The sequence below is a fragment of the Vibrio nomapromontoriensis genome (genome assembly GCF_050337205.1).
GTDB classification, from domain to species: Bacteria; Pseudomonadota; Gammaproteobacteria; order Enterobacterales; family Vibrionaceae; genus Vibrio; species Vibrio nomapromontoriensis.
Genome location: NZ_JAKJSS010000011.1, coordinates 115343 through 294173 on the forward strand (window position 1 = coordinate 115343; position 178831 = coordinate 294173).

The 178831-nt window shown below is 44.5% G+C and carries 163 protein-coding genes, 3 tRNA genes, 1 rRNA gene, 1 other RNA gene, 2 pseudogenes and 2 riboswitches; of the genes and pseudogenes, 64 read left to right on the forward strand and 106 right to left on the reverse strand.

Annotated elements, in window-relative coordinates:
* Positions 1-104: 104 nt before the first annotated feature.
* Complete coding sequence (locus L4D05_RS15165; RefSeq protein ID WP_265674576.1) at positions 105-1301, reverse strand: DEAD/DEAH box helicase; 1197 nt, start codon at positions 1299-1301, stop codon at positions 105-107.
* A 152-nt stretch (positions 1302-1453) separates the two neighbouring features.
* Positions 1454-1530, reverse strand: a tRNA-Arg gene (locus tag L4D05_RS15170).
* A 205-nt stretch (positions 1531-1735) separates the two neighbouring features.
* On the opposite strand from L4D05_RS15170, the gene folD reads away from it, so the two are divergent.
* Positions 1736-2599 carry a bifunctional methylenetetrahydrofolate dehydrogenase/methenyltetrahydrofolate cyclohydrolase FolD gene (gene folD, locus L4D05_RS15175; RefSeq protein ID WP_428752587.1) on the forward strand — a complete coding sequence of 288 codons (864 nt, stop codon included), beginning with the start codon at positions 1736-1738 and terminating at the stop codon, positions 2597-2599.
* Between the two features lie 235 nt (positions 2600-2834).
* Positions 2835-3086 carry an HPr family phosphocarrier protein gene (locus L4D05_RS15180; protein WP_265674574.1) on the forward strand — a complete coding sequence of 84 codons (252 nt, stop codon included), beginning with the start codon at positions 2835-2837 and terminating at the stop codon, positions 3084-3086.
* 160 nt (positions 3087-3246) lie between these two features.
* Here the strand turns inward: L4D05_RS15180 and L4D05_RS15185 are convergent, their stop codons facing one another.
* Together L4D05_RS15185 and L4D05_RS15190 are read right to left on the reverse strand one after the other, a co-directional pair.
* Entirely contained in the window at positions 3247-4224 is a 978-nt protein-coding gene (locus L4D05_RS15185) for a lytic murein transglycosylase (protein ID WP_428794523.1), read from the reverse strand.
* A 38-nt stretch (positions 4225-4262) separates the two neighbouring features.
* Complete coding sequence (locus L4D05_RS15190; RefSeq protein WP_428752589.1) at positions 4263-4541, reverse strand: YcgL domain-containing protein; 279 nt, start codon at positions 4539-4541, stop codon at positions 4263-4265.
* A gap of 179 nt (positions 4542-4720) precedes the next feature.
* On the opposite strand from L4D05_RS15190, the gene minC reads away from it, so the two are divergent.
* From minC to minE, 3 genes are read left to right on the forward strand one after another with little or no spacing between them, the layout of a single operon-like run.
* Complete coding sequence (gene minC, locus L4D05_RS15195) at positions 4721-5383, forward strand: septum site-determining protein MinC (protein WP_428794524.1); 663 nt, start codon at positions 4721-4723, stop codon at positions 5381-5383.
* A gap of 19 nt (positions 5384-5402) precedes the next feature.
* Entirely contained in the window at positions 5403-6215 is an 813-nt protein-coding gene (gene minD, locus L4D05_RS15200) for a septum site-determining protein MinD (protein ID WP_102470797.1), read from the forward strand.
* Positions 6216-6218: 3 nt separating this feature from the next.
* Complete coding sequence (gene minE / locus L4D05_RS15205; RefSeq protein ID WP_250618504.1) at positions 6219-6482, forward strand: cell division topological specificity factor MinE; 264 nt, start codon at positions 6219-6221, stop codon at positions 6480-6482.
* Positions 6483-6571: 89 nt separating this feature from the next.
* Here the strand turns inward: minE and rfaH are convergent, their stop codons facing one another.
* Entirely contained in the window at positions 6572-7066 is a 495-nt protein-coding gene (gene rfaH / locus L4D05_RS15210; protein ID WP_428752592.1) for a transcription/translation regulatory transformer protein RfaH, read from the reverse strand.
* Positions 7067-7387: 321 nt separating this feature from the next.
* On the opposite strand from rfaH, the gene L4D05_RS15215 reads away from it, so the two are divergent.
* The gene (locus L4D05_RS15215; protein WP_428794525.1) at positions 7388-8779 is read left to right on the forward strand and encodes a peptide MFS transporter; all 1392 of its coding nucleotides are present in this window, start codon (positions 7388-7390) and stop codon (positions 8777-8779) included.
* 146 nt (positions 8780-8925) lie between these two features.
* Here L4D05_RS15215 and hemH read toward each other — a convergent pair whose 3' ends face one another.
* From hemH to htpG, 3 genes are all read right to left on the reverse strand, one after another.
* Positions 8926-9885: a ferrochelatase gene (gene hemH / locus L4D05_RS15220; protein WP_428794526.1), complete on the reverse strand. Its 960-nt coding sequence runs from the start codon at positions 9883-9885 to the stop codon at positions 8926-8928.
* A 119-nt stretch (positions 9886-10004) separates the two neighbouring features.
* Positions 10005-10649: an adenylate kinase gene (gene adk / locus L4D05_RS15225; protein ID WP_428752595.1), complete on the reverse strand. Its 645-nt coding sequence runs from the start codon at positions 10647-10649 to the stop codon at positions 10005-10007.
* A 267-nt stretch (positions 10650-10916) separates the two neighbouring features.
* The gene (gene htpG, locus L4D05_RS15230; protein ID WP_428794527.1) at positions 10917-12824 is read right to left on the reverse strand and encodes a molecular chaperone HtpG; all 1908 of its coding nucleotides are present in this window, start codon (positions 12822-12824) and stop codon (positions 10917-10919) included.
* A gap of 263 nt (positions 12825-13087) precedes the next feature.
* Here htpG and L4D05_RS15235 point away from each other — a divergent pair, with 263 nt between their 5' ends.
* Together L4D05_RS15235 and L4D05_RS15240 are read left to right on the forward strand one after the other, a co-directional pair.
* On the forward strand, positions 13088-13918 hold the full coding sequence (locus L4D05_RS15235) for a winged helix-turn-helix domain-containing protein (protein WP_428794528.1): 831 nt from the start codon (positions 13088-13090) through the stop codon (positions 13916-13918).
* Between the two features lie 12 nt (positions 13919-13930).
* The gene (locus tag L4D05_RS15240; RefSeq protein WP_428752776.1) at positions 13931-14449 is read left to right on the forward strand and encodes a regulatory protein ToxS; all 519 of its coding nucleotides are present in this window, start codon (positions 13931-13933) and stop codon (positions 14447-14449) included.
* Positions 14450-14746: 297 nt separating this feature from the next.
* Here the strand turns inward: L4D05_RS15240 and L4D05_RS15245 are convergent, their stop codons facing one another.
* The 4 genes from L4D05_RS15245 to L4D05_RS15260 all read right to left on the reverse strand — a co-directional run bounded on the left by L4D05_RS15245 (position 14747) and on the right by L4D05_RS15260 (position 18828).
* Entirely contained in the window at positions 14747-15880 is a 1134-nt protein-coding gene (locus tag L4D05_RS15245; protein WP_428752599.1) for a flagellin, read from the reverse strand.
* A 230-nt stretch (positions 15881-16110) separates the two neighbouring features.
* Positions 16111-17247, reverse strand: a complete 1137-nt coding sequence (locus tag L4D05_RS15250; protein ID WP_428794529.1) for a flagellin — start codon at positions 17245-17247, stop codon at positions 16111-16113.
* Between the two features lie 148 nt (positions 17248-17395).
* Positions 17396-18298, reverse strand: a complete 903-nt coding sequence (locus L4D05_RS15255) for a Dyp-type peroxidase (protein WP_428794530.1) — start codon at positions 18296-18298, stop codon at positions 17396-17398.
* A gap of 35 nt (positions 18299-18333) precedes the next feature.
* Positions 18334-18828, reverse strand: a complete 495-nt coding sequence (locus L4D05_RS15260) for a DUF2919 domain-containing protein (RefSeq protein WP_428752603.1) — start codon at positions 18826-18828, stop codon at positions 18334-18336.
* A gap of 125 nt (positions 18829-18953) precedes the next feature.
* Here L4D05_RS15260 and L4D05_RS15265 point away from each other — a divergent pair, with 125 nt between their 5' ends.
* Together L4D05_RS15265 and L4D05_RS15270 are read left to right on the forward strand one after the other, a co-directional pair.
* Positions 18954-19322 (forward strand): DUF2956 domain-containing protein, encoded by a 369-nt coding sequence (locus tag L4D05_RS15265; protein WP_428794531.1) that lies wholly within the window; start codon positions 18954-18956, stop codon positions 19320-19322.
* On the forward strand, positions 19300-19650 hold the full coding sequence (locus L4D05_RS15270; RefSeq protein WP_428794532.1) for a DUF4156 domain-containing protein: 351 nt from the start codon (positions 19300-19302) through the stop codon (positions 19648-19650). Before L4D05_RS15265 ends, L4D05_RS15270 begins: the two co-directional genes overlap by 23 nt.
* 84 nt (positions 19651-19734) lie before the next feature.
* Here L4D05_RS15270 and L4D05_RS15275 read toward each other — a convergent pair whose 3' ends face one another.
* Complete coding sequence (locus L4D05_RS15275; RefSeq protein ID WP_102471240.1) at positions 19735-20016, reverse strand: winged helix-turn-helix domain-containing protein; 282 nt, start codon at positions 20014-20016, stop codon at positions 19735-19737.
* Positions 20017-20319: 303 nt separating this feature from the next.
* Between L4D05_RS15275 and L4D05_RS15280 the strand changes: the two genes are divergently transcribed.
* The 4 genes from L4D05_RS15280 (at position 20320) to L4D05_RS15295 (ending at position 22761) form a co-directional block, all read left to right on the forward strand.
* On the forward strand, positions 20320-20670 hold the full coding sequence (locus L4D05_RS15280; protein ID WP_428794533.1) for an ArsC family reductase: 351 nt from the start codon (positions 20320-20322) through the stop codon (positions 20668-20670).
* 67 nt (positions 20671-20737) lie between these two features.
* Positions 20738-21874 (forward strand): succinyl-diaminopimelate desuccinylase, encoded by a 1137-nt coding sequence (dapE, locus tag L4D05_RS15285; protein ID WP_428794534.1) that lies wholly within the window; start codon positions 20738-20740, stop codon positions 21872-21874.
* A 2-nt stretch (positions 21875-21876) separates the two neighbouring features.
* Entirely contained in the window at positions 21877-22554 is a 678-nt protein-coding gene (locus L4D05_RS15290; RefSeq protein ID WP_428794535.1) for a M15 family metallopeptidase, read from the forward strand.
* Positions 22555-22563: 9 nt separating this feature from the next.
* Positions 22564-22761 (forward strand): DUF2897 family protein, encoded by a 198-nt coding sequence (locus L4D05_RS15295; RefSeq protein WP_265674555.1) that lies wholly within the window; start codon positions 22564-22566, stop codon positions 22759-22761.
* A 25-nt stretch (positions 22762-22786) separates the two neighbouring features.
* On the opposite strand, the gene bamC is transcribed toward L4D05_RS15295, so the two are convergent.
* Together bamC and dapA are read right to left on the reverse strand one after the other, a co-directional pair.
* A complete protein-coding gene (gene bamC, locus L4D05_RS15300; protein WP_428752612.1) occupies positions 22787-23818 on the reverse strand; it encodes an outer membrane protein assembly factor BamC in 1032 nt (343 codons plus the stop codon).
* Positions 23819-23867: 49 nt separating this feature from the next.
* A complete protein-coding gene (gene dapA, locus L4D05_RS15305) occupies positions 23868-24746 on the reverse strand; it encodes a 4-hydroxy-tetrahydrodipicolinate synthase (protein ID WP_428752614.1) in 879 nt (292 codons plus the stop codon).
* Positions 24747-25152: 406 nt separating this feature from the next.
* On the opposite strand from dapA, the gene L4D05_RS15310 reads away from it, so the two are divergent.
* Together L4D05_RS15310 and bcp are read left to right on the forward strand one after the other, a co-directional pair.
* Complete coding sequence (locus tag L4D05_RS15310; protein ID WP_265674552.1) at positions 25153-25698, forward strand: glycine cleavage system transcriptional repressor; 546 nt, start codon at positions 25153-25155, stop codon at positions 25696-25698.
* 40 nt (positions 25699-25738) lie between these two features.
* A complete protein-coding gene (bcp, locus tag L4D05_RS15315) occupies positions 25739-26209 on the forward strand; it encodes a thioredoxin-dependent thiol peroxidase (RefSeq protein WP_428752616.1) in 471 nt (156 codons plus the stop codon).
* Positions 26210-26315: 106 nt separating this feature from the next.
* Here the strand turns inward: bcp and L4D05_RS15320 are convergent, their stop codons facing one another.
* Positions 26316-27383 carry an AI-2E family transporter gene (locus tag L4D05_RS15320; protein WP_428752617.1) on the reverse strand — a complete coding sequence of 356 codons (1068 nt, stop codon included), beginning with the start codon at positions 27381-27383 and terminating at the stop codon, positions 26316-26318.
* A gap of 3 nt (positions 27384-27386) precedes the next feature.
* Complete coding sequence (locus L4D05_RS15325; protein ID WP_428794536.1) at positions 27387-27608, reverse strand: sulfurtransferase TusA family protein; 222 nt, start codon at positions 27606-27608, stop codon at positions 27387-27389.
* Positions 27609-27915: 307 nt separating this feature from the next.
* Between L4D05_RS15325 and bepA the strand changes: the two genes are divergently transcribed.
* From bepA to L4D05_RS15345, 4 genes are read left to right on the forward strand one after another with little or no spacing between them, the layout of a single operon-like run.
* Entirely contained in the window at positions 27916-29367 is a 1452-nt protein-coding gene (gene bepA / locus L4D05_RS15330; protein ID WP_428752621.1) for a beta-barrel assembly-enhancing protease, read from the forward strand.
* 12 nt (positions 29368-29379) lie between these two features.
* A complete protein-coding gene (gene arsC / locus L4D05_RS15335) occupies positions 29380-29730 on the forward strand; it encodes an arsenate reductase (glutaredoxin) (RefSeq protein WP_428794537.1) in 351 nt (116 codons plus the stop codon).
* A complete protein-coding gene (gene wrbA, locus L4D05_RS15340) occupies positions 29730-30302 on the forward strand; it encodes an NAD(P)H:quinone oxidoreductase (RefSeq protein WP_265674547.1) in 573 nt (190 codons plus the stop codon). Before arsC ends, wrbA begins: the two co-directional genes overlap by 1 nt.
* A gap of 5 nt (positions 30303-30307) precedes the next feature.
* Complete coding sequence (locus tag L4D05_RS15345) at positions 30308-30736, forward strand: DUF2069 domain-containing protein (protein WP_428794597.1); 429 nt, start codon at positions 30308-30310, stop codon at positions 30734-30736.
* A gap of 70 nt (positions 30737-30806) precedes the next feature.
* Here the strand turns inward: L4D05_RS15345 and L4D05_RS15350 are convergent, their stop codons facing one another.
* On the reverse strand, positions 30807-32042 hold the full coding sequence (locus tag L4D05_RS15350; protein ID WP_428794538.1) for a DUF8605 domain-containing protein: 1236 nt from the start codon (positions 32040-32042) through the stop codon (positions 30807-30809).
* Positions 32043-32315: 273 nt separating this feature from the next.
* On the opposite strand from L4D05_RS15350, the gene L4D05_RS15355 reads away from it, so the two are divergent.
* Positions 32316-33557 (forward strand): uracil-xanthine permease family protein, encoded by a 1242-nt coding sequence (locus L4D05_RS15355; RefSeq protein WP_428752624.1) that lies wholly within the window; start codon positions 32316-32318, stop codon positions 33555-33557.
* Positions 33558-33658: 101 nt separating this feature from the next.
* Here L4D05_RS15355 and upp read toward each other — a convergent pair whose 3' ends face one another.
* Complete coding sequence (upp, locus tag L4D05_RS15360; protein ID WP_265674544.1) at positions 33659-34285, reverse strand: uracil phosphoribosyltransferase; 627 nt, start codon at positions 34283-34285, stop codon at positions 33659-33661.
* Between the two features lie 243 nt (positions 34286-34528).
* On the opposite strand from upp, the gene purM reads away from it, so the two are divergent.
* Both purM and purN read left to right on the forward strand, forming a co-directional pair.
* Complete coding sequence (purM, locus tag L4D05_RS15365) at positions 34529-35569, forward strand: phosphoribosylformylglycinamidine cyclo-ligase (RefSeq protein WP_265674543.1); 1041 nt, start codon at positions 34529-34531, stop codon at positions 35567-35569.
* 3 nt (positions 35570-35572) lie between these two features.
* Positions 35573-36211 (forward strand): phosphoribosylglycinamide formyltransferase, encoded by a 639-nt coding sequence (gene purN, locus L4D05_RS15370; protein WP_428752626.1) that lies wholly within the window; start codon positions 35573-35575, stop codon positions 36209-36211.
* Between the two features lie 135 nt (positions 36212-36346).
* Here purN and L4D05_RS15375 read toward each other — a convergent pair whose 3' ends face one another.
* Together L4D05_RS15375 and lpcA are read right to left on the reverse strand one after the other, a co-directional pair.
* On the reverse strand, positions 36347-37189 hold the full coding sequence (locus tag L4D05_RS15375) for a class II glutamine amidotransferase (protein WP_428794539.1): 843 nt from the start codon (positions 37187-37189) through the stop codon (positions 36347-36349).
* A 64-nt stretch (positions 37190-37253) separates the two neighbouring features.
* On the reverse strand, positions 37254-37829 hold the full coding sequence (gene lpcA / locus L4D05_RS15380; protein WP_265674540.1) for a D-sedoheptulose 7-phosphate isomerase: 576 nt from the start codon (positions 37827-37829) through the stop codon (positions 37254-37256).
* Between the two features lie 330 nt (positions 37830-38159).
* On the opposite strand from lpcA, the gene fadE reads away from it, so the two are divergent.
* A complete protein-coding gene (gene fadE / locus L4D05_RS15385) occupies positions 38160-40604 on the forward strand; it encodes an acyl-CoA dehydrogenase FadE (RefSeq protein ID WP_428794540.1) in 2445 nt (814 codons plus the stop codon).
* Positions 40605-40767: 163 nt separating this feature from the next.
* Here the strand turns inward: fadE and L4D05_RS15390 are convergent, their stop codons facing one another.
* Positions 40768-42012, reverse strand: coding sequence for a TIGR03503 family protein (locus tag L4D05_RS15390; RefSeq protein WP_428794541.1), 1245 nt, complete (start codon positions 42010-42012; stop codon positions 40768-40770).
* A 9-nt stretch (positions 42013-42021) separates the two neighbouring features.
* Positions 42022-42762: a DNA polymerase III subunit epsilon gene (gene dnaQ, locus L4D05_RS15395; RefSeq protein WP_428794542.1), complete on the reverse strand. Its 741-nt coding sequence runs from the start codon at positions 42760-42762 to the stop codon at positions 42022-42024.
* Between the two features lie 57 nt (positions 42763-42819).
* Between dnaQ and rnhA the strand changes: the two genes are divergently transcribed.
* The gene (gene rnhA, locus L4D05_RS15400) at positions 42820-43284 is read left to right on the forward strand and encodes a ribonuclease HI (protein ID WP_265674536.1); all 465 of its coding nucleotides are present in this window, start codon (positions 42820-42822) and stop codon (positions 43282-43284) included.
* Here rnhA and L4D05_RS15405 read toward each other — a convergent pair.
* Positions 43277-44017, reverse strand: a complete 741-nt coding sequence (locus tag L4D05_RS15405) for a class I SAM-dependent methyltransferase (protein ID WP_428752633.1) — start codon at positions 44015-44017, stop codon at positions 43277-43279. The two genes, rnhA and L4D05_RS15405, sit on opposite strands and share 8 nt — an antisense overlap.
* A 40-nt stretch (positions 44018-44057) precedes the next feature.
* Here L4D05_RS15405 and gloB point away from each other — a divergent pair, with 40 nt between their 5' ends.
* Together gloB and L4D05_RS15415 are read left to right on the forward strand one after the other, a co-directional pair.
* Positions 44058-44816: a hydroxyacylglutathione hydrolase gene (gene gloB, locus L4D05_RS15410; RefSeq protein ID WP_428794543.1), complete on the forward strand. Its 759-nt coding sequence runs from the start codon at positions 44058-44060 to the stop codon at positions 44814-44816.
* 77 nt (positions 44817-44893) lie between these two features.
* Positions 44894-46459 (forward strand): lytic transglycosylase, encoded by a 1566-nt coding sequence (locus L4D05_RS15415; RefSeq protein ID WP_428794544.1) that lies wholly within the window; start codon positions 44894-44896, stop codon positions 46457-46459.
* A 97-nt stretch (positions 46460-46556) separates the two neighbouring features.
* On the opposite strand, the gene L4D05_RS15420 is transcribed toward L4D05_RS15415, so the two are convergent.
* From L4D05_RS15420 to rpsB, 21 genes are all read right to left on the reverse strand, one after another.
* Positions 46557-47402 carry an endonuclease/exonuclease/phosphatase family protein gene (locus L4D05_RS15420; protein WP_428794545.1) on the reverse strand — a complete coding sequence of 282 codons (846 nt, stop codon included), beginning with the start codon at positions 47400-47402 and terminating at the stop codon, positions 46557-46559.
* A gap of 67 nt (positions 47403-47469) precedes the next feature.
* Positions 47470-47808 carry a nitrogen regulatory protein P-II gene (glnB, locus tag L4D05_RS15425; RefSeq protein WP_250618351.1) on the reverse strand — a complete coding sequence of 113 codons (339 nt, stop codon included), beginning with the start codon at positions 47806-47808 and terminating at the stop codon, positions 47470-47472.
* A gap of 117 nt (positions 47809-47925) precedes the next feature.
* A complete protein-coding gene (locus L4D05_RS15430; protein ID WP_265674531.1) occupies positions 47926-48237 on the reverse strand; it encodes a c-type cytochrome in 312 nt (103 codons plus the stop codon).
* A gap of 106 nt (positions 48238-48343) precedes the next feature.
* Positions 48344-49660, reverse strand: coding sequence for a tRNA lysidine(34) synthetase TilS (gene tilS / locus L4D05_RS15435; RefSeq protein WP_428794546.1), 1317 nt, complete (start codon positions 49658-49660; stop codon positions 48344-48346).
* Between the two features lie 62 nt (positions 49661-49722).
* On the reverse strand, positions 49723-50682 hold the full coding sequence (gene accA / locus L4D05_RS15440; protein WP_428794547.1) for an acetyl-CoA carboxylase carboxyl transferase subunit alpha: 960 nt from the start codon (positions 50680-50682) through the stop codon (positions 49723-49725).
* A gap of 47 nt (positions 50683-50729) precedes the next feature.
* Positions 50730-54209 carry a DNA polymerase III subunit alpha gene (gene dnaE, locus L4D05_RS15445; protein WP_428794548.1) on the reverse strand — a complete coding sequence of 1160 codons (3480 nt, stop codon included), beginning with the start codon at positions 54207-54209 and terminating at the stop codon, positions 50730-50732.
* A 46-nt stretch (positions 54210-54255) separates the two neighbouring features.
* The gene (gene rnhB / locus L4D05_RS15450) at positions 54256-54876 is read right to left on the reverse strand and encodes a ribonuclease HII (protein ID WP_428794549.1); all 621 of its coding nucleotides are present in this window, start codon (positions 54874-54876) and stop codon (positions 54256-54258) included.
* A 5-nt stretch (positions 54877-54881) separates the two neighbouring features.
* The gene (gene lpxB / locus L4D05_RS15455; protein WP_428794550.1) at positions 54882-56021 is read right to left on the reverse strand and encodes a lipid-A-disaccharide synthase; all 1140 of its coding nucleotides are present in this window, start codon (positions 56019-56021) and stop codon (positions 54882-54884) included.
* A gap of 133 nt (positions 56022-56154) precedes the next feature.
* Entirely contained in the window at positions 56155-56943 is a 789-nt protein-coding gene (gene lpxA, locus L4D05_RS15460) for an acyl-ACP--UDP-N-acetylglucosamine O-acyltransferase (protein ID WP_428794551.1), read from the reverse strand.
* A 1-nt stretch (position 56944) separates the two neighbouring features.
* The gene (gene fabZ / locus L4D05_RS15465; protein WP_390902915.1) at positions 56945-57376 is read right to left on the reverse strand and encodes a 3-hydroxyacyl-ACP dehydratase FabZ; all 432 of its coding nucleotides are present in this window, start codon (positions 57374-57376) and stop codon (positions 56945-56947) included.
* 173 nt (positions 57377-57549) lie between these two features.
* Positions 57550-58578: a UDP-3-O-(3-hydroxymyristoyl)glucosamine N-acyltransferase gene (lpxD, locus tag L4D05_RS15470; RefSeq protein WP_428794552.1), complete on the reverse strand. Its 1029-nt coding sequence runs from the start codon at positions 58576-58578 to the stop codon at positions 57550-57552.
* Positions 58579-58618: 40 nt separating this feature from the next.
* On the reverse strand, positions 58619-59119 hold the full coding sequence (locus L4D05_RS15475; RefSeq protein ID WP_250618387.1) for an OmpH family outer membrane protein: 501 nt from the start codon (positions 59117-59119) through the stop codon (positions 58619-58621).
* 86 nt (positions 59120-59205) lie between these two features.
* Entirely contained in the window at positions 59206-61641 is a 2436-nt protein-coding gene (bamA, locus tag L4D05_RS15480) for an outer membrane protein assembly factor BamA (protein ID WP_428752647.1), read from the reverse strand.
* Between the two features lie 48 nt (positions 61642-61689).
* Positions 61690-63048, reverse strand: coding sequence for a sigma E protease regulator RseP (gene rseP, locus L4D05_RS15485; protein ID WP_428794553.1), 1359 nt, complete (start codon positions 63046-63048; stop codon positions 61690-61692).
* 107 nt (positions 63049-63155) lie between these two features.
* A complete protein-coding gene (gene ispC, locus L4D05_RS15490) occupies positions 63156-64355 on the reverse strand; it encodes a 1-deoxy-D-xylulose-5-phosphate reductoisomerase (RefSeq protein WP_428752650.1) in 1200 nt (399 codons plus the stop codon).
* A 56-nt stretch (positions 64356-64411) separates the two neighbouring features.
* The gene (locus L4D05_RS15495; protein WP_428794554.1) at positions 64412-65254 is read right to left on the reverse strand and encodes a phosphatidate cytidylyltransferase; all 843 of its coding nucleotides are present in this window, start codon (positions 65252-65254) and stop codon (positions 64412-64414) included.
* A gap of 12 nt (positions 65255-65266) precedes the next feature.
* On the reverse strand, positions 65267-66022 hold the full coding sequence (uppS, locus tag L4D05_RS15500; protein WP_428752653.1) for an undecaprenyl pyrophosphate synthase: 756 nt from the start codon (positions 66020-66022) through the stop codon (positions 65267-65269).
* A gap of 95 nt (positions 66023-66117) precedes the next feature.
* Positions 66118-66675: a ribosome recycling factor gene (frr, locus tag L4D05_RS15505; RefSeq protein WP_250618337.1), complete on the reverse strand. Its 558-nt coding sequence runs from the start codon at positions 66673-66675 to the stop codon at positions 66118-66120.
* Positions 66676-66756: 81 nt separating this feature from the next.
* On the reverse strand, positions 66757-67488 hold the full coding sequence (pyrH, locus tag L4D05_RS15510; RefSeq protein ID WP_428752654.1) for a UMP kinase: 732 nt from the start codon (positions 67486-67488) through the stop codon (positions 66757-66759).
* A gap of 233 nt (positions 67489-67721) precedes the next feature.
* Entirely contained in the window at positions 67722-68567 is an 846-nt protein-coding gene (tsf, locus tag L4D05_RS15515) for a translation elongation factor Ts (protein WP_265674519.1), read from the reverse strand.
* Between the two features lie 130 nt (positions 68568-68697).
* A complete protein-coding gene (gene rpsB / locus L4D05_RS15520; protein ID WP_428752655.1) occupies positions 68698-69432 on the reverse strand; it encodes a 30S ribosomal protein S2 in 735 nt (244 codons plus the stop codon).
* A 372-nt stretch (positions 69433-69804) separates the two neighbouring features.
* Here rpsB and map point away from each other — a divergent pair, with 372 nt between their 5' ends.
* The 3 genes from map to L4D05_RS15535 all read left to right on the forward strand — a co-directional run bounded on the left by map (position 69805) and on the right by L4D05_RS15535 (position 73993).
* On the forward strand, positions 69805-70683 hold the full coding sequence (gene map / locus L4D05_RS15525; protein WP_428794555.1) for a type I methionyl aminopeptidase: 879 nt from the start codon (positions 69805-69807) through the stop codon (positions 70681-70683).
* 120 nt (positions 70684-70803) lie between these two features.
* Entirely contained in the window at positions 70804-73428 is a 2625-nt protein-coding gene (gene glnD, locus L4D05_RS15530) for a bifunctional uridylyltransferase/uridylyl-removing protein GlnD (protein ID WP_428752659.1), read from the forward strand.
* A gap of 181 nt (positions 73429-73609) precedes the next feature.
* Entirely contained in the window at positions 73610-73993 is a 384-nt protein-coding gene (locus tag L4D05_RS15535) for a DUF3461 family protein (protein WP_265674516.1), read from the forward strand.
* Positions 73994-74065: 72 nt separating this feature from the next.
* Here L4D05_RS15535 and L4D05_RS15540 read toward each other — a convergent pair whose 3' ends face one another.
* Positions 74066-75652 carry an AbgT family transporter gene (locus L4D05_RS15540; protein WP_428752660.1) on the reverse strand — a complete coding sequence of 529 codons (1587 nt, stop codon included), beginning with the start codon at positions 75650-75652 and terminating at the stop codon, positions 74066-74068.
* Positions 75653-75999: 347 nt separating this feature from the next.
* Here L4D05_RS15540 and tsaA point away from each other — a divergent pair, with 347 nt between their 5' ends.
* The 3 genes from tsaA (at position 76000) to L4D05_RS15555 (ending at position 79398) form a co-directional block, all read left to right on the forward strand.
* Positions 76000-76698: a tRNA (N6-threonylcarbamoyladenosine(37)-N6)-methyltransferase TrmO gene (gene tsaA, locus L4D05_RS15545; RefSeq protein WP_428752662.1), complete on the forward strand. Its 699-nt coding sequence runs from the start codon at positions 76000-76002 to the stop codon at positions 76696-76698.
* A gap of 90 nt (positions 76699-76788) precedes the next feature.
* A complete protein-coding gene (locus L4D05_RS15550; RefSeq protein WP_428794556.1) occupies positions 76789-78504 on the forward strand; it encodes a proline--tRNA ligase in 1716 nt (571 codons plus the stop codon).
* 231 nt (positions 78505-78735) lie between these two features.
* The gene (locus L4D05_RS15555; protein WP_428794557.1) at positions 78736-79398 is read left to right on the forward strand and encodes a tellurite resistance TerB family protein; all 663 of its coding nucleotides are present in this window, start codon (positions 78736-78738) and stop codon (positions 79396-79398) included.
* Positions 79399-79532: 134 nt separating this feature from the next.
* Here the strand turns inward: L4D05_RS15555 and L4D05_RS15560 are convergent, their stop codons facing one another.
* Positions 79533-79844, reverse strand: coding sequence for a DUF3622 domain-containing protein (locus L4D05_RS15560; protein ID WP_265674511.1), 312 nt, complete (start codon positions 79842-79844; stop codon positions 79533-79535).
* Between the two features lie 264 nt (positions 79845-80108).
* A complete protein-coding gene (gene purL / locus L4D05_RS15565) occupies positions 80109-84005 on the reverse strand; it encodes a phosphoribosylformylglycinamidine synthase (RefSeq protein ID WP_428752666.1) in 3897 nt (1298 codons plus the stop codon).
* A 297-nt stretch (positions 84006-84302) separates the two neighbouring features.
* On the opposite strand from purL, the gene mltF reads away from it, so the two are divergent.
* Positions 84303-85856: a membrane-bound lytic murein transglycosylase MltF gene (gene mltF, locus L4D05_RS15570; RefSeq protein WP_428794558.1), complete on the forward strand. Its 1554-nt coding sequence runs from the start codon at positions 84303-84305 to the stop codon at positions 85854-85856.
* 558 nt (positions 85857-86414) lie between these two features.
* Here mltF and tadA read toward each other — a convergent pair.
* Positions 86415-86969 (reverse strand): tRNA adenosine(34) deaminase TadA, encoded by a 555-nt coding sequence (tadA, locus tag L4D05_RS15575; RefSeq protein ID WP_428794559.1) that lies wholly within the window; start codon positions 86967-86969, stop codon positions 86415-86417.
* The gene (locus tag L4D05_RS15580; protein ID WP_428752669.1) at positions 86959-87840 is read right to left on the reverse strand and encodes a LysR family transcriptional regulator; all 882 of its coding nucleotides are present in this window, start codon (positions 87838-87840) and stop codon (positions 86959-86961) included. The genes tadA and L4D05_RS15580 overlap by 11 nt, the downstream gene beginning before the upstream one ends.
* A gap of 208 nt (positions 87841-88048) precedes the next feature.
* Here L4D05_RS15580 and fghA point away from each other — a divergent pair, with 208 nt between their 5' ends.
* Positions 88049-88894 (forward strand): S-formylglutathione hydrolase, encoded by an 846-nt coding sequence (gene fghA, locus L4D05_RS15585; protein WP_428794560.1) that lies wholly within the window; start codon positions 88049-88051, stop codon positions 88892-88894.
* A 99-nt stretch (positions 88895-88993) separates the two neighbouring features.
* Here fghA and L4D05_RS15590 read toward each other — a convergent pair whose 3' ends face one another.
* From L4D05_RS15590 to L4D05_RS15610, 5 genes are all read right to left on the reverse strand, one after another.
* Positions 88994-90553 (reverse strand): AbgT family transporter, encoded by a 1560-nt coding sequence (locus tag L4D05_RS15590; protein WP_428794561.1) that lies wholly within the window; start codon positions 90551-90553, stop codon positions 88994-88996.
* 378 nt (positions 90554-90931) lie between these two features.
* Entirely contained in the window at positions 90932-91345 is a 414-nt protein-coding gene (locus L4D05_RS15595; protein WP_428794562.1) for a type IV pilus modification PilV family protein, read from the reverse strand.
* Entirely contained in the window at positions 91335-92612 is a 1278-nt protein-coding gene (locus tag L4D05_RS15600; protein ID WP_428752674.1) for a hypothetical protein, read from the reverse strand. Before L4D05_RS15600 ends, L4D05_RS15595 begins: the two co-directional genes overlap by 11 nt.
* A complete protein-coding gene (locus L4D05_RS15605) occupies positions 92609-93217 on the reverse strand; it encodes a PilW family protein (protein WP_428794563.1) in 609 nt (202 codons plus the stop codon). The genes L4D05_RS15600 and L4D05_RS15605 overlap by 4 nt, the downstream gene beginning before the upstream one ends.
* Positions 93214-93726: a GspH/FimT family pseudopilin gene (locus L4D05_RS15610; protein WP_428794564.1), complete on the reverse strand. Its 513-nt coding sequence runs from the start codon at positions 93724-93726 to the stop codon at positions 93214-93216. Before L4D05_RS15610 ends, L4D05_RS15605 begins: the two co-directional genes overlap by 4 nt.
* A 114-nt stretch (positions 93727-93840) precedes the next feature.
* On the opposite strand from L4D05_RS15610, the gene L4D05_RS15615 reads away from it, so the two are divergent.
* Complete coding sequence (locus L4D05_RS15615; protein WP_428794565.1) at positions 93841-94260, forward strand: type IV pilin protein; 420 nt, start codon at positions 93841-93843, stop codon at positions 94258-94260.
* 110 nt (positions 94261-94370) lie between these two features.
* Here L4D05_RS15615 and dnaJ read toward each other — a convergent pair whose 3' ends face one another.
* From dnaJ to grpE, 4 genes are all read right to left on the reverse strand, one after another.
* Positions 94371-95507 carry a molecular chaperone DnaJ gene (dnaJ, locus tag L4D05_RS15620; RefSeq protein ID WP_265674499.1) on the reverse strand — a complete coding sequence of 379 codons (1137 nt, stop codon included), beginning with the start codon at positions 95505-95507 and terminating at the stop codon, positions 94371-94373.
* A 325-nt stretch (positions 95508-95832) separates the two neighbouring features.
* Positions 95833-97740, reverse strand: a complete 1908-nt coding sequence (gene dnaK, locus L4D05_RS15625; protein ID WP_428794566.1) for a molecular chaperone DnaK — start codon at positions 97738-97740, stop codon at positions 95833-95835.
* A gap of 276 nt (positions 97741-98016) precedes the next feature.
* Positions 98017-99291: a dicarboxylate/amino acid:cation symporter gene (locus L4D05_RS15630; protein ID WP_428752684.1), complete on the reverse strand. Its 1275-nt coding sequence runs from the start codon at positions 99289-99291 to the stop codon at positions 98017-98019.
* A gap of 274 nt (positions 99292-99565) precedes the next feature.
* Entirely contained in the window at positions 99566-100168 is a 603-nt protein-coding gene (gene grpE, locus L4D05_RS15635; protein WP_428752685.1) for a nucleotide exchange factor GrpE, read from the reverse strand.
* A 151-nt stretch (positions 100169-100319) separates the two neighbouring features.
* Between grpE and nadK the strand changes: the two genes are divergently transcribed.
* The 3 genes from nadK to bamE all read left to right on the forward strand — a co-directional run bounded on the left by nadK (position 100320) and on the right by bamE (position 103563).
* Positions 100320-101204, forward strand: coding sequence for an NAD(+) kinase (gene nadK / locus L4D05_RS15640; RefSeq protein ID WP_250618310.1), 885 nt, complete (start codon positions 100320-100322; stop codon positions 101202-101204).
* Between the two features lie 176 nt (positions 101205-101380).
* Positions 101381-103045, forward strand: a complete 1665-nt coding sequence (gene recN, locus L4D05_RS15645) for a DNA repair protein RecN (protein ID WP_428794567.1) — start codon at positions 101381-101383, stop codon at positions 103043-103045.
* A 158-nt stretch (positions 103046-103203) separates the two neighbouring features.
* The gene (gene bamE, locus L4D05_RS15650) at positions 103204-103563 is read left to right on the forward strand and encodes an outer membrane protein assembly factor BamE (RefSeq protein WP_265674494.1); all 360 of its coding nucleotides are present in this window, start codon (positions 103204-103206) and stop codon (positions 103561-103563) included.
* 52 nt (positions 103564-103615) lie between these two features.
* On the opposite strand, the gene L4D05_RS15655 is transcribed toward bamE, so the two are convergent.
* Positions 103616-103924 (reverse strand): RnfH family protein, encoded by a 309-nt coding sequence (locus L4D05_RS15655; protein WP_428752691.1) that lies wholly within the window; start codon positions 103922-103924, stop codon positions 103616-103618.
* A 1-nt stretch (position 103925) separates the two neighbouring features.
* Complete coding sequence (locus L4D05_RS15660) at positions 103926-104354, reverse strand: SRPBCC family protein (RefSeq protein WP_428752693.1); 429 nt, start codon at positions 104352-104354, stop codon at positions 103926-103928.
* Positions 104355-104529: 175 nt separating this feature from the next.
* On the opposite strand from L4D05_RS15660, the gene smpB reads away from it, so the two are divergent.
* The 4 genes and pseudogenes from smpB (at position 104530) to L4D05_RS15675 (ending at position 107434) form a co-directional block, all read left to right on the forward strand.
* Complete coding sequence (gene smpB, locus L4D05_RS15665) at positions 104530-105015, forward strand: SsrA-binding protein SmpB (RefSeq protein ID WP_265674491.1); 486 nt, start codon at positions 104530-104532, stop codon at positions 105013-105015.
* Positions 105016-105083: 68 nt separating this feature from the next.
* Positions 105084-105450, forward strand: a transfer-messenger RNA (tmRNA) gene (ssrA, locus tag L4D05_RS15670).
* A gap of 165 nt (positions 105451-105615) precedes the next feature.
* A pseudogene (locus tag L4D05_RS24090) lies at positions 105616-105758 on the forward strand (integrase); the annotation flags it as partial.
* A 344-nt stretch (positions 105759-106102) separates the two neighbouring features.
* Complete coding sequence (locus tag L4D05_RS15675; protein ID WP_428794568.1) at positions 106103-107434, forward strand: ATP-binding protein; 1332 nt, start codon at positions 106103-106105, stop codon at positions 107432-107434.
* Between the two features lie 365 nt (positions 107435-107799).
* Here L4D05_RS15675 and L4D05_RS15680 read toward each other — a convergent pair whose 3' ends face one another.
* On the reverse strand, positions 107800-108225 hold the full coding sequence (locus tag L4D05_RS15680) for a phosphate-starvation-inducible protein PsiE (protein WP_428752696.1): 426 nt from the start codon (positions 108223-108225) through the stop codon (positions 107800-107802).
* Positions 108226-108600: 375 nt separating this feature from the next.
* Here L4D05_RS15680 and L4D05_RS15685 point away from each other — a divergent pair, with 375 nt between their 5' ends.
* The gene (locus tag L4D05_RS15685; protein ID WP_428794569.1) at positions 108601-110811 is read left to right on the forward strand and encodes an endo-1,4-beta-xylanase; all 2211 of its coding nucleotides are present in this window, start codon (positions 108601-108603) and stop codon (positions 110809-110811) included.
* A gap of 111 nt (positions 110812-110922) precedes the next feature.
* A complete protein-coding gene (locus tag L4D05_RS15690; RefSeq protein ID WP_428794570.1) occupies positions 110923-111528 on the forward strand; it encodes a DedA family protein in 606 nt (201 codons plus the stop codon).
* Here the strand turns inward: L4D05_RS15690 and L4D05_RS15695 are convergent.
* Positions 111525-112049: a GNAT family N-acetyltransferase gene (locus L4D05_RS15695; protein WP_428752702.1), complete on the reverse strand. Its 525-nt coding sequence runs from the start codon at positions 112047-112049 to the stop codon at positions 111525-111527. The genes L4D05_RS15690 and L4D05_RS15695 overlap by 4 nt on opposite strands.
* A gap of 409 nt (positions 112050-112458) precedes the next feature.
* Positions 112459-112608: riboswitch (FMN riboswitch) on the forward strand.
* Positions 112609-112803: 195 nt separating this feature from the next.
* Between L4D05_RS15695 and ribB the strand changes: the two genes are divergently transcribed.
* Complete coding sequence (gene ribB / locus L4D05_RS15700; RefSeq protein WP_428752703.1) at positions 112804-113466, forward strand: 3,4-dihydroxy-2-butanone-4-phosphate synthase; 663 nt, start codon at positions 112804-112806, stop codon at positions 113464-113466.
* Positions 113467-113538: 72 nt separating this feature from the next.
* Here the strand turns inward: ribB and L4D05_RS15705 are convergent, their stop codons facing one another.
* The 3 genes from L4D05_RS15705 to L4D05_RS15715 form a co-directional block, all read right to left on the reverse strand.
* Positions 113539-115362, reverse strand: coding sequence for a HAMP domain-containing hybrid sensor histidine kinase/response regulator (locus L4D05_RS15705; protein ID WP_428794571.1), 1824 nt, complete (start codon positions 115360-115362; stop codon positions 113539-113541).
* Between the two features lie 10 nt (positions 115363-115372).
* Positions 115373-116182 carry a phosphate/phosphite/phosphonate ABC transporter substrate-binding protein gene (locus L4D05_RS15710; RefSeq protein ID WP_428752706.1) on the reverse strand — a complete coding sequence of 270 codons (810 nt, stop codon included), beginning with the start codon at positions 116180-116182 and terminating at the stop codon, positions 115373-115375.
* 253 nt (positions 116183-116435) lie between these two features.
* A complete protein-coding gene (locus L4D05_RS15715) occupies positions 116436-118961 on the reverse strand; it encodes a glycosyl hydrolase family 18 protein (RefSeq protein WP_428794572.1) in 2526 nt (841 codons plus the stop codon).
* A gap of 327 nt (positions 118962-119288) precedes the next feature.
* A riboswitch (TPP riboswitch) is annotated at positions 119289-119388 on the forward strand.
* A 63-nt stretch (positions 119389-119451) separates the two neighbouring features.
* Between L4D05_RS15715 and thiD the strand changes: the two genes are divergently transcribed.
* The 6 genes and pseudogenes from thiD (at position 119452) to L4D05_RS15745 (ending at position 125451) form a co-directional block, all read left to right on the forward strand.
* A complete protein-coding gene (gene thiD, locus L4D05_RS15720) occupies positions 119452-120270 on the forward strand; it encodes a bifunctional hydroxymethylpyrimidine kinase/phosphomethylpyrimidine kinase (protein ID WP_428794573.1) in 819 nt (272 codons plus the stop codon).
* 14 nt (positions 120271-120284) lie between these two features.
* Complete coding sequence (locus L4D05_RS15725) at positions 120285-121037, forward strand: ABC transporter ATP-binding protein (RefSeq protein WP_428794574.1); 753 nt, start codon at positions 120285-120287, stop codon at positions 121035-121037.
* Between the two features lie 70 nt (positions 121038-121107).
* Positions 121108-121833 (forward strand): annotated as a pseudogene (locus L4D05_RS15730) (ABC transporter permease); the annotation flags it as partial.
* An 18-nt stretch (positions 121834-121851) separates the two neighbouring features.
* Complete coding sequence (locus tag L4D05_RS15735; RefSeq protein ID WP_428752715.1) at positions 121852-122799, forward strand: ABC transporter substrate-binding protein; 948 nt, start codon at positions 121852-121854, stop codon at positions 122797-122799.
* Positions 122800-122905: 106 nt separating this feature from the next.
* The gene (tenA, locus tag L4D05_RS15740) at positions 122906-123568 is read left to right on the forward strand and encodes a thiaminase II (protein WP_428794575.1); all 663 of its coding nucleotides are present in this window, start codon (positions 122906-122908) and stop codon (positions 123566-123568) included.
* A 332-nt stretch (positions 123569-123900) separates the two neighbouring features.
* Entirely contained in the window at positions 123901-125451 is a 1551-nt protein-coding gene (locus L4D05_RS15745; protein ID WP_428794576.1) for an alanine/glycine:cation symporter family protein, read from the forward strand.
* Positions 125452-125557: 106 nt separating this feature from the next.
* Here L4D05_RS15745 and L4D05_RS15750 read toward each other — a convergent pair whose 3' ends face one another.
* The 3 genes from L4D05_RS15750 to guaB all read right to left on the reverse strand — a co-directional run bounded on the left by L4D05_RS15750 (position 125558) and on the right by guaB (position 129659).
* The gene (locus L4D05_RS15750) at positions 125558-126211 is read right to left on the reverse strand and encodes an acetate uptake transporter (protein WP_428794598.1); all 654 of its coding nucleotides are present in this window, start codon (positions 126209-126211) and stop codon (positions 125558-125560) included.
* Between the two features lie 314 nt (positions 126212-126525).
* Positions 126526-128079: a glutamine-hydrolyzing GMP synthase gene (guaA, locus tag L4D05_RS15755; RefSeq protein WP_428752720.1), complete on the reverse strand. Its 1554-nt coding sequence runs from the start codon at positions 128077-128079 to the stop codon at positions 126526-126528.
* 116 nt (positions 128080-128195) lie between these two features.
* Positions 128196-129659, reverse strand: coding sequence for an IMP dehydrogenase (gene guaB / locus L4D05_RS15760; protein WP_428752721.1), 1464 nt, complete (start codon positions 129657-129659; stop codon positions 128196-128198).
* 243 nt (positions 129660-129902) lie between these two features.
* On the opposite strand from guaB, the gene xseA reads away from it, so the two are divergent.
* Positions 129903-131240 carry an exodeoxyribonuclease VII large subunit gene (gene xseA, locus L4D05_RS15765; protein WP_428794577.1) on the forward strand — a complete coding sequence of 446 codons (1338 nt, stop codon included), beginning with the start codon at positions 129903-129905 and terminating at the stop codon, positions 131238-131240.
* An 82-nt stretch (positions 131241-131322) separates the two neighbouring features.
* On the opposite strand, the gene L4D05_RS15770 is transcribed toward xseA, so the two are convergent.
* The 20 genes from L4D05_RS15770 to trmJ all read right to left on the reverse strand — a co-directional run bounded on the left by L4D05_RS15770 (position 131323) and on the right by trmJ (position 150027).
* Complete coding sequence (locus tag L4D05_RS15770) at positions 131323-131559, reverse strand: zinc ribbon domain-containing protein (RefSeq protein ID WP_428752724.1); 237 nt, start codon at positions 131557-131559, stop codon at positions 131323-131325.
* A gap of 443 nt (positions 131560-132002) precedes the next feature.
* Complete coding sequence (locus L4D05_RS15775; protein WP_428794578.1) at positions 132003-132866, reverse strand: alanyl-tRNA editing protein; 864 nt, start codon at positions 132864-132866, stop codon at positions 132003-132005.
* Positions 132867-132935: 69 nt separating this feature from the next.
* Complete coding sequence (der, locus tag L4D05_RS15780) at positions 132936-134423, reverse strand: ribosome biogenesis GTPase Der (RefSeq protein ID WP_265676070.1); 1488 nt, start codon at positions 134421-134423, stop codon at positions 132936-132938.
* A gap of 170 nt (positions 134424-134593) precedes the next feature.
* Positions 134594-135751: an outer membrane protein assembly factor BamB gene (gene bamB, locus L4D05_RS15785; protein ID WP_428794579.1), complete on the reverse strand. Its 1158-nt coding sequence runs from the start codon at positions 135749-135751 to the stop codon at positions 134594-134596.
* Positions 135752-135761: 10 nt separating this feature from the next.
* Positions 135762-136376, reverse strand: coding sequence for a YfgM family protein (locus L4D05_RS15790; protein ID WP_428794580.1), 615 nt, complete (start codon positions 136374-136376; stop codon positions 135762-135764).
* 85 nt (positions 136377-136461) lie between these two features.
* Entirely contained in the window at positions 136462-137730 is a 1269-nt protein-coding gene (gene hisS, locus L4D05_RS15795) for a histidine--tRNA ligase (RefSeq protein ID WP_428794581.1), read from the reverse strand.
* A 24-nt stretch (positions 137731-137754) separates the two neighbouring features.
* Positions 137755-138879, reverse strand: a complete 1125-nt coding sequence (gene ispG, locus L4D05_RS15800; protein WP_265676074.1) for a flavodoxin-dependent (E)-4-hydroxy-3-methylbut-2-enyl-diphosphate synthase — start codon at positions 138877-138879, stop codon at positions 137755-137757.
* Positions 138880-138887: 8 nt separating this feature from the next.
* Positions 138888-139853: a cytoskeleton protein RodZ gene (gene rodZ, locus L4D05_RS15805; protein ID WP_428794582.1), complete on the reverse strand. Its 966-nt coding sequence runs from the start codon at positions 139851-139853 to the stop codon at positions 138888-138890.
* Positions 139854-140348: 495 nt separating this feature from the next.
* On the reverse strand, positions 140349-141473 hold the full coding sequence (rlmN, locus tag L4D05_RS15810; protein WP_428752735.1) for a dual-specificity RNA methyltransferase RlmN: 1125 nt from the start codon (positions 141471-141473) through the stop codon (positions 140349-140351).
* A 185-nt stretch (positions 141474-141658) separates the two neighbouring features.
* Positions 141659-142084 carry a nucleoside-diphosphate kinase gene (ndk, locus tag L4D05_RS15815; protein ID WP_428752737.1) on the reverse strand — a complete coding sequence of 142 codons (426 nt, stop codon included), beginning with the start codon at positions 142082-142084 and terminating at the stop codon, positions 141659-141661.
* Between the two features lie 63 nt (positions 142085-142147).
* Entirely contained in the window at positions 142148-143443 is a 1296-nt protein-coding gene (pepB, locus tag L4D05_RS15820) for an aminopeptidase PepB (RefSeq protein ID WP_428752738.1), read from the reverse strand.
* Between the two features lie 176 nt (positions 143444-143619).
* Positions 143620-143820 (reverse strand): Fe-S cluster assembly protein IscX, encoded by a 201-nt coding sequence (gene iscX / locus L4D05_RS15825; RefSeq protein ID WP_428752739.1) that lies wholly within the window; start codon positions 143818-143820, stop codon positions 143620-143622.
* A gap of 21 nt (positions 143821-143841) precedes the next feature.
* Positions 143842-144180 (reverse strand): ISC system 2Fe-2S type ferredoxin, encoded by a 339-nt coding sequence (fdx, locus tag L4D05_RS15830; protein WP_428752741.1) that lies wholly within the window; start codon positions 144178-144180, stop codon positions 143842-143844.
* 19 nt (positions 144181-144199) lie between these two features.
* The gene (gene hscA, locus L4D05_RS15835) at positions 144200-146050 is read right to left on the reverse strand and encodes a Fe-S protein assembly chaperone HscA (protein WP_428794583.1); all 1851 of its coding nucleotides are present in this window, start codon (positions 146048-146050) and stop codon (positions 144200-144202) included.
* A 23-nt stretch (positions 146051-146073) separates the two neighbouring features.
* Positions 146074-146589, reverse strand: a complete 516-nt coding sequence (gene hscB / locus L4D05_RS15840; protein WP_428752744.1) for a co-chaperone HscB — start codon at positions 146587-146589, stop codon at positions 146074-146076.
* Between the two features lie 49 nt (positions 146590-146638).
* Complete coding sequence (gene iscA / locus L4D05_RS15845) at positions 146639-146962, reverse strand: iron-sulfur cluster assembly protein IscA (RefSeq protein WP_265676082.1); 324 nt, start codon at positions 146960-146962, stop codon at positions 146639-146641.
* Positions 146963-147018: 56 nt separating this feature from the next.
* The gene (gene iscU / locus L4D05_RS15850) at positions 147019-147399 is read right to left on the reverse strand and encodes a Fe-S cluster assembly scaffold IscU (protein WP_265676083.1); all 381 of its coding nucleotides are present in this window, start codon (positions 147397-147399) and stop codon (positions 147019-147021) included.
* A 33-nt stretch (positions 147400-147432) separates the two neighbouring features.
* Positions 147433-148647, reverse strand: a complete 1215-nt coding sequence (locus L4D05_RS15855; protein ID WP_428752746.1) for an IscS subfamily cysteine desulfurase — start codon at positions 148645-148647, stop codon at positions 147433-147435.
* 29 nt (positions 148648-148676) lie between these two features.
* Positions 148677-149183 carry a Fe-S cluster assembly transcriptional regulator IscR gene (iscR, locus tag L4D05_RS15860; protein WP_265676085.1) on the reverse strand — a complete coding sequence of 169 codons (507 nt, stop codon included), beginning with the start codon at positions 149181-149183 and terminating at the stop codon, positions 148677-148679.
* A 112-nt stretch (positions 149184-149295) separates the two neighbouring features.
* Positions 149296-150027: a tRNA (cytosine(32)/uridine(32)-2'-O)-methyltransferase TrmJ gene (trmJ, locus tag L4D05_RS15865; RefSeq protein ID WP_428752747.1), complete on the reverse strand. Its 732-nt coding sequence runs from the start codon at positions 150025-150027 to the stop codon at positions 149296-149298.
* A gap of 177 nt (positions 150028-150204) precedes the next feature.
* Here trmJ and suhB point away from each other — a divergent pair, with 177 nt between their 5' ends.
* On the forward strand, positions 150205-151008 hold the full coding sequence (gene suhB, locus L4D05_RS15870) for an inositol-1-monophosphatase (RefSeq protein ID WP_265676087.1): 804 nt from the start codon (positions 150205-150207) through the stop codon (positions 151006-151008).
* 189 nt (positions 151009-151197) lie between these two features.
* Here the strand turns inward: suhB and secF are convergent, their stop codons facing one another.
* The 5 genes from secF to queA form a co-directional block, all read right to left on the reverse strand.
* Positions 151198-152145 carry a protein translocase subunit SecF gene (gene secF, locus L4D05_RS15875; RefSeq protein ID WP_428752749.1) on the reverse strand — a complete coding sequence of 316 codons (948 nt, stop codon included), beginning with the start codon at positions 152143-152145 and terminating at the stop codon, positions 151198-151200.
* 9 nt (positions 152146-152154) lie between these two features.
* Positions 152155-154011, reverse strand: a complete 1857-nt coding sequence (secD, locus tag L4D05_RS15880; RefSeq protein ID WP_428794584.1) for a protein translocase subunit SecD — start codon at positions 154009-154011, stop codon at positions 152155-152157.
* Between the two features lie 22 nt (positions 154012-154033).
* A complete protein-coding gene (gene yajC, locus L4D05_RS15885; protein WP_265676090.1) occupies positions 154034-154363 on the reverse strand; it encodes a preprotein translocase subunit YajC in 330 nt (109 codons plus the stop codon).
* A 170-nt stretch (positions 154364-154533) separates the two neighbouring features.
* Positions 154534-155667, reverse strand: a complete 1134-nt coding sequence (gene tgt, locus L4D05_RS15890) for a tRNA guanosine(34) transglycosylase Tgt (protein WP_428752751.1) — start codon at positions 155665-155667, stop codon at positions 154534-154536.
* Positions 155668-155836: 169 nt separating this feature from the next.
* Complete coding sequence (gene queA / locus L4D05_RS15895; protein WP_428752752.1) at positions 155837-156889, reverse strand: tRNA preQ1(34) S-adenosylmethionine ribosyltransferase-isomerase QueA; 1053 nt, start codon at positions 156887-156889, stop codon at positions 155837-155839.
* Positions 156890-157147: 258 nt separating this feature from the next.
* On the opposite strand from queA, the gene L4D05_RS15900 reads away from it, so the two are divergent.
* A complete protein-coding gene (locus L4D05_RS15900; RefSeq protein ID WP_428794585.1) occupies positions 157148-157615 on the forward strand; it encodes a CBS domain-containing protein in 468 nt (155 codons plus the stop codon).
* Positions 157616-157746: 131 nt separating this feature from the next.
* Here the strand turns inward: L4D05_RS15900 and L4D05_RS15905 are convergent, their stop codons facing one another.
* On the reverse strand, positions 157747-158652 hold the full coding sequence (locus L4D05_RS15905; protein ID WP_428752754.1) for a hydrogen peroxide-inducible genes activator: 906 nt from the start codon (positions 158650-158652) through the stop codon (positions 157747-157749).
* A 187-nt stretch (positions 158653-158839) separates the two neighbouring features.
* Here L4D05_RS15905 and L4D05_RS15910 point away from each other — a divergent pair, with 187 nt between their 5' ends.
* From L4D05_RS15910 to L4D05_RS15925, 4 genes are all read left to right on the forward strand, one after another.
* Positions 158840-159448, forward strand: a complete 609-nt coding sequence (locus L4D05_RS15910) for a peroxiredoxin C (RefSeq protein WP_250618263.1) — start codon at positions 158840-158842, stop codon at positions 159446-159448.
* Positions 159449-159678: 230 nt separating this feature from the next.
* Entirely contained in the window at positions 159679-160440 is a 762-nt protein-coding gene (locus L4D05_RS15915) for a copper homeostasis protein CutC (protein WP_428794599.1), read from the forward strand.
* Positions 160441-160506: 66 nt separating this feature from the next.
* Complete coding sequence (locus tag L4D05_RS15920; protein WP_428794586.1) at positions 160507-161457, forward strand: LysR family transcriptional regulator; 951 nt, start codon at positions 160507-160509, stop codon at positions 161455-161457.
* A gap of 174 nt (positions 161458-161631) precedes the next feature.
* Positions 161632-162114, forward strand: coding sequence for a hypothetical protein (locus tag L4D05_RS15925; RefSeq protein WP_428752757.1), 483 nt, complete (start codon positions 161632-161634; stop codon positions 162112-162114).
* A gap of 72 nt (positions 162115-162186) precedes the next feature.
* Here L4D05_RS15925 and phoU read toward each other — a convergent pair whose 3' ends face one another.
* Genes phoU through L4D05_RS15945 form a run of 4 tightly spaced genes read right to left on the reverse strand, consistent with a single transcriptional unit; the run spans position 162187 to position 167623 of the window.
* Positions 162187-162888, reverse strand: a complete 702-nt coding sequence (gene phoU / locus L4D05_RS15930; protein ID WP_265676098.1) for a phosphate signaling complex protein PhoU — start codon at positions 162886-162888, stop codon at positions 162187-162189.
* Between the two features lie 15 nt (positions 162889-162903).
* The gene (gene pstB, locus L4D05_RS15935) at positions 162904-163722 is read right to left on the reverse strand and encodes a phosphate ABC transporter ATP-binding protein PstB (RefSeq protein ID WP_428752758.1); all 819 of its coding nucleotides are present in this window, start codon (positions 163720-163722) and stop codon (positions 162904-162906) included.
* A gap of 2 nt (positions 163723-163724) precedes the next feature.
* Complete coding sequence (gene pstA / locus L4D05_RS15940) at positions 163725-165371, reverse strand: phosphate ABC transporter permease PstA (RefSeq protein ID WP_428794587.1); 1647 nt, start codon at positions 165369-165371, stop codon at positions 163725-163727.
* Positions 165372-165391: 20 nt separating this feature from the next.
* Positions 165392-167623 carry an ABC transporter permease subunit gene (locus L4D05_RS15945; RefSeq protein WP_428794588.1) on the reverse strand — a complete coding sequence of 744 codons (2232 nt, stop codon included), beginning with the start codon at positions 167621-167623 and terminating at the stop codon, positions 165392-165394.
* A gap of 205 nt (positions 167624-167828) precedes the next feature.
* Between L4D05_RS15945 and ppk1 the strand changes: the two genes are divergently transcribed.
* Positions 167829-169901, forward strand: coding sequence for a polyphosphate kinase 1 (ppk1, locus tag L4D05_RS15950; RefSeq protein ID WP_428794589.1), 2073 nt, complete (start codon positions 167829-167831; stop codon positions 169899-169901).
* A gap of 13 nt (positions 169902-169914) precedes the next feature.
* The gene (ppx, locus tag L4D05_RS15955; protein ID WP_428794590.1) at positions 169915-171420 is read left to right on the forward strand and encodes an exopolyphosphatase; all 1506 of its coding nucleotides are present in this window, start codon (positions 169915-169917) and stop codon (positions 171418-171420) included.
* Between the two features lie 21 nt (positions 171421-171441).
* Here the strand turns inward: ppx and L4D05_RS15960 are convergent, their stop codons facing one another.
* Genes L4D05_RS15960 through phoB form a run of 3 tightly spaced genes read right to left on the reverse strand, consistent with a single transcriptional unit; the run spans position 171442 to position 174414 of the window.
* On the reverse strand, positions 171442-172407 hold the full coding sequence (locus tag L4D05_RS15960) for a PstS family phosphate ABC transporter substrate-binding protein (RefSeq protein ID WP_428752765.1): 966 nt from the start codon (positions 172405-172407) through the stop codon (positions 171442-171444).
* Positions 172407-173705: a phosphate regulon sensor histidine kinase PhoR gene (phoR, locus tag L4D05_RS15965; RefSeq protein ID WP_428752767.1), complete on the reverse strand. Its 1299-nt coding sequence runs from the start codon at positions 173703-173705 to the stop codon at positions 172407-172409. The genes L4D05_RS15960 and phoR overlap by 1 nt, the downstream gene beginning before the upstream one ends.
* Before the next feature lie 19 nt (positions 173706-173724).
* The gene (gene phoB / locus L4D05_RS15970; RefSeq protein ID WP_042500693.1) at positions 173725-174414 is read right to left on the reverse strand and encodes a phosphate regulon transcriptional regulator PhoB; all 690 of its coding nucleotides are present in this window, start codon (positions 174412-174414) and stop codon (positions 173725-173727) included.
* Positions 174415-174608: 194 nt separating this feature from the next.
* Here phoB and rdgC point away from each other — a divergent pair, with 194 nt between their 5' ends.
* From rdgC to L4D05_RS15985, 3 genes are all read left to right on the forward strand, one after another.
* Positions 174609-175517, forward strand: coding sequence for a recombination-associated protein RdgC (gene rdgC, locus L4D05_RS15975; RefSeq protein WP_428794591.1), 909 nt, complete (start codon positions 174609-174611; stop codon positions 175515-175517).
* A 137-nt stretch (positions 175518-175654) separates the two neighbouring features.
* A complete protein-coding gene (trhP, locus tag L4D05_RS15980; protein WP_428752769.1) occupies positions 175655-177040 on the forward strand; it encodes a prephenate-dependent tRNA uridine(34) hydroxylase TrhP in 1386 nt (461 codons plus the stop codon).
* Between the two features lies 1 nt (position 177041).
* Positions 177042-177296 (forward strand): YfhL family 4Fe-4S dicluster ferredoxin, encoded by a 255-nt coding sequence (locus tag L4D05_RS15985; RefSeq protein WP_265676108.1) that lies wholly within the window; start codon positions 177042-177044, stop codon positions 177294-177296.
* Positions 177297-177328: 32 nt separating this feature from the next.
* Here the strand turns inward: L4D05_RS15985 and L4D05_RS15990 are convergent, their stop codons facing one another.
* The 4 genes from L4D05_RS15990 to rrf all read right to left on the reverse strand — a co-directional run bounded on the left by L4D05_RS15990 (position 177329) and on the right by rrf (position 178663).
* The gene (locus L4D05_RS15990) at positions 177329-177637 is read right to left on the reverse strand and encodes a hypothetical protein (protein ID WP_428752771.1); all 309 of its coding nucleotides are present in this window, start codon (positions 177635-177637) and stop codon (positions 177329-177331) included.
* 680 nt (positions 177638-178317) lie between these two features.
* Positions 178318-178394: transfer RNA gene (locus tag L4D05_RS15995), tRNA-Trp, on the reverse strand.
* Between the two features lie 36 nt (positions 178395-178430).
* A tRNA-Asp gene (locus tag L4D05_RS16000) sits at positions 178431-178507 on the reverse strand.
* Between the two features lie 40 nt (positions 178508-178547).
* Positions 178548-178663, reverse strand: a 5S ribosomal RNA gene (rrf, locus tag L4D05_RS16005).
* Between the last annotated feature and the right edge of the window lie 168 nt (positions 178664-178831).

A 178831-nucleotide genomic window follows, 5' to 3' on the forward strand; every position in this document is an offset into this window, starting at 1 on the left:
TTAGTGAATATTAGGGTAATGAATAACACTATTCTCCAAGCGTAAAAAAGCCCCTAATGAAACACTAGAGGCTATGGGTCATCCGTTATCGTTTATCGCTACGATTATCGCTCTTCGCTATTACGCTTATGCTTTGGTACATAATTTAAAATCGAAATCGGCACTGGTTTACGAGGTTCAAAACCTTCAATCTCCACGCGCTCAAGCAAGTGCCCTAATCGACTTTCGATCATGCATAAATTCTTAAAGTTGTCTTTCGATACTAAAGATACTGCCTCGCCCGCCGCTTCTGCTCGCCCTGTACGACCAATTCGGTGCACATATTCATCTGCCGGAAATGGTAAGTCATAGTTAATCACAACCGGTAAGTTTTCAATATCGATACCACGCGCTGCAACACCTGTCGACACCAAGTATTGAATATTCCCAGCCTTAAAGTCTTCAATCAGCTGCTGACGAACTTTTTGGTTACGGCCACTATGAAACGCTTCTGCTTGAATTCCGCGCTTCTCAAGCTGGCTTACTAGCTTTGCTGCGCCGTGCTTCGTCTCAATAAAAATCAGCGCTTGAGACCATGAGTTCTCTGTTAATAAATGGCTTAACAATGATGACTTAATATCTTTGTCAACCGTCACAATCCATTGCTTAATGTTTCCCTTCGACGCACTATGTTTAGCGATACTGATTTCTGATGGGTTATCAATTGCGCTGCGAGCCAATTCTCGAACTGGATTAGATAACGTGGCAGAAAACAGCAGTGTTTGCGCGTCTTCTGGTACCCGAGCAATAATCTTGTTAATCGCTTCAATGAAGCCCATATCAAGCATTTTGTCAGCTTCGTCCAATACCAAGCATTCCACTTCATCAAAGTGAATAGCATGTTGTCCATAAAGGTCTAACAATCTGCCCGGTGTTGCCACCACAATATCAATACCATCAATTAACGCTTGCTTCTGTGGGGCATAATCAACACCACCGTACATCGCCATCGATTTTAATGATAACTCTTGGCCGTATGTTTCAATGCTCTGGTGAACTTGTTGCGCTAACTCTCGTGTCGGAGTCAAAATAAGCGCTCTTGCCCGCTTCTTACGCTGGGTTTCCGCTCGACTTAATTTTTCTAGAATAGGCAACACGAAACTCGCCGTTTTACCTGTACCTGTTTGCGCCGCAGCAAGAAGATTGTCACCGTTTAAAATCAGGGGAATCGCTTTATTCTGAATCGTAGTAGGCTTGTCGTAACCTACTTTTTCAATCGCATTCAGTAATGGGGCACTGAGCCCAAGTTTAGTAAACGGCATAAAGAGTCTCTCACATTGTCGATGACGCGCTAGTAATAACGCGTGATGAATGACGCGCAATAAGGTGATGATAGTGTAGCAGATACGATATATATCGCAGAAAAAGCAAAACCCCTGATAACTCAAGGAGCTATCAGGGGTTTCTTAATAAATGGCGCGCCCTGTAGGATTCGAACCTACGACCACATCCTTAGAAGGGACGTGCTCTATCCAGCTGAGCTAAGGGCGCGCTACAGGGAAAGGATTATACGAGATGAACTCGGTAAATCAATGGCTTTCTTACTCTTTGTGATTCAAATGCCCAAAAAAACCACAACCTATCAGTCAATGGTGATATTTCAAACGAGGCAAACGTTTGCTTTCTGGCTTTTGAAATACTTTTCTGGGACAATACACACAAAAATAACAGCCAATTAACTTTCTCAAGGAAAATTATGACTGCTCAAAACATCGATGGGAAACTTATTTCTCAAACTGTCCGCTCTGAAGTCGCTGCACGAGTAAAAGCACGTACCGATGCTGGCCTTAGGGCACCGGGCTTAGCGGTTGTTCTGGTAGGTGAAGATCCTGCCTCACAAGTTTACGTCGGAAGTAAGCGCAGAGCGTGTGAAGAAGTGGGATTTGTTTCTAAGTCTTATGATCTGCCTGCAAACGCAAACCAAGATGAGCTATTAAGCCTTGTAGATACACTTAATAACGACCCTGAAGTAGATGGTATTTTAGTGCAATTGCCTCTCCCCGCAGGCATTGACGACACGCTTATTCTTGAGCGCATCATCCCAGAGAAAGACGTTGATGGTTTCCATCCCTACAATGTAGGTCGACTCGCTCAACGTATGCCTAAACTACGCTCTTGCACACCAAAAGGTATTATTACCCTATTAGATCGCTACAACATCCCAATGCGTGGCAAACATGCTGTCGTCGTTGGTGCATCTAATATCGTCGGCCGCCCTATGACACTTGAGCTTCTACTTGCTGGCTGCACCACAACGACGTGTCATCGCTTCACTAAAGATCTAGAAGGTCATGTTCGTCAAGCCGATATCGTCGTGGTTGCCGTTGGTAAACCTAACTTCATTCCTGGTAACTGGATCAAGAAAGGCGCTGTTGTTGTCGATGTGGGTATCAACCGAATGGACGATGGCAAATTAGTTGGCGATGTGGAATATGATGTAGCGAAGAATAACGCCAGCTTTATCACCCCCGTCCCAGGTGGTGTTGGCCCAATGACCGTGGCAAGTTTGATTGAAAACACCATGATTGCCTGCGAACAGTTCCACACGGTTAAAAAGTAACCCGCAACTTTTCAACGCTGCGAATACGCTAACACCTCAATTTGAGACATCAAGTTGAGGTGTTTTTACTTTTAACGCATATAAATCAATATAATAATTAATACTGGTTCTCATTTTTTCCCAATATACGTTTTGACAATTGGCATTTTGCACTTAGGTCACGGTTTTTCGACCGTTCCTCAGATAGAACTAGCTGAAACGGAAAAATCATACTGAATCATGAGGATAAGACACTATGTACAAAAAGAGTGCCACGATTACTGCTGAAAGCGGCCTTCATACACGTCCTGCCGCCCTATTTGTTAAAGAAGCAAAAAAGTATGCGGAAGACGTAGAGCTTATCTCGCAAGGCAAAAGCGCCACCGCAAAGAATCTCTTCAAAATCCAAACATTAAACTTGGTAAAAGGGACGGAAGTAACCGTTCAGTCCTCCAATCGCCAAGCGGTTGACGAGCTCACTCGCTTTTTGGAAGGGGTAACCGGCTAGGTAACGCCATCGGAAAAGTATAAATAGTTACCGGAATAGATAATAGAAAGGCCTTAAGGTAAAGATTCTTAAGGCCTTTCTTGTAAAATTCGTGTCATAAATACAAAGCTATCGATAAAGAACTGTCGATAATGAACTATCGACACAGAATCAACGCGTATTAATCCATTGCAATTCGGTCAGCCAAATGACTAACAGCGAGCGCAAAATAATACGAACGGTTCCACTTCATCAATACATTGTAATTGTTATAAACCAGGTACACGCGACCATTTTCGTCATCAGGCATAATTAACCATGCCTTAATGTCTTCATCTAGCTGTGGCAATGGACGACCATCATAACGAGTGACGCCAAGCTTACTCCACTCTTGAAGATACTTACCTTTTTCAGCCTCTCGCCCTTGTAACTCGGGTGAAATACCGTGAGGGACTTTAACTTGGCGTCCCCATGTATAACTGTCATCCCATCCCGACTGGGCAAGATAATTGGCAGTCGACGCAAAAACATCGGCTTCTGAGTTCCAAATATCCTTTTTCCCATCACCGTTACCATCGGCAGCAAAGTTTAAAAAAGAGCTCGGCATGAACTGACTTTGCCCCATTGCCCCCGCCCATGAACCTTTCATTTTATCCGGGGCAATATGTCCTTGCTCCAAAATAGTCAGTGCCGCTAATGCTTCTTTACGGAAAAAGGCTTCACGTCGCCCTTCATAGGCTAAAGTCGACAACGCATCAATAACTCGATAATTGCCCGTAAAGGTACCAAAGTTGCTCTCTACGCCCCAAAGCGCGACGATAAAGCGAGACTGAACACCATATTCATCCGCGGCTTGCTGAAGTTCAGCGTAGTATTTTTGGTGCAATTCTTTGGCTTTTTTGACTTTCCAGTCTGGCACCGCTCGCGGTATATATTCGTCTAGTGTTAGCTTTTTCTCAGGTTGATTTCGATCAGCAGTTACCGCTCTTGGCTTAAACTCAACGCCTTGAAATGCTTCTGTTAAGATCTGTTGCGAGATACCTAACGACTTTGCTTCTTGCTTTAAGCCTTCAACATACTCTTCAAAGCTTCCTTTTTCTGATGCTAGTACGCTCGCCGATAAGCTCACGCCTAACACAACTGATAACATTCTTTTCAAAGTGCCCTCCCCAGAGCGTCTTCACCGGTTTGTCTTTATTATTTTTTCTGCGCCTTTTTTCGCTCTTTGTAAGTTTCGAGCAAATTCTCTTGCGGTGGTGGTAGCTGTAAGAAAAAACCCTCATTTTGTAATGACTGTTTAACGATATCGACATCCACTTGGGCAAGCGTTCGGCCATCCAATTTTACTACCATAACTAACGTCGGTTTTCCGAACATTTCAAGTAAGGCGTCAGGAACCTGTGAAAAGTCATCTTTCTTAGTGATATAGAGGTAAGCCCCTTGCTTTTTTGCACTTTTATAAATTGAACAAAGCATTGATATGTCTCTTTTGCCATCGCGGTTTTTGTCGAAAAAAAGGCGATACAGGTTGTTTAATCGAAAATGAGAGTAAATTATCTATTTGGGAGCAAGATAGCTTGCTGTCTTTAGTGTTGAAATATAACATGATTAGCCTAACCTAAAGCAATGTCATTGGCACAAGGATTTGATCATTAATGTCACCATCCCCTGATTTGAAAGGCAGTAGCTTCACTTTATCGGTGTTGCATCTTTCTGACAACGATGTGTCTAAAGCCGTTCACTTTTTACAAGAAAAAGTTAAGCAAGCTCCGACCTTTTTTACTGCGGCACCCGTTGTCTTGAATATCAGCCAAGTCCACGACGACATACAGTTTCTCGACCTAAAACTCGGCATCGAAGAAGCCGGAATGATCCCTGTCGGCGTGACGGGCTGTAAAGATAAACGTACCCAAAATCTAGCATCTGATGCTGGGTTTGCCATTATGACAGCAAGTAAAGCGCCTGCTAAAGCGCCCGCTAAAATGGAGCCAACTAAAATAATTCGCACTCCCGTACGTTCAGGACAACAAGTTTATGCCAAAAATGGCGACTTGGTTATTTTAAGCCACGTGAGTGCCGGTGCTGAAGTGATTGCTGACGGTACCATTCATATTCATGGCACACTCCGAGGACGCGCGATTGCAGGCGCTAGCGGCTCCACCGAAGCAAAAATCCTCTGCCACGATTTACAAGCTGAACTAGTGTCCATTGCAGGTAACTACTGGCTTAGCGATCAGATTGAAAGTGAATACTGGGGAAAAAAAGTTATGTTTGGCATGACAGACGATAGCCTCAGATTTGACATTCTCACGATATAGAAATTAAGGAATAAGAATAATGGCCCGCATTATTGTTGTAACATCAGGAAAAGGTGGCGTAGGGAAAACAACCTCTAGCGCTGCTATCGCCTCTGGTCTTGCATTAAAAGGTAAGAAAACGGCAGTGATTGATTTTGATATTGGTTTGCGTAACCTCGATCTAATCATGGGCTGTGAGCGTCGCGTTGTTTATGACTTCGTTAATGTCATCAATGGCGAAGCAACATTGAATCAAGCGTTAATAAAAGATAAGCGTACCGATAACCTATTTATCCTTCCAGCTTCACAAACTCGCGATAAAGATGCACTAACACGTGACGGTGTGCGTCGCGTACTCGATGACCTTGATGAGATGGGCTTTGACTTTGTCATTTGTGACTCACCTGCTGGTATTGAGCAAGGGGCGTTAATGGCGCTGTACTTCGCAGATGAAGCCATTGTGACCACAAACCCAGAAGTGTCTTCTGTGCGAGACTCTGACCGAATCCTTGGCATTCTCGACTCTAAATCAAGACGAGCAGAAGAAAGCCTAGAGCCCGTCAAACAGCACCTACTGTTAACTCGTTACAACCCGACGCGCGTAAACCAAGGTGAAATGCTATCAGTAGAAGATGTTGAAGAAATTTTACACATCTCATTACTTGGCGTGATTCCAGAGAGCCAAGCGGTGCTAAACGCCTCAAACAAAGGGGTACCGGTAATTTTCGACAATGAGTCAGACGCCGGATTGGCCTACAATGACACGGTTGAGCGCTTATTAGGAGAGCAGGTGGATTTCCGCTTCCTAACCGAGCAGAAGAAAGGTATTTTCAAACGTTTATTTGGGGGTTAATGCATGTCATTACTTGAATTTTTCCGCCCACAAAAGAAAAACTCGGCAAATCTTGCCAAAGAACGACTGCAAATCATTGTGGCTGAGCGCCGCAGTGAAGGCTCGCCATCCCCCTCTTATTTACCGCAATTGAAAGAAGATATTCTGAAGGTCATTGCTAAATACGTCGACGTGGATCCATCAATGGTCGATCTTTCATTTGAGCATAAAGATGATGATATCTCTGTACTCGAATTGAATGTTCAATTGCCTGAGGATGAAAGGTAAGCGCCTCCTTATTTGAGATAAGGCCAAACGCTCACCTTTGAAAGCTAAGGCTCAATCATTTCTGATTGAGCCTTTAAATAACGCCTGTCTTATAGATCTAGGTCTTTATTATCAATGCTCACGGGTACCGGCTTACTGATTAGATTGACCAACATAATCGAACGCGTATCACCATCCTTCTCCTGAAAGATCGCATCAATACCTGCGAATTGACCTGCCGTCACTCGAACTTTTTGTCCAATGTCAGGGAGTGCACCTTCTTCCGCTTCAACATGCGAATAAACCGCTTGCTGAAGTTCAAACACCAGATCCCCTTGTACCTCTGTTGGCTGAGCACCAAAGCGAATAAAGTCAACCACGCCTCGCGTTGAGCGTATCGTGGTAAAAGAGGGACCAACTTCAAAATCAAACTGAATAAAAATGTACGAAGGAAACAGCGGCTCTTTGACCTTTTGTCTTTTTCCTCGTCGGATTCTTTCCACTTCGACTTCAGGGTAATAGCACTGTAAGCCTTGATTCTCTAAATGGAGCTTTGCTCTCGCTTGCTCACCGCGCTTACAATACAGTAAATACCAACGTTTCATTGTGTTCACTTAGCCTTAATTATTATAGTTCGCCTGCACTAACTGCCTTACATCGTACCACAAAGGCCACTTTTCCTAATAGGTAGTAGGGAGCTTCTTACAGCGCTTTATAGACAAAACAGTCACTTCCAACGCAATAAAAGTGAAATATTAGTTTCCAGCACGCAGCTCCCGTGCCTTCCTGGTTAAAAATTCTTACAATTTAACAACTTAGCTCAATCATTCAAATAGGCTATAAATCAACCCTATTGCAGTTTTTAATTTTGTTATGTATATCTTGATGCACATTATATTCTTTCATAACTAAAATTAGTAAAACTTATGACAGCACAACACAACATTTTAGGTCACCCTCGGGGGCTGTTTTTACTGTTTGGTACTGAGCTATGGGAACGTTTTTCCTATTATGCGATGCGTGCCATTTTGGTCCTTTTCCTCACTGACGCAACGATGAATGGCGGTATGGGTTGGTCCACTAAAGATGCTCTGGATTTATATGGCATCTATACTGGACTGGTTTATATCACCCCACTCATCGGTGGCTGGATTGCTGACAACTACTTAGGTCAACGTCGCTCAATCATCATCGGCGGCATTCTAATGGCCACAGGCCAGTTTACGCTTGCTATGCCTGTGGGTGCGATTGGACTGCCCGCTGAACAAGCTTTCTATCTAGGTCTGGCGTTGCTTATTGCTGGTAACGGCATGTTCAAGCCCAACATATCAACGATGGTTGGTGACCTTTACAAAGACGGTGACAACCGTCGTGATGGCGCGTTCACTATCTTCTATATGGGTATCAACTTAGGGTCGCTTTTAGCGGGTATCGCATCAGGTTCTGTAACTGGTTCTTACGGTTGGCGTGCAGGATTCTTGATTGCAGGTATCGGTATGGTGATCAGTATTGTGATGCAACTAACTCTGTCTAAGTCATGGTTAGGCGATATTGGTACCGTTCCTGCGGCAGCTCGCGCTCGAGCACTCAACAAAAGCAAGACGAAAGCGCCGTTAACTCGCGAAGAGCTAGATCGTCTTAAAGTCATTCTTATTATGGGCTTGTTTGTTATTGTATTCTGGGCTGGTTTTGAACAAGCTGGCGGCTTGATGAACATCTACACACAGCAATATACAGACCGCATGATTGGTAGCTTTGAAGTCCCTGCGGCTTGGTTCCAGTCTCTTAACCCGTTCTTTGTGATTACGCTTGCTCCCGTTCTAGCCGCACTTTGGGTAAAACTGGGTAAACGTGAACCTAACTCTCCAGTTAAATTTGCTTTGGCACTGTTCTTCCTTGCGCTTGGTTTCTTGTGCATGGTGGGTGCGGTAATGGAACAAGGCGGTGATACCAACGTGAAAACGTCTATGCTGTGGCTAGTGGGTGCTTTCTTCTTCCACACTTTAGGTGAGCTGTGTATTTCTCCTATTGGTCTGTCATTGGTAACCAAACTTGCTCCGCTACGTCTTGCTTCACTCATGATGGGTGCATGGTTTGGCTTTAACGCAATTGCAAACTACGTTGCTGGCTTGATTGGCTCACACGTGGGTGAGCTTGGCGCAATGTCCATCTTCGGTGGTATTGCTATCACAGCAGTTATTTCCGGCGTCATTTTGCTGTTATGCGCAAACACACTTGTAAAATGGATGCACGGTGCAGAGCAATCGACAACATCAAACGCTCAAGAAGTCGAAGAGCAACAAGCTCAGATCGCTTAATTGATTCGAAAAAAATAGATGCGTAACAAAAAACGCCACCCTAGATAGAGTGGCGTTTTTTATGTCTAATAGCCAGTACACGTCAATATCGTCTATGCTCGGTTCTTCAACACCGTTCGGAGCTCATAAGCTCGATAAACCGCAAACTATAAACGCGCTTGAACTAGGTTTACCATCATGTCGATATGAAGCTCTGAATCGTTCAAACACTCTATATATTGGTAGGACTCACCGCCAGCTTCGATAAAAATATCACGACACTCCACGGCAATCTCTTCTAACGTCTCTAAACAATCAACAGAGAAGGCAGGTGTAATCACGTTTAAACGCTTAATGCCTTGAGTCGGTAACGTTTCCAACGTCTTTGCTGTATAAGGCTGTAACCACTCTTCACGCCCAAAGATAGATTGATAACTCATTCCTATCTGAGAGTCGTCCAATCCTAGCTCTTGCGCTAATAACGCCGTCGTGTGCTCACAATGCTGAGGATACACATCGCCATTATCAGCATAGCGTTTTGGAATACCATGGTAAGAGCAAAGTAAGTAGTCTTGTCCGTGCTTATCCCAATGTGCTCGCACTTTTTGAGCTAACGCTTTGATGTAAAGAGGATGCTGATAATAATCTCGAATAAAGTCGATGCTCGGTATTGTAGAAAATGACTTACACGCTTTTGCTAACCCATCAAAAACGGCAGCGCTCGTTGTCCCTGAATATTGCGGGTACAAAGGCAACACTATCACTTTCTCAACCCCTTGCTCTAGCAAAGAGGACATCCCATGCTTCAATGATGGATTACCATAGGTCATTCCCAGCTCTACAGGCACGTTTAAGCGAGCCTTTAATGCCTCTGCTTGCCTTACCGAGTAAACCATCAAAGGAGAGCCCTCATCCATCCACACAGACTGGTAGAGCTTAGCTACTTTTGGCGAGCGAACTGGCAAGATAACACCGTGTAAAATGGGGCACCACAGCCAACGAGTCATATCTACGACTCTATGATCATGCAAAAACTCACCTAAAAATGCCCGTACTGCCTTTGGTGTCGGCGCATCTGGAGTGCCTAGGTTAACTAAAAGTACTCCCGTGTTTGCTGCCATGCTCATAGACTTCCTTTTGATTTAGCCAAATAACAATGGCAATTATACCCATTGAATCTAGGATTGGATCAATAAAAAAAACGACCCTAAAGGGTCGTTTTTTAACAAGATTCACGAATCAGCAATTAAGAGAGTGCTTTTTCGATGTCTGCGCTTACTGCTTCAACTTGCTTAGTACCATCAAATTTAAGGTACTGAGTGTTGCCTGCTTCGGCTTCTTTACCGTAGTAAGCAATCAATGGTGCAGTTTGATCATGATAAACACCTAGACGAGCACGAACTGTCTCTTCTTTGTCGTCATCACGAACCACTAGATCTTCACCAGTGATATCATCTTTACCTTCCACTTTAGGTGGATTGTAAGTCACGTGGTAAGTACGACCTGACGCTAGGTGCGCACGACGACCCGCCATACGATCAACAATCACGCTATCCGCTACGTCAAATTCAATCACGTAATCAACGTTAACGCCCATTTCTTTTAGGCCGTCAGCTTGAGGGATAGTGCGAGGGAAGCCATCTAGCAAGAAACCTTTCTCACAATCGTCTTGAGCAATGCGCTCTTTAATAAGACCTAAGATGATTTCATCTGAAACAAGTTGACCTGCATCGATAACCGCTTTCGCTTTCTTACCAAGCTCTGTGCCTGCTTTGATCGCTGCACGAAGCATATCACCAGTAGAAATTTGCGGAATACCGTATTTTTCCATGATGAATTGAGCTTGTGTGCCTTTACCAGCACCTGGAGCACCTAGAAGAATGATGCGCATGTTGTTTCCTCTTATAAATAAAAAGACTTTATACCGAAGCTCACAATCAAAGCATGGCTTTGAATAGCGTATCGACGATAAGTTTCGGTATAAAAGTGAAATGAATGATTATTCAAGCGTCGCATTCTAGCATAGAAAATTCTCGCTTGGCGTGAAATACGACTAAAGAATGCTCGTAGAAAAGATAAAGTTACGTAAAAACGAGATCTTCACTACGAAAAAACAATGAGCCCAGCACGCTGAGCTCATTGTTTTCAATAAACGTGACTACTTCACATTAGACAAAAGTCTGTTAACAGCACCCAGGAACTGCGAAGGATCCGTCATCGACCCGCGCTCAGCAAGCATGGCTTGTCCAAGCAATACTTCTACCCAGCCACCAAACGCTTCTTCATCAGCTTCATCAGCCATGCGCTTAACCAATTCGTGCTCAGGATTAATTTCAAAGATGTATTTCACCTCTGGCACTTCCTGACCCGCCGCTTCTAGCAACTTCGCCATTTGTGTGCCCATTTCGAAATCATCCGTCACCACTACTGCTGGTGTCGTGGCAAGCTTAAAGGTTGTACGAACCTCTTTCACTCGATCGCCTAGGTAAGCTTGAGTGCGCTCAACGACTGACTTGAATTCTTCTTCTGTTTCTTTGTGCTTCTCTTTCTCAGCTTCGTCTTCAAACTTGCTCAGATCAAGACCAGACTTTGTGATCGACTGGAACTGCTTGCCATCAAACTCAGTCAGGTAATTCATTAGCCATTCGTCAATACGATCAAACATCAGTACCACTTCGATGCCTTTCGCCTTGAATTGCTCTAAGTGAGGGCTGTTCTTCGCCGCTGCATAACTATCTGCTGTCAGGTAATAAATCTTATCCTGACCTTCTTTCATGCGCTCAATGTAAGCGGCCAAACCGACGGTTTGCTCTGCTGAATCCACCTCAGTGGAAGCAAAACGCAATAAACCCGCCACTTTTTCTTTGTTGCCCATGTCTTCTGCTGGGCCTTCTTTTAGCACCAAGCCAAACTCTTTCCAAAACGATTGGTACTTTTCTTCGTCGTTTTTCGCTAAACGCTCTAGCATTGTTAATACACGTTTCGTGCAAGCATTACGTAGCGATTGCGTCACTTTATTATCTTGCAAGATTTCACGAGATACATTGAGAGGTAAATCGTTTGAATCAATCAAACCACGAATAAAGCGTAAGTAAGAAGGCATGAACTGCTCGGCATCATCCATAATAAACACACGCTGAACATAAAGTTTTAAACCACTTTTATGGTCACGGTTCATCATATCAAACGGCGCTTTAGCTGGGATATATAGCAAGCTCGTGTAGTCGTTTTTACCTTCTACTTTGTTATGACTCCACTGAAGTGGGTCTGCAAAATCATGAGAAACGTGTTTATAGAACTCTTGATATTCTTCGTCGCTAATGTCTGACTTATTGCGAGTCCACAGCGCTTGTGCTTTATTGATTTGTTCCCATTTGGTTTCGCCTGTTTCTTTACCTTCCTCGTCGCGCTCTGCGGTTTGGATAGAAACAGGGATACCAATATGATCAGAATACTTGCTGATGATTTCTTTTAAACGCCACTCTGAAAGGAACTCTTTTCCTTCTTCACGCATATGAAGAACGATATCAGTACCACGCGTTTCTTTAGTGATGTCTTCAATCGAGTACTCACCTTCTCCAGCAGAGTGCCATTGCACGCCCTGCTCTACAGGCGCACCAGCCGCGCGAGTGCGAACCGTCACCGCATCGGCAACAATAAATGCTGAATAGAAACCTACACCAAACTGACCAATGAGTTGTGAATCTTTGCCTTGCTCTTCAGAAAGCTTAGAAAAGAACTCTTTTGTACCTGATTTTGCGATTGTTCCTAAGTGCTCAATAACATCATCACGTGACATGCCCACGCCATTATCAGAAACGGTTAATGTATTATGCTCTTCGCTAAACGACAATTTCACGCCAAGATCAGCATCGCCCTGATACAAATCACCGTTAGAAAGCGCTTGGAAGCGCAGTTTATCCGCCGCGTCCGACGCATTCGAGATCAGCTCTCTAAGAAAAATTTCTTTATTGGAATACAGAGAGTGAATCATTAAATGAAGTAGTTGCTTTACTTCGGATTGAAAGCCACGAGTTTCTTTATTGGTTGTTTCGGTTGCGCTCATGTTATCTCCATCACACTTTTCGTATCAAGTATCGACATTTATTTGCACTCGATACACTTAAGATTGCTCTGGTAAAGAAATGAGGCTGAAGATTGTAAATTCAAGGTCAAAAAACATAAAAATGCTGTTTTTTTGATTTGTTTTTATTATCCTTGTGCCCCTGACTATAAAAAAATCCTAAATTACTATAATTGGCACTGCGCGACATTCAGCGCCTAACTATTATTTTCCATCGCTCCGCGACAATTATAAAGAAGAATGCAATGAGTAACATAGGCACTAAGTTCATACTCGGCCAAAGATATATCTTTGATCCAAATAGCAATTCCTTGGTCGACCAAACCAACAATGATGAAGTAGTACGTCTTGGTAGTAACGAAAGTCGCATTTTGCTTCTGCTTGCAGAGCGTCCTAATGAAGTCGTCACTCGTCATGATTTACACGAATACGTTTGGCGAGACCAAGGCTTTGAAGTTGATGACTCCAGCCTAACCCAGGCGATTTCAACGCTTAGGAAGATGCTGAAAGACCCAACTAAATCACCGTTGTTTGTTAAAACGGTACCAAAGCGTGGTTATCAGCTCATTTCAACCGTGGAGCGCTCTGCGCCTTCAAGCTCTATTGACCTTAATAACGTCAATGAAGCGCCGGTGGCTGAACTGCCTAACGATCCAACGGACGCTCAACCTACCACCACTACGCCGCATGTCGCAGTGAGTAAGCCACCAGCAGAAAAAACACCACCAGCAGTGTGGGGAATGGTTGTTGCGGCCTTATTGTTACCAATCTTAGTACTGATTGGCACCAACCCTGCTGAATCCAGTTTTAGAGAACTTGCTATCGTTGATGAGGTGAAAATTGTCACACCGGAAAGTCACCCCGATGTTTCTACTTGGCAGCCTAAAATTGAACAATGTGTTCAAAAATACATTGAATCACACGAGCTTGATAAAAAACCCGATCAAGTCATTGTCACTGGTGATCAAAGCGATCAAATTGCACTTAACTTCATCCATACGGTGGAGCATTCTGGAGAGAACGTCACAATGAGAATCTTCACCGAGCAATCAGACCTAAGTAAAGTGTGCCAGTAGAAGGATATTATGATGAAAATGAAATACGCATCCATTCTACTTGCGGCCTCTACGGCGCTAAGTGCTTGGCTTTATTGGGGCAGCGACCTAAAACTGGAGCAAGTGCTCACCTCAAATGAATGGCAAAGTAACATGGTTGCTATCCTCGCATCCAGAAATGCGCCAGATACCGATATTGGCCCACTAAGCCGCCTAGAAATGTCAGCTAATGTGAAGTACCTCCCTGAAGGTACTTACATTCGTGAGTCCTCTATGCGTCTATTTGGTAAGGATCCAAATTCACACACCTTGCTTAAGATCTCTGAGACGGGCAGCTGGGCGGTAAGCGATAACTACTTACTAATTTCGCCTCGTGAATTCAAAGACACAGCAACCGCTCAGTCTGATGAATTTACCCATGAACAATTGGCGATGATTAAACAGTTTTTAAAAATGGAAGCGCAACAAAGTCGCCGCATCGATATTGTTAATGGCAAAACGCTGCTTCTGACTAGCCTAAACCAAGGTTCATCGGTGCTATTTTCAAACTAAGGCATTAGTAAAAACAAGCCATCAATTGAAACGAGAAGGAGGCCCTGATTTGGCCTCCTTTTTTGTGCTTTCGTCCTAAGGTAATTCAGCCACCAATGGATAATAGTGAAGGCCACAATCATTTATCGTGCATCTCACCGACCTTACTCCTCCGATTATCGGTCATCGCGTTCAGGTAGCTTACACGCCTAATTCAGCCATAAAAAAACCAGAGCCCGAAAGCTCTGGTTCTTATCTGTCACACTAATCTGTAACGTTTATTGGCTACGCTGTTAAGCGTTTTACCTACTGATGCGCTTAGCCTAATAGGCTCATTGCCGCTTGAGGCGCTTGTTTAGCTTGCGCTAAGATTGAGCTTGAAGCTTGAGAAAGAATTTGGTTCTTCGTCATCTCCGTTGTCTCTTTAGCGAAATCCGTATCTTTAATGCGGCTCTTCGATGCATTAACGTTTTCGTTAATGTTATCAAGGTTGTTGATAGCGTGGTCAAAGCGGTTTTGGAATGCACCCAGCTCTGCACGATGACTGTCGACATATTTCAGCGCAGAATCAAGAATAGCAACGGACTCTTGTGCCCCACCAACACTTGTCACGTCAATCGTGTTCACGGTTACAGCTTGGCCATCTTGCATGCCTAGCTCACCTGCGAGTGAACCGCCAAATGATACTTCACCGTCAACTTTGTTGGTGCCAGCAAACATTTGTAATTTACCGTCTTCGTCTACAGATGCTTTCACTAGGTCCGTTTGACCATTGATGTAAGTCGCTAGCTGTTCAATGTCATCACCCGCTTTCGCTGTGATAGCAATGTTTTGCTCCTCACCAAAACTGTCTGTAAGCGTAATGTTTAGCTCGTTAGAACCTGCTGCTACGCTCCAGTCTTTATCTTTTGCGTTTTCAGCTTGGTAGCTCGTGCCACCCATTCTAACGTTGTCAGAGCGCATGTCGTTGAGGTTAAGCATTACTGCTTCACCATTATCCGCACCGATTTGGAATGATTGCGTGCCGTACGTGCCATTCAATAGGCGGTTACCACCAAAAGATGTGGTTTCTGCTATACGGTTAAGCTCATCATTTAGCGCTGTCACTTCTTCTTGAATCGCCACACGCTCAGATTTTGAGTTTGAGCCATTTGAAGATTGCAGAGACAAATCACGCATACGTTGTAAGATGTTGGTCGTCTCATTCATCGCACCTTCAGCGGTTTGAGCAATCGAGATACCATCGTTTGCGTTACGTACTGCGACGTCAAGACCACGGCTTTGCACATTCAAACGATTAGAGATTTGTAGACCCGCGGCATCGTCTTTTGCGCTGTTGATTTTAGAACCAGAAGCCAAACGCTCCATTGACGTCCCTTGCGCTTGACTTGCATTGTTTAGGTAACGCTGAGCGGTCATTGCCGATACGTTGGTATTTACATTCACTGCCATGTTAATTCTCCAATTGATTTTCCGGTGTAGCGGTTTCCGACGTCTCGGAAAACCAAGTAGTTCTCTCAAAGTTACTTTCTTTATCGCCTTGCAAAGCAATTACTTGAGATTTTTTTAACGATAATTGGATTTTTTAGGGGATATCGGCTTAGAGTGTGATAAGGCAGGTAAAAGCAGAAGTTAATAATAAAAAAGTCTAAAGTTATTCGATGTGACGTCGAATGCCAACGTTACGATTGCAATAAGGTCATGGCTAAATTCGGGGTTTGCTTCGCTTGTGCCAGAATAGTCGTGCTGACTTGCTGCAATATCTGCTGCTTAATCATTTGTGTCGTTTCTTTAGCGTAATCGGTATCACGGATCCGACCTCGCGACGCTGACAAATTCTCTTCCATATTGGCTAAGTTATTAATGGTATGGCCGAGTCGATTTTGGTTGGCACCCAGTTCTGAACGATAGCTATCAACAAACTTCATCGCCTTATCAATAACAGAGACTGACAACTGAGCGCCTCCTACCGAATCAATTGACAGGTCATCAACGGTCACCAAACCTTGTGTCTCCATCTGTAATTCGCCCGCTAATACCCCTGAAAACGCCACTTCGTTAGTCACTTGCTGTGAATCAGCAAACAGCTGCAATTGCCCATGTTCATTTACAGATGCCGATAACACGCTTGTTTGGCCATTGATGTATGTCGCCACCTGCTCTATGTCATCGCCAACCTTCGCTTCAATCGTTTCTGTTATGCTGCGGCCTGTCGAATCCTGATAGCTAAAGCTTAGCTGTTGCTGCCCTGGCATAACACGCCAACTCTCTGCTGCTCCGTTAAATGACTGGTAAGCCGCTCCGCCCATTTGCAGTTGATCGGTTCGCATACTCTTAAGCTCAACCTGCAATGCCTCCCCAGAGCCCGCACCAATTTGAAAAGAAGTACTACCAAACTGACCATTGAGCAGCTTTCTGCCGCCAAAAGAGGTGGTTTCAGCAATACGGTTTAGCTCATCGTTAAGTGCGGTGAACTCTTCTTGTAGCGCACGCCTATCATCCTGCGAGTTGGCGCCGTTAGATGACTGTAAGGACAAGTCACGCATACGTTGAAGAATTTGTGACGTTTCATTCATTGCCCCTTCCGCGGTTTGCATGATGGAAATACCATCATTGGCATTTCGTTGTGCGACACTTAAACCCGAGATCTGTGCATCTAAACGGTTGGAAATCTGTAGCCCTGCAGCGTCATCTTTTGCACTATTAATACGACTGCCCGACGCCAATCGCTCTAACGACTGATTTAGGGCGTCAGTCGCCTTGTGGAGCTGATTCTGCGCCATCATTGCACTAACATTGGTATTAACGGTAATAGACATAACAATCCACAAAACAGACGATTGTCATTTATATCGGCAGGCAAAGGGAAAACTTAAGGGAGGTAAATCGGGCCAGTGGATGAGCAATGTGAGTTTCTTGCTAAAACCGCAAGAAACTCTTTATTGATCGGTTAGACGGTAAGAATGACTATTTAACCGCTAACTCGGCTAGCATGCCCTGAGAAGGAGCGAAGAAGTACGCGCCAGTGACCGCTTTAGTAAAACGCAACAATTGGTCGGTTTTCCCGTCTGTTGCCCCGTACATACTTTCAAGCATCGCATCAAAATTATGGACAGTATTACAGTAAGCGATAAACAGTAAACCATGCGCGCCACTTACGCTGCCATATGGCAAGCTGTGACGAACAATTTTTAAGCCTACACCTTCTTCTTTCAAGTCTACTCGCCCTACGTGAGAGGCTGCTGGGACATCATCGAGTTCAATTGAATCAGGCTTAGTTCGACCAATCACTTTTTCTTGTGCCGCAACGTTAAGTCGGCTCCAAGCCGGAAGATTATGTTCAAAACGCTGAACCATCACATAACTGCCGCCCGCCAATTCGCCCTGATTGATGATCGCGACTTCTGCGCGCTTTTCACCTTTAGGGTTTTCGGTGCCATCTACGAAGTCGGTCATGTCTCGTGAGTCCATGAATCGGAACCCTTGAGTCTCGTCGACAATCGTAACGTCAGCTGAAATATCTAACATCAGTTTACGCAGCACAAAGAAATGCAAATCATGACGCTTAGAATGACAATGAATCAGTACATCAACGTCGGTTGAGGGAGCATGGATCTCACCTTCCCCTAACTCAGGAAACGGCTTCAACTCAGCAGGCATTGACTGAGCAAGCCCTGACCAAAATTGGTGGCTGAATGCTAGCGATAGCGTCAGTGCTGCGTCAGGTTGAGATTGATTGAGATCGTCCACCAGCTTTGGTAAAGCTTGTAATGCAGCGAGCACTTGTTGCGGATTTTGATTCACTTTCAATTGCGTATACAGCGCGAAAGGTTCCGCATCTGGGATAATGGCACTTTGTGGTAATGACATAAAAAGTCCTCTATTTTTGCTCAGTGTATTTTTAACTAGTGAGTAGAGTTATGATTGTGATCAGTAACCGAACGGATATCGTTTGGAGTTGCCAAACAATCTACCACAGTACGGCTGTTGACTAAATAAATGGCGAACCAAAGCAGTAGCACTAAGGTCACCGCATTGGTCCAACTGAACCCCCAATGCTGTAAATTGACTAAATAAGTGGTGTGTATCAACTGACCTGCCACCACGATCAAAGAAATGGGTTTTAAGTAGTTCACCAATCCGTTTATATACGTCGATTCGGGCTTCCTTAAGCTAATCAACCACATCGCAATGGCAATCGGCAACCCCATTGCTAACCCTATATACAACATCTTCTGATCAGGATAGACGTATTCTAAAATCGTGACTCCCTCATTACGGCTAGCGCCAGCAACGACGAATACCACCCATGCTCGGACAAGAAAAAACCACCCAAGCCATAACCAAATAGGGGCTTTTAAGAAACCATGTTTGTCGTATTGCTCAAATGCATAGCGCATGTGTCTATCTCTCTTTGTCTCATATCACATAATATTGAGTTCCACGTATGACTATTCAAGCTCATGCGCGACATTGTGATAAAATAAACAAAACGTATTTGCGAGTAGCTTGGTATTTATAAACGATGAAAAATCAACAACCCATCCCATCAGCTGAAACTCAGCAGGAGGCAATGAAAATTGCAAAATCCACACAAAAACCTGGTCAAACCAAAGAACAAACGCGTCTAGTCGCACAAGGTATTGAAAAAGGTATCGCTCTATACAAGAAACAACAAAAAGAGAAAAAACGCCAAGCGGATAAAGCACAGAAGAAACAACGAAGAGAGAAACTAAAGCCCGCAATATCCGATAACACTATGCAAGGTGACAACACTATGCAAAGTGACGCGACGTCTCATCAAGCAACACAACCCCCTTCCATACTCCCTTGGGGGCTATTAACGATTAGCTGGATAGGCTTTGCTGCGTATGTTTTCTACCTACAACAATAAAATATCGGCGGCATTACTCTGCCTTGTCATTCTACCCGGGTGCTCGTCACCTGCGCATAAGGTCACGCAACAATCGGCATCCGTGGTACTGAGATTAGACCAAAACCTAGATACTTCACATTGCCAGTGGAAAGGCGAAGTGACTGGTTCAGAAGGTCATTGGTACAACTTTCTCTTTTTACTCAACAGTACCATGGCAAGAGGCGCAATGAATGACATTAAAAACAATGCAGCCGAACTAGGTGCCAACACGGTCTACCTATTGTCGCCAGTCGACTTCCAAACTTCTGTTACGCTGTTTGGGAGCGCTTACCATTGCCAAAAATAAAGCCAAGGTCTAGACCTTGGCTTTATTTTTTATTCACTCGCACGTTTTTAATATTTCATTCGCGTTCAATGATTACCGTTGCAGCTATACACCTAAGGTTGATTCTATATCAACTTTACGCTGTACGACCCATTGGCTATCAAACGGTCCCCAGTCAGACAACTGGTAATATCCATCATTGTGTCTGCGCCCATCTTGAACAAACATAAGTTCAATACCGATACCGGGCAGCGCCTTAATAACATCTTGTATGGTGCGACGAGGCCACCCCGTTCTTTCAATCAGTTTTGGCACATTCGGTCTGTCTAGGCTCTCAACGAGCAGGGCAAGATAGAGACGACGTGCAAATACAGGACTCAGTTCCATTGACACCTCCTAATTATGTGCTTCACCAATATATTGAATTTCACCACAATCGTGTTGCGCTTGATCAATTTCTCGATAATCGGTTTTGTTTCAATTACCTTGATTTTGTAACGACTCTTTAGAGCTTCGCAGCAAATACCGTCAATTCTTGCTCAAAGTGGCATAAAAACCGAGTGGCAAAAAACCGACAAAGACCGACAGGCTTTGTCTCTCACAACACTTCTTGATAGGATGCAAAGAACAACACCCATAACAAGAACCCTCATACTAAAGAGGGATCATCAGCGCTCAAAGGACACTACTATGTCGACAACAATGTTTGGGATTCCAAACTGTGACACCATCAAAAAAGCCAAAAAATGGCTTGAAGCTAATAGTATTGAATGCCAATTTCATGACTATCGTAAGCAAGGCATTACCCCAGAATTGGTTGAACAGTTTTGTCAGCAGCTCGGCTGGGAACTCGTACTCAACAAGCGTGGAACCACGTACCGTCAATTATCAGCTGAGCAAAAAGAACAATTGAATGAAAGTAATGTTGTCGCTCTGCTTGTTGAGCATCCAGCCATGATTAAACGCCCAATCCTCAAGGTTGAGGATCAGCTTCACGTTGGCTTTAAAGCAGAACAGTACCAACAAATTTTCAATCTATAACCACATCGGAATCTGTGACTAGCTCCGATAACACCGTTTAAAAAATAAGAGACAAGGATCCTCAAGGATGACAGACAGCCCCGTTTTGGCACTAGCAAAAGACTTAATTAGCCGCCAATCAGTAACACCCGAAGATGCCGATTGCCAAAAGGTAATGATAGAGCGCCTTAAAGCGCTGGGATTCGAAATTGAAATTATGGTATTTGAAGATACCACTAACTTCTGGGCTCGCCGTGGAACCGCCGCGCCACTCTTTGCGTTTGCCGGTCACACCGATGTTGTGCCCGCAGGGTCTCTCGATCTTTGGCACACCCCTCCATTTGAGCCAACCGTCATTGACGGTCACTTACATGGCCGCGGTGCGGCAGACATGAAAGGCTCACTGGCTTGCATGATCGTCGCCGTTGAACGCTTCATCAAAAACAACCCTGATCACTCTGGCTCCATCGCGTTCTTGATCACTTCTGATGAAGAAGGCCCTTTTATCAACGGCACCACCCGAGTGGTCGACACCTTAATGGCGCGCAATGAACTCATCGATATGTGTATCGTGGGTGAACCTTCCAGTACCGAACATGTCGGAGACGTGGTTAAAAATGGTCGCAGAGGCTCCATCACTGGCGATCTATGCGTTAAAGGTATCCAAGGTCACGTTGCGTACCCTCAATTGGCGCGTAACCCAATCCATCAATCCCTCACCGCATTAGCTGAGCTAGCGGCAACCAAGTGGGATGAAGGTAACCAGTACTTTCCACCAACGAGCTTTCAAATCCCAAACCTGCATGCAGGTACAGGGGCGAGTAACGTCATTCCTGGTGAGTTTAATGTTCAATTCAACTTCCGCTTTAGTACTGAATTAACCGATGAAGACATTAAGAGACGTGTACATTCCACACTTGACCTGCATGGTCTAGAGTACGATTTGCAGTGGACTCTCAGCGGTCACCCCTTCCTAACGGATACCGGAGATTTGCTCACAGCCGTCGTCGATGCGGTCGCCACAGTGAATGAGCAAAAACCTGAGCTTCTTACCACAGGTGGTACATCTGATGGTCGATTTATTGCAAAAATGGGGACACAAGTCGTTGAACTTGGTCCTGTGAACGCGACCATTCATAAAGTAAACGAGTGTGTTAACGTGAGCGATCTTGAAAAGCTTACTGATATGTATGAGCACACTCTGATCAACTTACTCGGTCAATAAACATGATAAATAAGTCGCTTGTAGGACTCGATGACACCCAACTGATCGATTTGAAAGTCGCTCAACGTTTATTTCAAGTCCACCCAAATGTTCACCAGGATTTGGCACATTTAATACAAGCGGCATCCTCCGCTGGCTTTGAGCTATTCATTGCCAGTGGCTATCGAAGTTTCCAACGACAGCTAGCCATTTGGAACAATAAAATGAATGGCACACGACCGATACTTGATAGCCACGGCGTTCCACTTATCACGGAACAACTTAATGAAAAAGATAAGGTCTTTGCCATTTTAAAATGGAGTGCCCTTCCCGGCGCAAGCCGCCATCACTGGGGAACTGATTTTGACGTCTATGCTGGAAATTTACTACCAAAGGACACGCAATTACTGCTCGAGCCCTGGGAATATTTAGACGGACACCAACACGCCTTTTATCAGTGGCTAAAACAGCACATTTCAGAATATGGATTCTTTTTTCCATACCAACAAAGCCTAGTTAATGGTGTCGCTTTTGAGCCTTGGCATATCAGCCACCGCCTAGCCGCACAAGAAAACATGAATCATATGACGCTTGAAGCACTGGGTGAGGTCATTAAGCAAACTGAAATTTTGGGACGAGATACCATACTTTCTGAGCTCAATACCATCTACAATCAATACATCACTAACATCAGCCTTTGAGAACGAATTATGATTGAGTGGCTATTTAACCCTTGGGTGATCATCATCGTGGTTTTAGCGGTCGTATTTGGCAACATTGCCGCTTTAAAATACACCGCTAACATGAAGTTCGATAACCAAAAGAATGCTGCAAAGAAAAGAAAATATGAGCTCGATAGACTGAACGAGCTCGACAAAGAAAAATACGGGAAGCATGATAAAAAATAAAAAGGACCATAATGGTCCTTTTATTTTATTGGCTCTCTTTACCCTGTTTTATCACCGTCGAGATTAACGGCTCCAACGAACGTAATAAGCTCTCGTTGACAGGTTTACCATCTTTGTCCGTAACGTTGATTGACGTACGGTTACCAAGATCACCAAACAGGAAGGTGTATTCCCCTGGCTCTAAGTCGATAGGCTTCAAACCGACATCATTCCAAAACTCATCATCTGGTGAGGCATACTTGGCCTTAGCAGTCCCCTGAGACTGGTTGCGTGAATCAATAGTAAAGCCCATTCTAGGCAATAACTCTGGGACTTCTTGCCACATTACGTTATATGGTGTGCGCGCAATAATGACAGGCAAACCACTACGGTCTGTTCCCATACTGATTGGGATTGATTTCACCAGTTGTTGGGCTTTAAGTGCCGCTTCTTCTCTTAAATCACGATCATAACGTGCTGTGACCAAATTGGTCATCAAGGTGTTATAACGCTCTTCATTAGTGCGGGTTACTGGTTTCACTGTGTTCGCTTCTCGCCAGTCGATCAACACCATTTTAAAACCAAAGCGACGGTTAGCTTCAAAGCGGGTGATTTCGTAACGGCTACCAATTTCAACATCTTCATCTTCAGAAACCCAAGTTACCCAATCCGTTTCAATTCGGTCATCAGTTTCTTCCAGCGCTTTGACTTTGATCTCGGTAAGCATTTTTTGGACCGTCGCCCATACTTTGTCCATTTCGTCTTGCTTGAGTAGCCATAACGTCACTTCTGAACCTTGACGCTCAACTCGGGCACCAGGAATCAATTCCAGTACTTGTTGTGGCGGTCGAATGTCAACTTCGCGCCCGATTCCACCCTTAAAGTCACCCTCAGGGATCTCATAGTTAGGGTAAAACTGTGGAGTAGCGTCTTCAGCTAATTGCCAACTGCGAAGCTCTGGCGCTTCTAAATAGTTGAAATCATCTTTGGCTTCACGACGAGTGTTTGGATCACTGGAGCAAGCGGCTAATACAATAACAGCTAACGAAGAGACCGCTAGCTGACGAGAAAATTTCATTGAGACTCCCTTAAAAGAGGAGCATAACGCTCCTCTTACATAATCTATTTTAGTAGATACAAGCTTCCGACATTGCCTGAGCAACGATCGGCTTAGCTTGTTCTGACAATTCTGTCAGCGGCAAACGTAGACCACCTTCTTCAATCAAACCCATTTTGTGAGCTGCCCACTTCACTGGGATTGGGCTTGATTCAACAAACAGGTTTTTATGCAGCGTCATCAGTCGCGCGTTGATTTCATGCGCTTCTTCAAATCGACCCTCTAAAGCAAGGTCCATCATCTTGGCCATATCCGCTGCTGCGATATTATTGGTCACAGAGATAACACCTTTACCACCTTGTTGGATGAAATCCAACCCGGTTGAGTCATCTCCACTTAGTAAGATAAAATCTTCGCCACAAAGTTCACGATGTTTTTGAATTCGTGATAAATCACCTGTCGCATCTTTTAATGCAACAATACCTGGAATCTTAGACAGGCGCGCCACCGTTTCTGGCAAGAGATCCACACCAGTACGTCCTGGGACGTTGTATAAAATTTGTGGGATGTCACTCTCTTCAGCAATCGCTTTATAATGCTGATATAAGCCTTCTTGAGTTGGCTTATTGTAATATGGCGTCACACTCAAACAGCCTGCAATACCCACGTTATTTAGCAATCGGCTAAAAGTAATGGCTTCATGTGTAGCATTCGCTCCGGTACCAGCAATAATTGGTACTCGTCCAGCGGCAAATTCAACCGTCTTAGCGACAACCTTGACATGTTCTTCTACAGTTAATGTTGCAGACTCACCCGTCGTTCCAACCGCAACAATGCCGTCAGTACCCGCGTCAACGTGAAAATCCACTAGCTTCTTCAAGCTAACAAAATCCACCTCACCATCTGGAGTGAATGGGGTTATTAATGCAACAATACTTCCTGAAAACATGGCTATCTCCCTAAATTGATACTTCTTGCATGGTACTGTAATGATATTGATAAACACAAGAGATTAAAAACAGTTCCCATAAAGAAGTGAATGATTAATTACAGATTTCAGATATGAGGCACGTATAAGATGCGCTTTTGGTGAATATCGGTGTCAACCAATCGTTAAATTTAACCAGAATATCTTGGTTTCCTTCTCTATACCGAGGTAATCTCAGGGGACTAAAACCTAATATAGCGAATGCACATAGGTCACGTTGGCAAAGATAGCTTCCTTTAACGACATTTAAGGCGACATTAGAAAACGGTTTCGACAAAAAATATCCGTGGTTTTCGTTACAGCAACCACAAGAGCTTTAATTTGAGTTGTGCTACCATATCAACAAACATGGAATAGAAGTCTCGCTATGAATCAATACTTAGTCATTACCGCCGTTGGTACCGATCGCCCAGGGATTTGCAATGAATTGGTACACCTTGTCACCCAGTCAGGATGTAATATCGTCGATAGCCGCATTGCTATGTTTGGCAATGAGTTTACCCTGATTATGCTGATCTCCGGCAACAGCAGTCACATTACTCGCGTTGAAACGACGCTACCGCTACTTGGCCAAGAGCATGATCTCATCACCATGATGAAGCGCACCTCTAAGCATGATCTTCTCACTAACCAATATACCGTCGAAGTCTTTGTTGAATCAGAGGACCGTGTCGGTCTAACCGAAAAATTTACGCAGTTTTTTGCAGACCGAGATATTGGCCTTGCCTCATTAAGCGCGCAAACCATTATTAAAGAGCGAGCTGGAACAGATATTGACCAGTTCCAGATCGCACTTAGTGCCAATGTCGAAGAAAACTGCAACCTAATGCAGCTACAAGAAGAGTTTGATGCGCTGTGCCAAAGCTTGTCAGTACGTGGATCTCTTAACTTCATTAGTAGCAATAAGTTATAAGTCAATTACCTATAAAAATAATCACTTCAAAGGAATCAACATGAATACGCTGACGGCTGGCTCACCAGCACCAAACTTTAGCCTTCTCGACCAAGACGGCAATACGGTCTCGTTGGGCGACTTTAAAGGTAAAAAAATTCTCTTTTATTTTTACCCAAAAGCAATGACGCCTGGCTGTACAGTGCAAGCACAAGGTTTGCGTGATATTCAATCTCAGCTGGCTGAGCACAATGTCGTCGTATTGGGCGCCAGTATCGATCCAGTAAAGCGTTTAGGTAAGTTTATAGAGCGTGATAACCTTAATTTCACCTTATTATCTGACGAAGAGCACATTGCGGCAGACCAGTTTGGCGTCTGGGGTGAGAAAAAGTTCATGGGTAAAGTCTACGATGGACTGCACCGCATTAGCTTCCTTATTGATGAAAATGGCGTGATTGAGCATGTATTTAACAAGTTCAAAACCAAAACTCACCATGAAGTTGTTTTGGATTACCTAAAAGACAACGCCTAGTTAAACCTCACTCTAAACACAAAAACGCCTCGCAATAGCGAGGCGTTTTTGTGTTTAGATAAACCATCATATCCCTAAGTGACCTGGCATGACGGTTTTAAAAATCTTAGGTTGCCGCTCTGGGATCTTCATGACTTGGCAGTGCATTCCAAACCGCTTTTACCAAAGTTGCCAGTGGTATTGCGAAGAATACGCCCCAGAACCCCCACAAACCACCAAAGACTAAAACGGCAACGATAATCGCCACTGGGTGTAAATTAACCGCTTCCGAGAACAGCACTGGAACTAAAACGTTACCGTCTAAGGCTTGAATGATGCCATAAGCAAGCAACAACCAGTAAAACGGTGGCGTAAGCCCCCACTGGAATAGCCCAACAATGGCGACAGGTACGGTGACCGCCGCAGCGCCAATGTATGGAATCAACACTGAAAACCCTACCAGCACAGCCAACAACACCGAATAACGTAAGTCTAAAATTGCAAAAGTGATGTAACTAACACTACCAACAATCAGTATTTCTAGTACCTTACCGCGGATATAGTTTGAAATTTGCTGATTCATTTCAACCCAAACTTCATTCGCTAAGCGGCGATTACGCGGTAGCACACCACTCGCCATTCCCACCATTTCTTCTTTATCTTTCAATAAGAAGAAAACCAATAGCGGAACCAGTATCAAATATACGGCTAATGCTGCGAGACTCACTAATGAGGCAAGCGATCCTTTCACCACATTTTCACCCAACATCAAGACCTTATTCTTAAGGTTGGTCATCACCGACTCGACTAAGTGAATTTCAGCAAGATCGGGGTAGCGCTTAGGGATCTCGACAACAAATTTCTGCATCCCTGCATACATGTTCGGCACGTCGTTAATTAGGTTACCCACTTGGTTCCAAATCGTTGGCACCAACCCAAAAATAGCCAGCAACATTAAGCTAATGAATAATAAAATGACCCCGACTACCGATACGGTTCTTGGGAGCCCTATTCTACAGAGTTGACTCACTGGCCACTCCAGTAAATAGGCCAGAACGATAGCGACAAGTAGAGGTGCGATCAAATAACCAAAAAAGTAGATGGTAATAAAGCCAAATAGCAATATAAGAACGAGGCTCACTGCCTCTGGATCGGAAAAGCGTCGTTTGTACCAACGACGAATCATATCTAGCATCTACTAATCTTCCTGTTTACTGACCGTAAGTGTAGTGACGTTCCCTGCTCTAAGGCAATGTACGTCGGCATTTTGGACTTTAAGATAGTTGAGTATATCTTTTATCGAGCTCTCATCGGTTAATTGAACCTGTAAATACTCCCCACACCCTAAAGGTTTATAGCAACGCTTCACTCGTAAAAGTGACATCGGGCAGCGCTCTTGCGTAAGATCTAGGGTTTGCATCGACAGTGATTTCTTAATAATTTGAGCTAGGTCTCTCTATAGTAACATCTTAAACATTCGGCGCTATTGTACATTGCTTTTCATTTCTGTCTCAAAGTGCATATGTTACAAGCCATAGATTTTAATAATGGTCATTTATCTTCTTTAACAGTGTACCTAATACGCCATGGCTGGCAGGCTTTCGGCGTTAAGTGCTTCCTTATCCGTAAGCCATATGCAAAAATGTCTGCGATATGGAGAAAGGTAGGAAACCAAGCTCAACATTAATGGTCAAAACTACCAAATCACAGGAGTTACTTGAATCAGTATGTTAAAACGCGCTCGTTCTTTAGTTTGCCTATGTGTAGCGACAGCTCTAGGTGTGCCGCAAGTCACGTATGCAGAGGCGGATCTGCCTGAAATTGGTACGGCTGCAGGCGCCACATTAACCATAGATCAAGAAATCATCTATGGTGACGCCTATATGCGAATGCTGAGAGCAAGCTCGCCAATCGTCAACGATCCCGTTATGAATGAGTATGTTGACTCTATTGGTCATCGGTTGGTATCCAGTGCCAATGATGTGAAAACACCGTTCACCTTTTTTATGATTCGTGACCGCAACATTAACGCCTTCGCCTTTTTTGGTGGTCATGTCGCCTTGCATACTGGCTTATTTCTTCACGCTCACACGGAAAGCGAACTTGCCTCTGTTATGGCGCACGAAATTGCCCACGTCACTCAACGCCACCTCGCGCGTAGAATGGAAGACGAGGCACGACGCTCACCGGCTACGGTCGCAGCGCTCGTAGGGTCATTACTACTGGCGATTGCCTCTCCTCAAGCTGGTATGGCGGCGCTAACAGCAACGACCGCAGGGTCAATGCAAGCGTCCATTAACTACACGCGAAGTAATGAAAAAGAAGCAGACCGTTTTGGCATCGCGACGTTGGCTCGGGCTAAATTTGATGTGAATGACATGCCTCGTTTCTTTGGCCGACTTGCTGATGACTATCGCTATGCCAGCAAACCGCCACCCATGCTACTGACTCACCCATTACCCGAAGATCGTATTACCGATACGCGAGCACGTGCACAAAACTACCCACCATTGCGCGTATTGCCTTCTATTGATTATCACCTAGCAAGAGCAAGGGTTGTTGCCCGCTACGCCAACATAAAACAAAGTGCTGCGTTAGATTGGTTCGAGCGCACAGCAAAGAAAGCTGACCCTGCCATTAAAGACTCTTTTGAGTACGGTAAAGCACTCGTTTATTTAGATAATAATCAGCTCGATAAATCCGAAGCGATTTTAACCAAACTGCTTAAATCAAGACCAAACGATAACTTCTATCTTGATGCCGCTTCCGATCTTTATATTGCACAAGGTAAGCCTGAGAAGTCGGTGCAGCTGATGCAAAAAGCCTTAAAGACCAAACCCAATAATCCGGTTATTACTCTCAACTATGCCAATGCATTACTAGAAAGTGACCAATTAGACCAAACCGTTCAAGTATTACAGCGCTATACCCATGATCACCCCGATGATACCAATGGTTGGCACTTACTCTCTGAAGCTCATATTAAATTGAGTAATAGTGATGGTGATTTGGCGGCGCGTGGCGAAATTATGGCACTCAATGCGCAATGGGATAAGGCGATACAGCTCTACTCACAAGCTAGCCAAATTGCCGAATTAGGAAGTTTAAAACAAGCCCGCTATGACGCTCGAATAGACCAGTTACTGGTTCAACGAGACCGTTTTATGGCACTACAATAAAAAGGAATCTACATGTCAGTCACTATTTTTCACAACCCTCGCTGTTCTAAAAGCCGCCAAACGTTAGCGCTACTGGAAGAGAAAGGCATTCAAGCCGATGTCGTGAAATACCTCGATACGCCACCTAATGTCAGCGAGCTAAAGACACTGTTTAAGCAGCTTGAGCTAGACAGTGTTCGTGCCATGATGAGAACCAAAGAAGATCTTTATAAATCACTCAATCTAGCCGATACAACACTCACTGATGAGCAATTATTTCAAGCGATGTTTGAAAACCCAAAACTTATTGAACGTCCAATTGTCGTGAGCAATGGCAAAGCCAAACACGGACGTCCACCAGAGCAAGTGCTTGAGATTATATAGTGCCTTGCCGTATTTTAGTGCTGTACTACAGCCGACACGGTAGCACTCGCCACTTAGCCCGCGCGATCGCGAGAGGAGTGGAGAGTGTCGCTGGCTGTGAGGCGATATTAAGAACGGTTGAAGAACTCAACACCACCCAAAGTGAAGCTAGTGACGCCTTCGCAACACTCAATGACTTGAAGCAATGCGACGGTCTGGCGATGGGAAGTCCAGTCTGGTTTGGTAACATGGCAGCACCATTGAAACACTTTTGGGATCAAACCTCGAGCTTGTGGATCAGTGGTTCACTTATTGATAAACCTGCCTGTGTATTTACTTCCTCATCCAGCTTACACGGCGGGCAAGAAACCGTGCAGCAGTCAATGCTACTGCCATTGTTGCACCATGGAATGCTCGTCATGGGGATCCCCTACAGCGAGCCTTTACTCCACACCACTACCTCTGGTGGCACCCCATACGGCGCCTCTCATGTTGCCAATGACAGTAACCAATTGACAGCAGAAGAAGCCACGCTATCGCTCGCACTCGGCAAGCGTTTGGCGACCATGGCACAACAACTAAAACAATCATAATGGACATGACACGATTGCAACCAAAAGTTCACTACGTTCGCTACTTTGCTCTGTTTAGCAACTTAGCGTTACTCACATGGGTCGTTTTATGGCACAGCACCCTTTCGCCTCACCCGCACGTTAATGCGCTTACCATTACCGTCGCATGGGCGATTCCACTACTGCTGCCTTTACCCGGTATCATTGCTGGTAAACCTTATACGCATGCATGGGCTAACTTCATGCTCATGCTCTATTTCTTACACGCCTTTACTTTGTTGTACACCGATGAAGGTGAACGTTGGTTAGCGGCGATAGAGTTGCTGCTCACAACATTGACCTTCATTGGCAACACACTTTATGCAAGAGTCAAAGGGAAAGAGATGGGACTCAAACTACCGCGCTTATCCAGTGTTGAGAAAAAAGAAAAAGAAACCTTTGAAAATAAAAAATAAACAATAAAAAAGGAGGCTGAGCCTCCTTTTTTATTATTTGCTGTCTGTCATTGATGTAACTAACACGACGTTAGTACAACCACTCAAATACAAGCTTAGGTTTTGAGATTAGCCCCGACGCTGTTTTATCATCGCTAGCGGTCTCTGTCGAAGAGTCGGTTGCAGACGACTCTAAGCCATCAGATACAGTAACATCAGAAACATTTGCACCCGCTTCATTAGGGGTTTGCTGCGTCTCTTCCGCTGATACCAATGCTGAAGTCTCTGGCAGTTGCTTCGGTTCAACGGCTTCAGGTACCTCTTCAGCCACCTCTTCAACTACTTCAACCTTGTTAACTAAACCAAGCTTAAGCACTTCTTGCTCAAAAGAGTCGATAGAACCTAATAACGCCACACGGACGATAACATTATTGCCACGAATTTCTGCCACATCGACACGAGCCGTAGAGGCAAGTCGGCCTAACGCGCGCTCTAAAGTAAAGAAAGCATCGGCATTCACTAGACCATTAAAGGCGACGGTAATAGTACCCGCACTATCACCACTGACTACTGAGGTATTTTTCGATGCATAGTAATCACTCACTTGAGCAATTAAGCTTTGAGCCGCTTGCTCTCCAGATGCGCCACCAGTAATAGGAGCAATCTGAGTTTTACCCATACTAGCAGGAGATTGATCATATAAAGACCAACGTAGCTGGCGACCATCCGCTTTGATCACCATCACGGCATCAACAGGGTAACGCATCGTCGCCTGCCCTATTGTTCCAACAAAGCCGCCCCATAAGTCAGTCGACTGGATACCGGTCATATCATCAAAGTCCCCGACAGGAAACGTTAATGGTAAACCGCGCTTTTTTGCCTCTATACGTAGCTGAGTCGCCATCGCAGAGTTGCTATGCTCCCACGTGATGTTACGATCGTATCCACTGTCTTCAACTAGCCACACCATAATGTTACTGCGCTCTGCTGGCCAAGATGCCAATTCAGCTTGTTGCAATAACACATCAATTTGATTGCTATTAAACTTCATGTTTAACGCTTGCTGACCATCCACTTGGGTATAGCCCAACTGAGAAATATAGCGCGAGCTCTGGCCCAGTGCTTTTTTAACGACACTGTTTGAGGCGACACTCGCGTCACCACTAGCACGCACGAGCACCTCTAGCATTCCCTGCTGACGTGCAATTTCATCGGCGTTTGGCTCTTCCGTATTCACCGCAATTTGAGTTGAGTAAATATCAACTTTAGTCAACGCATACGCTGGTAACGAACATAGTCCAACCAACAGCCAAGCAAAATAACGCATAGGAATCCTAAATAACAAAGATATAAGTCGGAATAATAAGCAAACATGAGGACAGGAGCAAGCAGACTGCTTCAAGGTTTGGTTAAATTATCCAAGCATAAGGCGATCTGAGTACTCACAAATAGAATAGCGAAGCAAGTATTGCGATATTTGTAACAATAAAACGGATTTATTTACCAAGATCATTAAGTAATCGATTACAAAGTGATACTATCGCGCGAATTTGCCTGACAACGGTTGGGTGTGCCTATGACTTGCTTGGAATATTAAATAATGAAAACGATTCTTCAGGGTTCGCAAATGCTGTTCGTCGCATTTGGTTCCTTAGTTCTGGTCCCGTTGCTGACAGGACTTGACCCTAACGTTGCGCTATTTGGCGCCGGTGTTGGTACTCTCCTTTTCCAACTGATAACTAGACGCAGCGTACCCATTTTCCTAGCTTCTTCTTTTGCGTTCATTGCTCCAATCATGTTTGGTATTCAGACGTGGGGCGTTGGGGCGACCATGGGTGGCCTAATGGCAGCCGGCGTTGTTTACGTGTTAATGGGCGTACTCATCAAAGTGCGCGGCGTCGCGATCATTCATAAACTACTGCCTCCAGTGGTCGTTGGTCCCGTCATTATGGTGATCGGCCTTGGCCTTGCACCTGTTGCTGTTAATATGGCGCTGGGTAAAACCAGTGATGGTAGCGTTCAGCTTATCGCAGCTGATGCATCGCTGTGGATCTCTGCAGTTTCACTGCTAGTAACCGTGGGCGTGAGCGTTTTTTCTAAAGGCTTCCTTAAATTACTTCCTATCGTGAGCGGTATCCTAGCGGGTTACATCACCAGCCTTATTTTTGGCGTGGTTGATTTTAGCCCTGTCGTTCAAGCAGCGTGGTTATCCCTTCCTAACTTTACCGCGCCTGAATTCAACATCAATGCCATCCTGTTTATGCTGCCAGTAGCTATTGCTCCTGCAGTAGAGCACGTCGGTGATATGCTGGCTATTTCCAATGTAACTGGAAAAGATTACCTTAAAAAACCAGGGTTACACCGCACTATTGCCGGTGACGGGGTAGCAACAATCGCAGCATCAATGATGGGCGCGCCGCCTAACACTACCTATAGCGAAGTGACTGGTGCAGTAATGCTCACTAAAGCATTCAACCCTGTCATTATGACGTGGGCTGCGGTAACGGCAATTGTACTTGCGCTGGTTGGAAAACTCGGCGCAGTGCTACAAACAATCCCTGTCCCAGTTATGGGCGGCATAATGATCTTGCTGTTTGGGTCAATCGCAACGGTTGGTCTCAATACACTGATTAAGAATAATGTTGATCTTCATAAGTCTCGCAACCTTGTGATTGTCGCAATAACTTTAGTATTCGGTATTGGTGGTATGGCTTTCGGTATTGGCGATTTCAGCCTTCAAGGCGTGAGCTTATGCGGTATCGTCGCGATTATCTTGAATCTTGTTCTCCCTCATGACCTAGGTGAAAACAAAGTTGTTGATAACGCACAAATGGAAGACTAAAACGCTATCGACAAAAAAAGGCTGACATTATGTCAGCCTTTTTAATCACCAATTCAATCGTAATCTAAGCAAAGAATGACTTAAATTATCGCCGACCGGAATTACAGTGTACCGAAGATTTTATCACCCGCGTCACCAAGACCCGGAACAATGTAACCTTTGTCGTTCAAGCATTCATCGATAGCAGCAGTGTAAAGCTCCACCTCAGGGTGCGCTTTCTCCAGCGCTTCAATACCTTCCGGCGCTGCAACGAGTACAAGTACTTTAATCGACTTACAACCTTTCTCTTTAAGAAGGTCGATAGTGGCGATCATTGAACCGCCCGTTGCTAGCATTGGGTCAACAACTAGTGCAATACGCTCGTCCATGTTTGATGCTAGTTTGTTAAAGTAAGGCACTGGCTCAAGTGTTTCTTCATCACGGTAAACACCAACAACACTAATACGTGCACTTGGCATATGCTCAAGAACGCCATCCATCATGCCTAGACCAGCACGAAGAATTGGAACAACCGTAACTTTTTTACCCTTAATCTGATCCACTTCAACTGGACCATTCCAACCTTCAATTGTGACTTTTTCAGTCTCAAAATCTGCAGTTGCTTCATAAGTCAGCAAGCTACCAACTTCAGTCGCAAGCTCACGAAAACGCTTTGTGCTGATGTCCCCTTCGCGCATCAAACCAAGTTTGTGCTTAACAAGTGGGTGTTTAACTTCAACAACTTTCATGTCCAACTCCGGCAATTTTTACAAAACGCCAAAATTATACATGCTTTATTGGCTTATTTCAGGTGAGTTTCATCATTAACGGTAACTTTCCACGGAAAACTTTGATCTAATCCTGCTTATTCTGGTTAAACCATGCCTTAAAAAATAGTTTAAATTTTCTTACGCAAACGTTTTCCTTTTTGCGCAAAGCCCTGTTAGAATAGCGCCGCTTTTCACTTCCAATTATTTATCGAGGACTGTCCCGTGAGCGGAAACAACACTTCCCTAAGCTATAAAGACGCTGGTGTAGACATTGATGCAGGTAACGCGTTAGTTGACCGTATTAAAGGCGCAGTTAAGCGCACTCGTCGCCCTGAAGTAATGGGAGGCATCGGTGGATTTGGTGCTTTATGTGAGCTGCCAACTAAATACAAAGAGCCTGTATTGGTTTCCGGCACTGATGGTGTAGGTACCAAACTTCGCCTAGCACTAGACCTGAAAAAACACGACACCATTGGTATCGACTTAGTCGCAATGTGCGTGAACGATCTTATCGTTCAAGGTGGTGAGCCACTATTTTTCTTAGATTACTACGCGACAGGCAAACTGGACGTTGATACTGCAGCAGACGTTGTTTCTGGTATTGCTGAAGGCTGTGTTCAAGCAGGTTGTGCACTGATTGGTGGTGAAACTGCTGAAATGCCTGGCATGTATGAAGGTGATGACTACGATGTTGCTGGCTTCTGTGTTGGTGTCGTTGAAAAAGCAGACATCATCGACGGTACAAAAGTAGCGGCAGGTGATGCACTCATTGCTGTAGGTTCAAGTGGCCCGCATTCAAATGGCTACTCTTTGATCCGCAAAGTGCTTGAAGTATCTGGCGCAGACAAAAACGAAATTCTAGGTGAGCGCACCATTGGCGAGCACCTACTAGAACCAACAAAAATCTATATCAAATCGGCATTGAAAATGATCGCAGAGCATGACATTCATGCTATTTCTCACATCACTGGCGGCGGCTTCTGGGAAAACATCCCTCGCGTACTTCCTGAAGGGACTAAAGCGGTTATCGACGGTAAGAGCTGGGAATGGCCTGCCATCTTCAACTGGCTACAAGAGAAAGGCAATGTCGAAACATTTGAAATGTACCGTACATTTAACTGTGGCGTAGGTCTTGTTGTCGCTCTTCCAAAAGAACAAGCTGACGCTGCAGTAGCTTTGCTACAAGCTGAAGGTGAAAACGCTTGGGTTATTGGTGAGATCGCAACTGCCGAAGCTGGTGAAGAGCAAGTAGAGATCAAGTAATTCATGAAGAATATCGTTGTTTTAGTTTCAGGGAATGGCACGAATTTACAAGCGATTATTGATGCTTGTGAAACGTCGATCACCAACGCAAAAGTGCGCGCTGTATTCTCGAATAAAGAATCCGCCTTCGCTTTAGAGCGGGCAAGAAAAGCCGGTGCCGAAGCAGAATTCCTTGATCCAAAAGCCAGTGAATCACGAGAAGCCTTCGATGCCGAGCTTATGCGACGCATTGACGTGCATAATCCTGATTTATTGGTACTCGCTGGTTACATGCGTATTTTGAGTGGTGAATTTGTTCGCCACTATATGGGGAGAATGATCAATATTCATCCTTCACTATTACCAAAATATCCAGGTCTCAATACGCATCAACGCGCCATTGATAACTGCGATGAGCATCATGGTACTAGCATCCACTTTGTCACCGAGAAACTTGATGGCGGCCCAATCATTTTGCAGGCTAAAGTTCCAGTATTTGATAACGACACAGTGGAAATTTTAGAACAACGAATTCAAACCCAAGAACACCAAATCTACCCATTGGTGGTGAAATGGTTCGTTGAGGATCGCCTGTCTATGGATGGCAGTAAAGCGATACTTGATGGCAAAGAGCTTGGTGTTCAAGGTTACGCTGATCAATAACAAAGCACGGCTTTAACTAGCAAGATGCAGATACAAAAAAGCGAGTGTTTTTAACACTCGCTTTTTTAATGCTTCCGCTGTTTCAATGAACTCAATTAAGAAAACAATCAAAATTGGCATTCAATATAACTTGCGCTATAGCGGCTCCGTCGGAGCCTGACTCGCGGGTTTTGCTGCCGCGTACGGAATATCCTTCAATTGCTCAGAATTGCTCAATACCAACTCACCAAAATGAAACAAATTAAACTCACCAGGCTTCATTCTATGCCAAGTTTCATTACCGGTTAATGGCTGAGTTGCGATCACCGAGACCACATCATTCGGTGTGGTTTCCACCTGAAAGTTTATCGTGACATCTTCATCCAATAACGTCGCTTTTCCAAATGGCGCTTTACGGGTGATCCAATACAAATGGTTGGTACAAAATGTCATAACGAACTCACCATCACTCAGCATCATGTTATAGACACCAAACTGGCGCAGTTCATCGCAACATTCTGCCACATAAGCGAACATGGCCATCATGTCTTGCGGAGGCTCAGGAAATCGACCTTCCAATTTACTGAGCAACCAGCAAAACGACAGTTCACTGTCCGTTTCACCGACAGGTCGATGACGCCCTGTTCTCAAACTTTGGTAATCACTCAATTGACCATTGTGCGCAAATGTCCAATAGCGTCCCCACAACTCTCGCGTAAAAGGGTGAGTATTCTCTAGGTTCACCTGACCACGGTTGGCTTGACGAATATGGCTCACCACCGCTCGGCTTTTTATTGGATAACTTTGCACTAACTCCGCTATCTGCGAATCACAACTCTGGTTTGGGTCTTTAAACGTTCTAAAGCCCTTCCCTTCATAGAAAGTAATTCCCCATCCATCCTTATGAGGACCTGTATTCCCACCTCGCTGAATCAAACCAGTAAAGCTAAAACAGATGTCCGTTGGCACATTGGCGCTCATGCCAAGCAATTCACACATTACGTTCCTTATTCTCCATAACCTATTGTTCTACAGCTCGCAGCTCTAAAATACGACGCAACGACTATTCCATTTCCTTTTCAATCAACTGAATGATGATATGAATAATCTTAATGTGAATCTCTTGAATACGATCGGCATAACCAAAATGTGGTACTCGGATTTCAATATCAGCGAGTCCAGCCATTTTGCCACCATCTTTACCGGTTAAGGCAATGGTTGTCATGCCTTTCTCTTTTGCCGCTTCAATCGCTTTAAGAATATTACCAGAATTACCGGATGTAGACAGACCAAACAGGACATCACCTTTGCGGCCTACCGCTTCAACATAACGCGAAAAGACATACTCATACCCAAAATCGTTACTTACGCAAGAAAGGTGACTTACGTCTGAAATAGCAATACCAGCATAACCTGGACGATTTTCACGATAGCGTCCTGTCAGTTCTTCCGCAAAATGCATAGCATCACAATGAGAACCGCCATTACCGCAAGATAAAACTTTACCGTCTTGCTTAAATGATGCCGCTATCATTTTTGCTGCGGCTTCAATTTTTGCGATGTTATCGTCATCACTTAAAAACGCGTTCAAGACATCTGCAGCTTCGCTTAATTCACTTTTAATCAGATCTTGGTACATAGGGTTCTTCTCTTTGTTTCACCGATATGTTCGGTTGTTATCGATTAACTTGAGTGTACCTATAAATCAGAGAGACTGTCGATAGTCATCACAGTTCAATCGGCTCCACATCATCAATTTTTTCTCTGAATTCAGTCAAAGGTTCCCAAAGCCACACTCACCATCTCTTTATTCTGTGATAGCAAACACCTTCAAGTTTTACATTTTTGCAATAATTAGTTTACAATAACAACTGGTACGACCTCCTACCTTTGCTATTTTTGCTCATGAAGAGGCGTTATAGACCCAATAACAAAAACCCAATAACAATACCCAGATAAAGGAACCATCATGGACATCTTGCTCTCTACTGTCATATTGCTCGGAGCGGTTGGCGTTAGCTTTTATCAACGTGCATCGTTAGCAAAATCTCTTTTACTTGTTTCTGCAGCTTTGGCAATAGGAACACTACTTGGCACTTTTGGCTTTATTGCTTGGAGTGTCTATGTGCTACTCATCGCGGTGACTTGTGTTCCTGCTATACGTCAAACACTGGTATCAGAAAAAGCACTCGCACTTTTTAAGAAAGTGCTGCCAGCGATGTCTCAAACAGAAAAAGAAGCACTCGATGCCGGTACGGTATGGTGGGAAGCCGAGTTGTTCAAAGGCAAACCAAATTGGCAAACGCTGCAACACATCAGCGCCCCTAAACTTAGCCAAGAAGAGCAAGATTTTTTAGATGGGCCAGTCAACGAAGTCTGTGCGATGGTCAACGATTATCAAGTCACTCACGAACTTGCCGATCTTCCTGCTGAAGTTTGGCAATACCTAAAAGATCATAAATTTTTCGCCATGATCATTAAGAAACAATACGGTGGGTTAGAGTTTTCCGCTTACGCTCAATCACTGGTACTACAAAAACTAACCGGTGTATCTAGCGTCCTATCCTCTACCGTTGGTGTCCCAAATTCACTGGGTCCAGGTGAGTTATTACAGCATTATGGTACCGAAGAGCAAAAAGATTATTACTTACCTCGCTTAGCGGTGGGTAAAGAAATTCCATGCTTTGCATTAACCAGTCCAGAGGCTGGCTCTGATGCGGGATCCATCCCTGACTTTGGCGTAGTCTGTAAAGGAAAATGGGAAGGCAAAGAAGTATTAGGGATGAACCTCACCTGGAATAAGCGATATATCACGTTAGCACCAGTCGCAACGGTTCTGGGACTAGCTTTTAAACTTCAAGATCCCGATGGTCTACTTGGAGACAAAACCGACCTCGGTATTACTTGTGCGCTGATCCCCACTGACCTTAAAGGTGTGGAAATCGGTAATCGTCATTTCCCATTAAACTTGCCGTTCCAAAATGGCCCGACTAAAGCGCAGTCTCTTTTCGTTCCTCTCGATCTCATCATTGGTGGACCTAAAATGGCCGGTCAAGGCTGGCGCATGTTAGTTGAGTGTCTGTCAGTAGGACGGGGGATTACCCTGCCTTCAAACTCCACAGGTGGCATAAAAACAGCAGCATTAGCGACAGGGGCCTACGCACGCATCCGTCGTCAATTTAAACAGCCTATCGGCTATATGGAAGGGATTGAAGAGCCGTTGGCACGTATTGCTGGTAATGCTTACGTGATGGACGCGGCAAGCAGCCTAACGGTCACAGGTATCGATTTGGGAGAGAAGCCTTCGGTGATTTCTGCCATTGTTAAGTATCACTGTACGCACAGAGGTCAGCGCGCCATTATCGATGCAATGGACATTGTTGGCGGTAAAGGCGTCTGTCTTGGTCCATCAAACTTCCTTGCACGAGGCTACCAAGGTGCACCTATTGCGATTACCGTTGAAGGCGCGAATATCCTGACACGTTCAATGATCATTTACGGGCAAGGTGCGATTCGTTGTCACCCTTACGTCCTAAAAGAAATGGAAGCCGCTTACTCAACACAGGGCAGCGCCGTCTCAGACTTTGATAAGGCGCTAGCAGGTCACGTGTCATTTGCCATTAGTAACTTCATCCGCAGCTTGTGGTTAGGTATTACCGATGGTCGCGGCTCAGATGCTCCTCATAAAGATGCGACAAAGCGATACTATCAACAGCTTAATCGTTATAGTGCTAACCTAGCCTTATTGTCAGACGTCTCGATGGCAGTGCTAGGTGGTTCACTAAAACGTAAAGAACGTCTCTCTGCTCGTCTTGGTGATATTTTAAGCCAATTGTATTTGAGTACTGCAGCACTTAAACGCTTTGATAACGAAGGTCGTCAAAGTGAAGATCTGCCGCTGATGCACTGGGGCCTGCAAGATAGTTTGAAACAAACCGAACAAGCTTTGGATGACTTTTTAACCAACTTCCCTAATAAGACCATTGGTCGACTGTTACGCGTTGTTGTTTTACCGTTTGGCACTGTGAGAGTCGCACCATCGGATAAACTCGATAGCCAAGTGGCGCGAATCCTTCAAACGCCTTGTGGTGCACGTAGCCGCCTTGGCCGCGGTCAATACTTAGAGCCGACGGAGTTTAACCCTGCTGGCCGTATTGAGCGTGCTTTAGAAGTGGTATTAAAAGCAGAACCTATTTTCAATAAAATCTGTAAAGAATTAGGTCAACGCCGTCCATTCACGAACCTCGATAGCGTCGCTGAAATCGGTTTAGAAAAAGGCATTATTGGTCAAGACGAAGCGATGGTATTAAAAACGGCGGAAGCCCATCGTCTCTATACCATTAATGTCGATGACTTCTCATCAGAGGAACTCGCAGCAAAGCCTGTCTATCCAGCCATGGAGGAAGTGGCATAAACAGCGATAGAGAGGAAGTTGAAGATAGAGATTTAGTTGAAGATAGGGGTTTAGTTGAAGATAGAGATTAGCCTATTTTTATTCTCCTAATAAAATGCCAACCATACGGTTGGCATTTTTTGTTCCATACACCACGGAGTAGACCGCAGCGCGCCCTTACCGGTTAGCTTGGCATCTTCAACTGCATTTCGGGGGTTACCGCACGTATTGCCCGCTTTCGTCTGACAATCCACCACACCAACGCTCCCACCAGCAGCAATACCGTATTACCAACAACAATCGCAATAAGCGCACGCTGTTTTACCTCTGCTCGATGTTGCGCGATTTGCGCTTCTTGCTGCGCTTTCTTCTTCGCTTCTCGAGCTGCCTCTTGCAATTCTTGTGCTTTGTTCAGGTCAATCGCTCCCACCACACTAAATGAGCGACTAGGTAAATCAAAGACGAGCTCTCGCTCTGTCACCGCCTCATCGGCATAAACATGCCCAGACCAATGATAGGTGCCAACTTCATTAAGATCGGTAAACAATGACGTCACTTCCATCTCACTGCCATCAGCTTGAGCTTGCACAACCTGCTCACTCTCACTAGGAGAAATCAACTCTATTGATGTCGCCAAACTGCCGGCCTCGATAGTGGCCGCTTCACCACGCAGTAATAGTTGGTGAGGAGAGTTCTCATCGCCTTGTATAAAGCGAGTGACAAACGGTGTCGGATAGACAAACACCTCTTGTTCTAATGCCCGTAGAAATACGCCATTACCCGTGGTAATTCGTACATTATACTTACCCGGTTCTATGGTGATAGGAAGTTCGACGGTAAAGATACCATCGCCAGAACGCTCATCGAGCCCTGCACCATTATCAAAAAACTCACCGATAACGATGGGAATAGGTGTCACCTTAGAATCCTTGGCCCCCTGCTCCTCAAGATAGCGTGTCATGACAACTTTTAAATTCACATGAGTCAGAATGCTGTCGATAATAAGCGGCTCGCCGTCACTGAGAAGACGAGCTGTAAATTTAACTTTTTCACCTTGATACAGACGCTCAGGCAGGGTTTGCGCTTTTAACGACAGCTTAGAGACTAACTGGATATTATTCTTAGGGGTGACTTTGCCAATAGCTTGCCAAGGGCCTGGCATAGGGCGCTCAATCGTCACAATATCAGCGGTAGGCTCTTCAATCCAATGCACGTTGGCAGGGTGTTTCCAAGCATAGTATTTTCTGCCATCAGGGCGAACTAAGGTGACAGGGCGGGAATTATCTTTGCGATAAACAAGAAACGTAATTCGCTCAATGGTTTCATCTACACGAAATCGGTTATCCAAAAATGACATAGCAGAGTCACTGGCCATCGCTGTCCCAATGAGCGTCAACCACAGACTAAACGCTATGAAAATCCTCTGCATGCCTTTCTCCTACTGGCGCCACAAACAGTTACCGCCTTTTGCTACGATATCCAAACGCGAATTATGCGCTTCTATTTCATCGGCCGTTGCATGCAAAACCTTTAGCGCTTTTCGTCCTGTCGTTAATCTTTTGATCATTTCTGAGTCCGAGTCCCCAGATTGACCAGCATTGAACTGCAAGTGCGTCTGCCCACCTGTCATTGCTAAATAAACGTCAGCAAGAATTTCCGCATCGAGTAAAGCGCCGTGCAATATACGAGCAGAGGTATCGATGGTGTAATGCTTCGCTAAGGAATCAAGGTTTTTCCTTGCGGGCATGTTGGCCATACGCTTTGCCATTGCCAAGGTATCGGTAACCTTGCAATGATCTTCCGTTTTGCCAATGCTCGCATCCACCATGGAAAACTCAAGATCCATGAAGCCCACATCGAAGGGCGCGTTGTGAGCCACCAGCTCAGCACCGGCAATGAATTCAAGAAACTCGGCATGGATTTGCTTATATTCTGGTTTGTCTAATAAGAACTCATCCGTAATACCGTGAACGGCAATCGCATCGGGCTGGATCAGACGATCGGGCTTGATATAAACGTGGAAGTGCCTTCCGGTGAATTTTCGATTGATGATCTCAACCGCACCAATTTCTATAATTCGATGCCCTAGGTAGTGAGGGCCACCTTCACGGTTCATACCCGTCGTTTCCGTATCGAGTACGATGATTCTGCGTTGTTCTGAATTGAGACTGGTATTCATGATGTTTTGTATGTCAGACTATAGAAATAAAGTTACAGACCTACATAGTATCAAATCATGGCGAAACAGGTTGAAATTTTCACTGACGGATCTTGCTTAGGTAATCCGGGGCCTGGCGGGTATGGCATCGTACTGCGCTATAAACAAACTGAAAAAAAATTATCCAAAGGCTATCAGCTCACAACCAACAATCGCATGGAGATGATGGCAACCATCGTTGCACTTAAAACACTCAAAGAGCCGTGCAATGTCATTCTTACCACCGACAGTCAATATGTACGTCAAGGCATTACACAGTGGATTCACAACTGGAAAAAGCGCGGTTGGAAAACCGCCGACAAGAAACCCGTGAAAAATGCCGACCTTTGGAAAGCGCTAGATGAAGAGACCGCGCGCCATTCTGTCGATTGGCGCTGGGTCAAAGGACACGCTGGCCACCGCGAAAATGAAATGTGTGATGAACTGGCAAGACATGGGGCTGAAAACCCGACCGAAGACGATGTAGGCTATCAGCCTAGTTAGTCTTGCGTTTATCGGCGGTTCGATAATTCAAGCTCACCGGCGTGAGCTTTTTCTTTAACTGCCAATGCGGCTTTATTGGTTTCAGCGGATACGTCCGCTTTCGAGCAACAATGAAGTACAAACTCCCCATCGGTGAAGCCCAGTCTCCCACGCTACTCTCTAGCCATGTCCACATCGTGCGATGTCGCTTCATTGGAAACAACGCATAGGTGTCAGCATGGATGACCTGATAATTAAGTACACTTAGCCAATCTCGAATTCGATTGGGCGTAAACATGCGCCCACTCCATGGAAAGTTATTACGTCTCCAAGGCATCAAACTCGCAAGCCCGGTGAAGCTAATTGGATTAAAGCCGGTGATAATAAGATAACCGTCATCAATCATCACACGGTCAACCTCGCGTAATAAGCGATGGGGATCATCGCAGTACTCAAGTTGGTGGGAAAGAATCACCGCATCAAAACTTTTTTCTAAGAAAGGCAATTCATAACGATCAGCGATCACATTGTGCAGTGGGTTTTTAGCGTCTAAATTAACTTGATGCTGTATATTGCAGTTACAGCTTGTCAACTCACAGCTTAAGCCACCGAGTTTAAGCATATGATAACCAAAAAGCTTTGGGCACCACTCATCTAAACGAGTCTGAATAGATTCAGAAACCCATTGACCGTTGGCAAGTTCTTCCCAAGAATGGGGATGGTCGAGCTTTTTCTTGCTGCGTGCTGGCTTCATATTTTCGCGCTCTCTCTCAAAGTGAATTGGAGAAACAACAATGTTACATATCAAAAGCATACCCGCATTTAATGATAATTACATCTGGCTGATTCAAAATAACCAGAAGTTGTGCGCTGTTGTCGATCCTGGTGATGCGGAACCCGTCATTGCCTATTTAGAAAAAAATCAGCTTGAACTCACCACCATCATGATTACCCATCATCACTGGGATCATATTAATGGTATTGAAGCACTCGTAGCCAAGTACCCTAATCTCACCGTAATAGGCCCAGAAAACAACGCCATTCCGCACTTAACGCATCAAGTCTCCGAAGGACACCGCATTCACTTATTTGGTGAAGAATTCTTAGTCTTAGATTTACCCGGGCATACCCTCGACCATATTGGCTATGTTGGCGACGCAAAACTATTTTGTGGTGATGTGTTGTTTTCAGCCGGGTGTGGTCGAATTTTTGAAGGGACGCCAGAACAGATGTTCAACTCCTTACAGAAACTGACATTGTTACCAGAAGAAACTGACGTATATTGCACTCACGAGTATACGCTGAGCAATCTTGCTTTCGCGATGGCAATCGAGCCTCATAATGCCTACCTTCACGATTATCGAGAGCAAGCCAATCAGAAGCGAGTACAAGGCATTCCTACTCTGCCGACCTCAATTTCCATCGAGAAACGCATTAACCCATTCTTGCGAACTCAGCAAATAGAAGTGATGAAATCCGTTGCAAATAGAAGCATCAACAACGATCCTGTGTCTACTTTTACCGCATTACGTGAGTGGAAAAACGAATTTTAACGTTTTCCTGCTTGTATTGGCACCAACCGTATTAGTATTATGCACGACCGTTCAAGTAATCGTTTGTAGTAAAGACTATGCATAAGAAAATCAGTTGGGCCTTAGCCCTGTTGCTGGCTGGGTGTCAAATGACTCAGCCAGATTCAAGCAGTACCACAACAGAGCCGACCAACTCTCCTTCAGAAACAGCAAAAACTACAACCACCAAACCTGCTTCTGTTGAGCCTGCTGTCGCGGAACCTAAAACCCTTACCCCACAGCAACAAGAAGATGTGTGGAAGCGCATTGCGATGCAGCTGAAAATGCCAACGCCAGATCACGCTAAAGTCGATTACTATCGCCAATGGTATATCAAGCACCCAAGTCACCTAAAAACGGTTTCACAACGCGCTCAGCCATTCCTTTATTTAATTACCGAGGAAATTGAAAAGCGTGGGCTACCTTTAGAGTTAGCACTGCTACCTGTCGTTGAGAGTTCATTTGATGCCTTTGCGTATTCACATGGTAGTGCTGCAGGCTTATGGCAATTCGTCCCCGCAACAGGCAAAGCATTCGGACTAGAGCAAACCTATTGGTATGACGGACGAAGAGACGTCACCGCCTCGACAACCGCAGCATTAGACTTCCTAACACAACTTAATAAACGTTTTGATGGCAACTGGCATCATGCTATCGCGGCTTATAATAGCGGCGGTGGACGTGTAAACAGCGCCATTCGTAAAAACAAAAAACTCAACAAACCTACTGATTTCTTCTCGCTTGATCTCCCGAAAGAGACAAGCAGTTATGTACCAAAATTACTTGCGCTAGCTGACGTACTCGCCAATCAAGAAAAGTACGGTCTCAACATCCCTGCGATCCCAAACCAACCAGCATTACAGTTGATCGATCCAGAAGAGCAGCTCGATTTAGCCATCGCGGCAAAATATGCTGGTATTTCAGTGAAAGAATTGCAAGGTTATAACCCTGCCTATAACCAATGGGCGACGGCACCATCAGGGCCACAATCGTTACTACTGCCAATAGCAAGTGTTGAGCAATTCCAAGAAGAACTAAAGAAAAACCGCGGAAAAGGCATGCGCCTGGTACGTTATAAGGTTCAATCTGGGGATTCGTTAAGCGTGATTGCACAAAAACATCAAACCACGACCAAAGTCATTCAAAAAGCGAACGGATTAAGAAATAACAACATTCGCGCTGGCCAGTATTTACTGGTCCCGACTTCAACGAAAAATGATGACATCTACGCGTTAAGTGCCTCTAACCGCCTAGCAAAGACACAGTCAACATCTCGCGGTAATTACAAAATCACTCATAAAGTCGCCAGTGGTGATAGTTTATGGTCGATTGCAAAAGCCAACAAAGTGTCTCATCAATCGTTAGCAAAATGGAACGGCATGGGACCACGAGATACCCTTCGTATTGGGCAAGAGATTGTCATTTGGAAAGACCAGTCAAATGGTGCCATCATTCGAACGGTATTTTATTCGGTGAGAAGTGGCGATACCGTCAGTGGTATTGCGCATAAATTTAATGTTCGCACTAATGACATCGTCAAATGGAATGGTCTTGAAAAGCAGCGATACTTAAAGCCAGGTCAAAAGCTCAAGCTTTATGTTGATGTCACTAAAACTAGCGCTTAATCGCTTAACCTGACTAAAACAAGTCATCGCTATTACGAAATAAAAATCAAAAAAACGGCCTATCAAGGCCGTTTTTTTATGCTCTATTCACAATGCATCAATCAAGGCGAAACTCAGCCATCATGGGGTTATGATCCGATGCCGTGGATGGCGGTGAGGATGAAGACAATAACGTCATGCCGCGATAAAAAATATGGTCTAGTGGCAAACCGGTAATAAAGCGTTTTCGGTTATCATCTTTAAAGGTCACTTCTTTAATGTGGTACTTTTTAAGCACACTACGCAAAACCTCAAGACGCTCCTCGCTCCAACTATTAAAGTCCCCGGCGATCAATAATGCGCCTTTATGGCTAATTAACACCTGCTTAAACGACTCTAACTGCGCCTGATATTCCTCTGTCCCGACCGTAAAGTTAACAGAGTGAAGATTCACGGTAATGAGTTTTGTCCCATTACTTAATGCGTACTCTGCATATAAGCCCGATTTAGGTAACCGCAGCCATGGTTCAACTTGCAAATTAGCACACGCAATAGACGGCATGTGAGTACTAAGATTAAGCACGCCAGCAGACACATCAAAAGCCTTAAAAGCACTGGCTTGTTGGCTACTCCAACTTGAGTTCTTTAGCCATTGCAAAAAAGGCGCGTCGAGATTGGCCTCCTGCAACAATGCGAGCTGCTTGCCCTTAGACAAACGCTCCAGCTCAGACAATAAATTTTCACGGTTCTGCTTATAGATGTTCCACACCAATATATTCAACCGACCGGCATCATCGATAGCTTGCGCACTATCGCTTTGATGACATTTCAGCTCTGTGGCGACGTTACCGCTATGAATGGACGTCACTTCAGGGGTAGCTCGCGTGGTAAAAATCAGTTGGAAACTGCCGAACATCATTAGGGTGACAACAAAGACTCCCCATATCAGCCACTTCACTTTCATTCGTTACTACCTCCCAATAAAAAAAGGAGTAGATAACTACTCCTTTTTACAGTGTATCCGAGTTGGATTAAATTGCGTCTTCATCTTCCTCGCCAGTACGAATACGTACCACACGATCGATATCGGTAATAAAGATTTTACCATCACCAATTTTGCCAGTCTGAGCGGTTTCGATAATAGTATCAACACACTGGTCCGCAACATCGCTAGAGACAACAATCTCTAGCTTCACTTTAGGAAGGAAGTCCACCATGTACTCCGCACCGCGGTAAAGCTCAGTGTGTCCTTTCTGACGCCCAAACCCTTTGACTTCAGATACTGTCATACCTGTGATACCCACTTCTGCTAGCGCTTCACGCACGTCATCTAGCTTAAAAGGTTTGATAATCGCTTCAATCTTTTTCATGTTCTTCCCTTACATCACTTTTATGTCGATATTATCTGGCAGCCAGTAAAAACAATCAATCAAAACAAAAAGCCCGAAGGACAGCTTCGGGCTCTAGATTAGAATTTTTTGTAATAATTACTTCAAGCTTGCATAGTAAGCGGCAACATTGGCGATATCTTCATCGCTAAGCATAGAAGCCTGAGCCTGCATCACTGCCGCTAAGCCACCATTACGATCTTTGTTTTTGTAAGCCTTAATGGATGACACTAAATATTGTTCGTTCTGACCTTTAAGGTGTGGGTAGCCCGGTATTACAGCCATGCCATCGGCTCCGTGACAAGCGGCGCAAATCGCTGCTTTTGCCTTACCTGCTTGTACGTCAGCCGCGACTGCGGTTCCACTCAATACACTGACAGCGAGTGCTGCACCTATCACGAATTTATTCATTGCATTACCTTTTTGCTATTTCCATATATACCAGATAACAAGTTATCGAAGACGCCTTCCCGTATCTGGCGATTTATTATGCTTACGATTGTGACATGAAATTGGTTCACTTGTCCCAAATTAGTTCACAGTCTGAGCCATAAAAAGCTTTATCGACAAATAAGTTAGCCACCGCTACTACTTTCTCATTAACCATTAAGATAGGCAAACGACGACGCTGCCAACTTGGTATTCTGTACTCTTGATATAGTTTTTTCATTTTCCGTGAACCGCTGCGCCCCTGAGGATGAGCACAGAGGCCTTCCGGGTTAAACGTGACAGTGACGGGAGCCGTTAGCGCTGAGCGATTTAATGTCATGGTTGCCGGTTGAGTAGCACTGATAACACGCAGCAGTCCCAAATCATCGGGTAAAGGTAACTTGCTCGATAAATCCCAACATTGCGAACTCCCCGACACATCTTGACTATTAGCAACCCAATATAATTGCCCATCAAAGCGCCTTATAGAGCCTGAGGTTAACTTCAACTCTGGATTCGCATCATCTTTAGCACAGGCCACTTCTTGCCAAAGTACCTGTAACTGCCGCTCACTAGGAAGCGCTACTGACAACAACTCCAGCCACAGCCTCAACAGATAATCACGCTTCACAGCGGACAAGGGCATTAATGCTGATATGGATAATCCACCCAACGCGCCAAGCATCGCGTCCAGCTCAGGGCGCAGAATTTCATGGAGCAACGCTTCTTGATTAGCACACAAACGAGCACTTCGATGTACAGCGTGAGCAAAACTCGGCCAACGACGATTAACAACAGGCATCACTTCATGACGAAGAAAGTTACGATCGAACCGCGTATCCTCATTGCTCTCATCCACAACCCACTCCAGGTTTTCTTGCTGAGCAAACGAGGCAATAGCCGATTGAGCCGTCGTCAATAGTGGACGAACAAGACGCCCTTTTCCCCAGGCCATGTCTTCAGCCATTGAGGATAACCCCTTAGGTCCGCTTCCTCGTTTTAACGCTAACAAGAACGTTTCTGCTTGATCGTCTAAATGCTGTCCGGTTATTAAAACATCACCAGCTTCAACATATTGTTCTAACGCGTGATATCGAGCGTCGCGCGCGGCCTTTTCCACACTTTGCCTGTCACCAAGACTAAGTTGTACTCTCTCTGCCGCAAACGTAATACCCTCTTCCGAAGCCCAACGCTGACAGTCCGCCAGCCATCGTTCCGCGTTATCACTTAACCCATGATGGATGTGAACCGCAAGACATTGTCGGGTCGGGTGTTGCTTGGCGTAAATAGCAAGCAATCGCAATAATACACGCGAGTCCATGCCACCACTAAACGCGAGAATGATTTTAGAGCTATCGGTTAATGACGCAGATAAAGCGTTTGAGAATTGCTGATAAAGTACCATTGCTGATCCTAAAAACAAATAAAGCGAGCCTATGCTCGCTTTATTATACTAATGAGATGGGCTTAACAGTAGCCGTAACTCATTAAACGCTTATAACGACGGTCAAGCAACGATTCATGATCCAGTTGCTCCAAGTCCTCAAGCTGACGCAATAGCGTTGCCTTGAGGTTTTCTGCCATCTTAATTGGATCACGATGTGCACCACCTAATGGCTCTTCGATGATATCATCAATAAGCTCAAGCTCTTTTAATCGAGGAGCGACTAAGCCCATCGCTTCAGCAGCTTGTGGGGCTTTGTCTGAATCACGCCATAAAATAGACGCACAACCTTCTGGTGAGATTACCGAGTACGTAGAGTATTGAAGCATATTCACGTAATCACCCACACCAATGGCTAATGCGCCGCCAGAACCACCTTCACCAACAACCGTACAAATGACCGGCACAGTCAGACCAGACATCACTTTCAGATTTTTTGCGATAGCTTCAGACTGGCCACGCTCTTCCGCGCCAACACCAGGGTACGCACCTGCCGTATCAATAAACGTAATGATCGGCATTTGGAAGCGCTCAGCCATTTCCATTAAGCGCAATGCTTTACGGTAACCTTCTGGCTTTGGCATACCAAAATTACGCTTCACTTTTTCTTTCGTTTCGCGGCCCTTTTGATGACCAATAATCATCACTGGGCGACCGTCTAGTCGTGCCATACCACCAACAATAGCTTTGTCGTCAGCAAAAGCACGGTCACCAGCAAGCTCATCGAACTCAGTAAAGGCGTGCTCGATGTAATCTAGCGTATAAGGACGCTGAGGGTGGCGAGCCAATTGTGCGACTTGCCATGCACCTAAATCACTAAAGATCTTCTTTTTAAGCTCTAGGCTTTTCTTCTCTAGTTGTTCAATTTCTTTGTCTAAATCAATCGCGCTATCACCACCATGGCGAGATACATCGCGCAAGGCTTCGATTTTAGCTTCTAGTTCTGCAATTGGCTTTTCAAATTCAAGAAAGTTCAAGCTCATCAATGAATCCTTTTCGATTCAGTCCTCAGATAATGTTGAGGACCCAATTAGTTAAATTCGAGTTCTACCTGGTCTTGACCAAGTAACTGCTGTAATTCTTCTAACAACGTGTCGTTTGGTGTGACACGCCATTCTGTTCCCAGTGTCAGTTTTGCTCGCGCATCTTCACGCTGGTAATAAATATTAACCGGTACTGTTCCAGCTTTATGTGGCGCTAGAATATCAGTAAAGCGTTGGTAAAAACGCTCATCAATTTGTTTATCTAGCAACGAAATTGATAATCCGCGAGTAAATTTCTCGCGTGCGCTTCCCAAGTCTAAAACTTCGCGGGCGGACATTTTAAGCCCACCATTGAAGTCATCAAAGCTGACCTGTCCAGAAACAACCACTATTTTGTCTTTTTCGAGCAATTCAGCATATTTATCTAGCGCATCTGAGAACAACATCACTTCCATACGTCCAGAACGGTCGTCCAATGTCATCAAGCCAATACGATTACCACGCTTTGTTGTCATCACTCTTGCGGCAATCACTAAGCCGGAAAGTGTTAACGACTGATCTCGTCGTGTTGGCGTCGCTTCATTTAGTCGACAACTGGTGTATTTATTCAGTTCCCTTAAATACGCATTTATGGGATGGCCGGTCAAATAAAGACCGAGTGTTTCTCGTTCTCCCTCTAGCCACACTTTTTCAGGCCATGCTGGTACCTGAACGTATTTATGCTCAACGTCTTCTGGTGCTTCGGTCAATACCCCAAACATATCCGACTGGCCGAATGCTTCAGCCTGATGATGTTGGCTGGCGGCCTTCACTGCATCGTTAAGTGATGCCATCAACGCTGCTCGGTGTGGACCTAATCGGTCTAGTGCGCCCGCCATAATCAGCTTTTCTATAACACGCTTGTTGACTTTTTTAAGGTCAAGACGTGCACAAAAGTCGAATAAGTCTCGGAAATGTCCACCTTTATTTCGTGCATCAATAATGGCTTCAATTGGACCTTCACCCACCCCTTTGATAGCGCCGATACCATAGACGATAGCACCATCATCATCGACATTAAAGCGATACAGCCCTGAGTTGATATCTGGTGGCAACAACTTAAGCTTCATGCGTAGACACTCGTCCACCAGTCCAATCACTTTTTCTGTGTTGTCCATATCCGCCGTCATTACCGCAGCCATGAACTCGGCAGGATAATGGGTTTTAAGCCATAGCGTCTGATAAGACACCAGCGCATAAGCGGCGGAGTGAGATTTGTTAAAGCCATAGCCTGCAAACTTCTCAACCAGATCGAAGATCTTCATCGAGAGCTCACCATCCACGCCATTCGCCACCGCACCTTCTTCAAAGATAGTACGTTGCTTTGCCATCTCTTCTGGCTTTTTCTTACCCATCGCACGACGAAGCATATCGGCGCCGCCTAGCGTATAACCGGCTAAAATTTGGGCAATTTGCATCACTTGTTCTTGATACAAGATAATGCCGTACGTCGGCTCTAACGTCTCTTTTAGTGACTCATGTTGCCATTTTTCATCTGGGTATGAGACGGCTTCACGACCATGTTTACGGTCGATAAAGTTATCCACCATCCCCGACTGCAATGGACCTGGACGGAAAAGCGCCACCAAAGCGATAATATCTTCAAAACAGTCAGGCTGGAGTCGCTTAATCAAATCCTTCATACCACGCGATTCCAGCTGGAAAACAGCCGTGGTTTCGGAGTTTTGTAGTAACCTAAACGAAGCAGGATCTTCCAAAGGAATCGATTCAATTCGAACCGGTTCTTTGCCTTCTTTTTCCAAACGAGGATTAATCAGACCTAGCGCCCAATCAATGATTGTGAGGGTTCTTAGACCTAAGAAGTCAAACTTAACTAGGCCCGCGGTTTCTACATCATTTTTGTCGAACTGGGTAACTGGGAAGTTCCCCTCTGCATCCGCATAAATAGGCGCAAAATCCGTGATCGTGGTTGGCGAGATAACAACACCACCGGCGTGCTTACCCGCATTACGAGTACAGCCTTCTAAGATTCGACACATATCGATCAAATCTCGGACTTCTTCATCGCCGTCATATAACTGAGGCAGTGCAGGTTCAGCCTTGAAGGCTTTGTCCAGCGTCATCCCTGGATCCGGTGGGATCAGCTTTGAAATGCGATCCACAAAGCCAAAGGGGTGCCCTAGGACACGTCCAACATCTCGAATAACCGCTTTCGCGGCCATTGTACCGAACGTTATGATTTGAGATACCGCGTCACGCCCATACATTTCAGCCACATGATCAATAACCTGATCACGCTTGTCCATACAGAAGTCGATATCAAAATCGGGCATCGAGACACGTTCTGGGTTCAAAAAGCGCTCGAATAGTAAATCATATTCCAACGGGTCTAAATCGGTAATTTTTAGCGCATAAGCAACAAGTGAACCAGCACCTGACCCTCGGCCGGGCCCAACGGGGATATCATTATCTTTTGACCATTGGATAAACTCCATTACGATCAAGAAATAACCTGGGAATCCCATTTCATTGACAACATCGAGCTCTACCTGCAGACGTTCGTCATATTCTGGGCGACGCTTCGCGCGCTCTTCTTCATCAGGAAATAGAAACTCAAGTCGCTCTTCTAGCCCTTCCTGTGATTTTTTCACCAAAAAGTCAGTTTCAAGCATCCCTTCTGTCGGGAACGCAGGCAAGAAATATTCATCTAGGCGAACCGTCACGTTACAACGCTTGGCGATTTCTACTGAGTTTTGTAATGCTTCTGGGATATCAGCAAACAGTTCACACATTTCTTCTTCAGAACGAAGATACTGCTGTGCGCTATAACGCTTTGGCCGTTTTGGATCATCAATGGTATAGCCATCATGAATCGCTACGCGAATTTCATGAGCATCAAACAGTTCAGGCTCAACAAAAACCACTTCATTCGTCGCAACAATCGGCAAGCCTCGCGCTTCTGCGATTTCAATCGCAAAGTGCAAGTAGCTCTCTTCGTCAGGACGACCAGTACGCAGTAGCTCAAGATAAAATCGGTCAGTGAAATGGGTCTCGTAAAACTCCAGACATTGATTAGCTAACGCTCGGTTGCCTTTTAATAATGCCCTACCGACTTCGCCATTCTTGCCTCCAGAAAGTACGATTAAACCTTCAGAGAGCTCTGGTAGCCATGCTTTGTCAATGACTGGCTGGTGTTGCACATGACCGCGAAGATAAGCTTTGGAAATCAGTAATGTCAGATTGTTATAGCCAGTGTTATTGATTGCAAGAACCGTAATACCCGTCAGCTCGTCGCCAAATTCATCGGACTGCATTGCAAAATCAGCCCCAATAATAGGCTTAATTCCGCAACCATGAGCATTGCTGTAAAACTTCACTAAGCCACACAAGTTAGTAAAGTCGGTAAGCGCCATGGCTGGCATATTCATCTCAGCGACTTTCTTGACGAGCGGCGGCACTTTCGATAGGCCATCCACCATAGAGAAATCACTATGTACACGCAGGTGTATAAACTTGGGATCTGACATACTAAATCCTAATTGTCACAATAGTGTGGTTCATGGTCATCATTGCTTATTCAATACCCAAAGCGCGCTTAACCGGCTTAAAACTTTTGCGGTGCTCGTCAATAACACCATGTTGCTCAATCGCATCAAAGTGTGCTTTTGTTGGATAGCCTTTATGTTGAGCAAAGCCAAATTGAGGATGACGTTTATCCAACTCGTCCATTTCAGCGTCTCGGACAACTTTAGCAATAATTGATGCGGCACTAATTTCTGAGACGCGTAAGTCCCCTTTAACCACAGCTTGTGAATCCATTGGCAAACTTGGTGTGTGATTGCCGTCAATTAACACAAGATCAGGATTAACCTGAAGCCCGGCGACCGCTCTTTGCATCGCCACCATCGTCGCTTGAAGAATATTCAATTCATCGATTTCTTCTGGCGAACAACGTCCAACCGCCCACGCCAGCGCTTTTTCTTTAATTTCTGGGTAGAGTGCTAGCCGTTTTTTTTCTGACAGTTTTTTGGAGTCAGCCAGCCCCGAGATTGGGTTATTTGGGTCTAGAATGACCGCGGCAGTCACCACGTCCCCAACGAGTGGTCCACGCCCAACCTCGTCCACCCCTGCAATCATGCTATAACCATGCGGATATTCAAAAGGCGGATACTCTACAGGCGTTTTCTTGGTCATGTTCTTCACTTATTAATTAGTTTCAATACGGCTTGAGCAGCTTGCTCATCGGCGTTTTTCCGGATCCAATGATGCATTTCGGTGAACTTGTCTAGCACCGCGGTGTTATCTTGGTTTAATAATACGGTTAACGCATTATACAGATTTTCGACCGTACACGCGTCCATCAAGCATTCTTCTACGATCCCATCATCGGCTAAAATGTTAGGCAATGACACGTATTTGGTTTTCACTAAGCGCTTGGCTAAAAATGTGGTGATCGCATTCATTTTGTAACCAACAACCATCGGCCTTTTTATCAACATACACTCTAGTGCTACGGTTCCCGATGCGAGCAATACGACATCAGCAGCGGTGATGACGTTTCTCGCGGTATCTTGAACTATGTGAAAATCTAACTCTGGGGCGAAGGTTTTCCAAGCTTCAACAAACTGCTGTCGGCGCTTGTCATTGACAGCAGCAACCACGAAGCCTAAGTTAGGATTATCAGCGTGCAGTCGTTGACAAGTTTCGATAAACGGCTGAGATAACATCTTAAGTTCATTATTTCGGCTTCCTGGTAACACTGCGAGCCAAGTTTTATCTTGCTCAAGACCTAAGAGTGCGCGAGCGGAGTGCTGATCTGACTGCAAAGGAATAGCATCGGCTAATGTGTGTCCAACGAATTCGCAAGGCACATTGTGCTGATCATAGAATGCCTTTTCAAATGGCAAAAAAGCCAACACAAGGTCAGTGGCTTCACCAATTTTGATAATACGTTTTTGTCGCCAGGCCCAAACAGACGGGCTGACATAATGTACTGTCGGTGTGCCCGCTTTTTTAAGGTCTAATTCTAGCCTTAAGTTAAAATCCGGGGCATCAATACCAACAAAGACATCAACAGGATTTTCAGAGAAGTAACGAACAAGCTCCGCCTTAACATGCAATAAACGTCTTAGGCGACCCAATACCTCAACCAGGCCCATGACTGCAAGTTCTTCCATATCAAATAGAGACTCACAACCTTGCGCAATCATTTTAGGGCCACCAATGCCGACAAATTCTGCATCAGGGTAGCGTTGTTTGATTGATGTGATGAAACCTTCACCTAACGTGTCGCCAGATAACTCACCGGCGACAATGCCAATTCGAAGTGGTCTTGCCATGCTTTTTCCCTTTGTTGACGTCATTCTTGTCCAAGTAAGGTTATATCGAATCTAAAAGACAAAAAGACCGCTAAGTATCACACCAGCGATCTTTTGTTCTCGTCATTTGCAGACGATACATGTCTGTCCGTATTTAGCGGATAATGCCGCGCTCTGAATTTTCGAAACTGTCGATCAGACGGCTTACAGCTGGAAACTCTACCGCCATTTCTTCTAAAACAGGCTTCACTTCAGCCAAAGTTTTGCCAGAGCGGTATATTTCTTTATACGCTTTTTGTAGTGCTCTTAGTTCTGGCTTTTCAAAACCGTTACGCTTCAAACCAACTAAATTGAGACCGAATGGCGTTGCATGATTACCTTGTGCAAGTACATACGCAGGGACATCTTGAACAACGGCTGAACATCCGCCAACGTAAGCATAAGCACCGACGGTGCAAAATGGATGAATCGCAGACAGAGCCATCACACCAGCATAATCACCGACTGTCACATGCCCACCCAAAATAGCATTGTTACCAATGTGAGTATGATTTCCAACAATCACGTCATGGGCAATATGCGCGTTAACACACAACAAGTTATCATTACCTACGACAGTTTGTGTCTTATCTTGAGTGGTGCCTCGATGAATCTGAGCACTTTCACGGATAACGTTACGATCGCCAATAATAACTCTTGTGTCTTCACCACCATATTTTTTATCTTGGTTTTCTTCACCAATGATAGCTTGGGGGAAGATACGGTTATCGCAACCAATCGTCGTGTTACCTTTAATGACAACATGCGACATGATTTCGTTATTTTCACCAATCGACACGTCACCTGAAATGTAAGTAAATGGGCCAACGCTGCTGTTCGCACCAATAGACACATTACCTTCAATCACGGCACTTGGATGAATTTTCGCGGTTTCATGAATCATACTAGAACTCTCGACGGGCACATTTCAATTCAGCAGAACAAACCACTTCGCCATCTACTTTCGCAACGCCATTAAAGGCTGCAATGCCACGGCGTTCTTTCAGAAATTCGACTTCGATAACCAATTGGTCACCGGGTGTTACTGGCTTACGAAACTTCGCTTTATCAACACTCGCAAAGTAGTAGAGCTCGTTACCTTGAGGGGCGCCAAAAGATTTAAACGCCAATAGCCCAGTTGCTTGAGCCATCGCTTCAAGAATCAATACACCAGGAAACACTGGCATTTGAGGGAAGTGGCCGGTGAACTGAGGTTCGTTAACTGATACGTTTTTGATCGCCTTTAAGTATTTTGCTTCTTCGTAGTCGGTAACACGGTCAACCAACAGAAAAGGATAACGGTGAGGTAATAGTTCCTGAATTTCAGTGATGGTCATTGTTTTAGTATCAGTACTCAAAGCTATATTCCTATTTCAATTCTTATATCTTACTACAGGCATTATATACCCAAATCCACTCAAGTGGCAGTGAGGGCAGCTAAGATGTAGATAAGCAGACAAACAATAAAAAGACCCGCCTATTGCGAGCCTTTTTGAAAAAGATAAAAGTGTTAATCTTGTTTATCAATTAACTGTTTTTCAGCGGCTTTTAGTCGCTTATTCATATCATCGATTCGATGGACTCGAGCCGCTGTTTTACGCCACTCTTTATTGGTTTGCAATGGGATACCAGAAGAATAAATACCCTTCTCTGTGATGCTTCGCATCACCATCCCCATACCGGTGACAATCACTCCGTCGGCAATTTGAATATGGCCGTTAATGACACTGCCACCACCAACTTGGCAGTACTTGCCTATAGAAGTGCTGCCAGCAATGATTGTACCACCAGCAAGAGCCGTACCATATCCGATGTGCACGTTGTGAGCGATTTGTAACTGGTTGTCGATAATGACATTATCTTCAATTACCGTATCATCGAGCGCACCACGATCTATCGTTGTACACGCTCCGATTTCAACTCGGTTGCCTATGCGAACAGTGCCAACTTGTGGAATTTTCACCCACTCGCCTTTCTCATTTGCATAACCAAAACCGTCTGAGCCAATTACCGTGTTCGCTTGGACTAAGCAGTGCTCACCTAGCTCAACACGATGATAAATGCTGACATTTGACCATAATTGAGTATGTGCCCCTAATTTAGCACCCTGACCAATAAAACAGCCTGGTCCAACTCGAACGTTGTCACCAAGTTCAGCTCCAGCTTCAATCACCGCATTAGCGCCAATAGAAACATTCGCTCCCAATTTAGCCTCAGAAGAGATAACAGCACTCGCTGCAATTCCTTCGGCAACTTTAGGAGTTGAGTCCAAAGCTTGTGCCACTTTTGCGTAAGCCACATAGGGATCGGCAACCACTAGAGCATTGGTATGACAATGCTCTAGCTCAGAAGCTTTGACCATGACGGCAGAAGCGTGACTGTCTGCTAAATGCTTTGCATACTTTGCGTTTGTCAGGAAAGTAATCTCACCTTTACTGGCACTATCCATCGGCGCAACAGCATGGATTAGAGTTTCCCCTTCGCCATGTAGCTGGCCATTAGTGATTTCAGCAAGTTGAGCTAAAGTCATTTCTGTCATCGTTGTCCTACCGCTTTGTTAATCTATTGCTTTTGATCAATTACTTAAGTGAATCAATAACGTTTTGAGAGATATTGAACTCTTCTTTCGCGTAACCTACCGCTTGAATGTCAATGATCATGTCGTAGCCTTGCTTCTCTGCGACTTTCTCTACTGCCTCTTGGATCACTTTAAATAGCTTTTGCTTTTCTTCCGCTTCACGACGTTGGCTCGCTTTTTCTAGAGCCTGGCCTTTGATTTTGTACTTACTATCAAGTTGACCGATCTCGATACGAAGTTTTTCTACTTCTTCTGTACCTAATAGCTCACCATCACGTTGTAGCTTTTCCATTTTCTTAGCCGCATCAGCTTGAATAGCTTGCAATTCCGCCGCTTTATCTTTGAATTCACTTTGAAGCTTCTGAAGAACAGCCTCACGTTGTGGTAAAGCTTGGAACACCTGAAGCGTATTCACATAACCAATTTTTTGTGCCGCTTCCGCTGCATTAGCAAAAAGTGAAGACGTTAGGATTACCAGGCCAAGACCAGCCGCTTTCATCATGTTTTTCAAGGTCAATTCCTCTATTTATATGCAATATTTTATCGCCTATCAACCAGGCTCTAAAGTTTAAATTCTGCGCTCTAATACTAGAACGTATTACCAATCGTAAATGTGAAGGCTTCTGTTTTGTCACCTTCAAACTTCTTAACTGGCGTTGCTAGTGAAAATACCAATGGTCCCATTGGAGACATCCATTGAACCGCTACGCCGACAGATGCTCGATAATTCGATGGATCCGAGTAATCGTAATAGTATTTCTGCCCTGACATGTTAGGGTCCGGTGACAAATACGTAAACTCTGTATCCCACAAGCTAGCGGCATCAAAGAACACACTGGTACGAATTTGGTTGCGAAACTCGTCAGACGCGAACGGTGTCGGTACGATAAGTTCTACACTCGCCAATGCAACCGCATTACCACCAACCGACTGCTCAGTTGCGGAGTAACATGGGTTGTTACCGCCTGCGTTACTTGAACAGCCGTTAGGATCATCATAAACGGCTTTCGGGCCTACCGAGTTTTGTCTAAAGCCACGCAACGTAGAGAAACCACCTACATAAAAGTTCTCGTAGAATGGCAACAAGTTGTCATTGCCATTGGTTTGCCCATAACCATTACCGTAACCCAGTCGACCTTTTAACAATAACGTAAAATTGTGACTTTGTGTTATCGGAAAATACTGCCTAACGTCATATTGCGTCTTGAAGTATTGAACATCCGAGCCAGGTACCGTCACTTTACCATAGAGTTTTTGATGGTTACCCGCCGTTGGGAAACGACCGCGGTTCAAATTATTTCGAGTCCAAGCCGCCGTCATGTGGAAATCATCGGTAATAAGGTTACCTTCCGCATCACGGTTCTTTTCTTGGGCTTGCAAGAATTTTTCAATCTGTACGTATTCTTTGATGTTGCCAAGGCGACTGTGGGTATAGCCTCCACCAAATTCCAGATAATTTAATTCGTCAACAGGGAAACCCCAAGTCAGCGTTCCGCCGTAGCTTTGGTCGGTATAGTCAATAATACCCGCTTTCGACGCTTCAAATTCGTTGTAGAAAATCTGCCCACCTAAGCTGACACCATCCAAGTTCCAGTATGGGTCTCGGTAGTCTAGGGTAATGTTCTTTTGGTATTTGTTGGTCATTGCGCTGATACCAACACGGTCGCCACTACCAGCAAAGTTATCTTGCTGTAGACCAACCTGGAAACTGATCCCTGATTCCGTACCATAGCCGACACCAAAGTTGACACTGCCAGAGTTTGCCTCTTTGACGTCATAAACTAAATCGACTTGGTCTTCAGAGCCTGGCACTCGAACCGTTTGTACATCTACGGTTTCAAAGAAGCCAAGACGGTTTAATCGGTCTTTACCTACATCGATAGATTTTGAGTTCAACCAACTGGCTTCCATTTGACGCATTTCACGACGTAACACTTCATCTTTCGTTGAGTTGTTACCAGTGAAACGAATGTCACGCACGTAGATACGATTACCGGACTCGACATTAATTACCAAGGAAACTTGGTTATTCTCATCGTCAAACTCAGGAATAGTACGTACTTGTGGGTAAGCATAACCTGATTCACCCAGTACTCGCTTAATGCTTTCTTCTAGCGCAGTGACACTTGAGCCATTGTAGGTATCGCCGTCTTTAAACGGAACCATCCCTTGGAACTCAGCTTCTTTACCAATGAGTTGTCCGCGGAATTTCACCCCTTCGACTTGGTAAGGTGCGCCCTCATCAATGCCTAGCGTAATGTAGACACCTTTTTTATCCGGAGAGATAGAGACTTGTGTGGTATCGACTTTAAACTTCAAGTAACCACGATCAAGGTAGTATGATTTCAATGCTTCAATATCACCAGCCAATACTTGCTTCTGGTATTTATCGTCGGCAAGGAAGTTCCACCATGCAACATCCACATTCAAATTAAAGCGAGAACGCAACTCATCATCGGTAAAGACTTGGTTGCCGATGAAGTTAATCTGCTTAATTTTCGCAGATACGCCCTCGGTAAAAACAAATTTCAAATCCGAACGATTACGTGGTAATGGCGTCACAACCGCCTGCACTTTAGCGTTGTATTTACCCACGCTGTAGTAAAAGTCTTCTAACCCTTTTTCTATATTGCTCAGCGTCGTACGATCGAGTGCTTCACCAACAATAACACCAGACGCGTCCAAGTTTTGCTGTAGCTGCTCTTCCTTGATAGCATCATTTCCTGAGAATGAAATGCTGGCAATTGTCGGGCGCTCTGTCACCTGAACAACAAGCGCATCTTGATCTCGCAATACCTTGATATCTTCAAAGTTGCCAGACTTGTAGAGCGCGTTAATAATTTCTGAGATATCCTTCCCATCAACGGTGTCACCAATTCGCACCGGCATTTTCAATAGCGCAGCACCCAGTGCTACCCTTTGCAAGCCTTCAATACGAATGTCCTGTACAACAAAATCCTCAGCTCCATTCGCCGACACACTGGTCGCTAGTAGAGACGCGAATAGAATATGCTTAATCGCCATACCTGCTCTAATTAATCCTTTGCTAATACTGCTGCCTAAATTCTGATATCAGAGGCGTGTAAAATCGTTAAAAATTGCGATCAACATGAGTGAAAAAATAATCGCCCCACCCACTCGATAACCCATTTCTTGTATTTTTTCTGGCACCGGTCTACGAATGACCGCTTCGATTGCAAAAAACAGCAAATGACCACCGTCTAGCATCGGTAATGGCACCAGATTTATTATTCCAAGGTTGACACTAATCAGCGCTAAAAAGCCTAAAAAGTATACCAAACCATAATCGGCTGTCGCCCCTGCTCCCTTTGCAATGGAAATAGGGCCACTTAAATTGTTAAGACCCACATCACCCGTAATCAGCTTTTTCAGCATGGAAACAGTGAGTTCTATAATCTGACCAGTTTTAACAAACGCTCGCCCAACAGATTCAATCGGACCATACTGGAGTTCAAAACGATAGTCTTCGGGCCACGCTTCCATTTCTGGTGCGATACCAGCGAAACCAATTTTCGTCCCATCCTTCAATGTTCTTGAATTTGGCATCAGTGATAGCGTCATGTCGTCGCCGTTTCTATCAACCGTGACATCAACCGGTGTGTTAGGGTTCGCTTGAATCGCGTTAACAACTTGTTGCCATTGCTGGATAGCTTGTCCGTCAATCGCAATAATTTTGTCGCCGGCTAAAATACCTGCAGCCGCACCAGCGCCATCACTACTCACATTTGCTAATGTCGTCTTGATAGACGGCGAGTACGGTCTAAAACCAAGCGTCCCCATAGCAGACTCTGTTTCTGGGTTAAAGTTCCAACCAGACAGGTCAAATGTTAATTTTTTATCCGTTCCTATTTGGTCACTGGATGAAACTGTGACCGTCATTTGATTATCTCCAATATGAGATACCAAACCCAAATTCACCGACTCCCAATCCAGTGTTTGCTTACCATCAACAGATTTAATCTGCATTCCGGGTTCGAAACCGGCTTGGGCAGCAATAGAATGCGGAGTCACTTCACCGATCACAGGCTTTACAGCAGGAACACCAATCAGAAACACTAGCCAATAGGCAAACACCGCAAAAATAAAGTTAAATGCTGGTCCTGCACCTACGATAGCGGTTCTTTTCCAAAGAGGCTTTTTATCAAAGGCATACTTGTGATCCGCTTCAGAGACTTCGTCAACACGGCTATCTAGCATCTTGACATAGCCACCAAGAGGGATCATCGAAATACTGTATTCTGTGCCATCATTTGCCGTTTTTGACCAGATGGCTTTACCGAACCCAATCGAGAACTTTTCGACGTAAACGCCACACTTCCTTGCCACCCAAAAATGGCCAAACTCGTGTACAGCGACGAGAACCCCCAAGGCGATCACAAAAGAGGCAAAGTTCCACAGTATGTCTGTCATAGTCAATTATCTCTCATGGCTCATACGCCTTGTGATGATGGTTATTAGTGATGGTTACTAATGATAGTTATTTAGTATGTGCTGAGTTCAGATTACTGCCAGCATAGCTACTTGCGGTGAGTAAGCTCACTTGCATAGATTCGAGCCATTCTATCTAGCTCAAGAATGCTTTCCAAGTCACTTAACACGTTATATTGGTTTGATGCACAAACCTTCGACATAACACGCTCATTTATCAGGCTAATATCTGTGAAGTTTATCCCACCAGATAAAAAGGCTTCAACCGCGACCTCATTGGCAGCGTTAATCGCTGTTGTCGCATGCTGACCTTCATAACAAGCGTCGATAGCTAAAGCAAGGCAAGGGTAACGCTCAAAATCAACCTCTAAGAAAGTCAGCTCATTCATTTTAGTAAAATCTAGAGCAGGAACACCGGCAGGTATTCGCTGTGGGTACGACATCGAGTAGGCAATCGGTGTAGCCATATCCGGCTGCCCCATTTGAGCAAGTACTGAACCATCTTGATATTGAACCATTGAGTGGATCACGGACTGAGGATGAATAATAACTTTTAGCTGTTCCTTGCTGGTATTAAACAGCCATTTGGCTTCTATAAACTCCAACCCTTTATTCATCATGGTCGCAGAATCCACCGAAATTTTAGGTCCCATAGACCAATTCGGGTGAGCAATCGCTTGTGCTGGCGTCACTGAAGACAGAGTAGAAACATCGCTGTAACGGAATGGCCCGCCCGACCCCGTTAATAATATATGGTCAATTCCAGCTTGCGCTAAATTACAATAGCCAAGATCGGTTTGAATTGAATTCGGCAAGCATTGGAAGATAGCGTTATGCTCACTATCCACAGGAAGGAGCTGAGCCCCAGAAGTACGAACCGCATCAATAAATAACTGCCCAGACATGACCAAGGCTTCTTTATTGGCAAGGAGTATACGCTTACCTGCTTTAACCGCAGCCAGAGTCGGTAACAAGCCTGCAGCACCCACAATAGCAGCCATAACCATATCAACGTCATCATCTGCTGAAACCTGGCACATTGCGTCTTGTCCGAACAAAACCTGAGTATCGACCAAACCGTTTAGTTCTACTCTCAGACGTTTCGCATCACTCTCTTCTGCAACTACTGCAAATTTGGGCTGCCATTGCAGGCACAGTGCGGCCATTTTGGTCACATTTTTGCCGCCCACTAGAGCATAGATTGAGTAAAGCGAAGGGTTTTGAGCGACCACTTTAAGGGTGCTTGCGCCAATAGAGCCTGTAGCACCAAGGATGGTTAAATTTTGCATGCTAGTACAACCGCTTATCGAACATAAAGAGGGTGATGAACACCCTCTTTATGAGATTAGAAAATGAGATAAAGAAGAGCAAAAATTGGGAAGGCGGCCGTTAAACTGTCAACGCGATCCAATACGCCTCCATGACCAGGGATAATGTTGCTGCTGTCTTTTATTTTAGACACTCGCTTGAACATACTCTCAACAAGATCGCCCAACACTGAGATGACAACCGTAGCTAACGTAATAACAATCATGCTTGCTACACTGGTAAACTCAATATCAAACATAACCGAGCTTCCCCATGCCACACCTAGCGCAGCAACAATCCCCCCTAACAAACCTTCAATAGTTTTATTAGGACTCACGTGTGGCGCCATTTTTCGTTTACCCAAGCTTTTACCAGCGAAGTAAGCACCACTATCTGCCGCCCAAACAATAAGGCAAACAAACAACACGAGCTTAGCGCCGTGATAAGGGTCTTGATGATACGACTGGGCACGAAGTATGAGTATACTCCATAAAAATGGTAGTAACGTTAATAAACCAAATAGGTGTCGTAGCAAATTAGAATGTTGCCAATAATCGGCAGATTTAGGGTATGTCATAGCAAGACCACTCGCGACTAACCACCAACTAAACCCCACACCCAATATGACAATATGTGCCAACCCAACTTGATTAAATGTTATGACGTCGACTGGAATAAGCAGTACCGATAACGCGATGGCAACCACAGGTGGCAGCATTGCTACAAGGCGTGATGGCGTTAACGTAAATTGTGTCCACTCCCATGCGCCAATCAGGGTAATAGCGGCAACCGCTATCATAAACCACAAAAATGGCAGAGAGAAAATACCCCAAACCACCAGCGGAGCGAGGATTAGAGCTGTGATAATTCGTTGTTTCAAACTAAATCGTCCTTAATTGGCTTCCATTAACGCTTTGACTTGTTCTCCGGTACAACCAAAACGCCGTTCGCGATTCACAAACCAAGTGATAGCTTCCACTAAGCTGTCTTCATTGAACTCAGGCCAAAATTGTTCAGTAAAATACATTTCTGCATACGCCATTTGCCAAAGCATGAAGTTACTAATACGGCATTCGCCACTAGTACGGATAAGTAAATCAACATCCGGCAAATCCGACATTGTGACATGCTCGGATATCAACTCTTCCGTGATATCTGCAGCCTTTAACTCACCAAGCTCAACTTGGGCTGCAACTTTCTTCAGCGCCTCGGTGATATCCCATTTACCGCCATAATTGGCTGCAACATTAATCACCGTCCCCGTATTGTTAGCTGTCAACGCTTCCGCATCAGCAATTTTACGCTGTAGTCGGTCATTAAAACGGGTGGTATCACCAATAATGCGAAGTCGTAGATTATTCTTATGCAATTTTTTGATTTCACTAGATAGAACCGTGATAAACAGCTCCATTAGCAAGCCTACTTCTTCTTCAGGTCGTCGCCAGTTTTCACTACTGAACGCAAAAAGAGTGATGGCTTTAATCTCTAGCTTAGCGGCTGCCGAAATGGTTTTTCGAACCGCAGAAACGCCTTTCTTATGTCCAAATACACGTGGTTTTCCCTTAGATTTTGCCCAACGTCCATTACCATCCATGATGATAGCAATGTGTTGAGGAAGGGAATCATTGAAGACTTCTGAGTTCTGCATAAAAGAGTTTAGTAATAATTTGGGACAAACAGAGTAGCATAAAAAAACGCTGGGCTGTCAGCACAGCGTTTTTCGCAGGTGTAAGTGGTTAAGAATTAAACTTCCATTAACTCTTTTTCTTTTGCTGCTAATGTGTCATCTACATTTTTCACAGCAATGTCAGTCAGTTTTTGGATCTCATCTTGCGCTTTACGATCTTCGTCTTCAGAGATCTCTTTGTCTTTTAATAGTGCTTTAAGGTCACCATTTGCATCACGACGAATATTACGGATAGCCACACGACCACCTTCAGCTTCACCACGAACAATCTTAACAAGGTCCTTACGACGCTCTTCTGTTAGCGGTGGTAGCGGTACACGAATAACCGTACCTGCAGACATAGGGTTTAAACCTAAGTCTGACATTAGAATCGCTTTTTCAACTTTTTGCGTCAGCTCTTTATCAAATACTGTGATAGCAAGAGTACGTGCATCTTCAGCAATAACGTTAGCAACCTGGTTCAAAGGCGTTGGTGCGCCATAGTACTCAACAGAAAGACCTTGAAGTAGGCTTGGGTGCGCACGACCTGTACGAATTTTTGATAGATTGTTTTTCAGTGCTTCAACACTTTTTTCCATACGCTCTTGAGCGTCTTGCTTAATTTCGTTAATCACAATATCACCTTAATAATGTGAACCTAAATGCGGATCCGCATTTAGGTTGTTTTCGATAATTTCTAGCGACAGAGTCTACTATTATTCTACGTCACTGATAAGTGTGCCTTCCGCCTCACCCATCACAACTCGACGAAGTGCACCTGGCTTATTCATGTTGAACACGCGAATCGGCATTTTATGATCACGAGCCAGAGTAAATGCAGCTAAGTCCATAACCTTAAGTTCTTTATCTAGAACGGTATTGTAGGCAAGCTTATCATATAATTCTGCATCTGGGTTAGCGACTGGGTCAGCACTGAATACACCATCTACTTTTGTCGCTTTTAGTACCACATCAGCTTCAATTTCAATACCGCGCAAACAAGCTGCAGAATCAGTAGTAAAGAACGGGTTACCAGTACCGGCTGAGAAGATAACAACACGACCCTGTCTTAATTCACGGATAGCATCCGCCCAGTTGTAATCATCACACACACCCTTAAGTGGGATTGCTGACATCACACGCGCATTCACGTAAGCACGGTGCAATGCATCACGCATTGCTAAGCCGTTCATTACCGTCGCCAACATACCCATGTGGTCGCCCACAACACGGTTCATACCCGCTGCAGCAAGGCCTGCGCCACGGAAAAGGTTGCCGCCGCCAATCACGACACCAACTTGAACGCCCAGCTCCACCAATTCTTTCACTTCTTGAGCCATGCGCTCTAAGATAGATGGATCAATACCAAAGCCTTCTTCGCCTTGCAGCGCTTCACCACTGAGTTTTAACAGAATACGTTGATACGCTGGTTTTGGGTTCGTTGTCATGGAGTTCACCTTCCAAAGAGAGTTGTCGATTAACGGTCATGGATTAAGATTCATTACTAATATAGCACTTGTGCCACTTAGCACTTGTGACATCTAGCTCTTACGAAATGTAGCAATGCTGATGCTAGCCAAGCAAATCTCAATTCATGACGGTTAAAAAATTACCACCTAGTCTACTCGCAAAAAGACCGCAGCCTTGGCTACGGTCTTTATATCAACGAGACAGAGAAGGATTAACCTTTCTGTACCGCAGCTACTTCGTCAGCGAAGCTCATTTCAGCTGCTTTCTCGATACCTTCACCAACTTCTAAACGTACGAAGTTAGTTACTGTAGCGCCTTTCTCTTTCAAGATTTCGCCAACAGTTTTCTTAGGTTCCATGATGAAAGCTTGACCTGTTAGAGAGATTTCGCCCGTGAATTTCTTCATGCGGCCGATAACCATTTTCTCAGCGATCTCTTGTGGCTTGCCTTCGTTCATTGCGATTTCAACTTGAACCGCTTGCTCTTTAGCAACTACATCTGCAGGTACGTCAGAAGGGTTTACGAACTCAGGCTTAGATGCTGCAACGTGCATAGCAACGTGCTTGATCGTTTCTGCGTCAGCTTCACCAGCTACAACAACACCGATACGGTCGCCGTGGCGGTAAGAACCAACGTTTGTGCCTTCGATGAATGCAACGCGACGGATGCTGATGTTCTCACCGATTTTAGTTACTAGAGCAATACGTGCATCTTCAAATTTAGCTTGAAGAGCAGCAGCGTCTAGTTTCTCAGCTAGAGCAGCGTCAGCTACTTCGTTAGCGAATGCAAGGAAGCTTGCATCTTTTGCTACGAAGTCAGTTTGGCAGTTCACTTCAACAAGAGCAGCAACGCCAGCATCTTCTTTAATGATAATTGTGCCTTCAGCAGCTACGTTGCCTGCTTTTTTAGCAGCTTTAGCCGCACCACTTTTACGCATGTTTTCAATTGCTAATTCGATATCAGCATTTGCTTCAACAAGCGCTTTTTTACATTCCATCATGCCAGCGGCTGTGCGCTCGCGAAGTTCTTTTACAAGAGCAGCAGTAACAGTTGCCATTCTTAAATCCTCAGTTGATTCTACACAAGGTAAAAATCAGGGGCTCTCATTGGGCCCCTGATGCTAACTATAACTTAGTTTATATGAAAACTAGACGTCGCCCAAAACTAAGTGTGACTTATAGTCGCTATTATTCAGCTTCTTCTACGAAACCGTCTTTCTCAGCAGCTACAGCAGCAACATCTTTGTTACGACCTTCTTTAACCGCGTCTGCAGCAGCATTTAGGTAAAGCTGTACTGCACGGATTGCATCGTCATTACCAGGAATGATGAAGTCAACGCCATCTGGGTTAGAGTTAGTATCAACTACAGCGTAAACTGGGATACCTAGGTTGTTTGCTTCTTTAACAGCGATGTGCTCGTGATCAGCATCGATTACGAATAGTGCGTCAGGAAGACCGCCCATGTTCTTGATACCACCAAGAGACTTCTCTAGCTTCTCCATTTCGCGAGTACGCATTAGAGCTTCTTTCTTAGTGATTTTCTCGAAAGTACCGTCTTGAGCTTGCGCTTCGTATTCTTTAAGACGCTTGATAGACTGACGAACTGTTTTGTAGTTCGTTAGCATGCCGCCCAACCAACGGTTGTTCACGTAGTACTGGTTGCTGTTGATTGCAGCTTCTTTAACAGCTTCAGACGCAGCGCGCTTAGTACCAACAAAAAGAACTTTACCTTTTTTCTCACCGATTTTAGCTAGCTCAGCTAGTGCATCGTTGAACATAGGTACAGTTTTTTCTAGGTTGATGATATGAACTTTGTTACGAGCACCAAAGATGAATGGCTTCATTTTTGGGTTCCAGTAACGAGTTTGGTGACCGAAGTGAACACCAGCTTTAAGCATATCGCGCATTGATACAGTTGCCATTTTAAAATCCTCTATGGGGTTAGGCCTCCACATTTCCCATGAATCCGACTTGGTATGAATGATTACTCAAGCACCCCGGAACATGTGACGAAATGTGTGTGATTTAAATTAAAGTTAATGAGAAAACAAAGGCAGCTCGCCGCAAGGGAGAAACTGACTCTATATTCTGGCGCGCTTTATACCATATTTTACTACCTCAATGCCAGAAAAATCACAATAATTGAGCAAATTCGAACCACCAAGGAACAACGTAAATAGCTAAACTGAACTACCGTTATCAGTACAACAATCTTAGAAACGAGTTTTATTCTTGTTGCGCTTAATCTCGTCGTTGTTAGAATAACGCGTCAAATTAGAGAGTAGAGAACACAAATGTCTATCAAAATCAAAACTGAAGCTGAAATCGAAAGAATGCGTATCGCAGGTAAACTTGCGGCCGAGCTTTTAGAAATGATCGAGCCCCACGTCAAAGAGGGCGCGACTACCGAGGAGCTTGATAGAATTTGTGCTGACTACACACGAGAGAACGGCGCATATTCCGCTCCTCTCGACTACCATGGTTATCCAAAGTCTATCTGTACTTCTATCAACCATATCGTTTGCCACGGTATTCCTGCAGATAAAGATGCCATGGGAACAACCGGAAAAACAAAGCCTGCTGTACTTAAGAGCGGTGATATCGTCAACGTTGATGTCACCGTCATCATCCCAAATGATGACAATGCCTCACTCGATACTCGACCAGAAGGCTATCACGGCGACACATCAAAGATGTTCTTAATTGGTGATGTTTCTCCAGCAGATAAACGCCTATGCATGGTGGCTCAAGAAGCCCTGTATTTAGGTATGAAAACCGTTAAGCCTGGCTCAACGGTTGGCGCTATTGGTACTGAGATCGAGAAGTACATTAAGACCAATAATAAAAACAACCCTCGCGCAAAATTCTCAATCGTAAAAGATTTTTGTGGTCACGGTATTGGCTCTGAATTCCACGAAGAGCCTCAGGTTGTTCACTATAAAAATGCCGATCGCCGCGTGTTAAAAGAAGGCATGGTGTTTACCATTGAGCCAATGATTAATGCAGGCAAATTTGGTTGTAGCATCGACGCCGATGACGACTGGACTGTCTACACTGGTGACGGCAAGAACTCAGCACAGTGGGAACATACGATAGTCGTGACTAAGACAGGTTGTGAAGTCCTAACACTGAGAGCGGAGGAAACCATTCCTCGCCATATGAACAACGCCTAATTGCTCCATCATTCCGTCTTTTAAAAATATCCTCACAACGTGAGGATATTTTTTTATCTTCACCATTTTGGTATAACCGTAGTTAGACTTTTCTTTTTGCTTGCACGGATTGCGCCTTTTATGACTTTTCAGACGCCCACAACTCTCAGCGATGAACAGCTGACGGTTGAAGAACTCAAAGCCCAGTTGGATACCTTTTCCGACCATCAAAAGTACGAGTTTTTAAATCACCACCCCATCGCAGATTTGATTCTTGGTCGTTCAGACTATATTGATTTATTACTTAACCGACTTTGGCAGCACAGTGGTCTTAACAACCAGACCAACCTTGCATTGGTCGCGGTCGGTGGTTATGGCAGGGGTGAACTTCACCCACTTTCTGACATCGATATTCTGTTTGTCTCTCGTAATAAGCTCACGCCAGCGCTAGAAACTACCGTCAGTGAATTCATCACGTTATTATGGGACTTACGATTAGAGGTCGGTCATGCGGTTCGAACGGTCGCAGAGTGCGTTGAAATAGGACAGTCAGATCTTACGGTCGCAACCAATCTACAAGAAGCAAGATTGCTATGTGGTAGTGAGGATACGTTTTCACAACTGAAAAACGTCGTGGATTCCGACACTTTTTGGACATCAGAAGACTTTTATCGAGCAAAAATAAACGAACAAAAAACCCGTCACTCGAAGTATCACGATACCACTTACAATTTAGAGCCCGATATCAAATCTACACCCGGCGGTCTGAGGGACATCCATACTCTAAGTTGGGTAGCTCGTCGCCACTTTGGCGCCACGTCTTTATTTGAAATGAGCCGTTTTGGCTTTCTCACTGATGCGGAATATCGCGAGTTGGTCGAATGTCAGAATTTCTTATGGCGCGTGCGCTTTGCCCTGCATATCGAACTCAGACGTTATGACAATCGACTCACCTTTGGTCATCAAGCCCAAGTTGCAGAAAGCCTTGGCTTTGTCGGTGAAGGCAACATTGCCGTCGAAATGATGATGAAAGAGTTCTATCGCACGCTAAGACGTGTCGCTGAACTCAATAAAATGCTGTTAAAACTATTCGACCAAGCCATCATCAACAAAGGACAAATTGTTGCCGCTGAAATCCTCGATAGTGACTTTCAACGTCGGGGGCACCTAATCGAGGCCAGGAAACCCGCTCTGTTCCAAGCGCGTCCAGAAACCATCTTGGATATGTTTATCCACATTGCCAACGATTCAAGCATCGAAGGCGTTAGCCCAGCTACGCTGCGACAGCTGCGTACTGCTCGTCGTCGGTTAAATAAGTTTCTACATGAGATTCCCGCGGCGCGAGACAAGTTTATGGATCTTGTCCGTCACCCCAACGCCCTCCACCGAGCTTTCCGGTTGATGCATAAGTTAGGGGTGTTAGCGGCCTATCTGCCACAGTGGAGCCAAATTGTTGGCCAGATGCAATTCGACCTGTTCCATGTTTATACCGTCGATGAGCACAGTATCCGATTGCTCAACCACATCCATACCTTTAGTTTGGAAGAAAACTATTCTAAGCACCCTATCTGCTGCGAAGTCTATCCAAGAATGCAAAAGAAAGAACTGCTGATCCTCGCGGCTATTTTTCATGATATCGGTAAGGGTCGCGGTGGGGATCACTCTGAAATTGGCGCGGTTGAAGCATTCGAGTTTTGCATTGAACATGGGCTGTCAAAACCTGAAGCCAAGTTAGTCTCATGGCTGGTGCAAAGTCACCTGTTAATGTCAGTCACCGCGCAAAGACGCGATATTTACGATCCAGACGTGATCATTGAATTTGCCAAAAAAGTACGTGATGAAGAATATTTGGAATACTTGGTCTGCCTCACCGTGGCCGACATTTGTGCCACTAACCCTGAACTCTGGAACAGTTGGAAACGAACGCTCCTCGCGGAGTTATTTCACTCCACCCAACGCGTATTAAGACGAGGGCTTGAAAACCCCGTTGATGTTCGAGACCGTATTCGCCACAACCAACAACTCGCCTCTGCATTGCTAAGAAAGCAAGGCTTTGCTGCCCGTGAAATTGAAGTCTTGTGGCAACGATTTAAAGCGGATTACTTCCTACGCCATACTCACAAACAAATCGCCTGGCATTGTGAGCATATTTTAAACTCCGAAGACCAATCTAAACCGCTGGTGTTGATGAGTAAAAAGGCCACACGGGGCGGCACTGAAGTTTTTGTTTACAGCAAAGACCAACCCGCTCTATTTGCGACAGTGGTCGCTGAGCTCGATCGACGTAATTTTAATGTCCACGACGCACAAATCATGACGAGTAAAGACGGTTATGTTCTCGATACGTTTATGGTACTCGATCATCACAGTAAAAAAATCGATACCACTCGTCACTCAGCTGTCATTAAGCACTTAATACGAGTACTTGAAAGTGGCAAGCCAACCAAAATAAAGGCGCGCCGTGCACCGCGAAACTTAAAACATTTCAACGTAAAAACCAAAGTGGACTTTCTACCAACGAAAAGTAAGAAGCGGACATTAATGGAACTCGTCGCACTCGATGCACCTGGCTTACTTGCGAAGGTAGGTGCTACATTCGCACAGTGTGATATAAGCCTCCATGCTGCCAAAATCACGACCATTGGCGAGCGCGCAGAAGATCTATTCATTTTAACCAGCGCCAGTGGAGGACGCCTTTCTGAAGAGGAAGAAGAAGCATTGAAACAGAAACTGCACGACACCATTTCAGAACAAATATCGGCCTAATGGCAAAATTTTCAATCTAAAAAGCTAGGTTCTATTATGAACCTAGCTTTCCCTACTTATTTAGAATGAATATTAAGCGATCTCCCCCACATTTCTTCTTAATCGTTCAACTTATCAACTATCTACCACACCAATAGACTGCTACATTTGTACTTAGAACACACAATGAAAGAGGTAAACTATGTATCCAAACCTCACGAGTTTAGGCATTCATGAACCTAAACAAATTGAGCGTTACTCAATTCGACAAGAAGCGCACAAGGATGTGTTAAAAATATATTTTCGTAAACAGAAAGGCGAACTGTTTGCTAAGAGTGTTAAGTTCAAATACCCAAGGCAAGTTAAAAACGTCAGGGTAAATAGCAGCAGCCAAAGCTATAAAGAAGTCACAGAGATCAACCGCAACTTAACCTTAGTCATTGATGAGCTCAACAAAATCACTAAGCCCGTTGAGGTGGCAGAAGTCGATGTGAAACAAAAAATCCTATCTGATCTTCGTCACTTAGAAAAAGTCGTCTCTGGTAAAATTGCAGAGATTGAAGCCGATTTAGAAAAACTAAAATAACACCCTTCAACAAAAAAATGCTCCCAATTGGGAGCATTTTTATTTTGATAACGCTGTACCACCGACCATTAACTAAGGCGTGTAGTACGTCGCGGCACCAGGGCCAACAGGTAAGCCAAATACGAATACCCAAATATAGAACAGTACACTCCAGCCTACTAAGAAGCAGATAGAGTACGGCAGCATCGTGGCGATCAAAGTACCAATACCAAGGTTCTTCATGTAGCGTGTCGCTACCGCTAAGATAAGGCCGAAGTAGCTCATCATTGGTGTGATGATATTCGTCGTCGAATCACCAATACGATATGCCGCTTGAATCGTCTCAGGCGCGTAGCCAACCAACATTAACATTGGTACAAAGATCGGTGCAGTTACTGCCCACTGAGCAGATGCAGAACCAATCATAAGGTTGATAAAGCCACACATAAGAATGAAGGCAAAGAACAACGCCGGACCAGTCAAACCAATGGTTTGTAAGAAATCAGCACCGCCTACCGCAAATACCTGACCAAAGTTTGTCCACTTAAAGAATGCAACAAACTGAGCCGCAAAAAATACCAGCACTATGTACATGCCCATTGAAGACATCGATTTAGACATAGCATTGATTACATCACGATCGTTATTCATGGTTCCTGTTACTTTACCGTAAACAAAACCAGGAATAGCAAAGAAAACAAAGATAAACGCGACGATACTCTTCAAGAAAGGTGAACCTGCCACTTCTCCCGTAGCAGAACGAAGTACACCGTTCGCAGGAACGATCGTCGAAGCAATCACAGCACTCACAATCAGTACCGCAAGACCGGCCATTTTTAGACCTTTCTTTTCAACATCAGACAGTTTACCCATACGGTCGTTGGATAAGTCTTCAGCCGCCTCTTCTTCATTGTATTTACCCAACTTCGGCTCAACAATTTTCTCGGTAACAAATGCACCAGTAATTGAGATGAAGAAAGTAGACACAAACATAAAGTACCAGTTTGACTCTGGGCCAACGGTGTAAGTTGGGTCAATCATTTGTGCTGCTGTCTCAGTAATGCCTGAAAGCAACGGATCCACCGTACCAATTAATAGGTTTGCAGAATAACCACCAGATACACCGGCAAATGCGGCTGCTAGACCGGCTAGAGGGTGACGCCCTAGAGAGTGGAATAGCATCGCAGCGAGTGGAATTAGAACCACATAGCCAAGCTCTGAAGCGGTATTAGAGATAATGCCTGCAAAAACTACCGTTACAGTAACCATGCGTTGAGACGCGCCCATAACCAGGCCACGCATTGCAGCAGACAACATGCCAGAGTGTTCAGCAATCGCAACACCAAGCATGGCAACCAATACGGTTCCTAAAGGAGCAAAGCCAGTAAAGTTCTTAACAAGGTTAGTAACGATAAGCTGTAAGCCCTCAGCATTGAATAAGCTGACAACTTTGATCATTCCATCAGCAGCACGACCAGGTGCGCCTTCTGGGCGAGGGTCGACAACCGCAACGTCAAAGTAACCGGCAATACCAGACATGACTAAAATGGCGACACAGAATATAGCGAAAAGTGTGATTGGGTGGGGTAATAAATTCCCCAAATATTCAACGCCGTCTAAAAAACGGGTAAATATCGGCTTTTTTGGTTTGTTGTGTTTCATTGCGGCAGATGAACTCATCTGTCCCCTCCTTTTATTATATTGTCCTGGCTTATTTAACAAAGCTATCGTCCTTTTCTGACAACTTTGTAAAAAGCAGGCGAAGGGTACGTGACCAAAAGCGCAATTAAAAGCCCAATATGTTGCTAAATGTAAAATTAGCGCAATATTCAACCAGTCGATTTAATAGCAATCAATCATATATACTGATATCTATATCAATTAAAAAATAACATTCTTATGACAAATGCGTTTTTTGATCAACACACCAATATGTTATACGCCAAACTTGCCTCTCGCCTCCTATTGAAAACCCCAAGCACATCTGAAATGATGAATCTTTAATTTTGTGACCTAAAGTGACGCCTTTGACCTACCACATTGAACCGATTGGCATTATCAGCTCGCCTTATAAAGAAAAATTTGCCGTGCCGAGACAACCGCGCCTCGTCTCTTCTGCGACAGCGACCGTAACACTGCAGGGGCAAGCAAACTGCCAAGAGGCCATTAAAGGCATCGAGCAATTCTCTCATCTGTGGTTGCTGTTTTTATTCGATCAAAACATCGACGCGGGCTGGAAGCCAACGGTTCGGCCCCCTCGCCTTGGAGGCAATGAAAGAATGGGAGTGTTAGCTACTCGTTCTACTTTTAGACCCAATGGTATCGGCATGTCCGCGGTTGAACTAAAAGGCGTTGAACAGCAGGGTTCACAAACCTTAATACATATCGGCAGCGTTGATTTAGTTGATGGAACGCCCATCGTTGATATCAAACCCTACATCCCTTACTCAGATGCCATTCCTCAAGCGCAAGGCGGCTATGCTTCCGATGAACCTGAACTCATTGATGTCCAGTTTTCGAGCAGTATCGAATCTGTCTTTAATCAGCGACAAGATGGCGAGCACCGACGTCAGGTGATATCACAGGTTCTCGCTCAAGATCCTAGGCCTGCATATAAAAAAGGCAAACCAGACAATAAAGAGTATGGAGTGAAACTGTACGACTGGAATATTAAATTCAAAATAATAGATGAATCAGCATTAGTTACCGCGATTGAACCTTTGTAGAACGGCAATACGCTGATATCATAGTCGGCTTAACTCGATTTAAGCGATGGCTTGAATCTCTTACAATCATGATGAAACGGATACCATAGAATGCGTACCAGTAACTACCTTCTTTCCACTTTGAAAGAAACTCCAAACGACGCAGAAGTTATCAGCCACCAGCTGATGCTACGTGCAGGTATGATCCGTAAGCTAGCTTCAGGTTTATATACTTGGCTACCTACTGGTCTACGTGTACTGCGTAAAGTAGAAAATATCGTTCGCCAAGAGATCGATAATGCCGGTGCCGTTGAAATCTTGATGCCCGTCGTTCAACCGTTTGAGCTTTGGGAAGAGACTGGTCGCAGCGAGAAAATGGGTCCGGAACTGCTTCGTTTCACCGACCGCCACTCTCGTCCGTTTGTACTTAGCCCTACAGCGGAAGAAGTCGTCACAAGCCTAGTTCGCAACGAGATTAGCTCTTACAAGCAGCTTCCTCTTAACCTGTACCAAATCCAAACTAAATTCCGCGATGAACGCCGCCCTCGTTTTGGCGTAATGCGTGCTCGCGAATTCTCTATGATGGATGCGTACAGCTTTGATATCGACAAAGACGGTCTAGAGCAATCTTACCAAGCCATGCACGATGCTTACTGTAAAGCCTTCGACCGCATGGGCCTTGAGTACCGTCCAGTATTGGCAGACTCTGGCGCAATCGGCGGCAGCGGCTCTCAAGAGTTCCACGTTCTTGCTGAAAGCGGCGAAGACCTCATCGCCTTCTCTTCTGAATCTGATTACGCAGCGAACATCGAAAAAGCAGAAGCACTAGCTCCTACAACTGACGCGGCCGCGCCAACTCAAGAGATGGAATTGGTTGATACACCAAACGCAAAAACAATCGCAGAGCTGGTTGAGCAACACGGTCTAGCAATCGAGAAAACCGTTAAGACTCTGTTCGTTAAAGCTTCTGATGAAGTAGATGCCGATATCATTGCTCTTATCATCCGTGGTGACCACGAACTTAACGAAGTGAAAGCAGAAAACCTCCCACAGGTTGCTTCTCCACTAGAAATGGCTGATGAAGCTGCCATTCGTGCACTTGTTGGTGCTGGTCCGGGTTCACTTGGCCCTGTTGGCTTAGAGCTACCATTCATCGTTGACCGCTCTGTTGCTGTAATGAGCGACTTCGGCGCTGGCGCAAACGTAGACGGTAAGCACTACTTCGGCATCAACTGGGGGCGTGACGTTGAGCTTGCTCAAGTTGAAGACCTACGTAACGTTGTTGAAGGCGACCTTAGCCCATGTGGTCAAGGCACTATCCAACTTAAGCGTGGTATCGAAGTGGGTCATATTTTCCAACTGGGCACTAACTACTCAGAGAAAATGAACTGTAACGTTCTTGGTCCTGACGGTAAGAGCGTAACACTAGAGATGGGTTGTTACGGCATTGGTGTATCACGTGTTGTTGCCTCTGCTATCGAGCAAAACCACGATAAATTCGGCATCGTATGGCCAGACGCCCTTGCCCCTTTCCAAGTGGCGATTGTGCCAATGAACATGCATAAATCAGAGCGTGTGAAGGAAGCGGCTGAGAAGCTATACGCTGAATTAACGGCTATGGGTATCGAAGTCCTGTTTGATGACCGTAAAGAGCGCCCTGGTGTGATGTTTAAAGATATCGAACTTATCGGTATTCCACACACCATCGTTATTGGTGACCGTAGCATGGACGAAGGCAACTTCGAATATAAGAACCGTCGCAATGGCGAGAAAGCACCAATTGCTATCTCAGACATCGTTGAGCATGTCAAAGCGCAATTAGCGTAACGCTATACCGCAATTGATCAGCGCAACTGATCATCGCAAATGAAACGACCTCGGTCGTAGAAGGCAGCCTATTGGCTGCCTTTTTAATGCCGATAAACAAACCGACCTGATCTTCATCTTCAGTTCAGATTCACTCTATTACCATCATAGATACGACGTGCCAATCGCATTAGATCTTAAGCACGAACCGCTCGAAAACCTAAATTCTACTCATATATTTTGGAGAATACGATGGATCTGAAATCACTACTTAATCAAGCACTCAAATCAGATGTCGTGAGTAAAGCGACCCAAAAAGCCTCTCAGTCATCATCGAGCCTTAGCTCTGCTCTCAGTGACAAGAAAACCATGGGTGCATTAGGTGCAGGGGCCGTCGGCGGCGGCTTACTTGGTATGCTCATGGGATCGAAGAAAACCCAAAAAATTGGTAAAACAGCACTAGGCGTTGGCAGCGCAGCCGCTCTTGGCGCTCTGGCATTTAAGATTTACAACGATTGGGATAAAAAGAATGCCTCAGATTCACAAGGGGCAACCATCAATGAATTTGCCAATACCAATCATGAAGAAATCGTTCTCAAAGCCATGATTGGGGCTGCCAAAGCCGATGGTCATATTGATGAAGCAGAAATGAGTAAAATTGACCAAGCACTACAACGAATGCATGCCGACGCTCACCTTCAGGCATTAGTTCAAGCTGAAATCGCAAAACCGCTTGATCCTAGCTATATTGCGCAGCTTTCACACTCACCAGAGCAAGGAGCGGAAATTTATCTTGCGAGTTTACTTGTAGTGGATGAACAAAACTTTATGGAAAAAGCCTACTTACAAGAACTGGCAAAACAACTTCAGCTTCCACCAGAACTAGTCAGCAAACTCGAAGAACAAGTATTTTAAGTCGAAGATAACAAAGGCCTTAAGGGTGTATGCTCGACCCGTGAAAAACGTGCATAAAAAAACCGCTGATACTTCAGCGGTTTTTCATTGGTACCTATCAACGAATCAAAGCTCGTCAACCGTACTAGAAACTATTACTCTTCGTCTTCTTGCTCAGCGCTATCTTGGCGAGCGGCAGCTTTTACCGCTTTTAGAGCTTCTTTCGCGTGCTCTTTGGCTTCTTTCTCTTTACGAGCTTCAGATTTACGAGCATTACGTTCAGCTTGGCTTGCAATAAAGCCTTGCAGCTCTTTTTCTGCCCAAGCTTGTGCTAATTCTTCGCTTTCAAAACCCATCTCACGCTTAGATACTACCGTTCTACGAGAGGTTACTTGGCGAGTAATTTCTGCAGACCAACCATTGCGCTTTTCCGTTAGACGGATAGCAAATTTTTTATTTTCAGACATTTAGATGATTCCTAAGGGTTTTGTTAAGGGATGTTCCAACATAATTATCATTACTTTGTCAGCCATCCCTAAGCCAGCGCGGTATTAGAACACAATTAGTCCAATTACGCTCCACTATTTTTTGCAACAACAACGGTTTTTTTATCGCGCTTAATGGCGAATAATCGCCATAAAACAGCCCGCAAGAAAACAACTCGCAATAAAAAAGGTCGCCAGTAGTAACACTGACGACCTTTCCAATTGACTATGTCATTAACCTAGCGATTAACCGATATTCTTACGCGCGTTTTGGAACATACGCATCCAAGCACCGTTTTCACCCCAAGTCTCCGGAGCCCAAGAGTTAGCAACCGTACGGAATACTCGCTCTGGGTGAGGCATCATAATGGTTACACGGCCATCCGTTGTCGTTAGACCAGTGATAGCGTTTGGCGAACCATTCGGGTTATTCGGGTATTGCTGCGTCGGGTTACCGTTGTTATCAACGTAACGTAGCGCCACTGTACCTGAATTTTCAATCGCGTTTAGGTGCTCGTTATCACGAACTTCTACACGGCCTTCACCGTGAGAAACCGCGATAGGCATACGAGAACCTTCCATGCCGTTGAAGAATACAGAATCAGACTTCTGAACTTCTACTAAGCTGAAACGAGCTTCAAAGCGCTCAGATTCGTTACGTACGAAACGAGGCCAGTACTCTGCACCTGGAATCAATTCACGTAGGTTAGACAGCATCTGACAACCGTTACACACACCTAAAGAGAAGGTATCTTCACGCTTGAAGAAGTTTTCAAATTGGTCACGTGTAGAGTCGTTAAACAGAACTGACTTAGCCCAACCTTCACCAGCACCTAGTACGTCACCGTAAGAGAAGCCACCACAAGCCACAAGGCCGTTGTACTCTTCTAGAACCGCTTGACCCGTTAGGATATCGCTCATGTGAATATCGGTTGCTTCAAAGCCTGCACGGTCAAATGCCGCTGCCATTTCAACGTGAGAGTTAACGCCTTGCTCACGCAAAATCGCCATCTTTGGTTTCGCGCCTGTCGCAATATATGGCGCTGCGATATCTTCATTAACATCGTAGCTCAAGCTAACGTTTAGACCTGGGTCTGAGTTATCTTTCTTCGCTTCATGCTCTTGATCGGCACACGCAGAGTTGTCACGAAGTGATTGCATTTTGTGTGTTGTTTCAGCCCAAATCGTACGAAGCTCCGTACGGTTGCGCTCGATAACAACTTGTTCACCTGACTTAATGACGACTTCATCTGAAGCTTCTACTGAGCCGATAACGTGTGAACAAGCTTCTAGGCCATTCGATGCTAACGTAGACAGTACTGAATCTAGGTCTTCGTTACGTACCTGGATGACCGCACCTAGCTCTTCGTTAAATAGAGCCGCTAATGTGTCTTCACCTAAAGCGGTAATGTCAGCATTCACACCACAGTGACCTGCGAACGCCATTTCCGCTAGCGTAACGAATAAACCACCATCGCCTTTATCGTGGTAAGCCACAACTTGGTCGTTCGCGACTAGTGCTTGAACACCTTCGTAGAAACCTTTTAGCTGTGCTGCGTTGTCTACATCTGCTGGCTTATCACCAAGCTGCTTGTATACCTGAGCAAGCGCTGTCGCACCCATGCGGTTTTTGCCGTTGCCTAGGTCGATAAGCACCAGTGACGTGTTACCTTTGTCAGTGCGTAGCTGCGGAGTAATGGTCTTACGAACATCTTCAACACGAGCAAACGCAGTGATAACGAGGGACAGCGGAGAAGTGACTTCTTTCTGCTCGCCGTTCTCTTCCCACTTGGTCTTCATCGACATTGAGTCTTTACCAACAGGAATCGTTAAGCCAAGTGCAGGACAAAGCTCTTCACCTACCGCTTTTACCGCTTCATAAAGACCGGCATCTTCACCTGGGTGACCAGCTGGAGACATCCAGTTAGCCGACAGTTTAATGTGCTTAATATCGCCGATGTTTGTCGCTGCGATGTTAGTGATTGCTTCACCAACAGCTAGACGAGCCGATGCACCGAAATCGAGAAGAGCAACTGGCGTACGCTCACCAAGAGACATAGCCTCACCGTGGTAAGTATCGTAGCTTGCTGCGGTTACTGCGCAGTTAGCAACAGGAACCTGCCAAGGGCCTACCATTTGGTCACGAGCAACTAGGCCTGTTACCGAGCGGTCACCGATGGTGATAAGGAATGTTTTTTCTGCAACCGTTGGTAGACGAAGAACACGGTCAACCGCTTCGTTCATCTCGATACCAGAGCGATCAATCGCTGGGTTATTTGCTTTTAGCGTTTGCGCGTCACGGTGCATCTTAGGTGTTTTACCTAGCAAGATGTCCATTGGCATATCAATTGGCGTGTTATCGAAGTGTGAATCTTCTAGTTTAAGTTCACGCTCTTCTGTTGCCTTACCTACCACTGCGTATGGTGCGCGTTCGCGCTTACAAATCGCGTCGAACGTTGCCATATCTTCGTCAGCAACCGCCATTACGTAACGCTCTTGAGATTCGTTACACCAGATCTCAAGTGGGCTCATGCCCGGCTCATCGTTTGGTACGTCACGTAAGTTAAAGATACCGCCACGCTCACCATCGTCCACTAGCTCAGGAAGTGCGTTTGAAATACCGCCTGCGCCTACATCGTGAATGAAGGCGATTGGGTTCGCATCACCAAGCTGCCAACAACGGTCGATCACTTCCTGACAACGACGCTCCATCTCTGGGTTTTCACGTTGTACAGAAGCGAAATCGAGATCTTCAGAAGAAGAACCTGAGTCCATTGAAGATGCAGCACCACCACCAAGGCCGATGTTCATTGCAGGACCACCGAGAACGATTAGGCTCGCCCCTACTGGGATCTCTTTCTTCTGAACGTGCTCATCACGAATGTTACCAAGACCACCAGCTAACATAATTGGCTTGTGGTAACCACGTACCTCTTCACCTGCGTGAGAGTTGACTTTCTCTTCGTAAGTACGGAAGTAACCTAATAGGTTTGGACGACCAAATTCGTTGTTAAACGCCGCGCCACCAAGAGGGCCTTCAAGCATAATATCCAGAGCAGTAACGATGCGACTTGGCTTACCAAAATCCGTTTCCCAAGGTTGAACGAAGTTCGGGATCTTAAGGTTAGAGACAGAGAACGCCACCAAACCTGCTTTTGGCTTACCACCAATACCGGTTGCGCCTTCATCACGGATTTCACCGCCAGAACCGGTTGATGCGCCCGGCCAAGGAGAAATAGCCGTTGGGTGGTTGTGCGTCTCAACCTTCATCAAGATGTGCGTTTTCTCTTGATGATAGTTGTATTGGCGCGTGTCTGGATCTGGGAAGAAACGACCAACAGTTGAACCAGTCATAACTGCTGCATTATCTTTATAAGCAGATAACACGTGTTCTGGTGTCGTTTCAAACGTGTTCTTAATCATCTTAAACAATGATTTTTCTTGCTTAACGCCATCAATAGTCCAGTCAGCGTTAAAAATTTTGTGACGACAGTGCTCTGAGTTTGCTTGTGCAAACATCATAAGCTCTATGTCTGTTGGATTGCGACCTAGCTTTTCTGTAAAGCTTTCAAGAAGGTAATCAATCTCATCTTCAGCAAGGGCAAGACCTAGGGTAACGTTTGCTTCTTCAAGCGCTTTACGACCACCACTAAGCAGGTCAACCTCAGCATAAGGTGCTGGTTCTGCCACAGTGAAAAGCGCCGCTGCAGAATCAAAGTCATTGAACACTACTTCCATCATGCGGTCATGAAGGATCGCTTTCAACTCTACTAATTGAAGCTCAGTTAATTCGCTTGATGATTCAACATAAAAAGCGGTACCACGCTCTAAACGTGTGACTTTATTCAGACCACAGTTATGCGCAATATCTGTCGATTTAGACGACCATGGCGAGATAGTACCCGGACGAGGCGTAACTAGTAATAGTGTACCCGTTGGTTCATGTTCTTCGATTGTTGGACCGTAAGTCAGCAACTTCTCCAATTTTTCGACTTCAGACGCATCTAAGTCTGATGTCAGGTCGGCAAAGTGGGCAAACTCAGCGTAAATACCTGTGACAGGTAGGCTTAATTCACGACAAAGCTCTACTAGCTTGTTAACACGAAACTCAGAAAGAGCTGGGGAGCCACGCAAAATTCTCATGTGCTTAGGTCTCTTATGCAATTGATTTGAGGTGATATTGGAATAAATTCAACAAGTTACATTTAAAAAATGAACATATGCCAATTTCTGCCCCCTTGATTCCGGCGTATTATAGTGTATTTTTTTTTGTGACGTAACCACTTGCGCAAACGTTTTCGTCATTTTTTTCTTAATTGCAAAAATACAACGAACAAAGGCGATAAAGTGACAGTAAACGAGACTTTCTATGATGTTGCTTTGCCAGAAGTTCTAGCTTTGGTATAAAGGCAACATCGTTCTCGTGAGATAACTAAATTAATGCGAAATAATTATTCTGTTCGTTGGCTAAAACTGACGATGTTGTTGACCTTATCGTTAGGCCTCTTCGGGTGCCAAATAGACTCTGATCCCAAAAGCGAATTGGAAAGCATCCAGGAACGAGGCGTGCTGCGTGTAGGAACGCTGAACAACCAGCTCTCTTACTACATTGGTCCAGACGGCCCAACCGGATTGGATTATGAATTAGCCCGCCAGTTCGCAGACGAGCTCGGTGTTAAGTTGGAGATGAAACCCGCCTACCGCCTTTCAAGCCTCTTTCCTGCGCTAGAAAAAGGTGAGATTGATATTATATCTGCCGGGTTAAGCCAATCACCGCAGCGTATCGAGCAATTTCGTGCTGGTCCCGCTTATTACTACGTGAGTCAACAAGTGGTGTATAAGAAAGGCCAATGGCGACCAAGAAACCTTGAGCAACTATTAGCCAATCAAGCTGAATTAATCGAAAAAGCCGATGGCGAAGATGTGTTTGCTGTGGTGCAAGACTCTCATTTCGAGCGTACCTTAAATCAAGTCGCCAAAGACAATGCCGAATTTCGCTTTAAGGTTGATGCTAACGCGGATGTCAACGATCTACTCAAGCAAGTCTCTGAAGGTGAACTGCTCTTCACTATGGCTGACTCTGTTGAGTTATCGCTCTCGCAACGCATCTACCCCGACCTCGCCCTAGCTTTCGAGATGACCGAGGATCAACCTATTTCTTGGTACATGAGAAAATCTGACGACGAAAGCTTATACGCATTGTTGATCGAATTTTTCGGCAGTTTAAAACAAAGTGGTGAGCTCGCCAACTTAGAAGAAAAATACATCGGTCATATTGGCACTTTTGATTACGTTGATACTCGCGCTTTTATTCGAGCTCTCGACAGCAAACTGCCTAAATGGTCACCGTTGTTTAAACAGTATTCTCAAGAATTCGATTGGCGCTTAATCGCGGCCCTTGCGTATCAAGAATCGCACTGGAACCCGGTCGCTAAATCACCGACAGGGGTTCGTGGCATGATGATGTTGACGCTACCAACCGCTAAAATTGTCAATGTGACCAATCGTCTTGACCCTGAACAATCCGTACGAGGCGGGGTGCAGTACCTTCGCTATATTGTCGGTCGAGTACCTGACTCCATTACTGAGCATGAGAAAATTTGGTTTGCGCTGGCTTCGTATAACCTAGGGTTCGGCCATATGATGGACGCAAGACGCTTAACTAAGCGACAAGGTGGTAACCCGGATGCTTGGGCGGATGTGAAAGACCGCTTACCCTTGCTGCGCCAAAAGAAATACTACAGTCAGACACGATATGGCTATGCGCGTGGCGATGAAGCGCAAAACTACGTAGAGAATATACGTCGCTACTATCAAAGCATCATCGGCCATATTGATAAACAAATCGCCGCTGAAGCGGAACTAGACAATAGTACAGACGGGCTCACTGTCATCACACCCGTCGCGGTAAGCTCTGCCGCTGTTGGAACCATACAACCTGCTGTCAGCGAAGCGATAGCAACCTCAGAGGCCGCTGCAGACACGAACCCTTAGTGCAGCCACCTTAAAGCTGCATAAGCGGCGCAGGCTAACGCATCGCCCGCTTACTGCACAGGTAGCATGAGTTCAAGGATTCGCATTTGCGTATTCTTGAACTCAACTCAATTTGTTCTACATTATGAGAAAGGGTTAAAGACTAACGACAGCCAAGCAATACTCGTTAAACAATACACGTTAAATAATACACGCTAACCAATACTCGCTAACCAAGAACACCTCTGTCCATTGCAATTGTCAATTAACATAGCGCTATAGAGCTGAATTAGTGATATTGTCTGCGCCGTGCTACATCCCCCTTAACATCGCCCTTTGAAGGTATCTCATTAATCCGATACCTTGTTGAGCACCGAATTATTAGTGATAGGAGATCGTTTCATGCTTGCTAAGAGACGAATACAATCAAGAAACTTAAGTAAAACCGTGTCTGCGAATCGCAGAAAGCGAAAGTTAGCGAACAATAAAAAGAAAATCATTTGGCGAAATCGTGCTTTCATGCAATTGATTGCGCCTTAACGACTCGCTGAAACACCCTGACTGACAAACACCTGTCTCTCAGGTGTTTGTTTCCCCTTTATCTTGCTGTAAACGCCGCGCCTTTTTCGCTTCCTTTATCTCTTTTCTTCGACGCTTAAAAAACGCCTGTAACTGTTCACGGCACTCGTTGGCGAGCAAACCAGCCTCAACATCAGCGTAATGATAAGACGCCTGACTCTCGAATAAATTAAGTACTGTCCCAGCCGCGCCAGCTTTAAGATCGGGTGCACCGTAGACAATTCGTTTCACTCGACTATGCAATAAAGCACCCGCGCACATTGGGCATGGCTCCAAGGTGACATAAAGCGTGGTATCAAGTAGCCGGTAGTTTTCAAGCGTTTTCCCAGCCGCTCTCAATACTTGAATCTCTGCATGCGCGGTTGCATCATGCAGCCCAATCGAGCGATTCCAACCTTCAGCGATGATTTCACCATCTTTCACCAACACCGCCCCAACGGGAACCTCACCCTCACGCTCAGCTTCATGAGCAAGTGCAATCGCACGTCGCATAAACTGGCGATCTTCCTCGCTATATTCTTCAGCACAAGGCACGGAATTGTCATTACTTTCCATATTGACTAAAGGCCTCTACAAGATAATCTATCAACGTTCTTACTTTGGACGTCAGCATTCTATTTTGTGGATAGAGCGCCCAAATACCCTCTCGATTACCACGATAGTCACTCAGCAATTCCACCAATTCACCAGACTCCAGATAAGACTGCACATAATAATCAGGAAGCTGCACGATCCCTAACCCCTTTAGTGCCGCATCAACCAACGCATAGCCACTATTACACTGTAGTCTGCCGTTAATATTAATCACCCTTTCACTGCCTGCATCGCTAAAACGCCAGTGGCGAACAGACCCTCGTAAACACTGATGCCTTTTTAGCTCAGACAAGGTATGAGGCTCGCCATAGGTCGATAGATACTCTGGACTACAGCAAACAAAAACCTGACGATCCAGTAACTTTCTCGCCATCATCGACGAGTCGTCTAATTGCCCTAAACGAATTGCCAAATCAAACCCTTCTTGCACCAGGTCTATTTTTTGATTTGAAAGCATCACATCCAGCTCAATTTGTGGGTGTGATTTTAAAAATTGATGAAGAATTGGCGCTAACGCTTGCTCACCAAATGTCACTGGGGCAGTGACCTTAATCAATCCTTTCGGTGCGACTTGCAGCTGAGTCACCGCCAATTCAGCAGACATTAGCCCTTCAAGCAATGGTTTACAGTGGCGAAAATAACTTTCTCCAGCCTCCGTAACCGAGACTTTTCTCGTTGTTCTGACTAACAGCTTCACCCCGAGTCGCTGCTCAAGCGCGTTGACTCGTCGGCTGATATTTGCAACCGATGTATTAAGTCTATTTGCAGCACCTGTAAAACTTTGGCTTTCCACCACCGCAACAAACTCATTGACGCCTTCCCAATCTGCCATTGCTCTACCCTTTACTCTATTCTCAACGACCTACGCCGCCTATTGTTACAGTACCGTAATAGTTTATTTCAAATAGTCCTAATTATCATCTCATTAGAAATAAATATACTATACCTATCAAAACAAACGGCGCCATTTAGGCTAGTCTTACTGGTAATAATGCCCCTTAAGTCGCCGCGTCTTATTGACCTTTAGTAAGGAAGTAAACATGACTATCGAAAATAGCAGCCAAGCAAAAGTGTTTGGTGGTTGGCACAAGCAATATACGCATCAATCTAACGTTCTAAACTGCGCGATGAGATTTGCCGTTTACCTTCCACCACAAGCGAGCAAAGAAAATCCCGTGCCTGTCATTTATTGGCTGTCTGGCTTAACCTGCAGCGACGAAAATTTCATGCAAAAAGCAGGGGCATTTAAAGTAGCTGCGGAGCTTGGCGTTGCGATTGTTGCTCCTGATACTAGCCCACGAGGCGAAGGGGTGGCTGATGACGCAGAAGGGGCGTATGACTTAGGCCTTGGCGCAGGATTCTATCTCAATGCCACCCAAGCTCCTTGGGATAAGCATTACCACATGTATAGCTATATTGTTGACGAACTACCGGCATTAATCGAACAGCATTTCCCTGTCACACCAGCCAAGTCGATATCTGGCCACAGCATGGGCGGGCATGGTGCACTCACTATTGGTCTAAAAAATAGCGAACAGTACCGTTCGATTTCAGCTTTTAGCCCAATAACCAACCCTATTAACTGTCCTTGGGGACAAAAAGCATTTAGCCACTACCTTGGTAATAATATTGAAGATTGGAAGGCCTATGACAGCGTTGAGCTTCTAAAACATAGTAAAGCTGCCTTACCTATTCTGGTTGATCAAGGGGAAGACGACAGTTTTTTACAAGAGCAGCTTAAGCCTGAACTACTGGTCGCGGCAGCCAAAGCTTCAGGCAGTGACATGACGCTTAGAATGCAACCAGGTTATGACCACAGCTATTTCTTTATACAGAGTTTTATTGAGGACCACTTACGCTTCCACGCTCAGTTCTTAACAGCGTAACACCCCCCATTGAGTTACTAAGACTCAGATAAAAAAAGCCCGCCAGTTCAATTCTGGCGGGCTTATCAGTATTTTATACCTGATTTAGTTAGCTATAACTTACATGGTGTACGTGTACGGTGCTTGAATACCTAATGGGATACCTAGCGCCCAATAAGCTAGCAAGAACAGTGTCCAACCAATTAGCATCGCGATAGAGAATGGCATCATTAGAGAAGCCAATGTACCGATACCTGTTGATTTCACATAACGTTGACAGTAAACCACAACCAATGGGAAGAAGACCATCAATGGAGAGATGATGTTCGATACTGAATCACCAACACGGTATGCTGCTTGAGATAGCTCAGGAGAGATGCCTACAGCCATTAGCATTGGAACCAAGATTGGACCAATCAACGCCCACTTAGCCGATGCAGAACCGACCAGTAAGTTAACTGAAGCCGTCAACAAAATCATACCTACGATGGTCGCTTGACCTGGTAGGTTCATTGATTTCAGACCTTCCGCACCGTAAAGCGCTAACATAGTACCGATATTTGACTGAGCAAACGCTGACAAGAATTGTGCACAGAAGAACGACATAACAATGTACGCACCCATGGTAGACATGGTGTGAGACATCGCTTTAATGATGTCATTGCTATCTTTAAACGTACCCGCAACACGACCGTAAACAATGCCTGGAATAATAAACAGGATGAAGATTAACGGTACGATGGATTGCATGATCGGCGCAGAGAATGCAGTAATTTCACCTTCAGGAGAGCGTAGTGCTGAATCTTCTGGCAAAAGTGCGAAAACAAGCAAAGCGATACCCGCCATCATTGCCCAACCAGCCGCACGGAATGCTTTAGACTCAACAGCAGTAAAAGAACCAAGATCTGGTGCTTCTTCTGCATCTTCATCGACAGGAAGGTTTGCTAGACGTGGTTCGATTACTTTCTCAGTCACCCACCAACCAATCGCGATAACCAAAACAGAAGATAAACCAGTAAAGAAAATATTCGAAAGTGGGTTAATCACATAGTCTTGGTCTAGTACTTGAGCAGCCGTTTGTGTGAAGCCAGCCAACAGTGGGTCGATACCAGATGGGATGAAGTTTGCAGAGAAACCGCCCGATACACCAGCAAATGCAGCGGCAATACCAGCAAGAGGGTGACGACCTGCTGCGTGGAAAATGATACCACCAAGCGGAATAACCAATACATAACCTGCGTCAGCAGCGGTATGGGAAACAATTGCAACCAAGATAAGCATTGGCGTTAGCAATTTTGCTGGCGTGAAGTTAAGCATTTTCTTCAAGCCAGTTTGAATAAAGCCAGAAGAGTCTGCAACACCAACACCTAACATCGCAACCAATACGATACCAAGAGGTGCGAAGCCAGTAAACGTGGTTACCATATTTGCTAAGAAGCTGGCAAGTGCCTCACCCGTTAGCAAGTTATTAACCTCTAACGCACCACCAGTACGAGGGTTAATAAGATCAAAGCTAACATTAGATAGAACGGCAGATGCGACCCAAACAATAACTAATGCCCAGAAAAATAGAATCGCAGGATCTGGGATCTTGTTTCCTGCCTTCTCAATTGCGTTTAAAAAGCGATCCATGCCACTCGGCTTTGGCGTTGGCGCTTGATTGATAGTCTGGTTACTCATGGTAACTCCATTGTGATGTTGTGGTTCGTGAACTTTAAGGCAGCTTCACTGTGTCATTTTTCTTCGCGACTATTTTATGTAAAAAAAATTAAATTAGTAGATAATTTGGAAGTATTTCCATTTTTGTAGACTTATTTTGCAAAAAACACCCGAACAAGTAACAGAAAAACAACATCGGAGTACACATATCCAAAACATTCCACTAACTAGCACGCAAACTGCCCGATTATATAAGCATAGTGTATAAATCAGTCAAATCGGACTGGCAATGCGCCATACACTTTTATTCATTGAAAGTGATGAGCGGTAGAGGGAATAGAGCAAGTAACAGAAGTGCGGTAACAATGTTAATTGATAACAAGTTTAGCTTAGTCGATATTAATCAAATTCACTGTAATTGGAGAATTGAGTTTGTAAGGAAAGCGTTTGCGTCTGCCCAAATCGATCGGGCCAACTGACTACGACTTCGACGGCTTTGATACTGCTCGAAAAATGGATTGCCGACACCGTCCATTCAACAACAAATGGTGAGTGAGTCAAATCTTCGCCGTCAACAAGGTCCGTCACAAAGTCGGCGACCTCCATGGTGGATGATGCGGAGTCGGCCCCTCTGGTACTAAACCATTCTAAACGCGCTTCAGCTAGCCCCAAAGCTTGAATACTTTGAGCGGCATAGTCAGATTGCTGTTCGATAGCAGTCTGCATTTTCACGAGTCCCAAGGCCCCAACACCGATCAAACAAAACGCGATCATAACTTCAATTAAGCTAAAACCTTGCTGCTTAATAATCACGCCACGATCCTTTTTTCCATGTCGTCGACGTTAACCCATGACGAGCATAATCAATCACATCGCGATTATAGTTAAACGCTAACGAGTTATTAAAAATCGCTACTTGCGGATCGGGGGTTTCAAACAGTTGCCCTCCTGTCACCGTAAATGATCCGTGCTGATAATAGGAAGTACGTTCTCTATAGGACAAATCAAAATCATTCGCCACATGCTGAAGATATACCCCAGCTTCAAAGCCATCCCATAGTGCTAATTCCGGTGAGAAGTCTTGATTAAAGTGAAAAAGTATCCCATTTAAGCTACCGGTTCCCATGATAGAAAATAGCCCTTCATGGACAACAAGCAAGATACCTTTCGTTTTCGCTGATGCTTGCGATAACGCATGTAATTCCGTGGTACCAATCTCGCAACTGCCTTCCACCCACAATTTGGTGTTGCCTTTTTCTATCTCGTCGGTCAGTGTCTTACCACAATTCGGTAATGTTTTTATCGCTCCCGGCGCACTTATGCTCCCCTCTAATACAGTAAATACTTCGCTGTTTTTTACTTGATCGTGATTCTTAATAGGGACATTGAAAAAGGACTCAAACACCTTCAAGTTACTCTCGAGTTGAAAGTCACTTTTCAGCGATGAGTTGCTATCACTGGTCATATGTGATGTTGCACAGTCCTTACCCTGATTATCAAAGCCATCATAAGGGGGTAAGCCGTGAACCAGTCCTTTATTGTCGATGCTTCCTACCACCTTAAGCTCACCATCATATTTAGCGGCAACGCACTCCCACCCTTTGTCTGACAACTGGCCGGGATCTGGAGTATAAATAGAACTACTACCACGAACGTAAAGATCCGAGGTTGACTGAATTGCGCCGCTAAACATTTGCAAAGAATGAGTGAAACGTCGGCTCACCTCACGTCGTTGAACCGTTGCAGAAATCACCACTTCGTTATTCGTAGGATCAAGAACGATCTCAGGCAAAAAATTAGCATCCGGATCGCAAGCTAAAATTGAGGTAGGAATCGTTCTGGTTATCATATACTGGGCAACCCCACATTCAACACCGCCCTCTGCCGCCCAATGTGCTTGCCTTGAGGCTACCTCATTTTGCGAGCGCTTAACCTCATAAAACGTACTCTTATATCCTCCTAATGCGATCACCAAAGCAACGATTAGCAATAAGCTTGTGGTTAATAAGGTCACCATACCGATTTGCTTGTTCGCGTATAACTTGTTCGCGTATAAATAGGTGCGAGTATTACTTTTCATTGGCCGTTCCTTATCAAGAAATGACGTTCAATCTCAGCTGTAACCTCGGCGTTGCCGGTCAACTCAGCCGCAAGTGACAAGTGCATGTATTGCTTGTTGGCATTCGAACTTGAGATAGTAAAGGGAACCAAGGAAAAGTGCGTGACCGAAATTAAGTCATCTTCAAGTAGGGATGTACAACTGCTACTATTAAAATAATTGATATCAAGGATCACGCTGCTTCTTTTTCGGCAAATCCGTAACGTCTGAGACAATGCAGAATAGTGCCATGAGGTATTTTCATATTCTGCGCTGCCGTCACGATGGTCATCCCAATACACGTACTGAACTTTGCTCCCTCCGCCACTAACATGCACCGTACTCACCGCGCCCGAAGGTCGACTAGCACTACCTAATTCACTGTAGCCTGCTCGAGTAAGATCATTTTGTAACCGTCTTGCCGTTGTGGCTAACGCTTGACTCAACAACATCGTTTGAGCCCGTTCGGAGCTATGTTGCTGAACCATAAGATACACCGACCCAATAGAGCCTATCGCGACAATGCCAATCGTCGACGCCACGAGCATCTCGACTAATGAACCGCCTTTCTGTCGAGAAATACTCATACCGAACACTCCCCTACTCCATGCTCTGCATCACCAAATTGACAAACCACAATACGCCCAGACGCCGCTGATGTTTTAATTTTGATACCTGAGTTCTGCTGCGAATAAGGGCTAATCGTGATCGTCCCAGTTGATAAAACGACACCGGTTAAATTATCAAACTTGATTTGTTTACTATTGTGGTTGAGGTGCATATGGACGTTTTGATATGGCAAACCGCTAAGCGCCAAGAAGGTCGTACCCGACGTGGTGGAGGAATTGGTCACCGAAATGCTCCAGCTTCCATCCTCAGCGCCTTGAGGAAGATGATTAAAGTGGCTCCAAAGAGGCTCATTTCGCATAATGGCTTCAGCTTTGGTTTGCATTAACAACCCATAAATCTCTGCCGCCGCCCTCTCTACCTTCACTTCCTTCGACAGTCCTGAAAAGCTAGGGGCGACGCTCAGCATGAGTATCATCATAACGAACACGCTAATCATGAGCTCTAGTAGAGTGAATCCGCGAACCATTTCCCAAATCCCAATGAAACCTATCACAACAATCGGATAGGTATTGCAGAAATCCTAGCAGTCACGAACACTATAAATATCAAAAAAATCAGAGCATTGGGCAGAGTTAAAAGAATGAGATGTAAAGTAAGTAACCACTTTCAAATAGGCTTGACCCTGATCGAAATTCTTATCGCTTTAGTCATACTTGGGGTAGTAAGCGCTGTCGCATACCCGACGTATACACAGCAAACGCGCGAAGCGTATCGGATGATTGCGCTGGGTGACATGCTAGAAATGCAACTGGAACTTGAACGACACTACAATGCTGGTTATAACTTTGAGCACATCCTATCTGGAGGAAAATGTGTGGTGTGTGAGTCTGATACCACTCGATACCAATTTACTGTAACCAGTAGCGCGACCGCTGCCTACACCATTACAGCAATAGCCCAACCCTTCAGTAATCAAAGTAAGGATAACTGTTTAGATAGCGATAGGAAAATGAGTTTGAATTCCAAAGGCGTAACCAAACCAAATGCTTGTTGGAAATAGCGCTAGCCAGAAACACCCCCGCGAACACAAGCTTGGGAAAATAACATAGTATGACTGAAACAAAAAAGCTCGCCACAAGGCGAGCTTCCATAATGCGCTAACAGTAAAGGTTAACTGGTTAGATCATCGAAGAATTTTTTAACACCATTGAAGAAACCTTCTGATTTCGGCTGATGCTTGTTTGCAGCTTCGCCACCACAAGTATCTTCAAATTCGCGTAATAACTCTTTTTGACGCGCACTGAGTTTCACTGGCGTTTCTATCACTAACTTAACGATTAAGTCACCAACACCACCGCCACGAACGCCCTTCACGCCTTTACCGCGCATACGGAACATGCGACTTGTTTGCGTCTCTTCTGGCACTTTTAGGTTAACGCGTCCGTCCAACGTTGGAACTTCCACTTCACCACCTAATGCAGCTTGAGCAAAGCTCACGGGCACTTCACAGTACAAATTGTTGCCTTCACGCTCAAAGATATGGTGCTCTTTAACATGAACTTGTACATAAAGATCGCCCGCAGGTGCGCCTTGCTCACCCGCTTCGCCTTCACCAGATAAACGAATACGGTCACCCGTATCCACACCAGCAGGGATTTTCACATTCAGTGTTTTAGACTTTTGAACACGACCTTGACCATGGCAGCTGTTACAAGGGTCTTTGATGATTTTGCCTTGACCATTACACGTTGGACAGGTTTGTTGTACGGCAAAGAAGCCTTGGCGCATCTGAACTTGACCGTGACCATGACAGGTGCCACACGTTTGAGGCGATGAGCCTTTTTTCGCGCCACTCCCCTCACACGGCTCACACTCAACCAATGTAGGAACTTCAATTTCTTTTGATACACCACGTACCGCTTCTTCTAGAGAAAGCTCCATGTTGTAACGCAGATCTGAACCACGCTGAGCGCGTGATTGACCGCGGCGTCCACCACCGAAAATATCACCAAATACATCACCGAAGATGTCACCGAAATCACCAGCACCGCCGCCGAATCCGCCGCCACCCATGCCGCCTTGTTCGAAAGCTGCATGACCATATTGATCGTACGCTGCTTTCTTTTGAGGATCGGTTAGGATTTCGTACGCTTCTTTTACTTCTTTAAACTTATCCGCAGCCGATTCATCACCTTGGTTTCTATCCGGGTGATACTTCATTGCAAGACGTTTGTAGGTTTTCTTTATATCGCGCTCAGACGCATCACGACCTACACCTAATACTTCGTAAAAATCACGTTTTGACATATTGCTTGGTACCAATTACTTCGACAAACAGCCCAGCGCTGTTTTTGGGTTGTATCATTCTAGATAAAAATTTGGGTCCTGGGTCCTGGGTCCTGGGTCCTGGGTCCTGGGTCCTACAGATTATTGTGACTTCCTTATCTAGAATGACAATATTCACATACATGCGGGCGTGAAGGTTACCCTAAACGCCCGCATAAATCACTTTTCAAGAATCCAAATAATCGAATTCTTTACACTAAGAGGATCTGCCTCGGAATAAAGATGCATCCTTTGCGTTGCAAAATACACATCTCAAACAGGGAGGCTGAACTCCTAGCAACAAGAATTATTTTTTCTCGTCTTTTACTTCTTCGAACTCAGCATCAACAACGTCGTCTTCTTGCTTAGGCTGTTCACCAGCTTCTGCATCAGCACCTTGTGCTTGTTGTTGTGCCATTTCCATTAGTTTTTGTGCCGCAGCCATTAGCGCTTGAACTTTCGTGTCAATCGCTTCTTTGTCATCGCCTTTACGAGCTGTTTCTAGCTCAACGATTGCTGCTTCAATCTTCTCTTTCTCTTCAGCTGGAAGGGCTTCGCCTGCTTCTTCCACTTGCTTACGAGTACCGTGAATCATTTGGTCAGCTTGGTTACGTGCCGCAGCCAATTCTTCGAACTTCTTGTCCGCTTCTTTGTTTGCTTCCGCTTCTTGAACCATTGCTTCGATATCTTCGTCGCTTAGGCCACCAGACGCTTGGATCGTGATTTTTTGCTCTTTGCCAGTTGACTTATCTTTCGCAGATACGTGTAGGATACCATCCGCATCAAGGTCGAAAGTTACTTCGATTTGCGGTGTACCACGTGGTGCTGCTTGGATACCTTCTAGGTTGAATTGACCTAGAGACTTGTTGTAAGTCGCCTGCTTACGCTCACCTTGTAAAACGTGGATAGTTACCGCGTTTTGGTTATCTTCTGCTGTAGAGAAAACTTGGTTTGCTTTCGTTGGGATCGTTGTGTTCTTCTCAACAAGCTTCGTCATTACGCCGCCCATTGTCTCGATACCTAGAGAAAGAGGCGTTACATCTAGAAGAAGTACGTCTTTCACGTCACCAGCAAGAACGCCACCTTGAACTGCAGCACCCATTGCTACTGCTTCGTCAGGGTTTACGTCTTTACGTGGCTCTTTACCGAAGAACTCAGTTACCTTAGCTTGAACCATAGGCATACGAGTTTGACCACCAACTAGGATAACGTCATTGATGTCGCTTACCGATAGGTCTGCGTCTGCTAGAGCAACTTTTAGCGGCTCAAGAGAACGTTGTACTAAGTCTTCAACTAGAGATTCTAGTTTCGCACGAGTCACTTTAACGTTCATGTGCTTAGGACCCGTTGCATCTGCAGTTACGTAAGGTAGGTTTACGTCTGTTTGAGAAGTAGAAGAAAGTTCGATTTTCGCTTTCTCTGCTGCTTCTTTAACACGTTGCATTGCTAGAGGGTCGTTCTTAAGGTTAATACCTTGCTCTTTTTGGAATTCTTCAACTAGGTAGTTGATTAGACGGTTATCGAAATCTTCACCACCAAGGTGTGTGTCACCGTTAGTTGCTAGTACTTCAAATGTTTTCTCGCCTTCAACTTCATCGATTTCGATGATAGAGATATCAAATGTACCGCCACCAAGGTCATAAACAGCGATAGTGCGATCGCCGCCTTTTTTATCTAGACCGTAAGCAAGTGCCGCCGCTGTTGGTTCGTTGATGATACGTTTAACTTCAAGACCTGCGATACGACCCGCATCTTTTGTTGCTTGACGTTGTGCATCGTTAAAGTAAGCAGGAACAGTGATTACTGCGCCAGTCACTTCTTCACCTAGGAAGTCTTCTGCTGTTTTCTTCATTTTTTTCAGGATTTCAGCAGATACTTGAGGTGCAGCCATTTGTTGGCCTTTCGCTTCAACCCATGCATCACCGTTGTCAGCCTTAACGATTTTGTAAGGCATGATTTCGATATCACGCTGAACTTCTTCATCTTCAAAACGACGACCGATCAGACGCTTAATCGCAAATAGCGTGTTTTCTGGGTTAGTTACTGCTTGACGTTTTGCAGGTTGACCTACAAGAGTTTCACCGTCTGTATAAGCAATAACCGATGCGGTTGTGCGTTCACCTTCCGCGTTTTCAAGTATACGTGGTTTGTCGCCATCTAGAACAGCAACACATGAGTTAGTAGTACCTAAATCAATACCAATGATCTTACCCATCAGACTATCTCCGAATAAATTCTATTATTACGCTTTCTATTGCCCCGACTCGGGGCCTTAGAGCCAGTTGGAAAACTAACTCAAAAAAGGTTTGTTTTCTGTATGAACCATAGATAAGGGCAGCAACGCGCTTTTCAAGGGAAGAGGACAAAAAAAATCGCTTTTTTTCATATTTAAACGAAAACGGAGCACAAAGGCTCCGTTTTTTAACTCGCTTTTCCTGTGACGTCTTTCGCGACGTTGTATTTATCTAAGGAGTTATTCTTATTTACGCGCTTATGCTTGGCTTTGAACGGGTGCAGCTTCATTTACTACTTCCGAGTCAAGCTCACCTTCAGAGTGCGCTACGATAGTATTCACCGCCGTATCACCCACTACATTCGAGCTGGTACAAAACATATCATTGATGCGGTCAACAGCAGCAACAATCGCAAGGCCTTCTGGTGGTAAACCCAGTTGATGAAGTAGAACACCAATCATCACTACGCCACCACCAGGTACACCACCTGCGCCAATGGATAGCAGCAAGATAGTAAAGCCCATTGTGACTAGGTCTGCCATTTGAATAGGCTGACCAAATGCGTTAGCAATAAAGATAGTCGCAATCGCGATGTAAATTGAAACGCCAGCCATGTTCATGGTCGCGCCTAACGGCACACCAAAACCCGCCACCGACTTAGAAACACCAATTTTATCAGTTAGTGTTCGCATTGTTACCGGAATCGTCGCGTTTGAGCTTGCCGTAGATAGCGAGAACAATACCTGTTCACGAGTCGCACGCATAAACTGAGCTGGCGATACTTTTGTTGTTGCACCAACCATGATTGGATAAACAATGAATATCCATAGAATAAGGATACCGACAACTAACGCAACATAACCAGCAACCGACGCCAATGTACCGGCATCTAGCGTTGCACCAAGCTGAATCATAAGCGCGAATACGCCATAAGGTGCCAAGCTCATCACCAAGCCAATTAGCTTCATCATGATATCGTTGCCCATCTTGAAGGCACGAATCGCTGGACCACCCTTCTTATCTAGAGCTTGAATGGCTAGACCTGTCAAAATAGCCATAAAGATAATCTGTAGCATGTCGCCATTAGCAAACGCTTGGAATGGATTGCTTGGCACAATGTTGGTAATCAAAGAGAAGATATCAGGTGTGGTCGTTGATGTTAGCTCAACCGTAGCGGCAACGGTTCCACCAAGGTTTGCACCCGCACCAGGCTGAACAATCATACCAACCGTCAGTGCAAACGTAATCGCAATTACAGTATTTAGAATATAAAGCGCAAAAGTTTTACCGCCTAAACGGCCAAAGGATTTAATGTCTTTTAGTTCCACAATACCGCAAACAATCGAAACATAAACCAGTGGTACTACTAGAAGTTTAATTAGCGATACAAACATGCCGCCAACGCCTTCCGCGAGACCAAGCAAGTATTGGTCAAAAAGACTAACACCAGCGAACAAGTATTGAATTGCAGTACCGATCAGTAGACCGGCAAATAGACCAATAAAGATCTTTTGGGATAGAGGTTTATTCATTCATAGACTCCAGAATGTTGTGTTGATTCCCTGTATTTTTATAGTTATTTGCTTTCTTATTAATAGAAAACTCAGGGCATCTTACAGATCTGAAGTTCAAAATAAAGCATTAATTTTACATTTTGTTACCTCAATGAAACAATACAAAAACCTAATTGATACATGGTTATTGATATTTACAACCAAAAAAATGAAGCCAAATAGGCTTCATTTCTTTGATATACATAAACTAATAGAGTTTTACGCTCGTCTTAATGACTTCTGTCTCTACTCGTTATTTCGACACCATAACCATGGCAGGTCTGATCACTCGACCATTAAGCTCATAACCTTTTTGCATGACGAACATCACAGTATTTGCTTCATGATCCGCGCTTTCTTGAATAGACATCGCTTGATGAAGTTCAGGATTAAACGTCTCGCCTTCAGGGTTAATTTCCTTCAAACCAAATTTAGCTACCGCGTCAACCAGTGTTTTGTGAGTCATCTCGACCCCTTCAACGATAGGTTTTACTACTTCATTTTCAGCGTCTGCAGCGGCAATCGCGCGCTCTAGGTTATCAATAACAGGCAATAACTCTTCAGAGAATTTGTTTAAAGCGAACTTACGTGCTTTATCAATTTCTTGCTCAGTACGACGACGCATGTTTTCCATTTCAGCTTTCGCGCGTAGTACAGAATCTTGTTGCTCTTTAATTTTAGCTTCGCTAGACAACAATGCTGCTTCTAGTTGAGCGATCTTAGCTTCTTGAATATCTTGCTCTGATTCTTCATTCCACTCAACATCAGCGTCAGAACCAACCACGTCTGCATCTTGCATTTCTACGTCTTGCGCATGCAGTTCTTCTTGATTTACTTTGTTTTCTTCGTTGCTCATGGTCTCTCCGCAATACTCGATTCACGTCAATGCATGGTAGCCAAGTAAGAAACTTGGATTAATTTCATACCAAACACTGCATATATAAACACTTTGGGTATATTATGGGGATGAAGATTTTTGATTCAAGCACTAAAAGTTTGGAAGTGATATGAAAAACACCTTTAAGGTGATCGCCATCATAGGTAAACCCCGAGCACAGAAAGCAATTCAGACTCATAAAGAATTGTTTCATTGGCTTACATCAAAAGGCTATAACGTCCTTATTGATGACCGATTGATTGATATTCTTGTCGATATTCCCAGACAGCATTTTTTTAGCCTAGTCCGTATTGGTCGAGAAGCTGACCTCGCTATCGTCGTTGGTGGTGATGGCAATATGCTTGGCGCAGCAAGGGTGCTATCACGCTTTGATGTGGCCGTCATCGGAGTCAACCGTGGTAACTTAGGGTTTCTCACCGATCTCAACCCTGAAGGCTTCGAGCAAGCGTTAGAAGCCGTGTTGCAAGGGGAGTACATCGAAGAAAAGCGTTTCTTGCTTGAAACTGAAATTCACCGCCATGGGCAAATAAAAAGTCACAACGCCGCCCTTAATGAAGCGGTACTTCACCCAGGTCAAGTCGCCCATATGATTGAGTTTGAAGTCTATATCGACGACACTTTTGCATTTAGTCAGCGATCAGATGGCTTGATCGTGGCGACACCAACCGGATCAACCGCTTATTCATTATCCGGCGGCGGGCCAATCCTTTCAGCAAAGCTGAATGCCATCTCTTTGGTGCCAATGTTCCCTCATACACTTTCAAGCCGCCCACTCGTGGTCGACGGTAATTGCCGAATCAAGCTCATTGTTTCGCCAGATAACCGTGGCACTCAAGAGGTCAGTTGTGATGGGCAAATTTCACTGCCTGTGTCACCAGGCGATGAAATACATATTTTCCAAAGCCCTAACGTTTTGAAACTGATCCACCCTAAAGATTACAGCTACTATCATGTCCTGAGAAACAAGCTAGGTTGGTCGAGCAAACTCTTCTAAATCATAGGTTTGACTACCCATTCATTGAGTCAGCAATATATTGCTGGCTTTTTTGATCGTATTTTCAGCAACTCGCGACTGATCACATAAAAAATTCAGACAGCACCTTTACTGTATAAAGAAACAGTATATACTGAGCTTATATACAGTAATGTTGATATGAACAGGTAAAGAGAATGCTGTCTCATCTAAGTGTTAATAATTTTGCTATCGTAAAATCTCTGCAGTTAGAACTCAGTACGGGAATGACCACCATTACCGGAGAAACTGGCGCAGGTAAATCCATCGCGATTGATGCACTGAGCCTCTGTTTGGGCGGACGTTCAGACGCAGGGGCGGTTCGCAACGGCGAAGATAAAACCGAAGTCACCGCTGCCTTCATGATTGATAATAATGTCCACGCCACCCGTTGGTTAGAAGACAACGATCTCTATGATGGTACCGAATGTATCCTGCGACGAAGCATTACCAAAGAAGGTCGCTCTCGAGCTTTCATTAATGGTAGCCCTGTGCCTTTATCCCAACTTAAATCTTTGGGACAAACGCTTATCAACATTCATGGGCAGCACGCTCACCACCAACTAATGAAAGGCGACTATCAACTTTCATTACTGGACCAATATGCCGGTCATACCACCCTACAAAAACAAGTCCGTAATAGTTACCAAACTTGGCGAAGTGCCGATATTGCCTTACGTAAGCTCAAAGAAAACAGCGCCAATAACCAAGCTCAATTGCAGCTGCTTGAGTATCAAATTAAGGAACTCAACGAACTCGCGATTGAAGAGCTAGAATTTCCAGAACTTGAACAAGAGCACAAGCGCTTAGCAAACAGCGGCGAACTTGCGATTTCATGCCAGCAAGCCATTGATATTATTTACGAGGGTGATGATGTCAATGCTCTCGCACTACTGCAAAGTGCCAGCAGCAAACTCATTCAGCTGTCAGAGCTTGATACTACGCTGACTCCTTTACCGGCAATGCTTGAAGAAGCAATGATCCAAATTGAAGAAGTGAACGCTGAGCTACGTGACTACCTTGATAAAGTCGACGTAGACCCGCAACGCATGGCGTATGTAGAGTCACGCTTTTCTAAAATCATGTCGCTTGCTCGCAAGCATCACGTGCTGCCAGAGGAGCTTTATCAGCATCATCAAAGCTTGCTCAATCAAATTGAACAGCTCGACTGTTCTGATGAAACGATATCTGCGAAAGAACAAGACGTCAGTGCCCTTTTTGAGCACTATGTCCGCGTATGCGAGAAACTCAACAAATCTCGCGGTCGTTACGCTAAAGAACTCAACAAGCTGATCTCGCAAAGTATGCACGAGCTCAGCATGGATAAAGCCAAGTTTGCTATTGATGTGAGCTTTCAGCCAGAGCACCCCTCACCAACAGGAATGGATACAGTAATCTTCTTAGTCTCAACCAACCCGGGTCAACCAATGCAACCAATCGCCAAAGTCGCATCTGGTGGTGAGCTATCACGAATATCATTGGCCATTCAGGTTATTACGGCGCAGAAAGTAGATACACCAAGCCTTATTTTTGATGAAGTGGATGTCGGTATTAGTGGTCCAACTGCGGCTGTTGTTGGGCAGATGCTAAGAAAACTAGGGGAATCAACACAAGTACTGTGTGTCACCCATTTGCCTCAAGTCGCCGGTCATGGGCACCACCAACTGTTTGTCACAAAAAATACTAAAGGCAATAAAACTGAAACCAGTATGTACGCGCTAAACGAAAACGAACGAATTAGTGAACTGGCTCGCCTACTTGGTGGTAGCCAAATTACAGAGTCGACGCTAGCGAACGCCAAAGAACTACTGATTGCAGCTTAGAGGGTTAGTTCCCTAAACCAATAGATTTCAACAAGGATTGTAATCTAACTCATAAATCAGCGCTCTTTTTACATAATGAAGCAGACATGTTTTTACATCTGCTTCATCCTTGTTTATTATCTCTGCAGTTTAAAAAATCAAAGTTGTAAATTGACGCTATGCAATTAAAAAAGTGGTTGGCAGCAATACCACTCGCCTTAACATTACTGACAGGCTGTTCGGTAATAGAAAAAATCGTCTACCGTATTGATATTAATCAGGGGAATTTTGTCGAACAAAATGCCGTTGATCAGTTACGCTTTGGCATGACAAGAGAACAGGTTCGCTTTGTTCTTGGCTCACCGATGCTTATCGAAAATGGTTACCCCAATACGTGGTACTACATCTACCATGCAACCAAAGGACATGATGACGCTGTTCAGCGCAATCTTGTTGTCGATTTTGATGCTACCGGCACATTGACGAACATTTCTGGCGACTACGAAGCCAGTGACCAGTTTTTCGAAAGCCTAAATTAATAAAAAAGCTCGCAATGCGAGCTTTTTTATTATCTATTCGTTGACCTGTCCATCATGCTGACTTGGCAGCTTTAGCCTGCTCGGCTCGCTTACGGCGGATTTCTTTCGGATCAGCCAGCAATGGACGATAGATCTCTATTCTATCTTTATCTCTTACTGTTGCATCAAGCTTAACGTTACGGCTAAACACTCCCACTTTGTTAACCTTAAGGTCAATTTCAGGGTAAATGTCCAATACGCCAGATTTCTCGATAATTTCTTCAACGGTCAACTCGTGATTAACCACAATAGTCAAAACACGCTGCTCTTCAGGTAAGGCATAAACGACCTCAACATGGATTAGAGGTTGATCAACGTTCATACTAGTACACCTCTTTGGCGCGTTTGGTAAACGAATTCACCATGTTACTGGTTACATCATGGAAGATTTTTCCAAACGCGAGCTCTATCATCTTACTCGAAAACTCAAACTCAAGCTTAAGCTCAACTTTACACGCTTGTTCATCAAGCGGGATAAACGACCAGACCCCTTTTAACATTTTGAACGGGCCATCAACCAATTCCATCAGTATTTCACGGCCTTGTACCAGCGTATTCGCTGTTGTGAATGTTTTGCTAATGCCTGCTTTCGACACATCAACCGATGCTACCATTGCCATTCCAGAAGACTCAATCACTCGAGAACCAGAGCAGCCAGGAAGAAAATCGGGATAACTGGCAACATCGTTCACCAAGTTAAACATCTGGTCAGCACTGAACATTACCAATGCCGAACGCGTCACATGTTGCATAAAAAACATCTCACAATAAAAAGCTAACGGTGATTCTACTGAGTTCTACGAGTTAGCTCAAGTTGACAACTCAACCCAACAAAGATATCAAAGCACTAACGACTCATGATACATTTAGCTATCGAAAACAAAAGCCTTTCCTAAAACTCCAGACTCACCTTATAATGGCGTCACTATGGTAAAAAAGAACTCAAAAAATAAAGCGGGTAGTAACACTATCGCGCAAAACAAAAAGGCTCGCCACGAATATCACATTGAAGATGATATCGAAGCTGGTATTGAGCTACAGGGCTGGGAAGTCAAATCACTTCGCCAGGGCAAAGCCAACATCGTCGAAAGCTACATCTTTATCCGCGATGGCCAAGCCTACATCAGTGGTATGTCTATTCTCCCGCTAAATCAAGCCTCTACTCATATAGTCGCCGAACCAACACGTGTGCGTAAACTGCTTATGCGCCGCCGAGAGCTCGACAACCTTATTGGTAGAGTCAATCGCGAAGGTATGACGCTAGTTGCGCTCTCTTTGTATTGGTCTCGCTCTTGGGCGAAACTCAAAGTCGGCGTTGCTAAAGGTAAAAAACTGCACGATAAACGCGAAGATTTAAAAGAAAAAGACTGGGCAAGAGACAAAGCACGAGTTATGAAGAGTAACTTGCGCTAATCTTAACCACTTGAACTTTCAACTACTAGACAGGCTTAGCTTTTCTGGTACTATGAAAAATAACACTTGGGGCTGATTTAGGATTCGACAGGAATTTTGAAGTCTGAGGTGCATGCCGTGGGGCGGTTGGCCACGTAAAAAGCCGCAAAAAAATAGTCGCAAACGACGAAAACTACGCACTAGCAGCTTAATAACCTGCTGAGAGCCTCTTTGCCCTAGCTTCCGCTTGTAAGACGGGGAACAACAAAGAGTCAAACCCAAACTAGCTAGATCGGATTCTCCCGCCTGAGAGATGAAGTTCGAAATTTAATTCAGGATAGTCATTTACTAGCGTGTCGGTTCGCAGGTACTTGGTGAATTTAAAGATCGACTAAGCATGTAGTACCAATGATGAATGATTTCTGGACGCGGGTTCAACTCCCGCCAGCTCCACCAAATTCGTATACGAAGACATCCTAGGGTGTCCAGAAAGCCCACTAAGACATTGTTTTAGTGGGCTTTCTTGTGTCTATAGGGTTCAAAGACGTCCAGTAGCATCTTTGATTTATAGGTACATCTATGGGTACACTGCTATACCGATGTTTATTTGGTGTACCCATTATGGCAAAAGTAACTACTCGGCTTACCGATAAAAAATCAAATGGTGCAAAACATGGCTGTTGAACTCATACCGCCCCAATAGCAAAAAGCGGGCAAACCTAAGTCTAGGTAAATACCCCGATCTCACTAAGTCCACGATAAGATGATGCAGCTTTTTACTCCCTTGCTTGGATTCACCAATTTCACCAAAATTATCAAACGCCAGAAGCTCTTATCTAGCCCTTCCATTATCATTTCTTCAAAGCACATAAGCTCTGTTAGCTTTTCATCACTGAACACGGTACATCTACCATTAGCTGCATGAACTATATTTGGATAATACCGTGACCCTACATGTACATTAAGCCAGATGGTAACATATTAATACGCATAAAAAAGGATTGAGACATCGTTTTTATGCGCATTAAAATGTAAACAAGACACACAAATGAGCGCATTAATATGATAAAGTGGAATTAAGAGTAACCAAAAATACGAGCAATATTGTATGAAGCGATCAATCTTAGACAAACTGCAGAGCTGGAAAGATAAACCATCAAGAAAACCACTCTTGATCGATGGTGCCAGACAGACGGGTAAAACTTACCTGCTACAGGAATTACTAGGTCAAAACTTTAACAACGTTATAAGAATTGATTTCTTAGAAGAGCCGCAGTTCAGAGAAGCGTTTTCCAACTCTCTAAACCCTAGCGATATCATAACCAATATTGAACTATTGACAGGAGAGGTATTTGACCTCGCAACTGATCTACTGATCCTCGATGAGATAGGTGAGTGTCCAAAAGCGGTCACTGCCTTGAAGTATTTTGCCGAAAAAGCACCGCAAGCTTATATCGCTGCAAGTGGCTCTAACATTGGTTTACTCACATCCTTTCCTGTAGGTAAGGTTGAACAACACAACTTAAGACCATTAACGTTTAAAGAGTTTCTATGGGCAAGTGAAGAAAAACCACTCATTAAAGCATTTGAGCAGCAAATGAATTCTGAAGTTGCGCATACAAAGCTATTCGATATGCTTACTGATTATTATTTTGTGGGTGGAATGCCTGAAGCTGTTGATGCTTGGTTTACTCATTCAGACAGAAGTATCATTGAACGCACGGAGCTTGTTTCAGACGTTCAAAGCAACTTAATTCAAGGTTACTTACGAGACTTTGGAAAATACTCGGACAAAATCGATGCCACACTTATAGAGTCCGTATTCAGAAGCATTCCTTCACAGTTATCGTCAGTATTTGATGATTCAGTAAAACGTTTCAAGTTTAAAGGCGTACATAAGCGTAAATCTCGATATGCTGAATACGAGAGTGCCATTACATGGCTGCATAAATGCAGACTAACTTTGAAGAATTACCCTATCGATGGGCAACCTAGATCTCCCTTATCAGCCTATCAAAAAGAAAATGCTATAAAGTTGTTTCTATTTGATGTAGGGCTACTTAATCATATGCTCGCGACAAGCTACCGTGAAATAAAGCAACAGGGGTACGAATACAAAGGCTATGTTGCTGAAAACTTTGTTCAACAAGAACTTGCAGCATTAGGTTATGAACCGACTTTTTCATGGGGAGATGCTAGAGCTGAGGTTGAATTTGTCATTGCCGATGACGTTGGCCGTATAATTCCTATAGAAGTAAAGAGTGGCAAAAGGACTCGCGCTAGGTCACTGCAATCCTATATAACGAAGTGTAAGCCACACAAAACAATCAAGCTAACAGGAACACAAGGCTCCAATGCATTAGAGCAAGACAATGTTGTGATACCTTTGTACTACACACAATACTTGAATGACCACCTAAAAGCGCCAACAGAAGTCTAACCACACCAGAGAGAACTCAAAGCTCTATGGATTTAAGTTCTCTATTCTTCTTGCCTTGCATAAGAACGAAGGCTAAGCACTTTTTTAGATCAAATTGAAATAAGCTAACCACTAAATAAAACAGTTTGGGAATAAATGGACGCTTGTTCAGTTCCTTTTCAAATAGGAATTGAAATTCAACTCCCGCCAGCCCAACAAACGCTTGTAAACAGTGCGTTATCAATTAGTTAGAGCATTTTTGGTAATGCACTGTTTTTGTATAAGTACCTTACAAAAGTGCCACTGAAAAACCTTTAACTTCCCCCACTTCGCTACCATTAGCCAAAATCCATTTTACAACTACAGCTCGTGAGCCATTGTTCACCCTACTCATCCGGCTCTTTTGTTCTTATATCCACGTAAGGCCAGTAATGATGCCCTACTCGAATCAATAAGGTTGCGGCAGCTAAAATAAAGGCCGCGACAGATAACCAAACAATTAAAACGGCATCTAGCTCCTTCATACCTAAGGTGATGTAACGAGCGATCGCCATCATAGCAATGTAAATTGGGTAGCGAACCGGGATTTTTCCGTTCACAACAAACTGCTGAACCATCGCAAGAACTTCAAGATAGATGAACATCAATAGAATGTCGGTCAATTGAACCCGACGCTCGGTAAAGACGTGCATAAACTCTTCCATCATGGCAAACAAAGTCGCAAGCGTGATGGCCACTAAAAGTACCGCCTCCATGACATGAAAGACTTTAAGAAAAGGTTTACTAAAAGATTTGGGTAAGTGAGAAGGCATAATCAATCTTCAATAATAATAATTCTAACTTCTACAATAGCATGCATCAGACCAACTCGCGCTATCTTCAAATATCGTCTTTGCATTGGTTACTCACTTCGTTACATCGCGACATCAACAGCAGCTAGCACATGCCAGCAAGCTCATACCTAAACTTCATTAATTTATTTGAAATTCGATATTCTGTTCTAGTCTAATATCGTCCAAGTGATTGATTCGTGCGAAACATTAGTGACAGTAATTAGGCTCTCATCATCGCCTACAATATTGGGATTCGCGTAACATCTAGGCATGGCATGACGAGTTATTCATGCTTGCCCTTGGTCACTTCGTATAAGGAAAAATCACACAAGCAAATTTATATTGGAACTCAATATGCAAAAACTGTTTATCATCATCACTTTTATTTCTGTGTTAGTTGGCTGTGTTTCGCAAGCAACGAAAGAGGAAAATGAGGTTCTCGCTAATGTACAACTTCGCTCATCACTCCCCTTAAAGACCATAGCTAAAGACGGAAACGTTTTGATCGGTGCAGCAGTACAGAGTGAACAGCTTAAATATCCCAACTTTACCGAAGTGTTGGCTCGTGAGTTTTCTCAAATCACTCCTGAAAATGAAATGAAGTTTTCCTACCTGCAACCAAAGCGCGGCTCCTTCAAATTTGATAAAGCCGATAAGATAGTAAAATTTGCTCAAAAGAATGACATGACCGTTAAAGGTCACACTCTTGTGTGGCACGTTAACAATCCTTACTGGTTAACAAAAAAGACGTGGTCAAAGCGAGAGCTCAGCTCAATTTTAGAAACGCATATTAAGACGGTTGTCGGCCATTATAGAGGTAGAGTCGCCTATTGGGATGTGGTGAACGAAGCCTTTACCGATAGTGGATTACTGCGTGACAGTATCTGGTATCGCACATTGGGTGAGGACTATATTGAAATGGCTTTTCGCTGGGCTCATGAGGCAGACCCTGATGCGTTGCTATTTTATAATGACTATTCCACCGAAGGTATGTCACCAAAGTCCAACGCCGTTTATCGACATATTAAAAAACTGGTTGAAAAAGGGGTTCCTATTCACGGGGTGGGCACTCAGTTACATTTAAATGCCGACGACTATATTAGTGATAGTTCCATTGCAAAAAACATTGAACGATACTCAAAATTAGGGCTTAAAACTCACTTTACTGAAGTAGATGTAAGAATTGGGAAAAAACAAGGTGCCTCCGCACTTCACAACCAAGCTAAACACTATGAAGTACTCGCTAAATTGGCCGCTCATTATCCTGATGTGGATATGCTTACCACATGGGGAGTCACCGATAGATATTCATGGATCCCTAAGTGGTATCCAGATTATGGTCGACCATTACTACTGAGTAAAAATTACCAACCAAAACCTGCGTATGCAGCCGTTCAGAGCGTTTTTCTTGATGCTTCCATGGGACAGTTAGATTACATACCGTCAACCGGTTTTGATACCAATCAACGTTACATTCAACCCTTTACCGCTAAAGCATTACCCACCATCGACGTTGACCAAGATAAAGTAATTTTTTACCCCTTTGCCTTTAATCAAGCGGGAGTAGCGGATCAAAGACTTCCATCCCAAAGCCTGTCTAACGCCAAGTGGACGATGGGTTATCACAACAATATTTTGATCGGTCAAGCGCAGTATCAAAGCCTCTCCCCATCACGTATTCGACTTGAAGTATCGCTTAATATTGGTGGCAAGCTATGGCAATTTAACGCTAACCATGGCGAACCTCTCACCTCCCCTGGGTATGTAGGGCTCATAACGACTAACTGGAGTTCTTCTGGGGATAAAGTCGACTTCACAATAGAGATCCCGCTCTATCAAAGCTTACTCGGCGAAACCCTTGGTTTTAATATCGCTCTTGCCCAGCCAAAAGAAGCCGATAAGCCTGCCAGGAAACTGTATCCTGTTTTAACATCGCCAGAACCATCGAAAGATCCTGACCTAGCCGAGCTATTTTTTGATGGCCTTTATGCCGTGGCTCCACATATGCCCATCTCGCAACCTTCCCCTTTTCAGGCTAAATTATTATCAAGCGCGCCGATGAACGCCAGTGATCCTGTATGGCAAGAAGTCACTCGATATAGTTTTTCATACAATCAGCTTGATCGACACGATCTGACTATTGCCGCTGATGATAGTGTGTCTGGCAACTGGGGGGTGGGTTATCATGAGAACTGGCTATATGGCATCGTAGAAAGACACGACCCAATCACTATCACTTCAAAGCAACCCAGCTACCTCAATGATAATGTAGAAGTTTTCCTCCAGAATGCTCAAGAATCGATGACACAGTTTCGAACAGTTATTGGTCAGGGTTTTGAAAAAACAGTCTACTCGAAAAGCTACTACGCAAGATGGAATCAAGACGGGACTAAGTTGATATTCGCAATCGAGCTGAATTCTGAAGTGAAAAAGGGTGATGAGTTCCTATGGAATATCGCATTGGCCAATAATGACGGGCTAGGTCGCAACTACCAGTTGTACTCCATCCCTGGTGTCAATTTATCTTATTTGGGGGAACACTTGACCAAATTAGTAGCTAAATAGCAGCGCCGTTGCCTGCTTTTGTCATCATATAGGTCTGCCTTTCGTTAATTGACTTACTCCGTTAATAGGAGTAATTATCAAAGATATGAATATCATCGGATAGGCTCTAATTTGCAGCACATCAACGATCTTTTATTAACGATGAAGCCTCTGCTAGAGCATTATGGCTACTTGGCTTTAATCGTCAGTATATTCCTTGAAGGAATGGGCATTCCTATGCCCGGTCAGTCACTCATGATTGCGGCATCTATCCTGTCGTCACAGCACCTGATGAGCCTGTCACTCATTATCGCGATATCTTGGTTAAGTGGCTTTATAGGTAACACCTGTGGCTATCTAATTGGTTATCACTTTGAAGGCTGGCTCGACAAAAAAGGTTATATCTCCGGTCCCAAAATGCAACGGCTTCAAAACACCGTTCAACGCTACGGTCCCGCATGCCTTATTATTAGTCGCTTTGTGGAGGGCATGAAACAGTTCATGCCACTAGCTTGTGGGATAGCCAAAATGCCTCGACATGAATTTCTCATCGGTAACGCCATCGCGACAAGCATATGGGTGGCAGTATTTAGCTTACTTACGCATTTTGCCTTCGATCATCTACAACAAATAGAGCAGCTCTATCGATCGCATAGACTGTCCGTTTGGCTTGTGACCGCGAGTTTATTTTTCCTTTTCATTATCGGGCTATTGAAAAGGAAATCGCGAGCCAATTAGTACTCAGGCTCTTTAATAGTGAGCTCTAAACGTACGAGATCCATTTCATCAGCGTGAGATAGTTGCCCATTGACTGTCTCTAACCCTAATCGCTGACAAACCGCAATCGCAGCTTCATTTCCCTTGCGCGTTTCAGCAAAAATAGAAGTAAGAGGAAAATGCTGGATACCGAATTTCATGAGCGCTGACATCGCTTCAACGGCGATACCTCGACCTTGCCGATCGACAGCAAGACCAAAACCAATCGACGCTCGGTTATCGGCTTCTAGACGAAAAGCGGCAGTACCGATTACCTGATGACTTTCTTTTCCTTCAATAACTAGCTGAAACCTCGTTCGAGGGACTTGCTGTGACTGCTCGACAAACATCTCGAGTAAATGGGCATTAAATTCTGGCGAACACTCTTCTTTGGGGTAAAATGTTTGATATCTTGGATGTGACGTTATGTTAAGCCAAGCCTCAATATCACCAAGTTGAAAATCTCTTAAAATCAGTCGTTCGGTTTCTAGCGTAAATTCCATTCTATTCTCTTTAAATTCAGGTCAGCCAGCATACTGTGAAAAGACATCAATACTGCTACTCTTATCTTCGCTTTTAGATAACCAATTCAATGCTAGGTTCCAAAAATATATGTCTTCCTTTCTAATCTGTTCTTTCATTCAGCAATTACTACATGGCTAGCAAGTCAGTGTAGGACAGGAAGGGCTATTTGGCTTCCCTGTGATGTAGGATTCACCTCCAACCTTTAAAAAAGTAGAGGGTTATCGTACTTCAGAGAAACATCCAATGCCCTCGCTTGACATGTGATGAATAAATCATCGTGATCGCACGGACTAATAAAGCAAAACATGCTGAGTTCAATAATAAACGCCTTACTTCTTTTCAAATTGACAAAAAATCGCTACCATTTGCTCGTCATTAAGACATTCATTTTATTCTCAGGGCGGGGTGAAATTCCCCACCGGCGGTAAGTCATTCTATTGATAAGCCCGCGAGCGCCTAACCCCTTAGGAGTTAGGGTCAGCAGATCTGGTGAAACTCCAGAGCCGACGGTCATAGTCCGGATGGGAGAGGATAAATATACCCACAACCACTTCTCTATACACGATTTCGTGTAGACGAATAGAGGTGTGCGCCACACTGCGTCACGTGTGGGTATAGAGAGTGGCTGTATTGCGTTTACCGCAATGACAGTCGCTCTCGGATATCTTTTGGATCCTTTAAGGTCCCCATACCAATGCCCTGATTCTGGTATTTTAAACTTGGAGTATTACCATGAATCAGAACCAAACCTCACTACTATCCGAATTTGGCACGCCGCTAGAACGCGTAGAAATTGCTCTTGCTGCGTTACGCGAAGGCCGTGGTGTACTGCTACTCGATGATGAAGATCGCGAGAATGAAGGCGATATTATTTGTTCAGTTGATCACTTAACCAATCAACAAATGGCGCTGATGATTCGCGAAGGCAGTGGTATTGTTTGCCTATGTATCAACGATGAGCAAGCAAAGCAGCTCGACCTACCACCTATGGTCACCAACAATAACAGCGCTAACCAAACCGCCTTCACGGTTTCAATTGAAGCGAAAGTGGGTGTCACGACCGGCGTTTCGGCTGCAGATCGTGTCACGACAATCAAAACAGCGTGTGCTCAACAAGCGAGACCCGAAGATCTTGCCAGACCAGGACACGTGTTCCCACTAAGAGCTCGTAAAGGCGGAGTCCTTACTCGTCGCGGCCACACTGAAGGCACAATTGATCTTATGCAAATGGCAGGATTATCGCCATTCGGTGTATTGTGTGAAGTCACTAACCCAGATGGAACAATGGCAAAAGCACCTGAAATTGTCGAGTTTGGCAAGGTGCACAATATGCCCGTATTGACCATTGAAGATATGGTTCAATACCGTTTAGCGACAACGGAAAAATCAGCGTAATTAATCTGTTTCGTCGATATCAGCATCATTAATAACTTAGTGCTCTCTTACGTATTAGAGAGCACTATATTGCTAACCTTCGCTTGAACGCTGCATTTTTTTTAACGTATTAATTACTACCTGAGTGAAGTTTTGTACGTTGAGCGGTTTCACTACGACTCCTCTAGCGCCAACCTGAATGAACGCCCTATGAGTTTCGGCCGTTAGATCTGCAGTCCAACCAAAAATAACTAGATTATCTTTTTCTACGACCATTTTTTGTATCAGCTCAATGCCGGACACTTCTGGCATATGATTATCAATTAGCATGCAGTAGTACGACGTTGCGCTGAGACACTCCATCGCTTCACGGTGATTGTTTGCTACATCAACCGTAAAACCAATTTTTTCACACCATTTTTTCCCAACGATAAGGTTGACTTTATTATCGTCCACCAGCAATACTCGGCTCCCTTCCGGCGGACGCCAATTCACATCCTCTAGCTTGTTTGTCTGTCCCGTTAATACACTTGAAGACAATTTGTTTACTTCAAATGACAATGGAAGTTTCACAGTAAAAACACTACCAATATCAATTTGACTGGTGATGTTTATCGTTCCTGCCATTTTTTCAACCAATTTACTGACAATAGATAACCCAAGCCCTGTCCCCCCATAGTCTCTGGTAATCGTATTATCGGCTTGGACAAAAGGATCGAGAATCAACGCGATTTTATCGTCAGCGATCCCTGCCCCTGTGTCTCTAATTTCTATCGTCAATTCTGATGGTGATTCCCGCCATGTTAGACAGCATGTCACACTACCTTTATCCGTAAACTTTATGGCATTACTCATCAAATTAAAGACGATTTGTTTTATTCTAGATTCATCTCCCAGCCACTCAATATTGTTGGGGATCTCATTTTCAAGGTACAACTGGATGTTCTTCTCTGTGCACTGTGGTTTGTAGAAACTTTGGGTCAACTGAGCGGTAGCGAGCATATTAAATGGAGAGAGGTTAAGCTCTAATTTATTTTGCTCTATTTTTGAAAAGTCTAAAATGTCATTAAGAATGGACATTAAATGCTCGCCCGAGTCATTAATGATTTTACAGTTTTTCTTAGGCTCCCCAGTAAGCTCAGACTCCATATATTTAGACATACCAAGAATGCCATTGAGCGGAGTGCGTATTTCATGGCTTATTAGAGCCAAAAAATCATCTTTGGCCTGGTTTGCAGCTAACGCTTGATCTTGAGATCGCTGCAACTCTTCATACTGCTTATGCATTGCAGTAGACATGCTGTTAAACGCATCGATGACTTGCCCTATTTCATCTTTATTATGATGTTCAACTCGATGACCAGGGCCTTTACGTTCAATCTCACGATTCGCTCGCGTAATTTTGTGCAGATCCTTTGTTAACGTCCAACCGAAAAGTAACGAGGCAAGCGCAACAAATAAGATTTCGATGACCGCAATCCCACCGAGGTATATGCCCGAGCTTCTTACGACTTCAGTAATCCGTCGTCCATCAAACATCAATTCAAGGCGACCGATATAATTGTTTTCAAAGTCAATATCGAGAGTTCTGAAATAATAGTCCTTAGCCTGATGTAAGTGTGTGCTAAGCACTTCTCCAACGGCGACCACCTCAGTCTCTCCAATGTACATTTTTACATAAACTACATCAGGGTCGACAAGTACATCGCGAGCAATACTAGTCAGCCTAGCAATATCGTACGTCAACAGGGCGTCAATAGAGCTTTGCTTAAGCAATGACAGAGTGGCTGCCATTTTATTTTGAAATAAATCGGCATTCGATTCAGCCAAAAAACTCATGGCGTAAAAAACCAAAACAATCAAAAAAACCGCCTCTATCATGGCGACTCCAATAATCATTTTGGTACGAAACTTCATCGCTAATTGTTCACTTTGTACTTAGATCAACATTAAGAGCCAACTCCCGTACATCATCCCAATCAGAGTCTTGAGCCGCCACGAAGCCTTGGATCTTAAGTGGCTCCAATAATTCAGGGTTCGTCTGATCAAGCTTGATCAATGCCTGTTGTAATTTCTCTTTTAACGCCTTAGGCATCGTTGCACTCACTGCAATGGCGTGAGGGGTGTAACCCTTACTCTCCCATAAAATTCTTAGTTGATCGGTCACTTCTGGATCCATTGCTTTAAACGTTCGTCTCACCCCACCACCAGCGGGAAATAAACCTTTCGCGACATTTAAATAAACAGAATCGTGTGAACGAACGTACACAGGTGTAATGTCGATATCATTTTGACTAAGATAACCGCGGCTTAACACACTAGCAGCAAATGCTGCAGGAGCAGGAAAAGCCAATTGACTTCCAGCGAACTCCTCCATGGATTGAATTTCGCTGTCTTTACGAACCACAACAATACCTTTAATCAATTTATTTTTGGCTTTCGCAATCGCCTCATAACCGCCTTCACGACTAAACACCGTGTAGTGATAGGGATTCATATACGAAATGTCATACACGCCTTCAACCAATTCCTGTTCAAATTCAGGAATCGAGGGCTTTGTGGCAAATTGGATCGTCGTCCCTGTTTCTTCCGATAAGTAATTCATTAAAGGGATCCATTGTGACGCGAGTTTACTTGCAGACTGCTGAGGGACGATCCCAAAAATGAGGGTTTCTTTAGCGTAACTATAACTACTAAGCAAGAGAGCAGAACACATTACGATAACTGATAGTTTCATTAGCTATTATCTCCATTGGGTCATTATAAAAATACTAGATGTTATTGACCAATAGGCAATTTTCTATTCCATTTATCCTGTCTGCTTCGTCTATCACTTGCCGCTTATTTCACTTAACGCCTGAACTCCCATGTACACAACTATGCCCCCTAACTGATATACGGTCTCATACCAATACTGTTCCATTAGGTAAAAAAAGAGAGACCAAATAGGTCTCCCTTCACCGCATTAATTTTAAATAATCAACGCGTCATTACTGACAAAGCCCTAATGATGTCCATACGCCCCATTCACCCGACTTTTCTGGGTCGTCACCTTGCGTCCACCATTTCGCTTGGTAATTCTGTCCGTTGTAGACCACTTTATCTCCACCGTTATACACCGCACCAGCATCCCATGTATTTGAACAAGCAATACCACCGCTATTGTCCGCTATCACTTTAACAATATGAGTAGCTGTGGATGTCAACGATCCATCACTCACACTAAGTGTGAATTGATAGTTGGTATCAACGGCTACGCTCGGAGCGGTAAAGCTTAGAATGCTACCTTGACTCGTGACGTTAAGCGCTGCAGGTGCTTGCCAAGAAAAAGTTAAAGGGTCGCTGTCAGCATCACTTGAACCCGACGCATCCAATACAACCTGATCATTTACCGCAGCAGTGGTCGGCCCTGATATTTGAGCAATAGGCGCGGTATTTAGTGGTGGCGTATTTTTAGGTGTGACGGTCACCGTCACTGTATCGGAATTAGCGGCACCTGCGTTATCCGTAACCGTTAAGGTAAACCCATAACTCGTCACCTGCGTGACTTCTGGAACATCAACATTGAGTGTCGCGCTATTTTCACCAACTAAGACTAGCGGGCTACCCGAAGTCTGAACCCAAGCATAACTGGCAATAACCCCATCGCTGTCCGTTGAGTTTGCGCCACTAAGCGAAACCGATACCGGCCCCTCAACTTGTTGATCAACACCGGCATTCGCAACTGGCGCACGATTACTTGGTGTTCCACCAGCTAGCCCTTCATGCATAGCATTGAGAATATCGCCATTATCGGCATCTATCTCCCAGGAAAATAAACCCGCGAGACCTAGACTGCGAACATATGCGCCTTTGGCTTTCACAGACCTATCATCATCAAACGTGATCAGCTCTCCCGTTGTTTGGTTCCAAACATAGGCTGCTTCAGCCTGTGCATCGTAACCGTACTCATAACCATTGATCCCTGTATGATTAGCGCCCAGCATGAACGACTTAATGCCTTTGTAATCAATCACGCCTGCTTCCCAAACACCTTGTGCAGTTGTCCCCGTCAGTTTTCCTGTTGCTGTTCCGGTCATAGGGTCTGAGGGGTCAACAAGCGTATCAGGAGTCACCCCTTCCCAACCACGACCATACATTGCCGTACCCAGCACCAATTTATTAGCAGGCACACCTTGCGCTAACAGCAACTGAATACCATTGTCAGCGGTATAAGCAGGGCCTTTATAGGGAACGCCTTCCGGATCCACGCCTGTACCATCACATTGACCCGCCGTCATAAAGTTGCCACAGTACAAGGCAGCTTGGTGTCCCGGGACATTATTCCAACCACCATAGAAGTCGTAAGTCATTGCGAAGATATAATCCATATATGGAATAGCCTCAGCATAATTCACATCTTCGATTTTATCATGACCGACACCAATGGCCGAAGTCAGTTCATAGACACGCCCATACTCAAGTTCAAGCTCATCAAGCATGGCTCTGAGCTCTCTCATGAGTGCCACATAAGCTGGTCCATCTTTCAACGGATCACCTAAATCCGCCGCGGCTCCATCACCACCCGGAAACTCCCAATCAATATCAACGCCATCATAGAATTTCCACGTTTTCAAAAAGCGCTTCACTGAAGCAACAAACGTATCTCGGTGGGCTTTATCGGTGAAGCTGTAGAAGGGATCAGACAGTGTCCAGCCACCGATTGAAGGAATAATTTTCAAGTCTGGATTGCGCTGTTTCAGCGCCATCATCATCGCGTAATTGCCTTTAATCGGAGTATTGTAATCGTGTCCCGCTTGACCAAAGCTTTTCTGATAAGCCGCCCACGGGTCATGAATAACAACTTCATAATCGGGTACTCCACTACACGCGGTTTTCAAGGCATTAAAACTATTCCCCCCTACTGATTTTACTGACTCATTAGGGCCACAAATCGGAATGAAGCCATACAGTATATGAGTTAAGTTATCGGCAGGAATATTGTCAACGGTATAGCCACGACCATAAATCCCCCACTCAACAAAATACGTTCCGACCACCGTACTTGGATCAGTATTAAACGCTTTATTATTTGGATCGATATTCATTGTTAATGGCGCTAAGTGCGAGCCATCAGTATCGGCTACCACTAACTCCATCGCCGCGCTTTTACTACATCCGCTGGCATCACATGCTTCTATCGCCATTTGATATCGGCCACCTTGAGCATAGGAAAACATCACCGTCGTTTGGCTTCCCGTAATAGGCCCAGTTGCAACGTTCACTCCATCAAAGTAAACATTATAGGTGTCACCAGTCGTGCCGCTCCATTGGTTGAACGTAATCTTAATCTCGGCAAGATCACTGTATTGCACCATCTGGTTGTAGCCAGAAGTGGTCTCCATTGCGAGCTGGATCTTTGAAAACTGGAGGTTATTGGAACCCCAGAGATCGATAGAAGGTTTCGCTGGCGCCGCCCAAGAAGCACTGCTAACCGCAAGTGCTAAGGTCGAGACACCTAATACGATGCTATTCATTATTGTATTCTCTATTCCCTGAAAAACTAAAATCTGCCTAAAAGATCATCTTCTTGGCATCAAGGTTAGTATTGGAAACAGAGACAACTTCATGATTAAAAATTAAACAGCGTTCGAGTGACAGCTCATAAAAAAGCAACTTGCAGCACGTTTTTTCATACGCAATTTTATCTTCTGCACAAAAAACGACCGTTATCACTAACAAACCATCGCCAACAGCGACACATCCCGTCCCTTTTGCTGATGAATGCAGCAACATGTAGATCTAGGCTGGAGAGTTAGGCTTTATCACTGGAAAAAAACAGGCGCTTGTATAACAATGTCTTTTCTCATTAGTCGGGGAGCATTACTGCTGAGATCACCATAGGTGAGACCCGTTGAACCTGATTCAGTTAACACTGGCGTAGGGAACTGATCGACATTGCTCACCACGCAGCTAACCTGCGCCTGAGGCAGTGCGCTCTCTCCTACGTTGGCGAGGAGCACTATAATGGCAAGCCTTTCTCATACAACCCCTATTGTTCTTACTATCGCTGGTTCTGATTCAGGAGGCGGTGCAGGCATTCAAGCCGACATCAAAGCCATTTCTGCCACCGGCGGTTATGCCTGTTCGGTCATTACGGCCTTGACTGCACAAAACACACAAGGTGTTTCTGGCATTTTGGGTATTGCACCTTCATTTGTTGAGGCACAGCTAGACGCAGTTTTTTCTGATCTTAATGTCATGGCCGTAAAAATCGGCATGCTCGCTGATGCCGACATCATTCGAGCTGTCGCGAATAAGATAAAACAATATCAGCCCCCTTACGTCGTACTGGATCCCGTCATGGTCGCCACCAGTGGTGACCTATTACTTGAATCTTCCGCTATTGATGCGTTGAAAACGGAGTTATTGCCACTGGCAACCATCATCACACCAAATCTGCCAGAAGGCGCGGCATTACTTAATTGTGCCGTACCACGAACAGAGGCAGAAATGAGTGAAATGATTGAAGCGCTTCGTGAACTCAATACCGAAACAGTATTACTAAAAGGGGGCCACTTAGAGTCCGAAGACACCAGCACTGATTTACTCATTAATCACGATGAAGTCGCGCGTTTTGAAACCACGCGCATCCACACAAAAAACACTCATGGAACAGGTTGTACGCTAAGCTCTGCTATTGCGTCTTTCCTTGCACAAGGCCAAACGCTACCCGATGCCGTGCAGTCAGCAAAACACTACATCACCCAAGCTATATCTCATGCGGATGAACTTTCCATTGGTCACGGTCACGGTCCTGTTCACCATTTCTTTGCGCTTAACTAATGCCGACGTCCGCCATGATAGATATTAAATTGAGTCACGCTTCTCTTACCTACATCGGGGACGAGCAGCCGATTTTCTCAAACCTAAACGTGCATTTTAAATCAGGGACTTGCACTGCGATCTTAGGCCCAAGTGGCTGTGGGAAGAGTACATTACTTCGCTATGTTGCAGGCTTACTAAAAGATAAGGTCCATTTTGGCGGACAGCTCATATCGTTACCTGAAATAGAGATTTCTCAGTCCATCGCCTATATGGCGCAGCAAGATTTATTGATGCCGTGGCTCAATGTCATCGATAACGTCTGCTTTGCATCTAAGCTACGTGGCGAAAAAATTACATGTGCCATCACTGAGCGAGCACTGAATTTACTCGATAGGGTTGGGCTAAAAAACAAAGCCTTTCGACCAGTCTCAGAGTTATCCGGCGGACAGAAGCAACGTGTCGCATTAGCTCGAACACTGATGCAAGACAAACCTATCGTACTAATGGACGAGCCATTCTCGGCACTAGATGCGGTCACCCGGCACAAGCTACAAAACTTAGCAGCCTCTCTTTTAGCTGGGAAAACGATCCTATTAATCACCCACGATCCACAAGAAGCACTAAGGCTTGGTCACCAGATCGTGGTGATGAATGGCACGCCTGCAACATTACACCCCATCGCCCCGCCAACTAATGCGGTACCTAGAGACATTGATGCTCAATTTGCTTCTATCCAACAGCAAATTTTAACACTATTGGAGGTAGGCGATGACACTGCTCAATAAATTGACCGCGTCTTCTCAATTTCAAGCTAAGACAACAAGCAATCAGTCATCTCGACTCGGTTCGTTAACTCGCATGTTCATTAGCACCTTAGTGATCTTAGCGATATGGAAAGCGATTGTTATCTTATTCAATATGCCTAGCTTTATTCTTCCGTCGCCGGAAAATGTTGCCTCCAAGCTAATCAGCCGACATGACATATTGCTAAAGCATACTTGGGTCACGGCAAAAGAAATCCTGCTTGGTCTATTGCTAGGGCTCAGTATGGGGTTGTTCTTTGCGTTGCAAATGCTGTTCTTTAAACCAATCAAACGCTGGCTTTTGCCGATTTTAATTGCTAGCCAAGCTATCCCTGTTTTTGCTCTCGCACCAATATTAATGCTATGGCTGGGCTATGGCATCGCATCAAAAGTGGTGATGGCGGCGCTCATTATTTTTTTCCCCGTCACCACATGTTGTTACGACGGACTACGCTCGACCCCAATTGGATATCTTGACCTCTCACAAACTATGGGGGCGAGTCGCTGGCAACAGCTATGGCGAGTTCGCCTACCCGCATCTCTACCGGTATTAGCCTCTGGTATTCGTGTCGCTGTGGTTATCGCTCCAATTGGTGCGGTAGCTGGTGAATGGGTGGGATCCAGTGAAGGATTAGGTTACCTCATGCTACAGACCAATGCTCGAATGCTCATCGATGAAATGTTTGCAGCACTGTTTATCTTAGCGGCCTTATCTGTGTTTTTGTACTTCATTACAGACACACTGCTAAAGCGCTTTATCCCTTGGGACAATAAATAATAATCAAAAGGAAGATTTATGATATCTACATTAAAAAAAGGCTCAGCTGCTCTGCTTGCCTTGGCTATTGCTTTACCATCACAAGCGGCGGAAAAAGAGCTGACGTTAATGCTCGACTGGTTCGTCAACCCGAACCATGGGCCAATTGTCATTGCCAATGAAAAAGGCTACTTCAAAGAGCAGGGACTGAAGGTCAACATTCAAGAGCCAGCAGATCCTAGCACACCCGCCAAGCTTGTTGCCGCCAATAAAGTCGATATTGCCGTCTCTTACCAGACCAGTCTTACCATCGATGTTGCGGCAGGTTTGCCATTAATCCGCAGTGCGACGCTCATCGCCACCCCGCTAAATACCATGATGGTTATTGATAATGGTAAAATTAACACCCTTGCCGACCTAAAAGGAAAAAAAATCGGCATTGCTATTGCTGGTAATGAAGAAGCGACCATCGGCACTATGTTGCAATCGCAAGGCGTTGATTTCAAAGACGTGAAAATCATTAATGTTGGCTGGGCTCTGTCATCATCGCTGGCATCTGGACAAGTCGATGCAATCTGGGGTGGACTGCGCAACTTTGAAACCAATCAACTCGAGCTAGAAGGGTTTAAAGCCAAAGCGTTCTTCCCAGAAGAGCATGGCGTACCAACTTATGAAGAGTTAGTGTTTGTCGCCAATGCCAATAACTACGACAAAGCGGCACTGGCTAAATTTAACCGCGCGATAGAGAAAGCCACGACCTACATTGTGAATCACCCACAAGACTCTTGGAATGAGTTTGTCGCCTATGCGCCAGACACGCTAAACAACGAGCTAAATAAACGTGCATGGCGCGATACATTGCCTCGATTTGCACTACGTCCTTCCGCGATTGATATCAAAAAGTACGATGCGTTTTCAGAGTTTATGTACCAACACAAGATTATCCCAACACAACCGAAAGCCGAGTCTTTTGTTCCTGTGTTGTAACTTATCCCTTGCTCCCCTCTCAACGACCTCACTGCGACGTTGAGAGGCGTTTAATGCTGTTGAACCACAGGCACTACTTAACGCCTCGATAACTTTAGGAAATACGATGAACCACCAAGATCTTATTCATGCATGCCAAGAAGAGTGGCAAGCGTATACTCAACATGACTTTGTTCAACAACTTGCCAACGGAAAACTTCATCCAACCGCTTACCTACACTACCTAAAGCAAGACTTTCTATTCTTAAAACAATATGCCCGAGCTTATGCGTTGGCCATTTATAAAGCTAAAACACTCGCCCAAATGCGTGAAGCCGTGCCCAGTGTGCTGGCCTTGCTCAATAGTGAAATTGCTCATCATGTCACTTATTGCAACCAGTGGGGAGTCACGGAATCGGATATGGAGGCCGAACAAGAAGACTTTGGCACCGTCGCTTACACACGCTACGTCTTAGATGCAGGTATGACTGGAGAGTTAGTCGATCTATACGCCGCACTCGCGCCCTGCTCAATTGGATACGCGGTTATCGGCGCAGAACGAATCAACCATGTGGAAACAGTATTAGACGATAACCCATATCGCAGCTGGATTGAAATGTATGCGAGTGAAGAGTTTCAATCTGGAGTCACGACTGCGATTCAACGCTTAGACTCCTTACTCGCGGAAATTGATATCGATAGCCAACGAGCACAAGAATTAATACATGTATTTAAAACGGCAACTCGAATGGAAATTGCTTTCTGGCAGCAAGGATTAGACGCCGTATAACGTGGCCATTTGGCCTCTGCGGAGGCCAATCTTTATCTCGCCTATCACACTGAAACACAAACAAACCACATCATTAAGTCCCTCTGATGAAATTTTGTGCTGACCGTCACGGGTTAACATAAATTTTACATCTTCTGTTAACAACGCGGTCACAATTCGTTAGGATGGCCTCGCTTGCTTTATAAAATTAAACACTCGCACTTAGATTTTCTCATGCTTTTCGTACAAGCAAGGACGATTGAGACTTTCTATTTCATAACAAGAATATTCAAATCGTGGAGCTAACCGCTTTGCTTCTTAGAATATTCACCCGAGCTTTACAGGGAAGAACTATGCAATCATTTGTTGATCTTTTGAACGGGATTATCTGGAGTCCCGCTCTTATTTATTTATGTCTTGGTGCAGGCCTGTTTTATTCAGTGCTTACACGCTTCGTACAAATTCGTCATTTCTTCGAGATGTGGCGACTGCTATTGTCGGGCAAAAGCTCAGACAAAGGCATCTCATCATTCCAAGCACTCGCCGTCTCACTGTCTGGCCGAGTCGGTACTGGTAACATTGCTGGTGTCGCGGCAGCCATCGGTTTTGGTGGACCAGGGGCTGTCTTTTGGATGTGGGTTGTGGCGTTCTTTGGAGCAGCGACTGCTTATATTGAATCGACGCTTGCGCAAATCTATAAAGAGGAAGATGAAGGTCAGTTCCGTGGTGGACCAGCCTACTATATTGAAAAAGCAATGGGTCAAAAATGGTATGCGTGGATTTTTGCGATTGCGACTATTTTTGCCTGTGGCGTGTTACTTCCTGGTGTTCAGTCTAATAGCATTGGTAATGCCGTTGAGACCGCATTTGGCACAGGACCAATGATTGAAACCGCTATCGGTACCTTTAGCTTCGCCAAAATTTTCACCGGTACGCTCATCTCAATCATCCTCGGCTTCATCATTTTTGGTGGCGTGAAGCGTATTGCCAACTTCACTCAAATTGTTGTGCCATTTATGGCGCTAGCGTACATCATTATTGCATTCGTCATTATTCTTCTGAATATCGGTGAAGTCCCTGGCATTGTAAGTATGATCATTGGCGATGCCTTCACACCAATGGCTGGATTTGGTGCTGCCATTGGCTGGGGTGTAAAACGTGGTGTTTACTCTAACGAAGCAGGCCAAGGTACAGGCCCTCACGCAGCGGCAGCGGCTAACGTTGATCACCCTGCTCAACAAGGCCTAGTACAAGCGTTCTCAATTTACATTGATACTCTACTCGTCTGTTCTGCCACGGCATTCATGATCCTTATCACTGGCGCTTACAATGTGCACGGTGGCGGTGAAGAAGCCTTCTTAGTGCAGAATCTAGCGGCAACCGTTGGCGCTAATGGCCCTGCGTTTACTCAACTGGCGATTGAAAGCACCATGCCGGGCGTAGGTAAGTTGTTCATTGCATTTGCACTATTCTTCTTCGCCTTTACGACGATTTTAGCCTACTACTACATTGCCGAAACAAACATTGCCTACATTCGCCGTACATTTAAAGTAAGTGGGCTGATGTTTGTGTTAAAAATGGTGATCATGGCCTCCGTATTCTACGGTACCGTTAAGGCTGCCAACCTTGCTTGGGCCATGGGTGATATTGGTGTTGGTCTAATGGCCTGGCTCAACATTGTCGGCATTGTGATCATTTTCTTTATGGGCAAACCTGCACTTCTAGCACTAAAAGATTATGAATCGCAACAGAAAAAGGGCGTAAAAGATTACACGTTCAACCCTGTAGCTCTTGGCATTAAAGGGGCACATTATTGGGAAGGAAAGTATCAGCGACGTACTGGCAAAGCTGCGACGTCAGAAAGTGATGTCCCTAAAGACGTGAAAACTCAAACCCAGTCTTGAGCATGCGTGAATAGCGATAACTTATCGCTACACTAAAAAGAAAAAGGGGGTAGCATTCGCAACCCCCTTTTATCATCCATCGTTCCCGAAATGAATGAATTCGAATTTATGCCGCAATTTCTTGCGTCGGTGCTTCTTGTACAGACGCTACTGACTCAGTTGGTTTTTTCTCACCAATTGGCATTACAGTGCGGCCATACTCATTGTTGATGACTTGTGCCATAGCAAAGTAGATAGCACTTGCACCACAGAAGATACCTTCAAAACCAGCAATAGTACCGATGAGTTCGCTACCAGTGAAATCACGAGCTGCCAATAAGAAAAACAAAATGGTTAGAGAACCAAATACAACTTGCTTAGCTACTGGGTAGCACAAAGAGCCGATAAACATGAAGCCAGTAAAGATACCCCATAACAACAAGTACCAACCCATAAAGCTCGCAGGGCTTGCTGGTAACCCCATGTATGGCATTACGATAAGACCAACCAATGTTAGCCAAAATAGACCGTAAGACGTAAATGCTGTCGTACCAAAAGTGTCACCACGTTTAAAGCACATCATGCCAACAAGAACTTGGCTAAGACCGCCATAAAAAATGCCCATCGCAAGGATCATTGAATCGATTGGAAAGAATCCAGCATTATGGATATTCAAAAGAATGGTAGTCATACCAAAACCCATTAGGCCAAGCGGCGCTGGGTTTGCGAGTTTGTTCGACATGTAAAAGAGCCCTGTTTCAAATTTAGTGACAAAAGTTATAGGAAAATTTTAATCTATTTCTGTGATAAGCAGCAGATCTCTTATCTGCAATCTTAGATTGATAATTTGCAGTTATCATTTGGCACACTCGAATTTCTGCTTGTATTGCTGTGAATTAACTCGCGTAACCTGAGTTAATTGTTTGCTTTTGCACAATAATTAGATGCAGAAAGCCAGCCATTTTTTCACTCAGTGATAAAGAGGTGAGAGACTAAAATGCAGGTCACTTTTAAATCTCCCCCCATTCATAAAAAAATATCTGAGCCCTAGATACAAAAAAACCGGCCTCAGCCGGTTTTTTCAATATTGAATGATTATTCCCATTCAATCGTTGCAGGTGGTTTGCCCGAAATATCGTAAACCACACGTGAAATACCGTTCACTTCATTGATAATGCGGTTAGAAACCTTACCTAAGAAGTCGTATGGAAGATGAGCCCAGTGCGCTGTCATGAAATCAATAGTTTCTACAGCACGTAAAGACACAACCCAATCGTACTTACGGCCATCGCCCATTACACCAACAGAGCGCACAGGTAGGAATACAGTGAAGGCTTGAGACACTTTATTATAAAGATCTGCGGCGTGTAGCTCTTCGATAAAGATAGCATCGGCACGACGTAGCAAGTCACAGTACTCTTTCTTAATTTCGCCAAGAACACGAACACCTAGACCCGGACCAGGGAACGGGTGACGATAAAGCATGTTGTATGGGAGACCTAGCTCAAGACCAATCTTACGAACTTCATCTTTAAACAGCTCACGCAACGGTTCTACTAGCCCCATTTCCATATCGTCTGGCAAACCGCCAACGTTATGGTGAGACTTGATCACGTGTGCCTTACCTGTTTTAGATGCAGCTGATTCGATGACATCTGGATAGATGGTACCTTGCGCCAACCATTTCGCATTCGATAGCTTTTTAGATTCTTCATCAAAGATATCAACGAATACGTGACCAATGATCTTACGCTTCGCTTCAGGGTCGTTCTCGCCTTCTAAAGCGGCTAAAAAGCGCTGCTCAGCTTCAACATGAATAATGTTCAGTCCGAACTTATCACCAAACATCTCCATCACTTGATCCGCTTCGTTTAAACGAAGTAGGCCATTATCAACGAATACACATGTCAGCTTATCACCAATCGCGCGGTGCGCTAGCATCGCTACGACTGATGAATCAACCCCACCAGAAAGGCCAAGAATAACTTCATCATCGCCCACTTGCTCTTTAATTCGAGCTACAGCATCTTCAATAATAGATTCTGAAGTCCAAAGCCCTTCACAGCCACAAACGTTAAGAACAAAGTTCTCCAACATTTTTAGGCCATTTTTAGTGTGCGTCACTTCTGGGTGAAATTGAACACCATAGTATTTCTTATCTTCATTTGCCATCGCAGCATATGGACATGTGTCTGTTTGCGCGGTTTTAACAAAATCAGATGGGATTTCAACAACTTTATCACCATGGCTCATCCAAACATCTTGAGTATTTTCAAGATCTTTAAACAAAGCAGACTCACCAGTTACTTGAACTGCAGCGTAGCCAAACTCACGCTCATCAGAGCCTGCAACTTTACCACCAAGCTGCTCAGCCATGGTTTGCATGCCGTAACAAATACCAAAAACTGGCACACCTGAATCAAACACGTATTGAGGTGCACGTGGCGAGTTCGCTTCAGTCACACTTTCAGGGCCACCAGAAAGAATAATACCATCTGGATTGAATTCGCGGATGTCCGCTTCTTCTACATCCCAACTCCAAAGTTCACAGTACACACCGATTTCACGAATACGGCGAGCAACAAGTTGAGTATATTGAGAACCGAAATCTAAGATTAGAATTCGTTGGTCATGAATATTTTTCGTCATTTTAGGCAGTCTTATAAGCTAAGTGTTGAAAACGGAGGCGAGTTTACTCGCCTCACATCTATGCTTCAAGGAAAAAAGCAAACGTTTACGTAAGAATTATTCTTACCAACGTTGAATTAACCTAAACGGTAGTTCGGTGCTTCTTTAGTAATCTGTACATCGTGTACATGAGATTCGTTTAAGCCCGCACCAGAAATGCGAACAAATTCAGCTTTGGTACGCATATCTTCAATCGTTGCAGAGCCTGTAAGACCCATGCTTGAACGAAGACCACCCATTTGCTGATGAACGATCTCTTTAAGGCGACCTTTATAAGCGATACGACCTTCAATACCTTCAGGAACTAACTTGTCAGCGGCATTATCTGTTTGGAAGTAACGGTCAGACGAACCTTGAGACATGGCGCCCAAAGAACCCATACCACGGTAGGCTTTGTAAGAACGGCCTTGATAAAGAATGACTTCACCTGGTGCTTCTTCAGTACCAGCGAACATAGAACCAACCATCACGCAAGATGCGCCAGCCACAATCGCTTTACAGATATCACCTGAGAAACGAATGCCGCCATCAGCAATAACTGGAATATCATGCTCGTTGGCAACAGAAGCCGCATCGGCAATCGCAGTAACTTGTGGTACACCTACGCCAGTAACGATACGAGTCGTACAGATTGAACCTGGGCCAATACCCACTTTAACCGCACTCACACCAGCATCAATTAATGCTTGTGCACCAGCAGCGGTTGCCACGTTACCGCCAATGATTTCTAGATCAGGATAAAGAGCACGAGTATCGCGGATGCGTTGAAGTACACCTTCAGAGTGACCGTGTGAAGAATCAATAAGCAATACGTCTACACCAGCCTCAACTAGTGCTTTAACACGCTCTTCGTTACCAGCGCCAGCGCCCACAGCTGCACCTACGCGTAAACGACCTTGTGCATCTTTACATGCGTTAGGCTTACGCTCAGCTTTATGGAAGTCTTTTGCGGTAATCATACCGGTTAGTTGGAACTCGTCATTAACAACAAGGACTTTCTCAACACGGGCACGATGCATTTCTTCTTGTACGTCTTCACGTGATGCACCTTCTTTAATCGCGGCTAAGCGCGCTTTAGGTGTCATTACAACTTCAACTTTCTTACTTAAATCAGTAACAAAACGAACATCACGACCAGTGATGATACCAACAAGCTCGTTTGTTTCTGTTACAACAGGGAAACCAGCAAAGCCATGTTTCTCAGTCAGCGCTTTAACGTCTGCAATGGTTGCTTCAGGGCGAACCGTTACAGGGTTAGTGACGACACCTGCTTCAAAGATTTTAACGAGACGAACTTGCTCAGCTTGTTGTTCGATAGACATGTTTTTATGAACGAAACCAATACCACCTTCTTGCGCTAGCGCAATGGCTAGGCGAGCTTCAGTCACTGTGTCCATAGACGCAGAGATCATCGGAATATTAAGATTGATATTCTTGGTCAACCGAGTGCGAAGATCGGCTGTATTCGGGAGAACGGTGGAGTGTGCTGGAACGAGTAAAACGTCATCGAACGTCAGCGCTTCTTTGGCAATTCTTAGCATTTGCAATATCTCACAACAGAGGAGTTTAAGGAATTAACCCGCCCTTATCGTTTCGCATAATAAGGGGTTTGGGCTAGATATTGCGGTGGGATTATACGCTGCGCGTAATCGCTTGGCTACTCATTTTTCCATTTTTTATTTGCATTATAGGCCTTGATATGTATTATGTTGTCGCTAATTTCCATACTCACGTCTTAGAGATTAGCTGTGTCCCTTTCTCCACGTTCCGTATCGAATTCCTCTGTGAAAAATAAGAACATTTTTACTGTTTCTCGCCTCAATGCAGAAGTGCGCTTATTGCTTGAAAATGAAATGGGTATTGTCTGGTTAGTTGGTGAAATTTCTAACTTTTCCTCTCCGGTTTCAGGCCATTGGTACCTCACGCTTAAAGACGCGCGCGCACAAGTTAAATGCGCGATGTTTAAAGGCAGTAATCGCCATGTCTCGTTTAAACCCGTCAATGGTAACCAAGTATTAGTTAAAGCGCGCTTATCGTTATACGAACCACGTGGTGACTATCAGCTCATCATTGAGTCGATGCAACCAGAAGGAGATGGTCGTCTACAGCAAGAGTTTGAAAAGCTGAAGATGTCGTTGGCCGCAGAAGGGCTCTTTGCGCAGTCATTAAAACACCCACTTCCTGCCCACCCTAAACGTGTGGGAGTCATTACCTCTAAGACTGGTGCTGCACTTTACGATATATTAGACGTTCTCAAACGCCGTGATCCTAGTTTGCCCGTCGTCGTTTACCCGACAACCGTTCAAGGTGAACATGCCGCTATTGAAATCGCACAAGCGATAGGACGCGCGAATAGTCGAAATGAATGTGACGTACTGATCGTCGGTCGTGGTGGTGGCTCTTTAGAGGATCTATGGTGCTTTAATCACGAAATCGTCGCACGAACCATTGCCGCAAGTCAGATCCCGATCATTAGCGCGGTAGGTCATGAAATTGATGTCACCATCGCCGACTATGTTGCTGATGTGCGTGCTCCTACCCCAAGTGCCGCGGCAGAGCTAGTCAGTAACGATACATCACATAAAAAGCAATCGCTAACCACAAAAGTACAGCAACTGCACAATATATTCAGAGTGTACCTTGCTGAGCGAAAGCATCAGCTACAACACAATATTCAAGCCTTAAACGCCTTGCACCCTAAGCATCAACTTCAGCGACAACATCAGCGACTCGACGAAGCCGAATATCGATTAACTGCTGCTATCCGTCGACGCTTGTCACAAGAAACGATGCGCCTAAAAGCAAAAGAACATCGCTTAGCACTAAATTCTCCGGTCAAAAAACTAAGTGAACAGCAATTTTTATTACAACAAAGTGAGCAACGTTTAAAGCAGGCTATGCAGCGTCAGCTCGTTCAGCTTCGCCATCAGTATACTCTCAGTGTAGAAAAGTTAGACACGGTAAGTCCATTGGCAACATTAAAACGCGGCTATTCAATTACGCAGGATTCGCAGGGCAGCGTCATTACATCTGCCGCGCAAGTGGAAGTGGGTAAGACAATAACGGCTAAACTCGATAAAGGCTCGATTGAGGCCACGGTCACAGCTATCACTAAGGGTTAGCCTGCGAGTACGAGCCCACATCAATTAGGTCATAAGTAGAGCCCAGTAATAACGCTATTACTGGGCTCTGCTTATCTGCTTATTAAGACTCTTCTAACAATTGAAATTCAGTCTGTACTCTTGATTTGGACTTCAATTCGTTACAGCTATGGCAGAAGTAGCTGGCAGAACCACACGCCTGTAGCTTTTCCAACACCGCAGAACAATCTGGGCAAAACGCCACTTTTCTAAAATGCTTGCTACATGATGAACAGTAATATTGCCCATCCCAAGTAAGAGCTGAATGACAACTCGGACACGGATTTTCTTGGCCTTGCATGCCATCTCCTTAATGAATCAATATGATGAGTACAAAGTTACAGTGAATTGGGGAACGCTTCACTCAGCACGATCTTAATGGCTTTGGTGCGAGGATTTTTTGATCTTGATGCCCTAGCGCTTTATCGCCCAAACTCGCCTCTCTTATCCAGTCAGGTAAATTTGCCGATTCTTTGACGTTCTTTACCTTCGACACTACTCTAAATAGGTATTAAAAGTATCACTTATCACTCGACACCCTAGCGATGCTTTTCACGATCTTATCTCGATCCTACCCAAAAGCTATGTTGATCAGCGATCTGCTACAAAAAGAACATTTATATAACCACACACCGAAAGCATAAGTTACATATCCTGCATTTGGACTACACACAGATTAATTAACTACAACACATCACGTAATAAACCACGAATCAGAATTTAATAAAAAGATCATTTTGAGCATCAGTTGATTACATAGGTATGCATACGTATATAAGTAGATTCTATTGTTTCGAGTTTAATTTGTGTCTTTGAAATTAAAGATGTGGATGTCACATGCGTGCCACCACAAGGCATAACTACAAGTGTGTCACACTTATTCCAATGCCAATATCGAGAACTGGTCAGATAAGGGCCCTCTAATTGCATCTGAATCGGCGATGGTTGAGATAACCATTGCGTTAGCAATGTATTCACGGCCGACTCTATTTCTACGATGTCTGAAAGTACATCAGCCGTATTCAAACCACGTTTCTTTAATGTTTTACCCAAGCGATATAGATCCACACACCTATCAGGAAGAACCTCACTTTGTTCTTGTGCGTAGCTATTGAAATCATAGTGCCCTAGCCCATCAATGCGATCCGCGACTTTTCTCCAATATTTATCGGCCAACACTTTATTTAGTGCTAAAGAAGCAATATGACCAGCACTATGCCCGCGACTCAGGCTCGCTTGATAATCAGCATCGACCTCTAACGTGACGGTTTGTCCTTGTGTCAGCGCTAACCTTTGAGAGAGGCGATGAACCACAACAAACACCCAACCTTCCGTATCACGCTTTACGGGTATCGCTTCAGCGACATAAAGCTCACTCGTCGCTAACTCTATTGCACCAACCAAACAATCACTCACGTCTATACGATTGCCATCGATGGTCATCCAACCACGATCAGCAGGATGATCGGGCCATATGTGACTAACAGGATGAAACGGCGTACTTTCAACCACTACATCCGTATACGCTTGCCCTGCTACCTGCAGTTGGACGACACTTTCAAGCTTAGTCACTTCATGGCAAAAAAAAGTTTTCGTTGCTGTAATCATATTTCTGCTTCCCTAAACTAAAAAAACGCCCACTGATAATCAGCGGGCGTCTCTATTTTTTCTTACGCTTTATTTCTTAGTACGACCTTTCATCATGGTCATTAAGCGTTTGTGTTTTCGCTCTTGCGACAACGTCATCTTGTTCGATTTACCTTCAAATGGGTTTTCACTGTTTTGGAATTGAATCCTAATCGGCGTTCCCATGATCTCTAAAGCACGACGATAGTAATTCATCAAGAAGCGCTTGTAAGAGTCTGGTAGTTCTTTCACTTGGTTACCATGAACGATAACGATGGGTGGGTTATAACCACCAGCATGCGCGTATTTAAGCTTCACGCGTCGACCACGAACCATTGGTGGTTGGTGATCATCCGTTGCCATCTTCATAATACGAGTAAGTACAGAAGTACCAACACGTGTCGTCGCTGACTTATACGCTTCTTGTACCGATTCGAATAAGTGACCAACACCTGTACCGTGCAATGCTGAAATGAAGTGAATACGAGCAAAATCAACAAAACCTAAGCGGCGGTCGAGTTCTTTTTTAACATGCTCTTTAACATCGTTATCCAAGCCATCCCATTTATTGACTGCGATAACGATAGAACGTCCCGCATTCAATGCAAAGCCAAGTAAACTAAGATCTTGGTCTGAGATATTTTCACGCGCATCAATAACCAATAATACAACGTTGGCATCTTCTACGGCTTTAAGTGTTTTCACCACAGAGAATTTTTCGACAGTCTCATTGATACGACGACGACGACGAACACCCGCAGTATCGATCAATACATATTCGCGCTCATCACGCTGCATTGGAATATAGATAGAGTCACGAGTCGTACCTGGCATATCGTAAACGACCACACGCTCTTCACCAAGAATACGGTTGGTCAACGTTGATTTACCAACATTAGGGCGACCAATGATCGCTAATTTAATTGGCTGGTCTTGCAGACGCTGAAACTCTTTCTCCGCTTCTTCTTCCGTGTATTCCAGTTGCTCTTCTTCTTCATCTTCAAAATCAGTCAGATCTTCAATCTCACCATTTTCTTTTTCAAGAGCTTCAGCAAAAGGATTTAACGCACGGTCAATCAGAACGGATACGCCACGACCGTGAGCGGCCGCGATTTGATACATGTCATCAACGCCAAGCTTCCAGAATTCAGCACTAGCTACATCAGCATCAATACCATCAACCTTGTTAACCACTAAGATCGCTGGTTTCTCAATCTTACGTAGATGTTGAGCGATTGCTTCATCTGATGGCGTTAGACCAGCACGGCCATCAACCATAAACAGCACAACATCCGCCTCATCGATTGCGGCTAATGACTGCTCTGCCATTTTTGTTTCAACACCTTCTTCAGTGCCATCGATACCACCAGTATCGATTACAATGAATTCATGCTCACCTAGCTTCGCCTGACCATATTTACGATCTCGAGTCAGTCCAGGAAAATCTGCAACCAACGCATCACGAGTGCGAGTTAGCCTGTTAAACAGGGTCGACTTACCTACGTTTGGGCGTCCCACTAGGGCAACAACAGGTACCATAATAACCTCTATACTTATCTTGTTATGTGGTTATAGGTAAATTCGAGCTTTCCTATAACCACACCATTATCCATCTATCCGCGTACGAAAAGATCCTTTTGCTTCGCAGCAATAAAATGGCTCCTAACTGAAATCAGCAAGGAGCCTTATGTGAATTATATCACGATTTTTTATTTGATCGTCAGTTTCTTTATTTCACCATCACGATTCACGATGATGTAGCCACCCGGCACCATGGTTGGACCGACCGACAAACCGCTTTCATTCGTCATTTGCTGAGAAACAAAATAGCCCGTTTCTCTATCTAACCAGTGTAAATAACCCAAGCTATCTCCGACGACGACAAAACCATCAACAATCACAGGTGCAGTCAACAAACGGTTTTCTAACAGCTTGTTTTCCCATAGCTCAGTGCCACTTCGAGCATCTACAGCAACAATATGATCGTTGTCTGTGATGAGATATAGATTACGACTATCCGTTGCCATATCAGTTGCTGAAGAGTAGTTACGCTTCCAAATAGGGTTACCTGAGCGTAAATCAATAGAGATGAGTTGACCGTTAAAACCAATCGTATATAGCGTACCACCAAGAATAATCGGCGATGCATCTACGTCTACAAGGCGATCAATTTCAGTCGCCCCTTTCGGAGTTCCCACTGGTTGTTGCCAAATTAACTGACCACGCTCTACGATAGCAGCTGCGAGACGTCCGTTCGCCGTTCCCCAGAACACGCCACCAGAAATAGCCGCAGGCGCACTATCGCCACGAAGCGTTAAGTTTGGAACATCAGTACTAATTGCCCAGCGTTCTTCACCACTGCTTTGCTCAAGTGCTACTAATAATCCTTGGCTAGTATGCACTATGATTAGGTTGGCATCGGCTACTGGTTTTGCCAGCACTTCACCATTAACCTCAGCACGCCATACGACCTCACCACTCTCGACATCAAGAGCAATCACTTCACCGTTTTCGCTACCGATATACAGTTTTTGGTAAGCCGTTGCAATACCACCAGACAAGCGAGCTGAGTCATCCTCTTCAAGGTCAACTTGCCACAATGTGTTACCACTTTCCGGATCGTACGCTTTTACGACGCCATCTCGACTGGCAACAAACAATTTGTCATAGGCATACGCTGGCGACAATTTGGAAAAGAACTGCCCTATGCCACTACCAATACTTGATGACCACTCGGTTGCCGGTGAAAATTCACTGTCTACAACTGGCAGTGGTGCCATGATGACCGTATCTTCCTCACTCGAACAACCAGCCAGTACGCCCAGCACCGAAATAGAAAGTAGAACCTTCTTAACGAATCTATTCATCGGCTAGCCCTTACTTGGCAAGATCATCCAGTTTAATCTGCAGCGCTTGGCTAGCATCTTGCGCTTGTTGCGCTTCCGTATAAGCAGAGTATGCAACATCACGTTCACCAGCGTTTATAGCAATGTCACCACGAAGCTCAGCCACTCGACCCGCCCACGCTTCATCAGTGATTTTGTCTAGTTCCGCTCTTGCACCATCGATATTCTCTTGCTCAGCCATAATTCGTGCAATACGGTAAGTGACTAACGGAGAAACTGCCGCATCTTTGGTATTCGCTTGCGCCCACTGAAGTTGCACTAACGCTTGATCAAGCTCACCTGCTTCAACTTGAGCTTTTGCCAGTTGCAGCGCTGCTAGTACTGAATACTCTGTCGCCTTGCTGGTATCAATGAAGCTTTGAACTTCAGCACTGGCGTCAACGCCTTGTGCAGTAATTGCTTCTACTACGCTTGTATATTGTTCAGACGCTGCTTCTTGAGCTTGAATCGCTGAATCTTGGTAAAAACGCCAACCGAACAAGCCACCTAAACCAACGACAACACCTAATACAACGGCTTTGCCATTTTCTTGCCACCAATCTTTGATCGCTTCTACTTGTTGCTCTTCAGAATCGTAGAGTTCCACTTCCTGTCCTCTTAAAAATAATATCGTCACTGTCTAACAAAGAGGTCGTTACTCAACCACCTCTTATTCGTTACCAAGACAGGACTTAAATAATATCTGCTAATTTAGCGGTTAACTCATTTAGCGCAACAGTTTCCTGCGTGCCACCTTGCAAATCTTTGACCACGACCGTGTTCTCAGCCACTTCATTTTCGCCAAGCACAAGCGCGTAGACCGCACCTACTTTATCTGCTCGCTTAAATTGTTTCTTAAAGTTACCACCACCAAAGTGATTCATCACGCGAATACCTGGGATCGCTTCACGTAATTGCTCTGCCAATTTCACGCCTGCGATCATGGTTCCTTCACCAGACGTCACCACGTACGCATCAACACTACGACGTACATCAGTCAGCTCCAATGTTTCCATCATAAGCACAAGGCGTTCTAGACCCATAGCAAAGCCGACTGCTGGCATTGCTTTGCCACCAAGTTGCTCTACAAGACCATCGTAGCGTCCACCGCCACAAACCGTGCCTTGCGCGCCTAAGCTATCAGTAATCCACTCAAATACTGTTCGATTGTAGTAATCTAAACCACGAACCAAACGTTGGTTTACCGTATAGGCAATACTCGCTGCGTCTAACAGTTCACATAGACCTGAGAAATGTGCTTTAGACTCCTCGTCTAAGTAGTCCGCCAGTTCCGGTGCATCGACTAAAATCGCTTGAACATCTTGGTTCTTGCTATCAAGTACGCGCAAAGGGTTAGTATGCATGCGACGTTTGCTGTCTTCATCCAACACATCAATATGCTGCTCTAAATGCGCAATCAAAGCGGTACGATAGTTGGCACGAGCCTCAAGTGAACCGATGGAGTTTAGCTCCAAACGAACATGTTCATGAATACCCAGCTCACGCCATAGACGTGCTGTCATCATGATCAATTCAGCATCGACATCAGGGCCATCAAGACCAAAAACTTCTACACCACATTGGTGGAATTGACGGTAACGACCTTTCTGTGGACGTTCATGACGAAACATGGGGCCCATGTACCATAAACGCTGCTCTTGGTTATAAAGCAAGCCATTTTCAATCCCTGCACGTACACAGCCAGCAGTCCCTTCTGGGCGCAGTGTCAGGCTATCGCCATTACGGTCCTCAAAGGTGTACATTTCTTTTTCTACCACGTCGGTGACTTCACCAATCGCACGGCGGAATAAGTTTGTCATCTCAACAATCGGCATGCGGACTTCATTGTAGCCGTATGCACTGACAACTTGTTTAACCGTATTCTCTACTTTTTGCCAAAGAGGAGATTGTGTAGGAAGGCAGTCATTCATGCCTCGTATTGCTTGTATAGTTTTTGCCACAGTTAAATACCGTTATCGTTGAGATTATTTGTCGTCTATCTGACTAATATTGATTCGATTGTTTTCGTCTAAAATCGAGGCTTTCGCGCGAATTTTAGCTTCTAACTTACTAATAAGATCATCGTTGTCTAAGCGCTCTTTTTGACGTTTACCATCTTCGTAAAAAGCACTTTTTTTGTTACTGCCTGCTAACCCTAAGTGAGATACTTCAGCTTCGCCAGGACCATTCACCACGCATCCAATGATCGAAACGTCCATTGGTGTAATGATATCTTCTAAGCGCTGTTCCAGTGCATTCACGGTGCCAATAACGTCGAATTCTTGGCGAGAGCAACTTGGGCAGGCAATGAAGTTAATACCACGAGAGCGAATTCGCAGTGATTTAAGAATATCAAAGCCAACTTTAATTTCTTCTACCGGATCAGCTGCTAACGAGATTCGCAGCGTATCACCGATACCTTCAGCTAACAGCATACCGAGACCAACAGAAGATTTAACCGCACCAGCTCGTGCGCCACCCGCTTCGGTAATGCCTAAGTGCAAAGGCTGATCAATTTTCTTTGCTAGCAATCGGTAAGAGTCAACCGCAAGAAAAACATCGGATGCTTTGACGCTGATCTTGAATTGATCAAAGTTCAGGCGATCTAAAATATCCACGTGACGCATAGCAGACTCCACCAACGCTTCAGGTGTTGGTTCGCCATACTTCATTTGAATATCTTTTTCTAAAGATCCGCCATTCACGCCAATTCGAATTGGAATATTGTTATCTCGAGCGCAGTCGACCACAGAGCGAATACGTGCCTCGTTACCGATGTTACCTGGGTTAATGCGCAAGCAATCGACACCATACTCTGCCACCTTTAAGGCAATCCGATAATCAAAATGAATATCGGCAACTAATGGAATCGACACTTGCTTCTTAATTTCTCGAAAGGCTTCTGCAGCATCCATAGTTGGTACAGAAACGCGGACAATATCTGCCCCGACATTTTCCAACGCTCGGATCTGAGCAACAGTCGCTTGCACGTCTGTTGTACGCGTGTTTGTCATGGATTGAACGGCGATTGGTGCGCCGTCACCGATAGGTACATCACCCACATAAATACGCGTAGATGGGCGACGTTTAATTGGAGATTCGTGATGCATATTGATTTCTAAGGTAAGGTGAATCGAGCTACTTTGCCTGAAGTATACCCAGAAAGGTCGACAGGTTCACTCGCAAATGTCATAGAAACCTTTTCTGGAGCGCCTAAGATGATTTTAAATGGTGCTTTACCATTCACATCAACTAGCTCTCCCGGCTTCTTGATTCCTGTCGTCACGGTTTTTCCATTGGCATCTTTAACTTGGATCCAACAATCACCTTTAAACGACATGGTTAAATTGGTTAATCCGTTCTCAACTGTTTTTTTTTCTTTCGCTTGTGCTGTGGCCGACTCTTTTAGCTCGCTGTCCGTCGTTACCGCATCATCAGCTTCAACAACGGCATCCGCAATAGCACCCGACTGCGCTTGCGCCGCTTCTGTCTCTGAGCTTTCTAGTACAGCGGACACATCAAGCGTTTTAACTTGTTCGGTTGCCTCAGCAGGCAAGGTATCAAACGTGGTGTCTTGTGCTGTATCAGGCTCGATATTCATCTCTGCCACTTCCGCAGCAGGTTCACTGGTATCCGCAATTTCAGACAAGGTGTCCTTTTGCTGGTTTTGCAGCCACCAGACCGATGAAATACCGATGATGACAGCAAAAATACCCCACGTGAGCTTCATGATTCGGCTATCGTGTTTTTCTTTATTCGTTTTCTGTGAAAAGCTTTGCATCTCTTGTTCGCTGTGTTGAGCCTCACCATGATGGTCAATCGCCCCCAGCACTTCTTTTTCTTCTACACCCACTGCTTTGGCATAGGAGCGAAGGTAACCTCGGGTAAAGGTTGCCACAAGCTCACCATCGAATTCATTGGATTCAATTTTTTGAATAATCGCAACTCGCAAACGGAGTCGATCAGCAATCTGCTTTTGAGTCAGCCCTAATGCTTCTCGCTTTTGCTTTAAAATGGTTCCAGCTAAGACAACGTCTTTTTCTTCTAGGACACGCTCTGTACTTTGATTGCTATCTGTACTCATTAATTCTGTACTTCTTATGGTTGTGACTGAGATTCACACACGCTTATTTCATTTTATTTATCGGTGTTTACGTATCATCAATCTAGTAAATCGTATGCACTAACTGTATGTACAGCCTAGTCCCTAATGGTCATCGTCGACACTACATCCATTGTTAAAATGGTCGACATTAAAAATACGTTTGCACGTTGAGAATTTTTCTCAATATCTGAGATTCACCATCTCTAATGCCCCATGATAGTCGATTCTATTCATGAGTTAAAATAACCAATCGTAAATCAATGCGAATACTGACTATTTTGATTAAAAAATAACAATACTTACCTTGATCAGGCGACGCTTTGAACTATTTGATTAATAAAAACAATATTTGTTCCCTAATAGCAAAAATATTTGTATAGCTTTGTGGCAGCGATCGGATAATTTCGTCAGATTATTCACTCAGTCGTAAATACAAAAAAGCCAAGTCGAAACTTGGCTTTAGAGTGCGGTGCATTATAGCGTTTTAACCGGAATCTCTTCCGCGCCTTTTTGGCTGATTTGCTTAGTACGTTTTGTACGGTCAATCACATCACCCACTAACTGACCACAAGCTGCATCAATATCATCGCCACGTGTTTTTCGTACCGTGACCGTATAATCATACTGCATCAAGGTTTTCATGAAGCGATCAATTCGTGAATTGCTTGGCTTTTTATAAGGCGAACCTGGGTACGGGTTAAATGGAATCAAGTTAATCTTAGCTGGCGTGTCTTTTAGCAGCTCTGCTAATTCTCGCGCATGGTCCATGTCATCGTTAACATGATCAAGCAAAACATACTCAACTGTTACACGGCCGCGGTTTGCATTTGATGAAGCAATGTAGCGCTGAACAGAAGCTAAGAAATCTTGGATATCCCAACGATCATTGATAGGCATGATTTCGCTACGTAGCTTATCGTTTGGCGCATGCAGCGAAATAGCCAATGCGACATCAATATTACCTGTCATTTGATCAAGTCCAGAAACCACGCCTGAAGTCGATACCGTAATACGACGCTTTGATAACCCAAAACCCAGATCGTCAAGCATTAGCTCTAGTGCTGGTAGCAAGTTCTTCATGTTAAGAAGTGGCTCGCCCATTCCCATCATCACGACGTTAGTGATAGGACGACGACCGGTTTCTTTTTGTAAGCCAATTTCTCTCGCCGCACGCCAAACCTGTCCAATAATCTCAGACACTTTTAGATTACGGTTAAAGCCTTGTTGAGCCGTAGAGCAAAATTTACACTCAAGCGCACATCCGACTTGGGATGATACACACAATGTCGCTCGATCTTCGTCTGGAATATAAACCGTTTCAACATCTTGGTCGCCTACTCGCATCGCCCATTTAATGGTGCCGTCCGATGAGTGCTGAGCTTCTGAAACAGTTGGGGCTTTGATTTCAGCCACTCTCAACAACTTCTCACGAAGCTTTTTGTTGATGTTGTTCATTTTCTCAAAGTCATCACAACCGAAATGGTAGATCCACTTCATTACCTGATCAGCACGAAAGGCTTTTTCGCCGAGCTCTTCTTGAAAAAACTTACGCAAGCCCTTGCGATCAAAATCGAGTAGATTGACTTTTTGTACGGTCATGTTGCCTCTTAAATGACGAAGATTCTGTTAAGGGCGCGAATTGTACAGCCTTTAGGCTCCTGCAACAAGCGCTACAAAACCCTAAAATAATAAGGCTTTCATTTATAAGTGAACATTTTTTATACAAGCCAATGGTCAGGCAATAAAAAAGGAGGCTAGCGCCTCCTTTGTATTATCGCCTTCAATTAACGAGGGCAGATTTCTGACTCTGGAAAGAAGAATTCAATTTCGCGAGCCGCTGACTCAGGGCTATCTGAACCATGAACCGAGTTATAGCGCATGCTCAATGCGTAATCAGCACGTATCGTCCCACAGGCCGCTTCTTCTGGATTGGTTTTACCCATTAATTCACGGTAACGACTAATCGCATCTTCACCCTCTAACACTTGAACCATAATTGGTCCCGATGTCATGAATTCACGCAGCGCCGGAAAAAAAGGTTTTCCTTCATGTTCAGCATAAAAACCTTTGGCTTGCTCATCCGTTAAGCGAACCATCTTCGCCGCGACGATACTCAGACCAGCCTTCTCTATTCTGTGGTAGATCTCACCGATAAGGTTGCGCTCAACAGCATCGGGTTTAACGATTGAAAATGTTCTTTCTAGGGTCATCGTTCTTCCTTTCAGTTTTTGTAATCTATTGCTTTTTATTTCGCAATTTCTTGGCTTATGCCATTATTTTTTAGCTTGCTCTACTAGCAACCGAGCTAAGGTACGTGTTCCCATACCAGTCGCCCCCGCGGCCCACTTGTCTGAAGCAGACTTACGGTACGTGCCAGCACAATCAAAATGCACCCAGCCCTTTTGGTAGTCTTCAACAAAGTAAGACAAGAAAGCAGCTGCCGTACTAGCGCCTGGGGAGTAATCTCCGCTGCTAATATTAGACAGATCGGCAAAATTTGATGGCAACATATTACGGTGAAAATCAGCAAGTGGAAGCGGCCAAAGCCCTTCTTTCTCTTGATTAGCATTCGTCAGAGCTTGATGAGTCAACTCATCATCAAACGACATAATAGCGTGGTAGTCATTACCAAGCGCATTCTTCGCCGCGCCAGTTAATGTTGCACAGTCGATGATCATTTCTGGGTTTTGCTCGCTCGCAAAAATCAGACCATCGGCCAGTACCAAGCGGCCTTCAGCGTCAGTATTCATGATTTCTACTGTTTTGCCATTCTTATAAGTAATAACATCACCAAGCTTTAATGCCCTGCCTGACACCATGTTTTCAGCGCAACAAAGAATAAGCTTCACTCGCTTGTTTAAGCCACGAAGAATCGCTAACCCTAACCCGCCAGTAATGGTCGCGGCCCCACCCATGTCGGCCTTCATTGCCGTCATGAAGTTTGATGCTTTCAAACTATAACCACCGGAGTCAAAAGTAATCCCTTTACCGACTAAACAAGCGAACACTGGCGCTTCAGGATCACCGGTTGGGTTATAATCCAGTTGTAGCATGGCAGAAGTACGAGCAGATCCGCGACCGACTGCAAAAATGCCAGTCCAGCCTTCAGTCAGCAAGTCTTTATCTTTAACAATGCGGTAAGTGACATGCTCTGGCGCAGTGGATTTAATAAATTCAGCCGCCATAGTCGCAAGTTGACGAGGTGCGACTTCTTCCGCACTTTTATTAATAATATCGCGCGTCCAGTCGGAAGCTTTTATGCGAGCATTTAACTCATGAGTATCGGCCTCGCTTAAAGACGGAAGCTCTACGGATGTTGTCTTCTTAGGGTTACGATAACCTTGGTAAAAAGCCCAGGTAGCTTCTAAATCCCAGTTTTCACCCTGTAGACTCGCGCATGTGATGCCTTGCGAGTCCAATTTTCGAGCCGCTCTTTGAATAACATCTAAGTCTAGATTCTCGGCGAGATGAATTGTCGTACCTGACTCTGAATAAGAAAGAGTCGCACCTTCTCCCCATTGTGATGGTGCCATTTCTTGGCTCAGAAATACCGACAGTGCATTAGACATGGTTTCTCCTTGTCTGGTCCATTATATGTTTCGTCATATTGGTAACTATCGAGATGTTAGCATTATGTAGAGTCAATACCAATGACATGCCCATCCGAATTAATAACAATGTAACAACTGAATACAAAAAAACGGGCCATAGGCCCGTTTTCATCACAGTATGTCAAATAATCGACTTATTCGTACTCATCCATCCAGCATAATATGACGGCTTCTAGAATTTTTTCATTAGAACGATTAGGCTCATCATCAAACTCTTCTAAATCAAGAATCCACTGATGCAAATCGGTAAAACGAACCGTTTTAGGATCAGTGTCTGGAAACTTGTCACACAGCTCAATAGCAATATCACGTGAATCCGTCCATGTTAAACTCATAAGCTCTCCTTAGCAGACGCTTTAATGATCTTCTGATGCGTGATTAAGGGTATATTTAGGGATCTCAACAACCAAATCTTCATTCATCACTTTTGCTTGGCAGCCTAAACGAGACTCCGGCTCAAGACCCCATGCTTTATCCAGCATGTCATCTTCTAACTCATCACTTTCGTCAAGAGAGTCAAAACCTTCACGTACTACTATGTGACAAGTGGTACACGCACACGACTTTTCGCAAGCGTGTTCAATTCCGATGCCATTTTTTAGTGCAACGTCTAATACCGTTTCACCTGGCTTCGCTTCTAAAACTGCACCTTCTGGACACAGGTCCTCGTGAGGTAATACAACAATTTTTGGCATGACTACTTGGTCCTTACTTTTAAATATTGTCAACTGATTGACCAGCTAATGCTTCTCGGATGGATTTATCCATACGACGAGAGGCAAAATCTTGGCTGGCTTTATCAGTGTCTTTAATACCTTGCTCAATAGCATCAGCGTTGTCGCCATTGCGTAATTGAATCAGTGCTTCTATCGCGCTTACCAGCGCTTGTTTACCTGCATCATCCAATAGTTCATCGCCATCAGCTTGCATTGCGGCAACTAATCCTTCAATCACTCGATCCGCTTCAACACGTTGCTCTGCGAGCGCTCGCGCTAACATGTCTTCTTTCGCGTACGTCATCGAGTCTTTCAACATGTTCGTGACTTCATCATCACTTAAACCATAAGAAGGCTTCACCTGGATTTCAGATTGCACACCTGTGCTTTTTTCCATCGCAGTCACTGACAGCAGACCATCAGCGTCGACTTGGTAGGTCACTCGAATATGCGCCGCACCCGCCGTCATTGGAGGAATGCCCTTTAAAGAAAAGCGCGCTAACGAACGGCAATCGTCGATCAGCTCACGTTCACCTTGCACAATGTGCACCGACATTGCCGTTTGGCCATCTTTAAATGTGGTAAATTCTTGTGCGCGGGCCACAGGGATTGTGGTGTTGCGCGGCACAATTTTCTCCACTAACCCACCCATGGTTTCGATACCCAGAGACAGTGGAATCACATCAAGAAGCAGCATTTCTGAATCTGGTTTGTTACCCACTAGAATATCCGCTTGAATCGCAGCGCCAATTGCCACCACTTCATCAGGGTTAATCGATGTTAGTGGTGTTTTGCCAAAGAATTCACCAACCATTTCACGAACCAGTGGTGTGCGGGTTGAACCACCAACCATCACGGTTTCTAAAACTTGTTCTGCATCGACTTCTGCATCACGCAACGCGCGACGACATGACATAAGCGTTTTCTTTAATAAAGGACGAACGATGTCATTAAATGTTGAGCGTGTGAGTTCACCTTGCCAACCGAGCACAGAAACCGAGGTGCTTTCCGCGTCACTTAAATCAATCTTTGCTTGGGTCGCCGCGTCAAGAAGCTCACGCTGTTGCGCCGACGTTAGCTCAGTGAGTCCAATGAGCGCTTGGAAGTGATCGGCAATAAGATGATCAAAATCATCGCCCCCTAGCGCAGAGTCACCGCCTGTTGCTAATACTTCAAATACCCCTTTTGATAAGCGTAAAATTGAAATATCAAATGTACCACCGCCTAAGTCATAAACGGCAATCACGCCTTCTTGACCACTATCTAGCCCATAGGCGATAGCCGCAGCAGTTGGCTCGTTAAGTAAACGAAGTACGTGCAAACCGGCAAGACTGGCCGCATCTTTGGTTCCGACGCGCTGAGCGTCATCGAAATAGGCAGGCACGGTAATGACAACACCAGCAAGCTCACCACCCAACGAGGCTTGGGCACGTTCAGCGAGTGTTTTCAGGATATCCGCAGACACTTGAATTGGGTTTTTATCTCCTGCAGCAGTTTGCAGAACAGGCAGCCCATTAGTACTTTCAGACAATAGATAAGGCAATGAAGGATAGCGAGCTTTTACATCAGCTAAAGAGCGTCCAAGTAATCGCTTAACCGACACGATCGTATTCTCTGGATCTTTGGATGCGTTATTTCTTGCATCGTAGCCAACGGTCACCTGATCTTGCGCATAGTGGACGACAGAGGGTAAGATCTTGTTGCCATGAGAATCCGCGAGCGTTGCCGCTTCGCCACTTCTTACGCTAGCCACGAGTGAGTTAGTTGTCCCTAAATCAATTCCTGCTGCCAGTTTGTGTTCGTGTGGTGCAGAACTTTGTCCCGGCTCTGCGATTTGAAGTAATGCCATTCAAATATCCTTGGAGGCTGTCATTAGCCAAGCAATTTTTCTTCTAACTGTTCAATTTCGTTTTGTAGCTTGGCGATAAATTTGAGTTTTCGAACGCTGTCTGCAGCGCTATCCCAACGAGCCTGTTCCAACTCATGAGTTAACTCGGTTAGATGCTCGTTAAACATTTTGCTTACCTGACGTTCAAAGTCAAAAAGTTCTTCTTCTGCATTCGCTGAACTTGCTATGTCTTCGAGTGTTTCGCGAAGTTCCATTTGTTCCATAAGAAACATAGGGTCTTGAAGGGTTTTATGCTCGCCGCGAATATCGATACCATTTTCGGACAGTAAGTACTCTGCTCGAGAGATGGGACGTCGCAACACTTCATACGCATCGTTAATCTGCGCCGCCTTTTGCACCGCTAATAATCGGTCTCGCTCGGAAGCTGAGGCAAAATTATCGGGGTGAAAACGCTTTTGAAGCTCAAGAAACTGGGAAGAAAGAAGGCTACCGTCCAGAGAAAACTGAACAGGTAGCCCAAAAAGATCAAAATGATTCATATCGTATGACTCGTATTATTGGAGCTCAGAGTACTGAGCTCCTTATCGGTTAAACGTTGAAACTTTCACCACAACCACACTCGCCTTTTGCGTTAGGGTTGTTGAATTCAAAACCTTCGTTTAAACCTTCTTTTACGTAATCCAATTCTGTTCCATCTAGATAGACAAGGCTTTTAGCATCAATGATGACTTTTACACCAGCGTGTTCAAATACCTCATCACCATCGTCTAGATCATCAACGAACTCAAGCACGTACGCCATTCCTGAACACCCAGTGGTTTTCACACCCAAGCGTAAACCAAGGCCTTTACCACGGTTATCGAGAAATGTTTTTACGCGACTTGCTGCTGCGTCTGTCATGGAGATGGCCATACTACAACCTTATCTTTTAATCTATTGAATCAATTTTTTAGGTATTAACCTAGAATTTAGTCGTGCTTTTTCTTGTAGTCAGCAACGGCAGCTTTAATCGCATCTTCGGCAAGGATAGAGCAGTGCACCTTAACGGGTGGCAACTCTAACTCGTCTGCAATCTCTGAATTCTTAATTGCTGCTGCTTCGTCCACTGACTTGCCTTTCACCCACTCAGTCACAAGTGAACTCGACGCAATAGCTGAACCACAGCCGTAGGTTTTAAACTTAGCATCTTCGATAATACCTTCCGGTGTTACCTTGATTTGCAGCTTCATTACATCACCACACGCTGGAGCACCAACCATGCCGCTACCGACGTTTGGATCATTCTTATCAAATGAACCTACGTTACGTGGGTTCTCATAGTGATCAATTACTTTTTCGCTGTAAGCCATAATATTTTCCTCGAATCCTCTATATCCTTGAGATTAGTGGTGTGCCCACTCAACCGTATCTAGGTCAATCCCTTCGTTATACATATCCCATAGAGGAGACATGTCGCGTAACTTGTTCACTGCTGTTTTGATTTGCTCAATGGCATAATCAATTTCTTCTTCTGTCGTAAAGCGACCAAAGGAAAAACGTACAGAGCTATGTGCAAGTTCATCATTTAAGCCGAGTGCTCGAAGCACATAAGAAGGCTCTAGGCTGGCAGATGTACATGCAGAACCCGATGAAACTGCAAGATCTTTCAATGACATCAGTAGTGACTCACCTTCAACAAAAGCAAAGCTGATGTTCAAGTTATGTGGGACACGCATGTCTAAGTCGCCATTAACTGTCACGGCTTCAAGACCTTTCACACCAGCATAGAGACGCTCGCTCAGTGCTTTTGCATGCTCGTAATCTTTCTGCATATCTTGTTTAGCAATAGCAAACGCTTCGCCCATACCCACAATTTGGTGAGTCGCTAATGTGCCAGAGCGGAAACCTCGTTCGTGACCGCCACCGTGCATTTGCGCTTCTAAGCGAATGCGTGGCTTACGACGGACGTATAGTGCGCCGATACCTTTAGGGCCATAAACCTTGTGTGCAGAAAGCGAAATTAAGTCCACTTTCATTTCTTGCACATCGATAGGCAATTTTCCCGCTGATTGAGCAGCATCAACGTGAAAGATAATCTTTTTGCTACGACATAACTCTCCCATCGCAGCAATGTCTTGAATAACACCGATTTCGTTATTTACATGCATGATAGACACTAATACAGTATCTTCACGCATCGCCGCTTCTAGCTTAGCAAGATCGATGATACCGTTTGTTTCTGGCTCTAGGTAAGTAACCTCAAAGCCCTCTCGCTCTAGCTGGCGGCATGGATCCAAAACGGCTTTATGTTCAGTTTTGCAGGTAATAACGTGCTTACCTTTCTTGCCATAAAAATGTGCTGCACCTTTAATCGCAAGGTTATCTGATTCTGTTGCGCCCGATGTGAAAACAATTTCACGAGGGTCTGCATTCAGCAAATCTGCAATTTGCTCACGTGCATTATCTACTGCTTCTTCTGCCTGCCATCCATAACGGTGCGAACGTGACGCTGGGTTACCAAACGTTCCGTCCATTGTCATGAATTTCACCATCTTATCAGCAACACGAGGGTCTACTGGACAAGTGGCAGAGTAGTCTAAATATATAGGCAGTTTCATTCTTTACTCCAATGTAAAAGCAACACTACTTACGAGCGAACATTAATGCCGATGGGGGCAGCGTTATTATTTTTTCTGGAAAACCCATTATTGACCGTAAGATCTATGTCTTGACGGTCTGAAATTTCAAGGACTTCATTATCAACCATCAACTCACCAAGAGTGATATTGTTTAGGAAGTCGCTAATACGAGAACTTAAATCTCGCCATAACGTGTGAGTGAGACAACGAGTACCGCCTTGGCAATCACCTTTGCCAGCGCATTTGGTTGCATCGACCGACTCATCCACAGCGGCGATAACCGTACCAATGGAAATGTCGGCGCCGTCAGTACCTAGGCGGTAACCTCCACCTGGACCACGGACACTTGAGACTAGTCCGGCTTTACGCAGTTTAGAAAACAGCTGTTCTAAGTAAGAAAGGGAAATCCCTTGACGCTCAGAAATATCGGCCAGCGGGACTGGGCTTTGCTGTGAGTGCAGCGCGACATCGAGCATCGCTGTTACTGCGTATCTTCCTTTTGATGTTAATCTCATATCACACGTTTCCACATTGTCTTTGTGGAATCAATTTTTTCATACCTGACTATTTTAATCAAGTATTTATTTGACCAAAATAGTCAGGTATTCACCCACACACTTAAGGTGGTTATTTTTTGCCCGCGAGCATTCTATCAATAGATGTCAAAATACCACGCAAGGTATTGATTTCTTGCGATTCAGGACGTGCCCTACTAAATAGTCTACGTAGCTTATTCATGACAAGGTTAGGCTTATCCTTAGAGATGAACTGGGTATCCGTAATCACATTTTCAAGGTGTTGGTAGAATAATTCCAACTCTTTATGGCGCGGATAATCAGGTTCATCTTGAGCAGGATACTGCTGGCTCTCTCTATCTAGGTGAGCAACACGAACTTCGTAGCTTAACGTTTGAACCGCCATCGCTAAATTCAACGAGCTGTATTCAGGATTAGCTGGAATGCAGGTATGAAAATGACACAGCTGCAGTTCATCATTAGTAAGACCAGTACGCTCGCGTCCAAAGACTAACGCTACTGGGTGCTTTTCACCTTCAATAGCAAAACGTTGTCCACATTCACGTGGCTCAATCATAGGCCAATCTAATGTGCGAGAGCGTGCGCTTGAGCCCACAACCAACCCACAGTTTTCGACCGCTTCTTCTAAAGAAGAGACAATTGTTGCGCCCAAGGCGATATCACTCGCACCTGCGGCTAACGCGACAGCTTGCGCGTCTACTTCACATTGAGGATCAACTAACACCATCTGGCTTAATCCCATGACTTTCATCGCACGAGCTGCAGAGCCTATATTTCCAGAATGAGAAGTTCCGACGAGAATGATCTTAACGTTGTCTAGCATTGTCAAATAGCACCAAGATTACAAAACCGCCGAATAATAACATAAACCTGACTAAAATAGTCAGGGTCTTTTTATTCACACGAATGACAGGACAAAAAATAACCACTTCCCTTTTCCCCAATCTTTGATATACTCGCCGCCGCTTTTTGTTCTTTAACATCCGTTGGGAAAATTCGTATGCATCCAATGCTAAATATCGCTATACGCGCTGCGCGTAAAGCTGGCAACCATATTGCTAAATCACTTGAAAACACTGACAACATTGAGTCAGTACAGAAAGGCACTAATGACTTTGTTACTAACGTAGACAAAGAAGCTGAAGCACTCATTATCCATACTATTCAAACTTCTTACCCTGAGCACAGCATTGTTGCTGAGGAAAGCGGTATGATTGAAGGTAAAGATAGTGATGTTCAATGGATCATCGACCCACTGGATGGCACCACTAACCTTATCAATGGTCTACCACACTTCTGTGTTTCTATTGCTGTTCGTATGAAGGGCAGAACAGAAGTTGCATGTGTTTATGACCCAATGCGTAACGAGCTATTTACTGCACAACGTGGTTCTGGCGCTCAACTTAACAACGCTCGTATTCGCGTAACGCCTCTAAAAGATCTTAAAGGTACCATCATCGGTACTGGCTTCCCTTACAAGCAAAAGCAGCATTCTGAAAGCTATTTCAAAATCATGTCTTCAATGTTTGTTGAGTGTTCTGATTTCCGTCGTACTGGTTCTCCAGCGCTTGACCTTTGCTACCTAGCTGCTGGTCGTGTCGATGGTTACTTCGAACTAGGTCTTAAGCCTTGGAACATGGCTGCTGGCGATCTGATTGCTCGTGAAGCTGGCGCGATTGTCACTGACTTTGCTGGCGGCACCGACCACATGAAGTCTGGCAACATCGTTGCGTCTAGCGCTCGTGGTGTTAAATCCATGCTTAAGCACATTCGTGAAAACTCAAATGAAGGTATGCTTAAGTAATTTCGCATTACTTAGTATTCACTGCATTTCTCAAATCCCAGCCTTAAGGCTGGGATTTTTTGCATCTAGCATTAAGAAATATTTCACTTAAATAACTGTCTCGTCCTCAAAGTGTAAACACATTTCAGGACGGGACAAAAAAAAAGGCCGCTCATTTTGAGCGGCCTTTTTGATAGCAATCGAAAATACTTATGGCATTTCGTCTAGCTCTTCGCCTTCTTTCTCTATTTGCGTTGGCATTAGGTGTTCACGTTGAATACCCAGTTTCAGCGCCAGCGCTGAAGCAACATAAATAGAAGAGTAAGTACCAACCGTGATACCAAGCAGTAGTGCAAGTGCAAAACCATGTATCATTGCACCGCCTTGCGTAAACAATGCGATGACTACGAACAATGTCGTACCCGAGGTAATTAACGTACGGCTCAATGTTTGTGTGATTGAGTTATTCATCACCTCTGACGGCTCACCTTTACGCATTTTTCGGAAATTCTCACGAATCCGGTCAAATACTACAATCGTATCATTGAGGGAGTAACCTACAACGGTCAGCAACGCTGCCACTATGGTTAAGTCCACTTCAATCTGCAGTAAAGAGAAAATACCTAGGGTAATAATAACGTCATGAGCCAAGGCCATTACAGCACCAGCAGCAAGACGCCATTCAAATCGTATAGATACGTAAATCAAAATACAGATTAGGGAGACTAAAATCGCTAGACCACCAGCCTCTGTGAGCTCATCGCCGACATTCGGGCCGACAAACTCGATACGACGCATCTCAACGCTTTCACCTGTTCCTTGCTGGATCGCGCTTAAGATTTGGTTACCCAACGCTTCTGCTTGCACTCCATCACGTGGGCGTAGACGCACCATCACATCACGTGAAGAGCCAAAGTTTTGTACCGTTGCATCGCCAAACCCTTCCGCATCCAATGCACTTCGTACATCTTCAAGATTAGCTGGTTGCTCGAAACCCACTTCAATCAGCGTACCGCCGGTGAAGTCTAAGCCCCAGTTCAGCCACTTAGTAGACAGGGTAAATATTGCAGCAGCAATCATCGCAATGGAAAACATGAATGCTACTTTTGACCAACGCATAAAGTCGATCGTTTTGTCTGCTTTCATTATCTCAAACATAACTATTTCCTAGATCGACAGTTTCTTAACACGTTTTCCGCCATATACCAGATTCACTAAGCAGCGAGTACCAATAATTGCAGTAAACATTGAGGTAATAATACCGATTGAAAGTGTCACAGCGAAGCCTTTGATAGCACCCGTTCCGACAGCAAACAATATAATAGCGGTAATAAGCGTGGTGATGTTGGCATCGGCAATGGTACTAAATGCATTGGCGTAACCTTGATGGATCGCTTGTTGAGGATTACGGCCCTCTTTTAGCTCTTCCCGGATCCGCTCAAATATAAGTACGTTCGCATCTACCGCCATACCGACGGTCAGTACAATACCGGCAATACCTGGAAGCGTCATTGTCGCGCCGGGTATCATTGACATCACACCAATAATTAGGACGATGTTAGCCATTAATGCACAGTTAGCGAATAGACCAAAGCCACGGTAGTACACCAAAGTAAAGAGCATCACAGCAATCATACCTGTGATACACGCCATGATACCCATATCGATATTCTGCTGACCCATTGATGGACCAATAGTTCTTTCTTCAACAATCGAGATAGGCGCAATCAACGCACCAGCACGAAGCAATAATGCTAAGTTATGCGCTTCAGCAGCAGAGTCGATACCTGTAATACGGAAGTTACGACCTAGCGCAGACTGAATCGTAGCTTGGTTGATAACTTCTTCATGCTTATCGAGGATGACCTTACCTTCAGGTGTGCGTTTACCACTGTCCTTGTACTCTGCAAATACCGTCGCCATCAGCTTACCGATATTTTGACGAGAGAACGCCGCCATTTTGTTACCACCTTCACTATCAAGTGAGATGTTTACTTGTGGGCGACCATATTCATCCGCACTTGAACTCGCATCAGTAATGCTTGCTCCACCAAGGATAATACGTTTTTTCAGAACGGCAGGACGACCATCTCGGTCAAACTTGATTTCACTGCCAGCAGGCGCTCGGCCACTAGCAGCTGCGGCTAAATCTGCACTACTGTCAACTTCGCGGAATTCAAGTGTCGCGGTTGCACCAAGAATTTCTTTGGCTCGAGCAGTATCCTGAACACCAGGCAGCTCAACCACAATACGACTTGCGCCCTGACGCTGCACCAAAGGTTCAGCAACACCGAGTTCATTCACACGATTTCGTAGAATAGTGATGTTTTGTTCAACAGCGTAATTACGTATTTCTTGCAGGCGAGTTTCTTTAAAGCGAGCAACAATAGCAAAGCGACCGTTTGAGTCTGAATCAAAAAAGTCCATATCAGGGTGTTGCGATTCAAGTACGGCTTTGGCTTGTGCCAATTGCTCTGCATCACGAAGTAGGACTTCTACCCCATCTTTACCAGAGGGACGAATAGAACGATAGCGAATGCGGTCTTCACGCAATTCACTTCGAAATGCTTCTTCTTGTTGTCCAACCAACTTTTCCATCGCAGCGTCCATGTCAACTTCCATTAAGAAGTGAACACCACCACGAAGGTCTAAACCCAGCTTCATGGGCGCGGCACCAATAGCTTCTAACCAATGAGGTGTCGCAGGCGCTAAGTTAAGAGCAACAATGGAATCTTTGCCTAACGCTTCGCTGATCACGTCACGTGCACTAATTTGAGTATCAGTACTGTTAAAACGAACTAAGATAGAGCCGTTTTCTAAGGCAATAGACTTATGAGAGAGCTGCTCTTTATCGAGAGCTTGAGTGACAGTATCCAGCGTCGACATATCAACAGAGGCGCCACGCGCCCCTGTAATTTGAATAGCCGGATCTTCACCGTATAGGTTGGGAAGCGCATATAATGCTGCGATAGCAATGGCGAAAATCACCATTAAGTACTTCCACAGAGGATAACGGTTTAGCACAGCGAGGATCCTTTAGCTGTTTTTATAGAGACTTCAGCGTACCTTTTGGTAGCACTGCAGTGATGAAATCTTTCTTGATAACCACTTCGTTGTTATCGTTTAGTGCGATAGCAATGTAGTCGTTGTCTTCAGCGATCTTAGTAATTTTACCGATTAAACCACCGTTAGTCAGAACTTCATCGCCTTTGCCCATCGAAGACATTAGGTTTTTATGCTCTTTTGCGCGTTTTGCTTGTGGACGGTAAATCATGAAGTAAAAAATTACCGCAAACATACCAAGCATAATTAACATTTCAAAACCACCACCTTGTGGAGCGGCTTCAGCAGCGTAAGCTGAACTAATCAAACTCATTGGAAAACATCCTCGTTAAATGTAAATACATATCCAAAATTGGGCTATCCCCTTATCTTTTCAAGAAGCAAACCGTAACTCAATGTTTCTTCGCCTGTTCAGAGCACAAAAAGTGTGACCCAGCGCTAGGATTTGTTACCAGTTGCAAGGATAGCCTTAAAATTAACCAACTATTTCATATCAATTGGTATTACTTCGCGATCGCGACGTGCGTAAAACTCTTGAACAAATTCATCAAAACGATCTTCGTCAATCGACTTACGGATACTTTCCATCAGACGTTGATAGTAACGAAGGTTATGAATGGTGTTCAGGCGTGCACCCAAAATTTCGTTGCAACGATCAAGATGATGCAAGTACGCTTTTGAGTAATTCTTACAGGTGTAACAATCACATTCAGGATCCAGTGGCGTAGTATCCGTTTTGTGCTTTGCATTACGGATTTTGATAACGCCGCCAGTCACAAACAAGTGACCATTACGTGCATTACGCGTTGGCATAACGCAATCGAACATATCAATGCCGCGACGAACACCTTCAACAAGATCTTCTGGTTTACCTACGCCCATAAGGTAGCGAGGTTTATCTTCTGGAAGTTTAGGGGTTGTGTGCTCGAGAACGCGATGCATATCTTCTTTAGGTTCACCTACCGCTAAACCACCAACCGCATACCCGTCGAAGCCAATATTCGTTAAGCCTTCAACTGAAACGTCACGTAAATCTTCGTAAACGCCACCTTGAACAATACCAAACAACGAATTCGTGTTCTCTAGCTTATCGAAGTGGTCACGAGAACGTTGTGCCCAACGTAGTGACATTTCCATGGATTTCTTCGCTTCATCATGCGTAGCAGGATACGGCGTACACTCATCAAAGATCATTACAACATCAGAGCCAAGGTCTTTTTGAATCTCCATTGACTTTTCAGCATCCATGAAGACTTTGTCACCATTTACCGGACTACGGAAATGAACGCCTTCTTCTGTGATCTTACGCGTTGCGCCTAAGCTAAAGACTTGGAAACCGCCTGAATCTGTCAAGATTGGACCTTGCCAGTTCATAAAGTCATGCAAGTCACCGTGCAGCTTCATGATTTCTTGACCAGGACGAAGCCAAAGGTGGAAAGTATTACCAAGCAGAATTTCTGCTCCAGTATCTTTAACCTCTTCCGGCGTCATGCCTTTCACAGTACCGTAAGTACCCACTGGCATAAATGCAGGGGTCTGCACTGTCCCACGTTCAAACGTTAATTGACCACGACGCGCGTGACCATTTTTCTTTTTAAGTTCGTATTGTAATTTCACGAAGCCTCCAATTCGCCAGAGACACAGTCTGACTCAATATCAAAACGCACTAACAAGCGTAGCTTGTCGCACTCGATTGCGCCGACATTTCTGCCAAGCGCTTACTGGTATTCCTTACCTAAACTCTCACTGGCTCCTTGAGTGAAATTAAACCTCTTGATGCCGCTCGTTAGTTTACTTTTTTGGTAATAAACATCGCATCACCGTAGCTAAAGAAACGGTACTGGTTATCTACGGCATGCTGATAAGCCGCCATCACATTCTCATAGCCAGCAAATGCGCTCACTAGCATGATCAACGTCGATTCTGGCAAGTGAAAATTGGTAACTAGGCAGTCAACAACTTGATATTCATAGCCTGGGAAGATGAAAATTTCAGTATCGCCAAAAAATGGCGCGAGCTCTGTCCCTTTCGCTTTAGCATCTTGGGCTGCACTTTCTAAAGAGCGTACCGATGTTGTTCCAACCGCAATCACTCTGCCACCATTCGCTTTGGTTTCAGCAATGGCTTTAACCACTTCATCGGTCACTTCAACATATTCGGAATGCATGTGGTGATCGTGAATATTATCGACACGAACAGGTTGAAAGGTGCCCGCTCCAACATGCAAAGTCACGTAAGCGAAATTCACGCCTTTCGCTTTTATATCCGCCAAGACTTTATCATCAAAATGAAGCCCTGCAGTTGGGGCTGCGACAGCCCCCGGTTTCTCATTGTAAACGGTTTGGTAGCGCTCTTTATCAGTATCCTCATCAGGACGATCAATGTAAGGAGGTAATGGCATGTGACCGATGTCGTTTAACACTTCCAACACCGTTTTCTCTGATTGAATTTCAATTTCAAACAGGGCGTCGTGTCTTGCTACCATGATAGCTTGATAGTCGTCGTTTTCACCAAGAAGCAGCTCTGTGCCTACTTTCGGTGATTTCGAGCAACGTACATGAGCCAATAGACGCTTATCATCAAGCATACGCTCAACCAACACTTCCAACTTACCGCCAGACGCTTTGCGTCCAAACATTCTCGCAGGGATAACTCGAGTATTGTTAAACACCAGTAGATCACCGGGTTGAACAAGGCTGGCAATATCAGTAAAGGTTTTATCAGCCACTTCACCTGTATTACCAGTGAGCTGTAATAATCGGCTCGCACTACGTTCAGCGGTGGGATAACGAGCAATGAGCTCATCAGGTAGGTCGAAGTGAAAATCTGAAACTTGCATAACACCCATCTTTGTTGATCTATGACATAAAGAACGAAAAATTTCGCAGCCGCTAAGTATAGGCTTACAGCATGGAATAGCAAGTTGAACAAGGTTAATCGTGTTGTATTTTTAAGCAAATTATCGCCACGTGACAATCACTACAATTTTGCGATCCATTTTTAATGATTCGCATCAAAAAATGACCGAGTTCTCAACTTTATTGCTGCGATAATTCTATAGTTAAAATAGACAATCAAAATGAGTTGGAGGCCCTCTATGATTAAGGTCGAAGATATGATGACCCGCAACCCTCACACCCTTTTGCGGTCTCACTCCCTTGCCGATGCCAAGCACATGATGGAAGCGCTCGATATCCGGCATATCCCTATAATCGATGCCCATAAACAACTATTAGGTATCGTATCTCAGCGCGATTTACTCGCGGTTCAAGAATCCATCTTGCAACGCATTCCTAGCGATCAATCTTACACGCTCTCTACACCTATTAGCGATTTCATGCACGTTAACATCATGACCATAGAGCCTAGAGCAGGTCTTCGTGAAAGTGCCATGTACATGCAAAAACACAAAGTTGGCTGTTTACCAGTCGTTAAGAAAGGAGAATTAGTCGGAATTATCACAGACAGTGATTTTGTCGCAATTGCTATCAATTTACTGGAATTACAGGAAGAAGCAGAACCAGAAGAAAGGGATGTGGAGCCAGTACAAAGCGTCACTGAATAAAGGTAATGTACGCTTTATACTGAGTAAGCGAGTAAGCTGGTAAACGAGATAAGTAGGTAAATAGGTTGGTATATCCTTATGCCAACCACGCTCACGTAAATACGCATCTACGTGAGCATGCATTACTGCGTTTAAAGCAGTTCAGATACCACATCGGCAAGGTGCATAAATGACTCACGCCTTGACGAACTCGGTCTCCACACTAAACCAATCTCTCGATGTGCTTGCTGGCCTGGTGGTTCTATGACGATTAAATTTTGATTGTCTAGCAAACCATGTTCAATCGCCATTTGCGGTATAAACGTCGTCCCTAAACCGTTGGCAACCATTTGCACTAAGGTATGCAAACTGGTGGCGCTAAATGGGTTGATTTTTTCCTTTTTTGTCAGCTTACAAGCCGACACCGCATGCTCTGTTAAGCAATGCTCATTTTCAAGTAGAAACACCGACTCATCGGGAAGATCATCATATTTAATTGGCACCTGAATGCGATCAGCCTGTGTTCTGCTGATCACCATTTTAAAAGGGTCCTGTCCAACAATACAGCGCTCCATATTGCCGATTTCCATCGGCAGCGCCAAGATCAAAACATCTAATTCGCCATGCTTTAATGCCGCCAGTAAATTCGAAGTCGTATCCTCTCTGAGCAATAAATTGAGTTGCGGATAGCGTGCGTTCACCTCTTGAACTAAATCACACAGTAGAAAGGGAGCTATGGTGGGGATACACCCCAGCTTAATCTGCCCTTGCATCGCATCACCTTGACAAAAATCGCCCAGCTCTATCAAATCCTGCCCTTTCGCTAGCAGCTCTCTTCCTTGCTTGACAACCATCTCCCCTGCTTGAGTGAACACTAACGGACTTTTCTTATCCTTTTTTTCATAAAGAGGACAACCAATTAGCTCTTCAAGGTTTTGAATCCCCTTACTTAAGGTCGATTGACTTACAAAGCAACGCTCGGCCGCCTCACTAAAATGCCGAGTTTCACTGAGGGTCACTAGGTAATGGATCTGTTTTAAACTGGGCCATTTATTCATATTTACTGCCTACTTTTTTCGCTGCATTCAAAAAAGGAATGAGCAAGAACGACTCATCGTTTTTTTCGATTAAATCAATCTATTATTTTCGCTTTTTTCAATACTACAATGTGTACTATAGTTTGTCTCGTACAAACACGGACCAAACCGAACACGGTTTGAATTAACCTATTTTAGGAGCAAAAAAATGGTACTAGTTGGTCGTCAAGCCCCAGACTTTACTGCAGCAGCTGTTCTTGGTAACGGCGAAATCGTTGATAACTTCAACTTCGCTGAATTCACTAAAGGTAAAAAAGCAGTTGTTTTCTTCTACCCACTAGATTTCACGTTCGTTTGCCCATCTGAGCTTATCGCGTTTGATAACCGTCTAGCTGACTTCCAAGCTAAAGGCGCAGAAGTTATCGGTATTTCTATCGATTCTCAGTTCTCTCACAACGCATGGCGTAACACTGCTATCGAAGATGGCGGTATCGGTCAAGTTAAGTACCCTCTAGTTGCTGATGTTAAGCATGAAATTTGCAAAGCATACGACGTAGAGCACCCAGAAGCTGGCGTTGCATTCCGTGGTTCTTTCCTAATTGATGCTGACGGTCTTGTTCGTCACCAAGTAGTGAACGACCTTCCACTTGGCCGTAACATTGATGAAATGCTACGCATGGTAGACGCACTAAACTTCCACGAGAAGAATGGTGAAGTTTGTCCAGCACAATGGGAAGAAGGCAAAGCAGGTATGGACGCATCTCCAAAAGGTGTTGCAGCATTCCTATCTGAGCACGCAGAAGACCTATCTAAATAATTGAAACCTTCCGCCCCATGCTCACGGGGTTGTTGGTTGGAAATAATAAAGCGGAAACCGCAGCCAATCATTGAAGAGAATTTCAGTTAGCCGAATCCAAGCCCGAGTTTTTACTCGGGCTTTTCTCATTTATTGCTTAGCGATAATCATCACCTGCTAGTATCTCCACCGCGAGAAGGCTATATTAATTGTCTATCGAATTTGTGGACCATGCTATGACCAGTCAACCAATGACCTATCAACTTGAAGTTTGTATCGACAATATTGAATCGCTACAGTATGCCGTAGAAGGCGGTGCAACTCGCATAGAGCTTTGTTCCTCTTTGGCTCTAGGCGGCCTTACCCCAAGTGCTGGGTTTATGATGCAAGCCGCTAAACTGAGTCAAGTCCCCGTTTACGCCATGATTCGCCCTCGACAAGGTGACTTTCTCTATAACCAACAAGAAATTGACGTCATGGCGCAAGACATCATCATTGCCGCCAATATGGGCATGGATGGCGTAGTATTAGGGCTCTTAACACACGATGGTCACCTCGATTTAGAGAACTTGAACAGACTGGTTTCACAAGCTCAACAACTCGGCTTAGGCGTCACTTTTCATCGTGCTTTTGACCAATGCGCCAATGCTAAAGACGCTCTTGAACAAATTATCACTCTTGGCTGTGAACGAGTACTCACTTCAGGACTCGCGAACTCCGCACTAGCGGGTATAGAGTGTTTAAGCCAGCTGCACCTTCAAGCAAAAGGTCGTATTAAGATTATGGCTGGCGCGGGTATATCGCCTGATAATGTCACACACATCATTCAAACAACTGGTATCACAGAGCTACATTTATCAGGTAAAGCCATTCGAAATAGCCTCATGTCGTTTCATGCACCACAAGCCAAAATGGGTGCTGAAAATACCGACGATTATGCGCTACCAATTACCGATACAAACACAATTACCAATATGGTAACTATGATTCGCGCGGCTGTATCCCTAGATTAAGTAGAAGGGTGCTTAGTCCACTATACTGACAATTTCAGCACTGACTACGCATGAGATAAGACAACGATGCCACATCAAAATTTTTATAACATCGATCTTAATTTGCTTCGCACCTTTCTGGTACTTATGCAGGAAAAAAACATGCGTAAGAGTTCTGAACGCCTGTTTGTTTCTCAACCTGCCATTAGTCAGACCTTACAAAAGCTTAGACACCACTTTAACGACGAACTGTTTGTTAAAGTAAGGCACGGATTAGAACCAACACCATTTGCTCAAAACCTTGCACGAGCGATTAGCCCACACTTAAATAACCTAGAATCCGCGTTAGGAAAGCTCCATGAGTTCTCGCCTAAAGAACTCACTGGCACCATGAAAATCGCCTTATCTCCCCATATCCTCTCTACGATTACCGGAACGCTGTTCACAGCACTGCGTGAAGATGCACCCCACCTCAATATTGAGCTGGTTAACTGGGGCCACAATACCAACGAGGATATTCAAAGGGGGGATGTTTTTTATGGGGTACATTATGATTTAGATGGCATTTCAAAAGAAATTTGCCGAACTCAGTTAACAGCAATAGAGGGTAGAGTCATTGTTAGAAAGAACCACCCTGTACAACAAAATATCACGACACCTCAAGCTTTCGATGGCTTTGAGATAGCGTCTCAACTTCTTCCAGGCTTCAATGACAATGTCTGCATTGCCGCTAATATTCTTAATTCTCTTGGTTGTAAAACTCGTGTGGGTTTTCGCTCAGAAGTACTCTTAGCGCTTATCGACGTTGTTCGAAATACCGATTTTGTCCTACCTCATTCAAACCTTTTTCCAATCAAGCACTTTCCTGAGCTTCGCGCTGTCACTATTCTCCTTAACGATAAAATCCCCCGTTATGACCTGTATAGTTACACTCATAATAAGGACCGCAATGCGCAAACTAAAAAATGGTTAGACTCCGTCATGACGAACGCCGTTGAACAGCAAATTTCTTTAAACTCCGCATTACATTGCCAGTAAGTCGGAACGACACACCCCTACTCCACGCCGTCTGGTCATATCTGTGCCTTATTACACTCATAAGCAATACTGTTTAGTTTCATCAAACCCAGCGATTTACACTACGTCTCACCTTCTGCTTAAGTCAAAGGAACGACAAGAAGTTAAGTCTTATTTACTTACGTGGTTAATCTTATGATGAAAAAAACTTTACTCGTTACCAGCCTACTCGCCGTCCCTTTTGTCACTAATGCTCATAGTATTCAACTCTCCCCGGAGCTAAAAATTGGCGCCTATCGAGGCGCAGGCATTCAAGTTGGCCTACCTAATACGTTAGGCTTTGATGCTGTGTTTTTTGACTATGGGCAAACTCGCTACGCTAGTAATGTCTATGACGAAACGTTGCATAGCTACCGAGTCGGCCTCCAGCAAATGTTTGGTCAAGCTGCCGCTCACGGATTTCAGGTAAGTATCGGTGGTGTGCAATATGATGGTAGTAAGAAAGAAGAGAGTCGCAGTGCGACAGGTGTTAGCATTGGTGCTAACTACGTCTATCAGATTACGGATAATCTAGGGGTCAGAACGGGACTTGATATCAATGTATTCGATAATCAGCAAACCTACATCCCAGCGGATATCTTATCAAACTGGAATTTAGGTTTTATTCTACGCTTCTAGCATTACAGCTATCACCACCTCTAGCTCATAGTTCGGGCTAGAGGTGGTGAACTATCCGATAATATTTGGCAATTATGAGTTAAGTAAATCGTCAATGCTCTGCTCGCCAAGGTGGCGAACATCTTTTCCTTTCACAAAATAAATAATGTACTCACAAATATTCTGACAACGATCCCCGACTCTTTCAATTGCTCTCGCCGACCACATCACTTGCAGTACGCTTGGAATATTCTTCGGGTTTTCCATCATATAAGTCATTAGCTGACGAATCACAGCCTCATATTCAGCATCAAGCTTATCATCTAGCTTATACGCCTCTGCCGCCGCATCAACATCCATGCGAGCAAACGCATCAAGCACTTGATGTAACATACTGATCGCTTGACGACATAGTGGCTCTAGAGAGACATGAAAGCTTTGCTCTTTGGTCGAAGGCGTTTCGATAGCGACTCTCGCAATACGCGCAGCAACATCACCAATACGCTCTAAGTCCGTAATCGTTTTGATTATTGCCATCACTAAACGCAAATCTTTTGCCGTTGGTTGCCGTTTAGCAATAATGCGAGTGCACGCTTCATCAATAGACACTTCCATGGCATTCACTTTATGATCATCGCGAACCACTTTTTTAGCCAGGTCAATATCATCGTTATGCAACGCCTGTAATGCGAACGAAAGTTGTTGCTCCACCAGCCCTCCCATTGTGAGAACGTGGGTACGGATTGACTCGAGTTCCGCATTAAACTGACCTGAAATATGGCGACCAAAGTGCATTTATCTTATGTTCCTTTATCCGTAACGACCAGTAATGTAGTCTTCTGTTTGCTTTTGCAGCGGTGATGTAAAGATGGAATCGGTATCCGAATACTCTACCAGCTTTCCTAAGTGAATAAACGCAGTATGATCACTGACCCTAGCCGCTTGTTGCATGTTATGAGTCACCATCACAACCGTGTACTTTCTCTTTAAGTCGTTAATAAGCTCTTCAATAGTCAGCGTTGAAATTGGATCAAGCGCCGAGGTCGGTTCGTCAAGCAACAATACTTCTGGTTCAATCGCTATTGCGCGAGCAATCACTAACCGTTGCTGCTGACCACCAGATAACCCAAATGCATTTTCATGCAGACGATCTTTCACTTCATCCCATAGCGCAGCAGCGCGTAGCGAACGCTCAACAGCATCATCTAAACTTCGGCTATTGCGAACCCCCTGTAAACGTAAGCCATAAACGACATTCTCATAAATCGACTTTGGAAACGGATTCGGCCTTTGGAACACCATTCCAACTCGTCTTCGTAGTGTCGCGACATCCACTTTAGGGTGATAAATATTGTTGCCATGCAGTCGTACATCCCCTTGCACCGTGCAACCTTCAACCAAGTCATTCATGCGATTCATGCAGCGTAGTAACGTCGATTTCCCACACCCCGACGGGCCGATAAATGCCGTAACCTGTCCCTTAGGAATTCGCATCGAGACATTGTGCAGCGCCTGCGTACTTCGGTAGAACAAGTTCAAGTTCTCTATTTCAATAGCCGTCTGTTCCTCAGTAAGATCATTGACGTCAAGTGGTGTGGGGTAACCTAAAGTTTGATTGATAGAAAACATCGTTAATCTTGTCCTAGTGTTCGGTACTTTTCTCTCAAATTATTACGAATAGCGATAGCCGTTAAGTTCAACCCAACTACCACAGTCACTAATAGAAAAGAGGTGGCGTAAACCAGCGGTCGCGCCGCCTCAATATTGGACGTTTGAAAACCAATATCGTAAATATGAAAGCCCAAGTGCATGAACTTTCTCTCTAAATGAAGAAATGGGAACTGGGCATCAACTGGTAAGCTCGAAGCCAATTTCACCACACCGACGAGCATCAAGGGGGCGACTTCACCCGCAGCCCGAGCGACGGCCAGTATCAGTCCTGTAATAATAGCAGGACTAGCCATGGGTAACACTATTCGCCAAACCGTCTCAAACTGCGTCGCCCCTAAGGCCAATGAACCATGCCTGGCCGATATCGGAATCCGATTTAGCCCTTCTTCAGTAGTCACGATGACCACTGGTAGCGTGAGTATCGCGAGCGTTAAAGCAGACCAAAGTAGTCCTGGCGTGCCAAATGTCGGTGCCGGTAAACGCTCTGCGTAAAACAGCGAGTCTATTGACCCTCCAATCGTGTAAACGAAAAATCCAAGACCAAAAACTCCATAGACGATGGAGGGAACACCAGCAAGATTAATCACACCGACACGAATCAAGCGCGTCAGCCAGTTGTTTTCAGCGTATTCATGTAAATAAAGCGCTACGATCACCCCAAGTGGCATCACTAGTACTGACATAATCAATACCAATAAGACCGTACCAAAAATAGCAGGAAAGACCCCACCTTCAGAGTTAGATTCTCGTGGTTCTTCCGATAGAAACTTCCATACCTGCCCACTCCAATGAGCCAGCTTTTCAGACAGTGTCATCTGGTTAGGGTACCAAAAATCAACAATGCGACTTAGTGGGATCTCGAGTCGTTCCCCCTTCATATCCGACACAACTAATCTCTGGCTATTTAAGGTTTTTCTTAATGTGTCCAATTCCAGCTCATGCTGAGTAAGCTGTTGTTGAATAATTGCTTTTTGTTTTTCGTATTTCGAAAATGCCTCATCGGTTAGTGTGCCATTCAACTCATGTCTACGCTGCTTTAGCCGCATAGACTCCAGTTGATGCCCTAAACCACGTATTCTTCGCTCTATAATCGTATCGATGTCTTGACGAGTCTGCTCTGCTCCTCTCAAAGCTACATTAAGTTGTTGTTGGATATCAGAATCCACGGCACCGTCAGCAGTGCTAAACGCAACAATCTCACCAAAAAAGTTGCCGCCTCTAGAGCGTTCGATAACAACAAGCTCTGCTGGTGTCTGTTGTTGATAGAGCTCAGGCTCAAGCACCGACAAAAAGTCCATTCCATACAAATCGCGATTGGCTATTTTTATGCTCAAGCGCTTCACTTTACCGGATTCAATTATCGATGCTGGCAAAATATCACTGGCATTAGGTATGGTATGCGTCGAGACCCATGTTTCAGAGTACACTTGCCCGATTAAGCGCTCTCCATTGAGATCTTGCCATTGATATAAAGGGGCTGGCCAAAAATACGCTAACCCTTTCCAACCAATTAGCAATAGCAGACCCAATACGGAAATCAGACTAATGCTCACCGCGCCGCCAGTAAGCCAGACCCACGGAGCGCCAGACTTAAACCACTTAAACATAGAGCGCTTCCTTACTCAGCTCACAGTGCACTGTATTTATCCCTCAGTCGCTGTCGCACCCATTCGGCCATGGAATTCACCACAAATGTAAAACTAAACAAAATCAACGCGATTAAAAACAGCAGGCGATAGTGTGTACTGCCGACATCAGATTCAGGCAACTCTACCGCCATAGTGGCAGAAAGGGTTCTCATTCCTTCAAAAATATTCCAATCCAAAATAGGGGTATTACCCGTTGCCATCAGTACAATCATGGTTTCTCCCACCGCTCGACCAAGCCCCATCATTACGGCGGAAAATATTCCAGGACTCGCAGTCAATAGCACCACATACAATAAGGTTTGCCATTGCGTTGCTCCTAATGCCAGAGAGCCATCACATAGGTGTTTCGGAACGGAAAAAATGGCATCTTCAGCAATGGTAAAGATGGTCGGTATCACGGCAAACCCCATTGCAAATCCAACCACCAAGGCATTGCGCTGATCATAATCGATACCATGCTGAGCTAAGTAGACTCTGACATCCCCACCAAATAACCATACCTCCATGTCATAGGAATACGTCATCATTAAATAAATGGCGACTAGGATGACCGGAATTAAGGTGAAAGGATGTAAGCCACTCGGTAATTTTGTCGTTAGCTTCTTGGGAATCAAATACCATACAACACCCGTCGCCAATGATAGCAACGGCAAGGAGATCAGTAACATCATAACGGCTGGTAAATGACTTTCTACAATAGGTGCAAACCACAACCCTGCAAGAAAACCAATAATAACCGTTGGCAGCGCCTCCATCAGTTCAATCGTTGGTTTGACGACCTTTCTCATGCCTGAAGACATGAAGTAGGCGGTATATATCGCACCAAATATCGCTATAGGCACTGCAAACAACATGGCAAATCCGGCAGCTTTAAGCGTGCCAAAAGCAATAGGGACTAAACTAAACTTTGGTTCAAAATCATCATTGGCAGCTGTGGTCTGCCACACAAATTCAGGCTCAGGGTAACTTTCATACCATACTTTTCCCCATAGAGCGCTCCAAGAAATTTCCGGATAGTCATTTTCTATTTTGACCACATGCAGCGCGTCATCAATCAACAACATCGCATAGCGATTATTGCTTGATAAGGTAATACTGTGTACATCCCCACTTGGGAGCGAAATATTTGACAGCGCTCTTTCGCTGGTTGTGTAGCGCCCTTCTAGTTCACCATTGGCGAGCTGGACATAGAAGCCTTTACTCAACGTTTCCGGAAGTACACGCGTAATTGGTGCAGAAAAATCAAACGAACGTATGGGAGTCAGTGTTCGCTCCCTATCCGCCAACACATCAAACCATTGCCAGATCTGTTGGTTTTGATGCTGAATCAGTAAAGAATACGCACCAGAAAGCAGTTCCATATCCACAACAGCTGATTGAGAACCAGCGGACAAATCCACCACCTCTCTCAGTACTAATGCGTTATTCTGCAACACTAATACATACAATTCATTCGCCGCTCGCGCATACACGACACCTGCGCTAGGCGTTAATAGAATTTGCTCTACTTCAGGCAGAACAAAAGCCGTTGTGATGATGTTATTTTGAATCTCTGGTTGGCTATCAAATCGGTTTACAGGCGTCGCAACCGATGTCTGCTCAGTTGTGGCACCACCAATCGCTAATGCATCTTGTATAAGGTGAACGCGCCCCAACCGATCCAGAGTAACGAAAGAGATCATATTATTATTCAATGACGCTGAGACAAGTTCAATCGGTTGATCATCAGTAGTAGCAGTAATCCACTTCATCTCATTTTTCTCAGCCGATACTAGTGTATGGTCACTTCCCTCTTGAGCCATGGAAGGGTCAAAAGCGGTAACCTCATTACTATTTCGAGTCAACGTTAGAAGCTGGGATGAGACGGTGACTGTCTCATTATCATCGGCATAGCGCTCTGTCGAGATCTCTCCTGTCTTCAACGATTTCTGAATAACTAAACCATCTTGGGTATAGAAACGCACATTCTCAGCATTACCATCAACAACCGACGCTATAATAGGGGTACTGATAGTCATTGGGACAGGCTGTGACCAAGTACTGGTCGCACCGGAAAAGATGGGGAGTGTAACAAAAGCTAAGTAAACAAAAATAAAGATCAACCCAGCAAGTACACTGAGACCACCAAACGAGACGATCCCTCGAGCAAGCCGATCTTGAATCTGACGTTTTCGATCTTTGGTATGCAATGAAAAGCTGGCATTTGCCATAATTTACATTCTATCTCTTGATGATGTTTGAGGCTCTAAGGGGAATCCGTCCCACATTAGATTATGGGATAAAATACAAGCTTGCACGAAATGCCTCAACATATTATGTCGTTTACGTGACAATTATATTACACAGACTCTAAGGTACTGAAAACCATCACGTGTCATACGCTTTTATTATCAATAATGGAGAATGATTTATTCTATGAGCAAAAAGAAACTCCATGTCGACAAAGAGCTAAGCTGGCTATCTTTTAACGAGCGTGTCCTTCAAGAAGCCGCCGATAAATCTGTTCCTTTGATCGAAAGGGTTCGATTTCTAGGTATCTTCTCAAATAATCTGGATGAATTTTATAAAGTTCGATTCTCAGCCGTTAAGCGTCGTATCCTATTCAATCCGAAAAATAGTGACAACGATGCCCCCAAACGCTTACTTTCAAAAATGCAAAGTAAAGCTCGAAAGCTAAACCTAAGGTTCGAAGAAATCTATAATTCATTGATTCTAGAAATGACACACGAACAAATCTTCTTTATCAATGAAACCCAGTTGACTCACACTCAACAAATATGGGTTAAAAAGTACTTTAAGAAACAGGTACTTCCTCATTTATCTCCACTGATGCTCAACGATGACGTTGATATTCTGCCGTTTGTAAAAGATGAATATGCCTATATCGGCGTTGATATAAAAGCCGCCGACACCTCACAATATGCTCTACTAGAGATCCCTACCGATCACTTATCTCGTTTTGTCACCGTGCCAGGCCACAAAAGTGAACAACGTCAGACTATCATTTTACTCGACAGTATCGTTCGCTATTGCTTAGAAGATCTCTTTCATGGTTTTTTCAACTACGATGATATCAATGGCTATGCCATTAAAATAACCAGAGATGCGGATTACGATCTAAACTTTGACACCGAACATAACCTATTAGAACAAATGTCTAAAGGCGTAAGTCAACGCCTCTGTTCCATGCCAATCCATTTTGTTTATGAGCAAAGTATGCCCGATAGCATGCTCACTTTTTTCAGAACCAAGCTCAGTATTTCTCAGTATGACAGCCTCTCTCCGGGTGGGCGGTTCCATCACTTTAAAGATTTCATTAATTTCCCCAACATGGGTCATCACTATTTAGAACATAAACCACTCCCTCCCATGCGATGTTCTGACTTTGCTGGCTACAACAACTATTTTGATGCCATACGAGCGAAAGACATTTTACTCTACTTTCCCTATCACTCTTTTGAACATATTACCGAATTAGTTCGCCAAGCATCCTTTGATCCCAAGGTTACTAGCATCAAGATTAATATATATCGAGTAGCAAAAAACTCTCGGCTCATGAACTCTCTGATTGAGGCTATTCACAATGGTAAACAAGTGACTGCCGTCGTGGAGTTACAAGCTAGATTTGACGAGGAAGCGAATATTGAATGGTCTAAAATCCTTACCGACCATGGCGTACAGGTCATATTCGGCGTTCCTGGGCTAAAAATCCACGCGAAGTTATTGCTGATTAGCCGAGTAGAGCAAGAAAAAATAGTCCGCTATGCTCACGTAGGAACAGGGAATTTTCATGAAAGTAATGCTCGCCTCTATACAGACTTTTCGTTGTTGACTGCCGATCAAACCATCGCAGATGAAGTACGTGATGTCTTTGGCTATATCGAAAATCCATATCGCCCAGTGAAATTCGAGCAATTAATTGTCTCGCCACGTAACTCTCGAAAACAGCTTTATCGACTCATCGATAACGAAATTTCCAACGCTTTAGCAGGGCAAGAAGCACAACTAATACTAAAAGTGAATAATCTTACGGATAAAAGGGTCGTCCAAAAGCTCTATCTCGCTAGTCAAGCTGGGGTTATCATCCACATGATTGTTCGAGGGATGTGTTCACTTATTCCAGGACTCAAAGGTATTAGTGACAACATTACTATCATCAGTATAGTTGACCGATTTTTGGAACATCCTCGCGTCATCATTGCACATAATGGCGGAGAACCTGCTGTCTATATATCCTCTGCCGACTGGATGACCCGAAATATTGATCACCGAATCGAAGTCACAACCCCAATTAAGGATGAACGCTTAAAACAACGTATCATCGACATCATCGACATTCATTTTGCCGACAACCTAAAAGCACGCTACATCGATAAAGAAATGAGTAATCGCTATGTTTCTCGTGGTCACCAAAAGAAACTACGTTCACAAACTGCCATTTACGACTATCTTCAACACATAGAGAAGCACACAAAAAAGAACAACTAACAGCGGATAGACCATGCACAATAATAGTCAGGCCATCAAACAAATAGCTGCCATTGATTTGGGTTCAAATAGCTTTCATATGATCGTTGCTAAGGTCATCAATCAAGAGATTCAAATTGTCAGTAGGCACAAGAAAAAGGTTCGATTAGCACAAGGTTTAGACTCAGAGAATAACCTAGATGTAGAGGCTATCGCGAGAGGACTTGAATGCCTTTCTATGTTTGCTGAAAGACTGCAAGGCTTTGATGTGAATAACGTTCGCATCGCTGCCACACACACCTTACGAGTAGCAAATAATACGGCGAGTTTTTTACAGCAGGCCAGCGCTATTCTCCCCTTTCCAATAGAAGTCATCCCTGGCGAAGAAGAAGCAAGATTAATATACGCTGGCGTCGCACACACGCAAACAGAGTCATTATCTAAGCTTGTCATCGATATTGGCGGAGGAAGCACGGAACTGATTATCGGTGAAGCCTTTACCCCTAAGCGACTTAATAGTACCCGAGTTGGGAGCGTCACTTTTACACAAAAATACTTCAAGAGCGGAAAATTAACAGCGGAACAATTTTCCAAAGCCATGTTATCAACGCAACAACACCTTGAAGATTTAGTGCCCTACTATAAAAAAACCAGTTGGGAAATAGCCTTCGGTTCATCCGGGACGATCAAAGCGATCAAAGAGGTGTTGGTCGGTTTTGGTTATGACGACGGCATCATCAAAACCAAACGATTACATAAACTTATAAGTAAACTTTGCGAATTTGATCATATCAATGACGTGACTTTAATTGGTCTAAATAAAGAAAGGCAACCGACTTTTTCCGCTGGTGTAGCAATATTAACCGCCATTTTTGATAGCCTATCATTACAAGAAATGCATTATTCGAGTGGCGCATTACGTGAAGGTTTACTCTATGAAATGGAAGACCACTTTCAACGCTCTGATATCCGAATGCGAACCGCCGAAAGTCTTGCGCTAAAGCACTTTGTCGACACCGTGCATGCCAATAATGTTCGTACTCAAGCGCGAGATCTTCTTTCCCAATTACACGAGACTCTTGAACTTAAAGAAAACCGTCAGCTATATAGCTTAATAGAATGGAGTGCACTACTGCATGAGGTAGGGTTAAGTATCAATTATCAAGCCTTTCACCGCCACTCAAACTATATACTGAAACATGCAACTATGCCGGGTTTCAATAGCGAAGAGCAGTTAGTCTTAGCGACACTGGCCCGGTTTCAACGAAAACCACTTAGGTTAGATGAACTCCCTCACTTTTCTCTATACAAACGGAAACATATAGAAGGGCTCATTCGTATCCTCAGACTCGCGATTATTCTCAACGGACAGCGAAGCGAGACAAAAAAACCATTAATACGAATTGCTGTCACTAAAGAGGCCTGGCTACTCACAAGTGCCAACAAAGACTGGCTGAAAGAAAACAGATTGCTTAACGCCGATCTGCAAAATGAACAGAACTACTGGCGCGAGGTCGGCTGGACACTTAAATACTTCTGATAGTAAGACGCAGCACACGCCTCAATCATTGAGAGTAAGCCCAACTTTTGCAAGCTCATGCTCTACAAACAATGGGGTTAATGGGACATAACCATTTTTTTCTACAATACGCTGCCCCTCTCGAGAATAAATATAGCGAATATACGCTTCTTCTATTGGCTCCAAGGGTTTATTTGGATTCTTATTGACGTAGACATAAAGGTAACGTGACAACGGATAGTTTCCCGATAGTACATGCTCCTGCAGCGGAAAAACATAATCACTACCTTGCTTAGCAATAGGAACAAGCCTTGCTCCAGAGACTTGATACCCAATGCCTGAATAACCAATAGTATTTACCGATGAAGCGACCGATTGAGCAACAGAAGCCGAACCGGGCTGTTCATTGACATTCCGCTTGAAGTCGCCACCACATAACGCATTTTCTTTAAAGAAACCGTAAGTTCCTGATACAGAGTTGCGACCAAACATCTGGATCGCACGTTGGTTCCAATGACTTTTTACGCCTAACTCCGACCATGTCTGCACACTGGCTAATGCTCCGCATCTTAACGTGGCTGAAAAAATACTATCAAGTTGCTCAAAATTGAGGCCTTGAATAGGGTTATCCTTATGAACAAAAATTCCGATCGCATCGATCGCAACACTTAAAGCTGTGGGCTTGTAGCCATACTCTCTCTCAAAAGCATTCACCTCCTGTAACCTCATCGCTCGACTCATTGGGCCAAACTGTGCGGTTCCTTCAGCAAGAGCTGGAGGAGCAGTAGAGGACCCCGACGCTTGGATTTGAGCGTTTACATTAGGATAAATCGTCTTAAACTCTTCTAACCATAATGTTGTCATTCCAGATAGAGTATCGGATCCCACTGAAGATAGATTCCCCGATACGCCTGGTATTTTTTGATAGCGCGGCAACTCAACAGCGACAGCGTTGAATGAAGCCACTACCAAGCCAACCCATAAGGTGATACGTGAAGTGTTTAACATTAATTGACAACCAATCGCTCGGGCAAAATAAAGGAGAACTTACTACCGACATTCACTTCAGAATGGATTTCCAAATGAGAGTCATGATGAGACAAGGCATGCTTTACTATTGCCAAACCCAAACCACTACCCCCTGTATCCCGTGAACGCGCCTTGTCGACTCGGTAAAAGCGCTCGGTCAAGCGATGTAAATGCTGGGCTTCTATACCGTCACCGGTATCTTCCACTTCTAAACATGCGCCTTGAGAAGACTGATACCAGCGAACTTTCACGCCCGCCCCTGGCGGTGTATATTTAACAGCATTGTAAACAAGATTGGAGATAGCACTGCGCAATTGGTCTTCATCACCAAAAACTCGCAAGCGATTATCGATATCAAACTCAATGACATGCCCTTCATCACCACTTAAGCTTACCGCTTCTTTCTCTAGAATCTCCAACATCGCGGGCACATTAACTACTTCATCTAATTCGTGCATCGGAGCCGCTTCTATTTTAGAAAGCGTTAGCAGCTGATTAACTAAACTGTTCATACGGTTAAGTTGTTCTGTCATCACACCATGTGCTTTTGTCCACATAGGCCCAACGATCATATCGGGGTCTTCAGTCATCTCAAGATAGCCTTGCAATACTGTCATTGGCGTACGCAGTTCATGAGAGACATTCGCAAAGAAATTTCGGCGCATTCCTTCTAGCTGCTTTAACTGACTCACATCACGCACAACCATCAAGTGTTCACCTTCGGTATAAGGCACGATACGCAATTCCAACATTCGCTCCACATTTAAGGGCGAAGGCATTTCTAACGGCTCAGAAAAATCGTTCTTATTGAGATATTTGATAAAGTCAGGAGTGCGAATTAGATTCGAAATAGGCTGCCCAGAATCACCAGGCCATCGAAACCCAAGTAAGTGCTGAGCCAATTTGTTGCACCAGACAATGTTACCTTCACTACGGAAAACAACGACAGCATCCGGCAACGATTCCGCACCGTTTTTAAATCGCCGAATTAGGTTAGTCAGCTCTTTGCGTTTTCGTCGTTGGCGCTGCTGTAAACGATAGATACCATTAAACAGTAGCTCCCAGTTTCCTGTACCCGAAGGTGGCGTTAGACGCTTCTCATCCCATAGCCATGCGGATAGACGCAGTTGATTATGCAGATGCCAGATCAACTGCATAACCGTTGCGGCAAGCAGTAACCACGGCATATAGCCAAATATCCACCCGACAATAATCCAAGGGGTGTAAAAAAAAGCCAGCTCCCAAGCTAGCTTTTTCCATGTTAAACGTTCAACCATCTACCTCTCCGGTTCAATACTAGCCTTTGGTTGAGAATCGATAGCCAGCACCTCGTACTGTTTGAATCAGCTTATCATGTCCCGCTGATTCTAGTGCTTTACGCAACCGACGAATATGTACGTCTACTGTGCGGTCTTCTACATAGACGTTGGTGCCCCACACGTTATTAAGTAGTTGCTCACGACTATAGACACGCTCTTGATGGGTCATAAAGAAGTGCAGCATCTTAAACTCGGTCGGCCCCATATCTAATGGTTGATCGTTCGCCGTTACTCGATGAGAAACAGGATCTAATTTCAAACCTTGAACATCAATCACATCTTCTAGCGCAGTTGGCGTGACACGACGAATCACCGCCTTTAAGCGTGCAACCAATTCTTTAGGAGAAAACGGCTTGGTGATGTAGTCATCGGCCCCAACCTCAAGTCCACGAACTTTATCTTCTTCCTCGCCGCGAGCAGTAAGCATCACGACTGGAATATTACGAGTCAATTCTTCTCGCTTCATGTGCTTGATAAAATTAATGCCAGAACCACCAGGTAGCATCCAATCTAGAAGTACTAAGTCGGGGAATGGTTCAGCCAACTTGTTGACTGCTGTATCGTAATCTTCTGCTTCTACGGCTTGATAGCCTTTTTGCTCCAATACAAAGCACAACATCTCGCGAATAGGTGCTTCATCCTCAACAACCAGGATTCTTCTAGACATAACGGCGTAACCTTATGGAATCTAATCAACTGCATGCATTATCAGTAATTATTATGACACTTTTGTGACCATTGAAAACAATTTTTCATATAAGTTTCGCACAAATCCCATTGTCAGAATCAATATTTAGGCTAGGACATTCTGGTCAAAATTGCCTATGATGTGCAGCGTTCAATTATTAATGTGAGAGTAATATGTGGTTTAAAAACTGTTTGGTCTATCGTTTCAATAAGGAACTTGAGTTTAACGCTGATAAGCTAGAACAGCAGCTTGAAGAGTTTCGTTTCACGCCATGTGGCAGTCAAGACAAACAAAAGTTTGGCTGGGTTACTGCACTGGGCAAACATGGCGACATGATGACTCATGTATCTGAAGACCGTATTTTGCTTTGCGCTAAGAAAGAAGAAAAAATGTTACCTGCATCAGTGATCAAAGAATCACTGAATAACAAGGTAGACTTACTAGAAACGCAAGAAGGTCGTCCACTTAAGAAAAAAGAAAAAGATGACCTTAAAGAAGACATTATTATTGATTTACTGCCGCGTGCATTTAGCCGAAGCAATCTCACCTATATGGTTATCATGCCAAAAGATGGCTTCATTATTGTTGACTCAAGCAGCTTTAAAAAAGCAGAAGATGTGATTGCGCTACTTCGTAAAACCATGGGCAGCCTCCCTGTTATCCCTGCATTCCCAGAGCAGCCAATCGAAAATACGCTGACGGAATGGGTAAAAACGTCAAGTACTCCAGCAGGCTTCAATATGCTTGATGAAGCTGAACTTAAATCAGTACTAGAAGACGGCGGTATCATCCGCTGTAAAAAGCAAGAGCTATCCAGTGATGAGATTCTAGGACACATTGAAGCCAATAAGTTTGTCACCAAGTTAGCTCTCAACTGGCAGGAGCGTATTGAGTTTATTTTTGCTGACGATGGCAGCATTAAGCGCTTGAAGTTTAGTGACGAACTCAAAGACCAAAACGAAGACATCCCTAGAGAAGATGCCGCAGCAAGAATCGACGCCGATTTTTCTTTATTATGTGGCGAGTTTAGTACGTTCTTACCCGACTTATACAAAGCATTCGGCGGCTTACCACAACAATAACCTTTTCGAATCAATGCCCGGGTCTTCCGGGCCTATTTCTGCACTTGGAATAGCTACAATTTTAGCGTAGAATTTGCGCCCCTTAGTACCATCAGGTGGTACTTCCCTGACTTATAATCAGAATAGAGATTTTAGCAATGTTTACTCCAGAACTCTTGTCACCCGCCGGCAGCCTTAAGAATATGCGTTATGCATTCGCATATGGTGCAGACGCCGTTTATGCAGGTCAGCCTCGTTATAGCCTTCGTGTTCGTAATAATGAATTTAACCATGAGAACCTACAGATAGGTATTAATGAAGCCCATGAGTTAGGTAAGCAATTTTATGTGGTATGTAATATTCAACCGCATAACTCTAAGTTAAAAACCTTTATTCGCGATTTAAAGCCTGTTGTTGAAATGGGGCCTGACGCACTTATCATGTCAGACCCTGGTCTAATCATGATGGTACGTGAAGCATTCCCGGATATGGCGATTCACTTATCCGTGCAAGCAAACGCCGTAAACTGGGCAACCGTTAAGTTTTGGGCCGCAAACGGTGTAGAGCGTGTCATCGTCTCGCGCGAATTATCGCTTGAAGAGATCGAAGAGATTCGTGAACACTGTCCTGAAACAGAGCTTGAAGTATTTGTTCATGGCGCACTTTGCATGGCGTACTCTGGTCGTTGTCTGCTATCTGGCTATATCAACAAGCGCGATCCAAACCAAGGGACTTGTACTAACGCTTGTCGCTGGGAGTACAATGTTGAAAAAGGTAAAGAAAACGACGCAGGTCAAATTGTCGAAGAATTCGATCCGAATACTCCGAGTGCAATCGAAGTTCAAGATGAGCGTCCCGATAATACTCTAGGCCTAGGCAAGCCAACTGACGAAGTCGTTCTGCTTTCAGAAAGCCACCGTCCAGAAGAAAAAATGGCCGCCTTCGAAGATGAGCATGGCACCTATATCATGAACTCAAAAGATCTTCGTGCTATTCAACATGTCGAGCGATTGACCAAAATGGGTGTTCATTCGCTAAAAATTGAAGGACGTACAAAGTCATTTTATTACTGCGCGAGAACAGCTCAGGTCTATCGTAAAGCGATTGATGATGCCGTCGCTGGTAAGCCATTTGATGAAACATTATTGGGTACACTAGAGAGTCTTGCGCATCGTGGTTATACAGAGGGCTTCTTGCGTCGCCATACCCATGATAGTTATCAAAACTACGACTACGGATATTCTGTTTCAGACGCTCAGCAATTCGTTGGTGAGTTTACTGGCAAGCGTCGTGGAGCTTTAGCGGAAGTTGAAGTTAAGAACAAGTTTATCGTCGGCGACAGCTTAGAGATCATGACCCCTCAAGGGAACGTTGTTTTTAACCTAGAAGTCATGGAGAACCGTAAATCAGAAGTTATCGACGATGCTAAAGGTAACGGTCACTTTGTCTTCATTCCAGTTCCTGAGGATATGGAACTAGATTTCGCATTACTTATGCGTAATCTAAATGCTGGTCAGGATACTCGTAACCCTACAGGCAAATAATATGGCTCTGTTAATTACAGGAAAATGCATTAACTGCGACATGTGTGACCCAGAATGTCCTAATGAAGCAATAGCGATGGGAGCGGAAATTTATGAAATTGATCCCGCACTATGTACTGAATGTAAAGGGCATTACGATAAACCTACATGTCAATCGGTTTGCCCGATAACTAACTGCATAATTACAGATCCAAATAATGTGGAAACAGAAGATGAACTGCTAGAAAAGTTTGTCATTATCCAAGGCATGGCCTAAAGAAAAAGCCTCCATTTGCTGGAGGCTTTTTTTTATCCCGATTTTTCAATGGGAAACACATTACAGTACAACTCTTTTTCGTATTGCATTTCAAGCTTCTTACGCCAATTTTCGGCAGAATTAACAGGGATTAAATAGAACTTCTCCCGGCTGGTATCAGTAACAAAAGCGATACCATGCTGCATCAATTCATAGTGAATATCATTGATAAATCCTAATGTGAACCCTTGACGACCAGAAAGCTGATTAATGTCCTCTCTAGTCAAGATTACTCCCTCTTTTTCAGAAGAAAACCTCTCCCTCAGCCAACGGGAAAACTGCCGTGCTGAAATCATAGTCATAACGGTATTCCTTACCCAAACTCTTAAAGGCTTGCACCAAAGAAAAGCAGCAGAGTAGCCAAAACCACGACAGAGAGGCTAATAACAAACAACTAATCCACTGAATTACTGATAATATAGTCAAGCAAAAGTCACTTCTCCAGTCCCAAATATGAGAGGACTGACATTCATTTATTTGTGACAACTATCTATAAAGATAAACTAGGAAGGAGTTCGTCAGGGTCAAATTTGCATTTGTAATAAATGGCACACATTTAAAAATAAATCTATTTATCAGAAACTTACAAAACACGCAAAGCTAAGAACAGCAAGGCACAAGAGCGATATCAACCATAAAAAAGGGGTACCTATCGCTACCTCGGTTTTTGAAAAGTAAACAACCTGCGAAGACTAACGTTTAGAGGCGAAAGAATGCGAAAATTTCAACCAAGCACGACTCTTTAGGACTGGTGCCCAATACCCTCAACACGTAGTTTTAGTAACGAAAAAATGAAAAAGGCCCCGACCGAAGTCAGAGCCTTTGGGTATGGCAGGGGTGGACTGAGCCGGCATTCCGGAGATTCGATGGGACTTTCCACCAAGCGGGCTGGCGATTCAGGGGGACGCCTAGTTATCCCAACACATCGCTTTGAAAAAGCGAAAACGAAAAAGGCCCTGACCTAAGTCAGAGCCTTTAGATATGGCAGGGGTGGAGAGATTCGAACTCCCAACACGCGGATTTGGAATCCGCTGCTCTGCCAATTGGAGCTACACCCCTGTAGTTGTTTTTAAGACTTAACTTTGTCTAAATAAGTGGCGGAGTGGACGGGACTCGAACCCGCGACCCCCGGCGTGACAGGCCGGTATTCTAACCAACTGAACTACCACTCCGCAGTGGCTTACTCGCTATTGCAAGTGTCCATAAATTAAAGCCTGGCGATGTCCTACTCTCACATGGGGAAACCCCACACTACCATCGGCGCTACTGCGTTTCACTTCTGAGTTCGGCATGGGATCAGGTGGGTCCGCAACGCTATGGTCGCCAAGCAAATTCTTCTTTTACTTTCAGCTTTTATTAAAAGCTAAAGGCAAAATTAATTCGGAAAGCTAATAAAAGTTCTTAATACACATTCAATCTGTTCTTGCTTTGAGTCCATCAAAACCCTTTGGGTGTTGTATGGTTAAGCCTCACGGGCAATTAGTACAGGTTAGCTC

What these genes read in the sequence shown, in the direction of transcription:
- bamE (WP_265674494.1), top strand. Translation starts at nt 103,204, where the DNA reads ATGCAATTAAAAAAGTGGTTGGCAGCAATACCACTCGCCTTAACATTA.
- L4D05_RS15350 (WP_428794538.1), bottom strand. Translation starts at nt 32,042, where the DNA reads ATGCGTTATTTTGCTTGGCTGTTGGTTGGACTATGTTCGTTACCAGCG.
- iscX (WP_428752739.1), bottom strand. Translation starts at nt 143,820, where the DNA reads ATGAGTTTAACATGGACGGATTCACGTGATATTGCTATTGAGCTGTGT.
- smpB (WP_265674491.1), top strand. Translation starts at nt 104,530, where the DNA reads ATGGTAAAAAAGAACTCAAAAAATAAAGCGGGTAGTAACACTATCGCG.
- L4D05_RS15550 (WP_428794556.1), top strand. Translation starts at nt 76,789, where the DNA reads ATGCGTACCAGTAACTACCTTCTTTCCACTTTGAAAGAAACTCCAAAC.
- secF (WP_428752749.1), bottom strand. Translation starts at nt 152,145, where the DNA reads ATGTTTGAGATAATGAAAGCAGACAAAACGATCGACTTTATGCGTTGG.
- L4D05_RS15310 (WP_265674552.1), top strand. Translation starts at nt 25,153, where the DNA reads ATGAATCAATACTTAGTCATTACCGCCGTTGGTACCGATCGCCCAGGG.
- L4D05_RS15925 (WP_428752757.1), top strand. Translation starts at nt 161,632, where the DNA reads ATGATGAAAAAAACTTTACTCGTTACCAGCCTACTCGCCGTCCCTTTT.
- L4D05_RS15580 (WP_428752669.1), bottom strand. Translation starts at nt 87,840, where the DNA reads ATGGCAGATTGGGAAGGCGTCAATGAGTTTGTTGCGGTGGTGGAAAGC.
- trhP (WP_428752769.1), top strand. Translation starts at nt 175,655, where the DNA reads ATGTTTACTCCAGAACTCTTGTCACCCGCCGGCAGCCTTAAGAATATG.
- ribB (WP_428752703.1), top strand. Translation starts at nt 112,804, where the DNA reads ATGAATCAGAACCAAACCTCACTACTATCCGAATTTGGCACGCCGCTA.
- pstB (WP_428752758.1), bottom strand. Translation starts at nt 163,722, where the DNA reads ATGTTTTCTATCAATCAAACTTTAGGTTACCCCACACCACTTGACGTC.
- L4D05_RS15325 (WP_428794536.1), bottom strand. Translation starts at nt 27,608, where the DNA reads ATGCAAACCCTAGATCTTACGCAAGAGCGCTGCCCGATGTCACTTTTA.
- tenA (WP_428794575.1), top strand. Translation starts at nt 122,906, where the DNA reads ATGAACCACCAAGATCTTATTCATGCATGCCAAGAAGAGTGGCAAGCG.
- yajC (WP_265676090.1), bottom strand. Translation starts at nt 154,363, where the DNA reads ATGAGTTTGATTAGTTCAGCTTACGCTGCTGAAGCCGCTCCACAAGGT.
- L4D05_RS15695 (WP_428752702.1), bottom strand. Translation starts at nt 112,049, where the DNA reads ATGGAATTTACGCTAGAAACCGAACGACTGATTTTAAGAGATTTTCAA.
- L4D05_RS15240 (WP_428752776.1), top strand. Translation starts at nt 13,931, where the DNA reads ATGAAAATGAAATACGCATCCATTCTACTTGCGGCCTCTACGGCGCTA.
- purN (WP_428752626.1), top strand. Translation starts at nt 35,573, where the DNA reads ATGAAGAATATCGTTGTTTTAGTTTCAGGGAATGGCACGAATTTACAA.
- L4D05_RS15260 (WP_428752603.1), bottom strand. Translation starts at nt 18,828, where the DNA reads ATGCGCTATGCATTTGAGCAATACGACAAACATGGTTTCTTAAAAGCC.
- L4D05_RS15280 (WP_428794533.1), top strand. Translation starts at nt 20,320, where the DNA reads ATGTCGACAACAATGTTTGGGATTCCAAACTGTGACACCATCAAAAAA.
- L4D05_RS15910 (WP_250618263.1), top strand. Translation starts at nt 158,840, where the DNA reads ATGGTACTAGTTGGTCGTCAAGCCCCAGACTTTACTGCAGCAGCTGTT.
- L4D05_RS15560 (WP_265674511.1), bottom strand. Translation starts at nt 79,844, where the DNA reads ATGTCTGAAAATAAAAAATTTGCTATCCGTCTAACGGAAAAGCGCAAT.
- rfaH (WP_428752592.1), bottom strand. Translation starts at nt 7,066, where the DNA reads ATGAAACGTTGGTATTTACTGTATTGTAAGCGCGGTGAGCAAGCGAGA.
- glnD (WP_428752659.1), top strand. Translation starts at nt 70,804, where the DNA reads ATGACTTTTCAGACGCCCACAACTCTCAGCGATGAACAGCTGACGGTT.
- L4D05_RS15190 (WP_428752589.1), bottom strand. Translation starts at nt 4,541, where the DNA reads ATGCTTTGTTCAATTTATAAAAGTGCAAAAAAGCAAGGGGCTTACCTC.
- L4D05_RS15375 (WP_428794539.1), bottom strand. Translation starts at nt 37,189, where the DNA reads ATGTGTGAATTGCTTGGCATGAGCGCCAATGTGCCAACGGACATCTGT.
- L4D05_RS15540 (WP_428752660.1), bottom strand. Translation starts at nt 75,652, where the DNA reads ATGAGTTCATCTGCCGCAATGAAACACAACAAACCAAAAAAGCCGATA.
- minD (WP_102470797.1), top strand. Translation starts at nt 5,403, where the DNA reads ATGGCCCGCATTATTGTTGTAACATCAGGAAAAGGTGGCGTAGGGAAA.
- pyrH (WP_428752654.1), bottom strand. Translation starts at nt 67,488, where the DNA reads ATGACAACGAACCCAAAACCAGCGTATCAACGTATTCTGTTAAAACTC.
- thiD (WP_428794573.1), top strand. Translation starts at nt 119,452, where the DNA reads ATGGCAAGCCTTTCTCATACAACCCCTATTGTTCTTACTATCGCTGGT.
- L4D05_RS15555 (WP_428794557.1), top strand. Translation starts at nt 78,736, where the DNA reads ATGGATCTGAAATCACTACTTAATCAAGCACTCAAATCAGATGTCGTG.
- L4D05_RS15265 (WP_428794531.1), top strand. Translation starts at nt 18,954, where the DNA reads ATGAAAAATCAACAACCCATCCCATCAGCTGAAACTCAGCAGGAGGCA.
- der (WP_265676070.1), bottom strand. Translation starts at nt 134,423, where the DNA reads ATGGTACCTGTTGTTGCCCTAGTGGGACGCCCAAACGTAGGTAAGTCG.
- L4D05_RS15430 (WP_265674531.1), bottom strand. Translation starts at nt 48,237, where the DNA reads ATGAATAAATTCGTGATAGGTGCAGCACTCGCTGTCAGTGTATTGAGT.
- L4D05_RS15855 (WP_428752746.1), bottom strand. Translation starts at nt 148,647, where the DNA reads ATGAAACTGCCTATATATTTAGACTACTCTGCCACTTGTCCAGTAGAC.
- ndk (WP_428752737.1), bottom strand. Translation starts at nt 142,084, where the DNA reads ATGACCCTAGAAAGAACATTTTCAATCGTTAAACCCGATGCTGTTGAG.
- dapA (WP_428752614.1), bottom strand. Translation starts at nt 24,746, where the DNA reads ATGTTTTCAGGAAGTATTGTTGCATTAATAACCCCATTCACTCCAGAT.
- L4D05_RS15165 (WP_265674576.1), bottom strand. Translation starts at nt 1,301, where the DNA reads ATGCCGTTTACTAAACTTGGGCTCAGTGCCCCATTACTGAATGCGATT.
- recN (WP_428794567.1), top strand. Translation starts at nt 101,381, where the DNA reads ATGCTGTCTCATCTAAGTGTTAATAATTTTGCTATCGTAAAATCTCTG.
- rlmN (WP_428752735.1), bottom strand. Translation starts at nt 141,473, where the DNA reads ATGACCGTACAAAAAGTCAATCTACTCGATTTTGATCGCAAGGGCTTG.
- upp (WP_265674544.1), bottom strand. Translation starts at nt 34,285, where the DNA reads ATGAAAGTTGTTGAAGTTAAACACCCACTTGTTAAGCACAAACTTGGT.
- gloB (WP_428794543.1), top strand. Translation starts at nt 44,058, where the DNA reads ATGTTACATATCAAAAGCATACCCGCATTTAATGATAATTACATCTGG.
- ppk1 (WP_428794589.1), top strand. Translation starts at nt 167,829, where the DNA reads ATGAGCAAAAAGAAACTCCATGTCGACAAAGAGCTAAGCTGGCTATCT.
- bamC (WP_428752612.1), bottom strand. Translation starts at nt 23,818, where the DNA reads ATGAAATTTTCTCGTCAGCTAGCGGTCTCTTCGTTAGCTGTTATTGTA.
- L4D05_RS15735 (WP_428752715.1), top strand. Translation starts at nt 121,852, where the DNA reads ATGATATCTACATTAAAAAAAGGCTCAGCTGCTCTGCTTGCCTTGGCT.
- ispG (WP_265676074.1), bottom strand. Translation starts at nt 138,879, where the DNA reads ATGCATCACGAATCTCCAATTAAACGTCGCCCATCTACGCGTATTTAT.
- lpxB (WP_428794550.1), bottom strand. Translation starts at nt 56,021, where the DNA reads ATGGCAAGACCACTTCGAATTGGCATTGTCGCCGGTGAGTTATCTGGC.
- L4D05_RS15255 (WP_428794530.1), bottom strand. Translation starts at nt 18,298, where the DNA reads ATGTCATTACCACAAAGTGCCATTATCCCAGATGCGGAACCTTTCGCG.
- L4D05_RS15715 (WP_428794572.1), bottom strand. Translation starts at nt 118,961, where the DNA reads ATGAATAGCATCGTATTAGGTGTCTCGACCTTAGCACTTGCGGTTAGC.
- ppx (WP_428794590.1), top strand. Translation starts at nt 169,915, where the DNA reads ATGCACAATAATAGTCAGGCCATCAAACAAATAGCTGCCATTGATTTG.
- iscU (WP_265676083.1), bottom strand. Translation starts at nt 147,399, where the DNA reads ATGGCTTACAGCGAAAAAGTAATTGATCACTATGAGAACCCACGTAAC.
- L4D05_RS15345 (WP_428794597.1), top strand. Translation starts at nt 30,308, where the DNA reads ATGACACGATTGCAACCAAAAGTTCACTACGTTCGCTACTTTGCTCTG.
- rodZ (WP_428794582.1), bottom strand. Translation starts at nt 139,853, where the DNA reads ATGAGTACAGATAGCAATCAAAGTACAGAGCGTGTCCTAGAAGAAAAA.
- L4D05_RS15685 (WP_428794569.1), top strand. Translation starts at nt 108,601, where the DNA reads ATGCAAAAACTGTTTATCATCATCACTTTTATTTCTGTGTTAGTTGGC.
- L4D05_RS15900 (WP_428794585.1), top strand. Translation starts at nt 157,148, where the DNA reads ATGATTAAGGTCGAAGATATGATGACCCGCAACCCTCACACCCTTTTG.
- phoR (WP_428752767.1), bottom strand. Translation starts at nt 173,705, where the DNA reads ATGGTTGAACGTTTAACATGGAAAAAGCTAGCTTGGGAGCTGGCTTTT.
- rdgC (WP_428794591.1), top strand. Translation starts at nt 174,609, where the DNA reads ATGTGGTTTAAAAACTGTTTGGTCTATCGTTTCAATAAGGAACTTGAG.
- L4D05_RS15270 (WP_428794532.1), top strand. Translation starts at nt 19,300, where the DNA reads ATGTTTTCTACCTACAACAATAAAATATCGGCGGCATTACTCTGCCTT.
- L4D05_RS15415 (WP_428794544.1), top strand. Translation starts at nt 44,894, where the DNA reads ATGCATAAGAAAATCAGTTGGGCCTTAGCCCTGTTGCTGGCTGGGTGT.
- L4D05_RS15215 (WP_428794525.1), top strand. Translation starts at nt 7,388, where the DNA reads ATGACAGCACAACACAACATTTTAGGTCACCCTCGGGGGCTGTTTTTA.
- L4D05_RS15590 (WP_428794561.1), bottom strand. Translation starts at nt 90,553, where the DNA reads ATGAGTAACCAGACTATCAATCAAGCGCCAACGCCAAAGCCGAGTGGC.
- L4D05_RS15920 (WP_428794586.1), top strand. Translation starts at nt 160,507, where the DNA reads ATGCCACATCAAAATTTTTATAACATCGATCTTAATTTGCTTCGCACC.
- fadE (WP_428794540.1), top strand. Translation starts at nt 38,160, where the DNA reads ATGGACATCTTGCTCTCTACTGTCATATTGCTCGGAGCGGTTGGCGTT.
- folD (WP_428752587.1), top strand. Translation starts at nt 1,736, where the DNA reads ATGACTGCTCAAAACATCGATGGGAAACTTATTTCTCAAACTGTCCGC.
- bamB (WP_428794579.1), bottom strand. Translation starts at nt 135,751, where the DNA reads ATGAATAGATTCGTTAAGAAGGTTCTACTTTCTATTTCGGTGCTGGGC.
- pstA (WP_428794587.1), bottom strand. Translation starts at nt 165,371, where the DNA reads ATGTTTAAGTGGTTTAAGTCTGGCGCTCCGTGGGTCTGGCTTACTGGC.
- L4D05_RS15725 (WP_428794574.1), top strand. Translation starts at nt 120,285, where the DNA reads ATGATAGATATTAAATTGAGTCACGCTTCTCTTACCTACATCGGGGAC.
- L4D05_RS15180 (WP_265674574.1), top strand. Translation starts at nt 2,835, where the DNA reads ATGTACAAAAAGAGTGCCACGATTACTGCTGAAAGCGGCCTTCATACA.
- tadA (WP_428794559.1), bottom strand. Translation starts at nt 86,969, where the DNA reads ATGGAAAGTAATGACAATTCCGTGCCTTGTGCTGAAGAATATAGCGAG.
- fabZ (WP_390902915.1), bottom strand. Translation starts at nt 57,376, where the DNA reads ATGACCATCACTGAAATTCAGGAACTATTACCTCACCGTTATCCTTTT.
- iscR (WP_265676085.1), bottom strand. Translation starts at nt 149,183, where the DNA reads ATGAGATTAACATCAAAAGGAAGATACGCAGTAACAGCGATGCTCGAT.
- bepA (WP_428752621.1), top strand. Translation starts at nt 27,916, where the DNA reads ATGTTAAAACGCGCTCGTTCTTTAGTTTGCCTATGTGTAGCGACAGCT.
- L4D05_RS15680 (WP_428752696.1), bottom strand. Translation starts at nt 108,225, where the DNA reads ATGCCTTCTCACTTACCCAAATCTTTTAGTAAACCTTTTCTTAAAGTC.
- L4D05_RS15770 (WP_428752724.1), bottom strand. Translation starts at nt 131,559, where the DNA reads ATGCAAGGCCAAGAAAATCCGTGTCCGAGTTGTCATTCAGCTCTTACT.
- dnaJ (WP_265674499.1), bottom strand. Translation starts at nt 95,507, where the DNA reads ATGTCAAAACGTGATTTTTACGAAGTATTAGGTGTAGGTCGTGATGCG.
- dnaE (WP_428794548.1), bottom strand. Translation starts at nt 54,209, where the DNA reads ATGTCAGATCCCAAGTTTATACACCTGCGTGTACATAGTGATTTCTCT.
- trmJ (WP_428752747.1), bottom strand. Translation starts at nt 150,027, where the DNA reads ATGCTAGACAACGTTAAGATCATTCTCGTCGGAACTTCTCATTCTGGA.
- L4D05_RS15605 (WP_428794563.1), bottom strand. Translation starts at nt 93,217, where the DNA reads ATGAGTATTTCTCGACAGAAAGGCGGTTCATTAGTCGAGATGCTCGTG.
- L4D05_RS15705 (WP_428794571.1), bottom strand. Translation starts at nt 115,362, where the DNA reads ATGAAGTTTCGTACCAAAATGATTATTGGAGTCGCCATGATAGAGGCG.
- lpxA (WP_428794551.1), bottom strand. Translation starts at nt 56,943, where the DNA reads ATGATTCATGAAACCGCGAAAATTCATCCAAGTGCCGTGATTGAAGGT.
- bamA (WP_428752647.1), bottom strand. Translation starts at nt 61,641, where the DNA reads ATGGCGATTAAGCATATTCTATTCGCGTCTCTACTAGCGACCAGTGTG.
- L4D05_RS15535 (WP_265674516.1), top strand. Translation starts at nt 73,610, where the DNA reads ATGTATCCAAACCTCACGAGTTTAGGCATTCATGAACCTAAACAAATT.
- minC (WP_428794524.1), top strand. Translation starts at nt 4,721, where the DNA reads ATGTCACCATCCCCTGATTTGAAAGGCAGTAGCTTCACTTTATCGGTG.
- L4D05_RS15245 (WP_428752599.1), bottom strand. Translation starts at nt 15,880, where the DNA reads ATGGCAGTGAATGTAAATACCAACGTATCGGCAATGACCGCTCAGCGT.
- phoB (WP_042500693.1), bottom strand. Translation starts at nt 174,414, where the DNA reads ATGTCTAGAAGAATCCTGGTTGTTGAGGATGAAGCACCTATTCGCGAG.
- guaA (WP_428752720.1), bottom strand. Translation starts at nt 128,079, where the DNA reads ATGACGAAAAATATTCATGACCAACGAATTCTAATCTTAGATTTCGGT.
- hemH (WP_428794526.1), bottom strand. Translation starts at nt 9,885, where the DNA reads ATGAGCATGGCAGCAAACACGGGAGTACTTTTAGTTAACCTAGGCACT.
- arsC (WP_428794537.1), top strand. Translation starts at nt 29,380, where the DNA reads ATGTCAGTCACTATTTTTCACAACCCTCGCTGTTCTAAAAGCCGCCAA.
- mltF (WP_428794558.1), top strand. Translation starts at nt 84,303, where the DNA reads ATGCGAAATAATTATTCTGTTCGTTGGCTAAAACTGACGATGTTGTTG.
- tilS (WP_428794546.1), bottom strand. Translation starts at nt 49,660, where the DNA reads ATGGTACTTTATCAGCAATTCTCAAACGCTTTATCTGCGTCATTAACC.
- hscA (WP_428794583.1), bottom strand. Translation starts at nt 146,050, where the DNA reads ATGGCATTACTTCAAATCGCAGAGCCGGGACAAAGTTCTGCACCACAC.
- L4D05_RS15990 (WP_428752771.1), bottom strand. Translation starts at nt 177,637, where the DNA reads ATGACTATGATTTCAGCACGGCAGTTTTCCCGTTGGCTGAGGGAGAGG.
- L4D05_RS15600 (WP_428752674.1), bottom strand. Translation starts at nt 92,612, where the DNA reads ATGAAAAGTAATACTCGCACCTATTTATACGCGAACAAGTTATACGCG.
- fghA (WP_428794560.1), top strand. Translation starts at nt 88,049, where the DNA reads ATGACTATCGAAAATAGCAGCCAAGCAAAAGTGTTTGGTGGTTGGCAC.
- L4D05_RS15915 (WP_428794599.1), top strand. Translation starts at nt 159,679, where the DNA reads ATGACCTATCAACTTGAAGTTTGTATCGACAATATTGAATCGCTACAG.
- L4D05_RS15420 (WP_428794545.1), bottom strand. Translation starts at nt 47,402, where the DNA reads ATGAAAGTGAAGTGGCTGATATGGGGAGTCTTTGTTGTCACCCTAATG.
- dnaQ (WP_428794542.1), bottom strand. Translation starts at nt 42,762, where the DNA reads ATGAATACCAGTCTCAATTCAGAACAACGCAGAATCATCGTACTCGAT.
- minE (WP_250618504.1), top strand. Translation starts at nt 6,219, where the DNA reads ATGTCATTACTTGAATTTTTCCGCCCACAAAAGAAAAACTCGGCAAAT.
- pepB (WP_428752738.1), bottom strand. Translation starts at nt 143,443, where the DNA reads ATGTCTAATGCACTGTCGGTATTTCTGAGCCAAGAAATGGCACCATCA.
- iscA (WP_265676082.1), bottom strand. Translation starts at nt 146,962, where the DNA reads ATGGCCATCTCCATGACAGACGCAGCAGCAAGTCGCGTAAAAACATTT.
- ispC (WP_428752650.1), bottom strand. Translation starts at nt 64,355, where the DNA reads ATGCAAAATTTAACCATCCTTGGTGCTACAGGCTCTATTGGCGCAAGC.
- L4D05_RS15390 (WP_428794541.1), bottom strand. Translation starts at nt 42,012, where the DNA reads ATGCAGAGGATTTTCATAGCGTTTAGTCTGTGGTTGACGCTCATTGGG.
- L4D05_RS15475 (WP_250618387.1), bottom strand. Translation starts at nt 59,119, where the DNA reads ATGATGAAAGCGGCTGGTCTTGGCCTGGTAATCCTAACGTCTTCACTT.
- rnhA (WP_265674536.1), top strand. Translation starts at nt 42,820, where the DNA reads ATGGCGAAACAGGTTGAAATTTTCACTGACGGATCTTGCTTAGGTAAT.
- L4D05_RS15355 (WP_428752624.1), top strand. Translation starts at nt 32,316, where the DNA reads ATGAAAACGATTCTTCAGGGTTCGCAAATGCTGTTCGTCGCATTTGGT.
- suhB (WP_265676087.1), top strand. Translation starts at nt 150,205, where the DNA reads ATGCATCCAATGCTAAATATCGCTATACGCGCTGCGCGTAAAGCTGGC.
- map (WP_428794555.1), top strand. Translation starts at nt 69,805, where the DNA reads ATGTCTATCAAAATCAAAACTGAAGCTGAAATCGAAAGAATGCGTATC.
- L4D05_RS15235 (WP_428794528.1), top strand. Translation starts at nt 13,088, where the DNA reads ATGAGTAACATAGGCACTAAGTTCATACTCGGCCAAAGATATATCTTT.
- L4D05_RS15630 (WP_428752684.1), bottom strand. Translation starts at nt 99,291, where the DNA reads ATGAATAAACCTCTATCCCAAAAGATCTTTATTGGTCTATTTGCCGGT.
- guaB (WP_428752721.1), bottom strand. Translation starts at nt 129,659, where the DNA reads ATGCTAAGAATTGCCAAAGAAGCGCTGACGTTCGATGACGTTTTACTC.
- htpG (WP_428794527.1), bottom strand. Translation starts at nt 12,824, where the DNA reads ATGAGCGCAACCGAAACAACCAATAAAGAAACTCGTGGCTTTCAATCC.
- tsf (WP_265674519.1), bottom strand. Translation starts at nt 68,567, where the DNA reads ATGGCAACTGTTACTGCTGCTCTTGTAAAAGAACTTCGCGAGCGCACA.
- L4D05_RS15775 (WP_428794578.1), bottom strand. Translation starts at nt 132,866, where the DNA reads ATGATTACAGCAACGAAAACTTTTTTTTGCCATGAAGTGACTAAGCTT.
- L4D05_RS15905 (WP_428752754.1), bottom strand. Translation starts at nt 158,652, where the DNA reads ATGAATAAATGGCCCAGTTTAAAACAGATCCATTACCTAGTGACCCTC.
- dnaK (WP_428794566.1), bottom strand. Translation starts at nt 97,740, where the DNA reads ATGGGTAAGATCATTGGTATTGATTTAGGTACTACTAACTCATGTGTT.
- rpsB (WP_428752655.1), bottom strand. Translation starts at nt 69,432, where the DNA reads ATGGCAACTGTATCAATGCGCGATATGCTTAAAGCTGGTGTTCACTTC.
- L4D05_RS15295 (WP_265674555.1), top strand. Translation starts at nt 22,564, where the DNA reads ATGATTGAGTGGCTATTTAACCCTTGGGTGATCATCATCGTGGTTTTA.
- uppS (WP_428752653.1), bottom strand. Translation starts at nt 66,022, where the DNA reads ATGCAGAACTCAGAAGTCTTCAATGATTCCCTTCCTCAACACATTGCT.
- L4D05_RS15745 (WP_428794576.1), top strand. Translation starts at nt 123,901, where the DNA reads ATGCAATCATTTGTTGATCTTTTGAACGGGATTATCTGGAGTCCCGCT.
- L4D05_RS15675 (WP_428794568.1), top strand. Translation starts at nt 106,103, where the DNA reads ATGAAGCGATCAATCTTAGACAAACTGCAGAGCTGGAAAGATAAACCA.
- bcp (WP_428752616.1), top strand. Translation starts at nt 25,739, where the DNA reads ATGAATACGCTGACGGCTGGCTCACCAGCACCAAACTTTAGCCTTCTC.
- glnB (WP_250618351.1), bottom strand. Translation starts at nt 47,808, where the DNA reads ATGAAAAAGATTGAAGCGATTATCAAACCTTTTAAGCTAGATGACGTG.
- rnhB (WP_428794549.1), bottom strand. Translation starts at nt 54,876, where the DNA reads ATGACCAAGAAAACGCCTGTAGAGTATCCGCCTTTTGAATATCCGCAT.
- L4D05_RS15405 (WP_428752633.1), bottom strand. Translation starts at nt 44,017, where the DNA reads ATGAAGCCAGCACGCAGCAAGAAAAAGCTCGACCATCCCCATTCTTGG.
- L4D05_RS15290 (WP_428794535.1), top strand. Translation starts at nt 21,877, where the DNA reads ATGATAAATAAGTCGCTTGTAGGACTCGATGACACCCAACTGATCGAT.
- L4D05_RS15250 (WP_428794529.1), bottom strand. Translation starts at nt 17,247, where the DNA reads ATGTCTATTACCGTTAATACCAATGTTAGTGCAATGATGGCGCAGAAT.
- rseP (WP_428794553.1), bottom strand. Translation starts at nt 63,048, where the DNA reads ATGACAGACATACTGTGGAACTTTGCCTCTTTTGTGATCGCCTTGGGG.
- fdx (WP_428752741.1), bottom strand. Translation starts at nt 144,180, where the DNA reads ATGCCAAAAATTGTTGTATTACCTCACGAGGACCTGTGTCCAGAAGGT.
- L4D05_RS15960 (WP_428752765.1), bottom strand. Translation starts at nt 172,407, where the DNA reads ATGTTAAACACTTCACGTATCACCTTATGGGTTGGCTTGGTAGTGGCT.
- hscB (WP_428752744.1), bottom strand. Translation starts at nt 146,589, where the DNA reads ATGAATCATTTTGATCTTTTTGGGCTACCTGTTCAGTTTTCTCTGGAC.
- lpxD (WP_428794552.1), bottom strand. Translation starts at nt 58,578, where the DNA reads ATGACAGAAATGACTTTAGCTCAACTTGCTGAAATCACTAATGGCCAG.
- lpcA (WP_265674540.1), bottom strand. Translation starts at nt 37,829, where the DNA reads ATGTACCAAGATCTGATTAAAAGTGAATTAAGCGAAGCTGCAGATGTC.
- L4D05_RS15660 (WP_428752693.1), bottom strand. Translation starts at nt 104,354, where the DNA reads ATGCAACATGTGACGCGTTCGGCATTGGTAATGTTCAGTGCTGACCAG.
- L4D05_RS15615 (WP_428794565.1), top strand. Translation starts at nt 93,841, where the DNA reads ATGAGATGTAAAGTAAGTAACCACTTTCAAATAGGCTTGACCCTGATC.
- nadK (WP_250618310.1), top strand. Translation starts at nt 100,320, where the DNA reads ATGAAAAACACCTTTAAGGTGATCGCCATCATAGGTAAACCCCGAGCA.
- queA (WP_428752752.1), bottom strand. Translation starts at nt 156,889, where the DNA reads ATGCAAGTTTCAGATTTTCACTTCGACCTACCTGATGAGCTCATTGCT.
- L4D05_RS15655 (WP_428752691.1), bottom strand. Translation starts at nt 103,924, where the DNA reads ATGAACGTTGATCAACCTCTAATCCATGTTGAGGTCGTTTATGCCTTA.
- grpE (WP_428752685.1), bottom strand. Translation starts at nt 100,168, where the DNA reads ATGAGCAACGAAGAAAACAAAGTAAATCAAGAAGAACTGCATGCGCAA.
- adk (WP_428752595.1), bottom strand. Translation starts at nt 10,649, where the DNA reads ATGCGCATCATTCTTCTAGGTGCTCCAGGTGCTGGTAAAGGCACACAA.
- L4D05_RS15945 (WP_428794588.1), bottom strand. Translation starts at nt 167,623, where the DNA reads ATGGCAAATGCCAGCTTTTCATTGCATACCAAAGATCGAAAACGTCAG.
- accA (WP_428794547.1), bottom strand. Translation starts at nt 50,682, where the DNA reads ATGAGCTTGAACTTTCTTGAATTTGAAAAGCCAATTGCAGAACTAGAA.
- phoU (WP_265676098.1), bottom strand. Translation starts at nt 162,888, where the DNA reads ATGCACTTTGGTCGCCATATTTCAGGTCAGTTTAATGCGGAACTCGAG.
- L4D05_RS15610 (WP_428794564.1), bottom strand. Translation starts at nt 93,726, where the DNA reads ATGGTTCGCGGATTCACTCTACTAGAGCTCATGATTAGCGTGTTCGTT.
- L4D05_RS15320 (WP_428752617.1), bottom strand. Translation starts at nt 27,383, where the DNA reads ATGCTAGATATGATTCGTCGTTGGTACAAACGACGCTTTTCCGATCCA.
- L4D05_RS15275 (WP_102471240.1), bottom strand. Translation starts at nt 20,016, where the DNA reads ATGGAACTGAGTCCTGTATTTGCACGTCGTCTCTATCTTGCCCTGCTC.
- dapE (WP_428794534.1), top strand. Translation starts at nt 20,738, where the DNA reads ATGACAGACAGCCCCGTTTTGGCACTAGCAAAAGACTTAATTAGCCGC.
- L4D05_RS15710 (WP_428752706.1), bottom strand. Translation starts at nt 116,182, where the DNA reads ATGAAACTATCAGTTATCGTAATGTGTTCTGCTCTCTTGCTTAGTAGT.
- L4D05_RS15985 (WP_265676108.1), top strand. Translation starts at nt 177,042, where the DNA reads ATGGCTCTGTTAATTACAGGAAAATGCATTAACTGCGACATGTGTGAC.
- purL (WP_428752666.1), bottom strand. Translation starts at nt 84,005, where the DNA reads ATGAGAATTTTGCGTGGCTCCCCAGCTCTTTCTGAGTTTCGTGTTAAC.